Consider the following 222,187-nt stretch of genomic DNA (forward strand, 5'->3'; position numbering starts at 1 on the left):
GATCAACCTGTGGAACCGGCTTCAGGTTTCCGGCCACTAAACCCGGCTGGTCTCGGCGGCGAACCAAGCTAGGCTGGCCGCCGAACCGCTGGAGAGATCGATGACCCGTTGGCCCGCCCTGAGCCTCGCCCTCGCCGCCCTGTCGCTGGGCGCGGCCCAGGCCCAGACGGTCAAGCCGGCCAAGCCCAAGCCGACCACCTCGTACGAGCGCTGCCTGGCCAGTCCCGCGGGCCAGACCACGGCCGGGATGATCAACTGCGCCGACGCCGAGCTGCGGGTGCAGGACGGCCGGCTGAACAATGCCTATCAGGGCGCCATCCTGCGCCTGGAGCGGCCCCGCCAGAAGGCGGCGTTGCAGAAGGCCCAGCGGGCCTGGATCGCCTTCCGCGACGCCGATTGCGCGGCCTATTACGATGAGGACTGGGGCTCGCTGGCGCGGGTCCAGGCCAATGCCTGCGTGCTCGAGCACACCCAGCGCCGGGCCGACGAACTGGAGGCCTTCCACCGAGGGTTCTGACCCCTCTTGCCTGCCCTTACGGTCACCGCGCCATAGTCCCTCCAAAATCAGAGGGAGCCCATCGTCATGGCCATCAAGACCCGTTTCACCGAGCTGTTCGGCGTCGAGCACCCGATCGCCCAGGGCGGCATGCAGTGGGTCGGCAAGGCCGAGCTGGTCGGCGCGGTCGCCAACGCCGGGGCCCTGGGCTTCCTGACCGCCCTGACCCAGCCGACCCCCGAAGCCCTGGCCAAGGAGATCGCCCGCACCCGCGACCTGACCGACAAGCCGTTCGGCGTGAACCTGACCATCCTGCCCACCATGACCCCGCCGCCCTATGCCGAGTACCGGGCCGCGATCATCGAGAGCGGGATCAAGATCGTCGAGACCGCCGGCTACAAGCCCCAGGAGCATGTCGACGATCTGCGCGCCAACGGCGTCAAGGTGATCCACAAGTGCACCGCCGTCCGCCACGCCCTCAGCGCCGAGCGGATGGGCGTGGACGCCATCAGCATCGACGGCTTCGAATGCGCCGGCCACCCGGGCGAGGATGACATCCCCGGCCTGATCCTGATCGCCGCCGCCGCCGACAAGGTGAAGATCCCGATGCTGGCGTCGGGCGGCATCGCCGACGCGCGCGGCCTGGTGGCGGCCCTGGCCCTGGGCGCCGACGGCGTCAACATGGGCACCCGCTTCTGCGTCACCCAGGAGGCCCCGATCCCGATGGCCTTCAAGGAGCAGATGGTCGCCAACGACGAGCGCCAGACCGACCTGATCTTCCGCACCCTGCACAACACCGCCCGGGTGATGCGCAACGCGGTCAGCCAGGAGGTGGTGCAGATCGAGCGGGCCGGCGGCGCCAAGTTCGAGGACGTCGCCCACCTGGTGGCCGGAACCCGCGGCCGCGACGCCCTGGCCCAGGGCGACACCGACGGCGGCATCTGGAGCGCCGGCATGGTCCAGGGCCTGATCCACGACATCCCGACCGTGCGCGAACTGGTCGACCGGATCGTCAGCGAGGCCGAGGGGCTTATCCGTGGGCGGCTGGCGGGGATGGTGGGCTGATACTGGCCCCCTCCGCGCTTCGCGCTCCTCCCCCAGAGGGGGAAGATGATCGGCGCGTCATCCGCCCCCTATGGGGGCGGACGGTCGCGAAGCGACCCGGTGGGGGCGAGTGGCTGGCGCTAATCCAGCCCCATCATCAGGATCTCCAGCGCCGTCCGCTCCATGCTGACCAGCCATTCCGCCCGCGCCTGGGCCAGCAGGCGGGCGTCCTGCGCCTGGCGCGCCTGCGCGGCGGCGGCGGCCGGGCCGGCGGTGCGGCGATGACGCTGCGAGGGCGTGTTGCGGCGGGTTTCCGGCGGGCGCGCGGCCTGCGCCTGCGCTTCTTCCGCCCATTGCGCGCGCGAGGCGGCCAGTCTTTCGGTGAGGTCCAGATGCCAGGCGGCCGCCCGGGCCAGGCGTGGGAGGTCGGTCATGGGATGTCTCCGAGAGGACGGCGCACGGCTGCGCCGCCGCGCCGGATCACGGCGCGGGGGGAACAGGAGAGGCGCGGGGCGTCCGGACCGCGTCCGGAGGCTGTGAGTAGAGTTACCGTTTCGACGAAGCCTGACGCCCCGCGCGGTCGTTATCCCTCTGGCCGGGGCGCGCAGGCCTGGTTCAGCCTTTTGCCCCACCCGGGCGCCCCTGCCTCGCGACGGACCCAGCCCGAAGGCTGCAAGCCACGCCGATTCCGGAGGGACCCGGAGCGAACCTTCGGGCGGGCGGGGGTCCTCCGACGGACCTCCCGATAGGCGGGTTTGCGTCACCCGCCCTCCCATCAAGCCGGCCGGTCCCGCATCCGCGACTCCGGCGGCCCCGCTCGACCGCATCCGCGCCGCGCGTCTCGGGCCGGATCCAAGAGCCCTCTCCCTCGCGACGGGATGGAGAAAGTATGGGCCGGCTTTCAGCGCCTCCGATACGCCGGCGCGTATCCCCGCGATCCTCCCCCTGAAGGGGGAGGCAGCCGAAGGCCGGAGGGGGAACACCGCCTTGATTCCGCGGGACTTCCCCTCCGTCGGCAGCACGACGACCCCGGGGGCCTCTCCGCTGATCGTCACGCCGCCAATCCCCGCGCTCGCCTTCGCATGACCTCGAATTCACGGGACAGCCCCCGGTCGGCGCGACACTCAATAGGCGTCGCCAAGAGGGAACCCCTGATGCTCCTGCCCGTCCTGATCGCCGCCCTTGTCCTGGCCCAGTCCGCCGCGCCCGCGCCCGCTCCGGCCCCGCCGCTGAGCGAGGTGATCGCCGCGCGCGACGCCAAGCTGTTCGCGGTAATGTTCGACCAGTGCGACCCGGCCGCTCTGGCCGACCTGGTGACCAAGGACATGGAGTTCTATCACGACAAGGGCGGGCTGATGGCCCACGACGCCTTCCTCGCCGACTACGCCAAGAGCTGCGCGGCCAAGACGGCCCCCGACGCCTGGCGCTCGCGCCGCGAACTCGTCGCCGGCTCGATGAAGGTCTACGCCATCCCCGGCTTCGGCGCGGTCGAGGAGGGCGCCCACCGCTTCTACGAACGCAAGGGCGACGGCCCCGAGCGTCTGGCCGGCAAGGCGCGGTTCTCGATCCTGTGGAAACAGGAGCCCGATGGCCAGTGGCGCATGGCTCGGACGTTCAGCATCGACCATGCGGCGGCTTCTCCTCCCCCGTAAAACGGGGGAGGTGGCGCGATGCGAATACGCATCGTGACGGAGGGGGCGTCCGGCGCCGGTTTGCTACACCTTCACCCGGAAGTGGAACGCATCCACCGCCAGCCCCTCGCGGAAATAGAACCGGTGGGCCTGCTCGCGGACCACGTTGGAGATCAGCTCCAGCTGCGTACAGCCCTCGCGCCGGGCCTCGTCCTTCAGCCAGTCCAGCAGCGCCTTGCCGTGCCCGCCCGACCGCGCGGCTTCGTCCGAGACCAAGTCGTCGACGCTCAGCAGCCGGCCGCAATACAGCATGTCCAGGATCCGGTACCCGGCGACGGCGCGCGGGACGCCGTCCTCGCTTACGCAGGCGAGGCGGTAGCCGTCGCTGGCCATCAGCCCCCGGATGCGGGCGACGTAGGTCTCGGCGGTCAGGTGCAGGCGGAGCTGGGCCATTACCGGGAAGGTGGCGGAGATCTCGGCGTCGGTGGTGGGGGTGGTGATGGTCATGGGGCGACGATAACCTGCCCCTCTACCTGATAGCGTGTTTTCCTCAGCAAAGACCGTCCTCCATCTTAGATGTTTTAGCGCCGTACGACGTATGGCGCTAAGTAATTTTAATGGAAATGGTGAAGTTAGGCGGCTTTGGCTGCTGTCTCCACCTGTATTGCATAAAGAAGCTCATCAAGCGTGGCTTGCTGCATGCCAAACCAACCATCAGGTTCAATATTCGGATCAAGTCCACCTATATCCATGGCGAGATATTTCTCATATCTAATGCGCGTTGCATCTGATAAATCTAGATGATGTGTGAAGTCTCTATAGGTTCTAATTCTGTCAATTGCTTCGTGTAGGCCTGGCCAATCAGATTTAAAAGAATTTCCGAAATCAGATCTATCAGGGTAGCCACGGGCAACATTTTCATAAAATATATTGTACATTGGTGTTATAAAATTTCTAAAACCGTTAGTGCTGTCAGCAGCGACAATATTTTGAAGAAGATCGGAATCTGGAATTCCTTTCGATCCAAAAGGTAATTTCATTTCTGAAGGGCATGTTTGAAACAGGCCTCTCATGTCGTGAACTATTCTGCTCAAAGTATCTGAGATCCAAGCTGGTCGACGATCGATTGAAATAAGATCTCTTGGTATCTTTCCTCCTGACAATCGAACATGTTCAGCTCTGAGGAAGCTAGATAGAACTGGCAATGAAACGCTGGGTGCTTCCCCGCCCTTTTGCGTCAGTATACCGTATGCTTTTAGATGTCGACTGAGGCTCGGGTCTGAGCCATACTCCAAAAACTCAGACTTCAGTCCTACGGACGCCATACGAATAACTTCGTACTCATCTGGGTAGAAATCTCTGAGTTCTCCAACGACATGTGCGCAATATGGAGATATTGCTGAATCGCATTCTCTCAAAATAGATCTTATATATTCTGGAGAAATTCTAATAGGTCTGGAGCGCTTTTCTCTTTCTAACCTAACATGTATGAAGCTGCAGGCCATTCTAGTTAGTAGTGGGTGGCCTCCGTAGTACGTTTCCAAGAGTGAAGTAGATTCTTCGGGAAAATCGAGACCCATTTGTCCGCCGAAGTACCGGACCATTCTCGAGAGGCTATCTGCATCCAGTCCTTGAACATATGTGGTGTTAACTATACCAAAAAGTGGATTCTGTATTCCGGAGAAGGTTGATGTCTCGCATACGGCCGCATTTACGCCGCTCACTATAAAAGATAGTTTTCCGGTTTGGCTTTGCGTGGACCATATTAACTGCCAGAAATCTATAAATTCTGTCGCCCACTGCGGATCGGTCAAGCTCTGCGGGGATATATATTCAATTTCATCAAATATAAGGCAAAGAGTCTTCTTCTTCGATGAAATGCGAACAATTTCACTGAATGCTTCAAATGAATCGAGTTTCTCATACCTCTTTGTGGGTATATTTTCTTGCAAGGCAATTTGTTTTACAATGTAATCTGCCAGAGTGATCGCATTTTTCTTTCTTATTATTGGATTTTTACAGTCTATATATACTGTTGTGGCAACATTATTTGCCTCTGCATCGCGAGATACTTTGTACAATAAGGATGTTTTGCCGGTTTTTCTGAGGCCAAAAATTCCGGAATTCTGAGATTTCTTTATTTGATCTTGAAGTTCGGAGACAAGAGTTTCTCGACCAAAAAAGTATGTATCCGTATCTATGGGTAGTCTGTAGTCGAATAGATCCCTTCTGTATGCAAACTTAGATATAAGATCTCGAAGCTCATACTTATTGGTAAGGCTGCTTTTTAGTTGTGATATCGATATGGGTATAGGATTTCGGGATTGAGGCATCCTCATCAGATAGTCTGAGGTAAATGACTGAGCTTTTTGATCTCTTGATAGAAGAATATATGTGCTAGGCTCCACACGTCCCGCAAGCGGCGACTCGCTGAGGGCCTGATTTATTGCTTGAAACGTTCTTGCTTCTAGTAAATCATATTCAAATACAAATAATGCTACCTCTATCCCAAGTCCAAAAAGCTCTCGTATGGTGCTTTCTGGTTTGACTATATATGACGAAAAGTCAGATCCGTAAGCAGTCCGGCGGGCAGCCCAGGTAATATTAAAATCATGTTGAAATGGAAGAATGGCATCTCTCTCAGATGGGTAATATCTAAGGTGGTTAGCTAGGACTTCATCAAAAATGCGGCCCATATTTGCCCTCCCCGAGCTTGTTGGCGAGAGCATGGGCGAGAATGCAACTATCGATCAAGCTCAATTGCTTCGCTGGTCCACGTCGGCCGCAGGCGGAAGCATGCCTCCGCTAACGCCCCACCCATCTCCCCGCCGCCACATCACTGTCATCCGGCCGCGTGCTGAACGCGATCCGCGCCCCCGGCGCGTGGCGGTGCACGGCGTTCAGCACCGTCTCGAACAGCCCCAGACTCGGCGGCGGGTTGCGGATGACGGCGCCGATCACGACGACGGCGTAGGTCTGATCGGCCAGCTGGACGGCGACCTCGACCTCGGCGATGGCCGGGTCGGGCTGGACCTGCGGCAGGTCGACCTCGAAGCCCCGGGCCTCCAGCGACGCCCTGGCGCGGGCCACGCCCGCCGTCACGGCCTCGGCGGTCAGGCCCGGCGGGATGGCCGGGTTTCAGTCGTCGACCGTGCTGACGTCCTGGCCGAGGATCAGGATGCGGGTGGCGATGGCGCGCTCCCCTGTGCGTGTGGGGCGCTTGAGCTTGGCGGGGGCTTTCGGCGAGCGGCGGGGAGGACCCCCTCCGGCCCTCTGAGCCACCTCCCCCAAAGGGGGAGGATTTAGTCCGTGCGGATGCTCCCCCTCGGGGGAGCTGTCGCGGAGCGACTGAGGGGTCCTCAACGGCATAGGCCGCGCTGCCCCCTCCGGCCCTCCGGGCCACCTCCCCCGGAGGGGGAGGATCTACAGCCGGCTCTTGCGGAACGCTTCGGCCTGCTCCGCCCGCAGTTCGGCGCGGATGCGCTTGGGGGCGCTCTTGTCGACCGTTTCGCCGGCGCCGGTCAGGATCTCGTTGGCGAACTCTAGGTCCATCATCTTCATGCGCTTGATCTCGTCGCGCAGGCGGGCGGCGGTCTCGAATTCGAGGTTGGAGGCGGCTTCGCGCATCTTGGCCTCGAGGTCCTTGAGGGCGGCCTTGAAGTTGTCGCCGCTGAAGGGCTTGTCGCCGTCGGCCTCGGCGAAGCCGCCGATCGGCACGGTGACGCGGTCGCCGCGCTCGAACGGGCTGGCCAGGATGTCCTTGATGTCGCGCTTGACGCTCTCGGGCGTGATGCCGTTGGCGAGGTTGAATTCGTGCTGCTTGTCGCGGCGGCGCTGGGTCTCGCCCATGGCCCGCTCCATGCTGCCGGTGATCCGGTCGGCATAGAGGATGACCTTGCCGTCGACGTTCCGCGCCGCGCGGCCGATGGTCTGGATCAGGCTGGTCTCCGAGCGCAGGAAGCCTTCCTTGTCGGCGTCGAGAATGGCCACCAGGCCGCATTCGGGGATGTCGAGGCCCTCGCGCAGCAGGTTGATGCCGACCAGGACGTCGAACTTGCCCAGGCGCAGATCGCGGATGATCTCGATGCGCTCCAGGGTGTCGACGTCGGAGTGCATGTAGCGCACGCCCAGGCCCTGCTCGTTGATATATTCGGTCAGGTCCTCGGCCATCTTCTTGGTCAGGACGGTGACCAGGGTGCGGTAGCCCTTGGCCTTGGCCTGGCGGATCTCGTCGATGACGTCGTCGACCTGGCTGGCGCCGTCCTTGGAGACCGGGCGCACCTCGACCGGCGGGTCGATCAGGCCGGTGGGGCGGATGACCTGCTCAGCGAAGACGCCGCCGGCGCGTTCCAGCTCCCACGAGGCCGGGGTGGCGCTGACGTGCACCGACTGGGGCCGCATGGCGTCCCATTCCTCGAACTTGAGGGGGCGGTTGTCGAGGGCCGAGGGCAGGCGGAAGCCGTACTCGGCCAGGGTCCATTTGCGGTTGCGGTCGCCCTTGTACATGGCGCCGATCTGCGGAACCGTCTGGTGGCTCTCGTCGGTGAAGAGGAGGGCGTTGTCGGGGATGTATTCGAAGAAGGTCGGCGGCGGCTCGCCCGGCTTGCGGCCCGAGAGGTAGCGGCTGTAGTTCTCGATGCCGGCGCAGGAGCCGGTGGTCTCGATCATCTCCAGGTCGAAATTGGTCCGCTGCTCCAGGCGCTGGGCCTCCAGCAGCTTGCCGTTCTCGTACATCCAGGCCAGGCGCTCCTTCAGCTCCTCGCGGATGGAGATGATCGCCTGGCGCAGGGTGGGGCGCGGCGTGACGTGGTGGCTGTTGGCGTAGACCTTGATGCTTTCCAGGTCGGCGGTCTTCTTGCCGGTCAGCGGGTCGAACTCGGCGATGGCCTCGACCTCGTCGCCGAACAGGGTGACGCGCCAGGCGCGGTCCTCGTAGTGGGCAGGGAAGATCTCCAGGGTGTCGCCCCGGCGGCGGAACGCGCCGCGCTCGAAGGCGGCGTCGTTGCGCTTGTACTGCTGGGCCACCAGGTCGGCCATCAGCTGCTTCTCGTTGACCGTCTGGCCGACCTCCAGCGTGAAGGTCATGGCCGTATAGGTCTCGACCGAGCCGATGCCGTAGATGCACGACACCGAGGCCACGACGATGACGTCGTCGCGCTCCAGGATCGCCCGGGTGGCCGAGTGGCGCATCCGGTCGATCTGCTCGTTGATGGAGCTGTCCTTCTCGATATAGGTGTCGGTCCGGGGCACGTAGGCTTCCGGCTGATAGTAGTCGTAGTAGCTGACGAAGTACTCGACCGCGTTCTCCGGGAAGAACGACTTCATCTCGCTGTAGAGCTGGGCGGCCAGGGTCTTGTTCGGCGCCAGGATCAGGGCCGGGCGCTGGGTCTTCTCGATGACCTGAGCCATGGTGAAGGTCTTGCCCGAGCCGGTGACGCCCAGCAGCACCTGGTCCTGGTCGCCGTTCTGCAGACCTTCCACCAGCTCGGCGATCGCCGTCGGCTGGTCGCCGGCGGGGCTGTAGTCGCTGACCAGCTTGAAGGTCTTGCCGCCCTCGGACTTGGCCGGCCGCGCGGGGCGGTGCGGGGTCCACAGGGTCTGCCGCGCGATCAAGGCCGGATCCTCCGCTGAGAGGTCCATGACGAAGGGCGTGGAGACGTCGGAAACGCCGGTGTCCGGGGTGCGAGGCATGCTCGAAAGGTAGGTGTCGCGAGCCCGGAAGGCTAGAGGGCCTGCTGACGGCGAGTGTCAGCAGGGTGGCGGGAGGGGAACGATCAGCGCCCCAGGGTTGTGGAAATGTTTCGGGTCGCTAGTCTGGCGATCAACAAGGGGGCTTGTATGCGTTTTGCTTTGACGGGCGTGGCCGTGGCCACGGCGTTCGTATCGTCGTCGGCCATTGCGGCTGACAAGGTGGTGTTCTACGGCGCGCCGCCCGCCTGGGTGAAGCCGGCGGACCTGCCGCCGCCGCCCGAGGCGGAGCCTGGGGTGGGCTCGTCAATCGTCCTCTATGACGAGCAGAACCGCTACGACGGCGAGTTCGGCGAGACGATGATCCGACGCGCCTCCAAGGTGGTCTCCGAACCGGGGCTCGACGACCTGGGCTCGGTGGAGGAGGAGTGGGACCCCGGGACCGAACGGGTCACCATCAATCGGGTGGCGATCATCCGCGACGGCAAGACGATCGACGTGCTCAAGGACGAGCGCTTCGAGGTGCTGCGCCGCGAGACCAATCTGGAATCGGCCATGCTCAACGGCCGCCTGACCGCGACGCTGCAGCTCAAGGACCTGCGCGTGGGCGACATCGTCGACGTGCAGACCACCCGCCGCTATCGCGACCCCCTGGGCGGCCGGCGGTTCGACTCCACCACGGCGCTGCATTCGAGCGGAAAGCTGGCGCGGGCCCGGGTGCGGGTCCTGTGGCCGAAGGGCTCGCCGATGCGCTGGCGCGCGACCGAGGGCTTCCCCAAGCCGACGATCACCGAGACTGGCGCCGAGAGCGAGCTGCTGGTCGACGTTGTCGATCTCAAGGGCCGACGGCTGCCGGTCGGCGCGCCGATGCGCTACGCCATGGCCGGAACGCTGGAATGGAGCCAGCTGGCGGACTGGGCCGAGGTCTCCGCCTCCCTGGCCGGGCCCTATGCGACCGCCACGACGCTGAAACCGGGCTCGCCCCTCAAGGCCGAGATCGAGCGCATCCGGGCGGCCACGCCCGATCCCGTCGCCCGCGCGACCCTGGCGCTGAAGCTCGTCGAGTCACAGGTGCGCTACGTCTATATCGGCATGGGCGCGGGGGCCTATAAGCCGGCGTCGGCCGACGACACCTGGTCGCGCCGCTTCGGCGACTGCAAGGCCAAGACGGCGCTGCTGATCGCCCTGCTTCAGGGCCTGGACATCCCCGCCGAGGCCTCGCTGGTCAACACCCAGGGCTGGGGCGACGGCCTGGACCAGCGCCTGCCCAGCCTGGCCCGCTTCGATCATGTCATCGTCCGCACGACGCTCGGCGGCAAGGTCTACTGGCTGGACGGAACGCGCCTGGGCGACGAGGCCCTGACGAACCTGTCGACGCCCGCCTACGACTGGACCCTCCCGATCCGCGCCCAGGGCGGCGCGCTCGAGCAGTTGGGCCCGGCTCCGCTGCCGCTGGCCCAGGACGCCAGCGTCATCCGCATCGACGCTTCGGCGGGCATGGACGCGCCGGCGCAGGTCGTCATCGAGTCCGTGCTGCGGGGCGACCAAGCCATCGAGTCGGCCCGCGGCTTCGCGGCCGCGCCCAAGGACGACATCTCCCGGGGGCTTCGCCGCGGCTGGGGCAAGATGCTGGGCTGGGTGGACTTCGAGAAGGCCGAGTGGACCTTCGACGCCAACCGGGCCGAGCTGACCATGAAGGTCTCGGGCTCGGGCAAGATGAACTGGATCGACGATCCCCGGTCCGGACGCTTCTGGCTGATCCCGTCGTCGGAGGTGTTCGCCGCCAGCTACGAGCGCGACTCCGAGCAGGACCAGACCGCGCCCTACGCCGTGCCGTATCCGGTCTACAACCGCATCGTCGTTGTTGCGACCCTGCCCAAGACCGAGCGCTATCGCCTGAGCGGCAGCTATGTGCGCCAAACGCTCGGCGGTTTCGACATCACCCGAACCGCGCACCTGCAGGAAAACCGGGTGACCTTGATGCGCAGCAATCGCACGCTGGGGTTCGAGATCACCGCCGAGGAGGCCAAGGCCAGCCAGGCCAAGGCGCGCCAGGGATATCAGGCGTTCGGCGGCTATCTGGTCGAGGTCGTCAAGGACAAGACGCCGAGCATCGATCCGGTGAGCGAGGGCTTCCAGGCCCTGCTCGAGGAACGCTATGACGCGGCCGAGACGGCGTTCCGGACGGCGATGAAGTCGGATGACACCGAGCGCGGCGGCTATGGCGGACTGATCCGCACGGCCATGGCGCGCAAGAACTACGCCCTGGCCCTGAAGCTGTGCGACCAGGCCGAGGCGCGGATGCCGGGCGCGTCCACCGCGTGGCTGGGCATGCGGCTCGACGCCCTGTGGTCGGCCGACCGGGGCGCCGAAGCCGAGACGATCGCCAAGGCCGCCGTCGACAAGTCGCCGCGCGATCCGGAAATCCTGTTGATGCTGGCGCGCACCCAGATCGGCCGCGAAGACCTTGCCGGCGCCCTGGCGACCGCGCAGCGGGCCCAGGCCGCGGATCCCAAGAGCGCCGATCCGCTGATCGTCCAGGGACGGGTGCTGGCGATCAAGAAGGACCTGGCTGGCGCGCTGGAGCGCTACCAGACCGCCCAGACGCTCGATCCGGACAGCACCGAGATCCTGTCCAGCGTCGCCGCGATGCAGTCGCGGCTCAAGCGCGGCGACGAGGCCCTGATCCTGGTGGCCGAGGCGCGGCGGATCGATCCGTTTGACACCGATCTCCAGGCGCTGCGCGCCGACCTGCTGGACGGCATGGGCCGGACCGACGAGGCCTTGGCCGAGTTCGACAGCGCCCTGGCCCAGTCGCCCAAGGACATCAGCCTGCTGAATGGCCGCTGCTGGCTGCGGGCGACGCGCAATCGCGAGCTCGACAAGGCCCTGGCCGATTGCGACCAGGCGCTGGGGCTGCGGCCGAAGTTCGCCGCCGCGCTGGACAGCCGCGCGCTGGTCCACGCCCGCGCCGGACGGCTGGACGCGGCGCTGCGCGACTACGACGGCGCGCTGAAGCTGTCGCCCAAGCAGGGCGCGTCCCTGTACGGGCGAGGCCTGGTGCGGATCCGGATGGGCGACTCGGCGGCCGGCCAGGCCGACCTTGTCGCGGCCCGGGCGCTCGACAAGGAGATCGACAGCCGTTTCGCAGAGTGGGGCCTCAAGCCCTGAGGGCTGGTCCGCGCGGAGCGCCCAATCGTCAGGTCTCGAAGGTCTTCAGCCGCTCGCCCAGGGCGGCGACGAACAGGCGCACCTTGGGCGGGGCCAGGCGGGCGGTGGGATAGACGGCCCAGATCGAGCGTTCCTGCAGCTGGGCGTCGGCCAGGGGCAGGACGACCAGTCGACCTTCGGCGACCTCGTCCCGGGCGTCCCAGGTGGAGAGGCGGCCGATCCCCAGTCCGCCCAGGCAGGCCTGGTGCAGGGCCTCCATGGCGCTGGCGGTGAAGCGGCCGGCCACCTTCTGCTGCACGGCCTTGCCGGCGACGTCGAAGGTCCAGTGGGTCTCGCCGGCGGAGGTCAGGCACGCGTGCCGGGCCAGGTCGGCCAGGACCGACGGCGCGCCGTGGCGGGCCACATAGTCCGGCGCGGCGTAGAGCTGGCGCGGATTGTCGGCCAGGCGGCGGGCCACCAGGGTGTTGTCGCGCAGGGCGGCGATGCGCACGGCCACGTCTATGCCCTGGGCGACGATGTCGACGATGGTGTCGGTCAGCAGCAGGTCGACGCGCAGGTCGGGATTGGCGGCCATGAAGGCCGGGATCATCGGGGCCACAACCTTGCGCCCGAACGGGGCCGAGGCGGTGACGCGCAGCAGGCCCGAAGCGCCGGCCTGGGCGGGGCGCACCGCGGCGCGGGCCACGGCCTCGTCCTCCAGCATGGCCTGGGCGTGAGGCAGGAAGGCCTCGCCCTCGGCGGTCAGGGACAGGGCGCGGGTGGTGCGATGGACCAGGCGCACGCCCAGTTCCGCTTCGAGGGCGGCCAGCCGACGCGAGGCGACCATGGGCGCGACGCCGATCCGGCGGGCCGCGCCGGCTAGGCTGCCGGTGCGCACCGCCTCGGCGAAGACCGCGATGTCGGCCAGGTCCATTATATCAAAATCCGATGCGCCGGCTTCCCGATTTGCCTCACTATAAACCGAAACGGTGTTTTCCTAAATTCACGTTCTGCCGCCGTCGGGCGACCCCATATTGAACGCGGCGAGTCGCTCGCCGGGAGCCGTCATGAGCCACACCGCCACCCCCGCCGCCGACACTGTCCAGAGCCCCGTCCTCGGACGCGGCCTGACCTTCGCCATGGCCCTGGCCACCGGGATCGCGGTGGCTAACATCTATTACAACCAGCCGATGGTCGGGCTGATGGCGCGCGACCTGCCGGGCGGGGCGGCGACCATGATCCCCACCGCCACCCAGCTGGGCTACGCGGCGGGGCTGTTTCTGCTGACCCCCTTGGGCGACCTGGTCGAGCGCAAGCGGCTGATCCTGGCGCAGTTTCTGGTGTTGGCCCTGGCCCTAGTGGCGGTGGCCGTCGCGCCCAGCGCCGGATTGATCGTTCTGGCCTCGCTGCTGGTCGGAGCGGCCGCGACGGTGGCCCAGCAGATCGTGCCGTTCGCCGCCCACCTCTCGGCGCCCGAGCGGCGCGGCGCGACGGTGGGCGTGGTGATGGCGGGCCTGCTGTGCGGCATCCTCTTCAGCCGGACCCTGGCCGGCTTCGTTGCCACCCACGCCGGCTGGCGGCAGATGTTCTGGCTGGGCGTGCCCATGGCCCTGGGCGCCGGCGGCCTGATGGCGCTCGTGCTGCCGCGCAGCCGGCCCGAGACCGATATCGGCTACGGCGCCCTGCTGGCCTCGCTGGCCAAGCTGTGGAGCCAGTTCCCCGCCCTGCGGCTGGCGGCCGTTTCCCAGGCCCACCTGTTTGCGGCCTTCACCGCCTTCTGGACCATCCTGGCCCTGCGGCTGCAGGACCCGCGCTTCGGCCTGGGCGCCGATGTGGCCGGCCTGTTCGGCGTGGTGGGCGCGGTGGGCATTCTCGCCGCCCCGATCGCCGGCCGCATCGCCGACAAGCGCGGGCCCCAGCAGGTGATCGTGCTGGGCGCTGTGCTGACCCTGGTCGCGTGGATGATCTTCGGCCTGTGGACCTCGGTGGCCGGGCTGGTGGTCGGGGTGATCGTGCTGGACTTCGCGGTGCAGAGCTCGCTGATCTCCAACCAGCACGTGGTCTACGCCCTGAAGCCCGAGGCCCGGGCGCGGCTGAACACCCTGTTCATGGGCGCGATGTTCCTGGGCGGCGCGGCCGGCTCGGCCGCCGCGGCGGCCGCCTGGAAGCTGGGCGGCTGGGGCGGTGTGTCGATCCTCGGCGTGGCCCTGGGCGCGATCGCGGCGGCGCTGCAGGTCGGGAGCCTGGCGCGCAAGCGGGGCTAGGGCTCAGACCCGCACGCCCTTGACCGCGCCGGCCAGGGCTTCCAGGGCCCGCATCTCCGGCTCGGACAGACCGAGCGTCGTCGCCGCGACGTTTTCCTCCAGACGTGACCGCCGCCGCGTGCCCGGGATCGGCACCATGGCGACGCCGAGCGCTCGGGCCTGAGCGTAGAGCCAAGCCAAGGCCGTCTGGGCCGGCGTCACGCCGCGCGCGGCGGCGATGCGTTCCACCTCCGCGACCAGTCCGTCGTTGGCGTCCAGGTTCTCCGCCGCAAAGCGCGGGAAATTCCGGCGCGCGTCGCCTTCGGGCAGGGCGCGGGCGAAGCCGCGCGCGGTTAGCAGCCCGCGACCCAGCGGCGCGAACGGCGCCAGGGTCACCCCCAGTTCGACGGCCAACGGGACGATCTCGTCCTCGATGTCACGGCTGAACAGCGACCATTCCGATTGCAGGGCCGCGATCGGATGGATGGCGTGGGCTTCGCGGAGCTCATCGGGATCGACCTCGGAAAGGCCCAGCTGGAGCACCTTTCCCGCGGCGACCAGATCGGCCAGGGCGCCCAAGGACTCCGCCAGCGGCACGGCCTTGTCGCGGCGATGCAGGTAGTAGAGGTCCAGCGTCTCGGCGCCCAAGCGCCGCAGCGATCGCTCGGCGGCGGCGCGGATGTGTTCGGGCCGGTTGCTGAGGCTCCAATCGTCCGGTGTCTCGGGCGTGCGGACATAGCCGACCTTGGTGGCGACGCGCGCCGCGCCCCGGCTGCGGCGCAGGAAATCGCCCAGGAAGGTCTCGTTGGCCCCCAAGCCGTACATGTCGGCCGTGTCAAACAGGGTCACGCCCAGGTCGAGAGCGCGGTCGAGCGTCGCGCGGGCCTCGGCCTCGTCGGTCTGGCCGTAGAACTCGCTCATGCCCATGCAGCCCAGCCCCTGGGCGCCGACCTTGGGGCCGCCTCGGCCCAGTTCGACCTGAGGAAGCGCGTGCGAAATGTTCGTCATGGAAGGGCTCCGAATGAATGACGAACAGCCCTATAAGTGTGGACCATGGTCCAGGGTCAAGGAGTCAAAAGCATGCTGATCTCGGAGTTCGCGCGCGCCGCCGGGCTGCCTGTCGACACGGTCCGGTTCTATGTGGGCAAGGGGCTGCTGAGGCCCGAGCGCGGTGACAAAGGCGGCGGCAACCCGTACCAGATCTTCACCCGCGACGACCTCACGGCCGCCCGCATGATCCGCTTGCAGCAATCCCTCGGCTATTCGCTGCGGGAGATCGCCGACTTGAGCGCGGAATATCGCGCCGGCGGCGGTGGGGACGAGCGCACCGCGCAGGTGCTGCGGATGCAGATCGAGCGCCTGCTGCAGCGCCGAGCCGAGCTCGACTCGGCTTTGGGCTTCTTGCAAGGCAAGCTCGATTGGCTGGCGGCGGGACGCCCCGGCGACGTCTCGCGTCTCGAGGACTATCTGTGCGGCGCTGAGGTCGAGAGCTCCGCCAGGCCCTCAGCCATGGAGACGACCGGCGCATAGCCAAGCTCGCGTCGAGCCTTGCCAATGTCGAGCGTCACCTCGATGGCCGAGGCGGCGAAGCCTTGCAAGGTCAGCGGCGCGGATTTGCGCCCCCGTGTCGCCGCGCCGATCAGATCGCCGACGGCCGCGACCGCGCGGACTATCGCGCGCGGGACCACCTTTTCCGGCGCCGTCTCGCCCTGGGTCTCCAGCAGCGCTGAGACGAAGGTCCGGAATGCGACCGGTTCGCCGTCGGAGAGGAAATAGATTTCGCCGCCGCGCCCGACCTTCAGCGCCAGGTCGACGCCGTGGCAGAGATTGGCCACGTGCGTGGTCGAGGTCCGATAGTCGCCGCCGTCGATCCAGGCGAGGTTTCCTGAGCGGGCGGCCTCCACCAGCATCGGCAGGGCGGTGGTGTCGTCGCGCCCCCAGACGAAACGCGGACGCACCACGACGACCGCGAAGGCCTCGTCGGCCATCGACAGGGCGATCGTCTCGGCCGCAATCTTGCTGCGTGAATAGGAACCGGCGGGCCGGGCCGGATAGGGACGGGTCTCGTCGACGTGCCTGAGCGGGCGTCCGTCGCCGAGGACCGACTCCGTGCTCAGGTGGACGACGCGACGAACGCCGGCCGCACGCGCGGCCCGGAGCACGTTCCGGGTTCCCTCGGCGTTGGTTCGCATCTGCGCCGAGCCGCCATGGCCGTGGTCTGTATCGGCGGCGGCATGGACCACGGCGTCGCAGCCGGCCATGGCCTCGCCGATGGCCGGATCGAGGATGTCGCCGACGACCGCCAGGGCGCCCATCGCGCGCAGGCGTTCGGCGGCTTGGGCCGTGCGCGCCAGGGCGACGACCTCGACGCCGTCCCGCAGGAAGTGGCGGACCAGGTTGCGGCCCACATAGCCGGCGGCGCCGGTCAGGAAGAGGCGGCGCGGGCAGGCGCGGGCGCTCATCGCCGCGCTTTGGGCGGCGGAAGAAGAGGTCGTCATTCGAAAAATCCGGTTGGGGAGGAGGATCAGTCGCCCGTGGGCGAGCCGTCTTGTGGTCTCGCGGCGGCCAGCCATTCGATCTCTCGAACGATCCTGTCGCGCTCGGCCGTCGGGAAATGGTGGAAGTCGAGGAACTCGAGGAACTTCAGCCCCTCAAGAGCGAGATAGGCCAGCAGGGCGCCGCGCGGCGAGGCCGAGGTTTCCAGCACACGCGTGACGACGCTAGCTTGATTGGCCTGCATTTTCCGCCGGAGATCGGCGTCCAGAACCAGGGCGGCGCTGAGGTTGAGGGCGACGGCGCGAAAGGTCTCGGGCGGCGCATGCGCGCCGCCGCGTATCCGGCCGCGGATGACGGGGCTGTCCTGGCCTTCCAGATCGGCTTCAAGCGCAGCGTGGCGCGCGTTGTCGGCCCGGAACGAGCGATCGACCACAGCCTCGATCAGCGCCTGCTTGGTCTTGAAGTCATAGATGACGCTGGCCTTGCCGACCCCGGCCTCCTTGGCCACGGCGTCCAGCGTGAGGTTCGCCGCGCCATCCCGCGCGACGACGCGCTCGGCGGCGTCGAGAATGGCCTGCTGATCGATGACTCGCGGTCTTCCCACATCGACTCCTGTTTATAACCGACCGGACGGTTATAAATAAATCGCGATCCCGCGTAAAGTCCGCCGATCGGAGCGGCTTAGCGCGCGGTGACGCCCAGCCGCTCCAGCGTCGCGCCGTCCAGCCGTCCGCCGAAGTACTTGGCCAACGCCTCGGCGAAGACCGCCGCGTCTGGCGCGGCCCGCGTGAACAGGGTCAGGCTGGAGTGGAGCTTCAGGTCGTCGGGCGAGCCGAAGATGGCGTGGGCGGTGCGGCCTTCCAGGGCGTTCAGCGCCTCGACGCAGGCGATCAGGCGCGGGCCCAGCAGCGGATGGGCCAGGTAGGCGCGGGCCTCGTCCAGGGAGTCGATGGCGTAGAACCGCGCCATGGCGCTGTGGCCCAGGCCCGCGATCTGCGGAAAGACGAACCACATCCAGTGGGTGGTCTTGCGGCCGCGCTTCAGCTCGGCCAGCGCCGTGTCATAAGCGTCGGCCTGGGCTTCGACGAAGCGGTGGAGGTCGAGGCTCCGGTCCATGGCGATGAAACGCATGGCGCGCGAAAAAGCCCGCGATCGGATGATCGTGGGCTTCTTGGCATGCCGTCCTTGCCCTTCGACAGGCTCAGGGTGAGGACGACTGTCGGCATCGTGTCCGTGGAAACCTCACCCTGAGCTTGTCGAAGGGCGAGGTTTCAGCGCGGTCCTAGAAGTTCACGTCCAGCCGTGCGCCGAAGTAGCGGAAGGCGTCGCGGCCCGGGAACCAGGTGCGGCCCGCCGCCGTCGGGATGGCGGGATTGCTGTAGCCCGACGTGCCGTTGCCCAGGCCTTGGGCGTAGCGCTTGTCGAAAAGGTTGTTGGCGAAGGCGGTCAGCTTGTAGCGGCCGTCATTGGCGGCGATCCCGAGCGTCAGGTCGGTGATGCTGTAGGCCTTCTGCACCTGGCGCGGGTCCTGGCTGAGCGCGAAGTTGACGTCGTCCTGCCAGCGCACGGTGGCCCCGACGAAGCCCTTGAACGGCAGGCCCGGCAGCTCGACCTCGTACTGGCCGCCGATGTTGAACTTGATCTTCGGCGTATTGTTCAGCCGCTTGCCGTGCAGGTTCTGCACCCGGCCGTTGGTGCGGGGCGTGGTGTAGCATTCGCCCGGCGCGCCGACGAAGGCGGGGTCGGTGCTCGTGGTCGTGACCTGGCCCGTATAGCAGGGGCCGTTGGGGAAGGTGACGACCGTGGCGTCGGTATAGGCGAAGGCCCCGTTCAGCCGGAAATTCTTGGTCAGCCGTGCCACGCCGTCCAGCTCCAGCCCGCGCGTGCGCAGGTGACCGACGCTATTGAGGAAGGTCAGGAAGGTGCCGTCGGGCAGGGTGTTGGTCACCGAGGTCTGGAAGCCGCGATAGTCGGCGCTGAACACCGTGGCGTTGAAATAGACCCGGCGGTCGAACAGGCTGCTCTTGAAGCCGATCTCGTGGTTCTTGGCCGTCTCGGGCGGCACCGGCATGTTGGCGGCGATCCGCGCGTCGAACGTGCTGACCAGGTCGTAGGCCTGGCCCTTGTAGCCCGTCGAATAGGTGGCGAAGGTCATGATGTCGGGCGTCCACTTGTACTGGACCCCGACCTTGCCGGTCACCGCGTCGTCCTGGTTGGCTCCGGCGAATTCCTGCACCGTGGTCGGCGAGTTGATCGTGGTGTTGGCGAAGATCGTCTTGTGGAACTGGTAGTCGATCTTCTGGCGGTTGATCCGCGCGCCGCCGGTCAGGCTGAGCTTGTCGGTCAGGTCGAAGGTGGCGTTGGCGAAGGCCGAATAGTTCTCGTTGGTGCTCTCGGCCAGATAGCGGGCCAGCTGCAGCACCGGGCCGCGGTTCAGATAGCGGTCCAGCTCGTTGCGGGCGTACCACAGGCCGGCCACGTAGCGCAGGCGCTGGTCGCCGGGCGAGGTCACGCGGAACTCCTGGGTCACCGACTTGGCGTGGAAATAGCCGTTGATGTTGGCGCCGCTGTTGATGCCCGAGGGGCTGGCCACCGGGAAGCCCAGCAGGAACGGCACGTCGGTGCCGTCGATGTCCTGGAAGTCGGTCATCTTCCAGCGATCGCTTGAGGTGATCGACGAGACGGTGTGGCCCTTCAGGACCGAGCCGTCGCCGAACAGGTAGTCGAGGCGGGCGGTGGTCCCGAACACCTGCGAATTGCCGCCGCCGATGCGGCCGTCGGCGCGGACGAAGTGGTTGTTCTTGTCGATGGTGATGCCGCGCAGGGTCGTGGTCGCGGGGAAGGCCGGCTCGCCCTGGTAGAACAGGCCCGGCGTCAGCTCGGTGATGGCGCTGGCGCAGCAGCTGGAGACATTGCTGTTGAAGCGCGGCGCGAGACTCAAGGTCAGGTTCTCGGTGGGCGTCCACTCGATCTTGGCGGTGGCGGTGAAGCCGGCGCTGCCGTTGACGCTCTTGCCGGTGGTCAGATTCTTGAGGTTGCCCTGGTAGTCGCTCTTGGCCACCGTCAGGCGCACGCGGACATCGTCATTGATCGGCCCGGTCACCGTGAAGCCGGCGCGCTTCTCGCCGTCGTCGGTGACCAGCAGCATGGCCTTGCCGCCGAACGTGCTGGAGGGGGCGGCGGTGACGATGTTGAGCACGCCGGCAATGGCGCTCTTGCCGAACAGGGTCGACTGCGGTCCGCGCAGCACCTCGACGCGCTCGACGTCGATCAGGTCCTTGAAGGCGGCGGCCTGGAAGCCGATCGGCACGTCGTCGATGACCACGGCGACGTCCGACTCCACGGCGATGCCGTTCGAGAAGGTGCCGATGCCGCGCATGTTGATGCTGAAATTGCCCGGCTGGCTGCCGTAGTTGATCACCAGGCCCGGCGACAGCTTCACCAGGTCGCCCAGCTCGCGGACATTGTTGCGGTCCAGCACGTCCTGGGTGACGGCGGTCACCGACACGGGCACGTCCTGCAGGCGCTCGGCCCGCTTGGTCGAGGTGACGATGATCTCTTCCAGCTGGGCCGAAGCGTCGGGCCCGGAGGCCGATTGCGCCAGGGCCAGGCCCGGCAGGGCGGCCAGCGCGACGGCGGCCGCCGTCGACGCCAGCAAGAGGCGGCGTGTTCTGATCATGTGTTTCGCTCCCACGGACGTCGACCGGTTGAACCCGGCTTGAAGACGCGCTAATTTGGTAAGACCAATTGGGCAGTGAAGTCAGATTCTGTCAAGCCAATCGAAAGATCGTTGTTCTATCGATTGAAGGAGCGCCTTCGGGTTCTGGGTTCGGGACCTGAAATGGCTGCTTTTGCGCACGCGATGGGCCTCGCCAGTCCATCGATCTGATTTGTCCGTATGGTCATATAACTGTGGATGGGTGGCCAGAATTGGCTATACCAATGCCACGTCCAAGATCACGAGCGCCGAATGTCCGACAGTCCCACGCCCCTGAACGCCCGCGCCACCACCGATCGCGAGGGCCTTGGGCGGATGAACGCCGGCCAGATCCGCGACGCCTTCGTGATCGGCGACCTTTTCCGCGGCGGCGAGATCCAGATGACCTATGTCGAGGTCGAGCGGGCGGTGGTCGGCTCGGCCGCGCCGCTGGACACGCCGCTGGCGCTGAAGGCTGGAGCCCAGCTGAGCGCCGAATACTTCTGCGAGCGTCGCGAGGTCGGGATCATCAATATCGGCTCGGTCGGGTGGGTCGAGCTGGACGGCGCCCGCCATCTGCTGGAGACCCACGACAGCCTCTATGTCGGCAAGGGCGTACGCTCGGTGGTGTTCGGCGGGGCCGGAGCCAAGTTCTACTTCGTCAGCTATCCGGCCCACGCGGTCTATCCCAGCAAGCTGGTGCGCAAGGACGAGGCCCGGCGCATCGACACCGGCAGCCAGAAGACCGCCAACCAACGGGTTATCCGCCAGAGCATCCGGCCCGGCATCGTCGAGACCTGCCAGCTGGTGATGGGCTTCACCGAGCTGGCCCCGGGCAATGTCTGGAACACCATGCCGCCCCACACTCATGGTCGACGGTCAGAGATCTACATGTATTTCGACGTCGCTCCGGCCCGGGTGATGCACATCATGGGCGAGCCGTCGAACCCTCGCACCGTGTTCATGGACGACGGCGAGGCGGTGTTCTCGCCCAGCTGGTCGATGCACAGCGGCGTCGGCACCGGCGACTATCGCTTCGTGTGGTCGATGGGCGGCGAGAACCTGGACTTCGACGACATGGATCACCTGACGCTGGCGGATCTGGGGTAGGGGCGGGTGGCTTTCACGGCCAGCTCCGCACGCCCCCTCCGTCACGATGCGTATCCGCAGCGCGCCACCTCCCCCGTTTCACAGGGGAGGAGGAAAGCCGCTGACCTGCTCCTCCCCTGCGCAGCGGGGGAGGTGGCGCGGCGCCGATAGGCGACGTGACGGAGGGGGCGCTGCCGAGCCCGCCAAGCCGGACCATTCCATCCGGCTCCAGAAGTCCCTATCTCCCGGCTCACAATCGCCGGACCGGAGACCAGACCATGACCCAAGACGCCCAGACCAAAGTCGCCATCGTCACCGGCGCCTCGGGCGGCATCGGCGCCGAGACTGCCAAGCGCCTGGCCCGCGACGGCTTCGCGGTGGTGGTCAACTACGCCGGCAACGCCGCTTCGGCCGACGCCGTGGTCGGTGAGATCCAGGCGGCCGGCGGCAAGGCCCTGGCCCATCAGGCCGACGTCGCCGATCCCGCCGACGTGCGCGCGATGTTCGACGCGGCGGAGGCGGCCTTCGGCGGGGTGGACGTGCTGGTCAACAACGCCGGCGTCATGAGCCTGTCGCCGATCGCCGATACCGACGACGCCGCGTTCGACCGGATGATCGCCATCAACTTGAAGGGCGTGTTCAACACCCTGCGTGAGGCGGCCAACCGGCTGCGCGACGGCGGTCGGATCATCAACCTCTCGACCAGCGTCGTGGGCATGCTGCTGCCGGCCTACGCCGTCTACGCCGCCACCAAGGCCGGGGTGGAAACGATGACCAGCATCCTGTCCAAGGAACTGCGCGGCAAGACCATCACCGTCAATTCGGTGGCTCCGGGCCCGACCGAGACGCCGCTGTTCCTGACCGGCAAGTCCGACGAGCTGGTCGAACGGCTGGCCAAGATGTCGCCGCTGGAGCGCCTGGGGCAGCCGGCCGACATCGCCGCGGCGGTGTCGTTCCTGGCCGGGCCGGACGGAGCCTGGATCAACGGGCAGACGTTGCGGGCGAACGGCGGGATCATCTGATCCCTAGTAATTCCCGATATTGATGATGTTGCCGTCGGGGTCCTTGAACCAGGCGACCTTCATCTCGCCGGACACATGGACGTCGCCGTCCAGGGTGACGCCCGGCATGTCCTGATAGTGCTCGAAGGCGACGCCCTTGGCCTGCAGGCCCTTGAGCACCTCATCGAAGCTGGGGCCTAGCGACCAGGTCACCGTGGTGGCCTGGTTGGTCCCGGCGAAGGCCGACTCGTAGACCAGCAGGGTGGTGTCGCCGGCCTTATAGCCCTGCACGCCGTCCTCGCTGGCCTCCAGCGGCGTCAGGCCCAGCACCTGTTCATAGAACGGCCGCGCCGTGGCCAGGCTCTTCACCGGCACGGTGGCCTGGGCGTCGTGGGTTCCGAGCATCGGAGGGCTCCTGCGGATCGGGATGCGCCGGAACAACCGATGCGACGGGCCTCTTGTTCCCCAATCAGGCGACCGGCCAGAGGTCTCCGGGCGCGTAGTGTTCGATGCGGCCGACCTTGGCCACCGCGGCCAAGATGTCGGGGCGGGCGCGCAGGGCGTCCATCCGCGCCTTCATGTCGATGTCGTACGCGGTGGCGAACGGCGCCAGTGGCGTGTCCTGCAAGGCCAGCAAGGCCTCCGAACGCTGGCTGGGGTCCTCCAGTCTCGCGATGAGCAGGGCGGCCGCGCCGTCCAGGTCGCCGCGATAGGTCAGCACCTCGAAGAGGTTCAGCTTGCCCTCCAGGCCTAGGGCCCGCAGGTCGGCCACGGCCTTGTCGGCCGCCTTGGCGTCGCCCAGCTGGATCGCGGCGGCGGCGCGCACGTATAGGCCCACCGATCGGCCGTAGGGCGACATCAGGTCCAGTCGCACGGTCGACACCGTCGACAGGGCCTCTTTGGAGCGCCCCAGCCTGACCTGGGAGGCGGCGAGGTTGAGGGTCTGGCTGACATTGGCCTTGCCGTGCTCGGGCACGCGGGCGCCGGCGGCCAGGATGGCCAGGGCCTCGTCGCCGCGACCCAGCCGTTCCAGGGCCATGTTCCCCTGGTTGTGGGCCCACGGCAGCATGTCGTCCATGTCGCTATAGGCCTTGGGGTCGTCGTTGGCCTTGGTGATCGCCGCCTCGATGACGGTTAGCGCCTCAGCCGGCCGGTTGAGCGCCAGCAGGGCCTCGGCTTTCGCCGTCTGGCCCGACAGCCGCGCCGGGTGGGTCTTGATCAGGGCCTCGACCGCTTTCAGCCGCGCCACGGCGGCGACGCGGGGCAAGAAGCGGTCAGGGCCGGCGCCGCCAACCGGGTCGAAGGCCTTGTCGGCGCGCATTTCGATCAGCACGTCGCGGTCGGCGATCCCGGCCACGGCCTTCTCGGCCTCGGCGGTGCGGCCGCGCGCCAGCAGGCCCCGGGCGTAGTCGCGCCAGAAGGCGCTGTTGTCGGCGAAGGGGTCTTCCGGCTTCCAGCCGCCCTGGACGATGGCCTCGTCGAGGCCGAAGGCCTTGGCCTCGCCGCCGGGCAGGGCCAGCGTGCGGCGGCGAACGCCGTATATGAAGCTCTCATCGAACTCGGCCAGGGTCTCTGGAAACCGCGCGGCCAGCACGGTCATGCTCCTCACGGCGTCCTCGTGGTCATTGGTCTTGGCGGCGATCTGCAGGCGCAGCGACCAGTCGAAGCCTTCGGCCTCGGCCAGTTCGGAGGTCGGCACGATCGCGGCGCGGGCGGCGGGCAGGTCACCGTCGTCATAGGCCAGGGCGGCGATCATCAGCAGGACGGCGCGCTTCAGGGGCGAAGGAGCGGTGTCGAAGGTCTTGCGCTTTGACGCCTTCTCCAGCGTCTCGCGGGCGTGCTTGCCGTCGCCGCGCTCGACGTCGGCTCGAGCCTCGGTGACGGCCAGGATCAGGGCGTCGTCCGCGCCAGCCGCGGCGGCGGGTTGCGGACGCAGGTCGGCGAGGGCGGGAACCGTCCCGCAGGCCAGGAACAGGACGGCCGTTCCGGCCAGCAACACACCACGCAAACCCGCACCCCCGGAAATCACTTGCGGTTGCAGAACAGCATGGCCGCGCGCGCCATGGCAACGCTTTCGCGTGGCGATTGACTCTTCATATACTGTGTGAGACACAGTGTGCGCCACACACCATGTGGCGCACACGATACGGCGCACACCATGCCAAACGATACGGATATCTTCGAACAGCTCCGCCAGGAGCTTCGGCGCGGCACCCTGATCCTGGCCGTGCTGGCCCAGCTTCGGGTCGAGCGCTACGGCTACAGCCTGCGTCAGGCGCTCTCTTCGGTGGGCGTCGAGATCGACGAAGGCGCGCTCTATCCCATGCTCCGGCGGCTGGAGGGGCAGGGCCTGCTCGCCAGCGAGTGGCGCGAGGAAGACAAGCGCAAGAAGCGTTTCTACCGCCTCTCGGCCGAGGGCGAGGCCGTGCTGGCCCGCCTCGCCGCCGAATGGCGCTCCATCAACGACACCCTGCAACCCCTGCTCTGAGAGAGGCCTGATCATGGACCTGCTCGACCGTTATCTGGGCGCGATCGCTGCCCTGCTGCCCGCCGCCCAACGCGAGGACATCATCGCCGAGCTGCGCGACGTCCTGATGAGCCGCATCGAGGACAAGGAGGCTCAAGCGGGCCGCAAGCTGAACAGGAAGGAACTGGAGGACCTGTTCCGTGAGTTCGGTCATCCGCTGGCGGTCGCCGGACGTTACGGCCCCCAGCGCGCCCTGATCGGGGTGGAGCTCTATCCGTTCTACATCTTCGCGGTGAAGGCGGCCCTGGCCATTGCGGCCATCGTCACCCTGATCCCGGCGGTGGTCGGCTTCGTCACCGAGGGCGGGGCGGTGGTGCGGGTGCTGCTGCACGCCTTCAACGGCTTCATTCCCACCGCGCTGAAGCTGATCGGCCTGATCACCATCGTCGGGGCCATGGTCGAGCGCGGTTGGATCAAGGCCGGCGACTTCGGCCAGTGGAAGGTCAGCGACCTGCCGACCGTCCCGGCGAAAAAGGCGTGGTTCCGCACCACCCGCTTCGAGGCGCTGTTCGAGGTGGTGTTCATGGTCTTCTTCACCCTGTGGTGGGTTGGCTTGATCGACCTGCCGATCGGCGCTGGCCCCTATGGCGCGCAGGGCGAGGTGCAGATGACACTGGCCCCGATCCTGACCGAGTTGCACTGGCCGATCCTGGCCATGTCCGTCGGCCAGGTGATCTCCGGCCTGATCCTGGTGATCCGTCCGGCCTGGGTCGCGCCGCGCGCCGTCGCCGAGATCCTGCTGTCGCTGGCCGGCATCGCCCTGGCCGCGGTGCTGTGGCCGCGCATGCCGCTGGTCACGTTCAGTGGTCCGGAGGCTGCGGCCGAAGGCGTGGCGACCTTGCAGACGATGGTCGACCACATCATCAAGGGCAGCGCCCTGGTGGCGGTGGCCATCTGCGCCGGCAAGATCGCCATCGAGGGCTGGCGGCTGGCGCGGTTGGGGAAGGCCTGAGCCCAAGTTGTCATCCCCGCCGCAGAGCCGGGACTGCCAAAAGCTCTGCGCTTGCCGTGGCCCCGGATAGCCTCTGAGAGGCTTCCGGGAGGACACTTAAGAGTCTACTTCTTCGGCTTGGCGGCCGTGTTCACGACCGCGCCGACCCCGGCGCCGACGACCGCGCCGACCGGTCCGCCGACCACGGCGCCGGTGGCCGCGCCGGTCGCCGCGCGCTGTTCCATGTTGTGCCCGCAGGCGGTGAGGAGCAGGGCGGTTGACGCAAGGACAACCGCCCGCGCGGCGTTAGGGTTAAGGCGCATCGAGCGGTCCTTGAGATGGTGAATTTTCGCCATCAGTAACGGCGCCCGTCAGGGTCGAGTTCCCTGAATCAAAGTCTTGAGAACAGTGTTCCCAATGCTTCGCATCGCGGCAAATAACGGATTTTTTTGGCTGTCCGGTTTTTCTAGCGAATCAAGGCGTTAACGATCTTGACTGCGGCTTTTCAGCCTAAAATCCATGCTGCACTGCGGCATTAGCTTGCGACTCGTGGCGGGATCGTTCATAAGCCGGTCATAAGTAGGTTTTCGGCCACATCGTGAAACGGCCGGACCTCCGCTTTTAGAGCTGCCCGACAGTGAGTTTTCCGGGTCTCTAGAGGCGCTTTTGTCGGGGGGCGGTACGCCCTCGCCGCGCAGGACACGAGTTTTGTATATCAAGTCGCAGACGCGTGCGGACGCACGTGGGCTGGTCGGCGCCGTATTGGTCGGATCCATCACGGGTCTGGCCCTGGGCGGCGTTTACCTTGCTGGCGGGCTGGCCCAGACGGCCACCCAACACGCCCGCGTCACCCGCTTGGCCGACGGCGCTTCGGAGGGTTTCTCCGACGCCGCCCTGGTCAACGCCGTCTCCAGGATGGACCAGGGCGCGCTCGCCGTGGCCCGTCGTCACGATCCGTACACTTCCGCCGGCGCCGCCCAGCGTGATCGCCAGGTCGCTCTGATGGTCGCTCGTCTGGAAAACCGCCGGGCGGGGGAAAGCGTTCCCGACATTCGCAGCGGCCCCCTGATGCTGCGCGCCAGCTTTGGCGGTCCGTTCAACCCGGCCGCCGCGCCGTTCCGCTTCGGCAACGTGCTGGAAAGCTCGCGCGAGCTCGATTGCCTGGCCGAGGCCGTCTATTACGAAGCCCGCGGCGAGACCCCCAGCGGCCAGGCCGCCGTGGCCCAGGTCGTCCTGAACCGCGTCCGCCATCCGGCTTTCCCGAAGTCGATCTGCGGCGTGGTGTTCCAGGGCGCCTATCACCGCACCGGCTGCCAGTTCAGCTTCGCCTGCGACGGCTCGATGAACCGGGGCCGTGAACGCGGCGCCTGGGGCCGCGCCCAGAAGATCGCATCGCGCGCCCTGGCCGGCGCGGTCATGAACGAGGTCGGCTCGGCCACCCACTTCCACACCACCGGCGTCGCGCCGGGCTGGGGTCCGCGCCTGCTGCGCGTGGCCCAGGTGGGCATGCACGTGTTCTACCGCTTCGGCGGCCGCACCGGCGCGCCGGGGGCCTTCACCTCGACCCCGCGTCCCTCGACCGTGGACGACATGCCCAACGCGCCCGAGATCGCCAACATGACGGCCGACGGCAAGCCGATGACCTCGGGTCTGCCCAGCGCGCCGATGCTCTACGCCGCCAACGCCGTGGCCGCCGTCCAACCGGCCCAGCCGCGCGGCATGGGCGGCCCGCTGGGTCCCGCGACCGAACCGGCCTCGGCGCCGATCGCGACCGCCCCGGCCGCCAAGTCGATGGTCGAGAAGACCTCGGCCGACGTCGTCAGGACGCCAGCAGCGGCCTCGACCGGAGCTGCTTCCTAACCGCGCCCGGCATGTGGCTGCTGGCGAAGCGCATCTGCTTGGCCCGCTTGCCCACGAAGTAATGCAGGTCCTTCCCGGACGCCGCCTTGAACACCACCTCGGCGGCGTCCTCGACGGGATAGACCTCCAGCCCGCCCTTCTTCAGGGCGTCGGCCATGTTCTCGTTGGTCCCTGACGCGCCGGCGTTGAGGATCGGCGTCTCCACGAACCACGGCATCACGCAGGCGACGCTGACCCCGTGGGCGGCGTATTCGACGTCCAGCGCCTCGGACAGGCCGCGCACCGCGAACTTGGTGGCCGAATAGACCGCCAGCTTCGGCGAGCCGTACAGCCCCGCGCACGAGGCGACATTGATCAGCCGACCGCGCCCGGCCTTCAGCAGCGGCAGGCCGGCCCGGGCGCCGTGGATCACGCCCTTGATGTTGATGTCGATCTGGATGTCGCAGTCGGCCTCGCTGAGATCCTCCAGCACCCCGAACCGCGCCACGCCGGCGTTGTTGAGCAAGGCGTCCAGCTTGCCCCCGGTCTCCTTGCCGAACGCGCCCAAGGCGTTGTCCCAGCCGTGGCGGTCGCGGACGTCCAGCCGGTAGGTCGCGCCGTTGTCCGGACCGATCGCGGCCAGGGCGGCCTTCAGGCCCGCGGTGTCGATGTCGGACAGGCCAACGTACCAGCCCTCGGCGGCGAAGCGCTTGGCGCTGGCCAGGCCGATGCCGCTGGCTGCGCCGGTGATGAAGATGGTCTTGCGCCCGTTGGATCCGGCGTTGGCGCTCATGCGCGATCCTCCCCGTCGTTCTTATTCGTTATCAGCGATCAGACGCCCGACGGGGGAGAGGGTCAAGTCTCTGGCGATGCGACGACCCGACGCCCATATTCGGACCATGTCCATCGCTCGTGTCCGCGTCATCGACCTGGAGACCGCCGGCTCGTCCGCGCAGGATGTCTGCGAGATCGGCTGGCAGGACGTCGTGGCGGGCGAGGACGGCCGCTGGTCGGTCAGCGAGGCGCGCGGCGCGCGGCTGGTCAATCCGGGCCGCCCGATCTCGACCGCGACGATGGCGGTGCACCACATCCGGGACGCTGACGTGGCCGACGCGCCGTTCTGGAAGGAGGTCGCGCCCTCGGTGTTGCAGCCGCCCGGCGGGGTGCTGGCCCTGGCGGCCCACCGCGCGTCGTTCGAGCAGCACTTCTGCCGGCCCAGGCTGACGGGCGGGGCGCGCTGGATCTGCACCTGGAAATGCGCCCTGCGCCTGTGGCCGCATCTGCCGAGCTTCTCCAACCAGATGCTGCGGTACGAGCGGACGCCCGAAGGCCTGGTCCACGCCATCGGCCTGCCGGCCCATCGCGCCATGCCCGACGCCTATGTGACGGCGCACCATCTGCGCGACATGCTGAACGAGGCCTCGCTCGACCAGCTTCTGGCCTGGAGCGCCGAGCCGGGCCTGCTGCCGCGCGTGCCGACGGGACCGGAGCGGGGACAGTCCTGGGAGCGCCTGGCGGCCGATCGGCTGGTCGCCCTGACCCGCGATCGCGATGTCGACATCCGCTTCACCGCTGAGACCGAATTGCGCCGCCGGGGGATCGCCATCGAGCCCACCGCCGCGCCTGTGGCGCAACGGACCCTGTTCTAGCGTCAGGACTGCAAGGGGGAGGGGGCCGCAAGAGCCGGAACCCGAAGGCTGCGCGCCCGCCTTCGGATTCCGGACGGCCTTGGGGGCCGGAAGATGCGCCGCTGAGGGCGTGAGGATCTTTAGTCGGTCTGGTCGTCGATCTCGGCGTCGGGGCCGTTCTTCTTGATCGACTCGATCGCGTTCTTCGCCGAGGCCTTGGAGGAATAGCCCTCGGTCGAGAAGATCGTCTCGCTGTTGTAAACGAAGTTGACGCGGAACTCTCCCGCCTTGTCCTTCTTGATCACGAACTTATGGGCCATGGGCGTCTCCCGGAGGGGGCAAGGGGGCTTTGTCGCTTAAGCGACAATCAAGAGCCTCGCCCGCCAGGCGAGGTCGTGTCAATCGTGGGGCGTGCAAGGGAAATCACCGATGACCGCCGACGACCGCCTCGACCAGCTTTCACGCGAACTGCTGGCCGTGCCCTATTGCGACCTCAGCGCCGTCCAGAAGAGCGTCATCGACCTGATCGCCGCCGAGGCTCCGACGGGCCTGAACGAGGCGCTTGTCTCCGACGATCGTGGTTTCTGGGACCGGCTGGCCGACAAGGTCGCCGCGGTCGGCGGCTCGTGGGCCTTCATCGGCGCGTTTAGCGCGGTGCTGCTGGCCTGGGTCGCGTTGAACATCGTGCTGAAGACGGTGAACCTGGCCTTCGACCCCTATCCCTTCATCTTCTTGAACCTGGTGCTGTCGACCGTCGCGGCCCTGCAGGCGCCGGTGATCATGATGAGCCAGAACCGCCAGGCCAAGAAGGACCGCGAGAACGCCGAGCACGACTATGTCGTCAACCTGAGGGCCGAGCTGGAGATCATGCACCTGCACGACAAGCTGGACGCTCTGCGGGATCGGGATCTTCTGGAGCTGGCCAAGTGCCACTCGGAGGCGTTCACGAAGCTGGAGGCGCAGATCGAGGCGTTGAGCGCGAAGCTGGAGGCGAAGGGGTAGGCGTCCGGCGACGGTCTCGCCACCGCCCCAAACCGGGTGTAGCCCTAGACGCAACATTCGATCCGAGGTCCTTGATGCGTCTCTCCCTTCGCCTGATCGCCGGCGCCGCCGTGCTGCTCGCCGCGCCCATGGCTCAAGCCCAGACCGCCGCTCCCGCCGACTACGCCGTCGTCGCCATGAAGCCCGACACCAAGTTCCTCACCGCCGAGGAGCGGTCGGTGGTCAACCTGCTGATCCAGGCCGCCGACCAGATGAGCGCGATCTTCCTGCTGCAGTCGGCGGGCAAGGATCCGGGCCATGGCTTCTATCCGGCCGGCCTGACCAAGGCCGAGCTCGAGACCTATCTGGCCGCCCATCCCGGCGAGAAGGCCGCCATTCTCGACGGATGGACCGTGGTGCAGCGCCAGGGCGACAAGCTGGTCGCCGTGCCCTATTCGGTCGCCTACAAGCCGCAGCTGGAAAAGGCCGCCGCCCTGCTCGACCAGGCCGCCGCCATCACCACCAATCCCAGCCTCAAGCGGTTCCTGACCCTGCGGGCGACGTCGTTCCGCACCAACGACTACTTCCAGTCCGAGATGGCCTGGATGGATCTGACGGGCACGCCCATCGAGGTCGCGATCGGCCCGTACGAGACCTATACCGACGAGCTCTACGGCCAGAAGACCGCCTTCGAGGCCTTCGTCACCCTGAAGGACCCGGCCGAGAGCAAGGCGCTCGACAAGTACAAGGGCTATCTCAAGGCCATGGAGGCCAACCTCCCGGTCGAGGATCGCTACAAGAACTTCAAGCGGGGCGGGGACTCGCCCCTGGCCGTGGCCGAGCAGGTGCGCGGCGGCGGCGACAACACCGAAGGCCCGCAGACCATCGCCTTCAACCTGCCCAATGACGAGCGGGTGCGCGAGGCCAAGGGCGCCAAGAAGGTTATCCTGTCCAACGTGCTGGGCGCCAAGTACGACCGCATCCTCAACCCCATCGGCGCGCGGGCGCTGGTTTCGGAGCAGGCTCCGCTGGTCAACAAGAAGTACATGACCCTGGAGACCCTGTTCCACGAGCTGTCGCACAGCCTGGGCCCGGGCTCGATCACCGTCGACGGCCGCGCCACCACCGTGTCGGCCGAGATGAAGGACATCGGCGGCACGGCCGAGGAGGCCAAGGCCGACGTCATGGGCGTCTACAACATCCTCTTCATGATGGAGAAGAGCGAGCTGCCGGTCGCCGAGCGGCCGCAGCTGATGGCGACCTACATGGCCGGGATCTTCCGCGCCGTGCGCTGGGGCGACGAGGAAGCCCACGGCCGGGGCGCGGCCTTGCAGTACGGCTACCTGAAGTCCAAGGGCGCCTTCGCCTGGGATCCGGCCCAGAAGCGCTTCAAGGTCGACGACGCGAGGATGGCGGCGGGGATCAAGGACATCGTCGCCGATCTGGTCCGCCTGCAGGGCAATGGCGACTATGCGGGGATGGTGGCGTTCTTCGACAAGTACGCTCACCTGGACGACGAGTCGCGGGCGGTGATCGCCACGCTGAAGGACATCCCGGTGGATATCGCGCCGGTCTATCCGGACAAGATTTGAGCTCAAAGGCTGTCATCCCGGCCAAGCGCGAAGCGCGCCGAGCCGGGACCGCCGGATGCTCAGAGCTTGTTGTGGTCCCGGGTCTTCGCTGCGCTACGCCCGGGATGACAGGTTTGTTTTTGGAGCGCTCTCAGCTCGCCCCCTCGCCGCCCGTCTTGAACTTCTGCGGGTTCAGCGTGGCCTCGACGCGCTTGAGCAGGTCCTGCGGCGAGAACGGCTTGACCAGGTAGCCGTCGGCGCCGGCGTCCAGCGCCTCGCGGACGGTGCCGACGTCGCCCTTGGACGTCATCATCATCACCGACACCTTGACCCGCTGGTACTGGCGCAGCAGGCGCAGGACCTGCAGGCCGGTCATGTCGGGCATCTGGATGTCGAGCAGAACCAGATCCCAGCGGGTGTTTTGCAGCGCCTTGATGCCCAGCTCGCCGGTGGCCGTCGACGACACGGCGTAGCCCGCCTGGCCCAGCACCAATTCGACGAACTGGCGAACGACCAGGTCGTCCTCAATCACCAGTATAGCGGCGGGGGCGGTGGCCACGGGCGCGAGTCTCCTGCTTCGAACGGCCATGGTTCGGGCAGGCCAGGCGCCGTGTCAAATCGCCTGTTTTCAGACCGCGCGCGCGGTCCGGCGCAGGGCCTGGGGCGGCTGTCCGAAGGCGCGGATGAAGGCTCGACGCATGCGTTCGGGATCGCCGAAGCCGGTCTCCAGCGCCACGTCCTCGACCTGCAGCGGCTGGCTGTCGAGCAGGGCGCGGGCGGCCTCAACGCGCAGGCGCTCGACGGCCTTGGCCGGGGTGACGCCGGTCTCGGCGGCGAACAGGCGGGCGAAGTTGCGCGGGCTCATGGCGGCGCGGTCGGCCAACTGCTCGACGCTGAGGGCTTCGGCCAGATGCTCGCGGGCCCAGGCCAGCAGGCTGTCGAAGCGCCCCACCTTGATGTCGATCAGCGCCGAGAACTGCGACTGGCCGCCGGGGCGGCGATGATAGACCACCAGCTGCTGGGCCGTGCGCCGGGCGATGGCCTCGCCCTCGTCGGCGCCGACCAGCGCCAGCGACAGGTCGATGCCGGCGGTGATGCCGGCGGAACTCCACACCGCGCCGTCCTGGACGAAGATCTTGTCGGGCTCCAGCCGGATGGCCGGATAGCGTTTCTGGATGTCCTTGGTCCGGCTCCAGTGGGTAGTGGCGCGCTTGCCGTCCAGCAGGCCGGCCTCGGCCAGGATGTAGGTCCCTGAACAGACGCTGGCGACGCGGCGGGCGGTGCGGGCCGTGTCGCGCACATAGGCCAGGGTGGTCGGGCAGGACGCGGGCGCTCTCACGCCGTCGCCGCCCACCACCAGCAGGGTGTCCAGCGGCGGCGCGTCGGCCAGCGCGATGGTCGCTACCGACAGGCCCGAGGAACTGGCGACCATGCCGCCCTCCAGCGACAGGAACACCAGGTCATAGGCCCCCGGCGAGAACCGGCCGGCGATCTCGAAGGTCGCGATCGGGCCCGTGGCGTCCAGCAGCTGGAAGGTCGGATAGACCAGAAAACCGATCGTGCGCGACATGGCGGTTTCCGAGGGAATTATGTCATTTCCGCCAGACGCTAGGCCGGTGATGATCCGGCGTCAATCACGGGAGGCCGCCATGACCGAGATCCAGCCGCTGAACATCGTCTTCGCCCTGTTTCCGGGCGTCACCCACCTGGACTTCACAGGTCCGCACCAGATCCTTTGTCGCCTGCCGGGGGCTAAAGTCACGGTCGCCAGCCTCGAAGGCGGCGAGATCGAAGCCGACGGCTTGGTCTTCGCGCATCTGCCGCGCCTGGGCGATGTGGAGCTGTGCGACGTGCTGGTGGTGCCCGGCGGGTTCGGCACGACCGAGGCGATGGCCGACGAAGCCTTCCTGGGCGAGATCCGCCGCCTGGCCTGGGGCGCGCGCTACGTGACCTCGGTCTGCACGGGCTCGCTGGTGCTGGGCGCCGCGGGACTGCTGAAGGGCAAGCGGGCGGCCTGCCACTGGGCCTGGCGCGACCAGTTGGCGCTGTTCGGCGCCATCCCCGATCCGGCCCGCGTGGTCCGCGACGGCAAGATCTTCACCGGCGGCGGGGTGACGGCCGGCATCGACTTCGCCCTGGTCATCGCCGCCGAGATCGCCGGCGAGGACGTGGCCCAGGCGATCCAGCTGGCGGTCGAATACGCGCCGGCTCCGCCCTTCGACAGCGGCCGGCCCGAGAGCGCGCCGGCCAAGGTGCTGGAGCGGGTTCGGCGGATCTACGCCCACGGCATGCCCGAGCGGTTGGCGGCGGCGGAGAAGGCTGGGGCGCTTCTCTAAAGCCCTCCCCCTTGATGGGGGAGGGTTGGGTGGGGGTGATAGGGCGCTTGCCGGTTGAATCGCCGCGTCACCCCCATCCCCGACCCTTCCCCCATCAAGGGGGAAGGGAGAATTACCCGACCCGCACGCCCGTCATCGAGATCGCCGCGAACACGTCGTCGGTGAAGAAGCTAACCGCCTCATCCGCCTCCTGCGCCCCCAGCACATAGAGCAGCGGCAGATAGTGCTCGGCGCTGTTGATCGACACTGCCGCGTCCGGGCCCAGCGACTCCCAGTCGATCAGCGGGTCGTGGTCGCCGGCCAGGATCAGCGCCTTGGCGGCTTCGTTGAAGCGGTCGGCCCAGGGCGGGGCTTCGGGCCGGCGGAAGTCGGCGGCGCGGAGGTTGTGGACGATGTCGCCGCTGCCCATCAGCAGCACGCCCTCGTCGCGCAGGGCGGCCAGGCGCCGGCCGGCCTCGTAGTGCCAGCGGTTGGAGCGGCCGCGGTCGAGGCTGATCTGCACGACGGGGATGTCGGCCTCCGGATACATCGGCCTCAGCACGCCCCAGGCCCCGTGGTCGAGCCCGCGCGTGGGGTGCTGGACCACCGGATCGGGCGACAGGATCTCGGCCACCCTCGCCGCCAGGGCCGGATCGCCGGGCGCGCGGTACTGGACGTCAAACAAGGCCTGCGGGAAGCCGCCGAAATCGTGGATGGTCTCGGGCGCCGGCGAAGCGCTGACGGCCGTGGCGCCGCGGGTCTCCCAGTGGGCGCTGACCATGGCGATGGCGCGCGGGCGCGGCAGGTCGCGGCCGATCTGGCCCCAGGCGCGGCTCCAGGCGTTGTCCTCGATGGCGTTCATCGGCGAGCCGTGGCCGACGAACAGGGCGGGCATGCGGGTCATGACGGGATCTTCTTCGGAAACAGTAGAAGTTACAGATAAGAGCCGCTTCGCCGTACCGCAAGATGGAACGCCACGCGGCGCTTTTCCACCCGGGCCGGCTTTGTTAAGGCCATGGGCGTGACCGTTCCCGCTTCGCCTTCCGACTCCGCCAAGTCGCCTTCGCCCGCGTTCGCGACCTTCACGGCGGCGCATGTCCACCAGGCCGTGCGCGGCGGTGCGCTGGACTTCCTGCGCCTGCTGGCCTCGCTGCTGATCGTCCTCTACCACTTCGGGGCCGAGAGCCCGATGCGGATCGAGCGCTTCCACCAGGTGTTCTCGCGCGGCTTCCTGGCCACCGATTTCTTCCTGATGCTGTCAGGCTATGTGCTGGGCCGGGCCTATGGCGCCTCGACCCTGTCGGGCCGCATCACCCCCGCGCGGTTCTGGCTGCGGCGCGCCGCCCGGGTCTGGCCTGGGCACCTGATGGTGCTGGCGGCCATGGCGGTGCTGGTCCTGGTGCTCAACAGCGTCGGCACCGACGCCCACAAGCCCTCGCGCTTCGCCTGGGACCAGCTGCCGGTCCAGGCCCTGCTGATCCACGCCTGGGGGGTGCCCAGCGACGGCTGGAACCTGCCCAGCTGGTCGCTCTCGGCCCTGATCGTCTGCTACGCGATCTTCCCGTTCATGTGGAAGGCCGCCAACAAGGTCCGCCACCCGGTGGTGCTGCCGCTGACGGCGCTGGCGGTGGTGATCGTCTTCGAGATCATCGCCCGCAAGGTGTTCAACCACGCCCTGGCCGACATGCCGTTCCAGTTCGGCGTCGTGCGGGCGCTGCCGCTGTTCGTGCTGGGCGTCTGCCTGGCGCGCGCGGTCGAGATGAACTGGCCGTCTGAGAAGGCGGCCCGCGCCCTGCTGTGGGGCGGTGTCGCGGTGCTGGTTGGCTGGCAGGTGCTGGACCGCTACGCCCTGCCGGACGTGCTGATCTTCGACCTGCCGAGTCTCGCGGCCATCGCCTGCATCGTGCTGGGCGCCGGCCGGCTGCCGGTCAAGCAGCCCCGCGCCTGGATCGAGGAAGGCGCCAAGCTGTCCTTCGCCCTGTTCATCACCCACATCCTGGTCGGCGTGATCTATTGGAGCGCGGTCCACAAGCTGATCGAGAAGGTGCCGATCGGCATCGGCTGGCAGTGGCTGATGTGGCTGGCGGGCTTCCCCCTGGCCTATGGCGTGGCGTGGGCGTTTCACACCTATGTCGACCAGCCGCTGCAGGATCGGTTGGCGCCGTGGCTTAGGCGCAATTGATTTCCTAAAAGCTTGTCATCCCGGAAGCCTCGTAGAGGCTGTCCGGGACCCAGGAGCCGACGCACCGCCGTGGCCCCTGGGTCCCGGCTCTCCGCTGCGCTGCGGCCGGGATGACAAGAATTTTGCGGATTCGATCTTAAGCGACTTCGTGTTGCCAACGCCTCGCGCTAACACCCCGCCATGACCCGTCTGATCCCGCTGCAAGGCGTCGAGAATCTCCGCGACTACGGCGACTACGCCGCCGGCGCGGGGCGTTTGAAAAAGGGCGTGCTGTTCCGCGCCGCCCACCAGGCCGAGGCCACCGACGAGGACCTCCAGGCCCTGGCGGCCCTGAACATCGCCACCCTGGTCGACCTGCGCCGGCCCAACGAGCGGGAGCGTTCGCCGTCGCGGCGTTGGGAAGGCTTCGCCGCTCAGTTGATCGAGAACGACCAGGGCTCGCCCGACGACCCGTGGCACGTCTTCCTGCAGACCTCCGACCTCTCGGTGCAGTCGCTGCGGGACTACATGGTGGAGTACTATCGCCGCCTGCCGTTCAAGGAGCGCCACCAGGATCTCTTCCGCCGCTACTTCCTGGCGCTGGCGGAAGCCAAGGGCCCTGTGCTGATCCACTGCGCGGCGGGCAAGGACCGCACCGGCGTGCTGGCGGCCCTGACCCATCACGTGGCCGGGGTGAGCGACGACGACATCATCGACGACTACCTGCTGACCAATGACGAAGGCCGGTTCGAGCGGCGCGGGCCCAAGTTCATGCAGGTGATCCATGAGGCCACCGGCCGCGCCATCGCCGAGGACGCCATGCGCGCGGCCATGGGCGTGGAGGCCCAGTACCTCGCCACGGCCATTGCGGTGATCAAGGACCAACACGGCTCGCTGGACGGCTATCTGGAGCAGGCGCTGGGGCTCGACGCGCGGACGCTCGAGGCGGTGCGGGGGCATATTCTTCTGTAGGTGACAAACGCGCGTTTAAGTTCCACGCTCGACCTTATGCGCCGCGCAAGACGGCGTCGTGGATAGGGCAGGGCATGAACGAGACCACAGGCACGCCGCCGGGCGTGGCCAATGTCGCGACCGACGCGAGCCTGGCCGAGATCAGCCCTGCGAAGGGGCTCTCCAGAAGCGCGCTCAGCTGGATCCTGCACCAAGGCTCGCGCGACCCCTATGTGATCCTCGTCACCATCTACATCTTCGCCCCCTATTTCTCGCGGGTGCTGATCGGCGATCCGGTCAAGGGCCAGGCGGCCGTGGCCGAGATCGCCATGGCCTACGGCCTGATCACCGCCGCCACCGCCCCGCTGCTGGGCGCCTCGATCGAGCAGTACGGACCGCGCAAGCCGTTCATGCTGGCGATCCTGGCGATCATGGTCCCGCTGCTGCTGGCCCTGTGGTGGGCGACGCCCGCGGGTGGGCTTCCGGTGGCGCTGGTCGGCCTGTTCCTGACCGTCCTGGGCATCGCCTATAACTGGGGCGACGTGCTCAACAATTCGCTGCTGGCGCGGGCCTCAGGGCCGGGACAGGAGCCGGTGCTGTCGGGCCTGGGCTACGCCCTGGCCAACGCGGTGTCGGTGGCGACCCTGATCTTCATGCTGTGGGGCTTCGTGCTGCCCGGGGCGGTCGACTGGCCCGGCGTGCCCAAGGCCCCGCTGTTCGGCATGAGCTCCAGCGACCACGAGCCCAGCCGTCTTTCCGCGCCGCTGTCGGCGATCCTGATGGGCCTGGGCGCGATCCCGTTCTTCCTGTGGACCAAGGACGCGGCCCGCACCGGCGCGACCATGGTCCAGAGCCTGCGCCACGGGGCCAAGGTGCTGGCCGACACCTTCGGCAATCTGAAGGGCCACAGGGACGTGGCCACCTATCTGGGCGCGCGGATGCTGTACTGCGACGGCATGACCGCCCTGCTGATCTTCGGCGGTCTGTTCGCGGCGGGGCTGATGAAGTGGGGCGAGCTGGAGATGCTGGCCTATGGCATTTCGCTGAGCATCTTCGGCGTGCTGGGCGGCCTGGTCGCGCCTTGGTTCGACCGTGTGCTGGGCCCGCGCCGGGCGGTGCAGGTCGAGATCGCCGGGGCGATGCTGGTGCTGATCGGCACCCTGGGCATGGGCCGCGAGAAGATCTTGTTCTTCTGGAGCTGGACCGCCGCCGAGCATGCGCCGGTGTGGAACGGCCCGTTGTTCCGCACCCTGCCGGAGCTGGTCTATCTGGGCCTGGGCCTGTTGGTGGCGGTGTTCGTCACGGCGCAGTACGCCTCGAGCCGCACCCTGCTGGTGCGCCTGGCGCCGCCCGACCGGATGGCGGCCTTCTTCGGCCTCTACGCCCTGTCGGGCCTGGCCACCGCGTGGCTGGGATCGATGCTGGTCGCCCTGGCCACCAAGATCTTCGCCAGCCAGGTGGCCGGTTTCCTGCCCATCGTCGGCCTGCTGCTGCTGGGCCTGATCGGCCTGTTCTTCGTGCGGGGCGGCGAGCGCCTGCCCGAGGCGGGGTGACGCCCGCTGGGTGACGCCCCCTTGGGTGACGCCCCCTGGGTGACGGATGTCACCTCGCCGTCGTGACGTCCCGCCCTTGACCGCCGCGGCGGCCGGGCGCGAGATCGGGCAAACGCGAGGACGACGTGCTGAACCCCCACTTTGCGATCTCTGGCGCCGAACCTCCGGAGCGCCGGCGGCTGCGCCGCGTGTGGGGCCTGGTCTTTCTGGCGTACCTGCCGTTCTATTTCATCGCCTGGCTATTCCGCGCCCCCAGCCAGCTGGAGGTGACGGTCTCGATCGTCGCCCTGGTCGCCTTCCTGGCGGTGTTCGTGCAGGTGTGGTTCCGCTCCGACCGGCCCCGCCTGTGGCATGTGTTGGCCGTCTTCGCGATCGGCATGGCCCTGTCGCCGTTCAAGGTGGGCTGGAGCGTCTACACCATCTTCGCGATGTCGTTCGCCGGGCGGCTGGCCTCGCGGCGCACGGCGATCGTCGCGCTGGTCGCCATGGAGGCCGTGGTGCTCGTGGCCGGGCTGAGCATGCTGCGCGAGGCCTGGACGGTCTGGCTGTCGGGCGTGGTGTTCGGCGGCATCACCGGCGTGGCCGGCATGGTCCAGAGCGATCTGGAGCGCAAGAACGAGGAGCTGGCCGTCGCTCACGAGGAGGTCCGCACCTTGGCCGCCACGGCCGAGCGCGAGCGCATCTCCCGCGACCTGCACGACCTGCTGGGCCACACCCTGACACTGGTGGCGGTGAAGGCCGAGCTGGCCGCCCGCCTGGTCAGCCGTGACGCCGCGGCGGCCGAGCGCGAGATGCAGGCCGTGGCCGCCGCCGCCCGCGAGGCCCTGGCCGAGGTGCGCACGGCCGTGGTCGGCATGCGCGGCGCCTCGCTGGCCGCCGAGATCGAGCGGGCCCGCCAGGCCCTGACCGCCGCCAATGTCGCCGCCGAGGTCTCGGCCGCCACCACCGATGGCGATCCCAAGCGCGAGGCGGTGCTGGCCATGGCCCTGCGCGAAGCGGTCACCAATGTCATCCGCCACGCCGGCGCGTCGCGCTGCGAGATCCGGCTCGAGGTCCAGCCGGCCGGGGTGCAGCTCAGCGTCGCCGACGACGGAACGGGCGGGCTGGTCACCGAGGGCTCGGGCCTGCGCGGCATGCGCGTGCGCCTGGCCTCGATCGGCGGGGCGCTGGAAGTGGTCTCCGACCGGCGCGGCACCCGGCTGTCGGCCTTCGTCCCGGCGGAGGCCGCCTCGTGATCCGGGTGGTGATGGCCGAGGACCAGCAGATGGTCCTGGGCGCGCTGAGCGCGCTGCTGGAGTTCGAGGGCGACATCCAAGTGGTCGGCCGCGCTCCCGACGGCCGCGCGGCGCTGGAGCTTGTGCGCGCCGAGAAGCCCGACGTGCTGATCTCCGACATCGAGATGCCGCACCTGACCGGCATCGACGTGGCCCGGCAGCTGAAGGCCGACGGCTCGTCCACCCGGGTGCTGATCGTCACCACCTTCGGCCGGCCGGGCTATCTGCGCCGGGCGCTGGATGCGGGCGTGAAGGGCTATCTGCTGAAGGACGGCCCCAGCAGCGTGCTGGCCGCCGCCGTCCGCGCCGTGGCCGCCGGCGGGCGGGCCATCGCGCCGGAGCTCTCCGACACCGTCTGGGACGCCGCGCCCGATCCCCTGACCGACCGAGAGCGTGAGATCCTGCGGCTGGCCGAGGCGGGGCGCTCCAACCGCGAGATCGCCGCGGCCCTGGCGCTGTCGCACGGCACGGTCCGCAACTACCTCTCCGAAGCGGCCCAGAAACTGGGCGCCGCCAACCGCGTCGAGGCGGGGCGGATCGCCCGGTCGAACGGGTGGCTGTAGATCCTCCCCCTCTGGGGGAGCATCTATCGAAGCCCTACAGCCCGATCCCCGGCGATGGCGGGGTGAAGTCGAAGGCTGGTTCGCGGGGGCGGCGGGTCTGCGGGCCCTGACCGCCAAAGCCCCAGGTCAGGCCGACATACAGCGTGCGCAGGTTCAGCTCCTGCACGCGGCGGTCGCGCAGGGCCGGGGTGTCGATGACCAGCTTGTCGCCAAAGCTGTTGAGCGCGTCCTGCACCGTCACCACGCCAGACAGGCGGTCGTTGAACTTGTGACGGTATCCCAGGTTCAGCATGCCGGTCGGCTCGCGATAGCCCTGCGGCGTCAGGCGTTTGCCGATGGCGAAGCCGCTGACCTGGACGAAGTCCTTGGGCGTGGCCTGCAGGTTCAGCGCCGCATACCCGGAGACCACGTAGTCCGAGCGCTTGTCGGGGAAGCCCAGGTCGCTGGCGGCGATCTGGTTCCAGGCCGCGTTGCCGCTGATCGTGTAGGAGAGCTTGGGCGTCAGGCGGGCGTTGGCCACCAGCTCCAGCCCGCCGCTGCGGCTCTTGGCCAGGTTCTCCTTGGTGGTCAGCAGCACGCCGCCGCCCTGGTCGCGGACCACGTCGGTGACCCCGTCGCGGGCCTCGCGCCAGTAGAGCGTGGCCAGATAGAAATTGTAGCCCTTGCGGGTCTGGTAGGCGGTCTCGAAGGCGTCGGTGACCTGCGGCTTCAGCCGCGAATTGCCCTGCCGATAGGTGTAGGGGTCCTGGTAGATCCGGTAGGGGTTGAGGTCCTGAGCGGCCGGCCTCTGGATGCGCCGGCTGTAGCTGGCGTTGACCTGGGTGGTGTCGTCCAGCCGGTACTGGGCGTGGAAGGTGGGATAGGCGCGCAGGTAGTCGTAGCGGTCCTTCAGGCCCGAGGTGATCTGGTCGGTGTCGACCTTGGTCTCCTCGATCCGCAGGCCCGGCATCAGGGTCAGCTTGCCCATCGGCCGGTTGTAGGTGGCGTAGACCGCCTGCACCGTCTGGTCGTAGGCGAAGCGGTTGGTCAGGGACGGATCGACCACCAGCCCACCAGCCGTCGGGCCGCGCGCGCCGAAATTGTCGTAGGCGTTGTCGTCGATCTGCAGCTCGTAGCCCATGACCAGCTTGGCGCCGCCCGGCAGGGGTCGCTTGTACTCGGCCTTCAGGCGGGTCTGGTCCAGCACATCGCCGGTGCGGATGTTTTCGACATAGGCCGAGGCGGTCGGCAACTGGACGGCGCCGAGGTTGTGGCTCTCCTGCCGGTCGCGGGTGCGCTCCTGGCTGAGGTGGATGGTGGCCTCGTGCTCGTCGCCGGTGAACTTGCGCCGCCAGTCGCCCGAGACCCCAGTGGTCTCGCGCTCCAGCTGGCCGCGTCCGTCGCGGCGATAGCGGGCCACGGGAACGCCGGCGCCGTCGCGGCCGTCATAGGCCGAGCTGGCCGCCGAGGTCTGTCGGGTGTCGTTGTAGCGCAGCTCGGCGCTCAGCCGGGTCTTCTTGTCGAGGTCGTAGTCGATCCCGGCCCGGGCGTTGCTGGACCGGCTGACGGCGGCGAAGTCGACGTCAAGATCGCTGCCCGCATAGAGGCCCCCTGCCACCAGCCGCGCGCGCTGGTCGTCGATCGAACCCTTGACCTTGTCGCGCCGGAAGCCGGCGTCGCCCGACACGGTCATCTTCGGGGTGTTGTGGGCGACGCTGATCGAGCCGTTGCGGCGGCCCTCCAGTCCGACATTGCCGCGCACCGAGCCGGTCCAGCCCACGCCCTTGGCCTGCTTGGTGATCAGGTTGATGATCCCGGCGGTGCCCTCGGGGCTGAAGGCGGCCGACGGGTTGGTCATCACCTCGACCCGCTCGAACTGGTTGGCGGGAATCTGCTGCAGCATCTGGCCGCGGTTCTCGCCCCGGAACATGCCGGACGGCTTGCCGTCGATCATGATGGTGACGTTGGGATCGCCGCGTAGGCTGACATTGCCCTGCACGTCCACCTGCACCGACGGCACGCCCCGCAGGGCGTCGGCGATCGAGCCGGTGGTGGCCTGCAGGTCCTTGCCCAGGCCGTAGCTGCGGCGGTCGATGGAGCTGGTGATGGCCTGCGACGACGAGGGGGCGGTGACCGTCACGCCCTTCACCTCGGTCCCGGCATCCTTCCTGGCCGGCGGCGCGGAAGGCGCGGTCGGGGCCTGGGGGCGGACCTGGGCCTGGGCGGCGGGCGCCAGGGCGATCAGGCTGGCGGCGGCCAGCCAGGCGGCGCGGCGCGGGCCCGGTCCGGTCGAGACGGTCATCGGTGTTCTCCTGTTGTCGCCGGGACCGTGCGCCAGGGCGGTCGAGCGTTGCAGTGCCGGCGATCATCCGCACGAGGTGACACTTGTCAGGTCAGACACGCCCGTCGAGGTGACCGCCGCAGGGCGCCGGGCCGTCAAACGGGGAAATCGCGGTCTCGCGCTGTTGCGCGGAACTGGGCGCGGCTGAACGCTGCCCGGCGGTGGGTGTGACCTCTCGAGGCCGAAGTGAAACAGAGTCGCGCTGAAATCGTCGCCTTTGTCGGCGGCCACATCCTGCCGCACGAGGCGGACGTGCGCAGCTGGCTGCGCCGCTCGGGCAGCTATCCCGCCGACATCGACGACATCGTGCAGGAGACCTATTGCCGGCTGGCGGCGATGGACAGCGTGGCCCACATCGCCAACGGCCGCGCCTACTTCTTCCGGACCGCCCGCAACATCGCGATCGAGAAAATCAGGCGCGCGCGCATTGTTCGCATCGACTGCGTCACGGAAATCGACGCGCTGAACGTCGTAGATGATGAACCCTCTCCGGAACGGGTCGTCGCGGGACGGCGCGAACTGCAGCGGGTGCAGCATCTGATCGAAGGATTGCCCGACCGGTGTCGACAGATCTTCACCCTGCGCCGCATCCACGGCGTCTCGCAGCGCGAGGTCGCCGCGCGCCTGGGGGTGACCGAGAACGTCGTCGAGACCCAGGCGATGCGGGGCTTGCGTTTAATCCTGCGGGCCTTATCGGAAGCTTCCGACAAAGATCAGCCGCCAGCCGACACGGGTCATGACCGCGTTCCAGTCCGCAAAAGAGATCGATGACGAGGCGGCCGACTGGGCCGCGCGCATCGATGGTCGCGAGCTGGACGCGGATCGCGACGCCGCGCTGCAGGCCTGGCTGGCCGGCGACCCGCGTCGCTCGGGCGCCTTCCTGCGCGCCCAGGCGGCCATCAGCTTCCTGGATCGCGGACGGGCCTTGGCCGGCGCGGCGCCCGATGTCGCTTCCGTCCGTCCCAGCCGCCGGGCCCTGCTGGCCGGCGGCGGCGGAGCCCTGGCGGCGGCCGTCGCCGGCGGCGCGGCGTTCCTGACCCTGCGGCCGCAACGCCTGGGCACCCGGCTCGGCGAGATCCGCCGCGTGCCCCTGGCGGACGGTTCGCTGGTGGCGATCAACACCACCTCGGCCCTGGACGTGTCGATGAAGCCCAAGGCGCGGCAGATCCTGCTGCGCCGGGGCGAGGCCTGGTTCCAGGTCGCCAAGGACGCCGAGCGGCCGTTCGTGGTCTCGGCCGGACGCGTGCGCGTGCGGGCCGTGGGCACGGCCTTCTCGGTGCGGCGCGGCGGGGACGGCGTCGACGTGATGGTCACCGAGGGCGTGGTCGAGACCTGGATCGAGGGGCAGGCCGGCCCGCGCCAGCGCCTGTCGGCCGGCAATCGCGTGCTGCTGGCCGGCGCCAGCGCCCCGGTGGTGGCCGAGACCCCGTCCGAGATCGAGCGCAGCCTGGCCTGGCGCAACGGCGAGATCGCCCTGGACGGTGAAAGCCTGTCCGACGCGGCCGGCCAGTTCAACCGCTACAACACCCGCCAGATCGTCATCGACGACGCCGATCTGGCCCGCGAGCGCTTCGTGGGCCTGTTCCGCACGAACGAGCCGGAAAGCTTCGCCGCGGCCGTGGCGGCCACCATCGGCGCCAAGGTCAGCGAGGACGACAAGATCATCCGCCTCAGCCGCGATCGTCTGTCGTAATCATCGCGACCGCCTGAAGTATTTTCAGGAAGAATAGATCTTATATCGATTCACGATATGAGCAAAGCTGCTTCGTGCTCGATTTTATATTGATTGAGCCGCAAGCACAAAGACCGCCACCTCCTTCGAACACATCTGAGGGGGATGATGATGCGCGGTCTGAATTCACATTTCGGCGTCGCTTGCGATGCGATGACATCAGAAGACGGCGATCCGCCGCACGCGAAACGGGCGCCCGCCGACGGCGATGGCGCAAAAGCGGGCGTGTTGCACCGACGTCGGAACATTCTCCCGATCGATCGCCGGAAAAGCGGTCGGCGACCCTCGTCCTGTCAGGAGGCCGCGCTTGGCGGACCTCGGATCGATGGGGGATTGTCGATGAGCGAATGGAAACGCGCCGCCAGCCGCAGGCTGCTGTGCGCCGCATCGGCCGTGTGGGCGCTGAGCGCCGGCGCGGCCCTGGCCCAGACCCTGCCGTTCAAGATCGACTCCCAGTCGGCGGCCACGGGCATTCCGCAGTTCGCGCGCCAGGCCGGCGTCCAGATCCTGATCCAGGCCGAGGCCGCCCAGGGCCGGCGCACCGCGCCGGTGCGCGGCGACCTGCCGGTGCCCGAGGCCCTCAACCGCCTGCTGGCCGGCACCGGCCTGGTGGTTATCTCCAACGACGGCAAGACCATCATCCTGGCCCCGCCGCGCGCCGGCCTGGTCAAGGCCCGCTGGTCCAGCGGCGCCGACGCGGCGGCCGTCGCCGCGACCGCGCCCGAGCCGGCCGTCGTCCCCGAGACCCCTAGCGTCATCGAGGAGGTGATCGTCACCGGCACCCGCTCGACCTCGCGAACGGTCACCCAGAGCATGGCGCCGATCGACGTGCTGTCGGCCGCCGAGCTGACCAAGAGCGGCAAGCAGTCGACCCGCGACCTGATCTCGACCCTGGTGCCCTCGGCCAACACCTCCAACAGCGGCGCCGGCGCCAGCTTCGCCATCAAGACCGTGTCGCTGCGCGGCCTCAGCGCCGACCAGACCCTGGTGCTGGTCAACGGCAAGCGCCGGCACAACACCGCCATCCTGTTCGTCAACGGCACCACCCAGAACGGCCAGTCGCCGCCCGACCTGGACCTGATCCCCTCAGCCTCGGTCGAGCGCATCGAGGTGTTGCGCGACGGCGCCTCGGCCCAGTACGGCTCCGACGCCCTGGCCGGGGTGATCAACGTCATCCTCAAGGACGACGCCGAGGGCGGTTCGCTGACCGCGCTCTACGGCAAGACCGGCGAGGGCGACGGCGAGACCGGCCAGATCTCCGGCAATTTCGGCTTCAAGCTGGGCGAGAGCGGCTATCTGAACCTGACCGGCGACGTGCGGATAAACGACATCACCGACCGCGGCGACCTGACGCCCAACACCACGGTGATGTACTTCCCGCTCAACGCCCTGGGCCAGCCGGTTCGTGTGGGGACGGCGGGGTCGACGCCCGACCCGCGTGAGGCCACCGCCAACCGCCACACCAGCCACCCCGGCTCGCCGGCCGTGCAACTGTTCTCGCTGGGCTACAGCGCCGGCTCGCAGATCACCGACGACCTGAAGGTCTATTCGTTCGGCACCTTCGCCAGCCGCAACACCGCCGCCTGGCTGACCTATCGCAACCCCAACGCGGCCGGCAACATCACCGCCGTGACGCCCGACGGCTACACCCCGCGCCTGTTCCTGAAGGACCGCGACTTCCAGGTCGCCGTCGGGGCCAAGGGCAAGGGCGTGCTGGGTTTCGACTGGGACCTCAGCTCGACCTTCAGCCGCGACGACGTCGGCTATTACGAGAATTCGCTGAACGCCTCGATGGGCCCGGCCAGCCCGACCCACTTCTACATCGGCACGCTGAAGTTCCAGGAGTGGACCACCAACCTGGACCTGACCCGCGAGGTCAGCACCGGCCTCTTCGAGCGCCCCACCTTCGTGGCCCTGGGCGCCGAATATCGCGACGACCGCTTCCAGATCGAGGCGGGCGAGCCGGCGTCCTACGTCAACGGCGGCTATGTCGCGCCGGCCACCAGCCCGCAGGCTGGGATCGTGTTCGCCGGCGGCTCGCAGGGCGTGACCGGCTTCCCGCCGTTCTCGGCCGGCATCTTCTCGCGCAACAACGCGAGCGCTTACGCCAACCTGGAGCAGAAGATCACCGACAAGTGGGAAGTGGCCCTGGCCGGGCGCTTCGAGCGCTATTCCGACTTCGGCGACGCCAAGACCTTCAAGGCCTCCAGCCGCTATGCGATCCTGCCGGGCCTGGCGATCCGCGGCACGGCCAGCAGCGGCTTCCGGGCCCCGTCGCTGCAGCAGCAGCACTACGCCTCGTCCAGCACCATCGGCGTGATCGTGCCGCCGGCCACGACCACCCAGCTCTATCCGGTGCAGCTGCTGCCGCCCGATAACCCCGCCGCCATCGCCCTGGGCGCCAAGCCGCTGCGACCCGAGAAGTCGACCAACTACTCCGTCGGCCTGGTGGCCCAGCCGCTGTCGCGGCTGAACATCACGCTCGACGTCTATGAGATCAAGATCAAGAACCGCATCCTGCAGAGCGGCACCTTGGGCCCCAGCACGGCGGTCAGCGCGGCCCTGGCCAGCCAGGGCCTCAATCCCCAGCAGGCGGCGTTCTACTACGGCAACTTCGCCGACACGACGACGCGGGGCGTGGACCTGGTCGCCGACTACCGGACCGATTTCGGCGACTTCGGCTCGGTGCGCTGGACGGCCTCGGCCAACTTCAACAAGAGCAAGTTCGATCGCATTGTCTCGCCGCCCGCGGCCCTGGCGGCGGCCGGCATCGTCTATATCGACCGCGTGAAGATCGGCGACCTGACCGTCGGCACGCCCAAGGACAAGTACATCTTCGGCGCCGACTGGACGCTCGGGAAGTTCGACACCAACCTGCGCCTGACCCGCTATGGCGAAGTGATCCAGCGCACCTCGCTGGCGGCCAACGACGAGACGGTCAGTCCCAAGCTGATCGCCGACCTCGACCTCAGCTACGCGGCGACCGACGCCATCACCGTCAGCGTCGGGGCCAACAATCTGCTCAACGCCTATCCCGACAGCGTTCGGGCCGCCAACCGCGGCACGCCCGCCTTTGCCTACTACAATCAGTACTCGCCGTACGGGATCAGCGGCGGCTTCTACTACGTGCGCCTGGCGGCGAAGTTCTAAGGTTTGGTTCGCCGGTCCGGGCCGCGGGGCCTGGACCGGCCTTTTGGCGAGCAGACGCATGACCCAGGATTCCTCGAACGGCGTCAGCCGCCGCCGGCTGTTCTCGCTGGGCGGCGGTGCGATCGCCGTCACCGGCGCCGTCGCCCTGATCCCGCCGGCCGAGGCCGCCGCCGCGCCGGCGGTCACTGCCGACACCCGGTTCGCCACGGCGGTCGAGGGCACCAACATCTGCGCGGCCGTCTCGCCGAACGGCTCGACCGTGGCCTTCGACGTCTACGCCATGCTGTGGGTGCAGCCGCTGGCGGGCGGACCGGCCAGGCGCCTGACCGACGACATCTTCGAAATCTGCCAGCCCGACTGGTCGCCGGACGGCAAGACCATCGCCTTCCAGTCCTATCGCGACGGCAATTTCCACATCTGGTCGATCGGCGCGGACGGCTCTGGCCTCAAGCAGCTGACCCAGGGTTCGTTCGACTGCCGCGAGCCGCGCCACAGCCCCGATGGCCGCAAGATCGCCTTCTCCTCGGACCGCGATGGCGGTCGTTACAGCATCCAGATCCTCGACCTGGCGACCGGCGCGATCACGCCGTTCAGCAACGGGACCACCGATGAATTCGAGCCGTCCTGGTCGCCCGACGGGAAGAGCATCGCCTTCACCGTCGACAAGGTGCGCATCGACGTCCAGGACGCCGCCGGTGCGCGGCGCACCGTGGGAAAGGTCAAGGTCTCGGCCGACCGCTTCAACGCCGCCTCTGTGGCCAGCCCGGCTTTCACGCCCGACGGTTCCGACTTGATCTATACCGCCATCGAGGACGGCAAGGCCGAGCTGCGCAGCGCGGCGTCGGGCGCGCTCGTCAAGGGCGAGGACGTCTTCCCGTTCCGCGTCTCATGGCTGGCTTCGGGCGAGTTCGTCTACACCGCCGACGGCAAGATCCGCCGCCGCAGGATCGGCGGACCGGCCCAGGCGGTGGCCTTCTCGGTGACCGTGCCGGTGATCCGTCCGCGCTACGACAAGAAGAGCCGCGACTTCCTGTCGGCCAAGGTCCGGCCTGTGGTCGGCATCGGCAGTCCGGCCCTGTCGCCGGACGGCAAGTCGATCGTGTTCCGGGCCCTGAACGATCTTTACCTGCTGCCGATCGGCGGCAAGGCCCTGGCGCTGACCAAGGACAACTACAGCAAGGTCGATCCGGCCTGGTCGCCCGACGGCAAGACCCTGGCCTATTCCACCGACAAGGGCGGCAGCCTCGACATCTGGCTGCGCGACCTGGCCAGCGGCGAGGCCCGTCAGCTGACCCGGTTCGACGGGGCTGCGGTGTCGAGCGCCTGGTCGCGCGACGGCAAGCGTATCGCCTTTCTCAGCCAGAACGGCGGGCTGTTCGTGGCCGACGCGACGACCGGCGAGACGCGGCGCCTCTACGCCGATCTCTGGGAGCCGGGCAAGCCGACCTGGGGGCCGGGCGACAGGACCATCGCCTATGCCGCCTTCAAGCCCTACACGGCCCGCTTCCGCGAGGGGCTGAGCGAGATCCTCACCGTCGATGTCGAGACCGGGAAGGGGACCTATGCGCCGGTCGCGCCGCACCGCTCGCTGGGCACGCGCGGCGACGACGGCCCGGCCTGGTCGCCCGACGGCCAGAGCCTGGCCTATGTGTTCGCCAGCCGCCTGCATCTGTCGCCGGTCGACGCGACCGGCAAGTTCACCGGCCCGCCCAAGGCGCTGAACGACGAGGTCACCGACGCGGTCAGCTGGAGCGGCGACGGCAAGCTGCTGCTCTACATTTCGGCCGGCCAGCTCAAGCTGATCCTGGCCGAGGGCGGCGCGCCGCGGGTCGTGCCGCACGGCCTGACCTGGTCCAGCCTCAAGCCCAAGGACCGCCTGCTGGTCCAGGCCGGCAAGCTGTGGGACGGCCGCTCGCCCGAGCTGCGCCACGACGTCGACGTGCTGGTCGACGGCGGCAGGATCGTCTCGGTCTCGGCGCGGGGCGCGGCCGCTCCCGAGGGCGTGCGGGTGGTCGACGCCAGGGCCTTCACGGTGATGCCAGGCCTGATCGACATGCACACCCACCGCCAGATGCAGGGCTACGGCTATGGCGACCGGGAAGGGCGGCTGTGGTTGTCGCTGGGCGTGACCACCACCCGCTCGCCCGGCGGTCCGGCCTATCACACGGTCGAGGACCAGGAGGCGATCGAGAGCGGCGCCCGGGTGGGCCCGCGCTACTACGCCACCGGCGAGGCTATCGACGGCTCGCGGATCTTCTACAACTTCATGCGGCCGGTCACCGAGCCGGGCCAGATGGCGCTGGAGATGAAACGGGCCGAGGCGCTGTCCTACGACCTGATCAAGACCTATGTCCGGCTGTCGGGCAAGCGCCAGAAGGAGGTCATCGCCTGGGCCCACGCCAAGGGCCTGCCCCTGACCTCGCACTACCACTATCCGGCCCTGGGTCTGGGCATGGACGGCATGGAGCACCTGGGCGCCACCAGCCGCACGGGCTATTCGCGCACGGTCAGCGCCCTGGGCGCGACCTATCAGGACGTCACCGCCGCCTTCCTGGCCAGCAAGGCCTCGCGCACCCCGACCTTGTTCACTTCGACGGCCCTGCTGGGGGACGACCGTTCGCTGGTCGACGACGACCGCGTCCGGGCGCTCTATCCGCCGTGGGAATACGCCCGCCTGCTGGAGCGGGCCAAGCAGATGGCGGTCGCCGACCGCACCACCATACTGGCCACGCTGGAGCGCAACGTCGCCGAGGTGGCGCGCACCGTGCGGGCCGGCGGGCGGATCGTGACCGGCACGGACTCGCCGATCGATTTCAACGCCGTCAGCCTGCACATGAACCTGCGGGCCATGACGCGCTTCGGCATGTCGCCGTTCGAGGCCCTGGTCACCGCCACCAGCGCCTCGGCCGACTATCTGGACGAGCCGCTGGGCGTGGTTGCGCCGGGCGCCTATGCCGACCTGATCGTGGTCGAGGGCGACCCGCTGGCCCGAATCGAGGACGCCGCCAAGGTGCAGACGGTGATCAAGCACGGCCAGGTGCTGAGCATCGCCGATCTGGTCGCTCCGTTCGCAGACCACGCCGCGCACGCGTCCCTGGACGAGCAACGGCGCTTCGTTTGCGAGGCGACGCCCGACTACTGGTGGCACGACCCGGCCTATCTGGCCCAGGCTAAGGCCTCATGCTGCGATGGCGCTTGCGGCTTCGCGCCAAGCATGGGCGTGCTGGTCTAGAGGTCTTCGAATTCAAAGGGTTGGGGAAACGACGATGGGCATTTCACGACGCGGATTTCTGACGGCGGTCGGCTCGGCCGGCGGCTATGGCGCGCTTTACACCACGATGATGGGGCTGGGCCTGCTGGCCGCGCCCCGGGCCTATGCCGGCCCGCCGAAGCTGCCGGCCGGCAGCGGCGCGGGCAAATCGGTGGCCATCCTGGGGGCGGGGATCGCCGGGCTGGTGGCGGCCTACGAACTCAGGAAGGCCGGCTACGCCGTGACCGTCCTGGAAGCCCGCGACCGTCCGGGCGGCCGGGCCTGGTCGGTGCGCGCCGGCTCCAAGATCGTCCAGACCGGCCGACCCGATCAGCTGGTCGACTGGACCGCCGGCAAGAACGACTATTTCAACGCCGGCCCCGCCCGCATACCGCAATGGCACCACGCCATCCTCGGCTACTGTCAGGAGCTGGGCGTGCCGCTGGAGGTGATGGTCAACGCCAACCGTTCGGCCAAGCTGGACTTCGCCGGCCAGGTGGTCACCGAGCGCCAGGCGGTCAACGACACCCGCGGCGCCTTCACCGAACTGCTGGCCAAGGCCGTCGACAAGGGCGCGCTGGATCAGGAGCTGACCGGTCTCGATAAGCAGAAGCTGCTGGGCTACCTGTCGGCCTATGGCGACCTGTCGAAGAACGCCTACACCGGCTCGACCCGCGCCGGCTTCAGCGCCTTCCCGGGCGGCTACGACCATCCCCCGGCCGGCGGCCCGCCGCTGAAGATGGCCGACATGATGAAGTCCCAGTTCTGGGGCGCCAGCCTGATCTTCGAAGAGATCATCGACATGCAGGCCACCATGCTGCAGCCCGTGGGTGGCATGGATCGGATCTCCTACGCCCTCTACGAGCAGGTCAAATCGGTCGTGCAGTTCGAGGCGGTGGTCAAGGAGCTGCGCAAGACCCCTAAGGGCGTGAAGATTGTCTATGGCGACGGCTTCGGCGATCACGCCCTGGAGGCCGACTTCTGCATCTGCACGATCCCGCTGCCGGTGCTGAGCAAGATCCCGTCCGACTTCTCGCCGCGCGTGAAGTCGGCGATCGCGGCGGCCGAATATCACCACGGCACCAAGGTGGCCTGGGAGAGCCGGCGGTTCTGGGAGCAGGACGACTTCCAGTACGGCGGCCTGGGCTGGACCGACGAGGCCAACGAGCTGGTCTGGTATCCCAGCGGCGGCATCGGCGAGAAGACCGGCATCCTGGTCGGGGCCTATTCGATCGGCTTCTCGGGTCCGACCAATCCGCCGAAGTACGCGGCCATGTCGTTCCAGGAGCGCTTCGATCTTTCCCGGAAAGTCATCGAGAAGTTCCACCCCGGCCATGGCAAGGAGCTGACCAAGCCCTTCACCGTCTCGTGGATGCAGACGCCCTACAGCGAGGGCGTGGCCGTGGGCTGGACCGACGCCCAGCGCTCGACCGACTATGCCGAGCTGTGCAAGCCGGACGGGGCTTTCTACTTCGCCGGCGAGCACATGAGCTACATCAACGCCTGGCAGGAAGGCGCGGCCCTGGCCTCGCATGAGGCCATCAAGCTGATCCAGAAGCGGGTTTCGGCGGCTTAGGGGCGGGAAGCGGAAACCTCGTCCTTCGACAGGCTCAGGATGAGGTTTCCGACTGACGTGCGCCAAAAGCAGGCCTCACCCTGAGCTTGTCGAAGGGCGAGGCCCTTGGTCGCGTTTCGCCGGCGGATTGGTGTATCAACCCGGCCATGCGCCGCGTCGCTCTCCTTTCCGCCCCCTGGCGCGAGCCGGTGTGGGCGTTGCAGCCCTTCCGGGACGAGCCGTTCGCCTGCGCCCTGCTGTCGGGTGGCGGCGAGCGGTGGTCGTATCTGCTGCGCGCGCCGTCGCGGACCCTGGCGGTTGACGCCGCCGAACCGCGCGATCCGTTCCAGGCCCTGGCCCAGCTGCTGGGGCCGCGCCTGCCGGTCGATCCCGAGGGGCCGCCGTTCCAAGGCGGCGTGGTGGGCCTGGGCTGCTACGAGCTGGGCGACCGGATCGAGGCCTTGGGCCTTGGCCGCACCGGCTGGCCGGACCTGACCTGCGCCCTCTATCCGGCCCTGCTGGCCTTCGACCATCGCGAGCGCCGTGTGGTGGCGGTCGGCCGAGGCGACACCGACGGCGAAGCGGGCGAACAGGCGAGCGCGGCCCTGGCCTGGCTGGACGAGGCCAGCGACATGCGGCCGCCGATCGAGGGGGCGCTGTGCGCGGCCCTCTCCGCCACGGATGGGGAGGCCTATGAGGCCGCGGTCGCCCAGGTGGTCGAGCGCATCCTGGGCGGCGAGATCTTCCAGGCCAATATCGCCCGCGCCTGGACGGGTCGGCTGGCGGCCGGGGCCGATCCCTTCGATCTCTTCACGCGCCTGCGCGGCCAGAGCCCGGCGCCGTTCTCGGCCTATTGGCGGTTGGAGTATCGGGCCCTGATCTCCAACTCGCCCGAGCGGTTCCTGAAGGTGTCCGGCGCGGACGGCGTTATCGAGACTCAGCCGATCAAGGGCACGCGCCCTCGTGGCGCGGATCCGCGGGAGGACGCGCGCCTGGCCGCCGAGCTGTCGGCCAGCGCCAAGGACAGGGCCGAGAACCTGATGATCGTCGACCTGATGCGTAACGACCTGGCGCGGGTCAGCCCGCCCGGCAGCGTCAAGGCGCCCGAGCTGTTCCGCGTCGAGAGCTTCGCCAATGTCCATCATCTGGTCTCGACCGTGACCGCGCGGCTGTCGCCGGGCCTGGCGGTCGCCGACCTGCTGCGGGCCAGCTTCCCGCCGGGCTCGATCACCGGCGCGCCCAAGGTCCAGGCCATGAAGGTCATCGCGAGCCTGGAGCCGCCGCGCGGACCCTATTGCGGTTCGCTGTTCTGGGCCGGGCTGGACGGGAGCTTCGACTCCAGCGTGCTGATCCGCACCGTCGGCCTGGAGCGCGACGACGCGGGCTGGGCCCTGGAGACGCGGGCCGGGGCGGGCATCGTCGCCGACAGCGACCCGCACGCCGAGCGCCTGGAGACCGAGGCCAAGATCGCCGCCCTCAAGCGCGCCCTGACGGAGACCGCCGCATGATCCCGCTGGACGATCGCGGCCTGCTGCTGGGCGACGGGCTGTTCGAGACCCTGCTGGCCGTCGACGGGGCGATCCCGGACCTGGAGGCGCATCTGGATCGGATGGCCACCGGCTGCGCGACGCTGGGCCTGCCGCCTTTGGACCGCGAGACCGCTCGCACCCTATGCCTGGCCGCCCCGCCGCCCACGGGCCGCGCCGCCGTGCGCCTGACCCTGACGGCCGGATCGGGCGGGCGAGGGTTGGATCGACCCGATGCGCCGACGCCCCGCCTGGTCGCCACGGCCGCGCCGTCGCCGCGCGTCGAGACGCCGGCCGCGCTGATCATCGCCGCCACCCGCCGCAACGAAGGCTCGCCTGCGTCGCGGCTGAAGACCCTGTCCTATGTCGACGGCGTGCTGGCTCGGGCCGAGGCCCGAGCGGCGGGCGCGGACGAGGCGGTGATGCTGAACAATCGCGGCGAGGTCGCCTGCGCGGCGGCGGCGAACCTGTTCTGGGTCGAGGACGATCGGCTGGTCACGCCGGCCTTGGCGTGCGGCGTGCTGGCCGGCGTCGCCCGGGCCCGGGTGTTGGCGGCCTTCGCGGTCGAGGAGGTTGTGGCCGATCGCGCGCGGCTGGAGGCGGCGCAGGCAGTGTTCCTGACCAACAGCCTGATCGGGGCCCGGCCGGGCTCGCGCCTGGGCGAGCGGACGTTGCCGCCGCATGGCCTGGTCGAGCAGGTCGGCCTGCTGCTTAGCCGGTGACCCGCATCACCGTCTCCGACTTGCGCGGGCGCAAGTAGAAGGTGCGGCTGAAATTGATCGTCGAGGGCAACACCAGCTTGATCGGCGAGGTGTAGGCGTAGCTGGCCTTGGCCACCACGACGCTCTGGCTGGCGGGCAGCACGCCCACCGGCACGACGCTGGCGGCCAGCACCGTGCCCTTGGCCGGGCAGTTGGCGTGGCTGTTGGAGTTTTCCATCCAGTCGACCGTGTCCTTGCCGGTCGCGTCCGACGAGACGCTCATCAGGCACATGCGGAGGGTCGAGGTCGGGAAGGGGGCCAGGATGGCGGTCCCGATGGTGAAGATGTCGGTGCGGCGCGCGTCGGTCAGCTGGGCGCTCTGGGCCACCAGATCGCCGATCGACGAGGCGATGTTGCCGACCCGGCGCTGGGCCATCATGACCTGGCTCAGTTCAGCCATGCCGCAATAGAAGACGATCAGCACCGGAGCGATCAGGGCGAACTCCACGGCCGAGACGCCGCGGACGTCGCGCCAGAAGCCGGACAGGCCGCGCTTGCGGCGGGGCTTGGTCACGTGGTGGGGCATGTCACCGCCGTGGCTGGCGTGTCGGAATAGGGCTCGTTCGAGAAGGTGGTGGCGGCCGTGATCAGGCGCTTGCCGCTGGAGGCCTGCAGGCCGGTCTTCATCAGCGGCGTGATCAGCGGCCAGGTGTAGTAGGCGCGGACCAGCACAATCGAGCCGGGGCCGCCCGGATCCCAGCAGGGCGTGTTGGGCTTGGTTGCGCCGACGCTCGAGCTGGAGTTGGAAAAGCCGGTGAAGGTGCGCACGTCGACGCTGAGCGCGCTGGAGCAGGCCGATCCCAGCCAGCTCATCCGGCCGCACATCGCGGTCTTGAAGGTGGTCGCGGTGCCGCCGGCCGTCTGCAGCTCGCCGGTGCGGATCATCCGGCCGGTGTCGATGACGGCGTTTTCCAGGGTCAGGGAGACCAGGGAGACCAGGGCTAGCTCCAGGATCGCGAAGATCAGCAGCAGGAACGGCATGGCGACCAGGGCGAACTCGACCGTCGTCGCGCCGCCGCGCGCGCGGGCGAACCGCGCCAGCAGGCGGCGCCGGCGCGCGAAGCGGTGAAGTCGCGAGGCCTCGGCCATGACGGGTTCGGTTTCCTGGTCCGCCGGAGGGGCGATGTCTGAAGTCTAGCCGCTTGGCCCTAATCAGTGGTTTAGGCGCACCCGTACGCGCGTGAGTCCGTTAGCGCGGGGTGACGCGCGTGCACTGGTCGCCGCAGGTGTAGGTCGCCGCGTTGGCCGCGCCGCGATAGACGGTCAGGGCGCCGCCGTTCTCGGACACCTGCACCTGACGGCTGGCCACGGTCCGGCCCGAGGCGTCGAAGGCCATGATCGAGGTCACGCCCGCGCGCTTGGCCATCACCACCAAGGTCCGCTCGTTGATGACGCTGACGTCGGCCACGGTCGGATCGGCGACCACGACGTCGCGCACCGCGCCGTTCATGCCCAGCTGCATCGTCTGACCGGTGGTCAGGGGCAGGTCCTGGGCCGAGGCCTGGGCGCCGACAAGGGCGAAAAGGGCGGCGATGGCGAGGGGCAGGCGGCGCATGACGGTTCCAGTTCGGTGTCCGGGCGTGTTCGAGACTGACTTTGAATGGTCAACAAAAGACTAAATCAGTCCCTGCCGCGACAACGTGACCATTGCTGGAATCCTTGATTCAAAAGGCTTTTGCAGAGCTTTCGAGTGGTGTGGTTAAGGACAAATAATGGTAAATGCAAATAAACCAACAGAATCTTCGCGAAAACTATTCCGACGTTTACTGGCCATTAAGTGAGGTGGGCGAAATTGATCGTGTTTTCGGGGGTGAGCAAGTCAACACGGCTTGAAGACCTCAAAATCAACCAACGATGATTTAGGAGATCAAGTCATGTCGAAGTTTGTCACCCGCTTCCTGAACGACGAATCCGGCGCCACGGCCATCGAATATGGCCTGATCGTCGCCCTGATCGCCGTCGTGATCGTGACCGCCGTCACCACGCTGGGCACCAAGCTGAACCTCGCGTTCACGAAGGCCAGCACCGCGATGGGCACCGCCGCCGGCAGCTAATCGCAGCCAGCGCCTCGAAAAAAGAGGGTCGAGACTTCGGTCTCGGCCCTTTTTTTTGGCTTTCGCCCCGCGCCCAGAGGTCGCGGGCCGCGATGCAAGAAGAGGCTCAAGACGAGGCGGTGGGAAACCATTGCTTCACCTGCTCGTCCCAGTATGGGGCGGTCAAAAAGGCGCCATCCGATGCTCGCTCTCCAGATCCCGCTGTTGATGATCTTCCCGGCCCTGGCCATCACGGCCGCCCTGAAGGACGCCACCAGCTACACCATCCCCAACTGGATCTCGCTGGCCCTGATCGCGGCCTTCGTGCCGGCGGCCGCCGTCAGCGGCGCGTCCCTGCCGGCCATCGGCCTGTGCCTGGTCGCGGGCGCCTGCGGGCTGCTGCTGGGCATGGGCATGTTCGCGGCCGGCTGGATCGGCGGCGGCGACGCCAAGCTGTTCGCGGCCTCGGCCCTGTGGATCGGTCTTTCGGGTTCCGTGACCTTCATGCTGGTGACCGGCCTGGCCGGCGGGGCCGTGACCCTGCTGATCCTGGCCCTGCGCACCGGCTGGATGGCCCCCATCGTCGCCGGCGGTCCGGCCTGGCTGCGCAAGCTGTGCGCCCAGGGCGGCGACCTGCCCTATGGCGTCGCGATCGCCGTGGGCGGCCTGGCGGCCTTCCCCGAGGGGCCGCTGGCGGTCAGCCTGCGGGCCGGCGGCCTGAACACCCTGATGATCATGCTGGCCACGGGCGCGGCCGGTTGCCTGGTCGCCGTCCTGGCGGTAAATCTCAAGTCGGGCCGATTCAATCCGGCCCTGGCCCGCGTCGCGGCGTGGGGTCGCAGCGCCATGGCCGGCCTGAAGGCCGGTCGCGCCTCCGCCCAGACCCTGTCGGGCTCCGCCCACTAGGCGAAGAGGGCTCGGCCAGGTCGAGTCCGCGTCAGCCTGTCGCGCTGGCCTATCGACTCAAGGTCGTAAAACTTTAGCCGGTGTTAACCATGCCCAGGCGACCATGAGAGCGGCCAGAAAGGCTGACTGACGAATCGCGTGCGCCGTCCGGAAGGGCATTGCGCGTGAAACCTCGCTTCTCGTCGCGAAAGCCTGTTACCGCGCATGAACCCTGTCCGCCTCTTGATCGTCCTGGTCGCCGCCGTGTCGGCCATCGGCCTGGCCGTGGTGATGCAGCGCGCGTTCTCCGGCAAGCAGACCGCCGCGCCGATCGCCGCGCCCGCGCCGGCCGGCAAGCCCATGACCCAGGTCCTGGTGGCCAAGCACGACCTCGCGATCGGCGCCCGCCTGACCGGCGACGACGTCGCCTGGCAGCCCTGGCCGACCGAGTCGGTCAACGCCGCCTTCATCACCAACGGCGCGGCCCTGCCCAAGCCGGAAGGCGCCAAGGGCGCCGTCGCCACCGTCGCGACGACCGCGAGCGACATGATCGGCGGCGTCGATCCGGCCAAGGCCGTCGAGGGCGCGATCGTTCGCGACCCGATCCTGACCGGCGAACCCATCACCCCCCGCAAGATCGTCCGCGGCGGCGACGGCGGCTATCTGTCCGTCGTCCTGATGCCCGGCAAGCGCGCCATGGCCGTGCCCATCACCTCGGAGACCGCCGTCGGCGGCTTCGTGCTGCCCGGCGACCGCGTCGACGTGCTGCAGACCCACGACGCTCCGATCCCGGCCGGCGAGAACAGCTATGGCGGCAAGCAGCTGGTGGCCGAGACCATCCTGCAGAACGTCCGCGTCCTGGCGCTGGACCAGAGCACGGCCGCCGAGAAGGACGCCAAGTCGATCGTCGCGGCCACCGCCACCATCGAGGTCAGCCCCGTCGACGCCGAGGCGCTGGCCAAGGCCAAGGCCATGGGCCCCGTCACCCTTTCGCTGCGCGCCTATACCGACCTGGGCGGTCCGTCCGGCGTCACCGCCGCGCGGCCCGTCGCCCAGCGCAAGGCGCAGCAGGAGCCCGTGGTTGTCCGCGTCAATCGCGGCGGCCTGACCAGCAACATTCCGGTGCTCCCATGAGCCGCCTGACCATGAGCCATCCGACCATGATCCGCCGACTCGCCGCGCCCCTGGCGGGCCTGCTGACCCTCAGCTCGGCCACGCCGCTGCTAGCCGACGGCCCCGTCGCCGGTTCGCACGTCTACCGCCCCGCCGCCCGCGTGGTCCAACCCGCGCGCGCCCCGGCCCCGATCCCCGTCGCGTCCGCGCCGCTGCCCACGCCCGACCGGGTGCTGAGCATCGACCTGACCGCCGGTCCGGGCGCGCGGGTGCTGGACCTGCCGCTGGGCAAGTCGGCGATCATCGAGCTCCCCGCCGACGTGCGCGACATGCTGGTCACCAACCCGCTGGTGGCCGACGCCGTGCTGCGCAATCCGCGTCGCATCTATGTGCTGGGCCTGGCCGCCGGCGCCACCGACGCGGTGTTCTTCGACGCCGCCGGCCGCCGCATCCTGCAGCTGAACATCCGGGTCGGCCAGGACACCAGCCTGCTGTCCTCGACCCTGAACAACGTGGTCTCCGGCGGAACGATCAAGGTCGTGCCGCTGAAGGACAGCGTGATCCTCAGCGGCATGGTCATGAACGCCGCCGACTCCGAGAAGGCCTCGCGCATCGCGGCCCAGTTCGTGTCGTCGCCGGACAAGGTGCTCAATATGCTGAGCATCGCCGGCAAGGACCAGGTGATGCTGCAGGTGCGCATCGTCGAGGTGCAGCGCAATGTCATCAAGCAACTGGGCGTGGACCTCAACGCCGTGCTCGGCCAGCTGGGCGAGACCCAGTACAGCTTCGGCTTCTCGCCGACCTACGGCGTCAACGGCAGTCTGCTGGGCGGGGTGACGGGCGGCTATTCGACCGACACCACCAAGCAGCCCGAAGTGATGAAGTACAACCCGATCACCAACGCCTGGGACCTCCCGGCGGTGGATCGGGAAAGCGACATCGCCACGATCCAGAACACCGCCGGCAGCGCGGGCCTGAACTCGGCCAAGGGCATGATCCAGGCGTTCGAGCGCGTGGGCCTGGTGCGCACCCTGGCCGAGCCGAACCTGACCGTGCTATCGGGCGAGGCGGGCACCTTCCTGGCCGGCGGCGAGTTCCCGGTTCCGGTCGCGGCCGACAGCACGGGCAAGGTCACCGTCGAGTTCAAGCCCTATGGCGTGGGCCTGGGCTATACGCCCGTGGTGCTGTCGGGCGGCCGCATCTCGCTGAAGCTGTCGACCGAGGTCTCCGAGCTGACCAGCCTGGGCGCCTATTCGATCACCACCAGCAGCAACACCCTGGTCGTGCCGGGCCTGTCGGTCCGCCGAGCCGAGACCACGGTCGAACTGCCCTCCGGCGGCTCGCTGATGATCGCGGGCCTGCTGCAGCAGACCACCAAGCAGACCATCGACGCGATCCCGGGCATGACCAACATGCCGGTGCTGGGCGCGCTCTTCCGGTCGCGCGACTTCCTGAACGGCGAGACCGAGCTGGTGATCATCATCACCCCGATCATCGTCGACCCGACCCGGCCCCAGAACCTGCAGACCCCGGCCGACGGCCTGCGGATCGCGGGCGACATGAGCACGACCCTGCTGGGCCGGCTCAACAAGGTGGTCAAGGCGCCGGTCGGCGCGAACGCGGGCCGCGCATACCAGGGCCCCGTCGGCTACGTGATCGAGTGAGGACGCGGACATGAGCAAGCAACCCGTGAAAGCCGTCCTCCACGCCGCCCTGATCGGCGCCGCCGTCATCGGCCTGGCCGCCTGCACCACCATGGACGAGGACAAGCCGATCCCGGCTCCGGTCTCGCGTCTCGAAACCGAGACCTGGCGCGACAAGATCAAGATCGACGGCCACGCCGACGAGATCCAGCTGGCCCTGCACGACTCCGGCGTCTCGTCCAATCAGGACCAGGCGCTGCGCGCGCTGGTCAGCCGCTGGCTCGACGCCCAGGCCCGCGAGATCGTGGTCAGCGCCCCGTTGGGCGGTCCCGACTCCGGCGCGTCCGGCCGCATGGCCGCCGACGTCCGCGACCGCCTGGTGATGCTGGGGGCTCCGGCCGCCCAGGTCCGCGTCGTCGGCTATGACGCCGGCGGTCAGCCCGGCGCGACCTTGCGGGTCGGCTACGAGTACTTTGTCGCCGATCGCCTGGAGTGCGGTGGCTGGGAGAACCTTTCGGCCACCCGCAAGAACGAGGCCTACGGCAATTTCGGCTGCGCCATCGCCGCCAACACCGCCGCCCAGGTCGCCAATCCCGAGGACCTCATCCGGCCGCGCGACTCCACACCGGTCGATGCGGGCCGTCGCGATACCGTGCTGGGCAAGTATCGCCAGGGCCAGGTGACCTCTTCGGCCAGGGACGACCAGGCCAAGGGCACCATCTCCAAGGCGATCAACTGATGGCGCGGCAACCCACCGATCACGATCCGTTCGATCTGGGCTTCGACGCCGCGGACGAGTTCACCTCGGCCGGTTCGGATCCCTGGCGCTCGTCGGCTCCGGCTCTGACGCCGGCCATGGGCGGACTGGACGATCCCTTCGCCGACTTCCCGCCGGCCCGGCCGCGCGACGAGCGTCCCTCGGCCGCCGAGGACCCGTTCGCCGCGCCCGCCGCCGCGCGTCAGGCCGCCCGCAACGCGGCCGCCGCCGCGCCGCCTCCGGCCGCTCCGGTCCAGCAACGCGCCCCGGCTCCGGCTCCGGCCCCGGCTCCCGCGCCTGTCCAGCAGCGCCAGGCTCCGCCGCCCGAGCCGGCTCCCGTCTATCACGAGCCCGCCCACGACCCGATCTCCAGCGGCGACGCCGCCCTGGGCGAGATGGCCGTGCCGCGCATCACCATCCACGCCTTCTGCGTGCGGCCCGAGACCTCGGCCCTGGTCGAGACCGCCGCCGCCGACCGCCGCATGGCGCGCGCCTCGACGATCGTCCGGGTGGGCGGCCTCGACGCCGCCGTCGAGCTCTACCAGAACCAGTCGACGCCCTCGCTGGTGCTGGTGGAAAGCCATGACGGCGCCCAGCGCCTGCTGCACCTGCTGGACGCCCTGGCCCAGGTCTGCGACCCGGGCACCAAGGTCGTCGTCATCGGCCAGACAAACGACATCGCCCTCTATCGCGAGCTGATGCGTCGCGGGGTCAGCGAATACCTGACCCAGCCGCTGGGCCCGCTGCAGATCATTCGCGCCGTCTCGGCGCTCTACGCCGATCCGTCGGCGCCCTTCGTCGGCCGCCAGGTGGCCTTTGTCGGCGCCAAGGGCGGGGTAGGGGCCTCGACCCTGGCCCACAACTTCGCCTGGTCGATGGCCGAGCGCATCCAGACCGCCACCGTGCTGGTCGACCTGGACCTGCCGTTCGGCACCGCCGGCCTCGACTTCAACCAGGATCCGCTGCAGGGCGTCATCGACGCGCTGACCCAGCCCGAGCGCCTGGACCCCGTGCTGATGGACCGCATGATGGTCCGCTGCGGCGACCGCCTGTCGCTGTTCGCGGCCCCGGCGACACTGGACCAGGACTACGAGATCGGCGCCGACGCCTACGAGGAAGTCACCCAGAAGATCCGCGGCGCCGCGCCCTTCGTGGTGCTGGACCTGCCCCACAGCTGGGCGGCCTGGACCCGCCGGGTGCTGATCGGTTCGGACGACCTCGTCGTGGTCGCCACGCCGGATCTGGCGTCCTTGCGCAACGCCAAGAACATCGTCGACATGGTGCGCCATGCCCGCCCCAACGACGCCCCGCCGCGCCTGGTGTTGAACCAGGTGGGCGTGCCCGGCCGTCCCGAGATCCCCGTCAAGGATTTCGGCGAGGCCCTGGGCGTGACGCCGTCGCTGGTGCTGCCCTTCGATCCCAAGTCCTTCGGCCAGGCCGCCAACAACGGCCAGATGGTCGGGGAAGTCGCGCCCAAGTCGAAGGCCGCCGAGGGCATCGACCATCTGGCCCAGCTGATCAGCCGTCGCGAGCCGCCCGCGGCTCAGAAGGCTTCGATGCTGTCGGGTCTGTTCAGGAAGAAGTAGCGACGGATGTTCGGCAAGCGCGACCAGAACCCCGCACCGGATCGTCAGGCCCCGCCTCCGGCGCCGGCCGACGGCTCGGCCATCGCCACGCGTCCGCAACGGGTCGAGCCGACCGCCGAACGCGGCGCGCCGACCGCCAAGGTCGCCACGCCCAAGCAGACCGCCGGCCTGGACCAGCTGCGCGCCGCCCAGGGAGCCGCGCCCGCCACCCAGGTGGTGCGCGAGCAGAGCGACTACTACCACGCCACCAAGACCACGATCTTCAACGCGCTGCTCAACACCATCGACCTCAGCCAGCTGGCCCAGCTGGACCTGAAGGCGGCGGCCGAGGAGATCCGCGACATCGTCGCCGAGCTGGTGGCGATCAAGAACGTCTCGATGTCGGTGTCCGAACAGGAGCACCTGGTCCAGGACATCATCAACGACGTCCTCGGCTATGGCCCGCTGGAGCCGCTGCTCAGCCGCGACGACATCGCCGACATCATGGTCAACGGCGCGCACCGGGTGTTCATCGAAGTCGGCGGCAAGGTCCAGCTGACCAATGTCCGCTTCCGCGACAATCTGCAGCTGATGAACATCTGCCAGCGGATCGTCAGCCAGGTCGGCCGCCGCGTCGACGAAAGCTCGCCGATCTGCGACGCCCGTCTTCCCGACGGCTCTCGCGTCAACGTCATCGCCCCGCCCTTGGCTCTGGATGGTCCCACCCTTACCATCCGGAAGTTCAAGAAGGACAAGCTGACGATGAAGAACCTGGTGGAGTTCAAGTCCATCAGTCCCGAGGGCGCGCGCGTCCTCGGCGTCATCGGCGCCTGCCGCTGCAACATCGTCATCTCGGGCGGCACCGGCTCGGGCAAGACCACCCTGCTCAACACCATGACCGCCTTCATCGACCCCACCGAGCGGGTCGTGACCTGCGAGGACGCGGCCGAACTGCAGCTGCAGCAGCCGCACGTGGTGCGCCTGGAAACCCGTCCGCCCAACCTGGAAGGCCAGGGCGCGGTGACCATGCGGGATCTCGTCAAGAACTGTCTGCGGATGCGTCCCGAACGCATCATCGTCGGCGAAGTCCGCGGCCCGGAGGCGTTCGACCTCCTGCAGGCCATGAACACCGGCCACGACGGTTCGATGGGCACGCTGCACGCCAACAGCCCGCGCGAAGCCATCAGCCGGATCGAGAGCATGATCACGATGGGCGGCTACGGCCTGCCCTCCAAGACCATCAAGGAGATGATCGTCGGTTCGGTCGACGTCATCGTCCAGGCCGCTCGCCTGCGCGACGGCAGCCGCCGCATCACCCACGTCACCGAGGTGGTGGGCCTGGAAGGCGACGTGATCGTCACCCAGGACCTCTTCGTCTACGAGATCACCGGCGAAGACGCCGACGGCAAGGTGGTGGGCAAGCACCGCTCGACCGGCATCGCCCGTCCGCGCTTCTGGGACCGCGCCCGCTATTACGGCCTGGAGCGCGAGCTGGCCGAAGCCCTCGACGCGGCGGAATAGCCCCGATGATGTTCATCCTGGTCGCCGTCCTGGGCTTCGTCACCATCACCGCCCTGGGCTTCGCCCTGGCCGGCGGCGACAGCAACGCCACGCGCGCCTCCAAACGGGCCCAGATGCTGGTCGGCGGCGGCCCGCGCGAGAGCAACGCCCGCGCCAAGGCGGCGGTGGCCAACACCCCCGACGCCCGCCGCAAGCAGATCCTGAAGACGCTCAAGGAGCAGGATCGCGCCCAGAAGAAGGCCTCGCTGAGCATCGCCGCGCGTCTGCGCCAGGCGGGCCTGGGCGAGAACGTCCAGATGTTCTGGATGATCAGCGGCGCGGTCGGCCTGACGGTCGGGATCATCCCGCTGGTGCTGGGCCAGACCATCCTGATCGCCATGGGCGCGGCCTTCGCCGCCGGCCTGGGCCTGCCGCGCTGGATCGTCGGCATGATGGGCAAGGCCCGGATCAAGAAGTTCACCAGCGCCTTTTCGGACGCCATCGACATCATCGTGCGCGGCATCAAGTCGGGCCTGCCGGTCCACGACTGCCTGAAGATCATCGGCAAGGAGTGCCCCGAGCCCCTGGCCGGCGAGTTCCGCATGATGACCGAGAACGTCGGCATGGGCATGCCGATGGATGTGGCCCTGGAGCGCATGTACGAGCGCATGCCCACCAACGAGCTGCGCTTCTTCGCCATCGTGCTGTCGATCCAGCAGAAGACCGGCGGCAACCTGGCCGAGGCGCTGGGCAACCTGTCGACCGTGCTGCGGGCCCGCAAGCTGATGGGCGAGAAGATCAAGGCCCTGTCGGCCGAAGCCGTGGCCTCGGCCTGCATCATCGGCTGCCTGCCGCCGGGCGTGGTGGTGCTGATCACCGTGACCTCGCCGGCCTATATGCAGCCGCTGTTCAGCGACCCGCGCGGTCACATGATGCTGCTGGGCGCCGCGATCTGGATGAGCATGGGCATCTTCGTGATGCGCAAGATGATCAACTTCAAGTTCTAGGGGCGGAGACCGATGAGCATCGCCGCCACCCTGACCGATCCGACCAACCTGCTGACGGCCTTCATCGCCGTGGTGGTGTTCGCCACCATCGTGACGCTGGCCGCGCCGATGATGAGCGACAAGGGCCTGGAAGGGCGCCTGAAGTCGGTGGCCAACCGCCGCGAGGAGCTGAGGCGCCGCTCGCGCGAGGCCATCGCCCAGAAGGGCGCCGCCAGCGGCGGCACGCTGCGCCACACCGACGAGGGCATGTACAAGACCATCGTCGAGCGCCTGCAGCTGTCGAAGCTGCTGGAGGATCCCAAGGTCGTCGACAAGCTGGCCCAGGCCGGCTTCCGCGGTCCGCAACCGGTCTCGACCTTCTACTTCTTCCGCTTCGTGATGCCGTTCGTGTTCGCGGTGTTCACGGCGATCTATCTTTACGCCATCAACGACTTTGGCCTGCTGGCCATGCAGAAGATGTGCGCCTGCGTCGCCGCCCTGGCGATCGGCTACTACGCGCCCAACGTCTACATCAGCAACGTCGCCCAGAAGCGCCGCGAGTCGATCGTGGCGGCCTTCCCGGACTCGCTGGACCTGCTGCTGATCTGCGTGGAAAGCGGCATGTCGATCGAGGCGGCCATCCAGAAGGTGGGGGCCGAGGTCGGCTCCAGTTCGATGGAGCTGGCCGAGGAGCTCTCGCTGCTGACGGCCGAGCTGTCGTACCTGCCCGACCGCCGCCTGGCCTATGAGGGCCTGGCCCGCCGGACCAACCACCCCGGCATCAAGTCGGTGGCCACGGCCATGATCCAGGCCGAGCGCTACGGCACGCCCCTGGGCTCGGCTCTGCGCGTCATGGCCAAGGAAAACCGCGAACTGCGCCTGTCGGCCGCCGAGAAGAAGGCCGCCGCCCTGCCGGCCCAGCTGACCGTGCCGATGATCCTGTTCTTCCTGCCGGTGCTGTTCACCGTCATCCTGGGTCCCGCGATCATCAAGATCCAGGACGTGATGGTGAAGCAGCACTAGGGGGCGGCGAAGCTTGCGTCACCGGCGAGCTGCTGCGGCGAACTCAGAAAGGCCCCTCCGTCACGTCGCCTATCGGCGCCGCGCCACCTCCCCCGTTTCAGGGGGCAGGAGGGTGAAGCTGCTCTTCTCCTGCCGCGCAGCGAAGCGTGCGGGGGAGGTGGCGCGCTGCGAATACGCAGCGTGACGGAGGGGGCGCTGCTGACTTGGACGCGCCCATCCCGCCGCTCGTCCCAGCCCGCTGCGCTTGGTCCCAGCGCGCTTCTCACCAGGCCGCCGCCGCCCGACAAAGCGGCATGACCTGGCTTTTCGATCCCTCGCTCGCCCTGCACATCGCCTGCGGTTTCGCCGCCGTCGCGATCGGCCTTGTTCCCATCTTCGCTCGCAAGGGCTCGCGCCTGCACAGGCTGTCGGGGCGAGTGTTCGTGGGGCTGATGGGGACCTTGCTGGTGGCGGCCTGGGTGATGACGGCGCTGCACTTCAACGCCTATTTCGCGGCCTTGTCGGCGACGGCCACCATCACCCTGTTCTCGGGCGTGCGGGTCCTGGGACGCAAGCGGCCGGACCTGGATCCAGGCCAGCGCGCCAGCCCGGTCGACTGGATCCTGACCCTGGCCGTCGTCGCCATTGGCCTGTGGGTGTTGGCGCTGGTCTTGACCGGTCGGACGGGAAACAAGGCGGCAGTCTCGGCGGCGCTCGTCTATGCGGCGCTGACCTATGGCGGCTGGGATCTGTGGCGCTTCCTGCGGCCGACCGACTGGCCGTTCTCGCCCCGGCTCTGGACCTATGAGCATCTTGTGAAGATGCTGAGCGCCTACGGGGCGGTGTTGAGCGCCTTCTCGGGCAACTTCCTGACCTTCCTGCCGACCCCATGGAGCCAGCTCTGGCCGACATTCGTGTTCCAACCCCTGGCGCTGATCTGGATCGTGGTGCTGGCGACCCGCCGGCGGGAGGGCGTCCCGGCTTGAGGCTGTCGACCACGGCCTGGACCTGGGCGTTCGGCGTCTACAGCTACGGGGTCACCACCGTTTGCGCCGCCTGGTTCGCCCGTCGGGCGTCGGGCGGCGCGTTGGGCCTGGCGCGCTCGCTGCTGTGGCAGGGCGCGACCTATGCGATCTGGATCCCTACGGCGGGCGTCGTGTGGCTGGCGCTGCGGCGGTTCGGGACCGGCGGCCGGGCGATGGCGGTCCTGACCGCGTGCATGGCCGTGGTCGCGCCGCTGGAGGCCTTGGCCGGCGCAGCAATCGACATGGCCTTCGTCGGCTCTCACGGCGGATGGGGCGAGCTTTCGAGCCGCGCCGTGGGCCGGATGCCGGTGGCCATCCTGCTCTTTACCGCCATCGCCGCCGTCGGCGTCGCGGCCGCCCATCACCGCCGCGCCGCCCAGGAGCGGGCAAGGGTCCAGGTGCTTGAGGCGGGACTGGCCGCCGCTCGCGCCGTCCTTGGCGATACCGGCGCGCCTTCACGGCTGATGGTGTCGGCAGGCCCGCGGCGGGTGCCCGTGGAACTGGGCGAGGTCGAGTGGTTCGCGGCGGCGGGCAACTATGTCGTCGTCCATTGGGGCGGGGGAGGCGGCGGCGAGCGGGAAGGGCTGATCCGCGAAACCTTGCAGAACCTGGAGGCGCGGCTGGACGCGGCGGTGTTCGCCCGCAGTCACCGCTCGACCCTGGTCAACCTGGCTCAGGTGCGCGAGGCCCAGTCGCTGTCGGACGGCTCGTGGCGGCTGACGATGCGCAGCGGCGCCGAGCTGGTCGCCAGCCGCACCTATCGCGACGCCCTGCTGCAGCGCCTGGGTCGCTAAGCGGCGCCGTTCTTGAAGATGCTTACCGAGTGGTTAGCCATTCTGGGACAGTGGGCATGCAGGGCGTTGAAGAGCACGTCGAGCGCGACGGCGATGTCGCGCGCGACGAGGCTGGGAGTTCGTCGATCGAGACGGCCCTGTTGTTGTCGCTGATGGCGACGTTCGTGTTCGTGGTCAGGTCGTCGGTGTTCGGACCGATGCTTCAGCGTTTCGCCGACGCGGCCAACACCCTGGCCAAGGCCTTGGGCTAGCCGCCGACCTTCAGGGCTTCCCACGAGCGGGGCTGGATCGTGCCGGAGCCCTGGCCCGTGGCCGCGCGCAGCCAGGCCAGGTTGTTGTCGACCGACTCGGGCGGCAGGTCCTGACGGGCCAGCTTCTCGGCTTCGGCGAGGCGCCCTTGCAGGCCGATGACCAGGGCCAGGTTCTGGCGGATCTGCACGGTCGAGGCCGGCATGGCCGCGGCGCGGCGCAGCATGGCCTCGGCGCCGGCCAGGTCGCCCTTGGCGGCCAGGTGCATGGCGTAGTTGGCGTTGGGCGCGGCCTCGTTCGGCGCCAGGGCCACGGCCTGCCGGTGGGCGGCGTCGGCCTCGTCGTCGCGCTGGGCCTGCTCGTAGGCCACGCCCAGCAGCGACAGCGGACGCCAGTCGCGCGGCGCCAGCGCGGCGGCGCGGCGGGCCGGTTCGATGGCGTAGAAGCCCTGGCCGCGCGCGATCTGGGCGCGGGCCGATTCCAGCAGGCCGTCGACATTGTCGGGTTGGGCGATCAGCACCTTGGCGATGGTGGCCGCGGCGTCGTCGTAGCGGCCCAGCGCGCGCAGGGCCTGGGACAGGCCGACCCCGGCCTCGCCGTCATGGCCGTCACGTTCGAACTCGGCGCCCCAGAAGGCGGCGCGGGCCAGCGGGTCCATCCGGCGGGCCTCGGCGCGCTGGGCGGGCGTGGCCTTGGCGCGCGGCTGAGCGGCGGCCTGGGCCGGGGCAGCCTCGGGCTTGGCCGGCAGGTCGGCGGCATGCGCCACGGCGCCCATCAGCAGGACGGGGGCGAGAACGGTTGCGAGGAGCGCGCGCTTGCGACACATGGAAGACGAGTCTCCGGAAGGACGCCGCATCCTCGCTTCGCGGCCCTCAAGGAATCGTTAAGCATAATTCTCGAGGACCGCGACATGTTGGACACCCATCCTCTCCTGCCGTCCGACACCGAAGCGGCCATCCCGGTCCACCCGCTGTTCGAGGCTGAGCTTGAGGCGTTCCTCGCCGGTCGGCGGCCCGCCGCCCGCGTTCTCGCCGAGCGGGACAAGTTCAAGGCCAAGGCCGGCCAGGTGCTGGTCGTTCCCGGTCCCGGCGGCCAGGTCGAGCGGGTGCTGATGGGGCTAGGCTCGCGGGCCACGGTGGATCCCGGCCTGTTCCGGGGCCTAGCCGCCAAGCTGCCGGCCGGCGACTACAAGCTGGCCCGCCTGCCGCGCGGCCTGGACGCCGCCGAGGCGACCCTGGCCTTCGCGATGGGGCTCTATCGCTTCGACCGCTATCGCAAGCGCTCCCAAGAAGCGGGACCGCAGTTGGTCGCGCCTAAGGGCGTCGACGCCGAGGCCGTGCTAGCCATCGCCCACGCCTGCGCCCTGGCCAAGGACATGGTCAACACCCCGGCCAACGACATGGGCCCGCTGCAGATCGAGACCATCGCCCGCGAGATCGCCGAGAAGCACGGAGCCGAGATCTCGGTGATCGTCGGCGACGACCTGCTGGAACAGAACTATCCCGCCGTCCACGCCGTGGGCCGCGCCGCCGTCGCGCATCGCGCGCCGCGCATGATCGAGATCAGCTGGGGCGATCCTTCGCATCCCGTGCTGGCCATCGTCGGCAAGGGCGTGGTGTTCGACACCGGCGGCCTGGACATCAAGCCCTCGTCGGGCATGCGGATCATGAAGAAGGACATGGGCGGCGCCGCCCACGCCCTGGCCCTGGCCCGGATGGTGATGGGCGCCAAGCTGCCGGTGCGGTTGGTCGTGCTGACCCCGGTGGTCGAGAACGCCATCAGTGGCGACGCCATGCGCCCCGGCGATGTGCTGCAGACCCGCGCCGGCCTGACCGTCGAGGTCGGCAATACCGACGCGGAAGGCCGCCTGATCCTGTCCGACGCCCTGACCCGCGCGGCCGAGCACAAGCCCGTCCTGACCCTGGATCTGGCCACCCTGACCGGCGCGGCGCGGGTGGCGATGGGGCCTTTCGTGATCCCGTTCTGGACCGCCGACGACAAGCTGGCCGCCCAGATCGAGGCGGCCTCGAAGGCGACCTTCGATCCCCTGTGGCGCCTGCCGCTGTGGGACGGCTATCGCGACGCCATCGAGAGCGATATCGCCGACCTGAAGAACGATCCCGACGCCTGGGCCCAGGCGGGCGCCACGACGGCGGCGCTGTTCCTGGAGAAGTTCGCGCCGACCGACGGGTCTTGGGCCCACTTCGACGTCTATGCCTGGAACCCCAAGGGGCGACCCGGCTATCCCACCGGTGGCGAGGCCCAGGCGATCCGGGCGCTGTTCGCGCTGCTGAAGACCCGGTTCCCGGCATGAGCGCCCCCACGCAGGATCGCCGCCTGACCCTGGTCCGCGATGGCCTGGCTGACGTTCGGCTGGAAGGCCTAGTTGCGGCGGAGCGCTTCGCGGCGACGGTCCCGATGCAGGTCGCCATCCCGGCCGCCTCGCTGCGCAAGGCGCCATCAGCCCAGGCCGAGCAGGAGGACCAGCTGCTGTTCGGCGAGCGCTTCGACGTTCTGTTCGAGGACGCGGGCTTTTCGTTCGGCCAGGCCCGCCGCGACGGCTATGTCGGCTATGTCGCCAGCGACGCCCTGACCCTGCTGGCGGCCCCATCGACCCACCGGGTGGCGGCGATCCGCACCTACGCGTTCAGCCAGCCGGACATCAAGTCGGCGATCGTCGGGCTCTACAGCCTCAACACCCTGGTCGCAGTCGAGGCGCGCGAGGGGCGGTTCGTGAAGGTCGCCGGTTCGGGCTGGATCACCGAGGACCATCTGGGCGCGATCGGCACGGGCGAGACCGACTGGGTCGCCGTCGCCCAACGCTTCCTGGGCGCGCCCTACCAGTGGGGCGGCCGCGAGTCGCTGGGCCTGGACTGCTCGGCGCTGGTTCAGCAATCCCTGGCGGCCTGCAACCGCGCCTGCGTGCGCGACACCGACATGCAGCGGGGCTTCTTCCCCGAGGTGGCCGAAGCCGACCGCCGCCGCGGCGACCTGGTGTTCTGGAAGGGCCACGTGGCGGTGCTGCTGAACGCCGACAGAATCCTCCACGCCAACGCGCACCACATGGCCGTGGCGGTGGAGCCCCTGGCCGAGGCGATCACGCGGATCGAGGCGGCGGGGGTGGGCAAGCCGCTGGGGTATCGGCGGGTTTGAAGAGACAAGATCCTCCCCCTTTGGGGGAGGTGGCCCAGAGGGCCGGAGGGGTCCTCTCCGGCCTATTCAGTTGAGGACCCCCTCAGTCGCTCTGCGACAGCTCCCCCAGAGGGGAGCATCTAGCTCAGCCTACTTCGTCCACTGCGCCAGCCAGTCGGTGATCGACTGCGGCGTCATGTGGCGAGCGTCGGTCAGGGCGAAGAAGGCGCCGTCATTGACCAGCTTGCCCTTCGTATCCACCACCAGGAAGCTCGGCACGCCCTTGAGCTTGTCGACGCCGTAGCGGGCCGGGATCTGCATGTTCTTGGTGTAGCGGCCGACGTCGACCGTCACGACCTCGTAGTGCTTGTCGACGAACTTTTTGACGTCCGGCTGTTCGATCAGGCCCGCGAAGATCCGGCAGTCGGGGCACCAGTTGCCGCCGAAGTCGATCAGGACGAGCTTCTTGTGGGCCTTGGCGCGCTTGATGGCGGCGGCGACGTCGGCCTCCGCGTCGGCGGTCTCATTGTACGGGAAGGGCAGGGGCGTGGGCAGGTCGGCCAGCGACTTCAGCGCCACGGTCGGGGCCTTGGCGGCGAGAGCCGAGACGGGAGCGGCGGCCAGGAAGGCGACAAGGGCGGCGGCGGCGAAGGCGCGAGGCGTCATGGGCGGGCGTTTCCGGTGAAGCGGGACTGTTTCCATATCCTACTAGATAAATAGGAAAAGAACTCCAGCCAGAAAAAAGGCCGCGAAGCGAACTTCGCGGCCTCTGATCTTGGTCTGACCGAAAACCGATCAGTGCTTGGCGGCGTCGGCGGCCGGAGCGGGCGTGGTCGGCTGGCCGGCGGCCGGCGCGGCGGCTGCCGGAGCAGCGCCGGCCGGAGCCGCAGCGGCGGCGCCGGCGGCCGGAGCCGCGTCGGCCGGAGCGCCCGCAGGCTTGGGAGCCGGCACCGGCAGGGTCGAGCCCAGGGTGTGGAGATAGGCGATCAGGGCGACGCGATCTTCCGGCTTCTTCAGGCCGACGAAGGTCATGTTGGTGCCCGAGATGTACTTACCCGGCGCCTTGAGGAACTCGTACATGTGGTCGTAGTCCCACTTGGCGTTTTTGGCGCCGAATTCCTTCATCGCGGCCGAATAGGCGAAGCCCGGGTGCGTGCCCGGCTGGCGGCCTTCGACGCCATACAGGCCCGGGCCGGTGCCGTTGGCGCCCGACGGGTCAAGCTTGTGACACGCGGCGCACTTGGCCGAGATGGCCTCGCCGGCGGCGATGTTGGCCGGCAGCAGCAGGGCGGTGCCCCAGTCGGGGGCGACCTCGACGGCGGCGGCGCCGCCCTCGGTCGGCTCCTCGACCGCGATCTCGTAGCCGGCCTTTTCGACCTCGTGCTTCTCGAACACGACGGTCGACGCTTCACGCAGACCAAAAATGATGAGGCCGGTCAGCAGCACGCCGCCAGCGATCTTGTTGAACGTCAGGTCGCTCATCTCAGCCTTGTCAGCCTCTTACCGGCCCGCCAGGGGCGGGGCCAAACTCCGCGGCGAGGAATCCCCCGCGCGCGCCTCTTGTTGCGCTCGCGTCTCTTACACGCTACCGCCCCTCGCGCAACCGGGCAGGAGCGATTTGAGATCATGAACCCCATCGTCCTGATCCCCGCGCGCATGGCCGCGACCCGTCTGCCCAACAAGCCGCTGGCCGATATCGGGGGCCTGCCGATGATCGTACGCGTGCTGAACCAGGCCCTGAAGGCCAATATCGGCCCCGTCGCGGTGGCCGCCGGCGATCCCGAGATCGTCGAGGCCGTGCGTGCGGCCGGTGGTCGCGCCGTGCTGACCGATCCGGAACTTCCGTCGGGTTCGGACAGAATTCTCGCGGCCCTGGCCGAACTCGATCCGGGGTTCGAGCATGACGTGGTCATCAACCTGCAGGGCGACATGCCCTTCGTCGATCCGTCGGTGCTGAGCGCCTGCGCCGGCCTGCTGGAGGATTTCGGCGACTGCGACATCGCCACCGTGGTCGCCGCCGAGGCCTCGCCGGCCGACCGGACCAATCCCGATGTCGTGAAAGCCGTGCTGGCGATGGAGGACGATGGCCAGAGCGGCCGCGCCCTCTACTTCACCCGCTCGACCCTCTATGGCGACGGCCCGGTCTGGCGCCACATCGGCATCTATGGCTATCGCCGCGAGGCGCTGGAGGCCTTCAACGCCGCCTCGCCCTCGCCGCTGGAAAAGCGCGAGAAGCTGGAGCAGCTGCGGGCCATGGAACTGGGCATGACCATTCGCGCCGCCGTGGCTCCCGAGGCGCCGATCTCCGTCGACAATCCCTCCGATCTCGAAGCCGCCCGTATCCAGGCTGGAAACCAAGCATGAGCATCCTCAAGAAGATCGCCTTCCAGGGCGAACCCGGCGCCAACAGCCACGAGGCCTGCCGCACCTTCTTTCCCGACTACGAGGCCGTGCCGTGCGCCACCTTCCAGGAGGCGTTCGAGGCCATCAAGTCGGGCGCCTGCCAGCTGGGCATGATCCCGATCGAGAACTCGATCGCCGGCCGCGTGGCCGACGTCCACCACCTGCTGCCCGAGGCCGGGCTGAAGATCATTGGCGAGCTGTTCAAGCCGATCCGCTTCCAGCTGATGGCCAACAAGGGCGTGAAGCTGGCCGACGTGAAGGTGGTCGCCTCGATGCCGATCGCCCTGGCCCAGTGCCGCAACAGCCTGCGCCGCCTGGGCGTGACCACGGAAGCCGCCGGCGACACCGCCGGCGCGGCCAAGGCTCTCGCCCTGAAGCCCGACCCGACGCGCGGCGCCGTGGCCCCGGCCCTCGCCGCCGAGATCTACGGCCTGGACATCCTGGCCGCCGACATCGAGGACGAGCGCCACAACACCACCCGCTTCCTGGTGATGACGGCCGACCCCGCGCCGACCCCGCCGCCGTTCACCCACCGCTGCGTGACCAGCTTCGTGTTCAAGGTCCGCAACCTGCCGGCCGCGCTCTACAAGGCGCTGGGCGGCTTTGCGACCAACGGCGTCAACATGACCAAGCTCGAGAGCTACATGGAGAACGGCCAGTTCACGGCGACCTTCTTCTACGCCGAGGTCGACGGCCGGCCCGAGGATCGCTCCCTGGCCCTGGCGTTCGACGAGCTGAAGTTTTTCTCGGAGAAGTTCGAGATCCTGGGCGTGTACCCGGCCGATCCGTTCCGGGACCGGACGTAGCCGTAAGCCGATGCTCCCCCTTTGGGGGAGCTGTCGCGGAGCGACTGAGGGGGTCCTCAACGGCATAGACTGGAGAGGACCCCCTCCGGCCCTCCGGGCCACCTCCCCCAAAGGGGGAGGATCTTGGTCGCCCCTGCCGTCGCGGCACGCTTCGCGATAACGGCGTTCTCCGCCTAACCTCCCTGGATAACAAACGTCCGGGGAGGGACGCTTCATGAACACGATGATCGCGCCGGTGATGGCGCTGGTGGCCTGGTCGCTGGTGATCTGGCTGTGGATGTACACGCGTCGCATCCCGGCGATGCTGAAGGCGGGGATCAAGCCGCAGGAGGCGCGGTTCCCGGGCTCGCTGGACGTCCTGCCCGCCGGCCCGCGCCAGGCGGCCGACAACTACAACCACCTGATGGAGCAGCCGACCATCTTCTACGCGGCGGCGCTGGCCATCGCGGTGGCGGGCCATGGCGACGGCTGGGCTGTGCATTTCGCCTGGGTCTATGTGGGGCTGCGGGTGCTGCACAGCCTGGTGCAGGTGACCGTCAACATCGTGAACCTGCGGTTCCTGCTGTTCGCGCTGTCGACGATCACACTGGGGGTGATGGTGGTGCGGGAGTTGGTGAAAATCTTCGCCTAACAAAGCTTGTCATCCCGGCCGCAGCGAAGCGGAGAGCCGGGACCCAGGGGCCAACGCAACGCGGTCGCCCCTGGGTCCCGGATAGCCTCTGCGAGGCTTCCGGGATGACAAGATTAGGTTAGCTGGAGCGCGCTAAACCGCGTCCAGCCCGATATCCAGCACAGGCGCCGAGTGCGTCAGCGCGCCGACGCTGATGACGTCCACGCCCGTCTCGGCGATGGCCCGCACGGTGTTCAGGTTCACCCCGCCCGACGCCTCCAGCACCGCCCGGCCCTTGGCCAGGGCGACGGCCGTCCGCAGGTCGTCGAGGCTGAAATTGTCCAGCATCACCACGTCCGGGCCGTGCCTCAGCGCGTCTTCGAGCTGGTCCAGGCCGTCGACCTCGACCTCCACCTTCACCAGGTGCCCGGCGAAGGCTCGCGCCCGGCGGACGGCTTCGCCGACGCCCCCGCAGGCGGCGACGTGGTTGTCCTTGATCAGGATGGCGTCATCCAGGCCGAAGCGGTGATTGGTCCCGCCGCCGCAGCGCACGGCGTATTTCTCCAGGGCGCGGAGGCCCGGGGTGGTCTTGCGGGTGTCGACGATGGTCGCGCCCGTGCCCTCGACGAGGCGGACATAGGATCGCGTCAGGGTGGCGATGCCCGACAGCCGGCCCAGCAGGTTCAGGCCCACGCGCTCGGCGGCCAGCACGGCGCGGGCGGCGCCCTCGGCGCGGGCCAGGATCGCCCCGGGCGCGGCGTCGGCGCCGTCGGGCGCGACGATCTGGAAGGTGGCGGTGGGATCCAGCGCGGCCAAGGCCAGGCGGGCGCAGGACAGGCCCGAGACCCGGCCGTCCTGTCGGCTGGCATAGGCCACGCTCAGCCGCGCGTCGGCGTCGATGCAGGCCTGGCCGGTGATGTCGCCGGCGCGGCCGAGGTCTTCGGCCAGGGCCGCCTCGACGATCGGACGCACCAGCAGGTCGTCCAGAGGGAAGATGCTCATTCGGCGGCGTAGCGGACGGCGCGGCCCGCTTCCCAGTGGTCCAGGGTGACGAAGGTGCGTTCCGGCGCAGCGACTTCGGGGAAGTCGCTGCGGGTGTGACCGCCCCGGCTCTCGCGACGGCCCAGAGCGGCCTTGGCGATCAGGTGGGCGGCGGCCAGGATCGGACCCTTGCCGTGCGCGGTCTCCAGCGCCTCGATCACGCCCAGCAGGCGGGCCAAGCCCCAGGCGTCGCGGATGACGCCGGCGTCGCGGTCCATGGCCCGGCGCAGCAGCTGCAGGCCGGCCTCGGGCAGGTCGGGTGTCGGCTCCACCGAGACGGGCTGGCCTGGCGCATGGGTCTCGGTCGCCGCCGCGCGGCCGGCGCGGGCGCCGAAAACGGCGGCTTCCAGCAGGCTGTTGGACGCCAGGCGGTTGGCGCCGTGCACGCCCGTGGCGGCGCACTCGCCGGCGGCATAGAGGCCGGCCAGGCTGGTGCGGCCGTCCAGATCCGTGGCCACGCCGCCCATGTGATAGTGGACGGCCGGAACCACCGGGATCGGCTGGACGCGCGGATCGATCCCGGCGCTCATGCAGGCGGCGAAGACGGCCGGGAACTCGTGCGGGAAGTGCTCGCCCACCGCCGCCGTGGCGTCGAGGAATGCCCCGCGACCGGCCGTACGCTCGGCGTGGATGGCGCGGGCCACCACATCGCGCGGGGCCAGTTCCTTGGCCGGGTGATAGTCCGCCATGAAGGGTTTGCCATCGGTGTTGCGCAGGATCGCCCCCTCGCCGCGCAGGGCCTCGGTGGCCAAGGGGGCGGGATCGCGGCCGATGTCGATGGCCGTGGGGTGGAACTGCACGAACTCGGGGTCGGCGATCGTCGCCCCGGCCAAGGCGGCCAGGCCCAGGCCCTCGCCACGCACCTGGGCGGGCGTGGTGGTGACGGCGTACAGGCCGCCGATTCCGCCGGTGGCCAGGATCACGGCCGGGCTGAGGATCTCGACCAGCGCGCCGTCGATTTCCGCCAGCACGCCGATCACGCGGCCGGTCGCGTCCTGGAGAAGCCGGCGGGCGCGGGCGCCTTCGCGGATCTCGATGGAGGGCGTGGCGCGCACGGCGGCAGTGACGGCGGCCATGATCGCCGCGCCGGCCCCGTCGCCGCCCACGCGGGCCACGCGGGCCCGGCTGTGGGCCGCCTCGAGGCTGAGGGTGAAGTCGCCGTCCTTGGTGTCGAACGGCGCACCCAGGGCCGCCAGGGCGCGTACGGCGTCGGGGCCTTCGGTGGTCAGCAGGTCGACCGCCTCGGGATCGCACAGGCCCGCACCGGCGGCCATGGTGTCGGAGGCGTGCAGGGCGGGAGCGTCGTCGCTGGCCAGGGCCGCGGCCATGCCGCCCTGCGCCCAGGCGCTGGAGCAGCCGGTCGCCAGCGGCGTCGGCGACAGCACCAGGGCCGTCTTCGCCGCGAGCGCGGCGGTCAGGCCAGCCAGCCCGGCCCCGAGGATCACGGGGCCGTCGAAGGTGAGGCGGTTGTGGGTCAACGAGGCGGCTCCTCTCGGGGGCCGATATCCTCGTGCTTCGACAGGCTCAGCATGAGGATATCTACTGCGGTTCAGTCGCCCTCATCCTGAGCTTGTCGAAGGACGAGGGCGGCAGTTCAAACGGACTAGATCAGCTCGACGTCGACGTGATGCTTGGCCTTCACCAGGTCGTAGCGGGCGGGGACCAGGGGCGGGGGCAGGTCGATCATTCGTTGCACGGCCAGGCGCGCGGCGTCGGCCACGGCCGGATCGACGGTGACCTCGTAGCGGTCGAACACCAGGGCGTCGTGGATGTTCTGCAGGGTGATCCGCTTCATGTGCGGGCACAGGTTGCAGGGTTTGACGAAGTCGGTGTCCGGCGCGTCGGCCTCGACGTTTCCGGCCATCGAGCACTCGGTGATCAGCACCACCTGCTTGGGTTTGCGCTGGATGACGTAGTCGTTCATCGCCGCGGTCGAGCCGGCGAAGTCGGCCTCTTCCAGGATCTCGGCCGGGCACTCGGGGTGGGCCAGAATCTCGGCGCCCGGATAGGCGGCGCGCAGCTCCAGGATGTCGTCGCGGGTGAAGCGCTCGTGCACCTCGCAGCGGCCGGCCCAGGCGATGATCTTCACCGAGGTCTGGCGGGCGACGTTGCGGGCCAGATATTCGTCGGGGATCAGGATGACCTTGTCGGTCCCCCATTGCGCGGCGGCCCACTCCACCACCTGCACGGCGTTGGCGCTGGTGCAGCAGATGTCGGTCTCGGCCTTCACATCGGCGGTGGTGTTGACATAGGTGACCACCGGCACGCCCGGATAGCGGGCCTTGATCATCCGCACGTCGGCGCCGGTGATCGAGGAGGCCAGGCTGCAGCCGGCCAGCGGATCGGGGATCAGCACGCGCTTTTCCGGGGCCAGCACCTTGCTGGTCTCAGCCATGAAGTGGACGCCCGCCTGCACGATCACGGCCGCGTCGCACTTGGCCGCCTCGCGAGCCAGCGCCAGGCTGTCGCCGACGAAATCGCCCACGCCGTGGAAGATTTCGGTGGTCATGTAGTTGTGCGCCAGGATGACCGCGTTCTTCTCGCGCTTGAGGCGGTTGATCTCGGCGATCAGGGGCGCGTGCAGCCGCCACTCCATCGGGGTGACGTGGTTCTTCACCTTGTCCCAGATCTTCGAGGTCTGAACCTCGACATCGGGGGTGAAATCGAGCGCGGCGAAACCGTCGGCCATCTGATTCTCCGTTATGCTCAAACTGAGCATTTCTCGGGCCTCAAAAAACGCCGGGGCGGGGATTTCCGTTCCGACGCTTCCTTATGCTGAAAGTGAGCATAAGTGACCAAAGACATATAGACCTTCGTGACGGGATTGCAAAGGGAAGGTTGTCTGCGAGCCGAAACAGATATTCTGGCGCGCGCCGTCCTCCGGAAGTTGAGGCGGTTGCGAAGGTCGCTTAGGGTCAAGCTCCAGCCGGGAGACGCCCATGGCCGACAAGGAAATCTGGTTCGAATATGTGCGCACTCCGGGGCGGATCTCGGCGATGCCCGTGCACTGGAAGGGCTGGCTGATCTTTCTAGCCATCTGCTCGGCGCCGGGCCTGGGCGCGCTGGCGATGGCGCGCTGGGTTCCGGGCTTCAGGCCCGAGCACGTCTTCCTCTACCTGCTGGCTTCGTTCGTGGTGGTGTTCGGGCTGGTGGCCGTCCTTCTGAAGACGCGCGGACGGCGGCGGCGGGCCCCGTGAGGCTTTCCGCTCACGCTAGTGCGGCCGAGCCTCGGTGAGCGCCCTCGCCAGGCTGTCCAGCGAGAAGGGCTTGTTGAGGAACGGCCAGGCGCCGGCCTCGGCGCGGCCTTGGTCTCCGCCGGTATAGCCCGAGCACAGCACCACCGGCAGGCCGGGACGCGAGCGGGCCAGGTGTTCGGCCAAGTCTACGCCGCTCTGGCCGCCCGGCATGATCACGTCGCTGAGCACCAGCTCGATGGCCCGGTCCTGGTCCAGGCGCTCCAGCGCCTCGGCCACCCCGCCGGCCCGCACGACGGTGTGTCCCAGGTCGTGCAGCATGGCGTCGACCAACTCGGCCACCTGCGGGTCATCCTCGACCAGCAGCACGTGCGAGGGCGACTGCCCGCCGATGTGGTCGACGGGCGCGGTGTCGACGCCGTCGCCGGCCGCCTCGGCGATCGGCAGCAGCATGGCCACCGTCGCCCCCTGGCCGGGGCGGCTCTCAATGTCGACCGAGCCGCCGCTCTGGCGGGCGAAGCCATAGACCTGCGAGAGGCCCAGCCCCGTGCCTTCGCCAGGGGCCTTGGTGGTGAAGAACGGCTCGACGGCCCGGGCCAGGGTGGCCGCGTCCATGCCGATGCCCGTGTCGCGCACGGCGACGCGCAGATACTGGCCCGGCTGCAGGTCGCCGGACGCCTTGGCCAGGGTCACCGGGCGGGACTCGATGCTGACCTCGCCGCCGGCCGGGGTGGCGTCGCGGGCGTTGACCACTAGGTTCAGCAGGGCCGCCTCGAACTGGCCGGAGTCGATCAGGGCGTTGCGCACCCCGGTCCCCAGCCGGAGATTGAAGGTGTAGGAGTCGCCCAGGGCGCGGCGCAGCAGGCCCTCGCTCTCGGCGATCAGTCGGTCGACGCGACAGATCTCGGGCCGCAGCGGCTGACGGCGGGCAAAGGCCAGCAGATGCTGGGTCAGCTTCTCGCCGCGCTTGGCGGCGGCCATGGCGGCTGGGATCATCCGGGCGCGGCGGGCCGCGTCGTCGGGATTGCGCTCGACCACGTCCAGCGCCCCGATGATCACCGTCAGCAGGTTGTTGAAGTCGTGGGCCACGCCGCCTGTCAGCTGACCGATGGCCTCCAGCTTCTGCGACTGGAACAGGGCCGCCTGGGCCGCGTCGCGCTCGGCCACGGCCGCGTCGACCCGCTCGGCCAGCAACTCGTTGACGCCGGTCAGCTGGGCCTGCGCCTCCTTAGTGTCGGTGACGTCGAAGGCGATGCCGATGAAGCCGTCGAAGGCCCCGTCCGGATCGAAGCGCGGCTGGGAGAAGGATTTCAGCCAGCGCACCTGATTGTCGGCGCGCCGATAGCGGCCTTCCAGGGTGAACGGCTTGCGGCTGCTCTCGCCGGCGATCTGGGCCTTCAGAATGCTCGGCAGGTCGTCGGGGTCCAGCCGGGTGCGCCAGTCCAGGGTCAGGGCCTCGTCATAGGGCACGCCCGCGAACTCGACATAGGCCTGGTTGACGAAGTCGCGCTGGCCGCCGGGCCGCGACACCCACATCAGGGCCGGGGCGCTGTCGGCCAGGCTGCGGAAGCGGGCCTCGCTCTCGCGCACCTGGCGATCGACCCGGTGGCGGTTGGTGGCGTCAAAGTTCAGGCCCAGGATGCGGACGGCGCGGCCGGTCTCGTCGCGGACCACCTCGCCCCGGCTGTAGACCCAGCGCTCGCCCTCGCCGGCGTGGGCCAGGCGGTGCTCGACCTCGTAGATCGCTCCGGACTTCAGAGCCGTGCGGAGGGTGTCGCCGGCATAGGCGTGGTCCTCGGGATGGACCAGCCGGCCCAGGACCTGCCAATCCACGACGCTGTCGGCGGCCAAGCCCAGATTCTCTCGCGCCTTGGGCGACAGGTAGAGGGTGTCGCTGACGACGTCCCAGTCCCATGGACCGACGCCGGCCGCCGACTGGGCGAACTGCAGCCGCACCTCGGCGTCCTGCTGCACGCGCCGGGCCTGCGCCAGGCCGTGGATGGCCCCGCGCAGGCCCTGGCAGACGGTGAGGGTGAAGCCGGCCGAGATCAGGAAGATCACCATGGTGGCGATCTCGTCGTCCGACATCGGCTCGGCGAAGCGACCGCTCCACAGCCAGAAGCCGAAGGTCGCGCCCGAGACGATCGGGACCAGGCCCCAGCGCCAGCCGGCATAGAGGGTGACCAGCACCACGGCGGGGAAGAAGGGCTGGGTCGCGCCGACTCCGCCGCTCAGGCCCAGCAGGGCGATCCGCATCAGGACGGCGGCCAGAACGGCGATCAGGGCGGCCGCCGCGCAGCGCCAGAAGGGCGGCGGAACCGGAGGGATCAGCCACGCGCTGATGAGCGCGTGAAGTCGTGCGCGCTCTTCGGAGACCACCGATGGGGCGTCCATTGCCACCTTTGTCGCTCCCCAGCCAAACAAGGCTTGCCAAGAGCATGGACGAGCTTACCTAGAACACGCAACACGGGAGATTGTCATGGCCTCCACGCCAAACACCGGACTGTCCGCCAAGCAACGCTCGGATATCGCCTCGGCGCTCAACAAGGTGCTGGCTGACAGCTATGCGCTCTATCTTAAGACGCACGGCTATCACTGGAACGTCCGCGGCCCCAACTTCCAATCCCTGCACGTTTTGCTCGAAGGGCAGTACCAGGATGAATGGGCGGCGCTGGACGACATCGCCGAACGCATTCGCGCTCTGGGCGAGTTGGCTCCGCAGGGCTACGCGGCCTTCGGAAATCTTTCCAGCATCAAGGACGGCGACCCGGAACAGGACTGGGAAGGCATGTTCAAGGAGCTGAAGACCGACAACGAGACGGTCATCGCCACCCTGCGCGCGGCCTTCCCGGTGGCCGACGAGGCCGGCGACGAGGCCACGGCCGACCTGTTGACCCAGCGCCTGACCGCGCACGAAAAGCACGCCTGGATGATCCGCTCGACCTTGGGCGTGAAATAAGCCTTCGTGCTGCTGCGTCATCCAACGGGCCTGCCCATCAAGGCCGCCGCGGGGCTTCTCGCCCTCGGCGGCCTTTCCGCGTGCGCCACCTATTACGTGCCCAGCGGGTACGGGCGCGAGGCGGGCATGGCGCGGATCACGCGCAGCTTCACGGACGCGGGCCTGGCGCGCTACGTGGCCAACATGGATCCGGCGATGCTGGCCCTGGCCAAGCGCCACGATCCCCGGCCGCACAAGGACTATTGGGGCCGGGTCGAGGGCTGGGAGCGAATCGACATCAAGAAGATTCCGCGCCTGGGCGACATCACGCCCGACTTCGACGAGGCGCGGCTCATCAACGCCCTGAAGCCCGTCGCGCCTGAAGCGGTCGAGGCGGCCAGGCCGTTCTACCTGAAGGCCAGCACCGACGACGGCGCCAAGGCCCTGCGCTGCCTGACCCAGGCGGTCTATTTCGAGTCCGCCTTCGAGCCGATCGAGGGGCAGCAGGCGGTGGCTCAGACGGTGCTGAACCGCCTGCGTCACGCCGGCTATCCCAAGTCGGTCTGCGGCGTGGTCTATGAGGGCGCGGCCCGGGCCACCGGCTGCCAGTTCAGCTTCACCTGCGACGGCTCCCTGGCCCGCGTGCCCAACCCCACCCTGTGGGCTTCGGCCGAGTTCGTGGCCCGCAAGGCGCTGGGCGGCTTCGTGATGAAGGACATCGGCGTGGCCACCCACTACCACGCCAGCTACGTGGCGCCGTATTGGGCTCCGACCCTGGTCAAGCTCAAGCAGATCGGCCAGCACATCTTCTATCGCTGGACGGGGCCGTCGGGTACGTTGAAGGCCTTCAACGGCAAGTATCGCGGCGGCGAGGACGTCACCGCCGACATCCTGCTGGCCGCCGACGCCCGCACCCTGGAGGCCGCCCCGCCCGAGGCCCGCGCCGCCGGCTCGGTGGTCGACACCGCCGTCCTCGCCCAGGCTCAGGCCGCCGGCCTGGTGCCCACCAACTTGGCGCCGGGCGCGCAGCTGACCGTGACCCAGGACCCCAACGCGCCCGGCGGCGAGCGCCTGCGCGCCGAAGGCGTCATCGCAGGCCGCCGCATCCCGACGCCGGAGGAGATCGCCGAGATCAACAAGTCGCTCGACAAGCTGCCCGAGGTCGCCGCCGACCCGGCCAAGGCCCCGCCCGTCGTCGACGCCCCCAAGGCCCCGGAAAAGAAGAAAAGCTACTTCGGCCGCCCGCCGCTCTCGGATCGTCCCAGAACGCCGATGTAGGGGCAGGCTTGGGGCGGAGCGGAAAGGTCGTGCGTCCTTCGAGGCTCGGCTGCGCCTCGCACCTCAGGATGAGGCATGAGCAGCGACAAAGCTCCTCATCCTAAGGTGAGCGCTCCTAAGCGCGCCTCGAAGGACGCATGACGCCGACGGCTCTATTGGTTCGAGAGCCGACTTCGGCCCTAGGCTAAAGCCTCACCAGACGCCGATCTTCTCGGCCTCGTGGTGGCTGATGGGGTGGTGAGCCTTCTTGTGGTCTTCCTCGGCCAGGAAGCGGACGGCCTCAAGCGCCGCCATGCAGCCCATGCCGGCCGCGGTGACGGCCTGGCGGTAGATGTCGTCGGTGACGTCGCCGGCCGCGTAGACGCCTGCGATCGCCGTCGAGGCCGTGCCCGGCTTGACCGACAGATAGCCGCCGGCGTGGGTTTCCAGCTGGTCCTTGAACAGCTCCGACGACGGCGCGTGACCGATGGCGATGAAGACGCCGTCGCACTTCAGGTCCGTGGTCTCGCCGGTCTTGACGTTCTTCAGGCGAACGCCCGTGACGCCCATCGGATCGGTGTCGCCGGTGACCTCGTCGATGGCGCTGTCCCAGACCACCTCGATCTTCGGGTGGGCCAGCAGGCGCTCCTGCAGGATCTTCTCGGCCCGCAGTTCGTCCTTGCGGTGGACCAGGGTGACCTTGCTGGCGAAGCTGGTCAGGAACAGGGCTTCCTCGACGGCCGTGTTGCCGCCGCCGACCACCACGACCTCCTTGTTGCGGTAGAAGAAACCGTCGCAGGTGGCGCAGGCGCTGACGCCGAAGCCCTGGAACTGGCTCTCGCTGTCCAGGCCCAGCCACTTGGCCTGGGCGCCGGTGGCGATGATCAGGGTCTCGGCCAGCCACTCCTGACCGCTGTCGGTCTTGATGTGGAACGGGCGCTGGGACAGGTCGGCCGACAGCACGATGTCGCTGACGAACTCGGTGCCGACATGCTCGGCCTGGGCCTTCATCTGGTCCATCAGCCAGGGGCCCTGGATGACGTCGGCGAAGCCCGGATAGTTCTCGACGTCGGTCGTGATGGTCAGCTGGCCGCCCGGCTGGATGCCGGCGATCAGCACGGGCTTGAGCAGCGCGCGCGCGGCATAGATGGCGGCGGTGTAGCCGGCGGGACCCGATCCGATGATCAGGCAGCGGGTGTGGCGGGGTTCGGAGGAGGTCGACATGGCGGAAGATATAGTGTCGATTCCGGATTAGCGCGATGGCCGCGACACGGGGGAAATGATGAAAGCTGCGGGTCTTCCGATCGGTATGGGCGCGGGCATCGCCATCGGCGTCGCCTTGGGCGCGGCCCTGGGCAATATTGGTCTTGGCATCAGCCTGGGCGTCGCGATCGGCGGCGGGTTGGGCGTGATGCTGATGGCCATGGGCATCGCCGCCGAAAAGAAGAAGGCCAAGGACGACGAGGTGAAGTCCGGCGATTGACGCCTCATCCACCTTTCAGGGGTTAAACTGGCGGCAACCACGTTTCGGGTGATCCGTCATGTCCGCCTCTCCCTCCATCACCATCGCCGGCCGCGAGATCGGCGCCGACCATTCGCCCTATGTGATCTGCGAGCTGTCGGGCAATCACAACGGCAGCCTCGAGCGCTGCCTGACCATGGTGGACGCCGCCGCCGCGACCGGCTGCGACGCGATCAAGATCCAGACCTACACCGCCGACACCATCACGCTCGACGTCGACCGGCCCGAGTTCAAGATCCATGGCGGGTTGTGGGACGGCCGCACCCTGTACGAACTCTACGAAGAGGCCCATACGCCGTTCGAATGGCACGCGGCGATCTTCGAGCGCGCCAAACAGCGCGGCGTGACGATCTTCTCCAGCCCGTTCGATGAGACGGCGGTCGACCTGCTCGACAGCCTGGGCGCGCCGGCCTTCAAGATCGCCTCGTTCGAGGCCGTCGACATCCCGCTGATCCAGTACGCCGCCAGCAAGGGCAAGCCGCTGATCATCTCGACCGGCATGGCCAACCTGACCGAGATCGAGACCGCCCGCGAAGCCGCACTTAGCGCCGGAGCGGCCGGTGTGCTGCTGCTGCACTGCGTGTCGAGCTATCCGGCGACCTTCGCCGACGCCAATGTGCGAACCGTCGCCGACATGGCCCAGCGCTTCGGCTGCCCGATCGGCCTCTCGGACCATACGCCGGGCACGGCCGCCTCAGTGGCGGCGGTTTCGGTCGGCGCCTGTGCGGTCGAAAAGCACTTCACCCTCGCCCGCGCCGACGGCGGTCCGGACGCGGCGTTCAGCCTGGAGCCCGTCGAGTTCAAGGCCTTGGTCGACGACACCAAGAACGCCTGGGCCTCGCTGGGCCGCGCCCACTACGACACGCTCGGTTCGGAGGCGACGAGCCTGCTGTTCCGCCGCTCGCTCTACGTGACCGCCGACGTCAAGGCCGGCGAACCCCTGACCCGCGCCAACGTCCGCTCGGTCCGCCCCGGCAACGGCCTGCCGCCCGCCGACCTGGACAAGGTCCTGGCCGGCAAGGCGTCCCGCGACCTGACGCGCGGCGAGCCGCTGGACTGGTCGATGGTCCAATAAATTTGTCATCCCGGCCGCAGCGAAGCGGAGAGCCGGGACCCAGGGACCAGTGCAGTGCGGTTGCCCCTGGGTCCCGGACAGCCTCTGCGAGGCTTCCGGGATGACACGTAATTTTCTTACGCGATCGTCGTAACCAGCCCGCCTTCGGCCTTCAACGACGCCCCATTGGTCGCGGCCGACAGCGGGCTCGCGACATAGGCGGCGAGGTTGGCGATTTCCTCGGCTTCGATCATCCGCTGCAGCAGCGAAGCCGGGCGGTGCTGCGCGAAGAACTCGGCTTCCAGCTGTTCGAACGGCGCCGTGGGGTCTGTCGAGACGCTCTTGAGGAAGTCGACGATGCCTTCCGAGCGGGTCGGGCCCGGCAGGATCGAATTGACGGTCACCTTGGTGCCCTTGGTGGCCTGGGCCATGCCGCGGGCGACGGCCAATTGCGCGGCCTTGGTCATGCCGTAGTGGACCATCTCGCCGGGGATCGCCAAGCCGGACTCGCTGGAAATGAAGATCACCCGGCCCCAGTTGCGCTCCAGCATGCCGGGGAAGTAGCCGCGCGCCAGGCGCACGCCGCTCATCACGTTGACGTCGAACAGGGTCTGCCAGTCGGCGTCGGTGATGTCGGCGAAGGCCTTCATCTCGTAGATGCCCAGGTTGTTGACCAGGATGTCGACCTTGGGCGCGGTCTTCAGCAGGGTCGCGGCGCCGTCCGCCGTCGCGGCGTCAGCCAGGATGCCCGACACCTTGGCCCCGCCCGAGGCGCGGATGCTGTCGACGGCCTCGTCGAGCTTGGCCTGGCTGCGGCCAGTGACGATGACGTCGGCGCCTTCGGTCGCCAGTTTGCGGGCGATTTCCAGGCCGATGCCGGCGGTCGATCCAGTGACCAGGGCGGTCTTGCCAGTGAGTTGCAGGTCCATGACGGTGGCTCCAGTGCCAGTGTTTGTCTGAGGCCTAGGTGGGCGCGGCCAAGCCTCACCACTACCGGTCCGTCGCGACTTGGAATTGTGAGTTCAAATCATCGATTGGATCCGTTAAGCGCCGGGAAGCAGTCCCAGCCGCTTGCCGACGATCCTATCCAACGTCCGCTTGGGCAGGACGCCGGTCATCAGCACCTGGAACGGGTCGGGCGAGACCACGTAGCGGGTTTTGGGGCTTGGGGTTGTCAGGGCGGTGTGAACGGCCTCGCCGATGCGCTCCGGCGGCAGGCCCGACTTGCCCAGCGACAGCATGAACGCCTTCATCCGGGCGAGAGCGGGTGCGTAGACGGTGTTGGCGTAGCGAGTGACGTCGACGCTGTCGGCCTTGTCCCAGATCGGCGTGGCCACCGCGCCCGGCGCGACGATCACCACGTCGACCCCGAACGGCAGGAGCTCGCGGCGCAGGGATTCCGACAGGCCCTCCAGCCCGAACTTGGTGGTGCAATAGGGCCCCATGAACGGGTTGGCGTTCTTGCCGCCGACCGAAGAAATGTTGACGATCCGGCCTGGCGTGCTCGCGCGGGCGCCGCCCGCGCCCAGCAAAGGCGCGAAGGCCTGGGTGGCGATGACCACCCCGGTCAGGTTGACTTCCAACTGCTGGCGAAACTCGTCGACGGGCAGGTAGAGCAGGGGCCCGGCGAAGGCGACGCCGGCGTTGTTGACCAGGCCCGCCAGGGTCTGCCCGGCCAGGGCGGTCTCGACCTGCCTGGCCCCCGCGGCGACGGCGGCCTCGTCGGTGACGTCGAACAGCAGCGGGGTGAAGGCCTCGCCGAACTCGGCCTTCAGGCGCGCGGCGTCGGCCTGTTTACGGACGCTGCCGAAGACATGGAAGCCCTTGGCGATCAGCACCTTGGCGCTGGCCCAGCCGATGCCGGTGGACGCGCCGGTGACAACGACGGATTTCCGCATGGTGGTGGCCTCCCCTTGTTGGCGGGGAGGATGAGGCAAGTGAACGGCGTTATCCAGAGTTGGCGCTCGACGCCCCCTCCGTCACGATGCGTATTTGCATCGCGCCACCTCCCCCGCTTCGCATGGGAGGAGGAAGCGCTTCTTCTCCTCGCCCGTGAAACGGGGGAGGTGGCGCGGCGCCGATAGGCGACGTGACGGAGGGCGTGCTAGGCCGTCGGCGACACCAGCGCCGCCGTCCCAGCCCAGCCCACATTCATCAGCGCGTCCACAAACCCCATGAACGGCGTGAACTCCCCGCCGCCTTGCGCATACACCACCGACCGGAAAGACTGGAACCGCGCCGGGAAACCAGCCGCCGCGAACACGCCGTCCTCTTCCATGTAGTCCGCCGAGCCCATCGGCGAGACATAGGCGGTCGCCTCCACCGCCCGGCAGATCGCCAGCAGATGCTCCGACCGCGCGCCGTCGGCGCCCAGCGTCGAGGCCCGCACGAAGCGCGGCGCGACACCCATACGCTCCGCCGCCGCTTGGATCATGCCGCAGGTCAGGTCGGCCAGCTTGCCGTCGCGATGCAACGTCAGCTGTTCGGAGACGAACGCGAACCCCTCTGCGAAGCCCGGCCGCTTGCCATAGGCGTGGCGCATCGCGGCCAAGTGCTTGTCGCGCCAGCCCTGGCTATCGTCGATCTCGATCTCTGAGATGGGCGTATCGCGGTCGTGCTTCCTGACGGGGACCGTCAGCATCAGCTCGCCATTGGCGGTGAGGATGCGGTTGCGCGACTGCCACGAGCGGCGGGCGAACTGCACGTCGTCCAGGAACACGAAGACGTCGCTGGCCGCCATCAGCTGGAAATAGCCCAGATACGGCAGGTAGGTCGGCTGCATGATCGCGGCCGTTACGGTCATCCCGCTTTCGCCAGGGCCGGCGCGCCTTCCCGGGCCGCGAGCAGGGCCGCATTGACCTCGGCCAGCTTGGCGGCCTTGGCGTAGGGCTCCCAGGCGCCGGGGATGAAGCTTCCGCCGAAGCGCGCGGACAGTTCACCGCGCAGGGCCTTCAGCCCGTCGATGGCGGCGATCGAGTGGTAGATCCAGCGCGGCTGGACGGCGCTGTGCAGCAGGGCGCCGACCTTCAGCGACCCGAAGCCCGACAGCAGCACCCGCATCTCTGTGGGCAGCTTGGCCAGATCCGTCTCGCGCACGCATTCGGCCACGGCCAGTTTCTGCCCGCCGCTCTCGTAGAGATAGACGCGGAAGGCTGCGCCCTGGGCGGTGAAGTTCTGGACATAGACCGGGCAGGGCCCGTCGAACTCGACCGCGAAGACGTAGGTGGCGAAGCTCTTCTTGATCAGGTTCGGCGTCGCCAGGCCCAGGGGCTTGAACAGCGGCGTCGGATTGGCGGCCCAGACCACGGTCTCGTCGCGATCGGGCGCGGCCAGCAGGGCGCGGGGCGAGACCAGGGCGTTCAGCTCGACCTTGACGCCCAGCTTCGTCAGCGACCGGTGCAGGGTGTCGAACAGGGCGGCGAAGCCGCCGGCCGGAAGGGTCGCGGTCAGGTTGGCGGTGCGACCCGACAGCCCGCGCGGAATGGCATAGAGCTCGTCCGCCCACGGATTGGTCGCCTTGGCGTGGGCTAGCTCGGTCAGATCGGCGGCGGCCGGGAACACGCGGTTGATGGCCAGCGGAATGGCGGCGTCGGCGTGCACCGTGTCGAGGTCGGCCTCCAGGTGCCAGCGGCAATAGTCTTCCAACTGAGCGGCGATGATCTCGGGATAGGCGGCGATGCGCGCGCCCAGGCTGTCATTGGCCGGCTTGCCGATCTTGCTGACCGCGCAGTCGACGGCGGGACCGCCGAAGTCCCAGGTGAAGACCCGGTGGCGGTCGACGCCCAGGCTGACCGAGCCGAAGCGGTTGTCGAAGGTCTCGAACTTGGCGCCGTGCGCGCTCAGGGTCTCGACGATCGGATCGCTTCTCCCTTGACTGTCGGGGCCGCCGAAATAGACGCAGCCGTCGCGCATCTCCTGGCCGTGGATCACCTTGGGCCGGGCCACGCCGCCCAGGGCCTCGAAGCGCTCCTGCAGCGTGATGTCGCGCCAGCCCAGGCGATGGGCCTCGAAGGCCGCCAGTATGCCGGTCAGGCCGCCGCCGACGATGCGGACCTTGTCGCTCACGAGACGCTCCCCCAGACCACGAGGTCGCTGTTGGGCGCCACGCGCACGCCGTTCTGGATGTTGTCGAACGACACCTTCAAGGCCGTGGGCTCCGTCAGGCCCAGCTCGTCGACCAGGCGCTTCACCAGACCATCGGCGGTGTAGAAGAGATTGAACAGACCCGCCTCGCCGGTTTCCGGCGTGCTCAGACGCCAGCCGTTGGGCTCTTCCGCCACGCCCTTGCCGCAACGATAGTCGTCGACCAGGCGCGTGCGCACGAAGACCTCGGCGCCGGGCGCCAGCCTGGCGCGGGCGGCGGTCAGCACGGCCTTGGCCTGGGCGTCGGTCAGGTAGCAGAGCAGGTTGGGGATCAGCAGCGCGTCGATCGGCGTCTCGCCCAGCTCGGGCAGGCCCAGCGACAGGTCGGCGCGGATCAGCTCGACCTTGCCGTCCAGATTGAAGGCCGCGTCGTCGAGGGCGGCCTGCGAATAGTCGACGTCGGTCAGCGACCAGCCGTAGGCGGCGTAGAGCGACAGATTGTTGCCCGTACCGCCGCCCAGTTCCACCACGCGCCCGGTGCGCTGATGCAGGCCGCGTTTGAAGAAGTGCCGGGCGACGAATTCGTCCGGATACTTCAGGCCACGGATGTCGGGCAGGGGGGGCATGGTCGGGAGACTCGGCTATTTGATCGGGGGAGAATCCGGTCCAAGCGCCGAACGTTTGGTTAACAGCCCTTAGGTCTTAAGGCGCAGTTTGTCGCAGGGACCCGGCCGAGGGCCGGGTCCCTGGCCCGATCACGACGGGGTGACCTCGTCCAGCGTCAGGACGCCGTCGTGATTGGCGTCGAGCCGCGCGAACCGGGCGCTGGCCTTCTTGCGCATCTGGACGATCGTGGCGTCCAGTTTCGAGGTGGGCGCCTCGGTCTTGATCCGGGCGATCATGGCGTCGGACGGGGTGGAGCCCTCGACATATTCGGCCTCGGTCAGGCGCTGGTCCTGGTCCTTGTCGGCGCGCCGGAACAAGGCTCCGGCCGAGCCGACGCGCATGGCGCGATACTCCTCGAAGCTCAGCTTGCGGTCGCCGTTCGTATCCAGGCGGGCGATGGTCCCGGCCGGGTCCGGCTTGCTCGACACCTTGCGCACGCCGCCCTCGGGCATGGCCGCGGCGGCGGCCGGCGAGACCTTCCGCCTGGAGAAGATCATCCCGTCCTCCGGCGGCTTGAACTCCGCGGCGGTGATGAAACCGTCCTTGTCGGCGTCCAGGGCGGCGAAGTCTTCGCGCAAACTGGTGGCCTGACTGGTGGCGGGCGTCAGGATGACGACGGCGCCGAACAGGCCGGCGGCGGCGAGGGCGGGGTAGACAAAGGTTCTGCGGATCATGACGGCTTTCTCCGATGTGAGGATTTCAACCGGACGCGCCAGATAGTCTTCGATGAAGTCGCGGATGAGGTCGCTGGCCGCGCGGTTCTCCATTTCGCAGCGCTGCATGAAGTCGCGTTTCATGCCGTGCGGAAGGCGGACCTGAAGGGTTTCGGACTTCTTGGCTTTACGGGTCATCATCGAAAGATTGCTGGCGTTCCGGGACCGCAGGCAAGCGTCGATCCGCGCTGACGGAAACAGCCGAGCCGTCCGGACGCCAGCCCGATCTTGTACGTACAGGCGGTTTCAGGCGCTCATGGGCGAGGAAGGCCTTGGCCACCCGCTGGGCGCCGTCGCCGTCGCAGACCTGCGCGCTGGCGGCCGAAAGCGACGCGCGCAGGGCCGCATCGCCGATCAAGCGGTCGATCTGGACGCCGAACGCCGTGTCGAAGTCGGCGTCGGACACGTCCAGGCTCGGGCTCGCCCCCGCGACCTCCAGCGCCGTGGCCGCCGCTATCTGGTTGTCGGCGAGGATCAGGGTCAGGGTCGGCAGGGCCAGGATGCAGCGCTCCCAGCTGGTCGAGCCGCCGGCCCCGACCGCGAGGTCGGCCCCGAGCGTCAGGCGCGGCATCTCCTGGGTGTCGACGTGCAGGGTCACGCGCGGATCGTCCAGCGCGCGTAGGCGGGCAAGGCTGGGCGCGCCGCTGCCCAGCACCACGTCCAGGGCGATGTCGCCGACGCGGGCGAGCAGCAGGTCGACGACCCGGCTGGTGATCCCGCCGATGTCGGTCAGGCCCAGGGAGATCAGGAGGCGCCGCACCGGACCGCCAGCCGCGCGGCGCGTCAAGGCCGCCTCGCGCAGGGCGGGGAAGGCCGGCCTCACCGGGGCATGGTTGGGACCCAGCAGCAGGATCGCGCCAGGCGGGGTCAGGCCGGCATAGTCCTCGGCCCGGCGCGCGGGGCCGGCGTCCAGCACGATGTGGGCCTCCAGCGGCCGGTTGGCGAGATCGTCGATCACCAGGCTTGGCCGACCCCGGGCGCAGGCGCGGTGGTCGGGCGCGGCCAGGCCGTAGTGGTCGAAGACCAAGGCGTCGAAAGGCTCGTTGGCGACGGTGCGCAGCGTGTCGGGCGCGAAGGCGTCCAGCACCGTCTCGACCGCCGGTCGGGCCAGGAAGGCGCATTCGGCCCCGGCTTTGGCCAGGGCGCCGGCCAGGGTCAGGGACCGCATAACATGGCCGCCGCCGACGTCGGGGCCGGCGTCGCAGACGAACAGGATGCGGGGGCTCGCCCTCATCCGCGCCGGTCGCCGCCGTAGTCGGCCAGGTCGGGCCGTTTGGCGACGAAGGCCTTGATGTCGGTCGAGGTGAAGGCGCGGTTGGTGGGGTAGAGGGCGTCATAGACCGCCGCCACGAAGGCGTAGTCGTCGGGCCGGTCGACGGTCCAGCGGATGGCGTCCTGACCCGGTTCGGCCGGCAGCCAGGCGATCTTCCACTGGTCGGGATTGTTCCAGACGTCCCAGGTGACGTGCTCGCGCGCCTCCTGGCTATCGGCCTCGCGCGCCGCGCGGCGCAGGCCGGCGGCGGTGATCACCTCGACGTCCAGCCCCTTGGGCCAGGCCGCGCCGTCCGGGCTGTTGCTGGCGTAGTCGGCGCCGGTCGACAGGTGCAGGTCGATGGTCGCGTCGATCAACTCGGGATCGGCCAGTGGGCAGTCGGCGGTCAGGCGCACCACGTGATCGGCGGGGTGGGCGTCCAGCGCGCCGACGAAGCGTTCGAGCACATTGTCGAGCGGCCCGCGATGCACGGCGATCCCCTCGCGGCGCACGGCGGCCTCGATGGCGTCGTCGGCGGGTTGGTCGCTGGTGGCCACCACCAGCCTGTCGATGCGCCGCGATCGGGCCACCCGCTCGATCTGCCGCACGATCATCGGCTCGCGCAGGATCGGCATCAGCACCTTGCCCGGCAACCGGGTGGAGCTCATGCGGGCCTGGAGGACAGCGAGGATCATGCGCCCTGTTTAGCGCGCTCTCCGGCCTTGCCCAACCCCGTTCGCCGAGCCGCCTTGACGGATATCTCTACCTATGTAGATTTTGTGCATGGCCACCTCCGCACGCCGCCTTTCGCCCCAGACCCTCGCCGTGCTCGCGGCGCTGAACGCCACGCCCGGCGCGTGGCGCTACGGGTTGGAGATCGCCGCCGAGACCGGCCTGAAGTCGGGCAGCCTGTATCCGATCCTGGCGCGACTGCACGACCGGGGGCTGCTGGAGAGCCAGTGGCTGGAGCCCGAACGGCCCGGCCGTCCCGCCCGCCACGCCTATCGCCTGACCGGAGCCGGCAAGGCGGCGCTGCGTGCGGCGGCGTCTCCCGCGCTCACGTCCCCCACGTTTTCGACGCAAGGAATTGGCTGATGGCGCACGCCCTGCCCCGCTGGATCATGACCCTGGCCGTCCGCGCCGCTCCGGCCGCCCGCCGCGATTTCGCCTGCGCCATGGCTGAGGAGTTCGAAACGCTGGAGGGCGGCCAGCTGGGCTGGGCCTTCGGTTGCCTCACGACGGCGACGGCCTGGCGTCTGCGGGCCGACGGCCTGTTCCTGGCGGTGGTGGTCGCAGCGGGCCTGGCGCTGGACCAGATCATGTTCCTGCCCTTCCTGGTCCTGCCGGGCGACCTGATTCACGCCATCGCCTATTACTACTGGCTGATCTTTCCGGCCGCGGCCTGCGGGCTGCTGGCGCTGTGGCGGCCGGGCTACGCCTATCCGGCGGCGATCGTCGTCTTCCTGATCCGCGAGGCGCTGAGCGCGGCGATGCTTCTCGCCATGGCCGGCGGACGCCTGAATCCCGGATGGCACATCATGGACGCCCCGCCCATCGTCGGCTTCAGCGCGGTGCTGGGCTGGTCCCTGCTGGGCGCGGCCATCGGTCGGACGATCGGGCGGCGACGGATGGCCCAGCTCTCGCACTAAGAAGGTCAGGGTTTCAAGACAGGCCGGGATAGAGGTCTTCCCAGAGCGGGTTCTCGCGCTCGATCAGGTTGATCTTCCACTGGCGCGGCCAGCGCTTGAGGCTGCGTTCGCGCTGATAGGCGGTCGCAATGTCGTCCTGCGGCTCGTACCAGACGAGGGTCTTGACGCCGTACTTCCGGGTGAAGCCGGGGATGTGGCCTTCGCGGTGCTCCCAAATGCGGCGGTTCAGGTCGCCGCTCATGCCGATGTAGAGCGTGCCCAAGCGTTGGCTGGCCATGATGTAGACGGCAATATAGCGATCCTCTCTCATGGGTTGAGTCTATGTGAAGCTTCAATCTATGCAACAGGCCTGTTTTCCTAGGCCTTGTGCCTAGGACCCATGGGTTGGTCTTGTTGTTGAGCTTTCGGCGCGCCCCGCCTGTGTTGCGCGCGATTGGCGTCTCAAAGCGCATGGACGCCATGGGTCCTAGGCACAAGGCCTAGGAAAACAGGTTACTGGACTTTCGGAGCGGCTTTCGCGCGCGGTTTGCGCGGAGCCTTGTGCGTCGCGTCCACCCTAGCCTCCGCCGTCGCGGCCACGGCCGCCTTGGCTCTCGGTTTGCGGGCGGGCTTGGGGACGGGAGGCGGCGCGGGTTCCTCGGCCGGCGCCGGAGCAGTTTCGACCACGACCGGCTCGACCACCGTCTCGCCCCGCATCCGCGCCAACACTTCGCGGGCCGCGCGGCCGGTTTCGTCGACGGGCTCGTAGGTCCAGCCGTGGAAGGCGCCGCCGTAGGGACGCGCCGCGCCCTGGCGTTCCAGTTCCTCGTGGAAGAGCCGGAACTTCAGGCTGGAGCCGTCCAGCTTCAGGATGAACACCGGCTTGCCTGTCGAGGCGGCCTCGGTGGCCATGTTGGTGGAGTCCTCGGTGACAAGGATGTAGTCGGCCGCCGCCAGGAAGGCGAAGTAGGGGTTGGCGCCTTCGCCGTCCCAGACCATGCCGGGCAGGTGGCGGAGGCGGGCGGCCAGCAGGGCGCGGGCCGGGTCGGGCGTGCGCCGCGAGAAGGTCATCAGCAGGCTGCCGCCGTCCTGCTCCAGCGGGATCTGGATCGAGTGGGCGATCTGGGCGGCCCGCTCGCTGGGCAGGTCGAAGGCCTTGGACTTGCCGCCGATCAGCACCGCCACGCGCGGGTGGGGCAGGGCGTCGATGCGGTCCTTGAACTTCTCGTATTCGCTGGCGAGCCGCTGGCTCGTGACCCGGTGCGGCGAGCCGGTGATCGACAGGATGTTGTCGCCCGACAGGCGGTCGTGTTTGGGCGGGATCACTAGGTCGAACATGTGCGGGGGCACCCGCGGGTCCTGGATCTGGGTCACGAAAGTCTTGCCGCCCGACCAGCGCTTGGCGCGGATCGACAGGGGCAGGGTGGCGCGGCCGGCGGCGATCCAAAGGTCGGGCCAGGGCCCGTTGATCTCGCTCTCGGGGGTAAGCCAGCGGCGCGGGAACCAGTTCAGCCACCAAGGCAGGCGGCCGATGCGGCCGGTCCAGCCGACCCGCTTGATCTCGATCTGGACGGGAACGCCCTGGGCGCGCGCTTCGCGGGCCACCGCCTCGGACAGGCCCACGGCCTGGGCCTCGATGCCGGCGCGGCCGTCCGAGATTGCCCAGATCGTCAGGGGCGAGGCGGTCGGCTGGGCCGGAGCGGGTTGCGCGGGTTTCTTCAAGACGTGTTCCCGACGAGCACGGTCATGCAAACAAGGCCGCCCCCGAAAGGGCAGCCTCGCTCATGGTCTCGCTTTATGGCGTGGGTAGGGCGAGCCCTACAGCCACTCCACCTTGAGGATCTCGTACGCCTTCACGCCGCCGGGCGTGTTGACCTCGACCACCTCGCCGACTTCCTTGCCGATCATCGCGCGCGACAGCGGCGAGCTCAGCGAGATGCGGCCCGACTTCACGTCGGCCTCGTGGTCGCCCACGATCTGGTAGCGCGCCTCTTCCTCGGTGTCCTCGTCGACGACGCTGACCGTCGCGCCGAACTTCACCTGGGTGCCCGACAGTTTCGAAACGTCGATGACCTGCGCGCGCGCGATCTTGTCCTCGATCTCGGCGATGCGGCCCTCGATCCAGCCCTGACGTTCCTTGGCCGCGTGGTACTCGGCGTTCTCCGAGAGGTCGCCGTGGGCGCGCGCCTCGGAAATCGCCGCGATCACAGCGGGTCGCTCGATCGTCTTCAAACGCTTCAGTTCATCGTCGAGGGTTTGATAACCCCCGGCGGTCATCGGCACTTTTTCCATTGCGGATTTTAGCTCGGTTCGCCTTGGGAGGAGTATTCGTCCCGTCGCTGGCGCTCGCGACCGGGGGCTGGGAGGATAAGAGGCGCGTTCAGGATAAGCAAGGGGGCGACGGCTACCGTTACGGTAAGGTCGCGCTTGCAGCCTAAGCTTGACTATTAATCGCCATGTGCAACCCTGGGTGAAATTCTCGGGGAGGGTGTCATGGCGTCCAAGGCAGTCCCAGAGCGTAGTCCCGCCGACGAGGCCCGTGTTCAGGAGATGGGCCGGATCGTCTTCATCATTTGGTTTGTTGCAGGCTTCGCGGCGCTAAGCGCGATCGCGATCGGCTTCGGCGGCTATTTTCAGGTCGTCGGTCTATCTATCTTGGTGGGGCTGGCCGCGTGCACCGTTGGCTTCGCTTTGGGCTTCATCTTCGCCATTCCCAGGGCCCGAGACGGCAATGAACAGGCGGCGAGCGATCCTGCGGCCGAAAGCGGCGCGGCGGAGGGCGAAGCGGCCGCCGGCGACGCCCCCGCCAAGAGCACGGGGAGAGGCAAGGAATACCTGCGGACCAATTCCAACCTGGTGCGGATTTCCGACTGGCTGACCACCATGCTGGTGGGCGTGGGTCTGACCCAATTGAACCAACTGCACCAGACGCTGAAGATGTTCGGCCTGTTCCTGCGCGAGGCCTATGGCCCGTGCGCGGCGAGCGCCAAGATCTGCCCGGCCGGTGATGTGCTGGTCGCACTGGGGCCAGCGATGTTGGTGTTCGGCGCCTTCGCCGGGTTCCTGTTCATGTACCTCTATACCCGGCTGGTGCTGGTGAAGCTGCTCAACACTATCGAGGGGGATCTACGGGGCGACGGCCTGGACCAGCGGCTCAATTCCGCCACGGCGGCCAAGGTGCTGACGGCGACCGGTTCCCCTGTGGCCGCGACGAACCTGACGAGAAGCGGCGGCGTGACCGCTGGGCTGAACGTGGGCGCGGCTCTGCAACTAATGCTGGCGGCCCTCTACAAGGATCCGCCGACCAGCTTCCTCGAAACCCTGAAGATCGCCGGCGCCCTGACCAACACCAGCGCCGAAAAGCAGGCGATCTACTGGTTCTATCAGGCGGCGGCCTTCGGCCAGAAGCACGCCTATCTGCTGGACAAGGAACTCCACGGCGGAAAGATCGAGCCCGAGGTCAAGGGTGACGCCGCCTCCGCCAGGGCCAATGCGTTGGACTGCGCGCGCCAGGCCGTAGCCTTGGACCCCAGCATGCGCGCCCGGCTCAAGTCCCTGACGGGCGAGCAGGGCGACAACGATCTCTACACGCTGGCGACCGATCCGGAATTCCTCGCGATCGTTGCGTCCGCCGCCTAGGCCCGCAGCCGCGCCGGGGCCTTTTGGGCGTCGGTCGGCAGCTGGAACTGGGCGACCAGCTGGGCCAGTTGCGAGGCGTCCTCGTTGAGGGCGCGCGTGGCGGCGGCGGTCTGGTCGACCATACCGGCGTTCTCCTGCAGCACCTGGTCCATCTGGTTGACGGCGGTGTTCACCTGCGAGAGGCCCTGGGCCTGGTGATGGGCCGAGGCGGCGATGTCGGAGACCAGGCTGTCGATCTCGGCGATCTGCGAGACGATGCGGTCCAGGGCCTCGCCGGTGCGGCCGACCAGGCCGACGCCCGTCTCGACCTGCTGGGTCGAGGTCGAGATCAGGGCCTTGATCTCCTTGGCGGCTTCGGCCGAGCGCTGGGCCAGGGCCCGGACTTCCTGGGCGACGACCGCGAAGCCCCGGCCGCTCTCGCCGGCGCGGGCGGCTTCGACGCCGGCGTTCAGGGCCAGCAGGTTGGTCTGGAAGGCGATCTCGTCGATAACGCCGATGATCTGGGTGATCTGGCCCGAGCTCTTCTCGATCGCGCCCATGGCCGAGACGGCCTCGCCGACCACCTCGCCCGAGCGGCGGGCGTCGTCGCGGGCGCGGGCGACCACGGCGGCGACCTTCTGCGCGCCCGAGGCGGTCTGGCCGACGGTGGCGGTGATCTCGTCCATGGCCGAGGCGGTTTCCTCGAGATTGGCGGCCTGGCGTTCGGTGCGGTGCGAGAGGCTGACGGCGGCTTCGGCGATCTGGTCCGAGCCTTGGCGCACGCCCACGACGCGGCCGTCGATGATCACTAGGGCGTCGCCCAGCTTGGCCACGGCGGCGTTGAAGTCGGCGCGGAGGGTCTCGTAGGCCTCGGCAAAGCGCTGCTCCAGCCGGATGCTGAGGTCGCCCTTGGCCAGGCGGGCCAGGCCGGCGGCCAGGGCGTCGACGGCGTCGGCGCGCTGCTGCTCGGCGCGCGCCTTGGCCTGGGCGTTCTGGACGCGGTTGGTCTCTTCGGAGCGGCGGGCGTCCTCGGCGGCGTCGTTGGCGGCGCGGGCCTGGCCGACGGCGTCCTCGGCCTTGGCGCGGGCCTTGTTGGCCACGGCGAACATGTGGTTGACGCTGGAGGTCACGGCGATCAGGGCGCCGGCCTCGACGATCAGGATCACGGCGTGGACGATCACGCGGCCCAGGCTGGCCGAGCCGGGGAACACCGCCTGGGGCAGCAGGTAGGAGAGGCCCAGATGGTGGACGGCGACGGTCGCGGCGGCGGCGGCGATGACCATCCAGTCGCAATAGACCACCAGCAGAGCCAGGGCGGCGAAATAGGCCATGTGCATGTCGATCTGCCAGGCGTGACCGCCCATGGCGGCGACCAGCATCGAGACCTGGGCCATCAAGGCCACGCCGGTCAGGGCCCGGCCGGTCGAGCCGGTCCCGGCGAACTTCAGGGCCAGGGTCGAGCCGGCGGCGGTCAGCAGCGAGGCGATCGTCACGCCCAACAGATCATCGTGGACCGACAGGCGCGCGACCACGACCACGGCCGTCATCAGCCAGGTCAGCAGCACGATCAGCTTGCCGCCGGCTTGGCGTTGCGCGTCGAGGCTGGAGAAGGCGAAGGTCATGAGTGGGCTTCCTTGGGCGCGCAAACGCCCGCCATGTCGGGATCCAGAACGATCAGCGCGCCGGCCGAGCGCGCGCGCCGGGCCAGGTCGCTGGGGTCGCCCCGCAGGATGATGATGAAGGGCGCGCCGCCGGCGGCGGCGATGTCGCCGATCGCGCCGGCCGCCGCTACCGTCTGGGCCGGGCTCCACCAGGGCGGAAACACGGCGGCGACGCGCGAGGGGTCGCGGGGCGCGGCGTTGACGGCGAAGGCGGCGAACAGCCCGGAAAATATAGCTAAGGTTGTGGCCAGGAGCGGACCGATCGCGATGGTCTTTTCGCCCGTCGCTGTCGTCGTCTGCGCCAAGGTCCGATCTCGCGAGTCTCAGTTCGGAGTAATGTCCGAAGTCGCGATCCAATTGGCCAAACTATGGTTTTTTAAGTCTTAATGTCCGCTGAGCTGCGGCAATGGGCCACTCTGGGAGCGGCGGGTTTTCCGGAAATCCAACAATCCTGCTTCCCTAGGCGCGAGGCCAGGAAAACAGGATCTGTAGGTCGGAAAGCGCGAGAGCGCTGATGCGATCCTACGCCGCGTAGTCGTACGGTCCGCCGCGCCGCAGGGCCTCCCGATAGGCCGGGCGGGCGTGGATGCGGTCGAGGAACGCCTTCACATGCGGGCGCGAGGCCGCGCCGGCGCGGGAGGCTCCGGCTTCCAGCGGGAAGCTCATCATGATGTCGGCGGCGGTGAAGTCCGGACCGGCGAACCACAGCGACTTGGCCAGCTCGGCGTCCCAGTAGTCGACATGGGTCTTCAACTGCGGCTCGACGAAGCCCTTCAACGCGCCGTTGGCGATGCCCTTGACCAGCCCCTTCAGCAAGCCGGGGGCGCGGGCGGGTAGGGCGGTGAACACCAGCTTCAGCAGCAGCGGCGTCATGGCCGAGCCCTCGGCGTAGTGCAGCCAGTAGGTGTAGCGCAGGCGGTCCTTGCCGCCGACCGCCGGGATCAGCCGGCCCTGGCCATAGGTCTCGATGACGTACTCGATGATCGCGCCGGTCTCGGCGATGGTCTTGTCGCCGTCGGTGATCACCGGCGACTTGCCCAGCGGGTGGACGGCCCGCAGCTCGGGCGGGGCCAGCATGGTCTTGGCGTCCCGCTCGTAGCGCTTGACCTCGTAGGGCAGACCCAGCTCCTCAAGCAGCCAGATGACGCGCTGGCTGCGCGAGTTGTTCAGGTGATGGACGACGATCATGGGACGGTTCCGGTTCGACTTTGGTCGAACGATGGTTCGACGTTCAGCATTCCGCAAGCTTCCCCGACGTTCACTCCCCGCCTGAGTCGGGTTGGGGTTGTGCGTATGAGTGGAGCGTTCGGACGCTTGTCGTTGGCCGGCAAGCTGATGGCGGCCGGCGGGGCGGCGCTGGGGGCGCTGCTGATCGCGGCCTCGCTGCTGATCTCCTGGCAGAGCGGGCGCGCCGTGCGCACCCTGGCCGAGCGCTACGCGGCCAGCATGACCAGCGAGGCGGCCCAGGAAATCAAGAACGACCTCGACGACGCCGACGCGGTGGTGCGCTCGGCCGCCGGCATGTTCGGGGCCACCTACGCCGCCGGACAGCGCGACCGGGCCGCCTACATGAGCGTGCTCAAGCCCGTCGCCACGGCGTCGCGGACGATGCTGGGCGCCTGGCTGATGTTCGAGCCCGAGGCTCTGGGCAACGACGCCGCCGCCGCCGGCAAGGCCGAGTTGGGCTCGACCCCGCAGGGCCGCTTCGTCGGCTACTGGGTGCGCGACGGCGAGACCCTCACCGCCGAGCAGGGCGAGGACGACGAGTTCAACCAGGATTTCTACACCACCAGCTTCAAGAGCGGCCAGCCGGCGATCCTCGAGCCCTATTCCGACAACGTCGCCGACGGCGGCGTGCAGAAGATGGTGCTGATGACCTCGATCACCTATCCGGTGGTCGTCGATGGCCGCACGGTCGGGGTGATGGGCGCTGACCTGGCCCTGGACGACATCGCCAAGCGCCTGACGGCCCTGCGCCCGTTCGACGACGGCCGCGCCATGCTGGTCTCGCCCGGCGGCCTGTGGGTCAGCCATCCCGAGGCGGCCCTCAGGATGAAGCCCTATGCCGATCCGGGGCTGGACAAGGTCAAGGCCGCCATGGCCAGCGGCAAGCCCGTGGTCGTCGACGGCGTGAAGATCGGCGGCCGCAAGGCTGAGCGGCTTGTGGCTCCTGTGCGCCTGGCCTCCGGCGCGACCTGGGCCATGGTGGTCGACGTCACCGAGGACGCCCTGCTGGCGCCCGCCCGCAAGCTGGCGATGGGTCTGGCCATCGGCGGCCTGGTGCTGCTGCTGGCGGCCCTGGCCGTGTTGGCGGTGGCCTCGCGCGCCGTGATCGCCAAGCCGCTGCTGGCCCTGCGCGGCGTGGTCGGCCAGCTGGCTGCGCACCGCTATGATCAACCCGTGACCGAAGCCGCGCGCGCCGACGAGATCGGGGCCATCGGCCGGGCGCTGGAAACCCTGCGCCTGGAGCTCGCCCGCGCCCAGGCCGCCCGCGAGGAGCAGGAGGCCCTGCGCCGCACCGCAGACGCCGATCGCGACCGCGCCGCCGCCCTGTCCCTGTCCATCGACGAACAGACCGACGTGGTCCGCCAGGTCGGCGAAGCCTTGGCCGCCGTCGCCGAGGGCGATCTGGGCCGCCGGATCGCCGGGCCTTTCGCGCCGGTCTATGAGCCGCTGCGCGCCGACTTCAACACCGCCGTCGCCACCTTGGAGCAGGCCATCGGCGAGATCGCCGAAGCCACGTCCGCGATCGGCGGGGCCGCCGAGACCCTCAGCGAGGCGTCGGGCGAGCTGGGCCGCCGCACGGCCCGTCAGGCGGCCGGCATCGAGCGGGCCGCCGGCTCGCTGAACGCCATCACCCAGGCCATGGACCACGTGGCCGGCGGAGCCGACGAGACCCGCCGACTGGTCGCCGAGGCCCGCGGCGAGGCCGACGCCGGCGGGGCCGTGGTGGCCCGCACGACAGACACCATGGGCGAGATCGACGCCTCCACCCGCCGTATCGGCGACATCGTCGGCCTGATCGACGAGATCGCCTTCCAGACCAACTTGTTGGCCCTCAACGCCGGCGTCGAGGCTGCCCGCGCGGGCGAAGCCGGGCGCGGCTTCGCGGTGGTGGCCCAGGAGGTGCGAGCCCTGGCGGTGCGCTCGGCCGGTTCGGCCAAGGAGATCAAGGGCCTGATCGCCGAGTCCGAGACCAAGGTCGGCGCGGGCGTCGGCCTGGTGAGCCGCACCGGCGAGGCCTTGACCGGCGTGGCTGGTCGCATGGCCGACATCGACGCAGCCGCCACCCGCATCGCCGGCTCGGTGCGCGAGCAGACGCAAGGCCTGGGCGCCGTCAACGCCGAGGTCGCCGAGATGGAGCGCTTCACCCGCGAGAACGTCGCCATGGTGGAGCAGACCCAGGCCGCCGACGCCGCGCTCGCCGACCAGGGCGCGCGGCTGGCCGAGCTGGTCGGACGGTTTCGGCTAGGGCGCGGGGCGGCGGCGAAGGCCTTGCGCTCAGAGGCCGCCTAGAGCGATCAGCGCATCGCGACGCTCGGCGTACCGGCCGCCGAGGAAGTCTGTGCTCAGGAAGGCCTGCAGAATCGCCAGCGCCTCGTCCTGGGGCGTGAAGTCCGCGCCGAGCACCAGCACGTTGGCGTCGTTGTGCGCGCGGGTGGTCCGGGCCATAGCGACGCTGCCGCACAGCGCCGCGCGCACGTGCCGATACCGGTTGGCGGCCATGGCCATCGCCTGGCCCGAACCGCAGATCAGGACGCCGAAGCGGACCGGGTCAGCCTCAAGTTCCGTCGCCAGCGCTCGGGCGTAGTCCAGCGCGTCGCAGCGGTCTGCGTCATGCGCGCCGAGATCTTTGGGCGCATAGCCGTTCCGCGCCAGCCAGTCGACGAGCTGGGCCTTCAGCACAAATCCGCGGTGGTCCGCGCCGATGGCAATCAGGATCTGACTCATGCGCCATCCTAACCCAGCTGGCCGAGCGCGCTCACAGGGCCTCGTGACCCGCATAGACCGTGCGTCCTTCGAGGCCCGCTATGCGGGCGCCTCAGGATGAGGAGTTATGTGCTGCCTTCCTCATCCTGAGGTGCGAGGCGGAGCCGAGCCTCGAAGGACGCGCCACGTCGACATCCGACCTAAGGTTTAAATCGGCTGCCTAAGCCATGGCCGGCAGCTTATCGAGCAGCTTGTCCAGCGTGATCGGGTACTGCCGCACCCGCGCGCCGGTGGCGTTGTAGACGGCGTTGGCGACTGCCGCGCCGACGCCGCAGATGCCCAGCTCCCCCACGCCCTTGGCCTTCATCGGTGAGGACATCGGATCGGTCTCGTCCAGGAAGATCACCTCCTGGTGCGGGATATCCGCGTGGACCGGCACCTCGTAGCCCGCTAGGTCGTGATTGACGAAGAAGCCCAGGCGCTTGTCGACGACCAGCTCTTCCATCAGGGCCGCGCCGGCCCCCATGGTCATGGCCCCGATCACCTGGCTGCGGGCCGACTTGGGATTGAGGATGCGGCCGGCGGCGCAGACGGCCAGCATGCGGCGGATGCGGATCTCGCCGGTGACGGCGTCGACCCCGACCTCGACGAAGTGGGCGCCGAAGGTCGACTGCTGGTGGGTCTTGGCCAGGTCGCCATATTCCATCGTGTCGACCGCCATCAGGCCAGCGTCCTCGGCAGCCTGGACCAAGGGGATGCTACGCCCGCCGGCGCGGACTTGCCCGTCGACGAACTCGGCAGTGGCGGGATCCAGGCCCAGCTTGTTGGCCACCGCCTCGCGCAGCTTGACGCAGGCGGCGTAGACCCCGGCCGTCGAGCTGTTGGCGCCCCACTGGCCGCCCGAGCCGGCCGAGACCGGGAACGACGAGTCGCCCAGCTTGACCATCACTTGGTGCAGGGGCACGCCCATCATCTCGGCGGCGGTCTGGGCGATGATCGTGTAGGTGCCCGTGCCGATGTCGGTCATGTCGGTCTCGACCGTCACCACGCCCGAGCGGTCCAGCCGCACGCGGGCCGCCGACTTCATCACCAGGTTGTTGCGCAGCGCCGCCGCCACGCCCAGTCCGACCAGCCAGCGGCCGTCGCGGGTCTGGCCCGGGGCTCCGCGCCTGGCCCAGCCGAACTTGTCGGCGCCGATGCGCAGGCACTGGATCAGCTGGCGCTGTGAGAACGGCCGCTCGGGCTTTTCCGGATCGACCTGGGTGTCGTTGAGCACGCGGAAGTCGATGGGATCGAGCTTCAGCTTCTCGGCCATCTCGTCGACGGCGATCTCCAGGGCCATCAGGCCGGGGGCCTCGCCGGGCGCGCGCATGGCGTTGCCCTCAGGCAGGTCCAGCACGGCCAGGCGCGTGGCTGTCATGCGGTGCTCGCCGGCATAAAGCAGGCGGGTCTGCTGGACAGCGGTCTCGGGGCCTCCGCCGGGAAGATCGCCCGACCAGCTCTCGTGGCCGATGGCGGTGATCTTGCCGTCCGGCGTCGCGCCGATGCGGATGCGCTGGATCGTCGCCGGCCGATGGGTGGTGTTGTTGAACATCTGGGGCCGGGCCAGGGCCACCTTGACCGGCCGTCCCGCCGCCCGCGCGCCCAAAGCCGCCAGGATGGCGTCGGCCCGCACGAACAGCTTGCCGCCGAAGCCTCCGCCGATGAACGGCGAGACCAGCCGCACGTTGGTTTTCGGAATGCCCAGGGTCTTGGCCACGTCGCCGACGCTCCAGGCGATCATCTGGTTGGAGGTCCACAGGGTCAGCCGGTCGCCGTTCCACACCGCGATCGAGGCGTGGGGCTCCATCATCGCATGGGCGTGGTCGGGCGTCGTGTAGGTCTCGTCGAACTGGACGGCGGCCTTGGCGAAGGCCCCGGCGAAGTCGCCCTTGGCGGTGTCGGCTTGGCCGTCGCTCGGCTTGACCGCCCCGTCCTTGGCGCTGGCGAGGTCGAAGGCCCCCTTGGCGCGGACATAGTCGACCTTGATCAGCGCCGCGGCCGCTCGCGCCTGCTCGAAGGTCTCGGCCACCACCACGGCGATGGCCTGGTGATAGTGCTCGATCTCGGGCCCGCCCAGCAGCTTGGCGGTGTTGTTGTCGCCCTTGCCCAGCTTTCCCGCGTTGGCGGCGGTGACGATGGTCACGACGCCCGGCGCGGCCTTGGCCTTGGCCACGTCCATGCTGGCGATCCGACCCTTGGCGATGGCGGCGCCGACCACCACGCCATAGGCGACATTGGTCACGGCGTCGTGTCGCTCATAGGCGTAGGGCGCCTGTCCGGTGGTCTTCATCGGCCCGTCGATGCGGTCGGTGGGCTTGCCGACGACCTTCAGCTGGTCGATCGGATTGGTGGTGGCGGGGGTATCGAACTTCATGACCTCAGGCCCCCGTCTTGGTGTCGGCCTGGGCCAGCGCCGCGCCCAGCGTGCGCTCGACCAGGGTCAGCTTGAAGCCGTTTTCCGAAGTGGTACGGGCCCCGGCCAGGAGCCGTTCGGCCGCCGCCTTGGCGCCGCGCGGCGTCTCGCTTTCGGCCGCCTCGACCCGCCAGGGCTTGTGGGCCACGCCGCCCAGCGCCACGCGCGCCGAGCCGTCGGGCTGGACGATGGTGGCCACCGACACCAGGGCGAAGGCGTAGGACGCCCGGTCGCGGACCTTGTCGTAGCGATGCACGCCGCCGACGGGCTTGGGCAGGGTCACCGCCGTGATCAGCTCGCCCGGCGTCAGGGCGGTCTCGATGTGCGGCGTCGCGCCCGGCAGCAGGTGGAAGTCGGCGATGGGGATGGCGCGCTTGGCCCCGTCCGGCCGGACCGTCTCGACCGTGGCGTCCAGCGCGCGCAGGGCTACGGCCATGTCGCTGGGATGGGTGGCGATGCAGGACTCGCTGGTCCCCAGCACCGCGTGGCCGCGCGTGAAGCCGCCGATGGCCGAGCAGCCGGCCCCCGGCTGGCGTTTGTTGCAGGGCTGGTTGGTGTCGTAGAAATAAGGGCAGCGGGTGCGCTGCAGCAGGTTGCCGGCGGTGGTGGCCTTGTTGCGCAGTTGCCCCGAGGCGCCGGCCAGCAAGGCTCGCGACAGCAGGCCGTAGTCACGGCGCACGCGCTTGTCGGCGGCCAGGTCGGTGTTGCGCACCAGGGCCCCGATCCGCAGTCCGCCGTCCGGGGTCTTGTCGATCTTGTCCAGCGCCAGGCCGTTGACGTCGACCAGACGCCGGGGCGTCTCGATCTGCAGCTTCATCAGGTCCAGCAGGTTGGTGCCGCCGGCGATGAACTTGGCGCCGGGCGTGCGCGCCACGATGGCGGCGGCCTCGGCGGGCGAGCGGGCGCGCTCGTAGGTGAAGGCCTTCATGCCTTGCCTCCCGCGACATCGACGATCGCCTCGACGATGTTGGAATAGGCCCCGCAGCGACAGATGTTGCCGCTCATCCGCTCGCGCAGTTCGTCCTCGGTGACCGCCGGTGTGGCGTTGAGGTCGGCGGTGACGTGGCTGGGCACCCCGGCCTTGATCTCGTTCAGCACCGCCACGGCCGAGCAGATCTGGCCCGGCGTGCAGTAGCCGCACTGGTAGCCGTCGTGCTTGACGAAGGCGGCCTGCATCGGGTGCAGGGCGGTGGGCTTTCCCAGGCCCTCGATGGTGGTGACCTTGTCGCCCTCGTGCATCACCGCAAGCGTCAGGCAAGAATTGATCCGCCGCCCGTCGACGATCACCGTGCAGGCGCCACATTGGCCGTGATCGCAGCCCTTCTTTGTGCCGGTCAGCTTCAGGTGTTCGCGCAGGGCGTCGAGCAGGGTGGTGCGGGTGTCCAGCTCCAGCGCGTGGCGCTTGCCGTTGACCTCGAAGGCGACCTTGGCCAGCACCGGCGCCTCGGCGAGGGCCGGCGCGGCGTCCGCGGGCGGGGCCGTGGTCGCGGCGGCGGTGGCGGCGCCGACGACCATCAGGTCGCGCCGCGAGAGCGAGGGCGTAGTGGTCTTGTGCATCGCGCGCGCGAATCCTTCCTGCCGGCTCGACCTGGATCCTGCGAAGGCGTCTGTCCGCGAAGTCCCATCGGGCCGGTCATTCCTTGAACGGAAACCAGGAGACTAAGGCGGCCGCCGGACCGCGATTACCCCCTGAAAACGGCATGGTCTCATGTCGCTCATTCATCAATGGGCGGCGCGCGGGATCGTTGCAGATCCGAGTTCGGCGGGCTTAACCGGCCGTCACCGCCTCGACGATGTGGGCGCGATAGAGCACCGCGATGAGGTCGGTCTGGGAGATCACCCCCACCAGCCGCCGCTCGGCGTCGACCACCAGGGCCTCGTGGGTATGGCCGCTGGAGAGGATCGGCAGCAGGGCCGCGATCGGCGTCGACTCCCGCACCCGATAGGTGAACGGGTCCAGCGCCGCCGTCACCGCGCGATGACGGTTGGCTTGCAGCTCGGCCCGACGCACCAGCCCGACGACGCGGCGGTCCTCGTCGATCACCGGAGCCACCCGCAGGTCATGCTCGGCCAGCCAGGCCAGGGCGCTCTCGGCGCTCTGGTGGGAGTCGACGCTGATCACGTCGCGGGACATCACGTCGCCGCAGCGGATCTGCGTGTGCAGCCGCTGATGGGCCTGCAGCTCGACCTGGCGGAAGAGAGCGTCCAGGTCCTCGCGGCTGACGTCCAGCAGCTCGCCATAGCGAGCGAGAGCCTTGTCGAGGTCGGCGCTGTCGAAGCCGATGCGGGCGGCCGGGGCGGGGTCCTTGTTATGGTGCGGGCTGGCGGCGACCGGGACCTTGTGCGGGTAGGAATGGCCCGTCAGCCGGCCATAGGCCATGCCGGCCACGGTCAACAGCACGGAGTCCAGCGCCACGGGCGTCAGGGCGAACAGGTAGCCGGCCTTGGTCACCGCCGCGCCGCCGATCACGGTGATCAGGGCCACCGCGCCGCCGGGCGGGTGCAGGCAGCCCAGCAGCATCATCGTCGCGATCGCCAGTCCGACTGCCAGCGGCGCGGCGATCACCAGGTTGGGGACCATCATCGCCACCGTGATCCCGACCAAGGCCGAGACGACGTTGCCGCCGATCACCGCGCGCGGCTGGGCCAAGGGGCTGGCCGGCACGGCGAAGACCAGCACCGCCGAGGCCCCGATCGGCGCCACCAGCAACGGATGGGTGAGGAGCTCGCCGCCCACGAACAGCCGTCCCAGCACGCCGGCGAACAGCAGGCCCAGCAGCGCGCCGCCGCCGCCGCGCAGGGCGGCCAGGGGCGGGGTTGGGGTCTTGCCGCGAACGAGCGCGAGGATGCTGTCGGCCATAGTTCCCGAGTAAGCCATGGCGCGCCGCTTGGGCGCCCGAAATTTGTGCGGACGTCGTCAGAAAACGTTCAGGCCGGCAGCGGGACCAGCACCTGCTGGGCGTCGGCGCGGGCGATCAGCGCCTCGCCCTGCCTGAAATCGGCTTCGACGGTGATCAGGTTGCGGCTCTGGGCCACCACTCGACCCTCGATGGCCAGAGGCGCGTCGCGGCCCACCTTCACGAAGCGGACGGCCAGGTTGACGGTCCGAAACGCCGCTTTGTCAGGGAGCACGGTCATGGCCGCGAGGGCCAGGATCTGGTCGGCCAGGGCCGCGATGTAGCCGCCGAACAGCGAGCCGTCGACGTTCAGCAGGTCCGGTTCCGGCGTCCAGGTCTTGCGCGCCCAGCCCGGTCCCCAGTCGTCCAGCAGGCCCAGACGCAAGGTGGCCACCACGGGCGGCGGAGACGCGGCGCCGGCTTTCAGCAGGTCGAGACGATCGGTGGCCCACGTCATGCGGCGCTCCGTGGCTGTGATGTCGCCACTATCCGAGCTAGGCTCGGATTTTTGAACTCGCATTCGAGCTGAGGGGCGGAGGGGGCGATGACCAAGGCGGGAAGCCCGGTGCGGCGGCCGTTGCAGGCCCGCGCGCGGGCCACGCGCGACGCGATCCTGGAGGCGGCGGCTCGGATCCTGGAAGCCGAAGGCGAAGCGCCCGAGGCCTTCAACACCAACCGCATCGCCGCCGTGGCGGGGGTCAGCGTCGGCACGCTCTACCAGTATTTCGAGAGCAAGCAGGCGATCCTGGTCGCCCTGGCCCGGCGCGAGATCATCGCCGTGCGCGAGCGGGCGGCGGACGCGGGCGTCGACAACCCGCGACGCCTGGCCATCCGCGCCCTGATCGGGGCCTTCCCGGGCCGTCCGCACGTGCGCCGCGCTTCGCTGATAGCCCTGATGGCGGTCGAAAGCGCCCAGGGACTGGCCGAAGAGACCCGCCGCACCGCGCGCCTGCTGCCGCACGACCCCTCGCTGACGCGGCTGGAGGCCTTCGTCCTGACCCGGGCCGTGGTCGGGGTGATCCGCGCGGCGGTGCTGGAGGACAGCCCGCATCTCCACGCCCCCGAATTGGAGGACGTGCTGATGCGCCTCGTGGAGGGCTACGCCTCCTCGTCGGCCGCCAGCTGAGGGAACGGCGCCAAATCCGGCGCAACCCAGCTCCGCCGGGCCTCGACGCTGAACAGCCGCTCGCGGCTCCAGAAGCTCAAGGGCCAGGCCTTGTCGCCCATCGGCGTCTCCAAGAGCAGCGCCGCCGCTTCGCCGTCCGAGGCTCCCTCCGGCAAGTCCGCCACGAACGCGCGGATCGCGGCGAGATAGGCCTGGGTGATGGTCTCGTGATAGCCGTTGTGGTCGTCGTTCACCCCGCCGACGGCCGCGTTATAGCTGCGGATGATCCCTGGCATGTCGCGCTCGAGGTTCTCATTGCGGGTGCGGACAAGCCGCATCGTCGCCATCAGGTGCGCGGCGTGGGTCCACGCTTCCTTCGGCAGGGAGCGGTCCAGCAGGCGCTCGGCGAGGCGGGCGACGTCGGCGGTGGAGTAGGAGGTCATGATCGCTGCTTAGCGGTTGGGCGGGCCGGGCTCAACCGGACGTCCGGATCGGCCCTTGGCCGGCTCTGCCGAGGACGCAAGCTTTGCCGCTTTACAGCCGGCGCTTCGAGGCCACAATCTTCAGCGAACGCTGATACGGGGTGGCGTCTTGTCAAAGCTCATGGTGCGTCTTCGAGCGCTTTGTCTCGCCGCCGCGTTGATCGCGCCCGGGCTGGTGTGGGCTCAGCCCCTGACTCTGCCGCCTGAGGTGGACGCCTACTATCCGGCCACGCCCAGTGAGGGGCAGGTCGTGGCGCCGTCGGCGGACGGCTGCGGCTGGATAACCCTGAACATGAAGGCGTCGATCGAGTACCGGGCGAAAACGACCTGGGACGGCGCCTGCCACGAGGGGCTGGCCCTGGGACGGGGCATGTTGATCAGGATGGAAAATGGCCGCGTGGCGTCGACATCGACCGGCTTTGCGCTTCGTGGTCGTTTCATCGGTCTTGTGACCATCGGCGTCTGGGTCAATGACGGCGAAGGGGTTTTCACCCACAGCTATAGCTGGATGGGAACCAGCTACAGCTGGTCAAGGATCCAGCCTTATCCGCTGGGGCCTGCGGGGGTCAGGCCGGCGACGGCGCCGGTCTCTGCGAGTTTCTCGTCTCCCGATCCGGCCAAGTCGGTCAGCTATTCCCTGAATACGGCGGACGTGACCCTGTCGCGGGACACCGAGCGCTACAGGCAGACGGGCAACTTCGCCGACCGCCTGACCCGCTATCCCTGCTCCACGTCCTGCGACGAACTCTGGGTCAAGATGGTCGGCCCCGTCATCGCGGACTCGAAGGCGTTCTACCAGGCCAAGAACCCCGAGATCGAAGCGCTGGAGGCCTCGCTGGATCCGGTGATCCGGCCGTTGCTGGTGCAGGTCGCCGAGAAGAAGCAGCGCGAAAAGGCCGCGGCGTCCGACGCCAAGCGGAAAGAGCGGCTGGCCCGCGCCAACGATTCCGGCTGGCCGGTCGGCACGTTCAGCCTCGACCGCTTGATCCGGCAAACCCTGGGCGACCCGAAATGACCCGCCGTACTGGAAAGATCCTGCGATCGTTCGTGGCCTATGGCTGCGCCGTGCTCGCGCCGCTGCTGATGGGGTCCGGTCTGCCGGGGCAGGGGCCTGTCGCCCAGCCGCCCGCCCAGGTCAAGGTTCCCACGTTCACCCCCGTCGCGCCCAGCGCCGCGACCTTCGGCTCCAACTCCGGCGATCCGGCGCCGCGGATGGGGGCGGTGGGCGAGGGAGACTGCCAGGCCGAGTTCGACGCCAAGGTCCAGGCCGACATGGAGACCGCGCGGATGATCAACCTGCCGAGGCAGCCGCGTGAGGTCTTCGTCGAGTCGACCCGGAAATGGGCCTATGCGGATGGCGGCCAGCCGATGCGCTCGACGACGGGCGGCGGCTCGCTGACCGGGACCCAATATCGTCGCAACCTGGCCTATTACGAGCAGCGGGCACGGGAGCCTGTTCCGCAGTGCCGGGACGCCGCGTCGTGCAACACCGCCGGCGGCCTCAGGGGGCATCAGCTGGACCTGTGCATCCTGAAGCTCGCGGTCAGCCGAGGCAGCGCGCCGGTCGCTCCCGTCGCTCCCCCTCCGCCGCCCGCGCCCGCGCTGCCGGAGTGCGTCCGCGAAGCGGCGTCGGCGGCCAATCGCGAACTGGACGCCATCGACCGCGAGATCGAACAGTTCCTGGACTCTCCCCTTGGCAAACAGGGCGGCTCGGCCACCCCCGCCTTGCAGGTGGTGATGTGGGGAACCAGCCAGCAGTCCCAGGTCATCAAGCGCCATTGCGGCGGCAAGGCGGGCTTCGACCAACGGCTCGCCGAGCTCAACGCATCTTTCGAGGCCGCTCAGGCGGCCTGCCGGCAAATCCAGAGCCGGCAAGAGCTCTGCACGCCCGTGGCGCCGTCGCGGCTCGCCGGTCCCTAAGACGGGAGCTCCCGAACGCAAAACGCCGCGCCGGCCCTGCGACCGTCGCGGCGTCCTTCGTTCCAGCCCTGACGGGCCAGCGATGGCTTAAGCGTAGCTTTGCAGTGGACGCACTTCCAGCGCCGCGGCCGGGGCCGACGAGATGGCTTGCGCGGCGGCCAGTGCGCCGGCCGAGGTGGTGTAGTAGGGCACCTTCATCATCAGCGCCGTGCGGCGGATGTCGAAGCTGTCTTCCAGGGCCTGCTTGCCTTCGGTGGTGTTGAACACCAGCTGCACGCCGCCGTTCTTCATCACGTCGACGATGTTGGGACGGCCTTCCAGCACTTTTTTGACGTGCTCGACGGCGATGCCCTGGGTGGCTAGGTAGGCGCGGGTGCCTTCGGTCGACAGCACCGTGAAGCCGGCGGCCTGCAGCAGGCGGACGGGCTCGACGATCCAGGGCTTGTCGCTTTCCTTGACCGAGACAAAGGCCGTGCCCTTGGTCGGCAGGGTGACGCTGCCGCCCAGCTGGCTCTTGGCGAAGGCGCGGGCGAAAGCCGGCGCCATGCTGGTCTCGCCCTCGCGCTTCCAGTCCAGGCCCATGACCTCGCCGGTCGAGCGCATTTCCGGGCCGAGGATGGTGTCGACGCCGGCGAAACGGGCGAACGGGAACACCGCTTCCTTGACCGCGATGTGGTCGTAGGGCTTGTCGACCAGGCCGAAGCTGGCGAGCGTCTCGCCGGCCATGATCTTGGCGGCGATGGCGGCGACCGGCTGGCCGATGGTCTTGGCCACGAACGGCACCGTGCGCGAGGCGCGGGGGTTCACTTCCAGCACATAGATGCGCGGATTGGCCGAGTGCGGCTCCTCGATGGCGAACTGCACGTTCATCAGGCCGCGCACATTGAGGGCCAGGGCCATCTTCACGGTCTGGCGCTTCAGCTCTTCAACGGTCTCGGCGCTGAGGGAGAAGGGGGGCATCGAGCAGGCGCTGTCGCCCGAGTGGACGCCGGCTTCCTCGATGTGCTCCAGCACGCCGGCCACGAACACGTCGGTCCCGTCGCACAGGGCGTCGACGTCCACTTCCGTGGCGCGGCTCAGATAGTGGTCCAACAGGATCGGGTGCTCGAACGAGATCTCGCCGGTGTTGGTGATGTAGCGTTCCAGGTGCTCGTGATCGCGGATGATCTCCATGCCTCGGCCGCCCAGCACGTAGGACGGACGCATCACGAACGGGAAGCCGATCTTGTCGCCTTCGGCCCGGGCCTCGTCCCAGGTGCGGGCGATGGCGTTCTCGGGCTGGGCGATGTCCAGGCCGTTCAGCAGTTGCTGGAATCGCTCGCGGTCTTCGGCCAAGTCGATCGCGTCCGGGCTGGTGCCCAGGATCGGGATGCCGGCCTCTTCCAGCGCGTGGGCCAGCTTCAGCGGCGTCTGGCCGCCGAACTGGACGATGACGCCGGTCAGCACGCCCTTGGACTGTTCAACGGCTAGCAGCTCCAGCACGTCCTCGGCCGTCAGGGGCTCGAAGTACAGGCGGTCGGAGGTGTCATAGTCGGTCGAGACGGTCTCGGGGTTGCAGTTGACCATGATCGACTCGATGCCGATGGCGTCCAGCGCGAAGGCCGCGTGGCAGCAGCAGTAGTCGAACTCGATGCCCTGGCCGATCCGGTTGGGACCGCCGCCCAGGATCACCGCCTTCTTGCGGTTGCTCGGCAGGCTCTCGCACTCGGGGACTTGGCCCAGGGCGCCGAACTCATAGGTCGAATACATGTAGGGCGTGGTGGCGGCGAACTCGCCGGCGCAGCTGTCGATGCGCTTGAACACCGGACGGACGTTCAGGTCCTGGCGAGCCTTGCGGACGGCCTTCTCGGTCGAGCCAGCCAGCTTGGCCAGGCGGGCGTCGGAGAAGCCCTGGGCCTTCAGGGCGCGGAAGCCTTGCGCGTCGGTCGGCAGGCCGCCGGCGCGGACCCAGCCTTCCTGGCGGATCAGCTCGGCGATCTGGCGCAGGAACCAGGGCTCGTAGGAACAGGCGGCGTTGACCTCTTCCACGGTCAGGCCGTGGCGGAAGGCCTGGGCGATGACACGCAGGCGGTCGGGGGTGGGCACGCCCAGGGCGCGGATCACCGCGGCCTTGCCGTTGTCGGGATCGTCAGCGCCGGCGATTTCCACTTCATCGAAGCCGGCCAGGCCGGTCTCCAGGCCGCGCAGGGCCTTCTGGACGCTTTCCTTGAAGGTGCGGCCGATGGCCATCACTTCGCCGACCGACTTCATGGCGGTGGTCAGGGTGGCTTCCGAGCCCGGATACTTCTCGAAGGCGAAGCGCGGGATCTTGGTGACGACGTAGTCGATCGAGGGCTCGAACGAGGCCGGGGTCGCGCCGCCGGTGATGTCGTTCTTCAGCTCGTCCAGGGTGTAGCCGACGGCCAGGCGGGCGGCGACCTTGGCGATCGGGAAGCCGGTGGCCTTCGAGGCCAGGGCCGACGAGCGCGACACGCGCGGGTTCATCTCGATGACGACCATGCGGCCGTCGGCGGGGTTCAGGGCGAACTGGACGTTCGAACCGCCGGTCTCGACGCCGATCTCGCGCAGCACGGCGATCGAGGCCGCGCGCATCCACTGGTATTCCTTGTCCGTCAGGGTCAGGGCCGGGGCGACGGTGATCGAGTCGCCGGTGTGCACGCCCATCGGGTCGATGTTCTCGATCGAGCAGACGATGATGCAGTTGTCGGCCGTGTCGCGCACGACCTCCATCTCGTACTCTTTCCAGCCCAGGACGCTCTCTTCGATGAGCACCTCGGTGGTCGGCGACAGGTCCAGACCGCGCTCGACGATCTCCTTGAATTCCTCGAGGTTGTAGGCGATGCCGCCGCCGGTGCCGGCCAGGGTGAAGGACGGGCGGATGATCGCCGGCAGGCCGACGAAATCCAGGCCTTCCATGGCTTCGTCCATGGTGTGGGCGGCCTTGGAGCGGGGGCTTTCCAGACCCAGCTTGTCCATGGCGTCGCGGAATTTCTGGCGGTCCTCGGCCTTGTCGATCACGGCCGCCTTGGCCCCGATCATCTCGACGCCGAACTTCTCCAGAACGCCGGCCGCTTCCAGGGCCAGGGCGGTGTTGAGCGCGGTCTGGCCGCCCATGGTGGGCAGCAGGGCGTCGGGACGCTCCTTCTCGATGATCTTGGCGACCATCTCCGGGGTGATCGGCTCGATATAGGTCGCGTCCGCCACGTCAGGATCGGTCATGATCGTGGCGGGGTTCGAATTGACCAGGATGATCCGGTAGCCCTCGGCGCGCAGAGCCTTGCACGCCTGGACGCCCGAATAGTCGAACTCGCACGCCTGGCCGATGACGATCGGGCCGGCGCCGATGATCAGGATCGAGGAGAGGTCTGTTCTTTTGGGCATAGGAAACTCGCGCGCAGAGACACGGTCGCGCACATCCGCGCGCCCGCTGCCGACCATCTTGCAGGTTAAGTCGCCCGTTTAGAGACGGAGTCGGATGGGCGCAACCCCGCATGTTAGGGCGGGGTTAACGGGCGTCGCGAGCGAACGGGGTTCGGCGTCAGCCGCAGCCGACGAGGTCGAAGAATTGCCGGGGAATGCTGTCGCGCGGACCGTCCCCCGCCGGATGACGCAGGGCGTCGTCCAGGGTGGGCAGCAGGATGTGAGCGGGCGCCGCGCCGCCGCTGCGGGGAATCGTGTCCAGCAGGCGATAGGTCGCGTCGAAGCCCAGATACTGGAAGTTTCCCAGCGGGCGCGGCCCGCCGTCCGGATTGGGCGGCGCCCAGCCCGCGACGGTGGGGTCGAGCGTGGAGGCCAGGTTCTGCTCGCCGTTCGTGCCGCCTGGAAACGGCAGGAACCAGTGGCGGCGGCCGTGGATGTCGATCCCCAGCGCCAGGCCCGACGGCCAGTCGCGGCCGCTCTCCACGCGCAGGAAGCCGGCGGTGACCGCGGGCTCGGTGCGCAGGGCGTAGCGCGCCTGTTCGATCGGACAGGCGCTCACGGCGGCGGACAACAACAGGGCGGCCAGCATCGACGATTCCGGAGTGGGGGACGGCCGACTACACCACCGGCGCGGACGGGCGCCAAGCGCTGGTCGCGGTCCGCAGATAGAGCTCGGCGACCAGCAGGTTGGGGACCCAGCACAGCCACGAGATCGCCCGGTAGCTGTCCAGCGCCGGCAGGTCCAGCAGGATGGGGATTGGCAGGTAGAGCCGCAGGGTGACCGCCGCGAAGGTCAGGGCGAACGAGCGGATCATCCAGGCGCGGTGCTCGGGAATGCGCCGCGCGACGGCCAGCCGCCAGGCCTGGATATTGACGTAGATCCAGGCCGCGCCCAGCAGGCCGAACCCAGCCGTGGCGACAGGGCCCGCCTTGCTGCCGAACGCCAGGACCAGTCCGCCGACGCCGCCGGACAGGCATCCGACCACATAGATCCGGCCCATGATCCGATGGATCCGGGGCCAGCGCGCCCGCACCCCGCTCAGGAACTGGAAGGGCCCGAGCAGCAGGGCCGTCGCGGCGCCCGCCACGTGCAGGTCCAGGAACGGCCTGGCGAAGATGTTGGCGAGCACGTCGGGCGCCAGCGGGCCGACCGCCAGCAGGTAGCGATAGGAGAAGAGGGCGATGGCCGCGCTCAGCACGGCCGACAGCGTCCAGAAAGTGCGGGAAAGGGCTCGGGTCATGAGGCGCTCCGGTTTGGCCGGGAGATTGCCCAGGCCGGTGCGCCGCGCTACGCGAAGTCCGTGAGCGGCGCCGTTTCTGCGCGAACGGCGCCGCCTCGGGGACAAGGGGATTGCAAGAGACCATGGGGCCTGCGGATCAGTGGTCGGCCGCGCGACGCCTGGGCGCCGATCTGGCGCTGATGATCGCGCTGGGCCTTTTCATGGGCGTGCTGGGGCCGTTCGGCACCGCCCGGCTCGAGCCCGCGCCGCGCGTCGTCTACTGGCTGATCTGCATCGTCGGGGGCGGCGCGATCGGCGTGGCGCTGGACGAGACCCTGGGCCGACGGATGGGCGGCTTCTGGCCCCGGCTGGCGGTCAGCTCCGTCCTGATGACTCCGCCCGTCACCCTGCTGGTCGCGGTCCTCGGCCTCTTCTACGGAACGCCCAGGCTATGGGCGCCGCCGGAGCTGTGGTTTCGGGTCTGGGTGATCAGCGTCCTGGTGATGGCGGTGCGTGGCCTGGTCTGGCGCTCGCCGCCGGCCGTGGTCGAGACCCGGGTGATCGTCGCCCCGCCGCTGCCAGAGGCCGAGGCCGCCTTCCGCCGTCGCCTGTCGGCCAAGCGCCGAGCGGCCCGACTGATCGCCGTCGAGGCCCATGACCACTATCTGAAGGTCCACACCGACGCGGGGCAGGAGCTGCTGACCCTGCGCTTCGCCGACGCCCTGGAGGACCTGGCCGGCGCGCACGGCTTCCAGACCCATCGCTCCTGGTGGGTGGCCGCCGGCGCGATCGAGGCCGCCCACTGGCGGCGCGGCGCGGGCGAACTGCGTCTGGCCGGTGATATCGTCGCGCCTGTCAGCCGCCGCCATGCGCCGACCCTGCGCGAGGCGGGCTGGTTGTAGGAGCCCTTCGATCCGAGGTTCGGCCGAAGCGTCGATCTTCATGCAGCCAAAAACGGCCAAGCTCGTTTTCATCACCTGGAATGCGCCTTCGCCGGCGCGACACACGCCGGATGATCGATGACCGTCAGAGCCGAACAGACCACGCCGACCTCGCGCGTTTCGACGGGCATCGCCGACCTGGACAACATTCTGGGCGGCGGACTGACGACCAATCGCGCCTATCTCCTGGAGGGCACGCCAGGCAGCGGCAAGACCACGATCGCCCTGCAGTTCCTGCTGGAAGGCGCGCGGGCGGGCGAGGGCGGCCTTTACATCACCCTATCGGAGACCGCCGCCGAACTGCGCGAGGTGGCGCGCAGCCATAACTGGGATCTCAGCGACATCGAGCTGTTCGAGCTGGTCAACGAAGAGGGCCTGGACCCCGACAGCGAGCAGTCGATCCTGGAGCCGTCTGAGGTCGAGTTGGGCGAGACGATCCAGGGCGTGATGGAATGCGTCGACCGCCTGCGCCCCAAGCGGGTGGTGTTCGACAGCCTGTCGGAAATGCGCCTGCTGGCGCAGAACTCCCTGCGCTATCGCCGCCAGATCCTGGCGCTGAAGCAGTATTTCTCGACCCGCAACTGTACGGTCCTGATGCTGGACGATCGCAGCAGCGATCCCGGCGACCTGCAGTTGCACAGCATCGCTCACGGCGTCATCACCCTGGAGCAGGCGGCCCAGGAATACGGCTCCGAGCGCCGCCGCCTGCGGGTTGTGAAGATGCGCGGCGTCAAGTATCGCGGCGGCTTCCACGACTTCGTCATCGAGACCGGCGGGGTGTCGGTGTTCCCGCGCCTGGTGGCCGCCGAGCACCACAGCGACTTCGCCGTGACCCTGCATTCCACCGGCCTGCCGCGCCTGGACCAGATGCTGGGCGGCGGCCTGTCGTCAGGCACCAACGCGCTGCTCAACGGTCCGTCCGGCGTCGGCAAGACCAGCACCGCGGTGCACTGCGCGGTCAGCGCGATCGCGCGCGGCGAGAAGGCCGCCTACTATCTGTTCGACGAAGGGCGGGCGACCCTGCTGTCCCGGGCCCGCTCGATGGGCATGGACCTGCAGCCCCATATCGACTCCGGCGCCTTGCAGCTGTTCCAGATCGATCCCGCAGAGCTGTCGCCGGGCGAATTCGCCAGCTGGATCCGGCGCTCGGTCGAGACCGACGGGGTCAAGCTGATCGTCATCGACAGCCTCAACGCCTTCCTGCAGGCCATGCCGGGCGAGAAATACCTGATGCTGCAGATGCACGAGATGCTGAGCTATCTGAACCAGCAGGGCGTCATCACCCTGTTGGTTCTGGGGCAGCACGGCATCATCGGCGACGTGCGCTCGGAGGTCGATCTCAGCTACCTGTCCGACACCATCATCCTCTACAGGTACTTCGAGGCGCAGGGGAACATGCTCAAGGCCGTGTCGGTGGCCAAGAGCCGCACGACGCCGCACGAGGCCAGCATCCGCGAGTTCAGGCTCGGCCATGGCGGGTTGCAGATCGGCGAGCCGCTGAAGGACTTCGAGGGCGTGCTGACCGGCCTGCCTACCTATCGCGGCGCCACACCCCTGCTCGCGGCTGATCCCGCCGCAGGCGAGGTGTGAGGGTGGAGGAGCGTATCCTGCTTCTGGCGCTTCGCGGCCGCGACGCCCAGGTGATCGAGCAACTGCTGTCGCGCCAGGGTCATGAAACCAAGGTCTGCGAGAGCGCTGACGCCATGGCCCTCGAACTGGCCTTGGGCGCTGGCGCGGCCCTGATCACCGAGGAGTCCCTGGCGTCGGCCGATCGCCGCAAGCTGGCCGAGTGGTTGGCCGACCAGCCGCCCTGGTCGGATTTTCCGTTCATCCTGCTGTCGACCAAGCGATCGGGCCGGCGTCCGATCGAGGCGTCCCAGACCCTGGCCGAGCTGGGCAACGTCATCGTGCTGGAGCGGCCGATCCACGGCGAGACCCTGGCCAGCGCGGTGTCCTCGTCGCTGCGGGGCCGCCGCCGGCAATACGAGGCGCGCCGCCGACTGCTGGCGCTTCAGACCGCCGAGGAGCGACTGACCCAGCTCAACGGCACACTGGAGGCGCGCATCCAGGACCGGACGGCGGAGCTGTCGGAGGCCAACAACCGGCTGATGCAGGAAGTCGCCGAACGCGAGCGCGTGCAGTCCGCCCTCGTGCAGTCGCAGAAGATGGAGGCCGTCGGCCAGCTGACGGGCGGCATCGCCCACGACTTCAACAACCTGCTGACGGTGATCTTCGGCAATCTGGAAATGATCCAGCGCCGCACCGCGGAGGAGCGCACCGCCCGCCTGGCCGATTTCGCCGCCCAGGCGGCCGAGCGCGCGGCCAAGCTGACCCATCAGCTGCTGGCCTTCTCGCGCTCCCAGCGTCTGACGCTGAAGCCCGTGGATCTGAACGCCCTGATCCAGGGCATGAACGATCTTCTGGCCCGCACCATCGGTCCGCAGATCACCATCGTCATGGACCTGGACCCGACCGCGCCCTGGGCCATGGCCGACGCCAACCAGCTGGAACTGGCGATCCTGAACCTGTCGATCAACGCCCGCGACGCCATGCCGGAGGGCGGCGTGCTGACGATCTCCAGCCGGGTTTCCGAGGCCAGCGACGGGGTCCTGCAGAACGGCTGGTACGGCGTGATCAGCGTTCAGGACACGGGCTCGGGCATCCCGGCTCACCTGATCACCAAGGTGTTCGATCCCTTCTTCACGACCAAGCCGATCGGCAAGGGCACGGGGCTCGGGCTGAGCCAGGTGTTCGGCATCGCCCAGCAGTCCGGCGGCACGGTGCAGATCGACAGCGTCGAGGGCGAGGGTACGGTCCTGCGGGTCTGGCTTCCTCTGAGCTCGGCGACTGAACTGACCAGTTCCACGGCTGCGTTGAGCCTGCTGGCCCAGGATCGCCAGCAGAGGCGGATCCTGGTCGTCGACGACGATCCGGGCGTGCGCCGGTTCATCGTGGAATGCCTGCAGATGCTGGGTCACGAGGTGACCCAGGCCGCGACGGGCCAGGACGGCTTGGCCCTTCTGAACGATGGCGCGCCCGATCTGCTGATCGTCGACTTCGCGATGCCCGGCATGAACGGCGTCGAGGTGGTCCAGGCCGTGCGAGGCCGCTGGCCGGACCTGGCGATCATCCTGGCGACCGGCTACGCCAACATGGAGACCGTCGAGAAGGTCATGGACCTGGGGCAGGTGCTGCGAAAGCCGTTCCGCATCGACGACCTCGACTACGCCGTGCGCTCGGCGCTGAAGGACCGGGCGGCCGTCTAGGCCTAGTGCCCGGCCGGCAGCTCGACCGGGATAGCGGGGGCCTGCCAGGCCTTGCCCGAGACGCCGCCGTCGTAGCCCAGCTTGAACAGCGCCTCGCGGTTGCCGGCCTTGAAGTCCAGGCCCGAGGTGTCGGCGTCGGCGTCGTCGGGGATGGCGGCGAACAGCAGGCTGCCGCCGTTGCGGCGGGCGAACGAGGCGCTGGCGGTCAGGTGGGTGCGCATCAGGGCCTTGCTCATCGTCGCCCACGAGCGGCCGACGATCGACAGGGCGCCGCCGCGCGTGAAGGCGAAGCCGCCGCCGATCTTGCCGTTGACGATCACCCGGATGCGGCCGGGCCGCGCCAAGCCCTTGTCGGGCGAGGTCCAGAGCAGCAGGGCTTCGGGCGCGACGAAGAACGGGATGGTCACCCCACCGTCGACATGCATTTCAGACAACCGCCGGCCCTTGCCCTCGACCTCGATCAGGGTCGGCGGGAAGACGCCGGGAATGCTGGCCGAGGCCACCAGCACGTCCTGGAACAGCTTCAGGGAGGCCGCGTCGCCGCGCGCGGCGATGGCGCCCATGTCCCAGATCACCGTCTCCTCGGTGTCGAGATTGGTGGTGGCGATCAGCAGCCGCCGGCCCTTGGCGTGCTCCACGGAGACCGCATAGAGCAGCGGCGGATCGACATATTTCTCGACCAGGCCGCGCAGGGCGGTGGTTTTGTAGAAGCTGGGCCGGAAGAAAATGTCCAGGCCGCGCCGGTTCAGGATCCGGCCTGCCGCCTCGCTGGTGTAGGCCTGGGTCAGGCGCTTGTCCCAGTCGGGGCCCAGGAAGGCGAAGGGGGCGGTCAGGGCCCCGGTCGAGACGCCGGTGACGATGTCGAACTCGGGCCGGTCGCCGGCCTTGGTCCAGCCGACCAGCACGCCGGCCCCGTAGGCGCCGTTCGAGCCGCCGCCCGAAATGGCCAGGACGTCGAAGGTCTTCTGATGGGCCGCGCGGGTGCGGGCGGCGTCGGCGAAGCGGATGCCCGCCTCGGCGTCGCTGGCGTTGAAGCGAATGTCGCTGAGGCCCTGGGGTGCGCCGCCGACGATGTCGCGGGCGGTGAAGGCGTCGCGGGGCAGGGAGCCGCAGGCGGCGAGGATCAGGCAGACCAGCGGGACAATCAGAATCCGGGCCGCGCGCATGCCGTTCAAACCAGGCTGGAGACGAGGCGGCGAGACTAGAAGCAGACGCCCCAAACGCAAATAGGCCGGCGCATGCGCCGGCCTATCGAAGCTTTCGAAAGCCCGGAAACCGGGCTCTCTGACTGGATTAAGCTTGCAGCTGGCCAGCGGACATCTTGCCGCTGCGCTTGTCTTGTTCCAGTTCGTACGTGATCTTTTGACCTTCGTTCAGCGTACGCAGACCGGCGCGCTCAACGGCCGAGATGTGCACGAAAACGTCGTTGCCGCCGTCGTCCGGCTGGATGAAGCCGAAGCCCTTGGTGCCGTTGAACCACTTAACGGTGCCGGTAGCCATGGTATGATAGTCCTTTGGATAGTAGTCGCCGCCGGAAGCGTTCCGTACGACGATCAAATTTCGTTGGGGATCGGTGGGCGCGTCCGGCGCTTCCGCGAAGGAAGCATGGAATAGCAGGCCGAACGGCAGCGAATTCGATAGCCTCATGATGCGGGTATAAAAGCTCGCCAGCAAGGAGAATCTTGGATTCTGCTTTTTGGCCCAGGCGGAACACCGTCGTCTGATCTTCGCAATTCGCTGCGCCTCGCCCACGAGATCCGATATTTCAAAGACCGCCTTTCGCCGCGCGAAACGCCTTGCGGGCGCCGCTATTGCAAGTCATTCTCAAAAATATCTCCGGCCTTGGGAGTCGAGAATGGTGCTGCGAACGACGGGCGCGAACTGGTTGTCGATGATGATGCGGGCCGAGCGCGCCCGCCGCGGGGAGACGATCCCCGACACCGACTGGCTGCTGCACGGACCCACCGACGGCGAGGCGGTCGAGGACGAGACCGCGCCGGCGATAAGGTTGGCGGCCGAGTAGCTCAGCCGGCCTCGAAGGCCAGTGTCCGGGCGAAGAAGGGCAGGGCGTCGGTATAGACGCGGCCGTCCGAACCCCAGTGCCGCTCGCCCCACCAGCCGCGATACTCCTCGGCCTCATTGGGTACGCCCAACTCCTCCAGCAGATTGGCGAAGGCGCGGTTGGCCACCACGTGATCCTGGTTGGCGTCGAACCGCCCCCAGTCGAACCTGAACCCCTTCAAGGCCTTGAGATTGTCGGCGTGGGCCGGCAGCAGGCGGTCCAGCAGGAAGTTGTTCTGCAGTCGAGCGGTCACGGCGGCGTCGGTGACCAGGCCTGCGCCGCGCCCGCGCGCCGGCAGGTCCGCGAACAGCGGGGCCTTGTCCGGATTGGGCAGGAAGGCCTGGTACAGGCTCAGGAAGACCCGTGAGAAGACATCGTCGCCCAGGTCGGCCGGCGACTTGGCGGCGGCGAGGCGATCGAAATTAGGCCGCGAGTTCATGGTCTGCTGGCCGATGCCGGTCCCGACCGGATGCAGGGCGTAGACGGTGTCGAACACGCCGGGCGCCAGCAGGGCGGTGCGGATCGCGCCGTAGCCGCCCATCCGGTCGCCCAGCAGGGCGCGGGAGCTGGGCCGGGCCAGGGTTCGAAAGCGGCCATCGACCGCCGCCGTCAGGTCCTCCGTCAAAAAGGTCGTCCAGTCGCCGGTCACCGGCGAGTTGGCGTAGAACGAGCTGCCGACCGGGGTCGAGAAATCGGCCGCCACCACGATCACCGGCGCGATCACCCCGGTTGAGATGGCCTGATCGAACACCGCCTTCGCGCCCTGCTGGTCGAACAGGGTGCGGTTGTCCTCGAAGAGGTTCGGCAGGAAGTAGATCACCGGATAGCGCGCCGCGCCCCGATCGTAGCCTTCCGGCAGGTAGGCTGTGACCTTGCGGACGGGCGACAGGCCGATCCGGTTATGCTCGAGATGCGGCGACCGTAGCTCGAAATCGACGAGGCGGCCCTCGGCCCGCGATGTCAGCGGCCAGGCGATCAGCAGCGCGAGAAGCAGCAGTCCGCGAACCAGGCCAGGCATGGCGTCCCCCGCCGTTCAAGATGGCGGGGTCAGCTTCAGCGCCGCTTGTGGCGGCATCATGGCGTTTGGAAGAACGACGGTTTCTGAGTTGCTTCAGGCCAGCGCCTTGCGCGCGGCTTCCCAGTACTGGGCGCCGGTGATCACGGTGATGACGGCCGCCACCCAGAGAAGGCCGTGGATGATCAGTGTGGCCGGGCCGACGACATCCGGCGTGTCGGGCAGGCCGAACGCCGACCACGAGGCCAGCACCATCTCGGCCCCGATCGCCACCAGCTGCAGGGTGGTCTTCCACTTGGCCAGCAGGGTGACGGGCAGCTTGATCCCCTTGCCGGCGCCGACCTCGCGCAGGGCGCTGACGGCGAATTCGCGGAACAGGATCAGGCCCGAGGGCAGCACGACCATCGGGTTGGGGCCCAGCGCCATCAGGCCCAGCAGGGCGCCGCAGACCAGGATCTTGTCGCCGATCGGGTCGAGGATCGCGCCCCAGACGGTGACGGCGTCCAGCTTGCGGGCCAGCCAGCCGTCGAAGAAGTCGGTGATGGCGGCGATCACGAACGCCCAGAACGCCCAGCGCTCCAGCCGCAGCTGGTCCTCGCCGGTGAGGCGTTCGCTCAGATAGGGCACCGCGCCGGCCGCGGCGGCCAGGGCCACGAACATGAACAGGGCCACGACGAGGCGGGAAGCGGTCAGGATGTTCGGAAGATTCTTCATGGTCCCGTTCTAACGCGGGAAAGCGCGGAAGGGCTATCCGTCGTCGACCGTTAACCGCAACCGGTGTTTTTGCTTGCCCCGGATCGTCGCGGGTTCGCTATACAGGCGAGACGGGATCGCGACGGGTCTCGCCAGTTGCGGCGACGCGCACGGATGGAACTGCTGGATCGTGTCGGAACACGGGCTCGGGGGAGCGTGAACTCGGTTCGCGGTCGCCTGGTCCTGTTGACGATCAGCCTGCTGGTTCCCGCCCTGCTCAGCATGGGCTTCCTGCTGGCCGGCGCCGACCGCCAGGGGCGCGGCCAGACCTACGAACAGATGCTGACGACCGCCCGGGCGCTGTCGGGAGCCATCGACCGCCAGGCCGCCGTCGGCGTAGCCGTGGCCGAGACCCTGGCCAGCGACCAGGCCCTGATCGCCGGCGACTGGCAGGCCTTCCACGCCCGCGCCCGCCGCGTCACCGACCAGCGCACCGGCTGGGTGGTGGTCACCGACATCGCCGGGCAGCAGATCGTCAACACCCTGCGCCCCTATGGAACCCCGCTGCCGAAGGCGGCGCGCGATCCCGGGCTGACCCAGGCGCTGCTGGCCGGCAAGAGCAAGGTCTCGGACCTGCGGATGGGCGCGGTCGCGCGGCGCTATCTGGTGACGGTCGGCACGCCCGTCTCCGTAAAGGGCAAGCCCTATGTGCTGTCCTACGTGGTCGAGGCGTCCTCGTTCACCTCGGTGTTCCGCCAGCAGCGCGTGCCTGACAACTGGGTCGCGACCCTGCTGGACAACAACCGCAAGGTCATCGCCCGCTCGCGCCGAAACGAGGCCATGACCGGCCACTCGGCCTCCGCCGACATGACCGAGAACCTCAAGCGCTCCAACGAGGGGGTCAACAAGAGCACCTCGCTGGACGGCGTGCCGACCATGGTGGCCTACACCCGCTCGCCGCAGACCGGCTGGACGCTGGTGGTGGCCATCCCTCGCGCCGACCTGGCCCGGACGGTGACCACTTCGGTCGCGGCAGCGACAGGGGTCTTCGGCCTGCTGCTGGCCCTGGGCATCGGCCTGGCCCTGTTCTTCTCGCGCGGCATCAACCGCCAGGTGGGCGGGCTGGTCGCCGCCGCCCGCGCCATCGGCCAGGGCGAAGCGGTGCAGGCCGCGTCCGAGCGCAGTCTGGAGGAGATCGCCGCCATTCAGGACGCCCTGGCCGCCGCCTCCCGCGAGCTGAAGGCCCGTGAGGAGCGTCAGGGCGTGATGATCAACGAGCTGAACCACCGGGTGAAGAACACGCTGGCCACTGTCCAGGCCCTGGCCCGCCAGACCTTCGGCAAGGTCGAGGGCGCGCCGGTCGAGGTGTTCACCGAGCGGCTGATCGCCCTTTCCGGCGCGCACGATCTGCTGACCCGCACGGGCTGGCGCCAGGCCGATCTGGGCGAGCTGATGCGGGTCTGCACCCAGGCCCATGGCGAGCGGGTCGAGATGGGCGGGCCGTCCGTGCCCTTGAACCCGCACACGGCCGTGTCGCTGTCGATGGTGTTCCACGAGCTGGCCACCAACAGCGCCAAGTACGGCGCCCTGTCGGCGCCGACCGGGCGCGTGACGATCGCCTGGCGCATCGGCTCCGACGACGAGAAACTGACCATCACCTGGGAGGAGACCGGCGGACCTTCCGTCGCCGCGCCCAACAAGCCGGGTTTCGGCACCCGCCTGATCGACAGCTCGATCCGCCGCGAACTGAAGGGCGAGCCCCGGTTCGACTTCCGCTCCGAGGGCCTGGTCTTCGAGGCGACCCTGCCGCTGTCGGGCGCGGTGCGCTGGTCCAACCCCTTCTGAGGGCCCGATCATGGACGCCGACCTGATCGCCGTCTTCATGGACGAGGAGCGCCTGCCGCCCGCCTTCGCCGACCTGGCCGCCCGTCTGCACCTGCCGCTGGCGGCGCGGATCGCCGTGGCCGCGCAAGGGCGAGACAGGCCGCTGGTCGTAGGGCTGTGCGGTCCGCAGGGCGCGGGCAAGTCCACCCTGGTGGGACTGGTCACTCGGCTGCTGAGTGGGCGGGGCCTGGCGACCGCCAACCTGTCGCTCGACGACCTCTACCTGACCAAGGCCGAGCGCGAGGCCCTGGCGGCGCGGGTCCATCCCCTGCTGCGCACGCGCGGCGTTCCGGGCACGCACGATGTCGCCCTCGGCCTCGGCGTGCTGGACGATCTGGCGCGGCCGGGACCGACGCTGATCCCGCGTTTCGACAAGGCCGCCGACGATCGCGCGCCGAGGTCGGGCTGGAGCCCGTTCGCGGGCCCCGCCCGGGTGATCCTACTGGAAGGCTGGTGCGTCGGGGCCCGCGCCCAGCCCGTGTCGGCCTTGGCCGAGCCCGTCAACGCCCTGGAGCGGGACGAGGACCCTTCGAGCGTCTGGCGCGCCCACGCCAATGCGGCCCTGGCCGGCGCTTATGCCGAGCTCTTCGCGCGGCTCGACCTCCTGATCGCGCTGACCGCCCCGGACTTCGCCACCGTCCGCGCCTGGCGGGGCGAGCAGGAGGCGCGGCTGCGCCAGCGTCTCGCTGTCGAAGGCCGAGATCCAGCCCTCGCCATGGACGATGCCGCGCTGGACCGCTTCGTCGCCCACTACCAGCGGCTGACCGAGTGGATCGCCCAAGATCTGCCAGGCCGCGCCGACATCGCCGTGCGTCTCGACGCGGCGCGCTGGCCGGTCGAGACGCGCGGGCTCTAGTTCTCGACCGTCCGCACCCGATCCTTGATCCGCACGGTGTAGCAGCGCCGCTTGCCCAGCTCGGTGCCGCAGAAGCCGGGCTCCTCGGCGCCGGCGTGCAGTTCGACCCAGCGGTCGCGCTGACACTGGAACCAGGCGTGCTGGAACTGCAGGTGCTCGACGTCCTGGTGGAAGACCGGTGTGTGCTGGACGCTGTAGAACCGCACCATGCCGGTCAGGCCGCCGAAGCTGCCGCGACCGTTGACCAGGCCGCAGATCTGTCCGGTGCGCGTGGACCAGACCGCGCCCAGGTCCAGAGGATTGGTCTGCTTCAGCCGCGTGCTCAGGTTGCCGCGCACCAGGTTCCAGGTCGCGCGCGCCTGCGGCCGGGCGGCGGCGAGCTCCGCGTCGGTGGGCGGGCGCAGGGGCGCGTTGCGGCGCTCGAACCGGGTGATGTCGACGGCCCAGTACGCCAGGCCCGCCAGGATGCCGACCACGAACAGCGCCGAGATGATCCGGGGAATCAGCGGCATCCGGGTCGGCTTGTCCCACACCGGCTTGGTCATCGGCGTCCTCCCCAAGAGCGATGGCGGCACTCTAGGAAGGTCAGCGACGGTTTGACAACTGTAAAAAATTACTGACGTGAATTCATTTGGGCCGCGTGGTGTCGCCTGCGCCGTCCTCGTCCTCCTCGTCGCGTGCGATCGATTCCGAACGCGGCGGCGGGGGCGGATCGGCGGTGAAGAACGCGCCCAGCAGCATCATCATGCCGGCCAGCGGCGCCATGGCCCGCTTGGATCGCTTGGCGTTGCTGATCGCCCAGGCGGCGAGAGGGCCCAGCACGGCGATGACAGCCAGGGTGATCAGGGCGGCGGAAAGATCGCTCATGCCTTCGATGTGGTCGCCGCAAGCTGGACCGCAAGGTCGCAGCGGGTTTGGATCGCCTCCGCCGCGCGGCGCGGCTAGGCTCGACGGCGACAGCTGGAGGGACGCCGCATGAGCTTGAGTCGCAGAGGTTTGATCGGGGCGTCCGCCGTCGGCGCGGGCTTGTTGGCGTCGGCCGCCAAGGCGGGAGAGGGCATGACCAAGCTGTCCAAGCCGTGCGTGATCTCCACCTGGGACTTCGGCGTGCCGGCCAACCACGCGGCCTGGGCGGTGCTGTCCAAGGGCGGCCGGGCGCTGGACGCGGTCGAGGCCGGGGCTCGCGTGCCCGAGCAGGACCTGAAGAACCACAGCGTCGGCCGCGCCGGTTATCCCGATCGCGACGGCCATGTCTCACTGGACGCCTGCATCATGGACGAGCTGGGCAACTGCGGCTCGGTGGCGGCGCTGGAGCACATCGCCCACCCGATTTCGGTGGCCCGCAAGGTGATGGAGAAGACGCCGCACGTGATGCTGGTCGGGGCCGGCGCCCTGCAGTTCGCGATCGAGCAGGGCTTCCCGCGCGAAGAACTGCTGACCGAGGACTCCCGCATCGCCTGGGAGGGCTGGAAGAAGGACGCCAAGTACGCGCCCAAGGCCAACAGCGAGAATCTCGACTATCGCCAGACCAGCGGCCGGCTGGGCACGCCGGGCGGGGCGAACAACCACGACACCATCGGCATGCTGGTCCTCGACGCGGCGGGCGACATCTCGGGCGCCTGCACCACCAGCGGCATGGCCTGGAAGATGCGCGGCCGGGTCGGCGACAGCCCGATCATCGGCGCGGGCCTCTATGTCGACAACGAGGTCGGCGGCGCCACCTCGACCGGCGTCGGCGAGGAGGTGATCCGAAATGTCGGCAGCTTCCTGGTGGTGGAGCTGATGCGCCAGGGCCGCTCGCCGCAGGAGGCCTGCAAGGAGGCCGTCGCCCGCATCCTGAAGAAGAAGCCGGCGGCCAAGGACATCCAGGTCGGCTTCCTGGCGATCAACAAGCAGGGTGAGGTCGGAGCCTGGGCGATCCAGAAGGGCTTCACCTACGCGCTCTGCGATGGGGCGGATCAGAGCGCTCTGCTGCCGGGTCAGAGCTTCTACTAGGAGCAAGACACAGCCGGAGACTGCGATCGACAAACCCGGCTACCGGCTCTGCGAGCGGCCATGCCGAAGGTCTGTTCGGGGTGGTTTGCGACATCCACGCCCCGGAACTCGGCCTGAAGAGCGAGCTGAGGGCGAGGTGGTGAAAGGCCGCGAGCCGGATCGAACATCTGATCTGCGACGAACCGGCCCGACGCGGACGTTCGATTGAAGCCGCGCGAAGGTCGACCGCGGCATAGCCGAGGCCCCAGGCCTTGGGCGCCCGCCTTTCTGCGCGATGGCTGTCGGAAAACGTTCAGGGCAGGCGCGGCGGGGCCCAGTCGGAACCACGCACCACGCCGGCGATCCGCAGATAGTCGGTGGCCGGGGCCTTTGGATCGTCGGGAATGAAGTTCTGGCCGATGCTGGTCTTCACCGCTGCGAAGTCCGGCGCAGCGGCGAACGGCGAGCCCGGCGCGGCCAGGTCGAACAGGGTGACGGTGGCCGGCGCGGTGGCGGCGCGTAGGTCGGCCGAGCCGTCCATCTTGATCATCGGTCCGTCGACATTGAACTGGTCGAGCCGCAGCATCTGCACGCCGCCGGGCATCGGGGCGGGAATGACCACGGCGCTGTCGAGCAGCACCAGGCCGATGCTGACGATCGACTTGGCGGCCGGCAGGGTCGACTGCCTCACCCGCGTGGCGAACGGCGGAGCCTTGTTCACCGAAGCCTGCAGCACGTGATAGACACCCCACAGCCCATAGGCCGGGCGATCGCCCAGCGCACCCGTGGTCACCAGATGCTCATAGCCGGCGAAGATCGTGCTCTCGCGATTGCCGCCGGACGCGCGCTGGGTCAGACCGGTCTTCAGCGCCGCGCGCGTGACCGGATCGCCGCCTTTGGACGCGTCCAGCCAGGTCAGGGCCAGGGCCGCCTTGGCCTTCTCGCCCTTCAGCGCGTCGAAGGCGGCCTTGTCGGGCGTGGCGCCGGCGGCGGCCAGCCAGTCGATCAGCAGCGGCCAGTCCTGGATGGCGTCCAGACCCCAGAAGCGGATGCGCTTGCCGGCCGGCAGGGTCTGGTTGAGCGCGCGGATCTTGCGGATCTTGGCCTCGAACAGCTGGTTTCCCCACTGGGCGCTATTGGTCCAGAAGTCGAACACCCGGTCCAGATCGGCCTCGTCGCCGGTGGCCAGATAGCGGTTGAAACGCTCGGCCTGGACCGGATCGATCTCGGCCACATAGTCCTTCAAACCGACCTTGCGATTGAGCGTGGTCAGCAGTTGCAGGTCGATGGCCTGAGGCGCGGCCGCGCCATGGCTCTCGCCCAGCAGGATCAGCCGGGCGCGATAGATGTCGGCCGGCAGGTTGAGGACCAGCGGGCCGGCGACGGGGCCGGAGGCCACCACGTGGGCCTTCAGATAGTCGACCTTGGCGGGCTCGACCGCCTCGACCAGGGCCTCGGCAGGGAGAGACGGCGGCATCTGGGCGAACGCGGCGGCGGGAGCGATGGCGAGCAGCAGGGCGGGCAGGAAAAAGCGCATGGGCCTCTTAGGCACGTCTGGCGCGAGCGTTCAATCAAATGGCCGACACAACGACGCCGCCGCGCGAGTGGCGACGGCGTGGAAGAAGATGATGACCATCAGCCAGGCGCCGAACGGCTGCTTTCGGGTCTTGTGACGCAGAGTCTGACGGGCCAGCAGGCCGGCTTAGAGGGGTGAACGTCCGCTCCGGGTCGTGAGCGCAAATTGGCGACTGTGACGCAAGCGGACCTTCAGATCGCCACGGCCGGCCGTTGTCGGTCCTGGCAACATCCGCCCTCGTGGAGCGTCTGGCGATCCGACCTAGAGACCCTTCAGCGCGGCCACGGCCGCCGCCACCGCCGTGCGGTCGGTGTCGCGCAGGTCGCGATCGACGAAGCCCATGGCCCAGCCGCGTCCGTCCGCACCGCCATCTGTCCCGCGCGCGGCGAGGCCGCCGAACGAGCCGTGCACCTCGGTGACGCCGGTGCGGGCCACGAGGTCGGCGACGTTGCCGGGACGCACGCCGGCCCCGGCCAGGATGCTGATCCGTCCCCGCCCCTGTTCGACGAGGCCGGCGATGGTCTCGACGCCATCGAGGGCGCTGATCGCGCCGCCGGAGGTCAGCACGCGGGAAAAGCCCAGGGTGATGGCCGTCTCCAGCGCTTCGGTCAGGTCGGGCGTCAGGTCGAAGGCGCGGTGCAGGGTGGTGTCCAGGCCCTCGGCGTGGGCCTTCAGCGTCTCCAGACCCCGGGCGTCCAGGGCGCCGGACGGCAGGTTGGCGCCGATCGCCACGCCCTTCAGGCCATAGGTCCGGGCCGCGTCGATGTCGCGACGGATCGCGTCCAGCTCGACCATATCGTAGCAGAAGTCGCCGGGCCGGGGCCGCAGCATCGGATAGACCGGGATCGGCGCGGCGGCCGCCAGGGCCATCAGACCCGGCGACGGCGTCATGCCCTGCAGGGCCAGGGCCGAGCACAGCTCCACTCGTCCCGCGCCGCCGGCGATCGCCGCGGCCAGGCCGGACGGGCTCTCGACGCAGACTTCAAGCAGGACAGGCATGGGCGGCTCCTCAGGGCGGTCAGGTCTTCCAACCATCGACGACCGCGGCGCGCCAGACGATGGAAAACTTATCCACAGGGTGAGGCGTGGTCGAAGCCTTGCAGCGGCCACATGCCAGCGTTATCAATCTTGAAAACACAGCCACATATAAAAAAGGAGGCCGCTTGCCTGTCTCATGGAAGTGGGGAGCGGTCCTGATCTGGGCGCTGACGATGGGCTTCTCGCCCGTCCAGGCCGCGAGTCCAGCCGCGCGGTCCATTGTCGTCGACGTGAAGGCGGAAAGCCGCCCGCGCGATCGGATGGCGGAATATTCGATCGGCTCGGACTATCCCGGCACCCTGATCCGCGAGGACAGCCTGGCGCAGTTGAAGACCGTGCGCGACGAGCTGGGCTTTCGCTATGTCCGCTTCCACGACATCTTTCACGACGACATGGGCGTCTATCGTCAGGTCGACGGGCGGCCGGTCTATGACTGGACCCGCATCGACCGGCTGTATGACCGGCTCCTGGCCATGGGCCTCAAGCCCTTTGTCGAGCTGGGCTTCACGCCCGACGCCATGAAGACCTCGAACCAGACGATCTTCTACTGGAAGGGCAACACCTCTCACCCTCGGCCCGAGGCTTGGACCGGACTGATCGACGCCTTCGCCCGCCACCTGATCGACCGCTACGGGGCGGCGGAGGTTCGCAGCTGGTATTTCGAGTTCTGGAACGAGCCCAATCTCGACGGCTTCTGGGAACGGGCCGACCAGGCGGCCTATTTCGATTACTACGGCCGGACGGCGCGGGCGCTGAAGGCCGTGGATCCGGGCCTGCGCGTCGGCGGCCCGTCCACCGCCGGCGCCGCCTGGGTTCCGGAGTTCCTGGCCTATGCCGACCAGCACGATCTGCCGGTCGACTTCATCACCACCCACACCTACGGCGTCGAGGGCGGTTTCCTGGACGAAAAGGGCGAGGGCGACAACAGGCTGTCGCGCGATCCCGACGCGGTCGTCGCCGACGTGCGCAAGGTGCGCCGCGAGATCCAGGCCTCGTCCCGACCCGGCCTGCCGCTGTTCTTCACCGAGTGGAGCGCCAGCTACAATCCGCGCGATCCGATCCACGATGACTATCTGAGCGCCTCCTATGTGCTGACCAAGCTGCGCGAGAGCGAAGGCCTGGTCCAAGGCATGAGCTACTGGACGTTCAGCGACCTTTTCGAAGAGCCGGGACCACAAGGTCGGCCATTCGAAGGCGGCTTTGGCCTGCTGAGCCCGCAAGGCCTGCGCAAGCCGGCCTATTTCGCCTACAAGTACCTCAATAGCCTGGGCGACCGTGAACTGCCGACCGGCGACGCCCAGAGCATCGCGGCGCTGAAGGGCGACAAACTGCAGATCCTGGCCTGGCGCTATGAGCTGCCCGATCAGGCGGTGAGCAACCGACCCTTTTTCCGCCGGGTGCGAGAGCCCAAGCCGGCCGCGCCGCTGGAGATCGCGATCGCGAACCTGCGTCCCGGCGTTCATCGGGTGACCGTGCGGCGGGTGGGTTTCAAGGCCAACGACGCCTACACCGCCTATCTGGAGATGGGCGCGCCGGCGACGCTCGACGACGCGCAGTTGAACCGACTGCGCGCCCTGACGGGGGATGCGCCCACGATCCATTCCATCCGCGTCGGCGCCGACGGGCGGGGCCGGCTGAGCCTGCCGATGCGAACCTATGACGTGGTGCTGGCCGAGGTCGACGCGCGGTAGTCCGCCAGCCTCAGCTCTTGCGGAAAAACGCGTGGATGCGTTCGGCCAGGGCCTGGCTGACGCCTTCGACCTTGATCAGGTCCTCGACGCCCGCGCGGCCGACGCCCTTGGCCGAGCCGAAGGCGTGCAGCAGGGCCTTCTTGCGACCGGGGCCGACGCCCTCGATCTCGTCGAGGGGGTTCTTCTTCATGTCCATCGAGCGGCGCGTGCGGTGGGCGCCGATGGCAAAGCGGTGGGCCTCGTCGCGCAGGCGCTGCAGGTAGTAGAGCACCGGCGACTTGGGCTCGAGCATGAACGGCGTCTTGTCGGGCATGAAGAACCGCTCCAGCCCCGCGTCGCGGTCCGGGCCTTTGGCCACGCCCACGACGGCGATGTCGTCGACGCCCAGATCGGCCATGATCTCCAGCGCCGCGTCCAGCTGGCCCTTGCCGCCGTCGACCAGCACCAGGTCGGGGCGGGCGCTGCTGTCACCCTCTTCCTCTTCCTTGACCAGGCGGGCGAAGCGGCGCTTCAGCACCTCCTTCATCATGCCGTAGTCGTCGCCGGGGGTGAGCTCAGTGCTCTTGATGTTGAACTTGCGGTACTGGCCCTTCATGAAGCCTTCCGGCCCGGCCACGATCATGCCGCCGACCGCATTCGTGCCCTGGATGTGGCTGTTGTCATAGACCTCGATCCGCTCGGGCGGGCCTTCCAGGCCGAACGCCTCGCAGACACCGGCCAAGAGCTTGGTCTGGGCCGAGCCCTCGGCCATCTTGCGGCCTAGCGCCTCGCGGGCGTTGGTCAGGGCGTGGGCGACGAGGTCGGCCTTCTCGCCGCGCTTGGGGACACTGATCTCGACCTTGCGGCCGCTCTTCAGGGCGAAGGCCTCGGCCAGCAGGCCGCATTCGGCCGGCTCGATATTGGCCAGGATCAGGCGCGGGATCGGCTTGTCGTCGTAGAACTGGCCGAGGAACGCGGTTATCGCCTGGGCTTCCTCACTGACCCCTTCCTCCTCGGCCGCGCCGGTGATGCGGGGGAAGTAGGCCCGGTTGCCCCAGTTCTGGCCGGCCCGGAAGAAGAACACCTGCACGCAGGCCTGGCCGCCCTCGACGTGCAGGGCCACGACGTCGGCTTCCTCCACGGTCTCGGGATTGATCTGGCTCTCCTGGGCCACGGACGAGAGGGCGCGGATGCGATCCCTCAGCCGCGCGGCGCGCTCGAACTCCAGCTCCTCGGCGGCCTCTTCCATCGCCTTGGCCATGGTGGCCATCACCGCGCGCGACTTGCCGCGCAGGAAGGCCTCGGCCTGGTCGACCAGCGCCTGGTAGTCCTCAAGGCTGACAAGGCCCGTGCACGGCGCGGCGCAGCGCTTGATCTGGTGCAGCATGCAGGGCCGGTCGCGGGTCTCGTAGACGCTGTCGCTGCACGAGCGGAGAAGAAACGCCTTCTGCAGCGTGTTCAGCGTGCGGTTCACCGCCCAGGCGCTGGCGAACGGCCCGAAATAGTCGCCCTTGATTGCGTGCGCGCCTCGATGTTTGCGCAGCTGCGGCGCGGCGTGGTCGCGACGGATCATGATCTCGGGGAAGCTCTTGTCGTCGCGCAGCAGCACGTTGAAGCGCGGCTTCAGCGACTTGATCAGGTTGATCTCGAGCAGCAACGCGTCGGCTTCGGTGCGGGTGGTGACGAACTCCATGGCCCGCGTGGCGTCGACCATGTGGGCGATGCGGTTGGTGTGAAAGCGGCCTTGCGCGTACTGCACGACGCGCTTCTTCAGGCTCTTGGCCTTGCCGACGTAGAGCACCTCGTCGGCGTCGCCGATCATCCGATAGACGCCGGGCGCGTCAGGCAGGCGCGTGACCTCGTCCTTGATCAGGGCGGCGCCGCGCAGGGCGTTGGCGAGGGGAGGGGCGGTGTCGTCGTTCACGCTCCCGATATAGGCGACTCGACGGGCGAGCGCATGGGGCGCTGCGTGAGACTAGACCCGGAACGTCGCGGTCACGGTGTAGGTGTCGCCCTTCTTGACCACGTCCACGCGGATCGCGCCGTCCCGCCAAAGATCGGCCACCAGGGTGGGACGCTGCGCCTCGGTGACGCCGGTGTAGACGTATTGCTTGAGCTCGTGACTGACTTCGGCAGTGTTGTCTGGCATCGGTCTTCCTCCCGTCTAGTTGAGCGTTTCGCCGGCCGCCTTCAGGCAGGCCGCGAGCTTCGCGCGTTCGGCGACCGGGCCGTTGATGGCGGCGGTGACGTCGCGAGACGCCGCGCCTGCCGGAAGGCAGGCGATCAGCTTGGCCTCGTGCGCGGTGTCGCGATTGACGCCGTCGGGCGTGCGATAGGTGTTCAGCTTGACGGCTAGGTCGTCGTAGCTGGCCGCGACCTTGACCACCGACGCGATGCGCTCGTCGGCGGCCTGGGTCTGGACGCCGGCTTCCTTGGCGATCTCGCCCAGGGCCCCGTTCAGGGTTCCGGCCGTGTAGTAGCTTTCGAGGTCGGCTAGACCGGCGACCAGCGGATAAGCGGCGTCCGTCCGCGCCATGCCCTCGGTGATCTTGGCCAGGATGGTCCGTCGCGAGGCGTTCATCTGGGCGATGATCGCGGGCAGGGTCTTGCTGAAATAGACCTCCTTGTCGACCGTCGCGCGCACGCCCAGGGCGGCGCTGGCATAGGTGGCCAGGCGGGTCTTGGTAGCGGAGCTCTTGGCCAGGGACGTCGCGCCAGTCAGGCCCACGGCGACGATGTCGGAGCCCAGGGCGAAGGACTTCTGCTCGGTCGACAGCGACTGGGCGAAGGCGTTGTAGTTGATGTCGGTGGCGTAGAGCCGCGCGCGGATGATGCGGTCGCGCTGCTGGCGTCGTCCGGCCTCGTCCTGGGTCTGGTCATAGGCGCCGATCGCCGACGGCAGGGTGTCGGCCTGGACGTGGGCCAGGGCCTCTTTGCGGCTTTCGAGAGGCGCGGGATAGCCGCTGAAGCTTTGGCAACCGCCAAGGCCGATCGCAATCACGATCGACAGACACACGACGACAACGCGCATTTCCTCCCCCTTTGAAGAACGCCGATATTTCAAGCTATGCCGTATTTCCTGATAATACAATCATGGAGCGTATTTTGACTTCGCCGGCGCAGGGCGCTACGCCGCCCCCATGACCACGCGCTCGCTCTTCGTCACGCCGCTCTATGAAGCCAGCCTTTCGGGCGAAAAGGGGTTCGAGGTCTTCATCGACGACCTGCACGACGCCTGCATCGCCGTGGCCGAGGAGGACGAGGCCGGTCAGGCCTGGGCCGAGAAGAAGGGCTATCTGGGCTACACCTCCTACGCCTCGCTGGACGACTTGCCCCAGCGCGACAGCCTGTTCGCGGACCTGAAGAAGAAGCTCGACAAGCACGCCCTGGCCTTCGCCAAGGACCTGCGCTTCGACCTGGCGGGCGGCAAGCTGGTGATGGACAGCTTCTGGATCAACATCCTCGATCCGGGCGGTCAGCACACCGGCCATATCCATCCGCACAGTGTGATCTCGGGCACGATGTACGTGACCATCCCGGCCGGCGCCTCGGCCCTGAAGTTCGAGGATCCGCGCCTGCCGATGATGATGGCCGCGCCGACGCGGGACGAGGATGCGCCGGAGAGCCTGCAGCCGTTCGTCTATGTTCAGCCCGAGCCGGGCACGATCCTGCTGTGGGAGAGCTGGCTGCGCCATGAGGTGACGCCCAACCAGGCCGAAGAGCAGCGGATCAGCATCAGCTTCAACTACGCCTGGCGCTAGGCGGGGCGACAAGCGGGCGGTGAACCAAGGCTCGAGTCGGCGGTTATCCTTGCAAGCCAAGGAGTTTCCGATGACGACGACCCCCGAGCATTCCGGCGCGGCGATCACTGTCCAGAAGGTCAAGGCATTCGGCGACAGCCAGATCATCCTCAGCACGACCTCGATCAATCTCGAGGGCCGGCTGGACGACCGCCACTCGGCCTATCACGACAACCGCTCGCCGCCGCTGGTGTGGTCGGCGGTGCGCGACGCGGAGGCCTACGCCATCATCGTCGAGGATCCGGATGCGCCGCGCGACCAGCCGTTCGTGCACTGGCTGATCTGGAACATTCCGGGCGAGGCGACCAGCCTGCCCGAGGGGCTGCCGTCCGAGCCCGTCCTCGGCCGCATCGGCGGGGCCATCCAGGGCGTCAACGACAACGGCACGGTCGGCTATTTCGGACCCCGGCCGCCCGTCGGCCATGGCGTTCACCGCTATCACTTCCAGATCTTCGCCCTGGTCGCGCCCCTGGCCTTCGCCTCCGACGCGCCGCTGGACGATCTGGTCAGCGCGCTGAAGGGCGCGTCGCTGGCGGATGGCGACCTGATCGTCACCTACGAGGCGCCCAACACGCAGTAGGCCTAGGGGCCGCAGGTCCAGGTCCCAGCAAACACTCGGCTGGCGCCGTCGGCGCGCTGGTAGGTCAGGGTGGCGGGATAGGGCGGCGACTCGCCGCCGCCCGTCGCCGGGCCGGTCACGGCGATGACGATGGTCTTGCCCTGGCCGGTGAAGGTCGCGCCCTTGATCATGCCGTCGAAGCCGCCTGGCGCGGCGATGCGCTCGACATAGCCCGTCACCTTGACCAGGCCCTGAGCGGCGCTCTTCGACCACACAAAGCCCTGGGCCAGGATCAATTGCTTGCCGTCCGCCGAGAAACCGCAGGCGAGTTCGCCGTCGATGGGGTTGGCCTGCATGTCGGCCGAGGTCAGTTCGGACAGCTGAATCTGCGAGCCGTCGCCGCCCACGGTCTCTCCAGAAGGCGGAGCGGGCGGCGGGGATGCGGCCGGCGTCCGGATCTCCGACCCGACGGCGGACGGCAGCTGTGCGGGAGCCTCTGTCTTCCGGTCCGAACAGGCGGCGAGAACGAGGACGGCGGCGGCGAGTGTCCAGCTGGTGGCGCGGTGTCGACGGATCATGGCGGCGTCGTCTCCCTTTCAGGAAAGCCTAGACGGCCGCCGGTTCGGCCGCCAGCCGCGTCTTCCAGCCGCGCTCCAGCGTCCAGGCGGCGATGGCCAGCCACAGCAGGCCCAGGAAGGCGTGACCGCGCTGCCAGAGGCCGACGTCGCCGCCGGTGCGTACGTTCCACACCCCGGTCAGCAGGGCCAGCACCAGCAGCAGGCCGAAGAACCAGCCCAGCGAGAAGTGGGCCAGGCGCCGATAGCCCGGCTTGCCCCACAGCGCCCAGGCGGTGAACAGCGGCGCGAACTGGATGGCCAGGCCCACGCCGCAGGCGCGGTGCATCTCGTCGGGCCAGTGGAACAGGCCGGCGAACATCGCGCCCAAGCCCGTCAGCGCCACCCACAACCCGGCGAACCCCGACACCGTGCGGCGTGCGCCGGCGTGCTCCAAGGCATGGGCGAAACCCGCGCCCGCGAACAGGCCGGCGAAGCCCGCCACGATCATGCCGATGTTGAAGACCAGCGGGTTGGGCGAGGCCGGCCCGCCCAGCTCGCTGATGAACTGCGCGCCGGGATTGAAGCCGGGGAACAGCTTCTGGGCCAGCCACACGTCGGCGACCATGATCACCGGCGTGATCACGCCGATCTTCAGGTAAGCGCCAGTACGGGCAGACACGCGGGCAGGCCTCGGAAACGAAGAGGGCGGCAGAATCCCTTCCGCCGCCCCCCGGGTCAATGGCTTTCGACGGCTTACTTCGCCGCCGACGGGTGACCGGCCGGCGCGAACTGGCCGCCGAAGAAGTCGCCCTTCTTCCAGACCGGGCGGGCCGGCGCATCGGCCAGCTCGCGGGCGATCTCGTAGTTGACCAGGGCGAACTTGGCGGCCGCCTGGTAGTCGATCGGCTGGGTCAGGTCGTCGCCGACCTTGTGGTAGTGCGTGGCCAGGAAGTCCTTGAAGGCCTTCTCGCCGCCGTTCTGGAAGCCGGTCATCAGGAACACCGACGGGATGCCCTGCTCGACGAACCGGTAGTGGTCCGAGCGGGTGAACAGGCCCTCTTCAGGCAGCGGGTCGCCCGACAGGGCGATGCCGACCCGTCCCGAGGCGCGGCGCACCGCATCGCCCACGGTCGAGCGGTCGGCGCCGAACGCCACCACGTCGGTGAACGGATACAGCAGCACCGGCATGTCCAGGTTCACGTCGGCGGCGATGTCGGCCTTGGGGACCGTCGGGTTGTAGGCGAAGTATTCCGAGCCGATCAGGCCCTTCTCCTCGGCCGTCACGGCCAGCAGGATGATCGAGCGCTTCGGACGGACCTTGGCTTCCTTGAAGCCGCGCGCCACTTCCAGCAGCGTCGCGATGCCCGAGGCGTTGTCGAGCGCGCCGTTGTTGATGCGGTCCTCGCCGGGCTTGGCGTTGTCCTTGATCCCGATGTGGTCGAGGTGGGCCGACAGGATGATCGTCTGGGCCTTCAGGGTCGGGTCCGAGCCCTCGATCATGCCGACGACGTTGCTGCTCTCGCGCTTCTCGATCTCGGACTTCAGCGAGACCGAGGCCTTGAACGGCAGATCGAAGCCCTTGACCAGGCCGTCCGGCGTCTCGGCGGTCGACAGCACGGTTTCCAGGGCCACCGGGGCGCCTGCGAACAGCTTGGTCGCGCCCTTCAGGCCGATCGAGGCGAGGCTGGGCGAAGTGACGCCGCGCACGTGGCCGACGTCGTTGGCCTCGCGCCAGGTCATGCGCCATTCGCGATAGCCGTTCACGCCGCGCTCGAACGGACGGCGCTTCTCGCCGCTGCTGGTGGGCATGACGATGACGCCGACCGCGCCGCGCTTGGCGGCCTCGGCGCGCTTGACGTTGGTGTTGCTGTAGTGGGCGCGCTCTTCGGTCTGGAAGGCGCTGGGCGCGCCGCTCATCAGGACGACGATCTTGCCCTTCACATCCAGGCCCGCATAGTCGTCGCGGCCCCGCTCGGGCGCGACCACGCCGAAGCCGACGAAGACCAGCGGGGCGGTGACCGAGACCTCGGTCGTCTGGGCCTGGGCCGAGGGCAGGTAGTCCTCGCCGAACTTCAGGTCGATCGCCTTGCCGTCGGCGCCGGTGATCGAGAACGCGCCTTCCGAAGCGTTCTTGTAGGCCAGCATCGGCACGTGCTGCAGGTACTTGCCGGTGTCGCCGGCCGGCTTGACGCCCAGCAGGGCGTATTGGGCGGCGACATAGTTGGCGGCGATGTCATAGCCGCGCGTGCCGGCCTCGCGGCCTTCCATGGCGTCGTCGGCCAGGAAGGTCATGTGGGCGCGGATGGCGTCGGCGGACGGCTTGAAGCTCGGAACATAGGCCTTGGACTTGGTCGGGGCGGCGGCGGGCTTCGGCGCGGTCGCGGCCAGGACGGGTTGGGCGACCATGAGCATGGCGGCGCTGACGAGAGCGGCGCGGCGCGAAAAGGACATCAAGCAAGGCTCCAGGGGCGGGTCTTGCCCGCGAAAGGGCGGAACCTTGGCCAGACCGTGGCGGATTGTCGAGCGCGGCGACCTGAACGTTTTGTAATCTTTGCCTATTCGGCCCAGCCCATCCTGTTTTTGGCGTTAACCGCTCTTTTACGCGAGGCCTTAACCGCGACGGGCGAGAACGGTGCGAACGCAAGGAAACGCCCATGCAGGCCCTCGCCATCGCCGCCGCCGGGATGTCCGCCGCCGCCAACCGCCTGAACGCCAGCGCCGAGCGCGTGGCGACCTGGGACGCGCGCGAGACCGACACCGACCTGGCCAAGGAAGCGGTGGAGCAGGTCTCGGCCAAGACCGAGTTCAAGGCCAATATCGCGGTGATCAAGACCGCCGACGAAATGACCGGCGCCTTGCTGGACCTGAAGGTCTAGCGCGCCGATCTCCAGACGCCCTCGTACGCCCCCCCCCTGCGGTCGGGCGTCTGGACTGCCGCTCCCTGGGCTCATCCCCGACTTCAGCCCAGGGAGCGGGTTGGTCTTCCCCATCCGATAGCGCCGCCACGGCCGCCTTCCTATCTGTGAGGGCGCGGCGCCCTTCGCCGCGTTCGAGGCGACGATGAGCAAGACTCGGCCGATCAAGGCGGTGAAGACGGACTGGTCCCAGGTCGTGCTGGTGTGCCGCAAATGCTCCAAGAAGCTGGACGGCGGCTTCGGCGACGACGGCGACCAGAAGCTCAGCAAGGCTCTGCGCTGCGCGACCGGCGGCGGCAAGGGCCGCAAGGCCGGCGTCGGCGTCATCGAGGTGGGCTGCTTCGACCTCTGCCCCAAGGACGCGGTGGTCGCCGCCAACGCCTCCCGACCTGGCGAGTGGGTTGTGGTGCCCAGGAATACGCCGGTCTCGACGGTGGTCGAGCGGCTAGGGCTGGCGGGTCTCTAGACTGGAGGGCATGTCCCTCTTTGTCTTTCTGGGCTCAGGTCCGGAATGGTGAAATGCGGTGACGTCCGCAAACGACCCAAGTTTGCCGCTGGCAGTGACCTTGTTCTACTTGGCGGCAGCGATCGTGGCCTGTCTGGCCACGAGCATCCAAGCGTCACCACGCTTCATCCAGACGTCGGTGAAAGGCCGCGTCACTTGCTTGCCTGCGCCCGGCCCCTTGAGTGGAACCATAGTGTCATAGCCCATGACGACGACTGCGCCCGGCTTCTGATCGACGACAGTGATGTTCTTGTGAAAGTCTCTGTAGTCGAGCAAGTCCTCGTTCATTGCCGCGATCACCTCCTCGCGGTGCAAGACCGTGTTGTTCGGCGAGTTGACGATGAAATCCTCCGCCCAGACGGACTTCACGCCTTCTGCGTCATGATTGACGATGGCCTTACCAAGCCGACCATAAGCAGAGCCTATTTCTGGCGGCATGCGGACGGCTGGCGCGGTTTGGGCCATGGCGCTCTGGGCCAACAGGCAGGTCAACCCAAAGGCTACCAGCGGACTACGCATAAGCTGCTCCTTGTTTGGACCAGAGGTTGGCATGGAAGAGGTCAGCTTCCCACCCTTAGTTGACACGGAGTCCGTCCGCTTTGAGATCGTCTGTCTTCAACGGCGAGGACGACCGATAAGGATCACTTCCAACCGCTGGAACGCGCCCTGGCCTCGGCCTTGGCGTCGAGCGGCGCGCCGTCGATCATCGCGTCCACGACGTCGAGCACGGCCGGCGGGGTTTCGCTGGAGGCCGTGCGATAGGCGGTGTCGGCGCGGGGCGCGGCCGGGGCGGCGGCGCGCACGGTCCAGGTCCGACCGTTGCGGCAGGCTAGGCCCGCGGTCGACGCCGCTGCGAAGGTGCGGCACCAGGCGCCGTCCTTGGCCTTGAAGGTCATGCCGATGCGCACCGGGCCGTCGGCGCCCGAGGGCTGCTTGGTCAGCGCGACCGTGATGGCGCTGCCGGGCGACAGGCTGGTGTCGGCGCCGGTCTTCCACGGCTGTGCGACGCCGATGATCACCCCGACCGCCAGGCAGGCGGCCATGGCGGCCAGGCCGCCGCCCGACCAGCCCGACGAGGCGGCGGCCCGCCCGGCGTCCGGCCGGCCCTTGGCCTTCTGCGGTTTGGGCGGGGCCTTGGGCTGGAGCTTGCCCTCGAAGCGGATGATCTTGGCGCTGGTCGGGGCGGCCTGGCCCGCGACCGCGCGTTGGAAGCGTTCCGACGCCGGCTCGGCCATCACCGACGCGAACGCGCCGCCCAGCATGGCCTTGAGGCGACGCGCCTTGTCGATGCGCTCGGCCAGGACCTCGTCGCTCCTGGCGGCCTGTTCGATCGTGGCGGCCACCGCCGGCTCCAGCTCGCCGTCGACATAGGCGCCCAGGGTCTCGTCGTCGAAGGTCATGGCTGGGCTCCTTGGTCCAGAAGCGTGGTCTGCAGGGCGGCGCGACCGCGCGCCAGGCGGCTGGTGAGGGTGCCCATCGGAACCTCCAGCACGGCCGAGGCTTCCTGATAGGACAGGCCTTCGATCAGCACCATGGCCACGGCCAGCCTTTGATCCTCGGGCAGGGCGGCCAGGGCGCGCTCCACCGCCATCACGCCCAGGCGCGACTCCAGCGTGGCCGAGCCGGGATCGGCGACGTGCTCGCCCAACTCGGGCGCGGTCAGCACGCGTCCGCGCCGCTGCCGGCTTCTCACTTCGTCGATCCAGGCGTTCTTCATCATCCTGAAAACCCAGCTGTCCAGCCGGGTCCCTTCGCGCCACTGCTCGCGCCGGACCAGGGCCCGCTCGAGGGTCAGCTGTGTCAGGTCGTCCGCGTCGGCGGGCTCCCAGGCCAGGATCCGCGCCAGGCGGCGCAATCGCGGCAACAGGTCGAGCAGGTCGGTCTGAAACGAGTCCAAGGTCGTCATTCACCTAGGGAAGAAACGGTCGGCCACGGACGTTTCATCCATGACCCGTTCGATTTCGTCACTTTCGCCGCCCTCCGGCGTTGTGAAGCTGCAGCAGGAGCCAGAAAACGTCCATGTCCCGTCGAGCGATCCTGGCCCTGGCGAGCGTCATCGTCCTGTCCAGCAACGTTCCGGCGTCGGCGCAGTTGCTGCCCGGCGGCCAGGGACTGCCCAGCCTGCCGTCCGTGGGCGGGCTGCCGCTGCCGGACGCTGCGCGGACGCTGCAGACTGTCGGCGACGTCGCTCAGGACACGACCCGGCGGCTGACGCCCGAACTGCTGGCCGCCGCGCGCCTGGACCGCCTGCGCGAGCTTGTGCGTCGCCAGCCCGGACGGCTGGAGCTGGACGAGCTGGGCCAGCCCGTTGTGCGCGGCCAGATCCTGGCGATTTCGCCCGGCCCCGCCAGCCTGGCGGCGGCCCAGCGCGCCGGCTTCTCGATCCTGAGCACCGAAACCGACGAAGCCCTGGGTCTTTCCGTCGTGACCCTGGCGCCGCCCAAGGGGCTCGACATCCGCAAGGCCATGGCCGCCCTGCGCCGGGCCGATCCGGCCGGCGGCTACGACTATAACCACGTCTATCTCGACGCCGGCGCGATGTCGGGCGAGGGCGCGGCCGCCGCCGCGCCGTCTTCCGGCGCGCCGATCACGGTGGGACTGCTGGACGGCGGCGTCGACGCCCGGCACGCGGCCTTCGCGGGCGTGGCGGTCGAGCCGCGCGGCTTCGCCGGCCCGTCGCGACCCTCGCTCCACGGCACGGCCACGGCCTCTCTGCTGGGCGCGGGCGCGGGCGGACGCATCCGGGCCGCCGACGTCTATGGCGACGGCAAGGCCGGCGGCTCGGCCTCGTCGATCGTCGCGGCGCTGGGCTGGATGGCCGCGACCCGCACGCCGGTGGTCAATGTCAGTCTGGTGGGACCGCCCAACGCCGCGCTGGCGGCGGGCGTGCGGGCGATGGTGACGCGGGGCTACCTGCTGGTGGCCGCGGTCGGCAATGACGGCCCGGCTGCGCCGCCGCTCTATCCGGCCTCCTATCCCGGCGTGATCGCGGTCACGGGCGTCGGCCCCAACCGAACGGCGCTGCCCGAGGCCGGACGAGCCCAGCACCTGGACTTCGCCGCCCAGGGCGCGGGGCTGAAGGCGGCTAAGCCGGGCGGCGGCATGGCGGTGGTGCGAGGCACCTCGTTCGCCGCCCCGATCGTCGCCGGACGGCTGGCCCGGCTGTTGCCCGCGCCGGGCCCCGCCGAGGCCGCGCGCGCCGTCGATCGGCTGGCCGAGACGGCCCAGGATCTGGGCGCGCCGGACCGCGATCCCGTGTTCGGGCGGGGGTTCGTCACCCCATCGCCGGCTCGCTGAATTTTTTTCGACGGCGAGGGAAGAAATGCGAGGGCCGTGTCGTTGGACCAGGCAGGAGGCGCTGAACGCGCCCCGTTTCATGCCCCGTCCAAAGCTAGGAGACACTCCCATGCGTAAGACCCAATTCCTGATCACCACCGCCTTTGCCGCCGCCATGCTGGCTGCGCCGATGGCCCATGCCCAGCTCCTCGGCGGCTCGGCCGGCGGCGGCCTGACTGGCAATCTCGGTGGTGGTGCGGGCGCCCTCGGCGGAACCTTCGGCGGCGCCGGTCAGATCGGCGCGCCTGATTTGAGCTCCACCACCTCGCGCGTGCGTGGGACCACCGACACCGTGCGCGGCAAGGCCCGCGACACTGCCGCCACAACTCGCCAGAAGGCTGGCGCGGCCGTGGGTACGGCCCGTGACACCGCGACCTCGGCCGCCTCCTCGACCAGCGTGGCCGGCGACGGCGCGGCCTCGGCCACCGGCGCGGTGACCCGTGACGGCGTCGCCGGCTCGGCCAACGGCTCGAGCGCCGGCGGCCTGACCACCCCCAAGGGCGCGATCGCGCCTTCCGCCGGCCTGGGCGTTTCCGGCTCGGCCTCGAAGTCCGGCGCCAGCGCCTCGACCAGCGGCGCGGGCTCGGCCTCGGTTCGCCGCGACTAAGGGCTAGCGGCGATCAGGGCCTTGGCGCTTTCGAACGGGGGCTTCGAACCAAAGGCTCTACAGCCTCTGTCGCGTGCTGGAGCGCGGCAGAGGGGAGGGGCTCGGCCAACGCCGGGCCCCTTCACTTGTCTCCGGGTTCGCGCGACAGTTCCGCGCGCCAGGGAGATCGAACCATGAGCTATGTCGACGCGATGGTCTGCGCCGTGCCGACCGCCAGCAAGGACGCCTATCGCGTCTATGCCCAGGCCGTGAACGCCATCTTCCTGGAGCACGGCGCCGTGTCATGCGTCGACCACTGGGGCGACGAGGTCCCGGCCGGCAAGGTCACCGACTTCCCCCGCGCCGTGCAGGCGACCGCCGACGAGACCGTGGTGCTGGGCTGGGTCACCTGGCCGGACAAGGCCACGCGCGACGCGGGCTGGGAAAAGGCCATGACCGACCCGCGCCTGCCGGCCCTGCAGATGCCGTTCGACGGCAAGCGGATGATCTTCGGCGGCTTCACACCGCTCTAGGCCGGGTCCTCAAGGTTAAATTCGCTTCATGACCGTCTTGTAAGTTGAGACTGGCCCAGCGCGCCCGTAAACGGCGCGACCTCTACGCGTAACGTCGATCAGTGAACCCCGAGTTTTCAGCTTAACTCCAGGCGCGCCGGCCTCGCCGCGCGCCACGGGAGCGGCTGTGTCCAAACCCATAGGAAACCCAATGATCCATCACCTCTCCGTCAGCGCCGCCGACCCCAAGGGCGCGGCCGAGTTCTTCGCCGACATCATGAACGGCGTCGTCGTCGACTTTCCGCCCAATCCGGGCAGCTACATGGTGTTCAAGGCCGACGGCTTCGGCACCGGTCTCGAAATCTATCCGGCCGGCAGCGTCATGGTCCCGAACGGCGAGCCGGGCACGATCTTCGTGCGCCAGCCCGACGGCGCCGACCGCCGCTCGCCCACCCACTTCGCCCTCAGCGTCGAGATGAGCCAGGACGAGGTGCTCGCCCGCGCCGCCGCCCAGGGCTGGGAAGCCTATGTCTGCGATCGCGGCGGCCACTTCCACGTGATCGAGGTGTGGGTCGACAACACCTGGCTGGTCGAGGTGCTGCCGCCGGCGTTCAGCGCCGAATATCTCGGCTTCGCCAACGCGGTCTCGACCCTGGCCGACCCGAACACGGCGCTCGACAGCCACCAGCCCCAGGCCAAGACGCTGGAGCACGCCTAGGCGGAGAGGGCGGCTTCGGAGGGAGCCGCCCTTGTCTGGCGAGCGCGGGGCAAAAAGCGCCAGACTCGTAGGCGCTTTCAATCCGATCGCGTCGCCGCCAACGAAAACGCCCCGGTCTTGCGACCGGGGCGTCTGTCGTATCGATCCTGCGCCCAGCCTTAGCTGTCCAGGAAGCTCCGCAGCTTGCGCGACCGCGAGGGGTGCTTGAGCTTGCGCAAGGCCTTGGCTTCGATCTGGCGGATGCGTTCGCGGGTGACCGAGAACTGCTGGCCGACTTCTTCCAGGGTGTGGTCGGTGTTCATGCCGATGCCGAAGCGCATGCGCAGCACGCGTTCCTCACGCGGCGTCAGCGAGGCCAGCACGCGGGTGGTGGTTTCCCGCAGGTTGGACTGGATGGCCGCGTCGATCGGCAGGATGGCGTTCTTGTCTTCGATGAAGTCGCCCAGGTGGCTGTCTTCCTCGTCGCCGATCGGCGTTTCGAGCGAGATCGGCTCCTTGGCGATCTTCAGGACCTTGCGGACCTTTTCCAGCGGCATGGCCAGCTTTTCGGCCAGCTCTTCCGGGGTCGGCTCGCGGCCGATCTCGTGCAGCATCTGGCGGCTGGTGCGGACGATCTTGTTGATCGTCTCGATCATGTGGACCGGGATGCGGATGGTCCGCGCCTGGTCGGCGATCGAGCGGGTGATGGCCTGACGGATCCACCAGGTGGCGTAGGTCGAGAACTTGTAGCCGCGACGATATTCGAACTTATCGACAGCCTTCATCAGGCCGATATTGCCTTCCTGGATCAGGTCCAGGAACTGCAGGCCGCGGTTGGTGTACTTCTTGGCGATCGAGATCACGAGACGGAGGTTGGCTTCCACCATCTCCTTCTTGGCCTGACGGGCCTCGCGCTCGCCCTTCTGCACGGTCTGGACGATGCGGCGATAGTCGTCGATCGGCACGCCGGTCTCGGTGGCCAGGGCGGCGATCTCGTTGCGGATGTCGGAGACCGAGCTGGCGTCGTTCTCGACGAACTTGGTCCAGCGCACGCCCATGGTCTTGACCTGATCCGACCAGGTCGGGTTCAGCTCCGAACCGAAATAGGCCTTCAGGAACTCGCTGCGGCTGATGCCGTAGCTGTCGGCCAGACGCAGCAGGCGGCCTTCCAGGCCGATCAGGCGCTTGTTGATCGCGTAGAGCTGCTCGACCAGGGCCTCGATGCGATTGTTGTTCAGCTTCAGCGTCTTGAGGTGCTGAATGATCGTCATCGATAGGGCTTCGTACGCCTTGCGGTCGGCGTCGGTCAGGTCCTCGCCGCGCAGGCGGCTGCCCACCAGCTTGTCCTGCAGCTTGCGGAAGGTCTCGAACTCGCTGGCGATGGCGTCCAGGATGGCCATGACGCCTTCGCGCAGTTCGCCTTCCATGGCGCTGACGGTCGGGCCGGCGCCGTCGTCGAAGTCGTCCTCGTCCTCGCCTTCGGCGCCCTCGGGCTTGGCTTCGCCGGCTTCGTCGTCGACGGGTTCGGCCGGTTCGGCTTCCTCGTCGGAGGCCGGCTGGGCGGCGACGCCGTTGATGGCGGCGTAGGTGCCTTCCAGGTCGATCACTTCGCGCAGCAGGATGCGGCCCGTGCCCAGTTCCTCGCGCCAGACCATGATGGCTTCGAAGGTCAGGGCGCTTTCGCACAGACCCCGGATCATGGTGTCGCGACCGGCTTCGATCCGCTTGGCGATGGCGATTTCGCCTTCGCGCGACAGCAGTTCGACGCTGCCCATCTCGCGCAGGTACATGCGCACGGGGTCGTCGGTGCGGTCATAGGCCGACGGCTTGTCGGAGGTGATGACCGCCTGGTTGTCCTCGCGGGCGACGACTTCGCCGCCTTCGCTGGTCTCGGCGTCTTCTTCGGCCTCGACCACGTTGACGCCCATTTCGCTGAGCATGGCCAGCGTGTCTTCGATGGCGTCGGGGCTGACTTCTTCTGACGGCAGGACCTTGTTCAGCTCGTCCATCGTGACGTAGCCGCGGGCCTTCGCCTGCTTGATGAACTTCTTTACGCCGGCGTCGGTCAGGTCGAGCAGGGGACCGTCGCCGCCGGTCGACTCGGGCGCTTCTGTCTCGGCCGTGGAATTGTTGCTCATCAAGCTCTCCGAAGACGGCGCGAGCATCCCCCGCGAGACGCGCGCCGAAAAATTTCTAGTTCCGAAAAGGTTTCGCCAGCCTCAAGCCGCGCCGTCCGTTCGGTCGTTTCCCAAAAAAATCGCCGGTCCAGATCACAGCATCGACCTCGCCTCAACGCTCGCCACGGATCATCGCTCCGCGAGAAAGCTCTCGGCGGAGACGGCGGCGTCTTCGGGCGCGGTTCTTGCTGACGACCTTGAGGGTCCGCGACCACTGGGATCCAACGTCGGCGGCGAGGGTGACATCCTGTTTCGGTAAGGGCGCGCGCGATGCGACGGCGGCCCGCTCGATGTCAATCAGCTGCTTGGCAAATCCTTGAGTCGGCAAATGGCGGGGCGAGGGACCGGTGTCAAGGGCGCGTCGTTGTCCTTCGGACAAATTCGCGCGTTATTGCGCGCCCTTCCAGAACTCCAGATTGCTGATCTGGCGCTGAAGCACGCCGATGCGGGTGCGCAGGTCGCGGGTGGCGGTGAGCGTGCCGGCGGTGACGGGCTCGCGGCGCAGGGCGTCGAGGGCGCGTTCGGAGTCGGCGACCTCGATCACCGCGCCGTAGCAGGCGGCCCACAGGGCGCGGGCCTGGTGCTGGTCCATGGCGGGGCTGAGGAACGGCGCGTCGGGCTGGGCCACGCGTTCGACCTCGGCGATCTGCGGACCCAGGCCCTTGCGGGAGAGGATCTCGCGGAACGGGGCGTCGTCGCCGATGTCGTCGACCAGGGCTTCGAACACCTCGTGGGCCAGGGGCTTGAGGCGCGGGTCGCCGAAGCCGACACGCTCCAGCGCCTCGTCATAAGGGCGCGCCCAGCCGGGATGGTCGATGGCGGCCAGGGCGATGGCGGCGTGGAACGGGTTGATGCGCTCGACGATCTGGGCGCGGGCCACGCCGCGGATGCCGGGATCGGGCGGCTCGCGCTTGCCGTTCTTCCAGGTCCCGCGCGGCGTGAACGGGCGATCGCCGCCGCCACGTCCGCCGCCGTCGTTGGGCGTGAAGGCGTTGCGCGGGAAGAGGGCGTCCAGCTTGCCCAGCAGGTCGTCGCGATAGGCCTGGGCCAGGTCCTTGTCGGCGATGGTCCCGGCGGCGGCGCGCAGGCGCTGCTTGAGGCCGGCCTTGCGCTCGGGGGTGTCCAGCGGCTCGGCGTCGCGCTCGCGGGCGAACAGTTGCTCGACGAAGGGCGTCGTGGCACCGACCTGGGCCTTCAGCGCCTGAGGGCCCTGTTCGCGCAGGACGTCGTCGGGATCCTTGCCGCCGACCACCATCGAGAACCTGAACGAGCGACCGGGCTTCAGCAGCGGCAGGGCGCGGTCCATCGCCCGGCTGGCGGCGCGCTGGCCGGCCTTGTCGCCGTCGAAGCACAGGGTCGGTTCGGGATGCAGGCGCCACAGCACCTCCATCTGCTCCTCGGTCATGGCCGTGCCCATGGCCGCCACCGCCGCGATGCCGGCGCGGTGACAGGCGATGACGTCCATATAACCCTCGACCACCACCAGCGGATTGACGTCGGTGGGCGCAGCGGCCTGGGCGGCGTGCAGGATCTTGCGGGCCTCGAACAGGCCGTACAGCAGCCGGCCCTTGTGGAAGAGGCTGGTCTCGGGGCCGTTCAGGTACTTGGCGCGAGCGGCAGGGTCCATGGCCCGGCCGCCGAACGACACGACCTTGCCCCGGGTGTCGGTGATCGGGAAGATGATCCGGTCGCGGAAGCGGTCATAGGGCTGGCCGCCGTCCTCGGGCGCGATCAACAGGCCGGCCTCGACCAGGTCGCCCGGCTTGGCGCCCTTGGCGACGAGGTAGTCCTTCAGTCCCGTGCGGTTGTTGGGCGCAAAGCCCAGGCGGAAGCGGCCCCACTCGCCCTCGGGCAGGGCGCGGCGTTCCAGATAGGCGCGGGCGTCCTTGCCGACAGGACGGCGCAACTCGCTCTCGAACCAAGCGGCGGCCAGTTCCATCCAGTCGCCCAGGCCCGCGCGCTTCTGGTCCTCGCGGGCGGCGCGGGGGTCGACCTCGGGCAGGCTCATGCCCGCCTCGGCCGCCAGCCGCTCGACCGCCTCGGCGAAGGTCAGCCGCTCGGTCTCCTGCAGGAAGCTGATGATGTCGCCATGCTTGCCGCTGGAGAAGCAGTGATAGAAGCCCTTGTCGTCATTGACGAAGAACGACGGGCTCTTCTCCTTGGTGAACGGCGAGAGCCCCGCATATTCGCGCCCCTGCCGCCGCAGCTTCACCGTCTTGCCGACGACGTCGGACGGGCGAAGGCGAGACTTCAGTTCCTCGAGAAAGCGGTCGTCGAAACGCATGGAATCCTGGCTGGCGCGTAGGGCCGCAACATAGGCGGACATGACGTCCCGCGCATCCGCCAACATCGTGCGGCGCACAGCGCAAATCGAGGCGTCCACAAGCTTGGCGCCGGGCCCGATGGCCCGGGCGCGGTGCTAGGCTGGAACGCCGCTGGCCAGGGCCCCCAGCAGCAGTTCGCTCGTCGCGGGTTTGCGCAGGATCGGACCGCCGCTGACGCCGGGGTCCTGGTAGCCGGTCAGATAGACGAACGGGATGGCCTTGGCGGTGAGGACCTTGGCCAGCGGCGTCACCAGTCGGCCGCCCAGGTTGACGTCGAGGACGGCTCGGTCGATCGGGCCTTTCTCGAGCAGATCCATCGCCTCTTCCAGACTGCCGGCCGGCCCCACCACCTGCGCGCCGGCCTCGGTCAGCACGCGCGCCAGCTCCATGGCCACCAGAGCCTCGTCCTCGACGACCAGCACGCGTTGATCGCGAAGGGCCTGGCCGGCCTGGGCGGCGGGCGGCGCGGCGGCGGGCGCGGACGCCTCGCCCTCGCAAGGACTGGCGCCCCGGACGAGCTCCAACCGGCAGACCAGGCCGCTGGGCAGCCAGTCCTGGCGCAGCACGGCCCCCAGCTGCTTGGCGGCGTTGGCGATCAGGGTCGAGCCGAAGCCGGCGTGACTGGGCGCGGCGACCTTGCGCGTGGAGGCCTCGCGCCACGTCAGGACCAGCTGGCCCGCCTCGTCCCAGCGCCAGGTGGCGGCGAGCGCTCCCGAGACATCCGACAATGCGCCGTACTTGCTGGCGTTGGTGGCCAGCTCGTGCAGCACCAGGCCCAGCGATTGGGCCGCCTGGGCGCTGATCAGCACGGGCGGGCCCTCGATGCTGACCCGCTCATCCGTGCCGGCGCCGTAGGGCTCGAGCTCCAGGCGCAGCAGGGCGTCCAGGCGCACGCCGGTCCAGCGGCCGGTCGACAGCAGGCTATGCGAGCGGGCCAGCGAGCCGATGCGGCCGCTCAGCGCCTCGACATACTGCTGCTTGTCCTGGAAGGGCGTCAGCTGGGCCAGGGACTGGACCACGGCCAGCACGTTCTTGGCGCGGTGGTCGACCTCGCGGATCAGCAGGCGCTCGGTGTCCTCGGCCTGGCGCAGGGCGACCTCGGCGCGGGCGCGGTCGGTGGCGATCCAGACCAGCTCGGCCACTTCGGCGACGAAGGCGACCTCGTCCGCCGTCCAGGCGCGGGCGACGTCCTGGATCACGAAGACGTAAGCCGCCATCCGCCGGTCGCGGATCACCGGCGCGGTGACGAAGCTGCGAACGCGCAGGGCCTCATAGGCCTCGAGGAAGGCCGGATCGTTGGTGCGCGGATCCTGGGTCACGTCCTGGATGATCACCTGCCGGCCGGCTCGCAGGCTGGCGGCCATCTCCGGCCCGAAGCTGTCCAGCTCGCGCAGGCTGCCGAGGAGGCTGGGTGAGTCCGACGCGATCCATTCGCCGATATGCAGCGACATGGCGCCGTCGGGCTGCACCTCGGCATAGCCGGCGCGCGGCGAGCCCAGCTGTCGGGCCAGCAGCTCACAGGCCTGATGGGCCACGGCGATCGGGTCGGTCTCCTCGCGCAGCCGTCGCCCCAGCTCCAGCAGCGCGGTGCGGCGGCGTTCGTTGGCCAGAAGCCGGCTCAGCTCCCGCTCGTCCTTCTTGCGGGCCGAGATGTCGGTGACCATGATGTGGTAGCCCAGCACCGCGCCGTCGGCGGCGATGTCGGGCGCGAAGACCGCCTCGATGTGGCGGAAGCCGGCCAGCTCGTAGGCCAGTTCGCCGTCATAGATCACCATCTCGCCCCGCAAGGCGCGGTCGACATACGGCTTGACCCGGGCATAGGCCGCCGCGCCCACCAGGTCGACCAGCCGCTGTCCGACGATCTGCTCGTTCGACAGGCCGAACCAGGCCTCATAGGCGCGATTGACGAAGCGGTAGCGCTGGTCGCTGTCGACATAGCCGATCAGCACCGGCACGGCGTTGGCGATCGCCAAGGCGAAATCGCCGCGCGTTTCGGCGGTGTGCTGGACGATCGAGATGCTGTCGTCTTCGGACATCATGGTCCCGGCGCTCAACCCTTCGGCGTGCGGACAAGGATCACCGTGTCATGGTCGAGCCGCCCCCACGAGTGAGGCAAACGGTCGCAGTGGAGCTTCGCGGCTGAGGGAGCCGTCAGTCGGCGGCGTCGCGCCGGAACGTGACGACCAGCACGTCACGCAGGGCGGGCGTTTCCGGATCGCCGGGGCGGATCGGCGTCACCCCGTGCAGCACGCGATGGTCGTCCAGGAACACGGCGTCACCGGGGGCGGTCAGGGTGAAGGCCCCCAGCCTGGCGCCGTCCGGCGTGAAGATGTCGGTGACGCCGCTCTCGACGTTGATCCGGTCGATCAGCATCACGATCACCCAGTCGACGCCGTCGCGGTGCGCGCCCTCGGGCGTGGGCCGGCCCGCCTCGCCTGCATGGGCCTCAATGCGGAACTGGTGCAGCTCGACATGCCAGGCGGCCGGCGGATCGACCGTGATCGGATGAAAGAGCTCCAGGCCCGCGGCGATCACGGCCTGGGTCGTGGGGTGGTCGGCGATGGCGTCCAGCACCGGCTCGAACCAGCGCTGCACCCCACCGTTCAGGGCGTTGTAGTCGCGGCTCTGATAGTGCGGCTGGTGCGGCTTGCGGACCACCCGGCCCGGGGCGGCGTCGAAGGCGGCGAAGCGGCGCTTCCGATAGCGGCCGCCGTCGGCCATGAAGCCGTCCAGCCCCAGGTCGTTCCAGCTGTCGGCGAAGGCGGTCCAGTCGGCGACGGCCTCGGGGCCCAGCAGCGCGCGGGTCTCGTCGGCGGGCGAGCGGACATAGCCGGCCTCGACCAGCGCCTGGCGCTGGGCTTGGGGCAGATCGGCGGCGCTCAAGCCATCGCCTCCGGCCGCAGGCCGCCCTTCAGGGTCTGGGCGATCCGCTCGGCCTTCAGCCCGACCAGGGCGGCGCGCGGCGCGTCGAACAGCTCGGCGCAGGTCAGGTGGAACAGGCCCAGCCAGGGTGTGAACAGCCCCTCGGTGATGCCCTCGACGCGTTGGTGGACAGCCATGGGCGAGCCCTTGTAGCCACCGTCGCCGCGCAGCACGCCGGCCCAGAACCGCTTCAGGGTCCCCAGATGCTCGGGCCAGCCGTCGGCGCCGACCGCGCGCTCGAAGATCGGTCCCAGGCGATGATGCCTGCGGACCTTGGCGTAGAAGGTCTCGACCAGGGCGTCGATCTCGGCGTCGGTGAAGGCGGGCTCGTCGGACATGGACGCTAGATGGGCCTTTCCGCGCCAGTTCTCAAACGCCGTAAGGCTAAGGTTGACTACCTAGGGCCCAGCTTGACCGTTCGCGGCCGTCGGCCCACTCCTGGCGCATGATCCGTCTCGCGCCCCTGAAGCCCGACTCCGACACGATGCTGCACCTGGACGCCCTGCGCATCGTCGGGGCGCTGATGATCGTGGTCTTCCACTTCAACCGCTTCATCAATCTGGACGGCCGCTGGCAGCTGGCCGACGACACCATCAAGAGCTTCAGCCTGGTGGTGGACCTGTTCTTCGTGATCTCCGGCTATGTGATGGCGGCGGTCTACACCGGCAAGCTGACCAGCCTGGCCAAGTACGGCGACTTCCTGAAGAAGCGGGTGGCGCGGCTGGGGCCGCTGCACTGGCTGACCCTGGCGGTGTTCGTGGTCATCGCCGCGTGTGGCTGGGCCGGCTGGATCAACGAGCGCGACGCCTCGCGCTACGACGTCTCGTGCATCGTCCCCAACGTGCTCTTCATCCACGCCTGGGGCGTCTGCCGGGCCCAGACCTGGAACTTCGTCAGCTGGGCGATCAGCGCCGAGATGGGGCTCTATATCGCTCTGCCGCTGATCTTCTGGCTGACCGGCAAGGGGCGGCTGGTCACCGCCGCCCTGGCCTTCGGGTCCCTGGCCCTGCTGGCCTGGATCTCGCGCGACGGCGAGACCTTCTCGCAATGGACCTTCAACTTCGGCGTCGCCCGCGCCGCGCCGGGCTTCCTGCTGGGCATGCTGGCCTTCCAGATCCGGCCGTGGCTGGCGAAGCTGCCCTTCGCCCCCTGGGTGATGTGGGGGCTGTTGGCGGCGTTCCTCGTGGCGTCCGGCGCCGGCGCGCCGCGGAACGCCCTGCTGCTGGTGATGTACGCCATCGGCTTCGCGGGCGTGGCGGCCGACGCCGCAGGCCCCGTGGGCAAGGCGACCCGCTGGATGGCGCCCTGGGCGCAGCTCAGCTTCACCCTCTATCTGCTGCATCCGCTGGCGCTGAAGATCGCGCTGAACTGGGTGGGGCTGGGGATGTGGAAGCTGAACGGCGACGCCATGCGGCTGTGGGTGCTGTTCTGGGTGATCCTGCTGATCCCGATCGCCTATCTGTCGCTGATGCTGTTCGAGCGGCCGGCGAGGGATTGGATCGCGAAGCTGGGCAAGCGGCCGACGCCCTAGCGCCCCTTCCGCCACGCTGCGAATACGCGACATGACGGAGGGGGCGTCCAGCGTTAGCCGTCGCAAATCCGATCCACCCACCCCGGCAGCTCCGAGATCGAGCCCAACTCCGCATAGCGCGGATGGTCGCTCGGCGCTTCGGCGGCCTCGTGGGCCCAGACCAGCGGGTAGGGGATCAGCGCGCTCCAGGCCCCCGCCGCCAGGGCCGGCAGGATGTCCGAGCGCATCGAATTGCCGGCCATCACCGCCTGGTCCGCGCCCGTGCCATGACGGGCGAAGACGCGGCGATAGGTGTCGGCGTCCTTCTCCGACACGATTTCCACGGCGGCGAACAGGTCGCCCAGGCCCGAGCTGGCCAGCTTCTGCTCCTGGTGCAGCAGGTCGCCCTTGGTGATCAGCACCAGGCGATAGCGCTCCGACAGCTTGGCCAGGGCCTTTTCGACCCCGGGCAGGGGCTCGACCGGCTCGCTGAGCATCTCGCGGCCGACGGCCAGGATCTCGCGGATCACGGCCGTGGAGACCGCCCCGTCGGTCAGGTCCATCGCCGTCTCGATCATCGACAGGGTGAACCCCTTGGCCCCGTAGCCGTAGAGCCGCAGGTTGCGCTTCTCGGTGGCGGCCAGTTGGCGCTCGATCCGCGCCTCGTCGCCGTGCTCGGATAGCAGTTCGATGAACCGCTTGTGGGTCAGGCGAAACAGGTTCTCGCAGTGCCAGAGGGTGTCGTCGGCGTCGACGCCGACGGTGGTGATCGAGGTCATCGTGACTTCCACGCCGTTGCGGCGGCCTTGAGCGGGGCGAGAGACCTCCACTAGGCCGATGCCCGCGCGGCGGCAATCCACCAGGCGCGGCGGCGTCAGGCGAGGGGCGCGGCCTGGACGGTGGCGGCGATCAGGACCGACAGGATGGCCGCGCCGACGATGACGCTGATCAGGCCGGCGGTTTCCCAGAATTGAGAGATGCGCATGGCGGGCTCCTTGCGATGGCGGCCAAGCTTGCGACGGCGCGCCCGGGCGTCCCATCGGGCAAAACCCTGCGTAGCGACCGCGCAGGGCCTGAGCAGAATGCGCGGCGGCGCGATCGCGGTTCGCTTGCTGGCTGCAGTCGATGGATGGGGCGTATCGACGACACTAGCGTCATCTGGCATGCATCTGGTCGCCGCCCGTCGACGTAGCTGGTGAGTAGGATCCTCAGCGGAATGCCCATGAGCCCTCTAGAGATCCGCGTCGCCGCGCTGCAGTTCCTGAACCTGCGGCTGGCCGCGGCCATCACCCTGACCGAGCTGGAGGCCGTGCGTTGCTCGGTGCTGGACGGCCACAGGGCGGGCGATCTGGAATCCGAGCAGATGCAGGACGAGATCCTGAAGATCCTCGACCAGGCCATCGAGCGCGCGAAGCAGAAGTCCAGGGCCCGCGCGCGCAACTGAGTCCTCAACGCAGCCTGAGCAATCCCGCACGCGGCCTCAGGGTTTCACCCGATGGCGAGGCGGGCGAGCGCGAGGCAGTCTGGCGGGGCTCGCCGCCGAGGCTTGCCCCCGAACCCTGCCCGGCGCGCGTCCGTTCTTCTCCCCCAAGAAGCGGGCGTGTCACGAGCCGGGGGCCAGCCTGGAGACGGAAGAGGTCCGGGCTGGCCCTCCGCGTCGCGCGGTCTACAGCCCGTCGCCCTTCGGCGCGTAGGGCGCCCAGGCGCGGATCAACAGGCCCGGGTCGGCGTCCTGGATCGACAGTCGCCCGCCCAGGAATTCCAGGCGCAGGCGCATGCTGGTCAGGCCTACGCCGCTCGAGGCCGTCGGATCGGCCGGCAGGCCCACGCCATAGTCGCGCACCGCCAGCAGCACCCTGTCGCCGGCGGTGGTCAGGCTGACCGTGGCGCGGCGGCTGTTGGAGTGGCGGTGGACGTTGGCCATGGCCTCCTGCAGCACCCGGTAGAGCGCGATCTCGGTGGCGTAGACCATCTGGGGCAGGTCCTCGTCGATCTCGACGCTCACCTCGATATGGGCCCGCCGGGCGAAGCCCTCGACGAAGCGGCGCAGGGTCGGGGCCAGGCCCAGGTGCTCCAGGGTCGGCGGGTGCAGCAGGTAGGAGAAGTTGCGGATCTCCTCGATCACGCCGGACAGCAGGCCGCTGATCTCGGCGCGAAGCAGGGCGGCCTCCTCGCCGTTGGCGCGCTCCAGGGCCGTCAGCATCAGGTTGGCGCCCGTCAGGTCCTGGGTCGTGCCGTCGTGCAGGTCGCGGGCGATCCGCCGCCGCTCCGCGTCCTCGGCGTTCAGCAGGCGGGCGGTGGCCTCGCGCAGGTTGGACTGGATTCGCCGCTGGGCGGTGATGTCCTCATGGGCCAGGATCAGGAACGGCGACTGCAGGAAGCCGACCCGGACCGCCGACAGCCGCATCCAGATCGGCGGGTCCAGCGGCAGCTCGAACTCGCAGCGGAATGGCCCCGGCGCACCGGCCATCAGGGCCTGCAGGCCTTCGCGCACCACGGTCCGATCGGCGTAGGCGACATAGGCCAGCAGGGCCAGGTAGTTGGCGCCGACCCCCTGGTCGGGCTCGAGCACCCCGCGCAGCGTCGCCAGCTGCACCCACACATCGTTGACCGCGATGACGTCGTAGTCGCCGTCCAGCAGGGCGACGCTGGCGGTCAGGGAGTCGAGCGCCGAGGCGTAGAGGGTGGAGATCGATTTGTCGCCGAAACCCTTGGCTGTGCGCATGGGCCGGCCTTCGCCTCACGCTTCGATCAGCTTGTTTCGGATCGCGTAGCGCACGATGTCGGCCAGGGAGTGCGCGCCCAGCTTGCGCATGATGTTGCCGCGATGGCTCTCGACCGTCTTGACGCTGATATCCAGCATCGAGGCGATCATCTTGTTGCTGCGCGACTCCGAAAGCAGCTGCACCACCAGCAGCTCGCGGGTGGTGAGCGCCTCCGAGCCCTCCAGCAGCTCGCCCAGCCCATAGCCGCCCGGCGACAGGTAGCCGCGCAGCACCGCGTCGGTGATGCCGGGACAGAAATAGGGCTTGTGGTTCAGCAGCGAGCTGACCGCCTGGATGATGACCTCCGGCGGCGCCGACTTGAGCACGAAGCCGCGCGCGCCGGCGCTGAGCACCTCGCGCACCAATTGTTCGCTGTCGTGCATGGTGAAGATCAGCAGTTCGGTGTGGGTCTTCAACTTGTGGACGTCGCGGGCGACGATCACGCCGCTCATGTCCGGCATGCTGATGTCCAGGATCATGATGTCCGGGGTCAGCTCCCGAGCCAGCCGGATGGCGTCACGGCCGTTGGCGGCTTCGGCGCAGATCGTCCAGCCCGGCTGGGCGGACAGGGCTTCGCGCAATCCCGCCCGGATGATCGCATGATCGTCGGCGATCAGGATGCTGGGTGTGTTCGACGGCAGCATGGCTTGCCTCCACGTCTCTCGGACGCTGTCGTGATGATCTACTTTTACGGGTAATTTTTAGTAAACATTTGAAAATATTATAGAAAGCTTTGTTGACTGTCGGCATTCCCCCCGCGTTTCGAGATTTGGGCGGCAAACAACCAGGGCCAGACGGGTGCGATCGGCCGACACCCTCCGGGTCCGCCAGTATTGTCGGGCCGTTTTCCCTCAGGTTCCACTAGGTGAAAACCTTAGATGGCAATCCCGCGATTCCTATTCAACGCGCGGGCGGCGTGAGATCAGACGAAATGTTCGCGTCTTCAGAAACCGCGTTGGGCGCGCCAGCCTCTTCATTGAAGGCGATGGCCGCCAGGACTGAGGGCGGCGTCGGAGCATGGATCGCGAAGTCTTGGGCTCAGCGCGCCGGACAGGCCGGGGTCAGGTCCAGCACCAGGCGGCGATCGACGCCGTTCTGGTTCTCCAGTCGGGCGCGTTGCAGGCGGGCCGGACGGGTGAGGGGCAGCACCAGCGGATCCTCGGCCAGGCTGGTCCCGAAGTCCCAGCGATCGACCAGGCCCGCGCCTCGTCCGCCTCGGGCCTCGCCCGTGCGCAGGCCGCCGACGGTCAGGGTGGGACGGCCGCCGGCGGTCAGAAGCCGCAGACGCGGGGTGGCGTCGCCGGGGCCCAGGTCCAGCTCGATCCGGGTCGCGTTCGCGTCGGCGGCGACACGGACGGCGTTGATCGTCGCGGGCGCGTCGATGAAGGCGGCCGCCACGGGCGAGGGGAAAGCGTCGGGAGCTGCGGCGATCTTCCGCGCGGCGACGGGCGCGCGGCGGACAGGGCCGGGCTTGGCGGCGCCCAGGTCGGCATAGAACCTTTTGGGCGGATCGACCCCGAACACCGCGCCCAGCTGGAAGCAGAGCAGTCCCGAAGCCAGGAGCAGGCCGACCAGCATGTCCTTGGGCGAGGTGAAGCGCATGGCTTACTCCGTGCTGGCCAGGGTCAGGGGCGAGGCGGCGAAGTGATCGTCGACGGCGCGTTTGACGCCGGCCATCAGCCGGGCCCGGCGCGCGGGATTGGTCAGGCGCTCCTCGTCGGCGCGGTTGGTGATGAAGCCCATCTCGAACAGCGCGGCCGGCGCCTCCAGGCCCAGCAGCACCATGAACCCCGCCTCGCGGTGACTACGCCGCAACAGCGGCGTCTCCCGGGCGACCTGGCTCAGCAGACGCTCGGCGAAGCTGGCCGAGGAGTTGCGCATCGACCGCTGGCGCAGATCCAGCAGCAGGTCGCCCAGCCCCAGGGCGTCGGGCGGCGGCGCAAAGCCGGCCACCGCCCGCTCGGCCCCGCGATCCGACATCGTGTAGGCCGAGGCGCCCTGCACCTCGGGATCGACCGAGGCGTCGGCGTGCAGCGACAGGAAGAGGTCGGCCCGCAAGGCGCCCGCCGCCCGCCGACGCTCGGCCAGGGAGACGAAGCGGTCGTCGGCCCGGGTCAGCAGGGCCTGGTAGCCGGCCTCGGCGAGCGCGCCGCGCAGCGCCAGGGCGGCCGCCAGGGTCACGTCCTTCTCGCGTGCCAGCAGGCCCAGGGCCCCGGTGTCCCCGCCGCCATGGCCGGCGTCGACCACCACCCGGCGCGGCGAGGCCGGCAGGTCCAGCGGCGTCAGGTCGAACACCAGCCGCCAGATCGACGCCTCGGCCGAGGGCGGCAGCTGGAAGACCCGGTCGATGCGGGCCGGCGCGGTGAGGGCCAGGGTCAGCCGGCTCCCGCTGGCGTCGGGCGCGAGCGTCCAGTCGCGGATCAGCCCCCGTCCCGGACCGCTCAGCGGCGTGAGGCAGCGGCCCCGCAGCGCCAGGCTGATGCTCCGGGCCGTCGCGGCGCCGGCGTCGGGCGTCTCGCGAAACGGACCGTCGGCGTCGATGACCAGGCGGGTGCGGCGGTCGTCGCCGCCCAGCCGCACGCGCAGCGCCGCGCCCTCGAGACGGGCCTGGGCCCGGGTCGCGGCGGCGATCCCGGCGGCGAAGGCTGTGGTCAGGACGCCGCGACGGGAAGCCGGCATGGCTCAGCCGCCTGCCAGGCCGTCGGCCGCCGCCAGGGCCGTGATGGGAAGGCCGCCACGATCGCACCAGGCGTCGACGGCCGGGTCGACCGTCAGCCAGGCGGCCGGACGGAACGTCTCGCCGATCTCGGCCCGCTCGGCGCCGACCAGTTCGATGCGCAGCGCGTGGCCGCGCGACGCGATCGGCGCGGCGGCGGGCGGCTCCCAGATCTCGGACAGTTCCCGGGCCGTGACCGGAGCCCCGGAGTCGAGGATCAGCACGCAGCCGCAGGCCAGGAGCCCCATGGCCGCCAGGGACAGCAAGACGCGCATGGCGCCCTCCAACCGCAAGACGCCGATGCGGGGCGTCCAGCGCAGTTTGCGCCGACGCCTGCGCCTCGCTATCCGGACAAACCCCGCCCAGGCCAGGGCCTTGGCCTCAGCGCGATCGAGAAAAGACCGGGGTCGGAGTAGGGGTTCGACCCCGCCGCCCCTGGGGTGTCCGCGCGGGCGGGCCTCAATGGAGGGTGGGACGGATTTCGGACGGCGGCGCGCCGGTCGCGTCTTGCAGGCGGATCGGGAAGTGCAGGCCCTCGCGGGCGAACGAGAAGTTCAGCACCCGGATGGCGGCGGCCACCACGCGCGGCGCCAGCACCAGCTCGCCCAGCAGCCGGGCGGCGATCTCCGGCGCGGCGGGACTGACGCCGCAGGCCGTGACAAGATGCTGCTCGTCGCGGGCATAGCCCAGGCAGGTCGGCGGCGAGACGCACAGCGGCCGACGCACCTGCTCCTCGACGGCGATCATCAGCATCACGAAGGCGGCCGCGCCGCGCGGTGAGATGTAGGGGCCGGCATAGGCGGCCAGCCGGCCGCGCGGCTCCTCGCCCAGCACGCGGGCGGCCACCCACTGGCGCAGCATCCACAGCAGAAGGCGTTCGCCTTCCGACATCCCGTCCGGCCCGCAGTCGGGCAGGCCGCCGAGGCGGTCCTGGGCGCCGGCCCGGTTCATGACGCCGCCAGCTTGCGGAAATGGGCGGCGAAGCTCTGGCTGTCGCCGTGTTCGAACGCCTTGCGCACGAATGCGCACGCGCGCCCCTTGGCGAAGGCGCGGAACGCCCAGACGACCAGGCGTTCGCAATAGGTCAGGTCGCGAGGATCAACGGGATGGGATGGATCGGGCCGCACGCCTTAAATCTCCTCGCCAGGGATAAAGACGGACCGACACCCGTCTCGACGAACAGGACCTCGGTGAGCGGCCCGATCTGGTCTTGCGACCGTTTCGCAACTAGGCATCGATCCTAATTGCGAGTCAATCGCAAAATCTGGCGAGGGCGAATATTGGAGGAGGCGCGGGGAGGCGGCCTTCGGCTGCGGCGCGCGGACCTAGAAGGTCTGGATGAAGAAGATGGTCGCGGAGATCGGCAGGGCGGCCACCAGCAGCAGGCGCAAGGCGGTTTCGCCCAGGCCGAAGATGTCGATCTTCGTTCCGGTCGAGACTTGCGCGCGGGCTGCGGTCAGGGTGGCCATCGGTCTGCTCCTTTGAAGCTCTACTTGTGAGCCCTAAGGAGTTAACGCGTCGGTTTCTTGGATGGATGCGACATCCGCGACAGATTGTCCTGCGACGCTTGTCGGGAGCGGCGGGGTGTTGCTGATCAGCACCACGCCAAGCTTAGGGCGCGGCCCAGGATGGCCTCGGCTCGGGCGGGCGCTGAACGCTGGCGCAGGCGGTGTGGGCCTTGACCACGCGGCGCAGCGAGGCGGGGAAGCGGTGCAGCTTGCCCTCCGGCCGGATCGGCCGGGCCACCAGATCGCCGCCGCAGTTGGGACAGGACCCGAAGAATCGATTGTCGGTGCACTCGGCGCAGAAGGTGCACTCGAAGGTGCAGATGCGGGCCTCGTCGCTGGAAGGCGGCAGGTCGCGGTCACAGCATTCGCAATTGGGGCGCAGTTCGAGCATGGGCCGTCCTCCCTTGTTCTTATGCTGAAGCCCTTGGAGCATAAGGGGTTGAGGCTGTCGCAGGCGAGAGGACTCGTTCGCCGATCACGGGAATGTGGCGGCGGCCCCGAACTCCCGTGATCGAAGGGGTTGACCCCCCTGCCCATGGGCCCTAGACACCCCGCCGTTTGCGCGGCGGTCGGGCCAAAAGCCCGACCGCTTTTTGCGAGCCGATCGCCCGATTTCGTGGGCGGAGCGGGGGTTACCCTCGGGCCGCCTTTTTGCGACAATAGACACGCGTTTTTAGGAGGCGCTCCCGAGATGTCCCAAGACCTTCTCCCCGGCGTCACCGGTGTCCTGGCCCTGGCCGACGGCACGATCCTGCAAGGCGTGGGCTGCGGCGCGGTCGGCGACGCGGTCGGCGAGGTGTGCTTCAACACCGCCATGACCGGTTACCAGGAAATCCTGACCGACCCGTCCTACATGGCCCAGATCGTGGCCTTCACCTTCCCGCACATCGGCAATGTCGGCACGAACGTCGAGGACGTCGAGCAGATCTCCGGCGCGTCGGAGACGGCCGCCCGCGGCGCGATCTTCCGCGACGTCCCGACCGATCCGGCCAACTGGCGCTCCGGCAGCGACTTCGACAGCTGGATGAAGCGTCGCGGCATGGTCGGCCTGGCCGGCGTCGACACCCGCGCCCTGACCCGCAAGATCCGCGAGACCGGCATGCCGCACGGCGTGATCGCCCACAGCCCGGACGGCAAGTTCGATCTCGACGCCCTGGTCGCCAAGGCTCGCGAATGGTCGGGCCTGGAAGGCCTGGACCTGGCCAAGGACGCCTCGACCACCCAGACCTTCACCTGGGACGAGGGCCTGTGGTCGTGGCCGGAAGGCTACGCCAAGCTGGACAAGCCCAAATACGAGGTCGTGGTCCTCGACTACGGCGTCAAGCGCAACATCCTGCGGGCCCTGGCCCATGTCGGCGCCCGCGCCACGGTGGTGCCGGCCAACACCTCGGCCGAGGACATTCTCGCGCGCAATCCCGACGGCGTACTGCTGTCCAACGGCCCGGGCGACCCGGCCGCGACGGGCGAATATGCGGTGCCCGAGATCCAGAAGCTGGTGCAGAGCGGCAAGCCGGTGTTCGGCATCTGCCTGGGCCACCAGATGCTGGCCCTCGCCCTGGGCGCCAAGACGGTGAAGATGGAGCAGGGCCACCACGGGGCCAACCACCCGGTCAAGGACCTGACCACCGGCAAGGTCGAGATCGTCTCGATGAACCACGGCTTCACGGTCGACAGCGCCAGCCTCCCGGCCCCGGTCACCGAGACCCACGTCTCGCTGTTCGACGGCACCAACGCCGGGATCCAGCTGACCGACAAGCCGGTGTTCTCGGTGCAGCACCACCCCGAAGCCTCGCCCGGGCCGACGGACAGCCTGTATCTGTTCGAGCGGTTCGCCGGGATGATGGATCAGGCGAAGTAGTCGGCGCCCGAGCAACGCAAAACCTTGTCATCCCGGAAAGCGCGAAGCGCTTGTCCGGGACCCAGGGGCCGGCGCATCGCGCGTGGGCTAGGCTCCCTGCCGTCAGCAGTTCAAGGTCTCGTAGAGATCGAGCCACTGCGGATTGGCTTCTTCGATCAACCGCAGCTTCCAGGCCCGCCGCCAGCGCTTGAGAACCTTCTCGTGCAAGATGGCTTGGTCGATTTCCTGATAGCTCTCGTACCAGACAAGACGTGTGACGCCGTACTGGCTGGTGAACCCCTTGGTCACGCCTTCGCGGTGCTCCCACACGCGCCGCGACAGATCATTAGTAACGCCGACATACAGCGTGCCGTTACGCTGGCTAGCGAGGATGTAGACGAAGTAGTCGCGCGCCATAACTCAACTATGGCGCGCATTCCTGTATTTGTCATCCCGGCCGCAGCGAAGCGGAGAGACAGGACCCAGGACCCACCGCAATGCGCCGGCCCCTGGGTCCCGGACAGCCTCTGCGAGGCTTCCGGGATGACAAGAAATTTGAACTACTGGAGTAAAGCCCTACGTCCCGAACTGCGTGAACGGCACGCGGTTGAAGAGCTCCCGCTCGGCGCCGCGCGGGTCGTCCTGCATCTCCGACGCCGGCGTGTTGAACACCATCGTCTGGCGGCGGGGCAGGGTGTAGGGCTCCCACTTCGGGATCGCCGCGGTGTTCGGGTCGCCCGACCGGGCAAACGCGATGAACGCGTCGCTCATCTGGTTCGACATCGCCACGCTGTCGGGGCCCGCGCCGACGATCGAGCCCTTGGCGTCCAGCGTGCCGAACACCAGGCCGATGTCGATGGTGTGGGGCGCACCGAAGATCCCGCCGTCCTTGGGCGACTTCCAGTCCACCTGGTAGACATAGGCCGGGGCGCCGGCCTTGGCCCGCTCCTCGGCCTGGATGATCGCGGCCTTCCACGACCGACCCGCCGTGCTGGCGGCGAAATAGACGTCCGACGGCGAGTAGTTCGGATAGATCCGGCGGTACTCGGCCACCACGGTCTCGGGATCGATGTCGATGCGGGCGTTGAACTGGCCGGGCAGCTTGGCGATCACCTGCTCCCAGGTCATGTCGAAGGCCTTCGTGTCCCAGCCGATGAAGCCGCGCGTCTCGTCGTGGGTGTTGCCGCACATCATCGGAACGCTCAGGCCCCAGGGGGCGGCGTCGGGGAAGAACGGGTGGCGGGTCAGCGAGCGCTCGTCCAGCACCGGGCCCATATAGACCCCGCCCGAACCGGCCACCGGATCGACGGCCTTCAGGCCATTGAGCATCTGCTCGGCGGGCAGGGCGCGCAGGGCGGCCAGGTCCTTGACGCCCAGCTTGTCGAGGAACAGCTGGGCCCGCTTGGTGGCGTTGAACGGACCGCCGGCGGTGACCTGCTGGCCGCTCATGGTGGCGGCGCGGTGGAAGAGGCCCTTGGCGGCCGGCATGCCCATCAGAGTGGCGATCTTGGCGCCGCCGCCGGACTGTCCGAACAGCATCACCCGGTCTGGATCGCCGCCGAAGGCCGCGATGTTGTCGCGCACCCACTGTAGGGCCAGGACCAGGTCCAGCTGGCCGGCGTTGCCGCTGTCGGCGACGCTGGGATCGTTGAACAGGCGGGCGAGATAGAGATAGCCGAAGGCGTTGAGGCGGTGGTTGACCGTCACCACCACCACGTCGCCCCGCTTGGCCAGCTTGGTCCCGTCGTACCAGGGATGGCCGCCCGAGCCGCCGTTATAGGCGCCGCCGTGGATGTAGAACATCACCGGCCGCTTGCCCCCGTCGGCCAGGCCCTTCTTGTCGGCCTTCGCGGGCGTCCAGACATTCAGGAACAGGCAGTCTTCCGACAGCGTCTCGCCGTCCTCGCCCTTGCCGGTCTGCATCGAGGCCGCGCCATAGGCCAGGGCGTCCTTGATGTCCGTCCAGGGCTCGGGCTTGACCGGCGCGCTGAAGCGCCGCGCGCCGCCGGTGTCGGCGCCATAGCGCAGGCCCTTGAACACGTGAACGCCGTCAGCGCTCGCGCCGCGCACCTTGCCGGCGGTGGTGGCCACGACGGGCGAGCGCGCCACGCCGGCCGCGAACCCCGCGCCAGGGACCAGCGCGACGGTCGCCGCCGTCGCGCCCGCGGCGATCAGCAGGCCCCGGCGATCAAGGGTGTTGCGGGTGTCCATGGCGTGTCCTCCGAAAGCTTCTTACGAGCTCGGCGGTAGCGGTAGCACAGCAGATGACACCGGTGGACAGGATTTTGACTCCCGCTCCCGGAGGAGAGGAGAGGGCTTTAAAGCGTCGCCACCTCCCGCGCGTGATCCCTGATCACCGCAAGGGTCGAGACATCCGCGTCGAACACACCGTAGAGGCCCTGCTCCTCCTGTGGGGGATCGCCGACATAGCTCTTGTCGCCCTTGGCGAACCAGGCGTTGTCGTGCTGGGCGCGGCCCTCGCCGTTCCAGGCCCAGAAGTTGGTGCCGGCCACCGGGCCGCCGGCCCTCATGTCGGCCAGGGCCAGGCCGTAGATCGTGCGATAGAAGCGGTCCTTCAGGTTGGCCGGGGCGTCGGGCGCGAAGGCGCGGTCGTCGCGGATCAGGCCGAACTCCTCGATCACCAGCGGCTTGTTCAGCCCCTTGGCCAGGGCGATGTGCTGGGTGACGTAGTCGCGGCACTTGGCCTCGCCGGCGTCATAGGTGGCGGGCTGGTTCTTGGGGTCGATCCAGCTCCAGTTGTTGGGCCAGACGTGCAGGGTCATGTAGTCGATCGAAGCCGGCTTGTGGGCCTCGATCACGCAGGCCTCGCGCTCCAGGCAGCCCTTGGTCCCCTCGCTGCCCGTCGAGACCAGATGGCGGGAATCGAGGGATTTAATCAATTTCGCCGTTTCGTCGATCCAACGATAGTAGGTGGGGAGGTTGGCGACGCCGAAGGCCTCCGTACCACCCGGACGCGGCTCGTTGGCCAGCTGCCAGGCCATGATCGTCGGGTCGTCGCGATAGGCTTTGCCGGTGACGGTGTTGGTTCGCCCGACCAAGGCCTTCACGTAATGGCGGAAGAGCGCGTTGGCCTTGGCGTCGCCGTAGAACTTGCCTGAATAGTCCGGGAACGCCGGCCAGGGATGGGCCGGGTCGCCCTGCTGGAACCAGGTCCCGTTGCCGACCCAGCGCAGATAGGCCGGCATGCCCCCCGACCAGTCCCAGAAGTTGTTGACGTAGATCACCGCCTTCATGCCGCGCTGGCCCATCTCGCCCAGCAGCACGTCCAGGCCCGCCAGCAGGTCGGCGTTGTAGTCCTCGCCCGGGCCGCGGAAGGTCGGATCCAGCGCCACCTTGGCCGGCGACTGCTCGCCCGAGCCCAGCACCCGCAGGTTCGTGACGCCCAGGCCTTTCAGCTTGTCCAGCTCGCGCCGCAACCGAGCGCGGTCGCCATAGGCGGCCGGCGACCCCAGCCAGGCCCCGTACCAGAGATTGCCGCCGACGAAGCGATAAGGCTTGCCGTTCAGGGTCAGATGGCCGTCGGTGACGGTGACGAACCCCTCGGGCGGGGCGGCGGCCAGCAGCGGCGTAGCGGCCAAGGCGGTCAGGACGGCGCGGCGGGAAAGGGTCATGAGGGGCCTCCATCGCGCGCTCTGCCGGCGCGTCGGCGCGCACCATGCCGTGAGACGGTAGCGCTAACAACCAGCCAGGATCACTTCCGCGCCGCGTGGGCCACGGTCCAGTCGACGATCAGGTCGAGGGCGGCGGGCGCCAGGGTCTCCTCGATCTGCCCATACTCGCTGGGCAGTCCCGTCTGGGTGGTCTGGAAGAGGTGGTTCAGGTTCGGCAGCTCGCGGACCGTGACGTCGCCGCCTCGCGGCAGGGCGGCCTTGATCGCGGCCAGGTTCTGGGCGGCGGGGACCTGCAGGTCCTTGGAGCCGCCGATCGCCAGCACCGGCGCCTTGACCGCCTTCAGCGCGCTGGCCGACTGGAAGGTCAGCATGAACCGCCACCACGGATTGGCCAGGCCCAGCACCTGGGCGCGGGCCGGGGCGTTGGGCGGCGCGCCGTCGGCGTCGAGCAGGGCGGTCAACTGGGCGCGCGCCTTGACCGGATCGGGCTCGGTGCGCACGATCTGGTACCAGCGCTTGCGGCGCTGGTAGATCGTCTCGACCTGCTCAGCGGGCGCGCCGCTGGCGGCGTCCAGCGCGCGGCCCTGCGACAGCATCAGGGTCTCGCCGTCGACGCCGGGCGCGGCCATCAGCACCAGGAAGGCGATCCTGGGATCCTTGGCCGCGACCATCGGCGCGATCATGCCGCCCTCGCTGTGGCCCAGCAGGCCGACGCGGGCCGGGTCGATGTCCTTGCGGGCCCGCAGGAAGGCCACGCCCGCCGCGACGTCGCCGGCGAAGTCGGCGCTGGTGGCGGTGGAGGCGTCCCGCGCCGACCCGCCGACGCCGCGATCGTCGACGCGCAGCACGGCCACGCCCTTACGGGTCAGGGCGTCGGCGATCACCAGGAAGGGCTTGTGGTCGAGGATGGTCTCGTCGCGGTCCTGCGAGCCGGAACCGGTGATCAGCAGGGCGACGGGGAAGGGTCCCTTGCCCTCGGGCAGGGTCAGGGTCCCGGCCAGCTTCAGGTGCGAGGCCGGGTTGACATAGGCGACCTCCTCGACGCGATACGGGAACGGCGGCAGCGGCGTCTGCGGTCGATTGGGCGCGGCGACGGCGACGGGGGCGTTGCGGGTCAGCACCAGCGGCAGCGATCCGCCGCCCTGCAGCCACAGCCCGGTCAGGGTCTGGCCGTCCGGCGACAGCCGGCCCTCGAAGGCGGCCGGCGGCGCCGTCAGCTCCACCTTGACCTGGATGTCGGTCAGCACGGCCTTGGCCGGCAGCCCCTTGGCGCCCTGCGAGGGGCTGTCGAGGCTGGCCAGGCCGTCGGGCCGGATGTGGATGATGACCGGCAGCTTGGCGCCGGCGTTCAGCACGCCGTACCAGTCGCCGGCGATCGGCGCGGTCTGGGCGATGGCCGAAATGGGCGCGAGCAGGGCGGCGGCGAACGCCGCGTGGGCCGATAGACGCATGAGACTTCCCCCGAAGATGTTCGGGAGCATAGGCCCTGCCGGTCGGCCTTGTGAAGCGGCCCTCCCCGGGAAGGGAAGGGCCGGCCTTCTACAGGTTCAGCAGCGCCGGATCGCCGCCCTGGGCGGTGATGTTGACGCTGACCGCCCGCTCGACCGCGTAGCGCAGCAGCGCGTGCGGACCGCCGGCCTTGGGGCCGGTGCCCGACAGGCCTTCGCCGCCGAACGGCTGCACGCCGACCACGGCGCCGGTCATCGAGCGGTTCACGTAACAGTTGCCGGCCGGCACCAGGCGCTGGACGTCGGCCGCGAAGCTCTCGATCCGCGAGTGGATGCCCAGGGTCAGGCCGTAGCGGCGGGCCGCCAGGGCGCCGGCCACCTGTTCCAGGTCCTCGGGCCTGTAGCGGACGACATGCAGGATGGGGCCGAACACCTCGCGCTCCAGGAAGTCGGCGGCGGGGATCTCGGCCAGGACCGGCGCGAAGAAGGTGCCGGCCTCCGGGGCCTTCAGCGCATGCAGCACCTTGGCCTCGCGCTTGAGGCGCTCCAGGTGCTTGTCCAGCGCGTCCTTGGCGTCGGCGTCGATCACCGGGCCGACGTCGGTGGAGGCCAGGGCCGGATCGGCGACGACCAGGGCGTCCATCGCGCCCTTCAGGCCCTCGATCACGCCGTCGGCGGTGTCGTGCGGCAGGAACAGCAGGCGCAGAGCCGAGCAGCGCTGGCCGGCGCTGCCGAAGGCCGACAGGATCACGTCGTCGATCACCTGCTCGCGCTGGGCCGTCGTATCGACGAACATGCCGTTGAGGCCGCCGGTCTCGGCGATGAACGGGACGATCGGGCCCTGGCGCTGGGCGAGCGTCTGGTTGATGCGCCAGGCGGTGTCGGTGCCGCCGGTGAAGGCGACGCCGTCCAGGCCCTCGTGCGCGGTCAGGGCCGCGCCGACCGTCTCGCCGCGCCCCGGCAGCAGGGCCAGCAGGCGCGGGTCCAGGCCCGCGGCGTGATAGAGCTTCACGGCCTCGTAGGCGATCAGCGGCGTCTGCTCGGCCGGCTTGGCCAGCACGGCGTTGCCGGCCGCCAGGGCGGCGGCGATCTGGCCGGTGAAGATGGCCAGCGGGAAGTTCCACGGGCTGATGCAGACGAAGACGCCGCGGCCGGCCAGGCTGAGGGTGTTGGTCTCGCCGACTGGGCCCTTCAGCACCTCACCCGCGCCGAACTGGTCCTCGGCCAGCACCGCGTAGTAGCGGCAGAAGTCGACGGCCTCGCGGACCTCGGCGACGCCGTCGCCGAGGGTCTTGCCCGCTTCGCGCGACAGGATCGCGATCAGGCGGTCGATATTGGCTTCCAGGGCGTCGGCCATGGCCCGCAGCACCTTGGCGCGCGCGGCGCCGCCGGCGCGATCCCAGGCCGGCTGCGCGGCGCGGGCCAGCTTGAAGGCCTGGTCGATCTGCGGCAGCTGGGCTTCGGACACCGCGCCGACCACCTTGCAGCCGTCGGCCGGACTGGCGACCGGCAGGGGCACGCCGCCGGCGATCAGCTTGCCGCCGACCAGCGGACCGGCCTGCAGGGTGTCGACGTCCAGGGCCGCCACGGCGGCGGTCAGGCGCTCGCGCACGGCCTTCACCGACAGGTCGACGCCGGCCGAGTTCTGGCGGCGGTGGCCGTAGACCTTGACCGGGGTCGGGATCTTCGCGTGGCGCTCGGGGTGGGCTTCGACTGCGTCGATCGGGTCGACGATCACCTTCTCGACCGGCACCCGCTCGTCGAGCAGGGCGTGGACGAAGCTGGTGTTGGCGCCGTTCTCGAGCAGGCGACGAACCAGATAGGGCAGCAGGTCCTCGTGGCCGCCCACCGGGGCGTAGGCCCGCAGGACGATGCCGTCATAGAGGTCGTCGGCGGCCTTGTAGAGCGCCTCGCCCATGCCGTGCAGGCGTTGGTGCTCGATCTTGACGCCGGCGGCCTTGGACATCCGGACCACGGCCGCCAGGGTGTGGGCGTTGTGCGTGGCGAACTGGGCGTAGAGGTGCGGGGCGGCCTCGATCAGGGCCTTGGCGCAGACCAGGTACGACAGGTCGGTGGCGGGCTTGGTCGAATAGACCGGATAGTCGGGGCGGCCGGCGACCTGGGCGCGCTTGATCTCGCTGTCCCAATAGGCGCCCTTCACGAGGCGCACCATCAGGCGGCGGCCGGTTTCCTTCGAGAGCGCGGTCAGGCGGGCGATCACCTCGGGGCAGCGCTTCTGATAGGCCTGCACGGCCAGGCCCAGGCCCTTCCAGTTGCCCAGGCCCGGGTCGTTGCACAGGGCCTCGAGCAGCTTCAGCGACAGCGCCAGACGGTCGGCTTCCTCGGCGTCGATAGTGAAGTTGATGTTGTAGCGGGCGGCGATCATCGCCAGGCGCAGGACGCGCGGATAGAGCTCGTTCCAGACGCGCTCTTCCTGCACGGCTTCGTAGCGCGGGGTCAGGGCCGAGAGCTTGACCGACACGCCGTGACCGGCTTCGGGGCCGGCGTTGTTGGACAGCTTGCCGACCGTCTCGATGGCGTCGGCATAGGACTTCTCGTAGCGTTCGGCGTCGGCGGCGGTGCGAGCGCCTTCGCCCAGCATGTCGAAGCTGCACATGTCGCCGTCGTTGGCGGCGCGCTTGATGGCCGCCTCGATCGTGCGGCCCAGCACGAACTGCTCGCCCATGATGCGGATGGCCTGGCCGACGGCGGCGCGGATGACGGGCTCGCCCAGGCGGCCGGCGATCTTCTTGATGAAGCCCGGCAGGTTGGTCTGGGCCTCTTCGTCGGGCTCGACGATCTTGCCGGTCAGCATCAGGCCCCAGGTCGAGGCGTTGACGAACAGGCTGTCGCTGCCGCCGAGGTGCGAGGCCCAGTCGGCCGAGCCGATCTTCTCGGCGATCAGCTTGTCGCGGGTGTCGTCATCGGGGGTGCGCAGCAGGGCCTCGGCCAGGCACATCAGGGCCAGGCCCTCGCGGGTGCCCAGGCTGAACTCCTGCAGGAAGCTCTCGACCACGCCCTGCTTGCGGACGCTGCGACGGGCGCCGCGGACCAGGGCCTCGGCCTCGGCGCGGACGGCGGCGCGGTCCTCGCTGGTCAGGGGCTTGGCGGCCAGCAGGTCGGCGATCACGGCGGCTTCGTCGCGATACTTGCCGTTGTCGAGGCTATCCCAGTCGGTCATCTGCGGTCTCTCTGGTGGATATCGCCGCTATAAGTTCTCTCTGGCCAAAGGTGCTTCGTTTGTTGGCTTGGGTGGCCGGATGATCTTCGGTCAAGTCGCCGAAAATCGACGTTCGCTCCAACGGCCGCATGGCGCGCGCGGAGGATGAACGCATGACGAAGGATAGGGCGGGGAAGGGGAGGGCGGAAGGGGCGCGACCTGGGGGGAGACGCGCGCCCCTTCCGCTCTTGCACGACGCCCTTGGGGGAAAAGCGCCGTGTGGGCTTCCGCCAAAGCGGAAGCGGTCCTCAGGGGCCGCTCCGGGCGCCGCTGGGGGGAGCGGCGGTGCGAAGCGTGCTAGGACGATCGATGGTGTACCCTCAAGCTTGACGAAGGTGCTTTGTTTATGATCGTTAAATTCCGAATTATCTTCGCGGAAAGTCGCTGATGGCCATTTCCACTCTTGATGACACCGACCGCCGACTTTTGCGGGTTTTGCAGGCTGATGGCCGCATCACCAACGCCGAGCTGGCCAAGCGCTGCAATTTGTCGCCAGCCGCCACTTTCGACCGCGTGCGGCGGCTGCGCGAGCGGGGTTTCATCACCGGATACGCGGCCCTGCTGGACCCGGCCAAGGTCGATCGCGCCCTGCTGATCTTCGTCGAGGTGGTGCTTGATCGGACGACTGGCGAGGTGTTCGAGGACTTCGCCGCCGCCGTGCGCCGCGCGCCCGAGATCCTGGAATGCCACATGGTGGCCGGCGGCTTCGACTACCTGATCAAGGCCCGCGTGCGCGACATGGACGCCTATCGCGTCTTTCTGGGCGACATTCTGGTGCGCATGCCCGGCGTGCGCGAGACGCGGACCTACGCGGTGCTGGAAGAGGTCAAGAGCACGGTGCAGCTGCCGCTTTAGACTAGCAGCGAGATGCTCCTCCTTTGAGGGAGGATCTACCCGAGACAGGGTGAAGGGGCGCGCTCCTGGGTTGGGGGAGGAGCGCGCCCCTTCTGTCCAGCGGCGTCGGGGGGGATGACACCGTGAACGCCCCCCGACCGTCGCCAGGGGGAGGGGGTAAGGTCCGTCAGGCGGCGGGCGCGCCGCCGCCGAGGACCTTGTAGAGCGTGACGAGATTGGTCGCTCGGACCAATCGCGCCGTGATCAGACCTTGCTGGGCGCTGTACAGCGTGCGCTGGGCGTCGAGCAGGGTCAGGTTCGAGTCGATTCCCGCATCCTTTCGAGCCTTGGCCAGGCGCTGGCTGTCGCTGGCGGCGGCGACCAGACGTTCCTGGGCCCCGAGGCGGTCGGCGACAGTATCGCGCACGGCCAGCGCGTCGGCCACCTCTCGGAAGGCGGTTTGCACAGTCTTTTCGTAGGTGGCCACCGCGATTTTCTGGCTGGCCTTGGCGCTGTCGAGCCCGGCCTTGTTGGCCCCGCCCGCGAAGATCGGCAGGCTGATGCTGGGCGCGAAGCTCCAGACGCCGGTTCCGTTCTTGAACAGGCCGTCCAGGTCGCCGCTGGCCGTGCCGGTCGAGGCCGTCAGCGCGATGCGGGGGAAGAAGGCCGCGCGGGCCGCGCCGATGTCGCCGTTGGAGGCGGCCAGCTGGTGCTCGGCCGCCAGCACGTCGGGACGACGGGTCAGGACGTCGGAGACCACGCCGGCCGGCAGGTCGGCCAGGATCTGGGCCGTCACCAGCCCGCCGGCGGGCGCCAGGTCGGCGGGGATGTCGGTCCCGACCACCAGGCGCAGGGCGTTCTTGTCCTGGTTCACCTGGGCGATGTAGGCGGCGACGTCGGCCCGGGCCTGTTCGGCCAGGGTCTGGGCCTGGCGCAGGTCCAGGGTCGAGGCCGCGCCGTTGTCGACCCGGCTCTGGGTCAGCTTCAGCGACTCGTCGCGGGCCGCCAGGGTGTTCTGGGCCAGGGCCAGCAGGTCCTCGTCGGCCGCCAGGGTCAGCCAGCTGTTGGCGACCTCGGCGATCAGGCTGATCTGGGCGGTGCGGCTGTTCTCGCGAACCGCCAGCCAGTTCTCCAGCGCCGCCTGGTTGAGGCTGCGCACGCGGCCGAACAGGTCCAGCTCATAGGACGAGAAGCCCACGGTGGCGCTGTACTGCTCGGTCTCGATGGCCGCGCCGGTCTGGCTGACCGAGGCCGGCGTGCGCGACTTCGAGCCCGAGACGCCGGCGTTGATGGCCGGCAGCAGGGCGGCGCGCTGGATGCCGTACTGGGCGCGGGCCTTCTCGATGTTGAGCAGGGCCACGCGCAGGTCGCGGTTCTCCTTCAGCGCCAGCTCGATGGTCCCGGCCAGGCGGGGGTCGATGAAGACCTCGCGCCAAGCCAGGTCGGCGGCGGTGGCCGTCGTCTCGGGCTGGGCGATCGGCCAGGTCTGGGCGACCGGCAGGGTCGGCCGGACCGTGGCCGGGGCCAGGGTGCAGGCGGTCAGCGAGGTGGCCGCCAGCAGGGTCAGGGTGAGGTTGCGAAGCAGCATGTCAGTGGCTCTCGGCCGGAGTCGCGGGGGGCGCCACGTCGTTGTCGTGCTCGTGGCCCTTGTGCTTGGGCTTGAAGGTCTTCTCGACGATCACGAAGAACAGCGGGACGAAGAAGATCGCCAGGATGGTGGCCGACAACATGCCGCCGATCACGCCCGTGCCGATGGCGTGCTGGCTCCCGGATCCAGCCCCGTTCGAAATCGCAAGGGGCAGGACGCCGAAGATGAAGGCCAGCGAGGTCATGATGATCGGCCGCAGACGGATGCGGACGGCCTCCAGGGTGGCGTCGATGAGCGACATGCCCTTCTCGTACAGGTCCTTGGCGAACTCGACGATCAGGATGGCGTTCTTGGCGGCCAGGCCCATGGTCGTCAGCAGGCCCACCTGGAAGTAGATGTCGTTGCTGAGGCCGCGCAGGGTGGTGGCCAGCAAGGCGCCGACGACGCCCAGCGGAATGACCATGATCACCGACAGCGGGATCGACCAGCTCTCATAAAGCGCCGCCAGCAGCAGGAACACCACCAGGATCGAGATGGCGTACAGGGCGGGAGCCTGGTTGCCGGACTCGCGTTCCTGGGCCGAAAGGCCGGTCCATTCATAGCCGATGCCCGGGGGCAGCTGGGCGGCTATCTTCTCCATGGCGGCCATGGCCTGGCCCGAGCTCTTGCCCGGGGCCGGGGCGCCCTGGATGTTAACCGACGACAGGCCGTTGTAGCGTTCCAGGCGCGGCGAGCCGTAGACCCAGTGGGTGGTGGCGAAGGACGAGAACGGAGCCATCGCGCCGCTGCTGGTCCGCACGTACCACTGGTTCAGGTCTTCCGGACGCATGCGGTAGGGCGCGTCGGCCTGGACGAACACCTTCTTGATGCGGCCGCGATCGATGAAGTCGTTGACGTAGGAGCCGCCCCAAGCGGCGCTGAGCGCGGCGTTGATGTCGGCCGTGGTCAGGCCCATCGAGCCGGCTTTCGCCTGATCGATGTCGATCTTCAGCTGAGGGGTGTCGTCCTGGCCGTTGGGACGCACGCCGGCCAGGTTCGGATCCTGGGCGGCCATGCCCAGCACCTGGTTGCGCGCGGCGACCAGGGCCTCGTGGCCCACGCCGCCGACGTCCTGGAGCTGGAAGTCGAAGCCCGACGAGGTGCCCAGTTCCGGAACAGCGGGGGGCACGATGGCGAACACCATCGCGTCGCGGATCTGCATGAACTTGCCCATGGCCCGGCCGGCGACGGCCGAGGCCTTGAGGTTGGCGGCCTTGCGTTCGTCGAAGTCCTTCAGACGGATGAAGGCGAGGCCAGCGTTCTGGCCCGCGCCGGCGAAGCTGAAGCCGGCGACGGTGAAGACCGCCTGCACCGACTCCTTCTCGTCGACCAGGAAGTGCGAGCGCACCTGGTCGAGCACGGCCTGGGTCCGTTCCTCGGGCGCGCCCGGGGGCAGCTGCACGATGGCGAACATCGTGCCCTGGTCCTCTTCCGGCAGGAAGGCGCTGGGCAGGCGGACGAACAGCAGGGCCATCACGGCGATGATCACGCCATAGATCGCCATCCAGCGGATGCTCTTGCCCAGGATGCCCCGGACCGAGCCCTGGTAGCGGTGCGACAGGTCGTTGAAGCTGCGGTTGAACCAGCCGAAGAAGCCCTTCTTCTCGGTGGCGTGGTTGTGATCGACCGGCTTGAGCAGGGTGGCGCAGAGGGCCGGCGTCAGCACCAGGGCGACGATCACCGACAGGGCCATGGCCGAGACGATGGTGATCGAGAACTGGCGATAGATCACGCCCTGCGAACCGCCGAAGAAGGCCATGGGCACGAACACCGCCGAAAGCACCAGCGCGATGCCGATCAGGGCGCCGGTGATCTCGTTCATGGACTTGCGGGTGGCCTCGATGGGGCTGAGGCCCTCTTCGCTCATCACCCGCTCGACGTTCTCGACCACGACGATGGCGTCGTCGACCAGCAGGCCGATGGCCAGCACCAGGCCGAACATGGTCAGGGTGTTGATCGAATAGCCGAAGGCCGCGAGGATCCCGAAGGTGCCCAGGAGCACGACCGGGACGGCGATGGTCGGGATCAGGGTCGCGCGCCAGTTCTGCAGGAACAGGAACATGACGATGAAGACCAGGATGATGGCTTCGACCAGGGTCTTGACCACTTCCTCGATCGACAGCTTCACGAACGGCGTGGAGTCGTAGGGGATCACGTACTTGTAGCTGGCCGGGAAGTTCTTGGAGAGCTCCTCGACCCGCTTCTTGACGGCGTCGCCGGTGTTCAGGGCGTTGGCGCCGGGGGCCAGCTTGATGGCCAGGCCGGCGGCGGGCTTGCCGTTGTACTTGGCGCCGAAGCCGTAGGTCTCCGCGCCCAGTTCGACGCGGGCGACGTCGCGCAGGTGGACGATGGCCCCGCCGGCGCTGTTCTTGACGATGATGTTCTCGAACTCGGCCGGGGTCGTCAGGCGCGACTGGGCGGTGATCGTGGCGTTCAGCGCCGTGCCCGGCAGGTTGGGCGTGCCGCCCAGCTGGCCGGCCGAGACCTGGGCGTTCTGGGCCTTGATGGCCGCCGTGACGTCGGCCGGGGTCAGGCTGAAGCTGGCCAGCTTGGTCGGGTTCAGCCAGATGCGCATGGCGTACTGGCCGCCGAACAGCTGCACGTCGCCGACGCCGTCGACGCGGCTGATCGGGTCCTGCAGGTTGCTGGCGATATAGTCGGCCAGGTCGAAGCTGGTGGTCTTGGCGTCGTCGCCGTACATGCCGACGATCAGCAGGAAGTTGCGGGCCGACTTGGCGACGGTCAGGCCTTGCTGCTGCACTTCCTGCGGCAGCAGGGCGGTGGCCGACTGCAGCTTGTTCTGCACCTGCACCTGGGCGATGTCGATATTGGTCCCGGCCTTGAAGGTCAGGGTGGTGGTGGCCGCGCCCGAGCTGTCGCTGGTCGACGACATGTAGTCCAGGCCGTCCAGGCCCTTCATCTTCTGCTCGATGACCTGAGTGACGCTGTCCTCGACGGTCTTGGCCGAGGCGCCCGGATAGTTGGCCGACACCGAGACCTGGGGCAGGGCGATGTCGGGATATTGCGCGATCGGCAGGCCGCGGATGGCGAGCACGCCAGCCAGCATGATGACGATGGCGACGACCCACGCGAAGATGGGCCTGTCGATAAAGAAGCGGGAAAGCATGACGGGCCGGCCTTAGCGTTGAGCGGTGATGACGGCGGCCTTCACGGGCGCGCCGGGACGGACCTTCTGCAGGCCTTCGATGATCACCTGGTCGCCGGGCTTCAGGCCGTCGGTGACCAGCCACTTGTCGCCGATGGTCTGGCTGGCGACGATCACGCGCGGTTCGGCCAGGCCCTTGGCGCCGACGACCATGACGGTCGCATTGCCCTTGGGGTCGCGGCTGACGCCGGCCTGCGGGATCAGCATGCCGTTCTGGGCCGTGCCGGCGCCGACCATCGCGCGGACGTACATGCCCGGCAGCAGCACGCCGTTGGGATTGTTGAAGGTGGCGCGCAGGCCGACCGAGCCGGTGGTGGGGTCAACCGTGACGTCCGAGAACTCCAGGCGGCCCGGGATGGGATAGGTCGAGCCGTCCTCCAGCTTCAGGGTCACCTGGGCCGAGGTCGCGCGGCCCGTCTTGCCGGTGGCCATGTCGCGCTGCAGCTTCAGCAGTTCGGCCGACGACTGGGTCAGGTCGACATAGATCTTCGACAGGTCCTGCACGGTGGCCAGGGCCGTGGCCTGGCTGGCGGTGACCAGGGCGCCGGGGGTCACGGAGCTCTTGCCGACGCGGCCGGAGATCGGCGACAGCACCTTGGTGTAGCCGAGATTGATGCGGGCGGCGTCGACGGCGGCCTTCTGCGCGGCGACATTGGCGGCGGCCTGCTGGTTGGCGGCCTGGGCGTCGTCATTGTCCTGCTTGGACACCGCGCCGCTCTCGACCAGGGTCTTGTAGCGGTCGGCCTTCAGCTTGGCGGCGGTGGCGGCGGCCTGCGCCTGGGCCAGGCCGGCGGCGGCGCTGTTGTACGAGGCCTGATAGGTGGCCGGGTCGATCTGGTAGAGCGGCTGGCCGGCGCGGACATAACCGCCCTCCTCGAAGAGGCGGGCCTTGACGATGCCGCCGACCTGCGGTCGCACTTCGGAGACCAGATAGGCCGAGGTGCGGCCCGACAGTTCCGTGGTCAGGGTGACGGGCTCGGTCTTGGCGACGATCACGCCGACCGGCGACGGACCGCCCATGCCCTGCATGCCGCCCGCGCCCTTGCCTTGCCCGCAGGCGGCGAGCGTCAGCGCGATGGCGGCGAGCGCGACGGCCGTCGCCGTCGTACGAGAAGATTGCATGTTTGACCCCGGAGGCGACGGGTTGTCGGGCTATTGCCCTTGACGAACCCGGTATGATGAACAATGTGAGAATGAACGTTCATTCTCAAGCGGGCTGGACATAGGTGCGAGGGTGTCGCAAGTCAACACCCGGCGGCCAAGGTTTCGGCTGACCTAACGGAAATGTAATGCCAAACGAGATTTTCAATGGCCGATGAGGCGCAAACCGGTCGTCCGTCCGTGGAGACGCGTCGCCAGCAGATCCTGGACGCCGCGTGCGACCAGGTGCGCCAGTCGGGTTTCCACGGCGCCAGCATGGCCGACATCGCCAAGGCGGCGGGCCTCAGCGTCGGCCAGATTTATCGCTACTTCGAGAACAAGGAGGCGATCATCGCCGCCATCGTCGCCCAGGACCTGGCCGAGATGCGCGAGAAGTTCGCCGAACTGGAAAGCAAGCCCGGCGACCTGCTGGACGCCATGACCGAGCACCTGCCCGAGGCGATCGACAAGTGCTACGACCCGCGCCGCGCCGCCCTGGTGCTGGAAGTGCTGGCCGAGGCCGCGCGCAATCCCAAGGTGGCCGCCATCGTCCGCGCGTCCGACGCCCAGGAGCGGCAGATGGCCAGCACGATGATCGAGCGCAGCCGCAAGCCCGAATGGAGCGACGCCGAGTTCACGGCCCGCACCGAGATGGTCGGCGTGCTGTTCGACGGCCTGATGATGCGGGCGGTCAACAATCCCAACGCCGACCGCGCGGCGATCGCCAAGGTGTTCCAGGCGACGCTGGAGAGCATCCTGTCCTAGCCGGCGCCCGGCAAATTCATCCGATCCGCGTCCCGGTCGAAAGATTCCGGGTCCGTATTGTCGCAGGAAGGGCGCGATGTCGCGGCCGGCCGAGCGTCGGCGCGCGCCTCACAAGCCGTTGTGTCGGCGCCGTTCGTGGCCCCTAACCCTTGATTTGGTTACCGCGCCCCGCGACAATCTGCCGCTATATCTGTTCTTTATTGAGGTAATAAAGGTCCGATTCCTCGCTCCAGAATTGAGCCAGCTTTACTGTAAAATCTATCTCAGGGTGTAGTCTAGGATTGGTCCAAAACCCAGATTGCACACGTTAACCATCAAATTTTATTCGGAATAAATTGCCCGGTGCGAGGCTTGTCGTGGGCAAAAGCCTACCGGCAGTCAAAATGACGTCGGGCACCCTTGAATAGGACCTATATTCGTTATGGCGCTGAACAGCATCAACACGAACAGCGGCGCGCTCATCGCGCTGCAAAACCTGAACTCCACGAACTCGGAGCTCTCGAACGTCCAGCAGCGCATCAACACCGGCAAGAAGGTGGGCAGCGCCAAGGACAACGGCGCCATCTGGGCGACCGCCAAGAACCAGTCTTCGATGGCGTCGTCGATGAACTCCGTGAAGGACTCGCTTCAGCGCGGCCAATCGACCATCGACGTGGCGCTCGCCGCCGGTGACACCATCACCGACCTGCTGGGCAAGATGAAGGAAAAGGCCCTGGCCGCTTCCGACACCTCGCTGAACACCGCCAGCTTCAACGCCCTGAAGGCCGACTTTGAATCCCTGCGCGATCAGGTGACCAAGGCCGCCACGAACGCCAAGTTCAATGGCGTCAGCATCGCCGACGGCTCGACCACCAAGCTGACCTTCCTGGCCAACCAGGACGGTTCGGGCTTCACGGTCAACGCCCAGACCCTGTCGCTCGCCGGCATCGGCCTGTCGGCCTCCTCGACCTTCGCCGACGCCGCCGCCGCCAAGACCATGATCGCCACGGTGACCACGGCCCTGGGCACCGCGACCAACAAGCTGGCTTCGCTGGGCACCAACTCGACCGGCCTGGACACCCACCTGACCTTCGTCGGCAAGCTGCAAGACAGCCTCGACGCCGGCGTGGGCAACCTGGTCGACGCCGACCTGGCCAAGGAAAGCGCCAAGCTGCAATCGCTGCAAACCAAGCAACAGCTGGGCGTGCAGGCGCTGTCGATCGCCAACCAGTCGACCTCGTCGATCCTGAGCCTGTTCCGTTAAGCGCAGGCTTTTTCGAAACGGAAAAGGGCGGGTCCTCGCGGGCCCGCCCTTTTTCTTTGTCCGGGGCTTTCGCCGTCGCCGGCCATGGCGCTTTGCCGCCAGGGGGCCTAGCGTCGATCCATGCAAACCCAATTCACCGGCGACGATCGCGTTCTCCTCGACCGCTTCATCGAGAGCGTCCTGCTGCGGTTCAGCGACGGCCAATACAGCCTGGCCGACGCGACCCAGGAGCTACGCGAAGCCTTCATCCGCGTCGCGGGTCGCGAGCCCGACGTCCTCGACCACATGCGCGGCGTGATCGAGGCGGGCGACGAGGCCTAGGAGCGGAGAGCTCCCCCTACACCCTTCGTCATTCCCACCCTCGTGGCGGGAATGACGAAGGGTAGAATGGGTTCGGCGTTCTTGTGTCTACGGCAGAAGTTGCCGCCGCAGGGCCGGAACGACGTCGGCCAGCGCCTTGGCGACGATAGCCGAGAAGTAGTCCGCGCCCTCGGGCCCCAGGTGCGTGTAGTCGAAGCTCGGCCGGGGCGTTCCCATCGGCTCGACGGCGGCGTTGTTCTGGGCCGGAGCCGGCTTCGGGGCGGCGACGGGCGCCGGCGGAACGGTCGCGCCGGGGATGGCCGGTTCATAGAAGGCGGCCGCGATGGTCGTGCCCGATCTGGCGGCGTCCTTCACGCGCGGGTCGGGCGGGCTTTGCGCGAAGCGCATGGCCTCGACCGGTCCCATCTGCTGGACGGCGGCGGTGCTCAGCGCGTGCAGGTCCACCAGGGGCGTGTTGGTCTCGGCGGCGACCTTGCGCGTCGCCTCGGCCCACGGACCCAGGTCGTCGATCAGCTTGCCGTCCTTGAACTGCCGGCGGGTCAGGGGCGTGACCAGCACCGGCTTGCCGCCGGCCGCGCGGACCTCTTCGACATAGCGTTTCAGGTTGGCCGGAAACTCGGTGGCCAGGTCCGTCGAGCGGCCCGGCTTGCCCGGCTGGTCGTTGTGGCCGAACTGGATCAGCACATAGGTGTCGGAAAAGCCGCCCGACTTGATCTCGTACATCGCCAGCTTCCACGACCCTTCGGTGCGGTAGTTGCCGCTGCTGCGGCCGCCGCGCGCCAGGTTGATGCAGGCCACGAACGAGGTGACGTGCTTGCCGCAGAAACTGGGACCCCAGCCGCCCTGCACGGCGGTCGTGGAGTCGCCGATCAGCACGATCCTGGGCGACTTGAAGACGGGAGGATCAACCTCGGGCGCGGCTTGTGCGTGGGCGGCGAGGGGAGCGGCCAGCAGGGCGGCGGCGAGGAGGAGGGGTTTCAGGGACATCGTTTCTCTCCCGACTATTCTGATTGTCATCCCGGGCGCAGCGCAGACCCGGGACCACGGCATGCGCCGCGCTTCCTGCGGTCCCGGCTCGGCGCGCTTCGCGCTTGGCCGGGACGACAGCTTTCAAGGCTAGGCCAGCGCCCGGTACTTGAAGTTCTTGAACCGCGCCGAGCCCTTGCCGGCGGCGTAGATCCCCGGCTTCAGCATCAGGAAGCCGCCTCGGACGTTGTGGTGATAGCCCGAGACCTCCATGCCGCGGTCGAAGCGTTTCCAGGTCTTGCCGCCGTCGCCGCTGGTATGGAAGGCCACGATGTGGCGGTCGTTGCGCAGGCGCATCAAGAGCTTGGAGCCATGCGGATTGGCCGGCCGGCCGCGCTCGATGCCGTACTGGTGGGTGACGAAGTTCTTCTGATCGAAGCCCAGGCCGCAATAGAGCTGGCGGTCGTAGAACAGGATCAGGCCGGCGCGGGTGTCGGCGTCGACCTCGATCTCGCACTCGATCTCATAGGCCTGGTCGCCGTTGACGAAGATCAGCGGCGCGCCGGTCGACGGGGCCTCGCCGGCGCCCTTCAGGGTCAGGACGCCGTTCTCGCGCTTGAGACGGTCCTTCTCGCCCGGCTTGGGATCGAAGAAGTTCCACTGCACGCCGTACTTGTCGGTGCTGAAGTCGTCCGACAGGGCCATGCCGTGGGGCAGGGCCTTGCCGCCCTTCGGCTTGGGCAGGGGCTTGGAGAGATCGCCGCCGCCGACGGTGAACCAGCCGTCCTTGGTCCAGGTCACCGGGGCCAGCAGGGTCTGGCGGCCCAGGGTGTAGAAGCCGTTTTCGTAGCCGTGATAGACCGTCCACCAGTCGCCGGCGGGGCCCTCGACCAGGGTGGCGTGGCCGCGCGACCACCACTTCTCGGAATTGTTGGTGGTGCGCACGACCGGATTGTGCGGGTCGTCTTCCCACGGACCGGCCAGCGACTTGGCGCGGGCGACGATGACCATGTGGCCGGTCGGCGGGCCGGCCGTGCCGCCCACGGCGGTGACCAGGTAGTAGTAGTCGCCCTTCTTCATCACCTTGGGACCCTCGGGCGAGAAGCCCTCGACGTCCCAGTCTTCCGGATAGTGCCAGGGATTGTAGACGTGCTGCGGCTCGCCGACCGTCGACAGGCCGTCGGGCGCCAGCTGGATGCGGTCGCCGCCCGACAGGAACAGCCAGCGCACGCCCTTCTCGTCGACCACGTGGCCGGGGTCGATATAGCGCGGCAGCTTCAGGTCGACCGGCTCGCTCCACGGGCCCTCGATCTTGTCGGCCCAGATCACGTAGCTGGTGTTGTTGTTGGGCTGCTTGGCCGGCAGGAAGATGTAGTAGCGGCCCTTGTGCTTGCAGAGCTCGGGCGCCCAGATCGAGCCGACATTGGTGTTAAGCGTCGTGGTCACCGGCGTCCAGTTCACCAGGTCCTTGGAATGCCAGATCAGCAGGCCCGGATAGGCGTCGAACGACGAGTGTGTCATGTAGTAGTCGTCGCCGTCCTTCAGGATCGACGGGTCGGGATGGTCGCCGGCCAGGATCGGATTGAGGAACGTCCCGTTCCCCAGATCGGCCTTGCGCTGGCCTTCGACGCCCTTGCTCCAGGACGGGGTTCCGGCGGGGGCGGGGCCGGGCAGGGTTCCCATCTGGGCGGCCGCCTCGGTGGCCGGCAGGGCGGCCAGTCCAGCGCCGGTGAGCAGCGAGCCCAAGGCTCCGCGACGGTTGATCTCGACCATGGGGTACTCCTCCCGACCTTCGCGCGATCGGCCGATCGAGGCCGCCACGCAACGCTTGTTAGCGGTCACTTAGCGGCAAGCCCAAGGCTTTGTCCACCGGTGTCATTTTGGGCGCGCCGGCCGTTTCCGGGCCTATCGAAGCGACGTCTCCGGTCGGAAAAACCGCACAAAAAAACGCCCGGAAGACGGCGCTCCCGGGCGTTTCATTGTGTCGGGATGCTCCCCCCTTCAGGGAGAGGACTGGCTTATCCCACCATGTCTTCCAGCTCGGTGCCGCGCGTCTCGTGGATCAGCTTCTGCACCAGGAAGAACGAGACCACGGCGCTCAGCGCATAGAAGCCGTAGGTCATCGGCAGGCTCTTGGCGGCCATCGACGGGAAGCTGACCGAGATCGCGAAGTTGGCGATCCACTGGGCGAAGCCGGCGACGGCCAGGGCCGAGCCGCGCATCTGGTTGGGGAACATCTCGCCCAGCATGACCCACATCACCGGGCCCCAGCTGAGGTTGAAGAACACCACATAGGCGTTGGCGGCGATCAGGGCGATCAGGCCCACATTGTCGGCCAGGTGCAGCGCACCGTTCACCGTGGTGGCGGTCGAGAAGCACCAGGTCAGCACGCCCAGGGTCACGGCCATGCCGGCCGAGCCGATCAACAGCAGCGGCTTGCGGCCGATCTTGTCGATGACCGCGATGGCCACCAGGCAGGCCAGGATCGACAGGGCGCCCGACAGGATGTTGATCTTCAGGCTGTCGTCCTCGGTGAAGCCCACCGACTGCCACAGCACCGAGCCGTAGTAGAAGACGATGTTGATGCCGACCAGCTGCTGGAACACGGCCAGGACCAGACCGGCCCACAGGATCGCGCGGATCTTGCGGGTGGACGGGTCCAACAGGTCCGAGAACTTGGGCTTGTGGTCGACGGCCAGCGAGGCGCGGATCTCGGCCACCTTGGCGGCGCCCGTGCCGGCGCCGAACAGGCGCGACAGGATCTTCTCGGCCTCGGCTTCCTTGCCCTTGGCCACCAGGTAGCGCGGGCTCTCCGGGATCGACAGCAGGGCGAAGAAGAAGACGCCGGCGGGGATGGTCTGCATCCAGAACATCCAGCGCCAGGCCGGCAGGCCCAGCCAGAACGGGGCGGTCGAGCTGCCGGCGGTGTGGGCCAGGACGTAGTTGGCCACGAAGGCGCCGGTCAGGCCGGTGATGATCATGATCTGCTGCACGGACGACAGGCGGCCGCGGATATTGGCCGGCGTGACTTCCGAGATGTAGACGGGGCACAGCACCGAGGCCGCGCCGACGCCCAGGCCGCCCAGCAGGCGGAAGGCGATGAACACCAGCGAGGTGTGCGAGGCGCCGGTGCCCAGGGCGCTGACCAGGAACAGCAGGGCCGAGATGATCATCACGGTGCGGCGGCCCCAGACGTCGGCCAGGCGGCCGGCGGCGAAGGCGCCCACGGCGCAGCCGATCAGGATCGCGCCGACGTTCAGGCCGGTGCCGAGCTTGCTGAGGTTGAAGGCGCTTTCCAGGCCCTCTTGGGTGCCATTGATGACGCCGCTGTCGTAGCCGAACATGAAGCCGCCGATCGTGGCGACCGCGACGATGGCGGCGATGAAGGCCATGTTGACCTTGCCGCCGTCGGCGCTCATGCCCGCGCTCGGACCCGCGCTGGATACTGAAGCCATTGTGTCCTCCCCGAAGGCCCGTAGGCCGCGTTTAATCCCTAGGCGGTCCTTGCCGGACCTCTGGTTGGCGGCGACCTTAGTGTTACCGGTATCAGCGCGCAAGCGGAGTGACGCCCGCGACAACTTCCGACGATCCAGGCCGTTTTTGAACATCATCACGATTCGTGTTAGCTAGATTTAGCTAAGCGCGAGACCGGTCATGCTCACCGTCAATATGCACGACGCCAAGTCCCAGCTTTCCAAGCTGGTGGACGCCGTCGAGCGCGGCGAGACCGACGAGGTGATCATCGCGCGCAACGGCCGCCCGGCGGCGCGCCTGGTCCCCATCACGCCCGTGGCCAAGACGACCGCGCGGATCGGGATCGCCAAGGGACGGTTCGCGGCGCCGGCCGATCCGGACGCCTTGGACGCCGAGGTCGCCGCCCTGTTCCTGAGCTCGCGCGGTTGAGGTTGCTGCTCGACACGCATGTGGCGCTGTGGGCGCTCACCGATGATCCCAGGCTGTCCGAACTGGCCCGGTCGCTACTGCTGGACCCGGCCAACGCGGTCTGGGTCAGCGCGGTGTCGCTGTGGGAGATCGCCATCAAGCACGGACTTGATCGGCAAGGGCCGGGCGCCATGCCGGTCTCGGCTCAGGAAGCCTACGCCCTGTTCAGCGCGGCGGGCTATGGACTGGCGCCGATCACGCCCGAGCAGGCGGTTCTGGTCGAGACCTTGCCGCGTCTGCATGCCGATCCGTTCGACCGCCTGCTGGTGTCTCAGGCCCTCACCGACGGGTTCGTGCTGCTGACCCACGACGCCACGGTGGCCAGCTACGACGCGCGGATCGTCAGGATCTGAAATCTCGATTTCACCGGCGTTGCGCGAAAAACGCAGGTCCGGCGCCAAGCGAAACATGACCGAAAAGACATTTGATCCCGGTGTCAGGCCAGGGTCTACAGCGAGAAGAGGCGACGTATTTACAGTTGTAATCATTTACGCTTGTAATGTCGCTGCGCCGGGCCGTTTGCCGGGCGCGACCAGTTTTCGGGGTGGCGACATGCGCTTTAAACTTCTGCTCGCGGCGACCGCGATGATCCTGCCGGCCAATCTGGCCATGGCCCAGACCGCGCCCGCCCAAGCGCCCGCCGCCGCCAAGCCGGCGGACAAGGCCGCCCCGACCGCCGTCGAGGGCGTGGTGGTGACCAGCGAGGCCAACGCCCTGCGCACCTCGATCGACCGCCGCAGCTACAGCGTCGCCAACGACCTGACGGCCAAGACCGGCTCGATCGCCGACGCCCTGCGCAACATCCCTTCGGTCGAGGTCGACGTGCAGGGCAATGTCAGCCTGCGCGGCGACGCCAACGTCACGATCATGATCGACGGCAAGCCCTCGGGCCAGTTCAGCGGCGAGGGCAAGGCCGACGCGCTGCAGGCCATGCCCGCCGACCAGATCGACCGCGTCGAGGTGATGACCAACCCGTCGGCCGCCTATCGTCCCGACGGTTCGGCCGGGATCATCAACCTGATCACCAAGAAGACCCAGAAGCCGGGCGTCAACGGCTCGGTCCGCTTCAACGTCACCCCGGACGGCCGCTACAACACCGGGATCAGCGCCACGCGCCGCGCGGGCAAGCTGACCCTGTCGGGCGACGCCGGCTATCGCCACGACACGCAGGAAGCCCGCCAGGAGATCGACCGCGCCACGCTCGACACCGCCAGCGGCAAGTTCCTGGTCAGCAGCCAGGACGCTGAAGTCGAGAACAAGGGCGGCATGGTCAATCTGCGCGGCGGCCTCGACTACGACCTCGACAAGCAGAACCGCCTCAGCGCCGAGATCCGCTATCGCGGCATGGGCTTCGACAGCGACATCGACGAGACCTATGCCGGCTTCGACGCCGCCGGCGCGCCGTCGCGATCGTACGTGCGCACCTCGACCGCCAAGATGGACCGCGACAACGGCGCGATCAGCGGCGACTGGCGCCGCCAGCTGAAGGGCGCCGAGCACGAGCTGACCGCCCATGTCGAGTACGAGATCACCAACTTCCAGCGCGACGCCAAGGCCTTCACCGACAACACGCCGGGCGTCGACCAGTATGAGACCATCGGCATCGGCGTCGACCAGACGCGGGCCAATTTCAAGCTCGACTACAGCAAGCCGCTGCCGGGCAGCGCCAAGCTGAAGACGGGGGTGGATCTCGAGGCCCAGACCAACAAGTACGACAATGACGGCGCGACGGGCCTCACCGCCGGCGGCCTGGTCGTCGATCCCAACCGCACCAACCGCTACGACTACGACCAGGACGTCTACGCGGCCTATGTCACCTATGAGCGGCCGTTCGGCGACTTCACGGTCCAGGGCGGGCTGCGGGCCGAGCAGGTGCAGATCAAGGTCGACGACATCACCCATGCGGTGAAGGCCGACAACGACTACTTCAAGCTCTATCCCACCTTGCACATGGGCTACACGCTCAGCCCCAGCCAGACGCTGTCGGCCAATTTCGCCCGCCGCGTCCAGCGTCCGGGGGCCCAGGACCTGCTGCCCTACCGCGTCTATCAGGACCCGTTCAACTACCGCCAGGGCAACCCCAACCTGAAGCCCCAGCAGACCGACAGCTACGAGCTGGGCTGGCAGTACCGCAAGGGCCCGGCCTACTACCTGGTCACCGCCTATTACCGCGAGAGCAGCAATGGCGTAACCGACGTGGTCAGCGATCTGGGCGGCGGCGTGCTGCTGACCACCCGCGCCAACCTGGCCACAAGCCGCAACGGCGGCCTGGAGATGGTGGCCAACGGCCGCCTGACGCCGAAGCTGACCTACAACGTCTCCAGCAACGTGTTCTGGAACGAGATCGACGCCTCCAAGCTGGGCTTCGCCGGCACGCGCTCGCTGACCGCCGTGTCGGGACGCGCCAACCTCAACTGGCAGGCGACACCCAAGGACTTCTTCCAGATCAACGCCTTCAGCTCGGGCAAGCGCCTGACGCCGCAAGGCCACCGCGAGCCGTTCCAGATGGTCAATCTGGGCTATCGCCGGAAGGTCAGCGACAAGCTCTCCTTCGTGGTCACCGCCCAAGACGTGCTGAACTCGTTCGAGGACACCGCGATCGTCGACACGCCCACGCTGCGCGACCGCACCACCCGCACGGCCAAGGTGCGCAGCGTGTTCTTCGGCTTCACCTACAATTTCGGCGGCGGCAAGCCGCGTCCCGAGCAGTTCGACTTCAGCGGCGGCGCGGTGGGGTAGAGGCTGGAGGTCCAGACCTGCAAATCCTTGTCATCCCGGAAGCCTCGCAGAGGCTGTCCGGGACCCAGGGGCCGACGCACTGCCGTGGCCCCTGGGTCCCGGCTCTCCGCTTCGCTGCGGCCGGGATGACAAGTTTAGGTGGCCGCCGCCAGCTTATCCGCGGTCCGGGTGTCGAAATCCCCCGCGTCATGCCGCTCATGCAGCTGGCTCGACGGCTCGCCGAAGGTGCGGTTGACCATCCGGCCGCGCTTGACAGCCGGCCGCGCGCCGATCTCGTCGGCCCAGCGGATGACGTTCTTGTAGTCCTGCACCGACAGGAACTCCCCGGCCTCGTACAGCAGGCCCTTGGCCATGCCGCCGTACCAGGGCCAGATGGCCATGTCGGCGATGGTGTAGTCGTCGCCGGCCACGAAGCGGCTCTCGGCCAGGCGGCGGTCCAGCACGTCCATCTGACGCTTCACCTCCATGGCGTAGCGGTCGATCGGATATTCCATCTTGTAGGGCGCGTAGGCGAAGAAGTGGCCAAAGCCGCCGCCCAGGAACGGCGCGCTGCCCATCTGCCAGAACAGCCACGAGAGGCATTCGGCCCGCGCCGCCGGCTCGGTCGGCAGGAAGGCGCCGAACTTTTCGGCTAGGTGGATCAGGATGGCGCCGGACTCGAAGATCCGGATCGGCTCGGGACCGCTGTGGTCGACCAGGGCCGGGATCTTGGAATTGGGATTGGCCGAGACGAAGCCGCTGCCGAACTGGTCGCCCGCGCCGATATTGATCAGCCAGGCGTCATACTCGGCGCCCGCATGGCCCAGGGCCAGCAGCTCCTCCAGCAGGATCGTCACCTTCACGCCGTTGGGCGTTCCCAGCGAATAGAGCTGCAGCGGATGCTTACCCACCTGAAGCGGCTTGTCGTGGGTGGGGCCGGCGATCGGCCGATTGATCGACGCGAACTTGCCGCCGTTCTCCTTGTTCCAGGTCCAGACCTTGGGCGGGACATAGACGGTGGCGTCGGTCATGGGAGCTCCTGATGGCGGTCGCGCGCTTGGGCGCGTCTCTCCAGAGCAATGTGGCGGCTCGCGCCGGACGGCGCCAGGGCCGGCGCCGGCTTTTGATCGCGAGGCGGAGGCGGGCCGCGCCTATCTGGTGCTCGCGCTCGCTCTTTTCCGGTCCTGGCGCGACCTCGCCTGTTGGCCATCTTCCTCTCCGCCATGGCAGCGCCTAGCCTCGACGCATGACCGATTGGCACCCTTATTTCGGATGGCGGACGGCGCTGCTGGGCGTGGCGATCTTGCAATCCCTGCTGCTGGCCGGAGCTCTGGCGCGAAATGCCGAGAACCGGGTGGCCAGCCGCTTCCTGGCGGCGGCTCTGGTCGTGATCGCCGGGCTGCTGACGCCCTACGCGATCGGCTTCGCAGGCGCCTATGACCGCTTCCGCTGGCTAACCTTTGCGCCCTTGGCGATTCCTGTGGCGCTGGGCCCGCTGCTCTATGGCTATGCCTACGCCTTGGCGGAGGGCCTTCCGATGAGACGGATGCGCTTGCACCTCGCGCCGGCCCTCCTGCAGGCTCTCTATTTTGCCGTCTGCTTCCTGATGCCCGAAGGGGCCAAGTGGCAATGGTACACAGGCGGTCACCGCGCTTGGGTCGCGCCGGTGTTCGACGGACTGGGGTTGCTGAGCCTGGCGGTCTACGCCTTTGCGATCGGCGGGGTGTTGAAGCGCTTGCGCGCAAGGCTGGCCAACCAGCGCAGCGACGACGACCGCTTCTCGGCCGATTGGCTGGGCCGGGTCCTGACGGCGATGTTGGCGGGGCTCGGCGTCAAGGCTGGCTTCTGGCTGTGGTCCGCGGTGGCCGGAGGCATCGACTATTTCCAGGAGACCGGCATGTACCTGGCCCTGGCGGTCGTCGGTGTCTATCTGGGCGTGGCCGGCTGGCGGCACGCCGCGCTGCCCGCGCCCCTGAGCGCCGCCCGCGAACCGATCGGGCCCGAGCCGATAGCGTCAGGACCCGTCGCACCGGACTGGCCCTCCGTCGCCCGGGACTTCGCCGATCGCACCCGTCAAGCCGACTGGTGGCGCGAGCCGGACCTGTCGCTGACGCGCTTGGCAAGGCGGCTGGGCACCAACACCGGCCGACTCTCCCGGGCCATCAATCTGGGCCTGGGGGTCAACTTCTCCAGCTTCGTGAACGGCTTGCGCGCGGAGGGCGTGGCGCAGGCGCTGGAAGCGGGCTCGGATTGCGATCTCCTGAGCCTGGCGTTCGACATGGGTTTCGCGTCCAAGGCCAGCTTCAACCGCGCGTTCAGAGCTCGGTTCGGCGTCTCGCCCTCTCAGTTCCGGCGTCGGGTCTCAGATCCTGCTTTTCTGGAGTCCGACGCGGAAATGAGGCGAGCCGCGCCGTGAGGCGGCGCATGGGCTGGGAACCTGTCGTGAGGATCCGTCCATGCCCCTGAACCGTCGTCGCCTGCTGCAGCTTTCAGGCGGGCTCGCCCTGAGCGCCGCCACGTCCGCCTGGGCGGACACCGTCAGCGACGACTGGAGCAGCGATGTCGCCATCCTGCGCCAGGCCTGGGAGACGATGCACCCCGGCGTCTATCGCTACAGCACGCCGCAAGAGGTCTCGGCGCGGCTGGATGGCTTGGCGCGCGCCTGGGCTGCGCCGGCGTCGTTCCGCGACCGCTTCCTGGCCCTGACCCGGGTCACGGCCTCGCTCCAGTGCGGCCACACCTATCCCAGCCCCTACAACAGCAGCGACGCGACGGTTGCGCGGCTCTATCCGGACCGATCGCTCGTACCGTTCCTGTTTCGATGGATCGACGGCCAGATGGTGGTGACCCGCGACGACACCAGCGCCGGGCTGCTCCCGCGCGGCGCGGCGGTCACCGCGATCGACGGCGTCGAGACCCGGGCGCTTCTGGAGCGGCTGATCCCTCTGGCCAGGGCCGACGGCTCCAACCGGGGCAAGCGCGTCAGCCTGATGGAGGCGCGCGGTGAGGACCGCTACGAGACGTTCGATATCCACCTGCCGCTGGTGCTGCCGCTAAGGGACGTCGCCACCTTCACCCTCGCCGACGGTCGCGTGGCGCCAGCGCCGCTGTTGACCCTGGCCGACCGCCGGGCCGGCTTCTCGGCGACGGTCGAGGTCGGCAAGGACGCCAATCCCTGGCGCCTGAGCAAGGGCGACGACGGCGTTCACCGGCTGACCATGCCCGGCTGGGCTCTCTACGAGTCGGGCTTCGACTGGCGGGCGTGGCTGGGCGGTGTGATGGACGATCTGTCGGGCGACGGAGCGCGGGGGCTGATCATTGACCTGCGCGGGAACGAGGGCGGCCTCGACTGCGGCAACGTCATCATCAGTCGCCTGATCGGGCGCGACCTGGCGCTGTCGCGCGACCAGCGCTGGACCCGCTATCGGACCGCGCCCGACGCCCTGCGGCCACATCTCAAGACCTGGGACCGTAGCTTCCTGGATTGGGGCGCGGCGGCGGTGGCGTCGCAGGAGCGGCCCGGCTTCTACCGGCTGACTCGTTATGACGAGGACGGCGAGACCAATCTCATCCGACCTGAGGGACGCCGCTTCAAGGGGCGGGTGGCGGTCTTGTGCGACGCGTCCAACAGCTCGGCCACCTTCGGCTTCGACCAGACCTGCAAGGACAACGGCCTGGCCGCCTTGGTCGGCCAGACCACGGGCGGCAACCGGCGCGGCATCAATGGCGGCGCCTTCTTCTTCCTTCAGCTGCCCGCCTCGCGGCTGGAGGTAGACCTGCCGCTGATCGCCAGCTTCCCCGCGACGCCCCAGCCGGACGCCGCGATCGAGCCCGACATCGCCGTTGTGACGACGGCGAAGGACATTGCCATGGGCCACGACCCGCAGATGCTGGCGGCGTCGAAATTTGTCATCCGGCGCTGATCTTGGACGCCCACAGTCGGGCGGTGCTCCAATGTCAGGTATTGGCGCAATCCAGCCAGGCGACCGCCGACAATACCCCCATGCCTCCACGAGCATAGAGGTCCCTGGCGGCCAACGATTTCAACGCCCTAGCCGCCGCATCCAGCGTCACGCTCCAAAATCGACGCCACCCCCGCCAAACCGCCCGTAGACTTCTCCTCGCCCCGTCGCAGGGGAGGGCGCGAAGCTGGCGACCGAAGCGCGCGACGGGGGCGGTCGTGCGGGTTTCAGAGGGCAGGGGACGTAAACCTGTCCATCGGGGGAAGGCCAAAGCCCCCGCCCGTCCGAAGGTTCGCTCCGGGTCCCTCCGGAATCGGCGTGGCTTGCAGCCCCAGGGCTGGGTCCGTCGCGAGGCAGGACCAACCCGGGTGGGGCAAAAGGCTGAACAGGCCTGCGCGCCCCGGCCAGAGGGATAACGATCGCGCGGAGCGCTCCGGCCACGGCCGAAACGGTACTCCTACACAAACTCATCCGGGCCTGGCCCGGACGCTCCGCCGCCTCCCCAACACTCGCCGGTGAAGATCGGCGAGGGCGCGAAGCCGTGTCCAAATTTACCTGTCATCCCGGCCAAGCGCGTAGCGCGCCGAGCCGGGACCGCAACAGGCTCGGTGCTTGCCGTGGTCCCGGGTCTTCCCCCGGCTTTCGCCGGGGTTCGCCCGGGATGACAACGGGGTCAGTGATTATGCCGCGGCAGCTTGCTGGCCAGGTCCTGGTACTTGACCGCGAACTCCAACACCCCGCCGGTTTCCAGCTGGCCCGTATGGGCGCGGTAGATTTCTTGCCAGGGGGTCATGGTCTCGGGGACGGCGGGAATGCCCTCAAGCCGGCGCTCGGCGATCACGGCCTCGTCCACCAGGGCGTCGCAGCGGCCGGTGTTAAGGTCGATGCGGATGGTGTCGCCGGTGCGCAGCCAGGAGAGGCCGCCGCCGATCGCGCTTTCGGGCGAGGCGTTGAGGATCGAGGGGCTGTCTGCGGTGCCCGATTGGCGGCCGTCGCCGAGAGTGGGCAGGCTCATGATCCCCTTCTTCAGCAGGTGATCCGGCGGCTGCATGTTGACCACCTCGGCCGAGCCCGGCCAGCCGATCGGACCCGCGCCGCGGATCACCAGGATGCAGTGCTCGTCGATGTTCAGCGCAGGGTCGTTGATGCGGGCGTGATAGTCGCCGGAGCCGTCGAACACGATGGCGCGGGCCTCGAAGATGTCTTCCTGGCCGGGCTTGGACAGGTAGCGGGCCCGGAAGTCGGCGCCGATGACGCTGGACTTCATGATCGCGAAGTCGAACAGGTTGCCCTTCAGCACCAAGAACCCGGCCTTCTCGGCCAGCGGTTCGGCGTAGGGGAAGATCACCTCGCGGTCCTTGGTCTCGCGACCCTCGAGGTTCTCGGCCATCGTCTTGCCGGTCACGGTCAGCACGTCGCCGTGCAGGCGGCCCTGCTGCAGCAGCTCCCACAGCACGGCGGGAGCGCCGCCGGCGCGGTGGAAGCGCTCGCCCAGATATTTGCCGGCCGGCTGCATGTTGACGATCAGCGGGATGTCATAGGCCGCGCGCCAGTCGTCGGCGGTGACTTCCAGGCCGGCATGGCGGGCCATGGCGGCGATGTGCGGCTGGGCGTTGGTCGAGCCGCCGGCCGCCGCGACCAGGGCGATGGCGTTCTCGAACGCCTTCTTGGTCAGGATGTCCTTGGGCTTGATGTCCTCATAGGCCAAGTCGACGATCCGCTGCCCGGTACGATAGGCCATCTGGCCGCGCTCGCGATAGGGGGCCGGGATGGCCGCGCAGCCGGTCAGGGACAGGCCCAGAGCTTCTGCGACCGCGTTCATGGTCGAGGCCGTGCCCATGGTGTTGCAGTGGCCGGCCGAGGGGGCGCTGTCCGACGCGCGCTGGATGAACTCTTCCTCGTTGATCTCGCCGGCCGCCAGCTTGCGGCGCGAGCGCCAGATCACCGTGCCCGAGCCGACCAGCTCACCGTCGTGCCAGCCGTCCAGCATCGGTCCGCCCGACAGCACGATGGCCGGGATGTTGACCGTCGTGGCGGCCATGATGCCGGCCGGCGTGGTCTTGTCGCAGCCGGTGGTCAGCACCACGGCGTCGATCGGATAGCCGTGCAGGGTCTCGACCAGGCCCAAGTACGACAGGTTGCGGTCCAGCGCCGCCGTCGGGCGACGGCAGTTCTCGAAGATCGGGTGGACCGGGAACTCCATCGGAATGCCGCCGGCGTCGCGGACGCCGTCGCGGATCCGGGTCACCAGGTCCAGGTGGATGCGGTTGCACGGCGAGATGTCGCTGCCGGTCTGGGCGATGCCGATGATCGGCTTGCCGCTGCGCAGCTCTTCGGGCGTGATCCCGTAGTTCATGAACCGCTCCAGATAGAGGGCGGTCATGTCGATGTGGTCGGGATTGTCGAACCAGTCGCGCGAGCGGAACCGGCGGGGTGTTCTATTCGGGGCGGTCAAGGCGCACCTCGTATTGGGGCTGGCCGGCGACGTCGACATCGACGGCGAACAGGCCGCCGGCTTCGGGATAGGCGGCGAGGTGCTCGTCGCTCAGTCCCTTGCGGGCGGTGGTGAAATAGAGGGTCTTCAGGTTGGGACCGCCAAAGCACGGCTTGGTGACATTGGGGACTGGCAGGGCGATCTTGTCGACGATCTCGCCTTCAGGCGAGAACCGCAGCACGCCGAAGCCGCCCCAGAGGGCCGTCCAGAGATAGCCTTGTGCATCGACCACCGAGCCGTCGGGCCAGGCGCCCTCGATCTCGACCTGGGCGAAGACGCGCTTGTTCGAGGTCGAGCCGTCCTCGGCCACGTCATAGGCCCAGATGGTCTTGGCCAAGGTGTCGGTGTGATAGAGCGTCTTGCCGTCCGGGCTGACGGCCGGGCCGTTGGTGATGCAGATCCCGTCGTCGATCTTGACGTGCGGGCCCTCGGCGTCCAGGCGGTAGAGCGCGCCGGTGGGAGCCTCTTCCTCGTCGTGCATGGTGCCGAACCACAGGCGGCCCTCGGCGTCGACGGTCGAGTCGTTGGGCCGGTTGTTCAGGTGGGCCGGCTCGATCTCGTCGAAATAGGTGAAGCTGCCGACTTTGGGATCGAAGAAGTGCCAGCCGCTCTTCAGGCCGGCCAGGAAGCCGTCGTCATCCTCGACCGGCGCGATGAACGTCACCTGGTCGGGCGCGTCGAAGGTCTGGGTGGCGCCGGTGGTCGGCTCGTAGCGATGGACCGCATGGCCCTTGATGTCGACGAACCACAGGGCGTCGCGGTGCCAGATCGGGCCCTCGCCGAGGGTGGCTTTCAGGTCCCAGACGCAGGTGGGGGTCGGCATGTTCGCATCCATAATTCTTGTCATCCCGGCCGTAGCGTAGCGCAGAGCCGGGACCCAGGGGCAACCGCTTTACGCCGGCCCCTGGGTCCCGGATAGCCTCTGCGAGGCTTCCGGGATGACAAGGCAATTTAGCGGCGCGACACGCGATGTTCTGGAGCCGTCTACCGCCAGCCGGCGTCGATCCAGTACTCATGGCCCGTGCAGAGCGAGGCGTCGTCAGACGCCAGGAACAGCACCAGAGACGCCACGTTCTCGGGGACCAGGCGGCCCTTCAGGCACTGGGCCTTGACGATCTCGGCCTCGCCTTCGGGCGTGTACCACTTCTCCTGGCGCTTGGTCTTGACGTTGCCGGGCACCACGCAGGTGACGCGGATGTCGTCGGGGCCCAGCTCGCGGGCCAGGGCCCGGGTCATGCCCTCGATGCCGGCCTTGGCGGTCTCGTAGAGGACCAGGTCCTCCAGACCCAGGTGCCAGCTGATCGAGCCGAAATTGATGATCGCCCCGCCGCCGCGCTTGGCCATGCCCGGCGCCACGGCCTGGGCCGCGAACAGCATGTGGCGCAGATTGACGCCCATGCGGTTGTCCCAATAGGCGGGCGTGATGTCGGCCAGCTTGTGACGGTCGTCATTGCCGGCGTTGTTGACCAGCACGTCGACGTCGCCGATTTCGGCCAGGGTGGCCTTCAGGCCTTCCAGGTCCATCAGGTCGCAATGCCTGTAGACCGGCGCGATGGCCGCGCCCGCCGACAGCTGCTCGACCAGGGCCGTGGAATCCTCGTCGGCGATGTCGAGGAAGATCACCTCGGCGCCCTGGCGGACGAAGCCGGCGGTCAGGCCGGCCCCTATGCCCGAGCCGCCGCCAGTGATGACGACCCGCTTACCCTTCAGGCTGGGATAGATGGCTGAGGACATTCGGCTTACGACCACGAATACGAGGTTTTGGTCTGGGTGAAGAACTCGACCGCCGCGAAGCCCTGCTCGCGGGCGCCGTAGCTGGAGCTCTTCGAACCGCCGAACGGCACGTGATAGTCGACGCCGGCCGTGGCCAGATTGACCATGGTCATGCCGGCCTTGGCGTGGCGCTGGAAGTGGCGGGCGTACTTCAGCGAGGTGGTCGCGATGCCGGCCGAAAGGCCGAACTCGACGCCGTTGGCGACTTCCAGGGCTTCCTCATAGTCCTTGACCCGGATGGTCGAGGCGACGGGGCCGAAGACTTCCTCGTTGTTGATCCGCATGTTGCGGTCGGTGTCGGCGATCAGGGTCGGCTGCACATACCAGCCGGGATTTTCCAGCTTCAGGCGCTCGCCGCCGGTGACGATGCGGCCGCCTTCGCCGGTGGCGATGTCGATGTACTTGTACGACGTCTCCATCTGGTCTTCGGAGACCGCCGGGCCGATCTGGGTGTTGCTGTCGAGGGCGTCACCCACGCGGAGCGCGGCGATCTTCTCGGCCAGCAGGGCCACGAACTTGTCGTGGATGCCGTCGGTCACAATCAAGCGCGAGCTGGCGGTGCAGCGCTGGCCGGTGGCGAAGAACGAGCCGTCCAGGGCGATGGCGACGGCGCGTTCCAGGTCGGCGTCGTCCAGCACGATCAGCGGGTTCTTGCCGCCCATCTCCAGCTGCACGCGGGCCTGGCGAGCGACGGCGGCGGCGGCGACTTGCGCGCCAACGCCCTGCGAGCCGGTGAACGAGACGCCGTCGACGTCCTTGTGCTTGATCAGGGCGTCGCCCATCGAACCACGGCCAAACAGCATGTTGAACACGCCGGCCGGAGCGCCGCATTCCTGCATGATGTCGGCCAGGACCGAAGCCGTCGCGGGCGTCGGGCCGGCGGGCTTGATCACCACGGTGTTGCCGAAGGCCAGGGCCGGAGCCGCCTTCCAAGCCGGGATGGCGATGGGAAAGTTCCAGGGGGTGACCAGGCCGAACACGCCGACGGCCTGGCGGTAGGTCTGGATCTCGACGCCCGGACGGGTGCTTTCCAGGTTCTGGCCGTGGCGACGCAGCGCTTCGCCGGCGAAGTACTTGAAGATGCGGCCGGCGCGGACGGTCTCGCCGATGCCTTCCGGCAGGGTCTTGCCCTCTTCGCGGGCGAGCAGCTTACCGATGTCGGCGCTGCGGGCGATGATGGTCGAACCCACCTTGTCCAGCAGGTCCGAGCGGACTTCCGGCGAGCTTTCCGACCAGGCCGGGAAGGCCTTGCGGGCGGCGTCGACGGCGGCGTCGACCTCGGCCGAACCGCCGTTGGGCACGTTGGCCACGACGTCGTTGGTGTTGGAGGGGTTCAGGCTCTGGGTCGGAGCGTCGGAGGCGACGCGTTCGCCGCCGATGTAATGGCGCAGGGTGTCGGTCATGCCGATCTCCTCGGAAAGTCGATTAGAGCAGGCCGCGGCCAGCCAGATTGCGGATGAGGGCCGAGATGCCGAAGGTCCACGGCTTGGCCTGGTCGCAGGTCGTGACCTCGTTCTCGAGGACGCCCAGCTTGGGCGTGGAGACGCGGACGCGGTCGCCGACCTTGTGGGTGAAGCCCTGGCCGGCCGTATCGCGGTCCTGGATCGGGGCGAACATGGTGCCCAGGAAGAGGGCGAAGCCGTCGGGATACTGGTGCTGCTTGCCGAACGCCTGGCCCGCGAGAACGGCGGGGTCACGGCTGATCAGGCTCATGTTCGAATGGCCATCCAGCACGAAGTTGTCGCGACCGGTGATCTTCAGCTCGACCTCGGCCGAACGGACGTCGTCCAGGCTGAAGCCGTCGTCGAACAGCCGCACGAACGGGCCGATCGAGCAGCTGGCGTTGTTGTCCTTGGCCTTGCTGAGCAGCAGGGCCGAGCGGCCTTCGAAGTCGCGCAGGTTGACGTCGTTGCCCAGCGAGGCGCCGCGGATCTGGCCTGAACCGTCGCACAGCAGCACGACTTCCGGCTCGGGGTTGTTCCAGTGGCTGTCATAGCGGACGCCGACATGGTCGCCCCAGCCCATCGACGACAGGGTCGGGCCCTTGGTGAAGATCTCGGCGTCGGGACCGATGGCGACCTCGAGGTACTGCGACCACAGCCCGTCCTTGATCAGGGTCTGCTTCAGGCGCTCGGCGCCCTCCGAGCCCGGATCGACGCTGCGCAGGTCGCCGCCCATGCTTTCGGACAGCTGCTCGCGGATCTTCAGGGCGGCGGCGGCGTCGCCCCGGGCGCGCTCCTCGATCACCCGCTCCAGGGTCGAGACGGCGAAGGTGACGCCGGCGGCCTTCAGGCATTGCAGGTCGACAGGAGCCAAGAGCTTGGCGGCCGCGCCCTCGGGGTTTTCCCAGACGGGGCGGACGTCCAGGGCCTCCAGCGGGCCCTTGTCCTCGCCGCGCGGCAGTTCAGCGCCCGGGCCATAGGCGTTCATCAAGTCGGCGACCGTGGGGGCGATCTTCGACATGTCCTCGATGCGCCCGCCGCGCACCAGCACGGGGGTCGGGCCGTCGCCGAAGTCGATGCGGCCCAGCAGGGTCGCGTCTTGCCAGTCATCCGGAAGGAATTGCGTCACGCCCACGGCGTCGTCTCCCCGTCTTCGAGCGTCTGAAAGCAGGCCACGCCCCGGGGCGACCGCGCTCGTTCATGTCAGCGCACTTGTTAGCGCTAACATATGGGGGCGCGCAAGCGGGGAGAACGGGATTGTCAGACCAATCCGCGCGGGAGGCTGGATTCTATTTCGGCGCGGGTCCCGACGAATCCCGCACGATCAGGGTGTGCGGATGCATCAGCTGCCTGGGCTCGCCCGAACCGTCGCGACGGCGGCGAATTTCTTCCAGCACCAGATCCACGGCCGCGCGGGCCATGGCGGCGATCGGCTGGTGGACCGTGGTCAGGGCCGGCCAGATGTTGGCGGCGATCGAGGTGTCGTCGAAGCCGACGATCGAGACGTCGCCCGGCACGTCCAGGCCCAGGCGGTGGGCCAGGCCCGCGGCGGCGGCGGCCATGTCGTCGTTGCAGGCGAAGATCGCGGTGGGCCGGCTGTCGCTGGCCAGCAGCCGCTCGGCGGCGTCCAGGCCCGAGCGATAGGTAAAGTAGCCCTGCTCGACGCGGACGTCCTCCTGCGGAATCCCGGCCGCCTTCAGAGCGGTCATGAAGCCGTCCAGGCGTTGCTGGCTGACCGTCTGGTTCGGATGGCCCTTGATGAAGCCGAAGCGCTTGTGGCCCAGGCTGATCAGGTGCTGGGTCAACTCGTAGGCGGCCGCCTCGTTGTCGATGCGAATGGTGGCCATGTCGCTGCTGGCGGTGCCGGTGGCGACCCCGACGGCGGCGGCGCCGGCCGCCTTCACCTCGGCCAGGACCTGGGGCGATTCGCACAGCGGCGGCGGCAGGATCAGACCGTCGACGCCGGTGCGCAGCAGGCGGGTCAGGGTGGCGCCGGCCAGTTCGGGCTCGGCGCACTTCTCGATGACCACCTGGGCGCCGGTGCGGCTGCTCTCGTCCAGCGCCCCGACCAGGAACTCCGACAGATAGCCCGTCGAGGGATTGTCATAGAGCAGGCCGATGCGGAACGGGGCCGAGCCGGCCAGGCTGCGGGCGGCGGGATTGGGCGCGTAGTTGAGGTCGGTGATGGCCTGTTCGACCAGGGCCCGGGTCTCTTCCTTGACGGTGGTCTCGCGGTTGATGACCCGCGAGACGGTCATGGGCGATACGCCCGCGCGAGCCGCCACGTCGCGAATCGTCGCGCTCTGGGTGGTGCGGCGCCGTTGGCGTTCCGTCGGTTGGTTCATGATGGTCCCGTCCCTTTGGGCGCGAAGACTAGACCGTTTCGGGCCGACGGTGGAAGACGGGGCGTTTTACGGCTCGCGGGGATGCTCTAAGCCTGGGTCATGAACCCTTTCGGCGTCCTCATTCTTACCGGCGGCGGCTCGCGGCGCATGGGCCAGGACAAGGCCGCGCTGGAATGGGGCGGCGTGCGGGCGGTGGATCGGCTGGCCGAGCTGGCGCGGATGCTGGGGGCTGAGCATGTGCTGACCGTCGGCGCGGACCTGGGCCTGCCGTTCGTGCCGGATCCCGAGTCCGGCGCCGGGCCGGTCGGCGGGGTGCTGGCGGGGGGGGCGGCGCTGCGGGAAGTGGGCTTGGCGCGAGCGCTGATCCTGGCCGTGGATGCGCCGACGATCACGGCCGAGGACTTGGCGCCGTTGCTGGCCGCCGCGGCGCCAGGCGCGGCGTTCGAGGGGTTGCCGCTGCCGATGGTTCTGTCGCTGACGGCTCTACCGGAGGAGGCGGAACCCGGTTGGCCGCTGCGGCGGCTGGTCGAGCGGGCGGGGTTGGCGGTGGTGGCTGTGCCGGCCGAGGCTGAAGCGCGGTTGCGGGGGGCGAATACGCCGGAGGAGCGGACCAATCTTCTCCCTTCCCCCTTGATGGGGGAAGGGCCGGGGATGGGGGTGAACGCGAAGCGTTCAACGACCTAGCCGGACCAGAAGCGAGGAATGGGGCCACCGCAGCGTCACCCCCATCCCAACCCTTCCCCCATCAAGGGGGAAGGGCTTTTAATACACGTCCCGCCGATAGCGCCCGGCGTCCGTCAGGCTCTCCAGCCCCTCCGCGCCCAGGATCTCGACCAACGCCGCGTGCACCTCCCGCGACATGCCCTCCAGCGAGCCGCAGACCAGGATCGTCGCGCCGTCCTTGACCCAATCGCGAACCTGAGCGGCGTTTTCCCGCAGACGATGCTGCACATAGATCCGCTCGACCTGATCGCGCGAGAACGCCAGGTCCAGGCGCGTCAGCACGCCGCCCAGCACCCATCCGCTCAGCTCTTCATGGTGGAAGGCGTCGTGGGCCGAGGTGCGCTCTCCAAACAGCAGCCAGTTGCGGCCGCGACCCTTGGCGGCGCGGGCCTTCAGGTGGGCGCGCAGGCCGGCCAGACCCGTGCCGGCGCCGATCAGGATCAGCGGAGCGTCGGTGTCGGGCGCGTGGAACGACCGGTTCACCCGCAACCGGGCGTCGAGGGTCTCGCCCAGCTTGGCGAAGCGGCACAGCCAGCCCGAGCCCAGGCCCGGCTTGCCGTCAGCGCGAGGCATCAGGCGGACGATCAGCTCGATCCCGCCGTCGGACGGCAACGAAGCGATCGAATATTCGCGATGTGGCAGGGCGGTGAGGCGTTCGCGCAGGGCTTCGTCGGACAGCCCGATCAGGGCGTCGATGGCGGCGGGTTCATGCGGGAGGCGGCGACCGGCCAGGACCTCGGTCATGGCGGCGTCCAGCTTCAGGCGAGACGCCAGGACGGCGACCTCGGCCGGATCATTGCGCGGCCCGATCTCGACGATGTCGCCAGCCGCCCAGTCGAGAGCGCCGTCTGCGGGCTCCAGCCGGATGTGCCAGGCCTCGCCGCCGGGGCTGCCGGGATTGAGCAGGCGACGCTCGGTCAGTTTCCACTGCCCATAGGCGGGGCGGCTCCAGTCCGGGGCGTCGGTGACGCCGGTCAGCACGCCCAGCTGCGACTGCCAGTGGCGCAGGGCCGCCTCGTCGCCGTCGTCGACCTCGACCCGGTCGAACAGGCGGCTTGCGCCGTGCTTGGCCAGCCAGGCGTCCAGCGAACGGCCGAAGGCGCAGAAGCGGGCGTAGCTGCTGTCGCCCAGGGCCAGCACGCCGTAGCGCAGGGCCGAGAGGTCGGACTCGCCAGCCATCACGTCGCGGATGAAGGCGCGGGCCGGGTCGGGGGCGTCGCCCTCGCCGGTGGTGGAGACCACGAACAGGGCGCGGCCGGCGGCGGCGAGATCGGCGGCGGTGACGGCCGACAGCTCGCGCAGGGTGACCGGCGCGCCGCCGGCGGTCAGGGCCTTGGCGGTCGCCTTGGCCAGTTCCTCGGCGAAGCCGGTCTGGCTGGCGAAGGCGACCAGCACGGGTTCGCCCGAACCGCTGGCCAGGGCGGCGGCCTCGCGGCGCTTGGCCCGCTTGCGCAGGGCCTCGCGCCCGGCGATCAGGCCGCAGAAGGCCAGCCAGGTCGCGGCGACAGCGCCGGCGGCGGCGTAGCGTCGGGTCTCGGGATCGAGGGCGGAGACGTCGATCATGCGTCGAGCATGGCTTGGAGGGCCGGCGACAGGCGTTCTTCCAGGCCAGTCTCCGCCTGGCTGACGATCAGGGCCGGCAGGTCGTGGGCGCCGGCGAAGGCCAGGGCCGCCTCGGGGCCCATCACCGTCAGGGCCGTGGCCCAGGCGTCGGCGTCCATGCAGGTCTTGGCCAGCACCGTGACGCTGACCACGCCATGGTCGCTGGGCGCGCCCGAGGCCGGGTCCAGCGTGTGGGCGTAGCGGCGGCCGTCATGGTCGAAGAAGCGGCGGTAATCGCCGGAGGTCGCCACTGACAGGCCGTGGAGGGCGACGATGGTGCGCTGGGCGTCATTGGCGGTAGGGGCGCGCTCCAGTTCGACCCACCAGGGTTGGCCGTCGGGCTTGGCGCCCGTGCCGCGCAGCTCGCCGCCCACTTCGACGAGATAGGACTTCACGCCGGCCCGCTCCAGCGCGGCGGCGGCCTGGTCGACGCCGAAGCCCTTGGCGATGCCGTTGAGGTCGAGGCGCAGACCGCCGGGTTGGAACAGGGCGTCGCCGTCCAGGGTCAGGCGCTTCCAGCCGCCGTTTTCGCGGGCGGCCTCGACGGCCTCGCGCCGCGGCGGTTCGCCGGAGAAGGGGCGGGGGCCGAAGCCCCACAGATCGCACAGGGCGCCCAGGGTCGGATCGAACGCGCCGTTCGTGGCGGCGGCGATCTCGATCGCGCGGCGCAGCACCGCGGCGGTGTTGGCGGGCAGCTTCGTCCAGCTTCCGGCCTCGGCGCGGTTGTAGCGCGACAGGTCCGACAGCGGCTCCCAGGGGCTCATCTCGCGCACCACGGCGTCGAGGGCGCGCTGGACCATGGCGGTCAGGGCCGGGATGTCGGCGGAGGCTTGCGCGGTCAGCTTCACCGACCAGGTCGTGCCCATGGTCTCGCCCGCGAGCGCATGCGCTACGCCGCCGAGCGGGCGGGCGGGGGGCGCGGTGAGGAGGGGGACGAGGACACGGGTCATTCAGTGCTCAACAAAAACCTTGTCATCCCGCAAGCCTCGCAGAGGCTATCCGGGACCCAGGGGCCGGCGCAGTGCGGTTGTCCTGGGTCCCGGCTCTCCGCTTCGCTGCGGCCGGGATGACAAGCTATTTTGCTTCTCTTAGATCTTACGGCCGTTGGGCTTCGATCGTGGCCGTGTAGCTGGCGCTATAGCCGTTGCCGGCCAGAGCGGTGGGCGGACCGCCGGGCGCGCCGCCGGGGCCACCCGGACCCATGCCGCCCGGAGCGCCGCCGCCCGGACCGCCCGGACCACCGGGAGGGCCACCGCCTTCACCGCCGGCGCGCCGGCCGGTTTCGCCGGTGCGGACGGTGGCGTTGATCCAGTACATGCCGGCTTCCGGCAGGGTGAACTTCACGACGCCATCGGCGCCGGTCTTCACCTTGATGTCGGGACGCGGGCTGTAGCGCGAGCCGCCTTCGGCGATCGTCACTTCCAGGTCGGCGGCGGGCTTGCCGTCGATCAGGAACTTGAAGCTGGCGGCCTCGCCGGCGACCAGGTCGTTGGGGTGGGTGATCGGAACCAGTTCCAGGCCCTGGCCGGTCGGCTTGAAGACCTCGGTGCTGGGCTTGTCGCGCGTGACGAACACTTCGTTGCGGTTGAAGCTCTTGATGGTCTTCAGGTCGGCGGCGCCGGCCGGCACCTGGGCGGCGAAGTCGGCGGGCGTGCCGCGGAAGCGCTTGACCTGGCCGTCCTGGGTGTAGCTGGCCATTACGTTCTGGCTGGCCGAGCCGATCTTCCAGGTGCCCGGCTTGGTCAGGGCGACGTCGAAGGTCGAGCGGTACTTGCCGGTCGCGCCGTTCTGGATCTTCTCGACCGAGCCGTCCGGCGCGTAGGCGACGACGCCATCCAGGCGCATGGCATTATGGTCGGGATAGAACAGTTCGTTGGAGATGGCGGCGTCGAACGTCACCCAGACGTCGCCGGCCAGCACGGTGGCCGACGGCACGATCCAGCCGCGGTGGGCGTTGGCGGCCAGCGGCAGGGCCAGGGTCAGGGCCGCGGCGCTGACGGCGAGCAGGTGTTTGCGAAGGCTCATGGCTAGGGCTTCCTGACTATTTGACGGAGACGGTGACGGCGCCGACTTCGGCCGTCCCCTTGACGGTGGCGGGCTTGCCCGGCTTGCCCCAGACGAAGGGCACGCGGACGGCTTCGTGGCCGCCGACTTCGCGAGCCGCCTCGACCACCAGGTTGTATTGGCCGGGCTTGAGGTCCTTCAGGGCGCCCTTGGCGCCGCTGAACACGACCTTCTGCGGGCCCGGGGCGCGCGTGGCGCCGGTGACGCCGTCGATCGGGAAGGTCAGCTCCCGGCCGGCCTTGCGCCACCACTGGCGCATGTCCTTGAGCCACTTGACGCCTTTGTCCTCGCGGGAGTCGGCGTCGTACCAGACGGCCAACGTGCCGGCGGCCGAGGCGTCGGCGGCCTCGATCCAGATGGCCACGTAGGGCTTGTGATACTCGGCGACCGTCAGCTTGGGCACCTCGACGGTGACGTTGAGATCGGCGGCCATGGCCGGGGCTGCGGCGCCGACAGCGGCGCCGGCGAAGGTCAGGAGGGAGACGGAACGCTTCACGGATATCACCTCAGAGGTGGACAAAAAGGATGATGAGAATGACGGGCGCGGCCAGGCCCGCCGCGACCAGCGGCCATGTCAGGGGGCGAGCCCTCGCATGGAATTGCAAGAGGATCAGGCCGGTGACCGTGAAGATCACACAGGCCGCCGCGAAGATGTCGATGAACCAGCCCCAGGCCTTGCCGGCGTTGCGGCCCTTGTGCAGGTCGTTGAGCAGGCTGATCGCGCCGCGCGTGGTCTTCTCGTGCTCGACGGCGCCGGTCTCGCGGTCGATCGACAGCCAGGCGTCGCCGCCGGGACGGGCCAGGGCGACATAGACCTCTTCGGCGGTCCACTCGCCCTCGCGCCCGGCGACCTCGGCCCCGACGGTCTTGTCCAGCCAAGGCTCCAGCGCGACGGGCAGGGGGCGCTTACCTTCTTCCGGGCCCTTGGCCAGGTCGGCCATCAGGTTGGGCGGCAGGGTCGCCTTGCGGCTGACCACCACGGGCTTGGCCTCGATCTGGCCGGCGTGGTTGAGGGTGATCCCGGTCACCGCAAACAGCAGCATGCCGATCAGGCTCAGCGCCGCGCTGATCCAGTGCCACTGGTGCAACTGCTTGAGCCAGAACGAACGGCGATGCTGGGCGGTGGCGGTCGACACGAGAGGCGGGCTTCGAACCTTGAGCGAGGATGGGTCGTCCTTACTTGAGAACGGTTTGCAATAGCAAGCATCATCCCGTCGCATCCTTTTGTTACGCGAAGATTTCTGCATGTCATGACCTACGCACTGCACTACTGGCCCGGCATCCAGGGGCGAGGCGAATTCGTCCGTCTGGCGCTGGAAGCGGCGGGCGCGGCCTATGTCGACGTGGCGCGCGAGCCCAAGGGCGAGGGCGGCGGTGAAGGCGCGTTGATGAAGGATTTGGGCGATCCCAAAAATCCCCGCGCGTCGTTCGCGCCGCCGTTCCTCGTCGACGGCGACGTCGTGATCGGCCAGACGGCCAACATCCTGCTCTATCTGGGTCCGCGCCTGGGCCTGGCGCCGGACGGCGAAGGCGACCGGATCTGGGTCAACCAGCTGCAGCTGACCATCGCCGACCTGGTGGCCGAGGCCCACGACACCCATCACCCGATCGGCCTGTCGCTCTATTACGAGGACCAGAAGGCCGAGGCCGAGCGGCGCTCCGAAGAGTTCCGCCAGCAGCGGATCCCGAAGTTCCTGGCTTGGTTCGAGCGAGCGCTCGAACGCTCGTCCGGTGACTGGCTGGCGGGGAGCGCGCTGAGCTATGCCGACCTGTCGCTGTTCCAGGCCTTCGAGGGGCTGAGCTATGCGTTTCCGCAGACGATGACGGCCTTGGCGGACAAGCACCCGAAGGTGCTGGACCTGCGCGATCGTGTTTCAACCCTGCCGCGCGTGGCCGACTATCTGGCCTCGCCGCGCCGGATATCGTTCAACGAGATGGGGATATTCCGACACTACGCGGAGCTCGATCCGGCGTGAGTCTCGCATCACGCCGTTCTGGCAACTTGGCCTCGACAAGCCGCCATTTACACAAGAAACATTCCGCCCTCTGACCGCCGGGAGCACGCCGGCGGACCGCATTGGGGTGTTTCGTGAAAGCGCTGTTCTTCTCTGTCTCGGTTCTGACCCTGGCCGCCCTGAGCGGAAATGGGGCCGCCGTCGCCCAGCAATTGCCGCAGCCGTCGGCGCCGACGCCGGCCATCGCCGAGCCGCGCGACGTCGCCTATCCGGGCACATTGAAGCTGTCGGTCGACGCCACCGACCTGGACCGCAAGATCTTCGACATCCGCGAGACCATTCCGGTCGCCCAGCCCGGCAAGTTCACGATCTACTATCCGCAATGGGTTCCGGGCGGCCACTCGCCGCGCAACGACCTGGACAAGCTGGCGGGCCTGGTGATCACCGCCAACGGCCAGCGCCTGGCCTGGACGCGCGACCCGGTGCAGGTGTTCGCCTTCCACGTCGAGATCCCGGCCGGCGTCACCGAGATCCAGCTGTTCTACCAGTTCCTGTCGCCGGTCGAGGCCAAGGTCGGCCGCCAGGTGATGACGCCCGACATGCTGAACCTGCAGTGGCTGCAGATGGGCATGTATCCGGCCGGCTACTTCACCCGCCAGATCCCCGTCGAGGCCAGCGTCAAGCTGCCGGAAGGCTTCCAGTTCGCCTCGGCGCTGGAAGTGGCCAAGACCGAAGGCCAGGTCACGACCTTCAAGACCACCTCCTTCGAGACCCTGGTCGACTCGCCGATGTTCGCCGGCCGCTACTTCAAGTCCGTCGACCTGGATCCGACCGGCCCGGCCCGCGTGCGCCTGAACATGGTGGCCGACCGTCCCGAACAGCTGGAGTTCAAGCCCGAGCAATTGCAGATCCACAAGGATCTCGTTCAGCAGGCCTACAAGCTCTACGGCTCGCACCACTACGACCACTACGACTTCCTGGTGGCGCTGAGCGACCAGCTGGGCGGCATCGGCCTGGAGCATCACCGCTCCAGCGAGAACCGCGTCGCGCCCAAGTACTTCCTGGACTGGGAGAAGTCCTATGTCGGCCGCGACCTGCTGGCCCACGAATACACTCACTCGTGGAACGGCAAGTTCCGCCGCGCCGCCGACCTGTGGACGCCCACCCTCAACACCCCGATGCGCGACAGCCTGATGTGGGTCTACGAGGGCCAGACCCAGTACTGGGGCTATGTGCTGTCGTCGCGCTCAGGCCTGCTGAACAAGCAGCAGACCCTGGACGCCATCGCCATGACCGCCGCCCTCTACGACAACCGCAAGGGTCGCGAGTGGCGCAGCGTGGCCGACACCACCAACGACCCGATCATCGCCAGCCGCAAGCCGCTGTCGTGGCTCAGCTACCAGCGCAGCGAGGACTACTATTCCGAAGGCCAGCTGGTCTGGCTCGACGCCGACACGCTGATCCGCGAGAAGACCGACGGCAAGAAGTCTCTGGACGATTTCGCCAAGGCCTTCTTCGGCGTCGATAACGGCTCCTACGTGCCGCACACCTACACCTTCGAGGACGTGGCCAAGACGCTGAACGACGTCGTGCCCTACGACTGGACCAGCTTCCTGAAGACCCGCATCGAGGGCTTGTCCGAGCATGCGCCGCTGGATGGCCTGACCCGCGGCGGCTACAAGCTGGTCTATACCTCGACCCCGGCCGACTACTTCAAGACGTCCGAGACCCGGGCCAAGAACACCAACCTGGCCTATTCGCTGGGCCTGACGGTGGGCTCGGACGGCGTGCTCAGCGACGTGCAGTGGGGCGGCCCGGCGTTCAAGGCCGGCCTGACTCAGGGCCTGACCGTGGTGGCGGTCAATGGCGAGGCCTTCGACTCCGACAAGCTGAAGGACGCGGTCAAGGCCGCGGCCAAGCCGGAAGGTCCGCTGGTCGAGCTGCTGATCAAGGACGGCTCGCGGTACAAGATGGTCAAGATCGACTATCGCGGCGGCCTGCGTTACCCGCGTCTCGAGCGCGTGGCCGGAACCCCGGCCCGCCTTGATGATATCCTGGCGGCGCGCAAATAAGTCGCAATACACGCTTGGGTCGTTTTGTCGCTGGTCGAAAGGCGACTTGCGACAAAATGGGGAAGGGCGCCTAGCCGACATTTCGCCTAGGGTGTCTTTGTTCAAGTCCCCCTCTAAAGCGTACCAAGTCTCCTGATTGTGTATCCCCCAAGTGAAAGGGCCCGCCTTGCCCAGGCGGGTCCTTTTTCTTTGCCCGCGCGGCGCGTTTGGGCGCTTGACGCCGACCTTGGCCCAGCCAGACTGCCCGCCTGCCTTTTCAAGGCGCGGGGGCCCGCCAATGTCCGACTTTCATCCCAAGCTCGATCGGCGCCAGATCATGATGGGGGCCGCGGCGACCGCGCTGGGCGCGGCGCTTCCGGCCAACGCCTCGCCGGCCAGCGACCAGCTCTACAAGTTGTTCGACGCCTTCTTCGACGAGGATCTCAGCGACAATCCCGAGCAGGCCACCAATCTGGGCCTCGACATCGGCTCCCATGCCGACGCGCGCTCGAAGCTGGGCGACCGTTCGATCGCCGGCTGGATGAAGGACCGCGTCGAGCCGGGCCAGCGTGTTCAACGCCTGAAGGCCCTCGACCGCAAGGCGCTGACCGGCGACGACGCCGTCAACTACGACACCGCCATGTTCCAGTACGAGAGCCGGGCGGCGGCCGGGAAGTTCGACTACGGCGCGATCAGCCAGCCGTTCGTGGTCACCCAGCTCTACGGGTCCTACACCCAGGTCCCCAGCTTCCTGGACACCAAGCACGCCATCGCCTCGAGCGCCGACGCCGACAGCTATCTGGCTCGCATGGCCGCCTTCGCCACGGTGCTGGACCAGGAAAGCGAACGGGTCGCCGCCGACGCCGGCAAGGGCGTGATCCCGGCGGATTTCATGCTGGACAAGGCCATAGCCCAGCTCGGCAAGTTCCGCAGCCAGCCGGCCGAAAAGAACGTGCTGGTCGCCTCGATCACCCGGCGCGGGAAGCCCTATGGCGAGTATGAGAGCAAGGCCACGGCGGTGCTGAACGACGCCGTCAATCCGGCCATCGAGCGCCAGATCGCCGCCCTGACCGCCGCCCGCGCCAAGGCGACCCACGACGCCGGCATCGGTCGCCTCAAGGACGGTGAGGCCTTCTACGCGGCGCTGCTGAAGATCTACACCACCACCGACAAGAGCCCCGAGGAGGTCCACCGCCTGGGCCTGGAGGAAGGCGCGCAGATCAGCGCCAAGATGGACGAGATCCTCAAGAAGCGCGGCCTGACGAAGGGAACGGTCGGCGAGCGCGTGGCGGTGCTGAACGCCGACCCGGCCCAGAACTATCCCAACACCGACGAGGGCCGCGCGGTGATGCTGGCCTATTGCAACAAGCTGATCGCCGACCTGCAGCCCAGGCTGCCGCAATGGTTCGGCATCACGCCCAAGACCCCCGTCGAGGTGCGGCGGGTGCCGGTCTATACCGAGGCGGGCGCGGCGGGCGGCTATTACGAGCGGCCGGCCCTGGACGGCTCGCGACCAGGCGCCTTCTACATCAACCTGCGCGACACGGCCGAGCGCCCGCGCTGGTCGCTGCCGACCCTGACCTACCACGAGGCCGCGCCGGGCCATCACTTCCAGTTGGCGCTGGTCGCGGAAAGCAGGCTGCCCAAGCTGCGTCAGAACATGGGCTTCTCGGCCAACACCGAGGGCTGGGCGCTCTACGCCGAACAGCTGGCCATGGAGATGGGCCTCTATGACGGCGACGACCTGGGCCTGCTGGGCATGTACCAGGCCCGCCTGTTCCGCGCCGGCCGCTGCGTGGTCGACACCGGCATCCACGCCAAGGGCTGGAGCCGCGAGCAGGCCATTAAGTACATGGTCGACACCGGCGGCGAACCCGAAGGCCGCATCACCAGCGAGATCGAACGTTACTGCGCCCGTCCGGGCCAGGCGTGCTCGTACAAGGTCGGCCACACGGTCTGGGTCAATGCGCGCGAGCGGGCCAAGCAGCGGCTAGGGGCGAAGTTCGACATCCGCAAGTTCCACGACAAGGGTCTGCTGACCGGTCCCGTGCCGCTGACGGTGCTGGATCGGGTGCTGGACGGGTGGATGGGGTAGCAACTCAATATTCTTGTCATCCCGGAAGCCTCGCAGAGGCTGTCCCGGACCCAGGAGCAACCGCGTTGCGTTGGCTCTGGGTCCCGGCTCTCCGCTTCGCTGCGGCCGGGATGACAGGATTTGTTGTGATTGAGGAAGGATCGCCATCTCGGTAATGAGACCGGTACCATTCTCTTCTTGAGTGGTCTGACAACCTCCCCCATAGTGCCGGCCAAGGCGACGCCCAAGTCGCCAAACTATGCGCACTCCGGGGAAACGAACCAGATGACTCAAGCCATCACCCGCCGCCTGTTCGGCGCGAGCCTCGCCGCGATCGCCGCCGCCACCGCGCCCGGCGTATCCCTTGCCGCGCCAAAGGCCGCCGGCGACAAGCCGCTCTACAAGGATCCGACCCAACCGGTGGACGCCCGGGTCAAGGACCTGCTTGGCCGCATGACGATCGAGGAAAAGGCCGCCCAGCTGATCGGCATCTGGCTGACCAAGGCCCAGATCCAGACGCCGGAGGGCGACTTCTCGCCCGAGACCGCAAGCAAGAACTTCCCCAACGGCCTGGGCCAGATCTCGCGCCCGACCGACCGCCGGGGCCTCAAGCCCGCCACCGTGGTCGACGCCGCCGCCGGGGCCGAGGACGGCTCCAAGGGCCGAAACGCCCCCGAGACCGCCCGCTACACCAACGCCGCCCAGAAGTGGGCCGTGGAGAAGACCCGGCTGGGCATTCCGATGCTGATGCATGACGAGTCGCTGCACGGCTATGTGGCGCGCGACGCCACCAGCTTCCCGCAGGCCATTGCTCTGGCCTCCACCTTCGACACCGAGCTGGTCGAGAAGGTGTTCGCAATGGCCGCCAAGGAGATGCGCGCCCGGGGTTCCAACATCGCGCTGGCGCCCGTGGTCGACGTGGCCCGCGACCCGCGCTGGGGCCGGATCGAGGAGACCTATGGCGAAGATCCGCATCTGTGCGCCGAGGTCGGCCTGGCCGCCATCCGCGGCTTCCAGGGCAAGACCCTACCGCTGGCCAAGGACAAGGTGTTCGTCACTCTCAAGCACATGACTGGTCACGGTCAGCCCGAGAACGGCACCAATGTCGGCCCGGCCCAGATCGCCGAGCGGACGCTGCGCGAGAACTTCTTCCCGCCGTTCGAGCGGGCCGTGACCGAGCTGCCGGTGCGCTCGGTGATGCCGTCGTACAACGAGATCGACGGGGTGCCCTCGCACGCCAACCACTGGCTGCTGACCGACATCCTGCGCAAGGAATGGGGCTATCAGGGCTCGGTCCAGAGCGACTATTTCGCCATCAAGGAAATGACCACCCGCCACCAGCTGTCGGACAAGCTGGCGGACGTGGCGGTGATGGCCATGCATGCCGGCGTCGACGTCGAGCTGCCCGACGGCGAGGCCTATGTCCTGCTGCCGCAACTGGTGAAGGAAGGCCGCGTGCCGCTGGCCGAGGTCGACGCCGCCGTCTCGCGCGTGCTGAAGATGAAGTTCGAAGGCGGCTTCTTCGAGAACCCCTATGCGGACGAGAAGACCGCCGACGCCAAGACCAATACGCCGGAGGCTATCGCTCTCGCCCGCGAGGCCGCCCGTAAGGCGGTGGTGCTGCTGAAGAACGACAAGGGCGTGCTGCCGCTGGACGGCAAGAAGATCAAGCGTCTGGCCCTGCTGGGCACCCACGCCAAGGACACGCCGATCGGCGGCTACAGCGACGTGCCGAAACACGTGGTCTCGATCCACGAGGGCCTGACCGCCGAGGCCAAGGCCGCCGGCTTCGCGCTCGACTACGCCGAGGCCGTGCGCATCACCAAGAGCCGCTCGTGGTCGGCCGATCCGGTCGACGCCGCCGATCCGGCCGAGAACGCCAGGCTGATCGCCGAGGCCGTCGAGGTGGCCAAGAAGGCCGACGTGGTCGTCATGGTGCTGGGCGACAACGAGCAGACCAGCCGCGAGGCCTGGGCCGACAACCATCTGGGCGACCGCGACAGCCTGGATCTGGTGGGCCAGCAGAACGATCTGGCCAAGGCGATCTTCGATCTCGGCAAGCCCACCGTCGTCTTCCTGCTCAACGGCCGTCCGCTGTCGGTCAATCTGCTGGCCGAGCGCGCCGACGCCCTGGTCGAGGGCTGGTACCTGGGCGAGCAGACCGGAAACGCCGCCGCCGACATCCTGTTCGGTCGCGCCAATCCGGGCGGCAAGCTGCCGGTCAGCATCGCGCGCGGCGTCGGCCAGCTGCCGATCTTCTACAACCGCAAGCCCACCTCGCGCCGGGGCTATCTGTTCGACGAGAAGACCACGCCGCTCTATCCGTTCGGCTTCGGGCTTTCCTACACCAGCTTCGATATCTCGGCCCCCCGCCTGGCCAAGGCCAGCATCGGCGAGGGCGAGAAGGTCACGGTCGAGGTCGACGTCGCCAACACCGGCAAGGTCGCCGGCGACGAGGTGGTGCAGCTCTACATCCACGACGTGGCCGCCTCGGTGACCCGTCCGCTGCTGGAGCTGAAGCACTTCAAGCGCGTCACCCTGGCGGCCGGCGCCAAGACCACGGTGGCGTTCGAGGTCACGCCGGCGGACCTGTCGATGTGGAACCTCGACATGAAGCGCGTGGTCGAGCCAGGCGCGTTCCAGATCATGGTCGGGCCCAACTCGGCGGATCTGAAGAAGGTCACGCTAACGGTGGTGTAAGATGTTCCCCTTCTGGGGGAGTCGTCGCGAAGCGACTGAGGGGGCGTCTCGGCTTAGGCCGCGTCGCCCCCTCCGGCCCGCTGGGCCACCTCCCCGGAGGGGGGGAGGATCTATCTCGGTGAGTGAGCCATGCGCCAACTGATCCTCGGACTGACCGCCGCAACTCTGCTGGCGTCGCCCGCCGCCGCCCAACTGCGGCTCAACGCCCTGTTCTCGGACCACGCGGTCGTCCAGCGCGACCGGCCGTTGCCGGTGTTCGGGACCGCCAGGCCGGGCGAGACCGTCACGGTGTCATTCGCCGGCAAGACCGCTTCGGCCAAGGCCGGCGCCGACGGCGCCTGGCGCGCCGACCTGCCAGCGTCGCCGGCGGGCGGTCCCTATGTTCTGAGCGCCAAGGCCGGCGAGGTCGAGCAGACGGTCCGCGACGTGCTGGTCGGCGACGTCTGGCTGTGCTCGGGCCAGTCGAACATGGAGTTCAAGGTCAGCGCCGCCAACAACGCCTGGAGCGAAACCAACGGCGCCAACAACGACCTGATCCGGATGGCGACCATAGAGAAGGCCGATGCCCGCGCGCCCAAGGCCGACTTCGCCAAGCCGCCGGCCTGGAAGGCCACCAGCCCGTCCACGGTCGGAGAGTTCTCGGCCGTCTGCTACTATTTCGCCCGCGAGCTGCAGAAGGCCCAGAAGGTCCCGCTGGGCCTGGTCCACGCTTCGTGGGGCGGCTCGGCGATCGAGGCCTGGTTGTCGCCCAAGGGCCTGCGCGCCGTTGGCGGTTTCGACGCCGCCATCGACACCCTGAATCTGTCGATCAAGGATCCCGCCGCCGCCAACCGCCGCTGGGGCCAGACCATGGCTGACTGGTGGAGCGCTCATCATGCGGGCGAGCCCGCGTCCGCCGCGCCGTGGACCGGCGCGCCCGGCGACTGGACGCCAGCCCCCAAGGACCTGGGTGTCTGGGAGGCCTGGGGCGTCCCGGCCCTGGCCGCCTTCAACGGCGTGGTGTGGTTCAGGACCGAGGTCGAGCTGACCGCCGCCCAGGCCGGCCAGGCCGCGACACTGAACGTCGGCGCGGTCGACGAGATCGACACCACCTATGTCAACGGCGCGGCGATCGGGGCGACCTCGGGCGCCTGGCTGGATCGTTCCTACAGACTGGCGCCGGGCGCGCTGAAGGCCGGCCGCAACGCCATCGTGGTCTCCGCCTACGACACGTACGCCAATGGCGGAATGTATGGCGATCCCTCGAAAAGGGTCCTGGTGCTGGCTGATGGAACCCGCTTGCCGCTGGAGCGCTGGGACTATCGCATCGAACCCAAGACCAGCGGCGATCCGCCCCGTGCGCCTTGGGATACGCTGTCGGGCGTCTCGACCCTCTACAACGGCATGCTGGCGCCGATGGGCCCCTACGCCTTCAAAGGCCTGGCCTGGTACCAGGGCGAGAGCAATGTCGGCCGGGCGTGGGTCTATGACCGCCTGCTGACCGCCCTGATGGCCGAGCGTCGCGAAGGGCAGTCGCCTGACATGCCGATGCTGGTGGTCCAACTGGCCAACTTCGGCTCCTTCGCCACCGAGCCGACCTCTTGGGCGACCGCGCCGCTGCGCGAGGCCCAGCGCCGCGCCGTGGCCCGCGATCCGCACGCCGGCCTGGCCGTCACCATCGACATCGGCGATCCGGGGGACATCCACCCTACAAACAAGCAGGAGGTCGGCCGTCGCCTGGCCTTGGCCGCGCGCCGCATCGCCGGCGAGCCGGTGATGACCGGGCCAGCGCCGGTCTCGGCCCGGCGGACGGGTGAGACGGTGGTGGTGACCTTCGACCAGGTCAATGACCGCCTGCTCTCGCGCAGCTCCGATCGCCTGATCGGTTTCGAGCTGTGCGACGCGGCCAGCAAGGGCTGCCGCTGGGCCGACGCCCGCATCGACGGCAAGACGGTGGTGATCCCGGTCCCGCCCGGCGCGGCCGCCGGCCGCGTCCGCTACGGCTGGGCCGACAGCCCGACGCTCAACTTCTTCGACGCCGCCGGCCTGCCGGCCACGCCCTTCGAGATCGACGTGAAGTAGTTAAGGCGCCGCTTGGCAAGGCGATGGCAAGGACTCCTGGGGCAGGATCGCGCCATGCGTAACACCCCGTCCCCCAAGATCGCTCCAGGCGACACCGTCGAGATCGTGCAGCCCTGCCGTGGCCGCGTGCGCGGCTCGGTGCTCTATGCGGGTTCCGGCCTCGCCGAGGTGACCTACCGTGTCGAGAGCGGCAAGACTCGCGTCGCCATCCTCGACTGCCGAGACCTGACGCCGGGCGAAGCGACGAAGTGGGCCTTTGATCCGACCGGACGGAGCAAGGCGGCTTAGGGGCGTCGACGCTGGTCCGCCGATGTCGGCATAGGGCGGGTTGGGGAAGTTCCCCACACTTCAAATAAACCTACGTCATTCCGGGCCTTGTGCCCGGAACCCCTCGTTCAGTTTGCACGTGAAGCGCCAGCGGCGTGCTGAGCACGCCGCCCCTTCCGCACCTACAGCGGACAGAGAGGTCCCGGGCACAAGGCCCGGGATGACGTGTGTCTTTTAGCGAAGGCTTCAACGCCAACGCCCAACATCGGTCGAAAACCGACCCATTCTCCACGATGAGCCTGAGCCCTAGATCGCCACCCGCTTGGCGATGGCGTTGCGGCGGGCCTTGGTTTCCTGCTGGGCGCGCTGGACGGCTTCGGTTTCGGTTGCGTGCAGCAGGTGGTCGATCACCCGTTCCAGGTGGTCGCGCATGGCCTGGCGGGCGGCGTGTGGGTCGCGGGCCTGCAGAGCGTCGAAGACGCGCTTGTGCTCGTTGATGCGGGGCTCCAGGCCCATGCCGCGCGCGCGGGTCAGAATGTTGCGAGCCAGAGGCGAGCGGTTGCGCCAGTCCCACAGGTTCTCGATGGTGGCGATGATCGCGCCGTTGCCGGTGGCCCTGGCGATGATCATGTGGAACTCGCGGTCGGCGTCCTCGCCGCGGATTTCCTCTTCCTCGTGCATGCGGACCATCAGCGCTTCCAGCTGCGCCAGCTGCTCGTCGTCGATGCTGGTGGCGGCCAGGGCGGCGGCCTCGCCCTCGAACAAGCGACGGGCCTCGATCAACTCGAAGGCGCCGATCTCGAAATCGACCTCGGCGCTGGGCGCGGCGGGGCGGACATTGCCGGTGACATAGATGCCCAGGCCGTGGCGGGCCTCGATCATGCCCAGCATTTCCAGGGCGATCATGGCCTCGCGCAGGGTGGGGCGGCTGACCCCGAACTGCTCGGCCAGTTCGCGCTCGGTCGGCAGGCGGTCGCCAAGCTTGTATTGCCCGGCCTCGATGGCGTCGGCCACGGAGTCGGCGATACGGCGGTAGAGCTTGACGTTGTTTTCGGTCATGCGGGTCTCAAGGGCGCGGACGCCGGATCAGATCGTTCTCACCTCGATTATCACGCAGATTCTCCGACTTCGCTGCAATTTTCACCGGTAGCGCAGGGTTTCAGCGATGAGCCTCACCAGTCATGCATCGAGCCGTCCTCGCGACGGGCGACGGGCAGATAGGCGCGCTTGTAGGGATGGCCGGCGGCCAGGGTCTCGTCGATATCGACGCCCAGACCCGGCGCCTCGCCGGGATGCAGCATGCCGTCGCTGAAGCTGTAGGCGTGGGGGAAGACCGCGTCGGTCTCCGGCGTGTGGCGCATATATTCCTGGACGCCGAAATTGGGGATCGACAAGTCGAAGTGCAGGGCTGCGGCCATGCTGACCGGCGACAGGTCTGTGGCCCCGTGGCAGCCGGTGCGGACGTTGTAGACGTCGGCGAAGCTGGCGATCTTGCGCAGGTGGGTGATCCCGCCGGCATGCACCACGGTGGCGCGGATATAGTCGATCAGCTGGTCCTGGATCAGAGTCTTGCAGTCCCACAGCGAGTTGAACACCTCGCCCACGGCCAGGGGCGTGGTGGTGTGCTGGCGCACCAGGCGGAAGTTGTCCTGGTTCTCGGCGGGGGTGCAGTCCTCCATCCAGAACGGGCGGTAGGGCTCCAGGTCCTTGCCCAGGCGACCGGCCTCGATGGGCGTCAGACGGTGGTGGACGTCGTGCAGCAGGTGAATATCCCAGCCCAGGCGCTCGCGGGCGGCCTTGAAGAGTTCGGGGGCGGCCCGCAGGTACTTCTCGGTCGACCAGATGGTCTCCTTGGGCAGGTCGCTGTCGGCCGGCTCGTAGAAGAACTTGTCCTTGGAGACGCCGTAGGTGCCCTTCATGCCGGGCACGCCCGACTGCAGGCGGATGGCCTTGTAGCCCTGGGCGGCGTAGTGGGCGGCGTTCTCGAGCGTCTCGTCGATCGTCTCGCCATTGGCGTGGCCGTAGACCATGGCTCCGGCGCGGCAGGCGCCGCCCAACAGCTGGTAGACCGGCAGGCCCGCGATCTTGCCCTTGATGTCCCACAGCGCCATGTCGACCGCCGCGATGGCCGACATCGTCACCGGCCCACGACGCCAGTAGGCGCCCTTGTAGAGGTACTGCCAGACGTCCTCGATGTTGTGGGCGTCGCGGCCGATCAAGCAGGGGATCACGTGTTCCGTCAGATAGGCCTCGACGGCCAGCTCGCGGCCGTTCAGCGTGGCGTCGCCGACGCCGTAGGTCCCGTCTTCGGTCGTGATCTTCAGGGTCACGAAATTGCGGCCCGGGCAGGTCACGATGGTCTTGGCGGAAATGATCTTGGACATGTGACGCTTTCGTGGACCGAACCCGGGAAAGCCGGATCGCCGACATGCGGCTGGCGCTGTCGTCGCGATGGTTTCCTCCCGATCATCGGTTTAGCGGCGGAGGGCGGGTTGTCAACCAGGAGGTCTGACCACTATGTGTTAAGTGTCCCGACCTTTGACGTGGCGCGGATGACAGTAACGCCGGGAACACGGCGCTTTGGGAGTGGACCATGCGATTGCTCGCCCTCGTTTTCGGCCTTCTGCTGTTGGTCGCGCCCGTCGCCAGGGCTGAGGACGGCCATGACCTGTGGCTGCGCTATCGCCCGGTGGAGGACAGCGCCGCCTATGCGGTGGCCGCCATCGCGCCGGTCGCCGACACCCCGACCCTGAAGGTCGCCCGCGCCGAGCTGGAGCGGGGTCTGGTCGGCCTGGTCGGCGCGACCTCGCCCCAGGCCAAGACCGTTATCCTGATCGGCACGCCGCAAGGCTCGCCGGCCATCGCCAAACTGGCCCTGCCGCTGAAGGACGCCGGCGACGAAGGCTATCTGATCCGCACCCTGACCGTGGACGGCCGGCCCACGACCGTGATCGCCGCCAACCGCGACGTCGGCGTGCTCTATGGCGTCTACCACTACCTGTCGCTGATCCAGACCCGCCAGCCTGTGGATAACTTGAGCATCGCCTCCGCGCCGAAGGTGAAGCTGCGGATGCTGAACCACTGGGACAACCTGGATCGCACGGTCGAGCGCGGCTATGCGGGGCAATCGATCTGGGATTGGTGGAAGCTGCCCGGCTACAGCGCCGATCCGCGCTATGTCGACTATGCCCGCGCCAACGCCTCCATCGGCATCAACGGCACGGTGCTCAACAACGTCAACGCCAAGTCGCTGAGCCTGACCGCGCCCTATATCGCCAAGGCCGGGGCCCTGGCCGACGTCTTACGGCCCTATGGCATCAAGGTCTATCTGTCGGCCCGGTTCTCCTCGCCCATCGAGATTGGCGGGCTGAAGACCGCCGACCCGCGCGACCCGGCCGTGGCGGCGTTCTGGAAGGCCAAGGCCGACGAGATCTACAAGGTCATTCCCGACTTCGGCGGCTTCCTGGTCAAGGCCAATTCCGAGGGCCAGCCCGGTCCGCAAGACTACGGCGCGACCCACGCCGACGGGGCGAACATGCTGGCCGACGCGGTCGGCCCTCATGGCGGCGTCGTGATCTGGCGCGCCTTCGTCTATTCGCACGAGCAGCCGGACGACCGCGCCAAGCAGGGCTATTCGGAGTTCAAGCCGTTCGACGGACAGTTCCGCGACAACGTGGTGATCCAGGTCAAGAACGGGGCCATCGACTTCCAGCCGCGCGAGCCGTTCCACCCGCTGTTCGGGGCCATGCCCAACAGCAACCTCGGCATG

At 68.6% G+C, this 222,187-nt stretch carries 202 protein-coding genes and 9 pseudogenes (2 of these 211 running past the window's edge); 97 read left to right on the forward strand and 114 right to left on the reverse strand.

All coding sequences use genetic code 11. The annotated features are described in order from the left end of the window. The 3 genes from AC1RUS_RS00500 to AC1RUS_RS00510 all read left to right on the forward strand — a co-directional run. A protein-coding gene (locus AC1RUS_RS00500; protein WP_492911948.1) for a carboxymuconolactone decarboxylase family protein crosses the window boundary here: on the forward strand, positions 1–40 show its end. The gene continues 395 nt to the left of window position 1, outside the view; only the last 40 of its 435 coding nucleotides appear in the window; its start codon lies beyond the left edge, outside the window; its stop codon occupies positions 38–40. A gap of 60 nt (positions 41–100) precedes the next feature. Further along, the gene (locus tag AC1RUS_RS00505; RefSeq protein ID WP_492911950.1) at positions 101–517 is read left to right on the forward strand and encodes a lysozyme inhibitor LprI family protein; all 417 of its coding nucleotides are present in this window, start codon (positions 101–103) and stop codon (positions 515–517) included. 66 nt (positions 518–583) lie between these two features. Further along, a complete protein-coding gene (locus tag AC1RUS_RS00510; protein WP_492911952.1) occupies positions 584–1,561 on the forward strand; it encodes an NAD(P)H-dependent flavin oxidoreductase in 978 nt (325 codons plus the stop codon). A gap of 119 nt (positions 1,562–1,680) precedes the next feature. On the opposite strand, the gene AC1RUS_RS00515 is transcribed toward AC1RUS_RS00510, so the two are convergent. Next, the gene (locus tag AC1RUS_RS00515; protein WP_492911954.1) at positions 1,681–1,974 is read right to left on the reverse strand and encodes a hypothetical protein; all 294 of its coding nucleotides are present in this window, start codon (positions 1,972–1,974) and stop codon (positions 1,681–1,683) included. Between the two features lie 720 nt (positions 1,975–2,694). On the opposite strand from AC1RUS_RS00515, the gene AC1RUS_RS00520 reads away from it, so the two are divergent. Beyond that, complete coding sequence (locus AC1RUS_RS00520) at positions 2,695–3,192, forward strand: nuclear transport factor 2 family protein (RefSeq protein WP_492911956.1); 498 nt, start codon at positions 2,695–2,697, stop codon at positions 3,190–3,192. A gap of 63 nt (positions 3,193–3,255) precedes the next feature. Here the strand turns inward: AC1RUS_RS00520 and AC1RUS_RS00525 are convergent, their stop codons facing one another. The 4 genes from AC1RUS_RS00525 to uvrB all read right to left on the reverse strand — a co-directional run bounded on the left by AC1RUS_RS00525 (position 3,256) and on the right by uvrB (position 8,862). Continuing rightward, positions 3,256–3,678, reverse strand: a complete 423-nt coding sequence (locus AC1RUS_RS00525) for a GNAT family N-acetyltransferase (protein WP_492911958.1) — start codon at positions 3,676–3,678, stop codon at positions 3,256–3,258. A gap of 125 nt (positions 3,679–3,803) precedes the next feature. Then, positions 3,804–5,867, reverse strand: a complete 2,064-nt coding sequence (locus tag AC1RUS_RS00530; RefSeq protein WP_492911960.1) for an ATP-binding protein — start codon at positions 5,865–5,867, stop codon at positions 3,804–3,806. 109 nt (positions 5,868–5,976) lie between these two features. Further along, positions 5,977–6,261 (reverse strand): hypothetical protein, encoded by a 285-nt coding sequence (locus AC1RUS_RS00535; RefSeq protein ID WP_492911962.1) that lies wholly within the window; start codon positions 6,259–6,261, stop codon positions 5,977–5,979. A 333-nt stretch (positions 6,262–6,594) separates the two neighbouring features. After that, positions 6,595–8,862 (reverse strand): excinuclease ABC subunit UvrB, encoded by a 2,268-nt coding sequence (uvrB, locus tag AC1RUS_RS00540; RefSeq protein WP_492911964.1) that lies wholly within the window; start codon positions 8,860–8,862, stop codon positions 6,595–6,597. Between the two features lie 147 nt (positions 8,863–9,009). Between uvrB and AC1RUS_RS00545 the strand changes: the two genes are divergently transcribed. Beyond that, on the forward strand, positions 9,010–12,030 hold the full coding sequence (locus AC1RUS_RS00545; protein ID WP_492911966.1) for a DUF3857 domain-containing protein: 3,021 nt from the start codon (positions 9,010–9,012) through the stop codon (positions 12,028–12,030). Positions 12,031–12,058: 28 nt separating this feature from the next. Here the strand turns inward: AC1RUS_RS00545 and AC1RUS_RS00550 are convergent, their stop codons facing one another. Then, positions 12,059–12,943: a LysR family transcriptional regulator gene (locus AC1RUS_RS00550; protein ID WP_492911968.1), complete on the reverse strand. Its 885-nt coding sequence runs from the start codon at positions 12,941–12,943 to the stop codon at positions 12,059–12,061. Positions 12,944–13,076: 133 nt separating this feature from the next. Here AC1RUS_RS00550 and AC1RUS_RS00555 point away from each other — a divergent pair, with 133 nt between their 5' ends. Beyond that, positions 13,077–14,273 (forward strand): MFS transporter, encoded by a 1,197-nt coding sequence (locus AC1RUS_RS00555; RefSeq protein ID WP_492911970.1) that lies wholly within the window; start codon positions 13,077–13,079, stop codon positions 14,271–14,273. A gap of 3 nt (positions 14,274–14,276) precedes the next feature. Here AC1RUS_RS00555 and AC1RUS_RS00560 read toward each other — a convergent pair whose 3' ends face one another. Further along, a complete protein-coding gene (locus tag AC1RUS_RS00560) occupies positions 14,277–15,260 on the reverse strand; it encodes an aldo/keto reductase (protein ID WP_492911972.1) in 984 nt (327 codons plus the stop codon). A 72-nt stretch (positions 15,261–15,332) separates the two neighbouring features. Here AC1RUS_RS00560 and AC1RUS_RS00565 point away from each other — a divergent pair, with 72 nt between their 5' ends. Beyond that, positions 15,333–15,782, forward strand: coding sequence for a MerR family transcriptional regulator (locus AC1RUS_RS00565; RefSeq protein WP_492911974.1), 450 nt, complete (start codon positions 15,333–15,335; stop codon positions 15,780–15,782). Here the strand turns inward: AC1RUS_RS00565 and AC1RUS_RS00570 are convergent. From AC1RUS_RS00570 to AC1RUS_RS00585, 4 genes are all read right to left on the reverse strand, one after another. Further along, a complete protein-coding gene (locus AC1RUS_RS00570) occupies positions 15,716–16,750 on the reverse strand; it encodes an NAD-dependent epimerase/dehydratase family protein (protein WP_492911976.1) in 1,035 nt (344 codons plus the stop codon). The genes AC1RUS_RS00565 and AC1RUS_RS00570 overlap by 67 nt on opposite strands. 26 nt (positions 16,751–16,776) lie before the next feature. Further along, positions 16,777–17,352, reverse strand: a complete 576-nt coding sequence (locus AC1RUS_RS00575) for a TetR family transcriptional regulator (RefSeq protein ID WP_492911978.1) — start codon at positions 17,350–17,352, stop codon at positions 16,777–16,779. Positions 17,353–17,429: 77 nt separating this feature from the next. Then, positions 17,430–17,879, reverse strand: a complete 450-nt coding sequence (locus AC1RUS_RS00580; RefSeq protein ID WP_492911980.1) for a DUF1810 domain-containing protein — start codon at positions 17,877–17,879, stop codon at positions 17,430–17,432. A 151-nt stretch (positions 17,880–18,030) separates the two neighbouring features. Further along, positions 18,031–20,427: a TonB-dependent receptor gene (locus AC1RUS_RS00585; RefSeq protein WP_492911982.1), complete on the reverse strand. Its 2,397-nt coding sequence runs from the start codon at positions 20,425–20,427 to the stop codon at positions 18,031–18,033. A gap of 291 nt (positions 20,428–20,718) precedes the next feature. Here AC1RUS_RS00585 and kduI point away from each other — a divergent pair, with 291 nt between their 5' ends. Together kduI and AC1RUS_RS00595 are read left to right on the forward strand one after the other, a co-directional pair. Beyond that, a complete protein-coding gene (kduI, locus tag AC1RUS_RS00590; RefSeq protein WP_492911984.1) occupies positions 20,719–21,555 on the forward strand; it encodes a 5-dehydro-4-deoxy-D-glucuronate isomerase in 837 nt (278 codons plus the stop codon). A 257-nt stretch (positions 21,556–21,812) separates the two neighbouring features. After that, positions 21,813–22,556: an SDR family oxidoreductase gene (locus AC1RUS_RS00595; RefSeq protein ID WP_492911986.1), complete on the forward strand. Its 744-nt coding sequence runs from the start codon at positions 21,813–21,815 to the stop codon at positions 22,554–22,556. Positions 22,557–22,559: 3 nt separating this feature from the next. Here AC1RUS_RS00595 and AC1RUS_RS00600 read toward each other — a convergent pair whose 3' ends face one another. Continuing rightward, the gene (locus AC1RUS_RS00600; protein ID WP_492911988.1) at positions 22,560–22,940 is read right to left on the reverse strand and encodes a VOC family protein; all 381 of its coding nucleotides are present in this window, start codon (positions 22,938–22,940) and stop codon (positions 22,560–22,562) included. A 64-nt stretch (positions 22,941–23,004) separates the two neighbouring features. Then, positions 23,005–24,543: a tetratricopeptide repeat protein gene (locus AC1RUS_RS00605; protein WP_492911990.1), complete on the reverse strand. Its 1,539-nt coding sequence runs from the start codon at positions 24,541–24,543 to the stop codon at positions 23,005–23,007. Positions 24,544–24,693: 150 nt separating this feature from the next. Here AC1RUS_RS00605 and AC1RUS_RS00610 point away from each other — a divergent pair, with 150 nt between their 5' ends. From AC1RUS_RS00610 to AC1RUS_RS00620, 3 genes are all read left to right on the forward strand, one after another. Beyond that, a complete protein-coding gene (locus AC1RUS_RS00610) occupies positions 24,694–25,023 on the forward strand; it encodes a PadR family transcriptional regulator (protein ID WP_492911992.1) in 330 nt (109 codons plus the stop codon). Between the two features lie 13 nt (positions 25,024–25,036). Continuing rightward, on the forward strand, positions 25,037–26,014 hold the full coding sequence (locus AC1RUS_RS00615) for a hypothetical protein (protein ID WP_492911994.1): 978 nt from the start codon (positions 25,037–25,039) through the stop codon (positions 26,012–26,014). A gap of 687 nt (positions 26,015–26,701) precedes the next feature. After that, positions 26,702–27,853, forward strand: a complete 1,152-nt coding sequence (locus AC1RUS_RS00620) for a cell wall hydrolase (protein ID WP_492911996.1) — start codon at positions 26,702–26,704, stop codon at positions 27,851–27,853. Here AC1RUS_RS00620 and AC1RUS_RS00625 read toward each other — a convergent pair. After that, complete coding sequence (locus tag AC1RUS_RS00625) at positions 27,813–28,625, reverse strand: SDR family oxidoreductase (protein WP_492911998.1); 813 nt, start codon at positions 28,623–28,625, stop codon at positions 27,813–27,815. The genes AC1RUS_RS00620 and AC1RUS_RS00625 overlap by 41 nt on opposite strands. 106 nt (positions 28,626–28,731) lie before the next feature. On the opposite strand from AC1RUS_RS00625, the gene AC1RUS_RS00630 reads away from it, so the two are divergent. Then, entirely contained in the window at positions 28,732–29,481 is a 750-nt protein-coding gene (locus AC1RUS_RS00630) for an exonuclease domain-containing protein (protein WP_492912000.1), read from the forward strand. A gap of 119 nt (positions 29,482–29,600) precedes the next feature. Here AC1RUS_RS00630 and AC1RUS_RS00635 read toward each other — a convergent pair whose 3' ends face one another. Further along, the gene (locus AC1RUS_RS00635) at positions 29,601–29,780 is read right to left on the reverse strand and encodes a YegP family protein (protein WP_035045459.1); all 180 of its coding nucleotides are present in this window, start codon (positions 29,778–29,780) and stop codon (positions 29,601–29,603) included. Positions 29,781–29,889: 109 nt separating this feature from the next. Here AC1RUS_RS00635 and AC1RUS_RS00640 point away from each other — a divergent pair, with 109 nt between their 5' ends. Together AC1RUS_RS00640 and AC1RUS_RS00645 are read left to right on the forward strand one after the other, a co-directional pair. Further along, positions 29,890–30,462, forward strand: coding sequence for a DUF1003 domain-containing protein (locus AC1RUS_RS00640; RefSeq protein ID WP_492912002.1), 573 nt, complete (start codon positions 29,890–29,892; stop codon positions 30,460–30,462). A 74-nt stretch (positions 30,463–30,536) separates the two neighbouring features. Then, positions 30,537–32,033, forward strand: a complete 1,497-nt coding sequence (locus tag AC1RUS_RS00645) for a DUF8614 domain-containing protein (protein ID WP_492912004.1) — start codon at positions 30,537–30,539, stop codon at positions 32,031–32,033. 130 nt (positions 32,034–32,163) lie between these two features. Here AC1RUS_RS00645 and AC1RUS_RS00650 read toward each other — a convergent pair whose 3' ends face one another. Further along, positions 32,164–32,571 (reverse strand): response regulator transcription factor, encoded by a 408-nt coding sequence (locus tag AC1RUS_RS00650; RefSeq protein WP_492912006.1) that lies wholly within the window; start codon positions 32,569–32,571, stop codon positions 32,164–32,166. 69 nt (positions 32,572–32,640) lie between these two features. Then, positions 32,641–33,582: a GlxA family transcriptional regulator gene (locus tag AC1RUS_RS00655; protein WP_492912008.1), complete on the reverse strand. Its 942-nt coding sequence runs from the start codon at positions 33,580–33,582 to the stop codon at positions 32,641–32,643. 79 nt (positions 33,583–33,661) lie between these two features. On the opposite strand from AC1RUS_RS00655, the gene AC1RUS_RS00660 reads away from it, so the two are divergent. After that, positions 33,662–34,348, forward strand: a complete 687-nt coding sequence (locus AC1RUS_RS00660; protein WP_492912010.1) for a DJ-1/PfpI family protein — start codon at positions 33,662–33,664, stop codon at positions 34,346–34,348. Positions 34,349–34,460: 112 nt separating this feature from the next. Here AC1RUS_RS00660 and ygiD read toward each other — a convergent pair whose 3' ends face one another. Next, positions 34,461–35,231 carry a 4,5-DOPA-extradiol-dioxygenase gene (gene ygiD, locus AC1RUS_RS00665; RefSeq protein WP_492912012.1) on the reverse strand — a complete coding sequence of 257 codons (771 nt, stop codon included), beginning with the start codon at positions 35,229–35,231 and terminating at the stop codon, positions 34,461–34,463. A gap of 204 nt (positions 35,232–35,435) precedes the next feature. On the opposite strand from ygiD, the gene AC1RUS_RS00670 reads away from it, so the two are divergent. Next, the gene (locus AC1RUS_RS00670) at positions 35,436–36,509 is read left to right on the forward strand and encodes an acyltransferase family protein (RefSeq protein ID WP_492912947.1); all 1,074 of its coding nucleotides are present in this window, start codon (positions 35,436–35,438) and stop codon (positions 36,507–36,509) included. 14 nt (positions 36,510–36,523) lie between these two features. Here the strand turns inward: AC1RUS_RS00670 and AC1RUS_RS00675 are convergent. Further along, positions 36,524–36,667, reverse strand: a pseudogene (locus AC1RUS_RS00675) (hypothetical protein); the annotation flags it as partial. Between the two features lie 22 nt (positions 36,668–36,689). Here AC1RUS_RS00675 and AC1RUS_RS00680 point away from each other — a divergent pair. From AC1RUS_RS00680 to AC1RUS_RS00695, 4 genes are all read left to right on the forward strand, one after another. After that, entirely contained in the window at positions 36,690–37,460 is a 771-nt protein-coding gene (locus tag AC1RUS_RS00680; RefSeq protein WP_492912014.1) for a tyrosine-protein phosphatase, read from the forward strand. Positions 37,461–37,534: 74 nt separating this feature from the next. After that, complete coding sequence (locus AC1RUS_RS00685; RefSeq protein ID WP_492912016.1) at positions 37,535–38,992, forward strand: MFS transporter; 1,458 nt, start codon at positions 37,535–37,537, stop codon at positions 38,990–38,992. A gap of 125 nt (positions 38,993–39,117) precedes the next feature. Further along, positions 39,118–40,227, forward strand: coding sequence for a sensor histidine kinase (locus AC1RUS_RS00690; protein ID WP_492912018.1), 1,110 nt, complete (start codon positions 39,118–39,120; stop codon positions 40,225–40,227). Next, positions 40,224–40,829, forward strand: a complete 606-nt coding sequence (locus AC1RUS_RS00695; RefSeq protein ID WP_492912020.1) for a response regulator transcription factor — start codon at positions 40,224–40,226, stop codon at positions 40,827–40,829. Before AC1RUS_RS00690 ends, AC1RUS_RS00695 begins: the two co-directional genes overlap by 4 nt. Before the next feature lie 34 nt (positions 40,830–40,863). On the opposite strand, the gene AC1RUS_RS00700 is transcribed toward AC1RUS_RS00695, so the two are convergent. Next, positions 40,864–43,110 (reverse strand): TonB-dependent receptor domain-containing protein, encoded by a 2,247-nt coding sequence (locus AC1RUS_RS00700; RefSeq protein ID WP_492912022.1) that lies wholly within the window; start codon positions 43,108–43,110, stop codon positions 40,864–40,866. Positions 43,111–43,335: 225 nt separating this feature from the next. On the opposite strand from AC1RUS_RS00700, the gene AC1RUS_RS00705 reads away from it, so the two are divergent. The 8 genes and pseudogenes from AC1RUS_RS00705 to AC1RUS_RS00740 all read left to right on the forward strand — a co-directional run bounded on the left by AC1RUS_RS00705 (position 43,336) and on the right by AC1RUS_RS00740 (position 55,084). Continuing rightward, positions 43,336–43,920: an RNA polymerase sigma factor gene (locus tag AC1RUS_RS00705; protein ID WP_492912024.1), complete on the forward strand. Its 585-nt coding sequence runs from the start codon at positions 43,336–43,338 to the stop codon at positions 43,918–43,920. Beyond that, positions 43,886–44,842 (forward strand): FecR family protein, encoded by a 957-nt coding sequence (locus tag AC1RUS_RS00710; RefSeq protein WP_492912026.1) that lies wholly within the window; start codon positions 43,886–43,888, stop codon positions 44,840–44,842. The genes AC1RUS_RS00705 and AC1RUS_RS00710 overlap by 35 nt, the downstream gene beginning before the upstream one ends. Positions 44,843–45,220: 378 nt before the next feature. Beyond that, positions 45,221–48,031: a TonB-dependent receptor domain-containing protein gene (locus AC1RUS_RS00715; RefSeq protein WP_492912028.1), complete on the forward strand. Its 2,811-nt coding sequence runs from the start codon at positions 45,221–45,223 to the stop codon at positions 48,029–48,031. A 58-nt stretch (positions 48,032–48,089) separates the two neighbouring features. Then, entirely contained in the window at positions 48,090–51,263 is a 3,174-nt protein-coding gene (locus AC1RUS_RS00720; RefSeq protein ID WP_492912030.1) for an amidohydrolase family protein, read from the forward strand. A 34-nt stretch (positions 51,264–51,297) separates the two neighbouring features. Continuing rightward, positions 51,298–52,857: a flavin monoamine oxidase family protein gene (locus AC1RUS_RS00725; protein WP_492912032.1), complete on the forward strand. Its 1,560-nt coding sequence runs from the start codon at positions 51,298–51,300 to the stop codon at positions 52,855–52,857. 17 nt (positions 52,858–52,874) lie between these two features. Further along, positions 52,875–52,960 (forward strand): annotated as a pseudogene (locus AC1RUS_RS00730) (hypothetical protein); the annotation flags it as partial. A 40-nt stretch (positions 52,961–53,000) separates the two neighbouring features. Continuing rightward, positions 53,001–54,344 (forward strand): annotated as a pseudogene (gene pabB / locus AC1RUS_RS00735) (aminodeoxychorismate synthase, component I); the annotation flags it as partial. Next, positions 54,341–55,084, forward strand: coding sequence for an aminotransferase class IV (locus AC1RUS_RS00740; protein WP_492912034.1), 744 nt, complete (start codon positions 54,341–54,343; stop codon positions 55,082–55,084). The pseudogene pabB and the gene AC1RUS_RS00740, both read left to right, overlap by 4 nt. Here AC1RUS_RS00740 and AC1RUS_RS00745 read toward each other — a convergent pair. The 3 genes from AC1RUS_RS00745 to AC1RUS_RS00755 form a co-directional block, all read right to left on the reverse strand. Next, positions 55,074–55,649 (reverse strand): TadE/TadG family type IV pilus assembly protein, encoded by a 576-nt coding sequence (locus AC1RUS_RS00745; RefSeq protein ID WP_492912036.1) that lies wholly within the window; start codon positions 55,647–55,649, stop codon positions 55,074–55,076. The genes AC1RUS_RS00740 and AC1RUS_RS00745 overlap by 11 nt on opposite strands. Next, entirely contained in the window at positions 55,634–56,212 is a 579-nt protein-coding gene (locus AC1RUS_RS00750) for a TadE/TadG family type IV pilus assembly protein (protein WP_492912038.1), read from the reverse strand. The genes AC1RUS_RS00745 and AC1RUS_RS00750 overlap by 16 nt, the downstream gene beginning before the upstream one ends. A 100-nt stretch (positions 56,213–56,312) precedes the next feature. Then, a complete protein-coding gene (locus tag AC1RUS_RS00755) occupies positions 56,313–56,678 on the reverse strand; it encodes a pilus assembly protein N-terminal domain-containing protein (protein WP_492912040.1) in 366 nt (121 codons plus the stop codon). A 319-nt stretch (positions 56,679–56,997) separates the two neighbouring features. Here AC1RUS_RS00755 and AC1RUS_RS00760 point away from each other — a divergent pair, with 319 nt between their 5' ends. The 12 genes and pseudogenes from AC1RUS_RS00760 (at position 56,998) to AC1RUS_RS00815 (ending at position 68,677) form a co-directional block, all read left to right on the forward strand. After that, positions 56,998–57,177, forward strand: a complete 180-nt coding sequence (locus tag AC1RUS_RS00760; RefSeq protein ID WP_492912042.1) for a Flp family type IVb pilin — start codon at positions 56,998–57,000, stop codon at positions 57,175–57,177. Positions 57,178–57,357: 180 nt separating this feature from the next. Then, a pseudogene (locus AC1RUS_RS00765) lies at positions 57,358–57,861 on the forward strand (A24 family peptidase); the annotation flags it as partial. A 405-nt stretch (positions 57,862–58,266) separates the two neighbouring features. Next, positions 58,267–59,175 carry a Flp pilus assembly protein CpaB gene (gene cpaB, locus AC1RUS_RS00770; RefSeq protein WP_492912044.1) on the forward strand — a complete coding sequence of 303 codons (909 nt, stop codon included), beginning with the start codon at positions 58,267–58,269 and terminating at the stop codon, positions 59,173–59,175. Next, on the forward strand, positions 59,172–60,818 hold the full coding sequence (locus AC1RUS_RS00775) for a type II and III secretion system protein family protein (protein WP_492912046.1): 1,647 nt from the start codon (positions 59,172–59,174) through the stop codon (positions 60,816–60,818). The genes cpaB and AC1RUS_RS00775 overlap by 4 nt, the downstream gene beginning before the upstream one ends. A 10-nt stretch (positions 60,819–60,828) precedes the next feature. After that, complete coding sequence (locus AC1RUS_RS00780; RefSeq protein ID WP_492912048.1) at positions 60,829–61,536, forward strand: CpaD family pilus assembly protein; 708 nt, start codon at positions 60,829–60,831, stop codon at positions 61,534–61,536. Then, positions 61,536–63,140, forward strand: coding sequence for a CpaE/TadZ family protein (locus tag AC1RUS_RS00785; RefSeq protein ID WP_492912050.1), 1,605 nt, complete (start codon positions 61,536–61,538; stop codon positions 63,138–63,140). The genes AC1RUS_RS00780 and AC1RUS_RS00785 overlap by 1 nt, the downstream gene beginning before the upstream one ends. Positions 63,141–63,146: 6 nt before the next feature. After that, complete coding sequence (locus tag AC1RUS_RS00790; RefSeq protein ID WP_492912051.1) at positions 63,147–64,640, forward strand: TadA family conjugal transfer-associated ATPase; 1,494 nt, start codon at positions 63,147–63,149, stop codon at positions 64,638–64,640. Between the two features lie 5 nt (positions 64,641–64,645). Then, positions 64,646–65,626, forward strand: coding sequence for a type II secretion system F family protein (locus AC1RUS_RS00795; RefSeq protein ID WP_492912053.1), 981 nt, complete (start codon positions 64,646–64,648; stop codon positions 65,624–65,626). A 12-nt stretch (positions 65,627–65,638) separates the two neighbouring features. Continuing rightward, positions 65,639–66,628 (forward strand): type II secretion system F family protein, encoded by a 990-nt coding sequence (locus AC1RUS_RS00800; RefSeq protein WP_492912055.1) that lies wholly within the window; start codon positions 65,639–65,641, stop codon positions 66,626–66,628. Between the two features lie 293 nt (positions 66,629–66,921). Next, positions 66,922–67,593: a DUF2306 domain-containing protein gene (locus AC1RUS_RS00805; protein ID WP_492912057.1), complete on the forward strand. Its 672-nt coding sequence runs from the start codon at positions 66,922–66,924 to the stop codon at positions 67,591–67,593. Then, positions 67,590–68,426 carry a LytTR family DNA-binding domain-containing protein gene (locus AC1RUS_RS00810; RefSeq protein ID WP_492912059.1) on the forward strand — a complete coding sequence of 279 codons (837 nt, stop codon included), beginning with the start codon at positions 67,590–67,592 and terminating at the stop codon, positions 68,424–68,426. The genes AC1RUS_RS00805 and AC1RUS_RS00810 overlap by 4 nt, the downstream gene beginning before the upstream one ends. A 56-nt stretch (positions 68,427–68,482) precedes the next feature. Next, positions 68,483–68,677 (forward strand): hypothetical protein, encoded by a 195-nt coding sequence (locus tag AC1RUS_RS00815; protein WP_492912061.1) that lies wholly within the window; start codon positions 68,483–68,485, stop codon positions 68,675–68,677. Here the strand turns inward: AC1RUS_RS00815 and AC1RUS_RS00820 are convergent. Further along, positions 68,674–69,501: a tetratricopeptide repeat protein gene (locus tag AC1RUS_RS00820; RefSeq protein WP_492912063.1), complete on the reverse strand. Its 828-nt coding sequence runs from the start codon at positions 69,499–69,501 to the stop codon at positions 68,674–68,676. The two genes, AC1RUS_RS00815 and AC1RUS_RS00820, sit on opposite strands and share 4 nt — an antisense overlap. A gap of 84 nt (positions 69,502–69,585) precedes the next feature. Here AC1RUS_RS00820 and AC1RUS_RS00825 point away from each other — a divergent pair, with 84 nt between their 5' ends. Together AC1RUS_RS00825 and AC1RUS_RS00830 are read left to right on the forward strand one after the other, a co-directional pair. Beyond that, entirely contained in the window at positions 69,586–70,989 is a 1,404-nt protein-coding gene (locus tag AC1RUS_RS00825) for a leucyl aminopeptidase family protein (protein WP_492912065.1), read from the forward strand. Continuing rightward, positions 70,986–71,828 (forward strand): C40 family peptidase, encoded by an 843-nt coding sequence (locus AC1RUS_RS00830; RefSeq protein WP_492912067.1) that lies wholly within the window; start codon positions 70,986–70,988, stop codon positions 71,826–71,828. The genes AC1RUS_RS00825 and AC1RUS_RS00830 overlap by 4 nt, the downstream gene beginning before the upstream one ends. Before the next feature lie 129 nt (positions 71,829–71,957). Here the strand turns inward: AC1RUS_RS00830 and AC1RUS_RS00835 are convergent, their stop codons facing one another. Together AC1RUS_RS00835 and AC1RUS_RS00840 are read right to left on the reverse strand one after the other, a co-directional pair. Next, a complete protein-coding gene (locus tag AC1RUS_RS00835; RefSeq protein ID WP_492912069.1) occupies positions 71,958–72,473 on the reverse strand; it encodes a thioredoxin family protein in 516 nt (171 codons plus the stop codon). Positions 72,474–72,602: 129 nt separating this feature from the next. Continuing rightward, entirely contained in the window at positions 72,603–73,289 is a 687-nt protein-coding gene (locus AC1RUS_RS00840; protein WP_492912071.1) for a c-type cytochrome, read from the reverse strand. Between the two features lie 144 nt (positions 73,290–73,433). Between AC1RUS_RS00840 and AC1RUS_RS00845 the strand changes: the two genes are divergently transcribed. The 4 genes and pseudogenes from AC1RUS_RS00845 to AC1RUS_RS00860 form a co-directional block, all read left to right on the forward strand. Beyond that, positions 73,434–74,171: a 3-deoxy-manno-octulosonate cytidylyltransferase gene (locus tag AC1RUS_RS00845; protein ID WP_492912073.1), complete on the forward strand. Its 738-nt coding sequence runs from the start codon at positions 73,434–73,436 to the stop codon at positions 74,169–74,171. Beyond that, a complete protein-coding gene (locus AC1RUS_RS00850; protein ID WP_492912075.1) occupies positions 74,168–75,016 on the forward strand; it encodes a prephenate dehydratase in 849 nt (282 codons plus the stop codon). The genes AC1RUS_RS00845 and AC1RUS_RS00850 overlap by 4 nt, the downstream gene beginning before the upstream one ends. 214 nt (positions 75,017–75,230) lie before the next feature. After that, positions 75,231–75,647 (forward strand): MAPEG family protein, encoded by a 417-nt coding sequence (locus AC1RUS_RS00855; protein WP_492912077.1) that lies wholly within the window; start codon positions 75,231–75,233, stop codon positions 75,645–75,647. Positions 75,648–75,651: 4 nt separating this feature from the next. Beyond that, a pseudogene (locus tag AC1RUS_RS00860) lies at positions 75,652–75,729 on the forward strand (hypothetical protein); the annotation flags it as partial. A 50-nt stretch (positions 75,730–75,779) separates the two neighbouring features. On the opposite strand, the gene nadC reads toward AC1RUS_RS00860, so the two are convergent. The 3 genes from nadC to nadA all read right to left on the reverse strand — a co-directional run bounded on the left by nadC (position 75,780) and on the right by nadA (position 79,356). Further along, positions 75,780–76,628, reverse strand: coding sequence for a carboxylating nicotinate-nucleotide diphosphorylase (gene nadC, locus AC1RUS_RS00865; protein WP_492912079.1), 849 nt, complete (start codon positions 76,626–76,628; stop codon positions 75,780–75,782). Next, positions 76,625–78,145 carry an L-aspartate oxidase gene (locus tag AC1RUS_RS00870; RefSeq protein ID WP_492912081.1) on the reverse strand — a complete coding sequence of 507 codons (1,521 nt, stop codon included), beginning with the start codon at positions 78,143–78,145 and terminating at the stop codon, positions 76,625–76,627. Before AC1RUS_RS00870 ends, nadC begins: the two co-directional genes overlap by 4 nt. A 125-nt stretch (positions 78,146–78,270) precedes the next feature. Then, positions 78,271–79,356: a quinolinate synthase NadA gene (nadA, locus tag AC1RUS_RS00875; RefSeq protein WP_492912083.1), complete on the reverse strand. Its 1,086-nt coding sequence runs from the start codon at positions 79,354–79,356 to the stop codon at positions 78,271–78,273. 250 nt (positions 79,357–79,606) lie between these two features. Here nadA and AC1RUS_RS00880 point away from each other — a divergent pair, with 250 nt between their 5' ends. Then, positions 79,607–79,864, forward strand: coding sequence for a hypothetical protein (locus AC1RUS_RS00880; protein ID WP_492912085.1), 258 nt, complete (start codon positions 79,607–79,609; stop codon positions 79,862–79,864). A 15-nt stretch (positions 79,865–79,879) separates the two neighbouring features. Here the strand turns inward: AC1RUS_RS00880 and AC1RUS_RS00885 are convergent, their stop codons facing one another. Then, complete coding sequence (locus tag AC1RUS_RS00885) at positions 79,880–82,255, reverse strand: hybrid sensor histidine kinase/response regulator (RefSeq protein ID WP_492912087.1); 2,376 nt, start codon at positions 82,253–82,255, stop codon at positions 79,880–79,882. Between the two features lie 85 nt (positions 82,256–82,340). Between AC1RUS_RS00885 and AC1RUS_RS00890 the strand changes: the two genes are divergently transcribed. Next, positions 82,341–82,820: a Dps family protein gene (locus tag AC1RUS_RS00890; RefSeq protein WP_492912089.1), complete on the forward strand. Its 480-nt coding sequence runs from the start codon at positions 82,341–82,343 to the stop codon at positions 82,818–82,820. Between the two features lie 6 nt (positions 82,821–82,826). After that, on the forward strand, positions 82,827–84,077 hold the full coding sequence (locus AC1RUS_RS00895; protein ID WP_492912091.1) for a cell wall hydrolase: 1,251 nt from the start codon (positions 82,827–82,829) through the stop codon (positions 84,075–84,077). A 192-nt stretch (positions 84,078–84,269) separates the two neighbouring features. Here the strand turns inward: AC1RUS_RS00895 and trxB are convergent, their stop codons facing one another. Beyond that, positions 84,270–85,280 (reverse strand): thioredoxin-disulfide reductase, encoded by a 1,011-nt coding sequence (gene trxB, locus AC1RUS_RS00900; RefSeq protein WP_492912093.1) that lies wholly within the window; start codon positions 85,278–85,280, stop codon positions 84,270–84,272. Between the two features lie 58 nt (positions 85,281–85,338). Here trxB and AC1RUS_RS00905 point away from each other — a divergent pair. Together AC1RUS_RS00905 and pseI are read left to right on the forward strand one after the other, a co-directional pair. Beyond that, positions 85,339–85,503: pseudogene (locus AC1RUS_RS00905) on the forward strand (hypothetical protein); the annotation flags it as partial. A 94-nt stretch (positions 85,504–85,597) separates the two neighbouring features. Then, a complete protein-coding gene (gene pseI, locus AC1RUS_RS00910) occupies positions 85,598–86,653 on the forward strand; it encodes a pseudaminic acid synthase (RefSeq protein WP_492912095.1) in 1,056 nt (351 codons plus the stop codon). Between the two features lie 116 nt (positions 86,654–86,769). On the opposite strand, the gene AC1RUS_RS00915 is transcribed toward pseI, so the two are convergent. The 8 genes from AC1RUS_RS00915 to AC1RUS_RS00950 all read right to left on the reverse strand — a co-directional run bounded on the left by AC1RUS_RS00915 (position 86,770) and on the right by AC1RUS_RS00950 (position 94,041). After that, a complete protein-coding gene (locus tag AC1RUS_RS00915; protein WP_492912097.1) occupies positions 86,770–87,561 on the reverse strand; it encodes an SDR family NAD(P)-dependent oxidoreductase in 792 nt (263 codons plus the stop codon). A gap of 114 nt (positions 87,562–87,675) precedes the next feature. Next, the gene (locus tag AC1RUS_RS00920) at positions 87,676–88,530 is read right to left on the reverse strand and encodes an SDR family oxidoreductase (protein WP_492912099.1); all 855 of its coding nucleotides are present in this window, start codon (positions 88,528–88,530) and stop codon (positions 87,676–87,678) included. A gap of 206 nt (positions 88,531–88,736) precedes the next feature. After that, a complete protein-coding gene (locus AC1RUS_RS00925; RefSeq protein ID WP_492912101.1) occupies positions 88,737–89,435 on the reverse strand; it encodes a WbqC family protein in 699 nt (232 codons plus the stop codon). Further along, on the reverse strand, positions 89,432–90,697 hold the full coding sequence (locus AC1RUS_RS00930; protein WP_492912103.1) for an NAD(P)-binding protein: 1,266 nt from the start codon (positions 90,695–90,697) through the stop codon (positions 89,432–89,434). Before AC1RUS_RS00930 ends, AC1RUS_RS00925 begins: the two co-directional genes overlap by 4 nt. Further along, positions 90,694–91,341 (reverse strand): class I SAM-dependent methyltransferase, encoded by a 648-nt coding sequence (locus AC1RUS_RS00935; RefSeq protein WP_492912105.1) that lies wholly within the window; start codon positions 91,339–91,341, stop codon positions 90,694–90,696. The genes AC1RUS_RS00930 and AC1RUS_RS00935 overlap by 4 nt, the downstream gene beginning before the upstream one ends. A gap of 129 nt (positions 91,342–91,470) precedes the next feature. After that, a complete protein-coding gene (locus AC1RUS_RS00940; protein ID WP_492912107.1) occupies positions 91,471–92,235 on the reverse strand; it encodes an EF-hand domain-containing protein in 765 nt (254 codons plus the stop codon). Next, positions 92,222–93,328 (reverse strand): UDP-2,4-diacetamido-2,4,6-trideoxy-beta-L-altropyranose hydrolase, encoded by a 1,107-nt coding sequence (gene pseG, locus AC1RUS_RS00945; RefSeq protein WP_492912109.1) that lies wholly within the window; start codon positions 93,326–93,328, stop codon positions 92,222–92,224. The genes AC1RUS_RS00940 and pseG overlap by 14 nt, the downstream gene beginning before the upstream one ends. After that, the gene (locus AC1RUS_RS00950; protein ID WP_492912111.1) at positions 93,325–94,041 is read right to left on the reverse strand and encodes a cytidylyltransferase domain-containing protein; all 717 of its coding nucleotides are present in this window, start codon (positions 94,039–94,041) and stop codon (positions 93,325–93,327) included. The genes pseG and AC1RUS_RS00950 overlap by 4 nt, the downstream gene beginning before the upstream one ends. A gap of 88 nt (positions 94,042–94,129) precedes the next feature. On the opposite strand from AC1RUS_RS00950, the gene AC1RUS_RS00955 reads away from it, so the two are divergent. Next, entirely contained in the window at positions 94,130–94,441 is a 312-nt protein-coding gene (locus AC1RUS_RS00955; RefSeq protein ID WP_492912113.1) for a PadR family transcriptional regulator, read from the forward strand. Continuing rightward, positions 94,441–94,995: a hypothetical protein gene (locus tag AC1RUS_RS00960; protein ID WP_492912115.1), complete on the forward strand. Its 555-nt coding sequence runs from the start codon at positions 94,441–94,443 to the stop codon at positions 94,993–94,995. Before AC1RUS_RS00955 ends, AC1RUS_RS00960 begins: the two co-directional genes overlap by 1 nt. A gap of 13 nt (positions 94,996–95,008) precedes the next feature. Here the strand turns inward: AC1RUS_RS00960 and AC1RUS_RS00965 are convergent, their stop codons facing one another. From AC1RUS_RS00965 to greA, 3 genes are all read right to left on the reverse strand, one after another. Then, positions 95,009–95,305 carry a GIY-YIG nuclease family protein gene (locus AC1RUS_RS00965; protein WP_492912117.1) on the reverse strand — a complete coding sequence of 99 codons (297 nt, stop codon included), beginning with the start codon at positions 95,303–95,305 and terminating at the stop codon, positions 95,009–95,011. Positions 95,306–95,487: 182 nt separating this feature from the next. Then, positions 95,488–96,696 (reverse strand): mitochondrial fission ELM1 family protein, encoded by a 1,209-nt coding sequence (locus AC1RUS_RS00970; protein WP_492912119.1) that lies wholly within the window; start codon positions 96,694–96,696, stop codon positions 95,488–95,490. 96 nt (positions 96,697–96,792) lie between these two features. Next, on the reverse strand, positions 96,793–97,266 hold the full coding sequence (gene greA, locus AC1RUS_RS00975) for a transcription elongation factor GreA (protein ID WP_492912121.1): 474 nt from the start codon (positions 97,264–97,266) through the stop codon (positions 96,793–96,795). A 258-nt stretch (positions 97,267–97,524) separates the two neighbouring features. Here greA and AC1RUS_RS00980 point away from each other — a divergent pair, with 258 nt between their 5' ends. Continuing rightward, positions 97,525–98,613, forward strand: a complete 1,089-nt coding sequence (locus AC1RUS_RS00980; RefSeq protein ID WP_492912123.1) for a hypothetical protein — start codon at positions 97,525–97,527, stop codon at positions 98,611–98,613. Here AC1RUS_RS00980 and AC1RUS_RS00985 read toward each other — a convergent pair. The 3 genes from AC1RUS_RS00985 to AC1RUS_RS00995 all read right to left on the reverse strand — a co-directional run bounded on the left by AC1RUS_RS00985 (position 98,610) and on the right by AC1RUS_RS00995 (position 101,441). Continuing rightward, positions 98,610–100,214: a methyl-accepting chemotaxis protein gene (locus AC1RUS_RS00985; RefSeq protein WP_492912125.1), complete on the reverse strand. Its 1,605-nt coding sequence runs from the start codon at positions 100,212–100,214 to the stop codon at positions 98,610–98,612. The two genes, AC1RUS_RS00980 and AC1RUS_RS00985, sit on opposite strands and share 4 nt — an antisense overlap. Then, entirely contained in the window at positions 100,211–100,558 is a 348-nt protein-coding gene (locus AC1RUS_RS00990) for a hypothetical protein (protein ID WP_492912127.1), read from the reverse strand. The genes AC1RUS_RS00985 and AC1RUS_RS00990 overlap by 4 nt, the downstream gene beginning before the upstream one ends. Positions 100,559–100,775: 217 nt before the next feature. Beyond that, positions 100,776–101,441 carry a glutathione S-transferase family protein gene (locus tag AC1RUS_RS00995; protein WP_492912129.1) on the reverse strand — a complete coding sequence of 222 codons (666 nt, stop codon included), beginning with the start codon at positions 101,439–101,441 and terminating at the stop codon, positions 100,776–100,778. A gap of 99 nt (positions 101,442–101,540) precedes the next feature. Here AC1RUS_RS00995 and AC1RUS_RS01000 point away from each other — a divergent pair, with 99 nt between their 5' ends. Then, a complete protein-coding gene (locus tag AC1RUS_RS01000; RefSeq protein ID WP_492912131.1) occupies positions 101,541–103,769 on the forward strand; it encodes a methyl-accepting chemotaxis protein in 2,229 nt (742 codons plus the stop codon). On the opposite strand, the gene AC1RUS_RS01005 is transcribed toward AC1RUS_RS01000, so the two are convergent. The 6 genes from AC1RUS_RS01005 to AC1RUS_RS01030 form a co-directional block, all read right to left on the reverse strand. Then, positions 103,755–104,204 (reverse strand): RpiB/LacA/LacB family sugar-phosphate isomerase, encoded by a 450-nt coding sequence (locus AC1RUS_RS01005; RefSeq protein ID WP_492912133.1) that lies wholly within the window; start codon positions 104,202–104,204, stop codon positions 103,755–103,757. The two genes, AC1RUS_RS01000 and AC1RUS_RS01005, sit on opposite strands and share 15 nt — an antisense overlap. 199 nt (positions 104,205–104,403) lie before the next feature. Beyond that, positions 104,404–106,599, reverse strand: coding sequence for an aldehyde oxidoreductase molybdenum-binding subunit PaoC (paoC, locus tag AC1RUS_RS01010; protein WP_492912135.1), 2,196 nt, complete (start codon positions 106,597–106,599; stop codon positions 104,404–104,406). Positions 106,600–106,603: 4 nt separating this feature from the next. After that, positions 106,604–107,566 carry an FAD binding domain-containing protein gene (locus AC1RUS_RS01015; protein ID WP_492912137.1) on the reverse strand — a complete coding sequence of 321 codons (963 nt, stop codon included), beginning with the start codon at positions 107,564–107,566 and terminating at the stop codon, positions 106,604–106,606. Then, positions 107,563–108,195 carry an aldehyde dehydrogenase iron-sulfur subunit PaoA gene (gene paoA / locus AC1RUS_RS01020; RefSeq protein WP_492912139.1) on the reverse strand — a complete coding sequence of 211 codons (633 nt, stop codon included), beginning with the start codon at positions 108,193–108,195 and terminating at the stop codon, positions 107,563–107,565. Before paoA ends, AC1RUS_RS01015 begins: the two co-directional genes overlap by 4 nt. 211 nt (positions 108,196–108,406) lie before the next feature. Then, positions 108,407–109,498, reverse strand: coding sequence for an HPP family protein (locus AC1RUS_RS01025; protein WP_492912141.1), 1,092 nt, complete (start codon positions 109,496–109,498; stop codon positions 108,407–108,409). Positions 109,499–109,566: 68 nt separating this feature from the next. Then, entirely contained in the window at positions 109,567–109,992 is a 426-nt protein-coding gene (locus AC1RUS_RS01030) for a PaaI family thioesterase (protein WP_492912143.1), read from the reverse strand. A gap of 87 nt (positions 109,993–110,079) precedes the next feature. On the opposite strand from AC1RUS_RS01030, the gene AC1RUS_RS01035 reads away from it, so the two are divergent. Then, a complete protein-coding gene (locus tag AC1RUS_RS01035; protein WP_492912145.1) occupies positions 110,080–110,661 on the forward strand; it encodes a TetR/AcrR family transcriptional regulator in 582 nt (193 codons plus the stop codon). Here the strand turns inward: AC1RUS_RS01035 and AC1RUS_RS01040 are convergent. Next, positions 110,634–111,083 (reverse strand): hypothetical protein, encoded by a 450-nt coding sequence (locus tag AC1RUS_RS01040; protein WP_492912147.1) that lies wholly within the window; start codon positions 111,081–111,083, stop codon positions 110,634–110,636. The two genes, AC1RUS_RS01035 and AC1RUS_RS01040, sit on opposite strands and share 28 nt — an antisense overlap. 55 nt (positions 111,084–111,138) lie before the next feature. On the opposite strand from AC1RUS_RS01040, the gene AC1RUS_RS01045 reads away from it, so the two are divergent. Further along, complete coding sequence (locus AC1RUS_RS01045; RefSeq protein WP_492912149.1) at positions 111,139–112,137, forward strand: hypothetical protein; 999 nt, start codon at positions 111,139–111,141, stop codon at positions 112,135–112,137. After that, positions 112,134–113,042, forward strand: coding sequence for a hypothetical protein (locus AC1RUS_RS01050; RefSeq protein ID WP_492912151.1), 909 nt, complete (start codon positions 112,134–112,136; stop codon positions 113,040–113,042). The genes AC1RUS_RS01045 and AC1RUS_RS01050 overlap by 4 nt, the downstream gene beginning before the upstream one ends. A gap of 87 nt (positions 113,043–113,129) precedes the next feature. On the opposite strand, the gene carB is transcribed toward AC1RUS_RS01050, so the two are convergent. The 3 genes from carB to AC1RUS_RS01065 all read right to left on the reverse strand — a co-directional run bounded on the left by carB (position 113,130) and on the right by AC1RUS_RS01065 (position 117,703). Then, positions 113,130–116,423 carry a carbamoyl-phosphate synthase large subunit gene (gene carB / locus AC1RUS_RS01055; protein ID WP_492912153.1) on the reverse strand — a complete coding sequence of 1,098 codons (3,294 nt, stop codon included), beginning with the start codon at positions 116,421–116,423 and terminating at the stop codon, positions 113,130–113,132. A 157-nt stretch (positions 116,424–116,580) separates the two neighbouring features. Beyond that, positions 116,581–117,051 (reverse strand): hypothetical protein, encoded by a 471-nt coding sequence (locus AC1RUS_RS01060; RefSeq protein ID WP_492912155.1) that lies wholly within the window; start codon positions 117,049–117,051, stop codon positions 116,581–116,583. A 28-nt stretch (positions 117,052–117,079) separates the two neighbouring features. After that, the gene (locus AC1RUS_RS01065) at positions 117,080–117,703 is read right to left on the reverse strand and encodes a DUF2306 domain-containing protein (protein ID WP_492912157.1); all 624 of its coding nucleotides are present in this window, start codon (positions 117,701–117,703) and stop codon (positions 117,080–117,082) included. A 122-nt stretch (positions 117,704–117,825) separates the two neighbouring features. Between AC1RUS_RS01065 and AC1RUS_RS01070 the strand changes: the two genes are divergently transcribed. From AC1RUS_RS01070 to AC1RUS_RS01080, 3 genes are all read left to right on the forward strand, one after another. Beyond that, positions 117,826–118,584 carry a LytTR family DNA-binding domain-containing protein gene (locus AC1RUS_RS01070; RefSeq protein ID WP_492912158.1) on the forward strand — a complete coding sequence of 253 codons (759 nt, stop codon included), beginning with the start codon at positions 117,826–117,828 and terminating at the stop codon, positions 118,582–118,584. A 117-nt stretch (positions 118,585–118,701) separates the two neighbouring features. Next, on the forward strand, positions 118,702–120,213 hold the full coding sequence (locus tag AC1RUS_RS01075) for an ATPase domain-containing protein (protein WP_492912160.1): 1,512 nt from the start codon (positions 118,702–118,704) through the stop codon (positions 120,211–120,213). A 2-nt stretch (positions 120,214–120,215) separates the two neighbouring features. Further along, positions 120,216–121,889 (forward strand): response regulator, encoded by a 1,674-nt coding sequence (locus AC1RUS_RS01080; protein WP_492912162.1) that lies wholly within the window; start codon positions 120,216–120,218, stop codon positions 121,887–121,889. A 2-nt stretch (positions 121,890–121,891) separates the two neighbouring features. Here the strand turns inward: AC1RUS_RS01080 and AC1RUS_RS01085 are convergent, their stop codons facing one another. Both AC1RUS_RS01085 and AC1RUS_RS01090 read right to left on the reverse strand, forming a co-directional pair. After that, positions 121,892–123,055 (reverse strand): patatin-like phospholipase family protein, encoded by a 1,164-nt coding sequence (locus AC1RUS_RS01085; RefSeq protein WP_492912164.1) that lies wholly within the window; start codon positions 123,053–123,055, stop codon positions 121,892–121,894. Positions 123,056–123,182: 127 nt separating this feature from the next. Then, positions 123,183–123,389: a cold-shock protein gene (locus tag AC1RUS_RS01090; RefSeq protein WP_035045318.1), complete on the reverse strand. Its 207-nt coding sequence runs from the start codon at positions 123,387–123,389 to the stop codon at positions 123,183–123,185. Positions 123,390–123,744: 355 nt separating this feature from the next. Between AC1RUS_RS01090 and AC1RUS_RS01095 the strand changes: the two genes are divergently transcribed. Continuing rightward, on the forward strand, positions 123,745–123,912 hold the full coding sequence (locus AC1RUS_RS01095; RefSeq protein WP_492912166.1) for a hypothetical protein: 168 nt from the start codon (positions 123,745–123,747) through the stop codon (positions 123,910–123,912). 1 nt (position 123,913) lies between these two features. On the opposite strand, the gene AC1RUS_RS01100 is transcribed toward AC1RUS_RS01095, so the two are convergent. Further along, positions 123,914–124,969, reverse strand: coding sequence for an alpha/beta hydrolase (locus tag AC1RUS_RS01100; protein ID WP_492912168.1), 1,056 nt, complete (start codon positions 124,967–124,969; stop codon positions 123,914–123,916). Between the two features lie 93 nt (positions 124,970–125,062). After that, on the reverse strand, positions 125,063–125,680 hold the full coding sequence (gene pgsA, locus AC1RUS_RS01105; protein WP_492912170.1) for a CDP-diacylglycerol--glycerol-3-phosphate 3-phosphatidyltransferase: 618 nt from the start codon (positions 125,678–125,680) through the stop codon (positions 125,063–125,065). Positions 125,681–125,875: 195 nt separating this feature from the next. Between pgsA and AC1RUS_RS01110 the strand changes: the two genes are divergently transcribed. Continuing rightward, positions 125,876–127,504: a sensor histidine kinase gene (locus AC1RUS_RS01110; protein WP_492912172.1), complete on the forward strand. Its 1,629-nt coding sequence runs from the start codon at positions 125,876–125,878 to the stop codon at positions 127,502–127,504. Between the two features lie 10 nt (positions 127,505–127,514). Further along, the gene (locus AC1RUS_RS01115) at positions 127,515–128,399 is read left to right on the forward strand and encodes a kinase (protein WP_492912174.1); all 885 of its coding nucleotides are present in this window, start codon (positions 127,515–127,517) and stop codon (positions 128,397–128,399) included. Here AC1RUS_RS01115 and AC1RUS_RS01120 read toward each other — a convergent pair. Beyond that, the gene (locus tag AC1RUS_RS01120; protein WP_492912176.1) at positions 128,396–128,944 is read right to left on the reverse strand and encodes a hypothetical protein; all 549 of its coding nucleotides are present in this window, start codon (positions 128,942–128,944) and stop codon (positions 128,396–128,398) included. The genes AC1RUS_RS01115 and AC1RUS_RS01120 overlap by 4 nt on opposite strands. Before the next feature lie 82 nt (positions 128,945–129,026). Further along, a complete protein-coding gene (locus AC1RUS_RS01125) occupies positions 129,027–129,266 on the reverse strand; it encodes a hypothetical protein (protein WP_492912178.1) in 240 nt (79 codons plus the stop codon). A gap of 108 nt (positions 129,267–129,374) precedes the next feature. Here AC1RUS_RS01125 and AC1RUS_RS01130 point away from each other — a divergent pair, with 108 nt between their 5' ends. Further along, entirely contained in the window at positions 129,375–130,394 is a 1,020-nt protein-coding gene (locus AC1RUS_RS01130) for a glycosylasparaginase (RefSeq protein ID WP_492912180.1), read from the forward strand. A 292-nt stretch (positions 130,395–130,686) separates the two neighbouring features. Here the strand turns inward: AC1RUS_RS01130 and AC1RUS_RS01135 are convergent, their stop codons facing one another. Continuing rightward, on the reverse strand, positions 130,687–131,910 hold the full coding sequence (locus AC1RUS_RS01135; RefSeq protein ID WP_492912182.1) for a TraB/GumN family protein: 1,224 nt from the start codon (positions 131,908–131,910) through the stop codon (positions 130,687–130,689). A gap of 300 nt (positions 131,911–132,210) precedes the next feature. After that, complete coding sequence (locus AC1RUS_RS01140; protein WP_492912184.1) at positions 132,211–132,948, reverse strand: copper homeostasis protein CutC; 738 nt, start codon at positions 132,946–132,948, stop codon at positions 132,211–132,213. A gap of 164 nt (positions 132,949–133,112) precedes the next feature. Between AC1RUS_RS01140 and AC1RUS_RS01145 the strand changes: the two genes are divergently transcribed. Then, on the forward strand, positions 133,113–134,678 hold the full coding sequence (locus tag AC1RUS_RS01145) for a GH39 family glycosyl hydrolase (protein ID WP_492912186.1): 1,566 nt from the start codon (positions 133,113–133,115) through the stop codon (positions 134,676–134,678). Positions 134,679–134,688: 10 nt separating this feature from the next. On the opposite strand, the gene uvrC is transcribed toward AC1RUS_RS01145, so the two are convergent. From uvrC to AC1RUS_RS01160, 3 genes are read right to left on the reverse strand one after another with little or no spacing between them, the layout of a single operon-like run. Further along, positions 134,689–136,590: an excinuclease ABC subunit UvrC gene (gene uvrC / locus AC1RUS_RS01150; RefSeq protein ID WP_492912949.1), complete on the reverse strand. Its 1,902-nt coding sequence runs from the start codon at positions 136,588–136,590 to the stop codon at positions 134,689–134,691. Between the two features lie 42 nt (positions 136,591–136,632). Further along, positions 136,633–136,806: a hypothetical protein gene (locus tag AC1RUS_RS01155; protein WP_492912188.1), complete on the reverse strand. Its 174-nt coding sequence runs from the start codon at positions 136,804–136,806 to the stop codon at positions 136,633–136,635. A 15-nt stretch (positions 136,807–136,821) separates the two neighbouring features. Next, complete coding sequence (locus AC1RUS_RS01160; protein WP_492912190.1) at positions 136,822–137,688, reverse strand: hypothetical protein; 867 nt, start codon at positions 137,686–137,688, stop codon at positions 136,822–136,824. Positions 137,689–137,797: 109 nt separating this feature from the next. Between AC1RUS_RS01160 and AC1RUS_RS01165 the strand changes: the two genes are divergently transcribed. Beyond that, positions 137,798–138,418, forward strand: a complete 621-nt coding sequence (locus AC1RUS_RS01165) for a TIGR02466 family protein (RefSeq protein ID WP_492912192.1) — start codon at positions 137,798–137,800, stop codon at positions 138,416–138,418. 70 nt (positions 138,419–138,488) lie between these two features. Continuing rightward, a complete protein-coding gene (locus tag AC1RUS_RS01170; protein ID WP_492912194.1) occupies positions 138,489–139,037 on the forward strand; it encodes a YbhB/YbcL family Raf kinase inhibitor-like protein in 549 nt (182 codons plus the stop codon). 2 nt (positions 139,038–139,039) lie between these two features. Here AC1RUS_RS01170 and AC1RUS_RS01175 read toward each other — a convergent pair whose 3' ends face one another. From AC1RUS_RS01175 to AC1RUS_RS01185, 3 genes are read right to left on the reverse strand one after another with little or no spacing between them, the layout of a single operon-like run. Continuing rightward, the gene (locus tag AC1RUS_RS01175; protein ID WP_492912196.1) at positions 139,040–139,594 is read right to left on the reverse strand and encodes a hypothetical protein; all 555 of its coding nucleotides are present in this window, start codon (positions 139,592–139,594) and stop codon (positions 139,040–139,042) included. Between the two features lie 28 nt (positions 139,595–139,622). Then, complete coding sequence (locus tag AC1RUS_RS01180; RefSeq protein WP_492912198.1) at positions 139,623–140,312, reverse strand: DUF998 domain-containing protein; 690 nt, start codon at positions 140,310–140,312, stop codon at positions 139,623–139,625. A gap of 14 nt (positions 140,313–140,326) precedes the next feature. Continuing rightward, entirely contained in the window at positions 140,327–142,024 is a 1,698-nt protein-coding gene (locus AC1RUS_RS01185) for a M20/M25/M40 family metallo-hydrolase (RefSeq protein WP_492912200.1), read from the reverse strand. A 203-nt stretch (positions 142,025–142,227) separates the two neighbouring features. Between AC1RUS_RS01185 and AC1RUS_RS01190 the strand changes: the two genes are divergently transcribed. Both AC1RUS_RS01190 and AC1RUS_RS01195 read left to right on the forward strand, forming a co-directional pair. Then, complete coding sequence (locus AC1RUS_RS01190; RefSeq protein WP_492912202.1) at positions 142,228–142,449, forward strand: flagellar basal body rod C-terminal domain-containing protein; 222 nt, start codon at positions 142,228–142,230, stop codon at positions 142,447–142,449. A 184-nt stretch (positions 142,450–142,633) separates the two neighbouring features. Next, positions 142,634–142,954: a (2Fe-2S) ferredoxin domain-containing protein gene (locus AC1RUS_RS01195; protein WP_492912204.1), complete on the forward strand. Its 321-nt coding sequence runs from the start codon at positions 142,634–142,636 to the stop codon at positions 142,952–142,954. A gap of 105 nt (positions 142,955–143,059) precedes the next feature. On the opposite strand, the gene AC1RUS_RS01200 is transcribed toward AC1RUS_RS01195, so the two are convergent. From AC1RUS_RS01200 to AC1RUS_RS01210, 3 genes are all read right to left on the reverse strand, one after another. Further along, positions 143,060–143,512, reverse strand: a complete 453-nt coding sequence (locus tag AC1RUS_RS01200) for a nuclear transport factor 2 family protein (RefSeq protein ID WP_492912206.1) — start codon at positions 143,510–143,512, stop codon at positions 143,060–143,062. A 122-nt stretch (positions 143,513–143,634) separates the two neighbouring features. Continuing rightward, the gene (locus AC1RUS_RS01205) at positions 143,635–144,393 is read right to left on the reverse strand and encodes an anti-sigma factor family protein (protein WP_492912208.1); all 759 of its coding nucleotides are present in this window, start codon (positions 144,391–144,393) and stop codon (positions 143,635–143,637) included. Continuing rightward, positions 144,390–144,890 (reverse strand): sigma-70 family RNA polymerase sigma factor, encoded by a 501-nt coding sequence (locus tag AC1RUS_RS01210; protein WP_492912210.1) that lies wholly within the window; start codon positions 144,888–144,890, stop codon positions 144,390–144,392. The genes AC1RUS_RS01205 and AC1RUS_RS01210 overlap by 4 nt, the downstream gene beginning before the upstream one ends. Before the next feature lie 122 nt (positions 144,891–145,012). Here AC1RUS_RS01210 and AC1RUS_RS01215 point away from each other — a divergent pair, with 122 nt between their 5' ends. The 4 genes from AC1RUS_RS01215 to AC1RUS_RS01230 all read left to right on the forward strand — a co-directional run bounded on the left by AC1RUS_RS01215 (position 145,013) and on the right by AC1RUS_RS01230 (position 148,145). After that, entirely contained in the window at positions 145,013–146,290 is a 1,278-nt protein-coding gene (locus AC1RUS_RS01215) for a S8 family serine peptidase (protein WP_492912212.1), read from the forward strand. A 109-nt stretch (positions 146,291–146,399) separates the two neighbouring features. Beyond that, entirely contained in the window at positions 146,400–146,936 is a 537-nt protein-coding gene (locus AC1RUS_RS01220) for a hypothetical protein (protein ID WP_492912214.1), read from the forward strand. 173 nt (positions 146,937–147,109) lie between these two features. After that, entirely contained in the window at positions 147,110–147,448 is a 339-nt protein-coding gene (locus AC1RUS_RS01225) for a DUF1428 domain-containing protein (RefSeq protein WP_492912216.1), read from the forward strand. A 190-nt stretch (positions 147,449–147,638) separates the two neighbouring features. Beyond that, complete coding sequence (locus AC1RUS_RS01230) at positions 147,639–148,145, forward strand: VOC family protein (protein WP_492912218.1); 507 nt, start codon at positions 147,639–147,641, stop codon at positions 148,143–148,145. A gap of 158 nt (positions 148,146–148,303) precedes the next feature. Here AC1RUS_RS01230 and rpoD read toward each other — a convergent pair whose 3' ends face one another. Beyond that, entirely contained in the window at positions 148,304–150,262 is a 1,959-nt protein-coding gene (gene rpoD, locus AC1RUS_RS01235) for an RNA polymerase sigma factor RpoD (protein ID WP_492912220.1), read from the reverse strand. On the opposite strand from rpoD, the gene AC1RUS_RS01240 reads away from it, so the two are divergent. Continuing rightward, entirely contained in the window at positions 150,255–150,560 is a 306-nt protein-coding gene (locus tag AC1RUS_RS01240; RefSeq protein WP_492912222.1) for a hypothetical protein, read from the forward strand. The genes rpoD and AC1RUS_RS01240 overlap by 8 nt on opposite strands. Positions 150,561–150,689: 129 nt before the next feature. Here the strand turns inward: AC1RUS_RS01240 and dnaG are convergent, their stop codons facing one another. From dnaG to AC1RUS_RS01260, 4 genes are all read right to left on the reverse strand, one after another. Beyond that, a complete protein-coding gene (gene dnaG, locus AC1RUS_RS01245) occupies positions 150,690–152,585 on the reverse strand; it encodes a DNA primase (RefSeq protein WP_492912951.1) in 1,896 nt (631 codons plus the stop codon). Positions 152,586–152,720: 135 nt separating this feature from the next. Beyond that, entirely contained in the window at positions 152,721–154,664 is a 1,944-nt protein-coding gene (locus tag AC1RUS_RS01250) for an HWE histidine kinase domain-containing protein (protein WP_492912224.1), read from the reverse strand. A gap of 112 nt (positions 154,665–154,776) precedes the next feature. Beyond that, the gene (locus AC1RUS_RS01255; protein ID WP_492912953.1) at positions 154,777–155,469 is read right to left on the reverse strand and encodes a 2OG-Fe dioxygenase family protein; all 693 of its coding nucleotides are present in this window, start codon (positions 155,467–155,469) and stop codon (positions 154,777–154,779) included. Positions 155,470–155,504: 35 nt separating this feature from the next. Next, on the reverse strand, positions 155,505–155,885 hold the full coding sequence (locus AC1RUS_RS01260; RefSeq protein ID WP_492912226.1) for a group III truncated hemoglobin: 381 nt from the start codon (positions 155,883–155,885) through the stop codon (positions 155,505–155,507). A gap of 107 nt (positions 155,886–155,992) precedes the next feature. On the opposite strand from AC1RUS_RS01260, the gene AC1RUS_RS01265 reads away from it, so the two are divergent. Beyond that, positions 155,993–157,078, forward strand: coding sequence for an acyltransferase family protein (locus tag AC1RUS_RS01265; RefSeq protein ID WP_492912228.1), 1,086 nt, complete (start codon positions 155,993–155,995; stop codon positions 157,076–157,078). 53 nt (positions 157,079–157,131) lie between these two features. On the opposite strand, the gene AC1RUS_RS01270 is transcribed toward AC1RUS_RS01265, so the two are convergent. Continuing rightward, positions 157,132–157,836 (reverse strand): HAD family hydrolase, encoded by a 705-nt coding sequence (locus tag AC1RUS_RS01270; protein WP_492912230.1) that lies wholly within the window; start codon positions 157,834–157,836, stop codon positions 157,132–157,134. A gap of 443 nt (positions 157,837–158,279) precedes the next feature. On the opposite strand from AC1RUS_RS01270, the gene AC1RUS_RS01275 reads away from it, so the two are divergent. Further along, positions 158,280–158,501, forward strand: coding sequence for a hypothetical protein (locus tag AC1RUS_RS01275; RefSeq protein ID WP_492912232.1), 222 nt, complete (start codon positions 158,280–158,282; stop codon positions 158,499–158,501). A 222-nt stretch (positions 158,502–158,723) separates the two neighbouring features. Here the strand turns inward: AC1RUS_RS01275 and AC1RUS_RS01280 are convergent, their stop codons facing one another. The 9 genes from AC1RUS_RS01280 to AC1RUS_RS01320 form a co-directional block, all read right to left on the reverse strand. Continuing rightward, complete coding sequence (locus AC1RUS_RS01280) at positions 158,724–159,782, reverse strand: sensor histidine kinase (protein WP_492912234.1); 1,059 nt, start codon at positions 159,780–159,782, stop codon at positions 158,724–158,726. Positions 159,783–159,797: 15 nt separating this feature from the next. Beyond that, positions 159,798–160,466 carry a response regulator gene (locus AC1RUS_RS01285; RefSeq protein WP_492912236.1) on the reverse strand — a complete coding sequence of 223 codons (669 nt, stop codon included), beginning with the start codon at positions 160,464–160,466 and terminating at the stop codon, positions 159,798–159,800. 394 nt (positions 160,467–160,860) lie between these two features. Continuing rightward, the gene (locus tag AC1RUS_RS01290; protein WP_492912238.1) at positions 160,861–161,424 is read right to left on the reverse strand and encodes a hypothetical protein; all 564 of its coding nucleotides are present in this window, start codon (positions 161,422–161,424) and stop codon (positions 160,861–160,863) included. 3 nt (positions 161,425–161,427) lie between these two features. Further along, positions 161,428–162,501 (reverse strand): N-acetylmuramoyl-L-alanine amidase family protein, encoded by a 1,074-nt coding sequence (locus tag AC1RUS_RS01295; RefSeq protein WP_492912240.1) that lies wholly within the window; start codon positions 162,499–162,501, stop codon positions 161,428–161,430. Between the two features lie 3 nt (positions 162,502–162,504). Beyond that, positions 162,505–162,813: a hypothetical protein gene (locus tag AC1RUS_RS01300; RefSeq protein ID WP_492912242.1), complete on the reverse strand. Its 309-nt coding sequence runs from the start codon at positions 162,811–162,813 to the stop codon at positions 162,505–162,507. Positions 162,814–162,997: 184 nt separating this feature from the next. Further along, a complete protein-coding gene (locus AC1RUS_RS01305) occupies positions 162,998–163,489 on the reverse strand; it encodes a hypothetical protein (RefSeq protein ID WP_492912244.1) in 492 nt (163 codons plus the stop codon). Continuing rightward, on the reverse strand, positions 163,486–163,665 hold the full coding sequence (locus AC1RUS_RS01310; RefSeq protein ID WP_492912246.1) for a hypothetical protein: 180 nt from the start codon (positions 163,663–163,665) through the stop codon (positions 163,486–163,488). The genes AC1RUS_RS01305 and AC1RUS_RS01310 overlap by 4 nt, the downstream gene beginning before the upstream one ends. Positions 163,666–163,863: 198 nt before the next feature. Continuing rightward, positions 163,864–164,007: a hypothetical protein gene (locus tag AC1RUS_RS01315; RefSeq protein ID WP_492912248.1), complete on the reverse strand. Its 144-nt coding sequence runs from the start codon at positions 164,005–164,007 to the stop codon at positions 163,864–163,866. 142 nt (positions 164,008–164,149) lie between these two features. Beyond that, complete coding sequence (locus AC1RUS_RS01320) at positions 164,150–164,437, reverse strand: DUF1272 domain-containing protein (protein WP_492912250.1); 288 nt, start codon at positions 164,435–164,437, stop codon at positions 164,150–164,152. A 300-nt stretch (positions 164,438–164,737) separates the two neighbouring features. Here AC1RUS_RS01320 and carA point away from each other — a divergent pair, with 300 nt between their 5' ends. Next, positions 164,738–165,904, forward strand: a complete 1,167-nt coding sequence (gene carA, locus AC1RUS_RS01325) for a glutamine-hydrolyzing carbamoyl-phosphate synthase small subunit (RefSeq protein ID WP_492912252.1) — start codon at positions 164,738–164,740, stop codon at positions 165,902–165,904. 102 nt (positions 165,905–166,006) lie between these two features. On the opposite strand, the gene AC1RUS_RS01330 is transcribed toward carA, so the two are convergent. The 5 genes from AC1RUS_RS01330 to putA form a co-directional block, all read right to left on the reverse strand. Then, positions 166,007–166,300 (reverse strand): GIY-YIG nuclease family protein, encoded by a 294-nt coding sequence (locus AC1RUS_RS01330; RefSeq protein ID WP_492912254.1) that lies wholly within the window; start codon positions 166,298–166,300, stop codon positions 166,007–166,009. A 159-nt stretch (positions 166,301–166,459) separates the two neighbouring features. After that, the gene (locus tag AC1RUS_RS01335) at positions 166,460–168,094 is read right to left on the reverse strand and encodes a carboxylesterase/lipase family protein (protein WP_492912256.1); all 1,635 of its coding nucleotides are present in this window, start codon (positions 168,092–168,094) and stop codon (positions 166,460–166,462) included. 107 nt (positions 168,095–168,201) lie between these two features. Further along, positions 168,202–169,515 carry a glycoside hydrolase 5 family protein gene (locus AC1RUS_RS01340; RefSeq protein WP_492912258.1) on the reverse strand — a complete coding sequence of 438 codons (1,314 nt, stop codon included), beginning with the start codon at positions 169,513–169,515 and terminating at the stop codon, positions 168,202–168,204. Between the two features lie 80 nt (positions 169,516–169,595). Beyond that, positions 169,596–170,966, reverse strand: coding sequence for an alpha/beta hydrolase family protein (locus AC1RUS_RS01345; RefSeq protein ID WP_492912260.1), 1,371 nt, complete (start codon positions 170,964–170,966; stop codon positions 169,596–169,598). Positions 170,967–171,054: 88 nt separating this feature from the next. Beyond that, complete coding sequence (gene putA, locus AC1RUS_RS01350; protein WP_492912262.1) at positions 171,055–174,144, reverse strand: bifunctional proline dehydrogenase/L-glutamate gamma-semialdehyde dehydrogenase PutA; 3,090 nt, start codon at positions 174,142–174,144, stop codon at positions 171,055–171,057. Positions 174,145–174,570: 426 nt separating this feature from the next. Here putA and AC1RUS_RS01355 point away from each other — a divergent pair, with 426 nt between their 5' ends. Then, positions 174,571–175,038 carry an Lrp/AsnC ligand binding domain-containing protein gene (locus AC1RUS_RS01355; protein ID WP_492912264.1) on the forward strand — a complete coding sequence of 156 codons (468 nt, stop codon included), beginning with the start codon at positions 174,571–174,573 and terminating at the stop codon, positions 175,036–175,038. Positions 175,039–175,204: 166 nt separating this feature from the next. Here AC1RUS_RS01355 and AC1RUS_RS01360 read toward each other — a convergent pair whose 3' ends face one another. From AC1RUS_RS01360 to AC1RUS_RS01370, 3 genes are read right to left on the reverse strand one after another with little or no spacing between them, the layout of a single operon-like run. Next, entirely contained in the window at positions 175,205–176,605 is a 1,401-nt protein-coding gene (locus AC1RUS_RS01360; protein WP_492912266.1) for an efflux transporter outer membrane subunit, read from the reverse strand. A gap of 1 nt (position 176,606) precedes the next feature. Next, positions 176,607–179,771, reverse strand: coding sequence for an efflux RND transporter permease subunit (locus AC1RUS_RS01365; protein WP_492912268.1), 3,165 nt, complete (start codon positions 179,769–179,771; stop codon positions 176,607–176,609). Between the two features lie 12 nt (positions 179,772–179,783). Then, the gene (locus AC1RUS_RS01370) at positions 179,784–180,932 is read right to left on the reverse strand and encodes an efflux RND transporter periplasmic adaptor subunit (RefSeq protein WP_492912270.1); all 1,149 of its coding nucleotides are present in this window, start codon (positions 180,930–180,932) and stop codon (positions 179,784–179,786) included. Between the two features lie 186 nt (positions 180,933–181,118). On the opposite strand from AC1RUS_RS01370, the gene AC1RUS_RS01375 reads away from it, so the two are divergent. From AC1RUS_RS01375 to AC1RUS_RS01385, 3 genes are all read left to right on the forward strand, one after another. Next, positions 181,119–181,715 carry a TetR/AcrR family transcriptional regulator gene (locus AC1RUS_RS01375; protein ID WP_492912272.1) on the forward strand — a complete coding sequence of 199 codons (597 nt, stop codon included), beginning with the start codon at positions 181,119–181,121 and terminating at the stop codon, positions 181,713–181,715. Between the two features lie 421 nt (positions 181,716–182,136). Beyond that, positions 182,137–182,958, forward strand: coding sequence for a flagellin (locus AC1RUS_RS01380; protein ID WP_492912274.1), 822 nt, complete (start codon positions 182,137–182,139; stop codon positions 182,956–182,958). A 120-nt stretch (positions 182,959–183,078) separates the two neighbouring features. Then, the gene (locus AC1RUS_RS01385) at positions 183,079–183,279 is read left to right on the forward strand and encodes a hypothetical protein (protein WP_492912276.1); all 201 of its coding nucleotides are present in this window, start codon (positions 183,079–183,081) and stop codon (positions 183,277–183,279) included. An 87-nt stretch (positions 183,280–183,366) separates the two neighbouring features. On the opposite strand, the gene AC1RUS_RS01390 is transcribed toward AC1RUS_RS01385, so the two are convergent. From AC1RUS_RS01390 to AC1RUS_RS01400, 3 genes are all read right to left on the reverse strand, one after another. Further along, complete coding sequence (locus AC1RUS_RS01390) at positions 183,367–184,266, reverse strand: rhamnogalacturonan acetylesterase (RefSeq protein ID WP_492912278.1); 900 nt, start codon at positions 184,264–184,266, stop codon at positions 183,367–183,369. Positions 184,267–184,395: 129 nt separating this feature from the next. Beyond that, the gene (locus tag AC1RUS_RS01395; RefSeq protein WP_492912280.1) at positions 184,396–186,018 is read right to left on the reverse strand and encodes a family 43 glycosylhydrolase; all 1,623 of its coding nucleotides are present in this window, start codon (positions 186,016–186,018) and stop codon (positions 184,396–184,398) included. 245 nt (positions 186,019–186,263) lie between these two features. Next, complete coding sequence (locus AC1RUS_RS01400; protein WP_492912282.1) at positions 186,264–187,700, reverse strand: sugar porter family MFS transporter; 1,437 nt, start codon at positions 187,698–187,700, stop codon at positions 186,264–186,266. 199 nt (positions 187,701–187,899) lie between these two features. On the opposite strand from AC1RUS_RS01400, the gene AC1RUS_RS01405 reads away from it, so the two are divergent. From AC1RUS_RS01405 to AC1RUS_RS01415, 3 genes are all read left to right on the forward strand, one after another. Continuing rightward, positions 187,900–188,148: a type II toxin-antitoxin system Phd/YefM family antitoxin gene (locus tag AC1RUS_RS01405; protein WP_492912284.1), complete on the forward strand. Its 249-nt coding sequence runs from the start codon at positions 187,900–187,902 to the stop codon at positions 188,146–188,148. 2 nt (positions 188,149–188,150) lie between these two features. Further along, positions 188,151–188,540, forward strand: coding sequence for a type II toxin-antitoxin system VapC family toxin (locus AC1RUS_RS01410; RefSeq protein ID WP_492912286.1), 390 nt, complete (start codon positions 188,151–188,153; stop codon positions 188,538–188,540). 199 nt (positions 188,541–188,739) lie between these two features. Then, positions 188,740–190,926, forward strand: coding sequence for a TonB-dependent receptor domain-containing protein (locus AC1RUS_RS01415; RefSeq protein WP_492912288.1), 2,187 nt, complete (start codon positions 188,740–188,742; stop codon positions 190,924–190,926). A gap of 29 nt (positions 190,927–190,955) precedes the next feature. Here the strand turns inward: AC1RUS_RS01415 and AC1RUS_RS01420 are convergent. Together AC1RUS_RS01420 and yghU are read right to left on the reverse strand one after the other, a co-directional pair. Further along, positions 190,956–191,057 (reverse strand): annotated as a pseudogene (locus tag AC1RUS_RS01420) (hypothetical protein); the annotation flags it as partial. 3 nt (positions 191,058–191,060) lie between these two features. Continuing rightward, entirely contained in the window at positions 191,061–191,936 is an 876-nt protein-coding gene (gene yghU / locus AC1RUS_RS01425; RefSeq protein WP_492912290.1) for a glutathione-dependent disulfide-bond oxidoreductase, read from the reverse strand. A 215-nt stretch (positions 191,937–192,151) separates the two neighbouring features. Here yghU and AC1RUS_RS01430 point away from each other — a divergent pair, with 215 nt between their 5' ends. Together AC1RUS_RS01430 and AC1RUS_RS01435 are read left to right on the forward strand one after the other, a co-directional pair. Next, positions 192,152–193,321, forward strand: a complete 1,170-nt coding sequence (locus AC1RUS_RS01430; RefSeq protein ID WP_492912292.1) for a helix-turn-helix domain-containing protein — start codon at positions 192,152–192,154, stop codon at positions 193,319–193,321. A gap of 40 nt (positions 193,322–193,361) precedes the next feature. Then, complete coding sequence (locus tag AC1RUS_RS01435; RefSeq protein WP_492912294.1) at positions 193,362–194,828, forward strand: S41 family peptidase; 1,467 nt, start codon at positions 193,362–193,364, stop codon at positions 194,826–194,828. Positions 194,829–195,540: 712 nt separating this feature from the next. Here AC1RUS_RS01435 and xylD read toward each other — a convergent pair. Then, positions 195,541–197,361 (reverse strand): xylonate dehydratase XylD, encoded by a 1,821-nt coding sequence (gene xylD / locus AC1RUS_RS01440; protein WP_492912296.1) that lies wholly within the window; start codon positions 197,359–197,361, stop codon positions 195,541–195,543. Continuing rightward, a complete protein-coding gene (locus AC1RUS_RS01445) occupies positions 197,306–198,184 on the reverse strand; it encodes an SMP-30/gluconolactonase/LRE family protein (protein WP_492912298.1) in 879 nt (292 codons plus the stop codon). Before AC1RUS_RS01445 ends, xylD begins: the two co-directional genes overlap by 56 nt. Before the next feature lie 6 nt (positions 198,185–198,190). Between AC1RUS_RS01445 and AC1RUS_RS01450 the strand changes: the two are divergent. After that, a pseudogene (locus AC1RUS_RS01450) lies at positions 198,191–198,277 on the forward strand (hypothetical protein); the annotation flags it as partial. Positions 198,278–198,345: 68 nt separating this feature from the next. Here the strand turns inward: AC1RUS_RS01450 and xylB are convergent. The 4 genes from xylB to xylR all read right to left on the reverse strand — a co-directional run bounded on the left by xylB (position 198,346) and on the right by xylR (position 202,921). Next, complete coding sequence (gene xylB / locus AC1RUS_RS01455; protein WP_492912300.1) at positions 198,346–199,095, reverse strand: D-xylose 1-dehydrogenase; 750 nt, start codon at positions 199,093–199,095, stop codon at positions 198,346–198,348. A gap of 5 nt (positions 199,096–199,100) precedes the next feature. Beyond that, complete coding sequence (locus tag AC1RUS_RS01460) at positions 199,101–200,537, reverse strand: aldehyde dehydrogenase family protein (RefSeq protein WP_492912302.1); 1,437 nt, start codon at positions 200,535–200,537, stop codon at positions 199,101–199,103. Positions 200,538–200,559: 22 nt separating this feature from the next. Then, positions 200,560–201,711 carry a fumarylacetoacetate hydrolase family protein gene (locus AC1RUS_RS01465; protein ID WP_492912304.1) on the reverse strand — a complete coding sequence of 384 codons (1,152 nt, stop codon included), beginning with the start codon at positions 201,709–201,711 and terminating at the stop codon, positions 200,560–200,562. A 154-nt stretch (positions 201,712–201,865) separates the two neighbouring features. Beyond that, positions 201,866–202,921, reverse strand: coding sequence for a transcriptional regulatory XylR (xylR, locus tag AC1RUS_RS01470; RefSeq protein WP_492912306.1), 1,056 nt, complete (start codon positions 202,919–202,921; stop codon positions 201,866–201,868). A gap of 99 nt (positions 202,922–203,020) precedes the next feature. Here xylR and mobA point away from each other — a divergent pair, with 99 nt between their 5' ends. Further along, positions 203,021–203,605 (forward strand): molybdenum cofactor guanylyltransferase, encoded by a 585-nt coding sequence (mobA, locus tag AC1RUS_RS01475; protein WP_492912308.1) that lies wholly within the window; start codon positions 203,021–203,023, stop codon positions 203,603–203,605. Between the two features lie 78 nt (positions 203,606–203,683). On the opposite strand, the gene AC1RUS_RS01480 is transcribed toward mobA, so the two are convergent. The 6 genes and pseudogenes from AC1RUS_RS01480 to AC1RUS_RS01505 form a co-directional block, all read right to left on the reverse strand. Then, the gene (locus AC1RUS_RS01480; protein ID WP_492912310.1) at positions 203,684–205,207 is read right to left on the reverse strand and encodes a sulfite reductase subunit alpha; all 1,524 of its coding nucleotides are present in this window, start codon (positions 205,205–205,207) and stop codon (positions 203,684–203,686) included. Beyond that, positions 205,204–206,112: an FAD:protein FMN transferase gene (locus AC1RUS_RS01485; RefSeq protein ID WP_492912955.1), complete on the reverse strand. Its 909-nt coding sequence runs from the start codon at positions 206,110–206,112 to the stop codon at positions 205,204–205,206. The genes AC1RUS_RS01480 and AC1RUS_RS01485 overlap by 4 nt, the downstream gene beginning before the upstream one ends. 132 nt (positions 206,113–206,244) lie before the next feature. Further along, positions 206,245–206,324: pseudogene (locus AC1RUS_RS01490) on the reverse strand (hypothetical protein); the annotation flags it as partial. A gap of 17 nt (positions 206,325–206,341) precedes the next feature. Next, positions 206,342–207,271 (reverse strand): DUF4198 domain-containing protein, encoded by a 930-nt coding sequence (locus AC1RUS_RS01495; protein WP_492912312.1) that lies wholly within the window; start codon positions 207,269–207,271, stop codon positions 206,342–206,344. Between the two features lie 16 nt (positions 207,272–207,287). Continuing rightward, positions 207,288–207,806, reverse strand: a complete 519-nt coding sequence (locus tag AC1RUS_RS01500) for a DUF2271 domain-containing protein (protein ID WP_492912314.1) — start codon at positions 207,804–207,806, stop codon at positions 207,288–207,290. 10 nt (positions 207,807–207,816) lie between these two features. Continuing rightward, a complete protein-coding gene (locus tag AC1RUS_RS01505) occupies positions 207,817–208,446 on the reverse strand; it encodes a PepSY-associated TM helix domain-containing protein (RefSeq protein WP_492912316.1) in 630 nt (209 codons plus the stop codon). 114 nt (positions 208,447–208,560) lie between these two features. Between AC1RUS_RS01505 and AC1RUS_RS01510 the strand changes: the two genes are divergently transcribed. The 6 genes from AC1RUS_RS01510 to AC1RUS_RS01535 all read left to right on the forward strand — a co-directional run bounded on the left by AC1RUS_RS01510 (position 208,561) and on the right by AC1RUS_RS01535 (position 218,439). Beyond that, positions 208,561–209,286 (forward strand): glutathione S-transferase, encoded by a 726-nt coding sequence (locus AC1RUS_RS01510; RefSeq protein WP_492912318.1) that lies wholly within the window; start codon positions 208,561–208,563, stop codon positions 209,284–209,286. 101 nt (positions 209,287–209,387) lie between these two features. Then, positions 209,388–211,337, forward strand: a complete 1,950-nt coding sequence (locus AC1RUS_RS01515) for a M61 family metallopeptidase (RefSeq protein ID WP_492912320.1) — start codon at positions 209,388–209,390, stop codon at positions 211,335–211,337. Between the two features lie 277 nt (positions 211,338–211,614). Then, positions 211,615–213,411, forward strand: coding sequence for a DUF885 domain-containing protein (locus AC1RUS_RS01520; RefSeq protein ID WP_492912322.1), 1,797 nt, complete (start codon positions 211,615–211,617; stop codon positions 213,409–213,411). 264 nt (positions 213,412–213,675) lie between these two features. Next, on the forward strand, positions 213,676–216,090 hold the full coding sequence (locus tag AC1RUS_RS01525) for a glycoside hydrolase family 3 N-terminal domain-containing protein (protein WP_492912324.1): 2,415 nt from the start codon (positions 213,676–213,678) through the stop codon (positions 216,088–216,090). Positions 216,091–216,219: 129 nt separating this feature from the next. Continuing rightward, positions 216,220–218,151 (forward strand): sialate O-acetylesterase, encoded by a 1,932-nt coding sequence (locus AC1RUS_RS01530; RefSeq protein WP_492912326.1) that lies wholly within the window; start codon positions 216,220–216,222, stop codon positions 218,149–218,151. A gap of 54 nt (positions 218,152–218,205) precedes the next feature. Next, on the forward strand, positions 218,206–218,439 hold the full coding sequence (locus AC1RUS_RS01535) for a hypothetical protein (protein WP_492912328.1): 234 nt from the start codon (positions 218,206–218,208) through the stop codon (positions 218,437–218,439). 285 nt (positions 218,440–218,724) lie between these two features. Here AC1RUS_RS01535 and AC1RUS_RS01540 read toward each other — a convergent pair whose 3' ends face one another. Both AC1RUS_RS01540 and manD read right to left on the reverse strand, forming a co-directional pair. Then, positions 218,725–219,477, reverse strand: a complete 753-nt coding sequence (locus AC1RUS_RS01540; RefSeq protein ID WP_492912330.1) for a FadR/GntR family transcriptional regulator — start codon at positions 219,475–219,477, stop codon at positions 218,725–218,727. 113 nt (positions 219,478–219,590) lie between these two features. Beyond that, entirely contained in the window at positions 219,591–220,802 is a 1,212-nt protein-coding gene (manD, locus tag AC1RUS_RS01545; protein WP_492912332.1) for a D-mannonate dehydratase ManD, read from the reverse strand. 209 nt (positions 220,803–221,011) lie between these two features. Between manD and AC1RUS_RS01550 the strand changes: the two genes are divergently transcribed. Continuing rightward, positions 221,012–222,187, forward strand: partial view of an alpha-glucuronidase family glycosyl hydrolase gene (locus AC1RUS_RS01550; protein ID WP_492912334.1) — the 5' portion only. 945 nt of this gene lie beyond the right edge of the window; the window shows 1,176 of its 2,121 coding nt (coding positions 1–1,176); it begins with the start codon at positions 221,012–221,014; the stop codon falls past the right edge of the window.

The sequence above is a fragment of the Caulobacter sp. GW821-FHT10F06 genome, from assembly GCF_058809215.1.

Excerpts from the sequence above, each read along its gene's own strand:
- AC1RUS_RS00505 (WP_492911950.1), top strand. The coding sequence starts at position 101 with ATGACCCGTTGGCCCGCCCTGAGCCTCGCCCTCGCCGCCCTGTCGCTG.
- AC1RUS_RS00510 (WP_492911952.1), top strand. The coding sequence starts at position 584 with ATGGCCATCAAGACCCGTTTCACCGAGCTGTTCGGCGTCGAGCACCCG.
- AC1RUS_RS00515 (WP_492911954.1), bottom strand. The coding sequence starts at position 1,974 with ATGACCGACCTCCCACGCCTGGCCCGGGCGGCCGCCTGGCATCTGGAC.
- AC1RUS_RS00520 (WP_492911956.1), top strand. The coding sequence starts at position 2,695 with ATGCTCCTGCCCGTCCTGATCGCCGCCCTTGTCCTGGCCCAGTCCGCC.
- AC1RUS_RS00525 (WP_492911958.1), bottom strand. The coding sequence starts at position 3,678 with ATGACCATCACCACCCCCACCACCGACGCCGAGATCTCCGCCACCTTC.
- AC1RUS_RS00530 (WP_492911960.1), bottom strand. The coding sequence starts at position 5,867 with ATGGGCCGCATTTTTGATGAAGTCCTAGCTAACCACCTTAGATATTAC.
- uvrB (WP_492911964.1), bottom strand. The coding sequence starts at position 8,862 with ATGCCTCGCACCCCGGACACCGGCGTTTCCGACGTCTCCACGCCCTTC.
- AC1RUS_RS00545 (WP_492911966.1), top strand. The coding sequence starts at position 9,010 with ATGCGTTTTGCTTTGACGGGCGTGGCCGTGGCCACGGCGTTCGTATCG.
- AC1RUS_RS00550 (WP_492911968.1), bottom strand. The coding sequence starts at position 12,943 with ATGGACCTGGCCGACATCGCGGTCTTCGCCGAGGCGGTGCGCACCGGC.
- AC1RUS_RS00555 (WP_492911970.1), top strand. The coding sequence starts at position 13,077 with ATGAGCCACACCGCCACCCCCGCCGCCGACACTGTCCAGAGCCCCGTC.
- AC1RUS_RS00560 (WP_492911972.1), bottom strand. The coding sequence starts at position 15,260 with ATGACGAACATTTCGCACGCGCTTCCTCAGGTCGAACTGGGCCGAGGC.
- AC1RUS_RS00565 (WP_492911974.1), top strand. The coding sequence starts at position 15,333 with ATGCTGATCTCGGAGTTCGCGCGCGCCGCCGGGCTGCCTGTCGACACG.
- AC1RUS_RS00570 (WP_492911976.1), bottom strand. The coding sequence starts at position 16,750 with ATGACGACCTCTTCTTCCGCCGCCCAAAGCGCGGCGATGAGCGCCCGC.
- AC1RUS_RS00580 (WP_492911980.1), bottom strand. The coding sequence starts at position 17,879 with ATGCGTTTCATCGCCATGGACCGGAGCCTCGACCTCCACCGCTTCGTC.
- AC1RUS_RS00585 (WP_492911982.1), bottom strand. The coding sequence starts at position 20,427 with ATGATCAGAACACGCCGCCTCTTGCTGGCGTCGACGGCGGCCGCCGTC.
- kduI (WP_492911984.1), top strand. The coding sequence starts at position 20,719 with ATGTCCGACAGTCCCACGCCCCTGAACGCCCGCGCCACCACCGATCGC.
- AC1RUS_RS00595 (WP_492911986.1), top strand. The coding sequence starts at position 21,813 with ATGACCCAAGACGCCCAGACCAAAGTCGCCATCGTCACCGGCGCCTCG.
- AC1RUS_RS00600 (WP_492911988.1), bottom strand. The coding sequence starts at position 22,940 with ATGCTCGGAACCCACGACGCCCAGGCCACCGTGCCGGTGAAGAGCCTG.
- AC1RUS_RS00610 (WP_492911992.1), top strand. The coding sequence starts at position 24,694 with ATGCCAAACGATACGGATATCTTCGAACAGCTCCGCCAGGAGCTTCGG.
- AC1RUS_RS00615 (WP_492911994.1), top strand. The coding sequence starts at position 25,037 with ATGGACCTGCTCGACCGTTATCTGGGCGCGATCGCTGCCCTGCTGCCC.
- AC1RUS_RS00625 (WP_492911998.1), bottom strand. The coding sequence starts at position 28,625 with ATGAGCGCCAACGCCGGATCCAACGGGCGCAAGACCATCTTCATCACC.
- AC1RUS_RS00630 (WP_492912000.1), top strand. The coding sequence starts at position 28,732 with ATGTCCATCGCTCGTGTCCGCGTCATCGACCTGGAGACCGCCGGCTCG.
- AC1RUS_RS00635 (WP_035045459.1), bottom strand. The coding sequence starts at position 29,780 with ATGGCCCATAAGTTCGTGATCAAGAAGGACAAGGCGGGAGAGTTCCGC.
- AC1RUS_RS00640 (WP_492912002.1), top strand. The coding sequence starts at position 29,890 with ATGACCGCCGACGACCGCCTCGACCAGCTTTCACGCGAACTGCTGGCC.
- AC1RUS_RS00645 (WP_492912004.1), top strand. The coding sequence starts at position 30,537 with ATGCGTCTCTCCCTTCGCCTGATCGCCGGCGCCGCCGTGCTGCTCGCC.
- AC1RUS_RS00655 (WP_492912008.1), bottom strand. The coding sequence starts at position 33,582 with ATGTCGCGCACGATCGGTTTTCTGGTCTATCCGACCTTCCAGCTGCTG.
- AC1RUS_RS00660 (WP_492912010.1), top strand. The coding sequence starts at position 33,662 with ATGACCGAGATCCAGCCGCTGAACATCGTCTTCGCCCTGTTTCCGGGC.
- ygiD (WP_492912012.1), bottom strand. The coding sequence starts at position 35,231 with ATGACCCGCATGCCCGCCCTGTTCGTCGGCCACGGCTCGCCGATGAAC.
- AC1RUS_RS00680 (WP_492912014.1), top strand. The coding sequence starts at position 36,690 with ATGACCCGTCTGATCCCGCTGCAAGGCGTCGAGAATCTCCGCGACTAC.
- AC1RUS_RS00685 (WP_492912016.1), top strand. The coding sequence starts at position 37,535 with ATGAACGAGACCACAGGCACGCCGCCGGGCGTGGCCAATGTCGCGACC.
- AC1RUS_RS00700 (WP_492912022.1), bottom strand. The coding sequence starts at position 43,110 with ATGACCGTCTCGACCGGACCGGGCCCGCGCCGCGCCGCCTGGCTGGCC.
- AC1RUS_RS00710 (WP_492912026.1), top strand. The coding sequence starts at position 43,886 with ATGACCGCGTTCCAGTCCGCAAAAGAGATCGATGACGAGGCGGCCGAC.
- AC1RUS_RS00715 (WP_492912028.1), top strand. The coding sequence starts at position 45,221 with ATGAGCGAATGGAAACGCGCCGCCAGCCGCAGGCTGCTGTGCGCCGCA.
- AC1RUS_RS00720 (WP_492912030.1), top strand. The coding sequence starts at position 48,090 with ATGACCCAGGATTCCTCGAACGGCGTCAGCCGCCGCCGGCTGTTCTCG.
- AC1RUS_RS00725 (WP_492912032.1), top strand. The coding sequence starts at position 51,298 with ATGGGCATTTCACGACGCGGATTTCTGACGGCGGTCGGCTCGGCCGGC.
- AC1RUS_RS00740 (WP_492912034.1), top strand. The coding sequence starts at position 54,341 with ATGATCCCGCTGGACGATCGCGGCCTGCTGCTGGGCGACGGGCTGTTC.
- AC1RUS_RS00745 (WP_492912036.1), bottom strand. The coding sequence starts at position 55,649 with ATGCCCCACCACGTGACCAAGCCCCGCCGCAAGCGCGGCCTGTCCGGC.
- AC1RUS_RS00750 (WP_492912038.1), bottom strand. The coding sequence starts at position 56,212 with ATGGCCGAGGCCTCGCGACTTCACCGCTTCGCGCGCCGGCGCCGCCTG.
- AC1RUS_RS00755 (WP_492912040.1), bottom strand. The coding sequence starts at position 56,678 with ATGCGCCGCCTGCCCCTCGCCATCGCCGCCCTTTTCGCCCTTGTCGGC.
- AC1RUS_RS00760 (WP_492912042.1), top strand. The coding sequence starts at position 56,998 with ATGTCGAAGTTTGTCACCCGCTTCCTGAACGACGAATCCGGCGCCACG.
- cpaB (WP_492912044.1), top strand. The coding sequence starts at position 58,267 with ATGAACCCTGTCCGCCTCTTGATCGTCCTGGTCGCCGCCGTGTCGGCC.
- AC1RUS_RS00775 (WP_492912046.1), top strand. The coding sequence starts at position 59,172 with ATGAGCCGCCTGACCATGAGCCATCCGACCATGATCCGCCGACTCGCC.
- AC1RUS_RS00780 (WP_492912048.1), top strand. The coding sequence starts at position 60,829 with ATGAGCAAGCAACCCGTGAAAGCCGTCCTCCACGCCGCCCTGATCGGC.
- AC1RUS_RS00785 (WP_492912050.1), top strand. The coding sequence starts at position 61,536 with ATGGCGCGGCAACCCACCGATCACGATCCGTTCGATCTGGGCTTCGAC.
- AC1RUS_RS00790 (WP_492912051.1), top strand. The coding sequence starts at position 63,147 with ATGTTCGGCAAGCGCGACCAGAACCCCGCACCGGATCGTCAGGCCCCG.
- AC1RUS_RS00795 (WP_492912053.1), top strand. The coding sequence starts at position 64,646 with ATGATGTTCATCCTGGTCGCCGTCCTGGGCTTCGTCACCATCACCGCC.
- AC1RUS_RS00800 (WP_492912055.1), top strand. The coding sequence starts at position 65,639 with ATGAGCATCGCCGCCACCCTGACCGATCCGACCAACCTGCTGACGGCC.
- AC1RUS_RS00805 (WP_492912057.1), top strand. The coding sequence starts at position 66,922 with ATGACCTGGCTTTTCGATCCCTCGCTCGCCCTGCACATCGCCTGCGGT.
- AC1RUS_RS00815 (WP_492912061.1), top strand. The coding sequence starts at position 68,483 with ATGCAGGGCGTTGAAGAGCACGTCGAGCGCGACGGCGATGTCGCGCGC.
- AC1RUS_RS00820 (WP_492912063.1), bottom strand. The coding sequence starts at position 69,501 with ATGTGTCGCAAGCGCGCGCTCCTCGCAACCGTTCTCGCCCCCGTCCTG.
- AC1RUS_RS00825 (WP_492912065.1), top strand. The coding sequence starts at position 69,586 with ATGTTGGACACCCATCCTCTCCTGCCGTCCGACACCGAAGCGGCCATC.
- AC1RUS_RS00830 (WP_492912067.1), top strand. The coding sequence starts at position 70,986 with ATGAGCGCCCCCACGCAGGATCGCCGCCTGACCCTGGTCCGCGATGGC.
- AC1RUS_RS00835 (WP_492912069.1), bottom strand. The coding sequence starts at position 72,473 with ATGACGCCTCGCGCCTTCGCCGCCGCCGCCCTTGTCGCCTTCCTGGCC.
- AC1RUS_RS00840 (WP_492912071.1), bottom strand. The coding sequence starts at position 73,289 with ATGAGCGACCTGACGTTCAACAAGATCGCTGGCGGCGTGCTGCTGACC.
- AC1RUS_RS00845 (WP_492912073.1), top strand. The coding sequence starts at position 73,434 with ATGAACCCCATCGTCCTGATCCCCGCGCGCATGGCCGCGACCCGTCTG.
- AC1RUS_RS00850 (WP_492912075.1), top strand. The coding sequence starts at position 74,168 with ATGAGCATCCTCAAGAAGATCGCCTTCCAGGGCGAACCCGGCGCCAAC.
- AC1RUS_RS00855 (WP_492912077.1), top strand. The coding sequence starts at position 75,231 with ATGAACACGATGATCGCGCCGGTGATGGCGCTGGTGGCCTGGTCGCTG.
- nadC (WP_492912079.1), bottom strand. The coding sequence starts at position 76,628 with ATGAGCATCTTCCCTCTGGACGACCTGCTGGTGCGTCCGATCGTCGAG.
- nadA (WP_492912083.1), bottom strand. The coding sequence starts at position 79,356 with ATGGCCGACGGTTTCGCCGCGCTCGATTTCACCCCCGATGTCGAGGTT.
- AC1RUS_RS00880 (WP_492912085.1), top strand. The coding sequence starts at position 79,607 with ATGGCCGACAAGGAAATCTGGTTCGAATATGTGCGCACTCCGGGGCGG.
- AC1RUS_RS00885 (WP_492912087.1), bottom strand. The coding sequence starts at position 82,255 with ATGGACGCCCCATCGGTGGTCTCCGAAGAGCGCGCACGACTTCACGCG.
- AC1RUS_RS00890 (WP_492912089.1), top strand. The coding sequence starts at position 82,341 with ATGGCCTCCACGCCAAACACCGGACTGTCCGCCAAGCAACGCTCGGAT.
- trxB (WP_492912093.1), bottom strand. The coding sequence starts at position 85,280 with ATGTCGACCTCCTCCGAACCCCGCCACACCCGCTGCCTGATCATCGGA.
- pseI (WP_492912095.1), top strand. The coding sequence starts at position 85,598 with ATGTCCGCCTCTCCCTCCATCACCATCGCCGGCCGCGAGATCGGCGCC.
- AC1RUS_RS00915 (WP_492912097.1), bottom strand. The coding sequence starts at position 87,561 with ATGGACCTGCAACTCACTGGCAAGACCGCCCTGGTCACTGGATCGACC.
- AC1RUS_RS00920 (WP_492912099.1), bottom strand. The coding sequence starts at position 88,530 with ATGCGGAAATCCGTCGTTGTCACCGGCGCGTCCACCGGCATCGGCTGG.
- AC1RUS_RS00925 (WP_492912101.1), bottom strand. The coding sequence starts at position 89,435 with ATGACCGTAACGGCCGCGATCATGCAGCCGACCTACCTGCCGTATCTG.
- AC1RUS_RS00935 (WP_492912105.1), bottom strand. The coding sequence starts at position 91,341 with ATGCCCCCCCTGCCCGACATCCGTGGCCTGAAGTATCCGGACGAATTC.
- AC1RUS_RS00940 (WP_492912107.1), bottom strand. The coding sequence starts at position 92,235 with ATGATGACCCGTAAAGCCAAGAAGTCCGAAACCCTTCAGGTCCGCCTT.
- pseG (WP_492912109.1), bottom strand. The coding sequence starts at position 93,328 with ATGAGGGCGAGCCCCCGCATCCTGTTCGTCTGCGACGCCGGCCCCGAC.
- AC1RUS_RS00950 (WP_492912111.1), bottom strand. The coding sequence starts at position 94,041 with ATGATCCTCGCTGTCCTCCAGGCCCGCATGAGCTCCACCCGGTTGCCG.
- AC1RUS_RS00955 (WP_492912113.1), top strand. The coding sequence starts at position 94,130 with ATGGCCACCTCCGCACGCCGCCTTTCGCCCCAGACCCTCGCCGTGCTC.
- AC1RUS_RS00960 (WP_492912115.1), top strand. The coding sequence starts at position 94,441 with ATGGCGCACGCCCTGCCCCGCTGGATCATGACCCTGGCCGTCCGCGCC.
- AC1RUS_RS00965 (WP_492912117.1), bottom strand. The coding sequence starts at position 95,305 with ATGAGAGAGGATCGCTATATTGCCGTCTACATCATGGCCAGCCAACGC.
- greA (WP_492912121.1), bottom strand. The coding sequence starts at position 97,266 with ATGGAAAAAGTGCCGATGACCGCCGGGGGTTATCAAACCCTCGACGAT.
- AC1RUS_RS00980 (WP_492912123.1), top strand. The coding sequence starts at position 97,525 with ATGGGCCGGATCGTCTTCATCATTTGGTTTGTTGCAGGCTTCGCGGCG.
- AC1RUS_RS00985 (WP_492912125.1), bottom strand. The coding sequence starts at position 100,214 with ATGACCTTCGCCTTCTCCAGCCTCGACGCGCAACGCCAAGCCGGCGGC.
- AC1RUS_RS00995 (WP_492912129.1), bottom strand. The coding sequence starts at position 101,441 with ATGATCGTCGTCCATCACCTGAACAACTCGCGCAGCCAGCGCGTCATC.
- AC1RUS_RS01005 (WP_492912133.1), bottom strand. The coding sequence starts at position 104,204 with ATGAGTCAGATCCTGATTGCCATCGGCGCGGACCACCGCGGATTTGTG.
- paoC (WP_492912135.1), bottom strand. The coding sequence starts at position 106,599 with ATGAAGTTCGATACCCCCGCCACCACCAATCCGATCGACCAGCTGAAG.
- AC1RUS_RS01015 (WP_492912137.1), bottom strand. The coding sequence starts at position 107,566 with ATGAAGGCCTTCACCTACGAGCGCGCCCGCTCGCCCGCCGAGGCCGCC.
- paoA (WP_492912139.1), bottom strand. The coding sequence starts at position 108,195 with ATGCACAAGACCACTACGCCCTCGCTCTCGCGGCGCGACCTGATGGTC.
- AC1RUS_RS01025 (WP_492912141.1), bottom strand. The coding sequence starts at position 109,498 with ATGGCCGACAGCATCCTCGCGCTCGTTCGCGGCAAGACCCCAACCCCG.
- AC1RUS_RS01030 (WP_492912143.1), bottom strand. The coding sequence starts at position 109,992 with ATGACGTGGGCCACCGATCGTCTCGACCTGCTGAAAGCCGGCGCCGCG.
- AC1RUS_RS01035 (WP_492912145.1), top strand. The coding sequence starts at position 110,080 with ATGACCAAGGCGGGAAGCCCGGTGCGGCGGCCGTTGCAGGCCCGCGCG.
- AC1RUS_RS01040 (WP_492912147.1), bottom strand. The coding sequence starts at position 111,083 with ATGACCTCCTACTCCACCGCCGACGTCGCCCGCCTCGCCGAGCGCCTG.
- AC1RUS_RS01050 (WP_492912151.1), top strand. The coding sequence starts at position 112,134 with ATGACCCGCCGTACTGGAAAGATCCTGCGATCGTTCGTGGCCTATGGC.
- carB (WP_492912153.1), bottom strand. The coding sequence starts at position 116,423 with ATGCCCAAAAGAACAGACCTCTCCTCGATCCTGATCATCGGCGCCGGC.
- AC1RUS_RS01060 (WP_492912155.1), bottom strand. The coding sequence starts at position 117,051 with ATGCTGGCCGCCCTGTTGTTGTCCGCCGCCGTGAGCGCCTGTCCGATC.
- AC1RUS_RS01065 (WP_492912157.1), bottom strand. The coding sequence starts at position 117,703 with ATGACCCGAGCCCTTTCCCGCACTTTCTGGACGCTGTCGGCCGTGCTG.
- AC1RUS_RS01070 (WP_492912158.1), top strand. The coding sequence starts at position 117,826 with ATGGGGCCTGCGGATCAGTGGTCGGCCGCGCGACGCCTGGGCGCCGAT.
- AC1RUS_RS01075 (WP_492912160.1), top strand. The coding sequence starts at position 118,702 with ATGACCGTCAGAGCCGAACAGACCACGCCGACCTCGCGCGTTTCGACG.
- AC1RUS_RS01085 (WP_492912164.1), bottom strand. The coding sequence starts at position 123,055 with ATGCGCGCGGCCCGGATTCTGATTGTCCCGCTGGTCTGCCTGATCCTC.
- AC1RUS_RS01090 (WP_035045318.1), bottom strand. The coding sequence starts at position 123,389 with ATGGCTACCGGCACCGTTAAGTGGTTCAACGGCACCAAGGGCTTCGGC.
- AC1RUS_RS01095 (WP_492912166.1), top strand. The coding sequence starts at position 123,745 with ATGGTGCTGCGAACGACGGGCGCGAACTGGTTGTCGATGATGATGCGG.
- AC1RUS_RS01100 (WP_492912168.1), bottom strand. The coding sequence starts at position 124,969 with ATGCCTGGCCTGGTTCGCGGACTGCTGCTTCTCGCGCTGCTGATCGCC.
- pgsA (WP_492912170.1), bottom strand. The coding sequence starts at position 125,680 with ATGAAGAATCTTCCGAACATCCTGACCGCTTCCCGCCTCGTCGTGGCC.
- AC1RUS_RS01115 (WP_492912174.1), top strand. The coding sequence starts at position 127,515 with ATGGACGCCGACCTGATCGCCGTCTTCATGGACGAGGAGCGCCTGCCG.
- AC1RUS_RS01120 (WP_492912176.1), bottom strand. The coding sequence starts at position 128,944 with ATGACCAAGCCGGTGTGGGACAAGCCGACCCGGATGCCGCTGATTCCC.
- AC1RUS_RS01125 (WP_492912178.1), bottom strand. The coding sequence starts at position 129,266 with ATGAGCGATCTTTCCGCCGCCCTGATCACCCTGGCTGTCATCGCCGTG.
- AC1RUS_RS01130 (WP_492912180.1), top strand. The coding sequence starts at position 129,375 with ATGAGCTTGAGTCGCAGAGGTTTGATCGGGGCGTCCGCCGTCGGCGCG.
- AC1RUS_RS01135 (WP_492912182.1), bottom strand. The coding sequence starts at position 131,910 with ATGCGCTTTTTCCTGCCCGCCCTGCTGCTCGCCATCGCTCCCGCCGCC.
- AC1RUS_RS01140 (WP_492912184.1), bottom strand. The coding sequence starts at position 132,948 with ATGCCTGTCCTGCTTGAAGTCTGCGTCGAGAGCCCGTCCGGCCTGGCC.
- AC1RUS_RS01155 (WP_492912188.1), bottom strand. The coding sequence starts at position 136,806 with ATGCCAGACAACACTGCCGAAGTCAGTCACGAGCTCAAGCAATACGTC.
- AC1RUS_RS01160 (WP_492912190.1), bottom strand. The coding sequence starts at position 137,688 with ATGCGCGTTGTCGTCGTGTGTCTGTCGATCGTGATTGCGATCGGCCTT.
- AC1RUS_RS01165 (WP_492912192.1), top strand. The coding sequence starts at position 137,798 with ATGACCACGCGCTCGCTCTTCGTCACGCCGCTCTATGAAGCCAGCCTT.
- AC1RUS_RS01170 (WP_492912194.1), top strand. The coding sequence starts at position 138,489 with ATGACGACGACCCCCGAGCATTCCGGCGCGGCGATCACTGTCCAGAAG.
- AC1RUS_RS01175 (WP_492912196.1), bottom strand. The coding sequence starts at position 139,594 with ATGATCCGTCGACACCGCGCCACCAGCTGGACACTCGCCGCCGCCGTC.
- AC1RUS_RS01185 (WP_492912200.1), bottom strand. The coding sequence starts at position 142,024 with ATGTCCTTTTCGCGCCGCGCCGCTCTCGTCAGCGCCGCCATGCTCATG.
- AC1RUS_RS01190 (WP_492912202.1), top strand. The coding sequence starts at position 142,228 with ATGCAGGCCCTCGCCATCGCCGCCGCCGGGATGTCCGCCGCCGCCAAC.
- AC1RUS_RS01195 (WP_492912204.1), top strand. The coding sequence starts at position 142,634 with ATGAGCAAGACTCGGCCGATCAAGGCGGTGAAGACGGACTGGTCCCAG.
- AC1RUS_RS01200 (WP_492912206.1), bottom strand. The coding sequence starts at position 143,512 with ATGCGTAGTCCGCTGGTAGCCTTTGGGTTGACCTGCCTGTTGGCCCAG.
- AC1RUS_RS01205 (WP_492912208.1), bottom strand. The coding sequence starts at position 144,393 with ATGACCTTCGACGACGAGACCCTGGGCGCCTATGTCGACGGCGAGCTG.
- AC1RUS_RS01215 (WP_492912212.1), top strand. The coding sequence starts at position 145,013 with ATGTCCCGTCGAGCGATCCTGGCCCTGGCGAGCGTCATCGTCCTGTCC.
- AC1RUS_RS01220 (WP_492912214.1), top strand. The coding sequence starts at position 146,400 with ATGCGTAAGACCCAATTCCTGATCACCACCGCCTTTGCCGCCGCCATG.
- AC1RUS_RS01225 (WP_492912216.1), top strand. The coding sequence starts at position 147,110 with ATGAGCTATGTCGACGCGATGGTCTGCGCCGTGCCGACCGCCAGCAAG.
- AC1RUS_RS01230 (WP_492912218.1), top strand. The coding sequence starts at position 147,639 with ATGATCCATCACCTCTCCGTCAGCGCCGCCGACCCCAAGGGCGCGGCC.
- rpoD (WP_492912220.1), bottom strand. The coding sequence starts at position 150,262 with ATGAGCAACAATTCCACGGCCGAGACAGAAGCGCCCGAGTCGACCGGC.
- dnaG (WP_492912951.1), bottom strand. The coding sequence starts at position 152,585 with ATGCGTTTCGACGACCGCTTTCTCGAGGAACTGAAGTCTCGCCTTCGC.
- AC1RUS_RS01250 (WP_492912224.1), bottom strand. The coding sequence starts at position 154,664 with ATGATGTCCGAAGACGACAGCATCTCGATCGTCCAGCACACCGCCGAA.
- AC1RUS_RS01260 (WP_492912226.1), bottom strand. The coding sequence starts at position 155,885 with ATGTCCGACGAGCCCGCCTTCACCGACGCCGAGATCGACGCCCTGGTC.
- AC1RUS_RS01265 (WP_492912228.1), top strand. The coding sequence starts at position 155,993 with ATGATCCGTCTCGCGCCCCTGAAGCCCGACTCCGACACGATGCTGCAC.
- AC1RUS_RS01270 (WP_492912230.1), bottom strand. The coding sequence starts at position 157,836 with ATGACCTCGATCACCACCGTCGGCGTCGACGCCGACGACACCCTCTGG.
- AC1RUS_RS01275 (WP_492912232.1), top strand. The coding sequence starts at position 158,280 with ATGAGCCCTCTAGAGATCCGCGTCGCCGCGCTGCAGTTCCTGAACCTG.
- AC1RUS_RS01280 (WP_492912234.1), bottom strand. The coding sequence starts at position 159,782 with ATGCGCACAGCCAAGGGTTTCGGCGACAAATCGATCTCCACCCTCTAC.
- AC1RUS_RS01285 (WP_492912236.1), bottom strand. The coding sequence starts at position 160,466 with ATGCTGCCGTCGAACACACCCAGCATCCTGATCGCCGACGATCATGCG.
- AC1RUS_RS01290 (WP_492912238.1), bottom strand. The coding sequence starts at position 161,424 with ATGCGCTTCACCTCGCCCAAGGACATGCTGGTCGGCCTGCTCCTGGCT.
- AC1RUS_RS01295 (WP_492912240.1), bottom strand. The coding sequence starts at position 162,501 with ATGCCGGCTTCCCGTCGCGGCGTCCTGACCACAGCCTTCGCCGCCGGG.
- AC1RUS_RS01300 (WP_492912242.1), bottom strand. The coding sequence starts at position 162,813 with ATGCGCGTCTTGCTGTCCCTGGCGGCCATGGGGCTCCTGGCCTGCGGC.
- AC1RUS_RS01305 (WP_492912244.1), bottom strand. The coding sequence starts at position 163,489 with ATGAACCGGGCCGGCGCCCAGGACCGCCTCGGCGGCCTGCCCGACTGC.
- AC1RUS_RS01315 (WP_492912248.1), bottom strand. The coding sequence starts at position 164,007 with ATGGCCACCCTGACCGCAGCCCGCGCGCAAGTCTCGACCGGAACGAAG.
- AC1RUS_RS01320 (WP_492912250.1), bottom strand. The coding sequence starts at position 164,437 with ATGCTCGAACTGCGCCCCAATTGCGAATGCTGTGACCGCGACCTGCCG.
- carA (WP_492912252.1), top strand. The coding sequence starts at position 164,738 with ATGTCCCAAGACCTTCTCCCCGGCGTCACCGGTGTCCTGGCCCTGGCC.
- AC1RUS_RS01330 (WP_492912254.1), bottom strand. The coding sequence starts at position 166,300 with ATGGCGCGCGACTACTTCGTCTACATCCTCGCTAGCCAGCGTAACGGC.
- AC1RUS_RS01335 (WP_492912256.1), bottom strand. The coding sequence starts at position 168,094 with ATGGACACCCGCAACACCCTTGATCGCCGGGGCCTGCTGATCGCCGCG.
- AC1RUS_RS01340 (WP_492912258.1), bottom strand. The coding sequence starts at position 169,515 with ATGACCCTTTCCCGCCGCGCCGTCCTGACCGCCTTGGCCGCTACGCCG.
- AC1RUS_RS01345 (WP_492912260.1), bottom strand. The coding sequence starts at position 170,966 with ATGCGTCTATCGGCCCACGCGGCGTTCGCCGCCGCCCTGCTCGCGCCC.
- putA (WP_492912262.1), bottom strand. The coding sequence starts at position 174,144 with ATGACCGACTGGGATAGCCTCGACAACGGCAAGTATCGCGACGAAGCC.
- AC1RUS_RS01355 (WP_492912264.1), top strand. The coding sequence starts at position 174,571 with ATGGCCATTTCCACTCTTGATGACACCGACCGCCGACTTTTGCGGGTT.
- AC1RUS_RS01360 (WP_492912266.1), bottom strand. The coding sequence starts at position 176,605 with ATGCTGCTTCGCAACCTCACCCTGACCCTGCTGGCGGCCACCTCGCTG.
- AC1RUS_RS01365 (WP_492912268.1), bottom strand. The coding sequence starts at position 179,771 with ATGCTTTCCCGCTTCTTTATCGACAGGCCCATCTTCGCGTGGGTCGTC.
- AC1RUS_RS01370 (WP_492912270.1), bottom strand. The coding sequence starts at position 180,932 with ATGCAATCTTCTCGTACGACGGCGACGGCCGTCGCGCTCGCCGCCATC.
- AC1RUS_RS01375 (WP_492912272.1), top strand. The coding sequence starts at position 181,119 with ATGGCCGATGAGGCGCAAACCGGTCGTCCGTCCGTGGAGACGCGTCGC.
- AC1RUS_RS01380 (WP_492912274.1), top strand. The coding sequence starts at position 182,137 with ATGGCGCTGAACAGCATCAACACGAACAGCGGCGCGCTCATCGCGCTG.
- AC1RUS_RS01385 (WP_492912276.1), top strand. The coding sequence starts at position 183,079 with ATGCAAACCCAATTCACCGGCGACGATCGCGTTCTCCTCGACCGCTTC.
- AC1RUS_RS01390 (WP_492912278.1), bottom strand. The coding sequence starts at position 184,266 with ATGTCCCTGAAACCCCTCCTCCTCGCCGCCGCCCTGCTGGCCGCTCCC.
- AC1RUS_RS01395 (WP_492912280.1), bottom strand. The coding sequence starts at position 186,018 with ATGGTCGAGATCAACCGTCGCGGAGCCTTGGGCTCGCTGCTCACCGGC.
- AC1RUS_RS01400 (WP_492912282.1), bottom strand. The coding sequence starts at position 187,700 with ATGGCTTCAGTATCCAGCGCGGGTCCGAGCGCGGGCATGAGCGCCGAC.
- AC1RUS_RS01405 (WP_492912284.1), top strand. The coding sequence starts at position 187,900 with ATGCTCACCGTCAATATGCACGACGCCAAGTCCCAGCTTTCCAAGCTG.
- AC1RUS_RS01415 (WP_492912288.1), top strand. The coding sequence starts at position 188,740 with ATGCGCTTTAAACTTCTGCTCGCGGCGACCGCGATGATCCTGCCGGCC.
- yghU (WP_492912290.1), bottom strand. The coding sequence starts at position 191,936 with ATGACCGACGCCACCGTCTATGTCCCGCCCAAGGTCTGGACCTGGAAC.
- AC1RUS_RS01430 (WP_492912292.1), top strand. The coding sequence starts at position 192,152 with ATGACCGATTGGCACCCTTATTTCGGATGGCGGACGGCGCTGCTGGGC.
- AC1RUS_RS01435 (WP_492912294.1), top strand. The coding sequence starts at position 193,362 with ATGCCCCTGAACCGTCGTCGCCTGCTGCAGCTTTCAGGCGGGCTCGCC.
- xylD (WP_492912296.1), bottom strand. The coding sequence starts at position 197,361 with ATGTCGACGTCGCCGGCCAGCCCCAATACGAGGTGCGCCTTGACCGCC.
- AC1RUS_RS01445 (WP_492912298.1), bottom strand. The coding sequence starts at position 198,184 with ATGCCGACCCCCACCTGCGTCTGGGACCTGAAAGCCACCCTCGGCGAG.
- xylB (WP_492912300.1), bottom strand. The coding sequence starts at position 199,095 with ATGTCCTCAGCCATCTATCCCAGCCTGAAGGGTAAGCGGGTCGTCATC.
- AC1RUS_RS01460 (WP_492912302.1), bottom strand. The coding sequence starts at position 200,537 with ATGACCGACACCCTGCGCCATTACATCGGCGGCGAACGCGTCGCCTCC.
- xylR (WP_492912306.1), bottom strand. The coding sequence starts at position 202,921 with ATGAACCAACCGACGGAACGCCAACGGCGCCGCACCACCCAGAGCGCG.
- mobA (WP_492912308.1), top strand. The coding sequence starts at position 203,021 with ATGAACCCTTTCGGCGTCCTCATTCTTACCGGCGGCGGCTCGCGGCGC.
- AC1RUS_RS01480 (WP_492912310.1), bottom strand. The coding sequence starts at position 205,207 with ATGATCGACGTCTCCGCCCTCGATCCCGAGACCCGACGCTACGCCGCC.
- AC1RUS_RS01485 (WP_492912955.1), bottom strand. The coding sequence starts at position 206,112 with ATGGGCACGACCTGGTCGGTGAAGCTGACCGCGCAAGCCTCCGCCGAC.
- AC1RUS_RS01495 (WP_492912312.1), bottom strand. The coding sequence starts at position 207,271 with ATGAGCCTTCGCAAACACCTGCTCGCCGTCAGCGCCGCGGCCCTGACC.
- AC1RUS_RS01510 (WP_492912318.1), top strand. The coding sequence starts at position 208,561 with ATGACCTACGCACTGCACTACTGGCCCGGCATCCAGGGGCGAGGCGAA.
- AC1RUS_RS01520 (WP_492912322.1), top strand. The coding sequence starts at position 211,615 with ATGTCCGACTTTCATCCCAAGCTCGATCGGCGCCAGATCATGATGGGG.
- AC1RUS_RS01525 (WP_492912324.1), top strand. The coding sequence starts at position 213,676 with ATGACTCAAGCCATCACCCGCCGCCTGTTCGGCGCGAGCCTCGCCGCG.
- AC1RUS_RS01530 (WP_492912326.1), top strand. The coding sequence starts at position 216,220 with ATGCGCCAACTGATCCTCGGACTGACCGCCGCAACTCTGCTGGCGTCG.
- AC1RUS_RS01535 (WP_492912328.1), top strand. The coding sequence starts at position 218,206 with ATGCGTAACACCCCGTCCCCCAAGATCGCTCCAGGCGACACCGTCGAG.
- AC1RUS_RS01540 (WP_492912330.1), bottom strand. The coding sequence starts at position 219,477 with ATGACCGAAAACAACGTCAAGCTCTACCGCCGTATCGCCGACTCCGTG.
- manD (WP_492912332.1), bottom strand. The coding sequence starts at position 220,802 with ATGTCCAAGATCATTTCCGCCAAGACCATCGTGACCTGCCCGGGCCGC.